At 39.2% G+C, this 230,686-nt stretch carries 183 protein-coding genes and 1 tRNA gene (2 of these 184 only partly in view); 98 read left to right on the plus strand and 86 right to left on the minus strand.

Features of this window, described 5'->3' with window-relative positions:
- On the minus strand, nucleotides 1-2,072 hold the 5' portion of the coding sequence (locus tag ACLCDV_RS04945; protein WP_411973033.1) for a TonB-dependent receptor. 259 nt of this gene lie to the left of the window's left edge; the window shows 2,072 of its 2,331 coding nt (coding positions 1-2,072); its start codon is at nucleotides 2,070-2,072; its stop codon lies off the left edge, out of view.
- A gap of 318 nt (nucleotides 2,073-2,390) precedes the next feature.
- On the opposite strand from ACLCDV_RS04945, the gene ACLCDV_RS04950 reads away from it, so the two are divergent.
- Nucleotides 2,391-3,266, plus strand: a complete 876-nt coding sequence (locus ACLCDV_RS04950) for a glycerophosphodiester phosphodiesterase family protein (protein ID WP_411973034.1) — start codon at nucleotides 2,391-2,393, stop codon at nucleotides 3,264-3,266.
- A gap of 10 nt (nucleotides 3,267-3,276) precedes the next feature.
- Here the strand turns inward: ACLCDV_RS04950 and ACLCDV_RS04955 are convergent, their stop codons facing one another.
- The 3 genes from ACLCDV_RS04955 to ACLCDV_RS04965 form a co-directional block, all read right to left on the minus strand.
- Nucleotides 3,277-3,702 carry a tetratricopeptide repeat protein gene (locus tag ACLCDV_RS04955; RefSeq protein WP_317668253.1) on the minus strand — a complete coding sequence of 142 codons (426 nt, stop codon included), beginning with the start codon at nucleotides 3,700-3,702 and terminating at the stop codon, nucleotides 3,277-3,279.
- Nucleotides 3,703-3,803: 101 nt separating this feature from the next.
- On the minus strand, nucleotides 3,804-5,351 hold the full coding sequence (locus ACLCDV_RS04960; protein ID WP_317668252.1) for a SusD/RagB family nutrient-binding outer membrane lipoprotein: 1,548 nt from the start codon (nucleotides 5,349-5,351) through the stop codon (nucleotides 3,804-3,806).
- A gap of 135 nt (nucleotides 5,352-5,486) precedes the next feature.
- On the minus strand, nucleotides 5,487-8,669 hold the full coding sequence (locus tag ACLCDV_RS04965) for a SusC/RagA family TonB-linked outer membrane protein (protein WP_411973035.1): 3,183 nt from the start codon (nucleotides 8,667-8,669) through the stop codon (nucleotides 5,487-5,489).
- Between the two features lie 618 nt (nucleotides 8,670-9,287).
- Here ACLCDV_RS04965 and ACLCDV_RS04970 point away from each other — a divergent pair.
- Nucleotides 9,288-9,710, plus strand: coding sequence for a hypothetical protein (locus ACLCDV_RS04970; protein ID WP_411973036.1), 423 nt, complete (start codon nucleotides 9,288-9,290; stop codon nucleotides 9,708-9,710).
- 48 nt (nucleotides 9,711-9,758) lie between these two features.
- Here ACLCDV_RS04970 and ACLCDV_RS04975 read toward each other — a convergent pair whose 3' ends face one another.
- The 7 genes from ACLCDV_RS04975 to ACLCDV_RS05005 form a co-directional block, all read right to left on the minus strand.
- Nucleotides 9,759-12,446 carry a carboxypeptidase-like regulatory domain-containing protein gene (locus ACLCDV_RS04975; RefSeq protein ID WP_411973037.1) on the minus strand — a complete coding sequence of 896 codons (2,688 nt, stop codon included), beginning with the start codon at nucleotides 12,444-12,446 and terminating at the stop codon, nucleotides 9,759-9,761.
- 293 nt (nucleotides 12,447-12,739) lie between these two features.
- On the minus strand, nucleotides 12,740-14,269 hold the full coding sequence (locus ACLCDV_RS04980) for a sulfatase (protein WP_333576734.1): 1,530 nt from the start codon (nucleotides 14,267-14,269) through the stop codon (nucleotides 12,740-12,742).
- A gap of 211 nt (nucleotides 14,270-14,480) precedes the next feature.
- On the minus strand, nucleotides 14,481-15,668 hold the full coding sequence (locus ACLCDV_RS04985) for a thioredoxin-like domain-containing protein (protein ID WP_317668247.1): 1,188 nt from the start codon (nucleotides 15,666-15,668) through the stop codon (nucleotides 14,481-14,483).
- Nucleotides 15,669-15,760: 92 nt separating this feature from the next.
- Complete coding sequence (locus ACLCDV_RS04990) at nucleotides 15,761-17,179, minus strand: RagB/SusD family nutrient uptake outer membrane protein (RefSeq protein ID WP_333576730.1); 1,419 nt, start codon at nucleotides 17,177-17,179, stop codon at nucleotides 15,761-15,763.
- 12 nt (nucleotides 17,180-17,191) lie between these two features.
- Nucleotides 17,192-20,668: a SusC/RagA family TonB-linked outer membrane protein gene (locus tag ACLCDV_RS04995; RefSeq protein WP_411973038.1), complete on the minus strand. Its 3,477-nt coding sequence runs from the start codon at nucleotides 20,666-20,668 to the stop codon at nucleotides 17,192-17,194.
- Nucleotides 20,669-20,683: 15 nt separating this feature from the next.
- On the minus strand, nucleotides 20,684-21,784 hold the full coding sequence (locus ACLCDV_RS05000) for a FecR family protein (protein WP_411973039.1): 1,101 nt from the start codon (nucleotides 21,782-21,784) through the stop codon (nucleotides 20,684-20,686).
- Nucleotides 21,785-21,845: 61 nt separating this feature from the next.
- Nucleotides 21,846-22,412: an RNA polymerase sigma factor gene (locus tag ACLCDV_RS05005; RefSeq protein WP_317668243.1), complete on the minus strand. Its 567-nt coding sequence runs from the start codon at nucleotides 22,410-22,412 to the stop codon at nucleotides 21,846-21,848.
- 360 nt (nucleotides 22,413-22,772) lie between these two features.
- Between ACLCDV_RS05005 and ACLCDV_RS05010 the strand changes: the two genes are divergently transcribed.
- A complete protein-coding gene (locus ACLCDV_RS05010) occupies nucleotides 22,773-23,858 on the plus strand; it encodes a glycoside hydrolase family 27 protein (protein ID WP_411973040.1) in 1,086 nt (361 codons plus the stop codon).
- 206 nt (nucleotides 23,859-24,064) lie between these two features.
- On the opposite strand, the gene ACLCDV_RS05015 is transcribed toward ACLCDV_RS05010, so the two are convergent.
- Complete coding sequence (locus ACLCDV_RS05015; protein ID WP_317668240.1) at nucleotides 24,065-24,793, minus strand: FadR/GntR family transcriptional regulator; 729 nt, start codon at nucleotides 24,791-24,793, stop codon at nucleotides 24,065-24,067.
- 147 nt (nucleotides 24,794-24,940) lie between these two features.
- Between ACLCDV_RS05015 and ACLCDV_RS05020 the strand changes: the two genes are divergently transcribed.
- The 10 genes from ACLCDV_RS05020 to ACLCDV_RS05065 all read left to right on the plus strand — a co-directional run bounded on the left by ACLCDV_RS05020 (nucleotide 24,941) and on the right by ACLCDV_RS05065 (nucleotide 41,351).
- Complete coding sequence (locus ACLCDV_RS05020) at nucleotides 24,941-28,240, plus strand: SusC/RagA family TonB-linked outer membrane protein (RefSeq protein ID WP_411973041.1); 3,300 nt, start codon at nucleotides 24,941-24,943, stop codon at nucleotides 28,238-28,240.
- 18 nt (nucleotides 28,241-28,258) lie between these two features.
- Nucleotides 28,259-29,794 (plus strand): SusD family outer membrane lipoprotein NanU, encoded by a 1,536-nt coding sequence (gene nanU, locus ACLCDV_RS05025; protein WP_411973042.1) that lies wholly within the window; start codon nucleotides 28,259-28,261, stop codon nucleotides 29,792-29,794.
- Nucleotides 29,795-29,834: 40 nt separating this feature from the next.
- Nucleotides 29,835-30,755: a dihydrodipicolinate synthase family protein gene (locus ACLCDV_RS05030; RefSeq protein WP_411973043.1), complete on the plus strand. Its 921-nt coding sequence runs from the start codon at nucleotides 29,835-29,837 to the stop codon at nucleotides 30,753-30,755.
- Between the two features lie 89 nt (nucleotides 30,756-30,844).
- Nucleotides 30,845-31,990 (plus strand): hypothetical protein, encoded by a 1,146-nt coding sequence (locus tag ACLCDV_RS05035; RefSeq protein ID WP_411973044.1) that lies wholly within the window; start codon nucleotides 30,845-30,847, stop codon nucleotides 31,988-31,990.
- A gap of 46 nt (nucleotides 31,991-32,036) precedes the next feature.
- Entirely contained in the window at nucleotides 32,037-33,272 is a 1,236-nt protein-coding gene (locus ACLCDV_RS05040) for an MFS transporter (RefSeq protein WP_411973045.1), read from the plus strand.
- 70 nt (nucleotides 33,273-33,342) lie between these two features.
- On the plus strand, nucleotides 33,343-35,448 hold the full coding sequence (locus ACLCDV_RS05045; RefSeq protein WP_411973046.1) for a GDSL-type esterase/lipase family protein: 2,106 nt from the start codon (nucleotides 33,343-33,345) through the stop codon (nucleotides 35,446-35,448).
- Between the two features lie 32 nt (nucleotides 35,449-35,480).
- Entirely contained in the window at nucleotides 35,481-36,701 is a 1,221-nt protein-coding gene (locus ACLCDV_RS05050; protein WP_317668233.1) for an AGE family epimerase/isomerase, read from the plus strand.
- Between the two features lies 1 nt (nucleotide 36,702).
- Nucleotides 36,703-38,685 carry a family 20 glycosylhydrolase gene (locus tag ACLCDV_RS05055; protein ID WP_411973047.1) on the plus strand — a complete coding sequence of 661 codons (1,983 nt, stop codon included), beginning with the start codon at nucleotides 36,703-36,705 and terminating at the stop codon, nucleotides 38,683-38,685.
- Between the two features lie 72 nt (nucleotides 38,686-38,757).
- Complete coding sequence (locus tag ACLCDV_RS05060; RefSeq protein WP_317668231.1) at nucleotides 38,758-39,915, plus strand: sialidase family protein; 1,158 nt, start codon at nucleotides 38,758-38,760, stop codon at nucleotides 39,913-39,915.
- 167 nt (nucleotides 39,916-40,082) lie between these two features.
- Nucleotides 40,083-41,351: a family 16 glycosylhydrolase gene (locus tag ACLCDV_RS05065; protein WP_411973048.1), complete on the plus strand. Its 1,269-nt coding sequence runs from the start codon at nucleotides 40,083-40,085 to the stop codon at nucleotides 41,349-41,351.
- A gap of 175 nt (nucleotides 41,352-41,526) precedes the next feature.
- On the opposite strand, the gene ACLCDV_RS05070 is transcribed toward ACLCDV_RS05065, so the two are convergent.
- The 7 genes from ACLCDV_RS05070 to ACLCDV_RS05100 form a co-directional block, all read right to left on the minus strand.
- On the minus strand, nucleotides 41,527-42,846 hold the full coding sequence (locus ACLCDV_RS05070) for a serine hydrolase domain-containing protein (protein ID WP_411973049.1): 1,320 nt from the start codon (nucleotides 42,844-42,846) through the stop codon (nucleotides 41,527-41,529).
- Nucleotides 42,843-43,460 carry a hypothetical protein gene (locus tag ACLCDV_RS05075; protein WP_411973050.1) on the minus strand — a complete coding sequence of 206 codons (618 nt, stop codon included), beginning with the start codon at nucleotides 43,458-43,460 and terminating at the stop codon, nucleotides 42,843-42,845. The genes ACLCDV_RS05070 and ACLCDV_RS05075 overlap by 4 nt, the downstream gene beginning before the upstream one ends.
- Nucleotides 43,450-43,794, minus strand: a complete 345-nt coding sequence (locus ACLCDV_RS05080) for a PadR family transcriptional regulator (protein ID WP_333576703.1) — start codon at nucleotides 43,792-43,794, stop codon at nucleotides 43,450-43,452. Before ACLCDV_RS05080 ends, ACLCDV_RS05075 begins: the two co-directional genes overlap by 11 nt.
- A 480-nt stretch (nucleotides 43,795-44,274) precedes the next feature.
- The gene (locus tag ACLCDV_RS05085; protein ID WP_317668226.1) at nucleotides 44,275-44,556 is read right to left on the minus strand and encodes a hypothetical protein; all 282 of its coding nucleotides are present in this window, start codon (nucleotides 44,554-44,556) and stop codon (nucleotides 44,275-44,277) included.
- Between the two features lie 3 nt (nucleotides 44,557-44,559).
- Entirely contained in the window at nucleotides 44,560-45,273 is a 714-nt protein-coding gene (locus ACLCDV_RS05090) for a hypothetical protein (RefSeq protein ID WP_411973051.1), read from the minus strand.
- Between the two features lie 180 nt (nucleotides 45,274-45,453).
- On the minus strand, nucleotides 45,454-47,691 hold the full coding sequence (locus ACLCDV_RS05095; RefSeq protein ID WP_317668224.1) for a Tex family protein: 2,238 nt from the start codon (nucleotides 47,689-47,691) through the stop codon (nucleotides 45,454-45,456).
- A gap of 85 nt (nucleotides 47,692-47,776) precedes the next feature.
- Nucleotides 47,777-48,298, minus strand: a complete 522-nt coding sequence (locus ACLCDV_RS05100) for a twin-arginine translocase TatA/TatE family subunit (RefSeq protein ID WP_317668223.1) — start codon at nucleotides 48,296-48,298, stop codon at nucleotides 47,777-47,779.
- A 240-nt stretch (nucleotides 48,299-48,538) separates the two neighbouring features.
- On the opposite strand from ACLCDV_RS05100, the gene ACLCDV_RS05105 reads away from it, so the two are divergent.
- On the plus strand, nucleotides 48,539-49,915 hold the full coding sequence (locus ACLCDV_RS05105; RefSeq protein WP_317668222.1) for an MATE family efflux transporter: 1,377 nt from the start codon (nucleotides 48,539-48,541) through the stop codon (nucleotides 49,913-49,915).
- A 100-nt stretch (nucleotides 49,916-50,015) separates the two neighbouring features.
- On the opposite strand, the gene ACLCDV_RS05110 is transcribed toward ACLCDV_RS05105, so the two are convergent.
- The 3 genes from ACLCDV_RS05110 to ACLCDV_RS05120 form a co-directional block, all read right to left on the minus strand.
- Nucleotides 50,016-51,365, minus strand: a complete 1,350-nt coding sequence (locus tag ACLCDV_RS05110; RefSeq protein WP_411973052.1) for a dihydrolipoamide acetyltransferase family protein — start codon at nucleotides 51,363-51,365, stop codon at nucleotides 50,016-50,018.
- Between the two features lie 112 nt (nucleotides 51,366-51,477).
- Nucleotides 51,478-52,737, minus strand: coding sequence for a competence/damage-inducible protein A (locus ACLCDV_RS05115; RefSeq protein WP_411973053.1), 1,260 nt, complete (start codon nucleotides 52,735-52,737; stop codon nucleotides 51,478-51,480).
- Nucleotides 52,738-53,005: 268 nt separating this feature from the next.
- Nucleotides 53,006-55,636, minus strand: coding sequence for a putative LPS assembly protein LptD (locus tag ACLCDV_RS05120; protein ID WP_411973054.1), 2,631 nt, complete (start codon nucleotides 55,634-55,636; stop codon nucleotides 53,006-53,008).
- Nucleotides 55,637-55,837: 201 nt separating this feature from the next.
- Here ACLCDV_RS05120 and ACLCDV_RS05125 point away from each other — a divergent pair, with 201 nt between their 5' ends.
- The 3 genes from ACLCDV_RS05125 to ACLCDV_RS05135 all read left to right on the plus strand — a co-directional run bounded on the left by ACLCDV_RS05125 (nucleotide 55,838) and on the right by ACLCDV_RS05135 (nucleotide 58,341).
- Nucleotides 55,838-56,638: an N-acetylmuramoyl-L-alanine amidase gene (locus tag ACLCDV_RS05125; protein WP_317668218.1), complete on the plus strand. Its 801-nt coding sequence runs from the start codon at nucleotides 55,838-55,840 to the stop codon at nucleotides 56,636-56,638.
- Between the two features lie 61 nt (nucleotides 56,639-56,699).
- A complete protein-coding gene (locus tag ACLCDV_RS05130) occupies nucleotides 56,700-57,647 on the plus strand; it encodes an MlaD family protein (RefSeq protein ID WP_088160402.1) in 948 nt (315 codons plus the stop codon).
- Between the two features lie 349 nt (nucleotides 57,648-57,996).
- The gene (locus tag ACLCDV_RS05135; protein ID WP_411973055.1) at nucleotides 57,997-58,341 is read left to right on the plus strand and encodes a hypothetical protein; all 345 of its coding nucleotides are present in this window, start codon (nucleotides 57,997-57,999) and stop codon (nucleotides 58,339-58,341) included.
- Here ACLCDV_RS05135 and ACLCDV_RS05140 read toward each other — a convergent pair.
- From ACLCDV_RS05140 to ACLCDV_RS05160, 5 genes are all read right to left on the minus strand, one after another.
- Nucleotides 58,336-60,417 carry a S9 family peptidase gene (locus tag ACLCDV_RS05140; protein ID WP_411973056.1) on the minus strand — a complete coding sequence of 694 codons (2,082 nt, stop codon included), beginning with the start codon at nucleotides 60,415-60,417 and terminating at the stop codon, nucleotides 58,336-58,338. The genes ACLCDV_RS05135 and ACLCDV_RS05140 overlap by 6 nt on opposite strands.
- A gap of 180 nt (nucleotides 60,418-60,597) precedes the next feature.
- Nucleotides 60,598-62,064, minus strand: a complete 1,467-nt coding sequence (creD, locus tag ACLCDV_RS05145) for a cell envelope integrity protein CreD (RefSeq protein WP_411973057.1) — start codon at nucleotides 62,062-62,064, stop codon at nucleotides 60,598-60,600.
- 4 nt (nucleotides 62,065-62,068) lie between these two features.
- Nucleotides 62,069-62,560 carry a hypothetical protein gene (locus ACLCDV_RS05150; protein WP_075991268.1) on the minus strand — a complete coding sequence of 164 codons (492 nt, stop codon included), beginning with the start codon at nucleotides 62,558-62,560 and terminating at the stop codon, nucleotides 62,069-62,071.
- A gap of 51 nt (nucleotides 62,561-62,611) precedes the next feature.
- A complete protein-coding gene (locus tag ACLCDV_RS05155; protein WP_075991269.1) occupies nucleotides 62,612-62,914 on the minus strand; it encodes a winged helix-turn-helix domain-containing protein in 303 nt (100 codons plus the stop codon).
- On the minus strand, nucleotides 62,911-63,522 hold the full coding sequence (locus ACLCDV_RS05160; protein ID WP_411973058.1) for a hypothetical protein: 612 nt from the start codon (nucleotides 63,520-63,522) through the stop codon (nucleotides 62,911-62,913). The genes ACLCDV_RS05155 and ACLCDV_RS05160 overlap by 4 nt, the downstream gene beginning before the upstream one ends.
- Nucleotides 63,523-63,671: 149 nt before the next feature.
- Here ACLCDV_RS05160 and ACLCDV_RS05165 point away from each other — a divergent pair.
- A tRNA-Leu gene (locus ACLCDV_RS05165) sits at nucleotides 63,672-63,753 on the plus strand.
- Between the two features lie 68 nt (nucleotides 63,754-63,821).
- Nucleotides 63,822-65,147: a trigger factor gene (locus ACLCDV_RS05170; RefSeq protein ID WP_075991271.1), complete on the plus strand. Its 1,326-nt coding sequence runs from the start codon at nucleotides 63,822-63,824 to the stop codon at nucleotides 65,145-65,147.
- A 388-nt stretch (nucleotides 65,148-65,535) separates the two neighbouring features.
- Here ACLCDV_RS05170 and ACLCDV_RS05175 read toward each other — a convergent pair whose 3' ends face one another.
- Complete coding sequence (locus ACLCDV_RS05175) at nucleotides 65,536-69,915, minus strand: translocation/assembly module TamB domain-containing protein (protein WP_411973059.1); 4,380 nt, start codon at nucleotides 69,913-69,915, stop codon at nucleotides 65,536-65,538.
- Between the two features lie 52 nt (nucleotides 69,916-69,967).
- On the opposite strand from ACLCDV_RS05175, the gene tsaD reads away from it, so the two are divergent.
- Entirely contained in the window at nucleotides 69,968-70,969 is a 1,002-nt protein-coding gene (gene tsaD, locus ACLCDV_RS05180; RefSeq protein ID WP_411973060.1) for a tRNA (adenosine(37)-N6)-threonylcarbamoyltransferase complex transferase subunit TsaD, read from the plus strand.
- Between the two features lie 69 nt (nucleotides 70,970-71,038).
- Here tsaD and ACLCDV_RS05185 read toward each other — a convergent pair whose 3' ends face one another.
- Complete coding sequence (locus ACLCDV_RS05185) at nucleotides 71,039-71,860, minus strand: hypothetical protein (protein ID WP_411973061.1); 822 nt, start codon at nucleotides 71,858-71,860, stop codon at nucleotides 71,039-71,041.
- 72 nt (nucleotides 71,861-71,932) lie between these two features.
- On the opposite strand from ACLCDV_RS05185, the gene ACLCDV_RS05190 reads away from it, so the two are divergent.
- Nucleotides 71,933-72,841 (plus strand): energy transducer TonB, encoded by a 909-nt coding sequence (locus ACLCDV_RS05190; RefSeq protein WP_411973062.1) that lies wholly within the window; start codon nucleotides 71,933-71,935, stop codon nucleotides 72,839-72,841.
- A gap of 130 nt (nucleotides 72,842-72,971) precedes the next feature.
- On the plus strand, nucleotides 72,972-73,478 hold the full coding sequence (locus tag ACLCDV_RS05195) for a hypothetical protein (RefSeq protein ID WP_411973063.1): 507 nt from the start codon (nucleotides 72,972-72,974) through the stop codon (nucleotides 73,476-73,478).
- 188 nt (nucleotides 73,479-73,666) lie between these two features.
- Here the strand turns inward: ACLCDV_RS05195 and ACLCDV_RS05200 are convergent, their stop codons facing one another.
- The 3 genes from ACLCDV_RS05200 to aspS form a co-directional block, all read right to left on the minus strand.
- Nucleotides 73,667-74,803 (minus strand): acyltransferase, encoded by a 1,137-nt coding sequence (locus tag ACLCDV_RS05200; protein ID WP_411973064.1) that lies wholly within the window; start codon nucleotides 74,801-74,803, stop codon nucleotides 73,667-73,669.
- 72 nt (nucleotides 74,804-74,875) lie between these two features.
- Nucleotides 74,876-76,264, minus strand: a complete 1,389-nt coding sequence (locus tag ACLCDV_RS05205; protein WP_333626633.1) for a LutB/LldF family L-lactate oxidation iron-sulfur protein — start codon at nucleotides 76,262-76,264, stop codon at nucleotides 74,876-74,878.
- A gap of 96 nt (nucleotides 76,265-76,360) precedes the next feature.
- Complete coding sequence (aspS, locus tag ACLCDV_RS05210; RefSeq protein WP_317668205.1) at nucleotides 76,361-78,112, minus strand: aspartate--tRNA ligase; 1,752 nt, start codon at nucleotides 78,110-78,112, stop codon at nucleotides 76,361-76,363.
- A 435-nt stretch (nucleotides 78,113-78,547) separates the two neighbouring features.
- On the opposite strand from aspS, the gene mraZ reads away from it, so the two are divergent.
- From mraZ to ACLCDV_RS05280, 14 genes are all read left to right on the plus strand, one after another.
- A complete protein-coding gene (mraZ, locus tag ACLCDV_RS05215) occupies nucleotides 78,548-79,009 on the plus strand; it encodes a division/cell wall cluster transcriptional repressor MraZ (protein ID WP_070564930.1) in 462 nt (153 codons plus the stop codon).
- A gap of 4 nt (nucleotides 79,010-79,013) precedes the next feature.
- On the plus strand, nucleotides 79,014-79,928 hold the full coding sequence (gene rsmH / locus ACLCDV_RS05220) for a 16S rRNA (cytosine(1402)-N(4))-methyltransferase RsmH (RefSeq protein ID WP_411973065.1): 915 nt from the start codon (nucleotides 79,014-79,016) through the stop codon (nucleotides 79,926-79,928).
- Between the two features lie 15 nt (nucleotides 79,929-79,943).
- Complete coding sequence (locus ACLCDV_RS05225; RefSeq protein ID WP_075991280.1) at nucleotides 79,944-80,357, plus strand: FtsL-like putative cell division protein; 414 nt, start codon at nucleotides 79,944-79,946, stop codon at nucleotides 80,355-80,357.
- An 8-nt stretch (nucleotides 80,358-80,365) separates the two neighbouring features.
- Complete coding sequence (locus ACLCDV_RS05230; protein ID WP_317668203.1) at nucleotides 80,366-82,483, plus strand: penicillin-binding protein; 2,118 nt, start codon at nucleotides 80,366-80,368, stop codon at nucleotides 82,481-82,483.
- A complete protein-coding gene (locus tag ACLCDV_RS05235) occupies nucleotides 82,483-83,943 on the plus strand; it encodes a UDP-N-acetylmuramoyl-L-alanyl-D-glutamate--2,6-diaminopimelate ligase (protein WP_411973066.1) in 1,461 nt (486 codons plus the stop codon). The genes ACLCDV_RS05230 and ACLCDV_RS05235 overlap by 1 nt, the downstream gene beginning before the upstream one ends.
- 4 nt (nucleotides 83,944-83,947) lie before the next feature.
- Nucleotides 83,948-85,192, plus strand: a complete 1,245-nt coding sequence (gene mraY, locus ACLCDV_RS05240) for a phospho-N-acetylmuramoyl-pentapeptide-transferase (protein ID WP_333576671.1) — start codon at nucleotides 83,948-83,950, stop codon at nucleotides 85,190-85,192.
- 2 nt (nucleotides 85,193-85,194) lie between these two features.
- Entirely contained in the window at nucleotides 85,195-86,568 is a 1,374-nt protein-coding gene (murD, locus tag ACLCDV_RS05245; protein ID WP_411973930.1) for a UDP-N-acetylmuramoyl-L-alanine--D-glutamate ligase, read from the plus strand.
- A gap of 30 nt (nucleotides 86,569-86,598) precedes the next feature.
- Entirely contained in the window at nucleotides 86,599-87,798 is a 1,200-nt protein-coding gene (locus ACLCDV_RS05250) for an FtsW/RodA/SpoVE family cell cycle protein (RefSeq protein WP_075991285.1), read from the plus strand.
- A gap of 13 nt (nucleotides 87,799-87,811) precedes the next feature.
- Nucleotides 87,812-88,915: an undecaprenyldiphospho-muramoylpentapeptide beta-N-acetylglucosaminyltransferase gene (gene murG / locus ACLCDV_RS05255; RefSeq protein ID WP_411973067.1), complete on the plus strand. Its 1,104-nt coding sequence runs from the start codon at nucleotides 87,812-87,814 to the stop codon at nucleotides 88,913-88,915.
- 7 nt (nucleotides 88,916-88,922) lie between these two features.
- Nucleotides 88,923-90,278 carry a UDP-N-acetylmuramate--L-alanine ligase gene (gene murC / locus ACLCDV_RS05260; RefSeq protein WP_333576668.1) on the plus strand — a complete coding sequence of 452 codons (1,356 nt, stop codon included), beginning with the start codon at nucleotides 88,923-88,925 and terminating at the stop codon, nucleotides 90,276-90,278.
- The gene (locus tag ACLCDV_RS05265) at nucleotides 90,271-91,107 is read left to right on the plus strand and encodes a cell division protein FtsQ/DivIB (protein WP_120335351.1); all 837 of its coding nucleotides are present in this window, start codon (nucleotides 90,271-90,273) and stop codon (nucleotides 91,105-91,107) included. The genes murC and ACLCDV_RS05265 overlap by 8 nt, the downstream gene beginning before the upstream one ends.
- 25 nt (nucleotides 91,108-91,132) lie before the next feature.
- A complete protein-coding gene (gene ftsA / locus ACLCDV_RS05270) occupies nucleotides 91,133-92,509 on the plus strand; it encodes a cell division protein FtsA (RefSeq protein ID WP_046673975.1) in 1,377 nt (458 codons plus the stop codon).
- Between the two features lie 140 nt (nucleotides 92,510-92,649).
- Nucleotides 92,650-94,350, plus strand: coding sequence for a cell division protein FtsZ (gene ftsZ / locus ACLCDV_RS05275; RefSeq protein ID WP_317668198.1), 1,701 nt, complete (start codon nucleotides 92,650-92,652; stop codon nucleotides 94,348-94,350).
- An 88-nt stretch (nucleotides 94,351-94,438) separates the two neighbouring features.
- Entirely contained in the window at nucleotides 94,439-95,581 is a 1,143-nt protein-coding gene (locus ACLCDV_RS05280) for a sugar phosphate isomerase/epimerase (RefSeq protein ID WP_317668197.1), read from the plus strand.
- A gap of 27 nt (nucleotides 95,582-95,608) precedes the next feature.
- On the opposite strand, the gene ACLCDV_RS05285 is transcribed toward ACLCDV_RS05280, so the two are convergent.
- A complete protein-coding gene (locus ACLCDV_RS05285; RefSeq protein WP_309366537.1) occupies nucleotides 95,609-96,250 on the minus strand; it encodes a response regulator transcription factor in 642 nt (213 codons plus the stop codon).
- A 277-nt stretch (nucleotides 96,251-96,527) separates the two neighbouring features.
- Between ACLCDV_RS05285 and mscL the strand changes: the two genes are divergently transcribed.
- The 5 genes from mscL to tsaB all read left to right on the plus strand — a co-directional run bounded on the left by mscL (nucleotide 96,528) and on the right by tsaB (nucleotide 98,749).
- Nucleotides 96,528-96,935, plus strand: coding sequence for a large-conductance mechanosensitive channel protein MscL (gene mscL / locus ACLCDV_RS05290; protein WP_046673978.1), 408 nt, complete (start codon nucleotides 96,528-96,530; stop codon nucleotides 96,933-96,935).
- Nucleotides 96,936-97,174: 239 nt separating this feature from the next.
- Nucleotides 97,175-97,333: a 50S ribosomal protein L34 gene (gene rpmH / locus ACLCDV_RS05295; RefSeq protein ID WP_075991291.1), complete on the plus strand. Its 159-nt coding sequence runs from the start codon at nucleotides 97,175-97,177 to the stop codon at nucleotides 97,331-97,333.
- A gap of 60 nt (nucleotides 97,334-97,393) precedes the next feature.
- Nucleotides 97,394-97,810, plus strand: a complete 417-nt coding sequence (locus ACLCDV_RS05300) for a ribonuclease P protein component (protein ID WP_333576656.1) — start codon at nucleotides 97,394-97,396, stop codon at nucleotides 97,808-97,810.
- Nucleotides 97,773-98,027, plus strand: a complete 255-nt coding sequence (gene yidD, locus ACLCDV_RS05305; protein WP_333576654.1) for a membrane protein insertion efficiency factor YidD — start codon at nucleotides 97,773-97,775, stop codon at nucleotides 98,025-98,027. The genes ACLCDV_RS05300 and yidD overlap by 38 nt, the downstream gene beginning before the upstream one ends.
- A gap of 11 nt (nucleotides 98,028-98,038) precedes the next feature.
- Nucleotides 98,039-98,749, plus strand: coding sequence for a tRNA (adenosine(37)-N6)-threonylcarbamoyltransferase complex dimerization subunit type 1 TsaB (gene tsaB / locus ACLCDV_RS05310; protein ID WP_411973068.1), 711 nt, complete (start codon nucleotides 98,039-98,041; stop codon nucleotides 98,747-98,749).
- On the opposite strand, the gene ACLCDV_RS05315 is transcribed toward tsaB, so the two are convergent.
- A complete protein-coding gene (locus ACLCDV_RS05315; protein ID WP_333576651.1) occupies nucleotides 98,744-99,649 on the minus strand; it encodes a CorA family divalent cation transporter in 906 nt (301 codons plus the stop codon). The two genes, tsaB and ACLCDV_RS05315, sit on opposite strands and share 6 nt — an antisense overlap.
- Before the next feature lie 88 nt (nucleotides 99,650-99,737).
- Nucleotides 99,738-100,355 (minus strand): OmpH family outer membrane protein, encoded by a 618-nt coding sequence (locus ACLCDV_RS05320; RefSeq protein WP_046673981.1) that lies wholly within the window; start codon nucleotides 100,353-100,355, stop codon nucleotides 99,738-99,740.
- Nucleotides 100,356-100,546: 191 nt separating this feature from the next.
- Between ACLCDV_RS05320 and gyrB the strand changes: the two genes are divergently transcribed.
- The 4 genes from gyrB to ACLCDV_RS05340 all read left to right on the plus strand — a co-directional run bounded on the left by gyrB (nucleotide 100,547) and on the right by ACLCDV_RS05340 (nucleotide 108,678).
- Nucleotides 100,547-102,505, plus strand: coding sequence for a DNA topoisomerase (ATP-hydrolyzing) subunit B (gene gyrB, locus ACLCDV_RS05325; protein ID WP_046673982.1), 1,959 nt, complete (start codon nucleotides 100,547-100,549; stop codon nucleotides 102,503-102,505).
- 157 nt (nucleotides 102,506-102,662) lie between these two features.
- Nucleotides 102,663-104,699 carry a hypothetical protein gene (locus tag ACLCDV_RS05330; protein ID WP_411973069.1) on the plus strand — a complete coding sequence of 679 codons (2,037 nt, stop codon included), beginning with the start codon at nucleotides 102,663-102,665 and terminating at the stop codon, nucleotides 104,697-104,699.
- Complete coding sequence (locus ACLCDV_RS05335) at nucleotides 104,696-106,780, plus strand: ComEC/Rec2 family competence protein (RefSeq protein WP_411973931.1); 2,085 nt, start codon at nucleotides 104,696-104,698, stop codon at nucleotides 106,778-106,780. The genes ACLCDV_RS05330 and ACLCDV_RS05335 overlap by 4 nt, the downstream gene beginning before the upstream one ends.
- Entirely contained in the window at nucleotides 106,777-108,678 is a 1,902-nt protein-coding gene (locus tag ACLCDV_RS05340; protein WP_411973070.1) for an ATP-dependent DNA helicase RecQ, read from the plus strand. The genes ACLCDV_RS05335 and ACLCDV_RS05340 overlap by 4 nt, the downstream gene beginning before the upstream one ends.
- 1 nt (nucleotide 108,679) lies before the next feature.
- On the opposite strand, the gene ACLCDV_RS05345 is transcribed toward ACLCDV_RS05340, so the two are convergent.
- The 6 genes from ACLCDV_RS05345 to ACLCDV_RS05370 all read right to left on the minus strand — a co-directional run bounded on the left by ACLCDV_RS05345 (nucleotide 108,680) and on the right by ACLCDV_RS05370 (nucleotide 115,371).
- Nucleotides 108,680-109,519 carry a sulfurtransferase gene (locus ACLCDV_RS05345; RefSeq protein ID WP_333576642.1) on the minus strand — a complete coding sequence of 280 codons (840 nt, stop codon included), beginning with the start codon at nucleotides 109,517-109,519 and terminating at the stop codon, nucleotides 108,680-108,682.
- A gap of 100 nt (nucleotides 109,520-109,619) precedes the next feature.
- Nucleotides 109,620-111,551 carry a 30S ribosomal protein S1 gene (gene rpsA / locus ACLCDV_RS05350; RefSeq protein ID WP_075991301.1) on the minus strand — a complete coding sequence of 644 codons (1,932 nt, stop codon included), beginning with the start codon at nucleotides 111,549-111,551 and terminating at the stop codon, nucleotides 109,620-109,622.
- A gap of 228 nt (nucleotides 111,552-111,779) precedes the next feature.
- Nucleotides 111,780-112,745, minus strand: a complete 966-nt coding sequence (locus ACLCDV_RS05355; protein WP_088160434.1) for a YihY/virulence factor BrkB family protein — start codon at nucleotides 112,743-112,745, stop codon at nucleotides 111,780-111,782.
- 1 nt (nucleotide 112,746) lies between these two features.
- Nucleotides 112,747-113,154, minus strand: a complete 408-nt coding sequence (locus tag ACLCDV_RS05360; RefSeq protein WP_317668187.1) for a thioesterase family protein — start codon at nucleotides 113,152-113,154, stop codon at nucleotides 112,747-112,749.
- Complete coding sequence (gene mltG, locus ACLCDV_RS05365) at nucleotides 113,154-114,194, minus strand: endolytic transglycosylase MltG (RefSeq protein ID WP_411973071.1); 1,041 nt, start codon at nucleotides 114,192-114,194, stop codon at nucleotides 113,154-113,156. Before mltG ends, ACLCDV_RS05360 begins: the two co-directional genes overlap by 1 nt.
- 190 nt (nucleotides 114,195-114,384) lie before the next feature.
- The gene (locus ACLCDV_RS05370) at nucleotides 114,385-115,371 is read right to left on the minus strand and encodes a PASTA domain-containing protein (protein WP_411973072.1); all 987 of its coding nucleotides are present in this window, start codon (nucleotides 115,369-115,371) and stop codon (nucleotides 114,385-114,387) included.
- A 146-nt stretch (nucleotides 115,372-115,517) separates the two neighbouring features.
- Here ACLCDV_RS05370 and ACLCDV_RS05375 point away from each other — a divergent pair, with 146 nt between their 5' ends.
- Nucleotides 115,518-116,525 carry a D-alanine--D-alanine ligase gene (locus ACLCDV_RS05375; protein WP_411973073.1) on the plus strand — a complete coding sequence of 336 codons (1,008 nt, stop codon included), beginning with the start codon at nucleotides 115,518-115,520 and terminating at the stop codon, nucleotides 116,523-116,525.
- 113 nt (nucleotides 116,526-116,638) lie between these two features.
- Here ACLCDV_RS05375 and ACLCDV_RS05380 read toward each other — a convergent pair whose 3' ends face one another.
- From ACLCDV_RS05380 to ACLCDV_RS05395, 4 genes are all read right to left on the minus strand, one after another.
- Nucleotides 116,639-117,847, minus strand: coding sequence for a serine hydrolase (locus ACLCDV_RS05380; RefSeq protein ID WP_333576637.1), 1,209 nt, complete (start codon nucleotides 117,845-117,847; stop codon nucleotides 116,639-116,641).
- A gap of 64 nt (nucleotides 117,848-117,911) precedes the next feature.
- The gene (locus ACLCDV_RS05385; RefSeq protein WP_333576636.1) at nucleotides 117,912-118,562 is read right to left on the minus strand and encodes a hypothetical protein; all 651 of its coding nucleotides are present in this window, start codon (nucleotides 118,560-118,562) and stop codon (nucleotides 117,912-117,914) included.
- 4 nt (nucleotides 118,563-118,566) lie between these two features.
- Nucleotides 118,567-119,061: a dihydrofolate reductase gene (locus tag ACLCDV_RS05390; protein WP_205399454.1), complete on the minus strand. Its 495-nt coding sequence runs from the start codon at nucleotides 119,059-119,061 to the stop codon at nucleotides 118,567-118,569.
- Nucleotides 119,062-119,126: 65 nt separating this feature from the next.
- A complete protein-coding gene (locus tag ACLCDV_RS05395; RefSeq protein ID WP_317668181.1) occupies nucleotides 119,127-119,948 on the minus strand; it encodes a thymidylate synthase in 822 nt (273 codons plus the stop codon).
- A gap of 267 nt (nucleotides 119,949-120,215) precedes the next feature.
- Between ACLCDV_RS05395 and mtaB the strand changes: the two genes are divergently transcribed.
- Entirely contained in the window at nucleotides 120,216-121,538 is a 1,323-nt protein-coding gene (mtaB, locus tag ACLCDV_RS05400) for a tRNA (N(6)-L-threonylcarbamoyladenosine(37)-C(2))-methylthiotransferase MtaB (RefSeq protein WP_333576635.1), read from the plus strand.
- Nucleotides 121,539-121,650: 112 nt separating this feature from the next.
- On the opposite strand, the gene ACLCDV_RS05405 is transcribed toward mtaB, so the two are convergent.
- Nucleotides 121,651-122,547 carry an EamA family transporter gene (locus ACLCDV_RS05405; RefSeq protein ID WP_411973074.1) on the minus strand — a complete coding sequence of 299 codons (897 nt, stop codon included), beginning with the start codon at nucleotides 122,545-122,547 and terminating at the stop codon, nucleotides 121,651-121,653.
- 306 nt (nucleotides 122,548-122,853) lie between these two features.
- Here ACLCDV_RS05405 and ACLCDV_RS05410 point away from each other — a divergent pair, with 306 nt between their 5' ends.
- The 3 genes from ACLCDV_RS05410 (at nucleotide 122,854) to ACLCDV_RS05420 (ending at nucleotide 125,923) form a co-directional block, all read left to right on the plus strand.
- Nucleotides 122,854-123,426: a C40 family peptidase gene (locus tag ACLCDV_RS05410; protein ID WP_075991311.1), complete on the plus strand. Its 573-nt coding sequence runs from the start codon at nucleotides 122,854-122,856 to the stop codon at nucleotides 123,424-123,426.
- A gap of 175 nt (nucleotides 123,427-123,601) precedes the next feature.
- The gene (locus ACLCDV_RS05415; protein ID WP_317668178.1) at nucleotides 123,602-124,021 is read left to right on the plus strand and encodes a hypothetical protein; all 420 of its coding nucleotides are present in this window, start codon (nucleotides 123,602-123,604) and stop codon (nucleotides 124,019-124,021) included.
- Nucleotides 124,022-124,363: 342 nt separating this feature from the next.
- Nucleotides 124,364-125,923 (plus strand): calcineurin-like phosphoesterase C-terminal domain-containing protein, encoded by a 1,560-nt coding sequence (locus ACLCDV_RS05420; RefSeq protein WP_411973075.1) that lies wholly within the window; start codon nucleotides 124,364-124,366, stop codon nucleotides 125,921-125,923.
- 382 nt (nucleotides 125,924-126,305) lie between these two features.
- On the opposite strand, the gene ACLCDV_RS05425 is transcribed toward ACLCDV_RS05420, so the two are convergent.
- The 5 genes from ACLCDV_RS05425 to ACLCDV_RS05445 form a co-directional block, all read right to left on the minus strand.
- Nucleotides 126,306-127,631 carry a mechanosensitive ion channel family protein gene (locus tag ACLCDV_RS05425; protein ID WP_411973076.1) on the minus strand — a complete coding sequence of 442 codons (1,326 nt, stop codon included), beginning with the start codon at nucleotides 127,629-127,631 and terminating at the stop codon, nucleotides 126,306-126,308.
- Between the two features lie 39 nt (nucleotides 127,632-127,670).
- Entirely contained in the window at nucleotides 127,671-129,041 is a 1,371-nt protein-coding gene (locus ACLCDV_RS05430; protein ID WP_317668175.1) for a nucleoside permease, read from the minus strand.
- Nucleotides 129,042-129,086: 45 nt separating this feature from the next.
- On the minus strand, nucleotides 129,087-129,713 hold the full coding sequence (locus ACLCDV_RS05435; RefSeq protein WP_046674002.1) for a bifunctional nuclease domain-containing protein: 627 nt from the start codon (nucleotides 129,711-129,713) through the stop codon (nucleotides 129,087-129,089).
- Between the two features lie 115 nt (nucleotides 129,714-129,828).
- Complete coding sequence (locus ACLCDV_RS05440; protein WP_411973077.1) at nucleotides 129,829-130,803, minus strand: electron transfer flavoprotein subunit alpha/FixB family protein; 975 nt, start codon at nucleotides 130,801-130,803, stop codon at nucleotides 129,829-129,831.
- A 20-nt stretch (nucleotides 130,804-130,823) separates the two neighbouring features.
- Nucleotides 130,824-131,561, minus strand: a complete 738-nt coding sequence (locus tag ACLCDV_RS05445) for an electron transfer flavoprotein subunit beta/FixA family protein (protein WP_153846577.1) — start codon at nucleotides 131,559-131,561, stop codon at nucleotides 130,824-130,826.
- A 400-nt stretch (nucleotides 131,562-131,961) separates the two neighbouring features.
- Here ACLCDV_RS05445 and ACLCDV_RS05450 point away from each other — a divergent pair, with 400 nt between their 5' ends.
- Nucleotides 131,962-132,294, plus strand: a complete 333-nt coding sequence (locus tag ACLCDV_RS05450; protein ID WP_333576622.1) for a tetratricopeptide repeat protein — start codon at nucleotides 131,962-131,964, stop codon at nucleotides 132,292-132,294.
- Between the two features lie 84 nt (nucleotides 132,295-132,378).
- Nucleotides 132,379-132,798: a copper resistance protein NlpE gene (locus ACLCDV_RS05455; protein WP_075991319.1), complete on the plus strand. Its 420-nt coding sequence runs from the start codon at nucleotides 132,379-132,381 to the stop codon at nucleotides 132,796-132,798.
- Nucleotides 132,799-133,395: 597 nt separating this feature from the next.
- Here the strand turns inward: ACLCDV_RS05455 and ACLCDV_RS05460 are convergent.
- The 4 genes from ACLCDV_RS05460 to rsmI form a co-directional block, all read right to left on the minus strand.
- Complete coding sequence (locus tag ACLCDV_RS05460; RefSeq protein WP_411973078.1) at nucleotides 133,396-134,532, minus strand: cysteine desulfurase family protein; 1,137 nt, start codon at nucleotides 134,530-134,532, stop codon at nucleotides 133,396-133,398.
- A 217-nt stretch (nucleotides 134,533-134,749) separates the two neighbouring features.
- Nucleotides 134,750-136,372 carry an apolipoprotein N-acyltransferase gene (gene lnt, locus ACLCDV_RS05465; protein WP_411973079.1) on the minus strand — a complete coding sequence of 541 codons (1,623 nt, stop codon included), beginning with the start codon at nucleotides 136,370-136,372 and terminating at the stop codon, nucleotides 134,750-134,752.
- A gap of 23 nt (nucleotides 136,373-136,395) precedes the next feature.
- Nucleotides 136,396-137,103 (minus strand): PH domain-containing protein, encoded by a 708-nt coding sequence (locus ACLCDV_RS05470; protein WP_286768370.1) that lies wholly within the window; start codon nucleotides 137,101-137,103, stop codon nucleotides 136,396-136,398.
- A gap of 36 nt (nucleotides 137,104-137,139) precedes the next feature.
- Nucleotides 137,140-137,805, minus strand: coding sequence for a 16S rRNA (cytidine(1402)-2'-O)-methyltransferase (gene rsmI / locus ACLCDV_RS05475; protein WP_083663502.1), 666 nt, complete (start codon nucleotides 137,803-137,805; stop codon nucleotides 137,140-137,142).
- A gap of 90 nt (nucleotides 137,806-137,895) precedes the next feature.
- Between rsmI and ACLCDV_RS05480 the strand changes: the two genes are divergently transcribed.
- From ACLCDV_RS05480 to ACLCDV_RS05540, 13 genes are all read left to right on the plus strand, one after another.
- The gene (locus tag ACLCDV_RS05480) at nucleotides 137,896-138,969 is read left to right on the plus strand and encodes a class I fructose-bisphosphate aldolase (protein ID WP_145330286.1); all 1,074 of its coding nucleotides are present in this window, start codon (nucleotides 137,896-137,898) and stop codon (nucleotides 138,967-138,969) included.
- A gap of 312 nt (nucleotides 138,970-139,281) precedes the next feature.
- Nucleotides 139,282-140,553, plus strand: coding sequence for a serine--tRNA ligase (gene serS, locus ACLCDV_RS05485; RefSeq protein ID WP_317668168.1), 1,272 nt, complete (start codon nucleotides 139,282-139,284; stop codon nucleotides 140,551-140,553).
- A 648-nt stretch (nucleotides 140,554-141,201) separates the two neighbouring features.
- A complete protein-coding gene (locus ACLCDV_RS05490) occupies nucleotides 141,202-144,435 on the plus strand; it encodes a SusC/RagA family TonB-linked outer membrane protein (RefSeq protein ID WP_411973080.1) in 3,234 nt (1,077 codons plus the stop codon).
- A gap of 18 nt (nucleotides 144,436-144,453) precedes the next feature.
- A complete protein-coding gene (locus ACLCDV_RS05495) occupies nucleotides 144,454-145,911 on the plus strand; it encodes a SusD/RagB family nutrient-binding outer membrane lipoprotein (RefSeq protein WP_411973081.1) in 1,458 nt (485 codons plus the stop codon).
- A 117-nt stretch (nucleotides 145,912-146,028) separates the two neighbouring features.
- A complete protein-coding gene (locus ACLCDV_RS05500; RefSeq protein WP_411973082.1) occupies nucleotides 146,029-147,036 on the plus strand; it encodes a hypothetical protein in 1,008 nt (335 codons plus the stop codon).
- A 1,065-nt stretch (nucleotides 147,037-148,101) separates the two neighbouring features.
- Nucleotides 148,102-151,332: a SusC/RagA family TonB-linked outer membrane protein gene (locus ACLCDV_RS05505; protein ID WP_411973083.1), complete on the plus strand. Its 3,231-nt coding sequence runs from the start codon at nucleotides 148,102-148,104 to the stop codon at nucleotides 151,330-151,332.
- A gap of 14 nt (nucleotides 151,333-151,346) precedes the next feature.
- Nucleotides 151,347-152,852: a SusD/RagB family nutrient-binding outer membrane lipoprotein gene (locus ACLCDV_RS05510; RefSeq protein WP_411973084.1), complete on the plus strand. Its 1,506-nt coding sequence runs from the start codon at nucleotides 151,347-151,349 to the stop codon at nucleotides 152,850-152,852.
- Nucleotides 152,853-152,871: 19 nt separating this feature from the next.
- Nucleotides 152,872-153,564, plus strand: a complete 693-nt coding sequence (locus ACLCDV_RS05515; protein ID WP_411973085.1) for a BT_2262 family domain-containing protein — start codon at nucleotides 152,872-152,874, stop codon at nucleotides 153,562-153,564.
- A 5-nt stretch (nucleotides 153,565-153,569) separates the two neighbouring features.
- Complete coding sequence (locus ACLCDV_RS05520; protein ID WP_411973086.1) at nucleotides 153,570-154,076, plus strand: lipid-binding protein; 507 nt, start codon at nucleotides 153,570-153,572, stop codon at nucleotides 154,074-154,076.
- Between the two features lie 661 nt (nucleotides 154,077-154,737).
- A complete protein-coding gene (locus tag ACLCDV_RS05525) occupies nucleotides 154,738-157,905 on the plus strand; it encodes a SusC/RagA family TonB-linked outer membrane protein (protein ID WP_411973087.1) in 3,168 nt (1,055 codons plus the stop codon).
- A 14-nt stretch (nucleotides 157,906-157,919) separates the two neighbouring features.
- Nucleotides 157,920-159,392, plus strand: coding sequence for a SusD/RagB family nutrient-binding outer membrane lipoprotein (locus tag ACLCDV_RS05530; protein WP_411973088.1), 1,473 nt, complete (start codon nucleotides 157,920-157,922; stop codon nucleotides 159,390-159,392).
- Nucleotides 159,393-159,416: 24 nt separating this feature from the next.
- Nucleotides 159,417-159,914, plus strand: a complete 498-nt coding sequence (locus ACLCDV_RS05535; protein ID WP_411973089.1) for a lipid-binding protein — start codon at nucleotides 159,417-159,419, stop codon at nucleotides 159,912-159,914.
- A gap of 512 nt (nucleotides 159,915-160,426) precedes the next feature.
- Nucleotides 160,427-161,662 (plus strand): porin, encoded by a 1,236-nt coding sequence (locus ACLCDV_RS05540; RefSeq protein WP_411973090.1) that lies wholly within the window; start codon nucleotides 160,427-160,429, stop codon nucleotides 161,660-161,662.
- Between the two features lie 115 nt (nucleotides 161,663-161,777).
- Here the strand turns inward: ACLCDV_RS05540 and ACLCDV_RS05545 are convergent, their stop codons facing one another.
- From ACLCDV_RS05545 to ACLCDV_RS05570, 6 genes are all read right to left on the minus strand, one after another.
- Nucleotides 161,778-162,344 carry a Crp/Fnr family transcriptional regulator gene (locus ACLCDV_RS05545; protein WP_313183784.1) on the minus strand — a complete coding sequence of 189 codons (567 nt, stop codon included), beginning with the start codon at nucleotides 162,342-162,344 and terminating at the stop codon, nucleotides 161,778-161,780.
- Nucleotides 162,345-162,356: 12 nt separating this feature from the next.
- Nucleotides 162,357-163,631, minus strand: coding sequence for an adenylosuccinate synthase (locus tag ACLCDV_RS05550; RefSeq protein ID WP_411973091.1), 1,275 nt, complete (start codon nucleotides 163,629-163,631; stop codon nucleotides 162,357-162,359).
- A 122-nt stretch (nucleotides 163,632-163,753) separates the two neighbouring features.
- Nucleotides 163,754-164,335, minus strand: coding sequence for an NAD(P)H-dependent oxidoreductase (locus ACLCDV_RS05555; protein ID WP_182982788.1), 582 nt, complete (start codon nucleotides 164,333-164,335; stop codon nucleotides 163,754-163,756).
- Nucleotides 164,336-164,393: 58 nt separating this feature from the next.
- A complete protein-coding gene (locus ACLCDV_RS05560; RefSeq protein WP_411973092.1) occupies nucleotides 164,394-164,960 on the minus strand; it encodes a Crp/Fnr family transcriptional regulator in 567 nt (188 codons plus the stop codon).
- A 115-nt stretch (nucleotides 164,961-165,075) separates the two neighbouring features.
- A complete protein-coding gene (locus tag ACLCDV_RS05565; protein ID WP_343568122.1) occupies nucleotides 165,076-165,543 on the minus strand; it encodes a cupin domain-containing protein in 468 nt (155 codons plus the stop codon).
- A complete protein-coding gene (locus ACLCDV_RS05570; RefSeq protein WP_411973093.1) occupies nucleotides 165,540-166,532 on the minus strand; it encodes a quinone oxidoreductase family protein in 993 nt (330 codons plus the stop codon). The genes ACLCDV_RS05565 and ACLCDV_RS05570 overlap by 4 nt, the downstream gene beginning before the upstream one ends.
- A 158-nt stretch (nucleotides 166,533-166,690) precedes the next feature.
- Here ACLCDV_RS05570 and ACLCDV_RS05575 point away from each other — a divergent pair, with 158 nt between their 5' ends.
- Nucleotides 166,691-167,077 carry a helix-turn-helix domain-containing protein gene (locus ACLCDV_RS05575; RefSeq protein WP_343568126.1) on the plus strand — a complete coding sequence of 129 codons (387 nt, stop codon included), beginning with the start codon at nucleotides 166,691-166,693 and terminating at the stop codon, nucleotides 167,075-167,077.
- 4 nt (nucleotides 167,078-167,081) lie between these two features.
- Here the strand turns inward: ACLCDV_RS05575 and ACLCDV_RS05580 are convergent, their stop codons facing one another.
- Nucleotides 167,082-167,555, minus strand: coding sequence for a DinB family protein (locus ACLCDV_RS05580; protein ID WP_411973094.1), 474 nt, complete (start codon nucleotides 167,553-167,555; stop codon nucleotides 167,082-167,084).
- A gap of 194 nt (nucleotides 167,556-167,749) precedes the next feature.
- On the opposite strand from ACLCDV_RS05580, the gene ACLCDV_RS05585 reads away from it, so the two are divergent.
- From ACLCDV_RS05585 to ACLCDV_RS05630, 10 genes are all read left to right on the plus strand, one after another.
- On the plus strand, nucleotides 167,750-168,370 hold the full coding sequence (locus tag ACLCDV_RS05585) for a sigma-70 family RNA polymerase sigma factor (protein WP_333576603.1): 621 nt from the start codon (nucleotides 167,750-167,752) through the stop codon (nucleotides 168,368-168,370).
- Nucleotides 168,371-168,430: 60 nt separating this feature from the next.
- Nucleotides 168,431-169,624 carry a FecR domain-containing protein gene (locus ACLCDV_RS05590; RefSeq protein WP_411973095.1) on the plus strand — a complete coding sequence of 398 codons (1,194 nt, stop codon included), beginning with the start codon at nucleotides 168,431-168,433 and terminating at the stop codon, nucleotides 169,622-169,624.
- Nucleotides 169,625-169,755: 131 nt separating this feature from the next.
- The gene (locus tag ACLCDV_RS05595; protein ID WP_411973096.1) at nucleotides 169,756-173,220 is read left to right on the plus strand and encodes a carboxypeptidase-like regulatory domain-containing protein; all 3,465 of its coding nucleotides are present in this window, start codon (nucleotides 169,756-169,758) and stop codon (nucleotides 173,218-173,220) included.
- A gap of 103 nt (nucleotides 173,221-173,323) precedes the next feature.
- Nucleotides 173,324-174,958 carry a DUF4397 domain-containing protein gene (locus ACLCDV_RS05600; RefSeq protein ID WP_333576597.1) on the plus strand — a complete coding sequence of 545 codons (1,635 nt, stop codon included), beginning with the start codon at nucleotides 173,324-173,326 and terminating at the stop codon, nucleotides 174,956-174,958.
- Nucleotides 174,958-176,163: a hypothetical protein gene (locus tag ACLCDV_RS05605; RefSeq protein ID WP_411973097.1), complete on the plus strand. Its 1,206-nt coding sequence runs from the start codon at nucleotides 174,958-174,960 to the stop codon at nucleotides 176,161-176,163. The genes ACLCDV_RS05600 and ACLCDV_RS05605 overlap by 1 nt, the downstream gene beginning before the upstream one ends.
- 11 nt (nucleotides 176,164-176,174) lie before the next feature.
- Nucleotides 176,175-177,296, plus strand: a complete 1,122-nt coding sequence (locus ACLCDV_RS05610) for a fasciclin domain-containing protein (RefSeq protein WP_411973098.1) — start codon at nucleotides 176,175-176,177, stop codon at nucleotides 177,294-177,296.
- The gene (locus ACLCDV_RS05615; RefSeq protein WP_411973099.1) at nucleotides 177,286-178,629 is read left to right on the plus strand and encodes a hypothetical protein; all 1,344 of its coding nucleotides are present in this window, start codon (nucleotides 177,286-177,288) and stop codon (nucleotides 178,627-178,629) included. Before ACLCDV_RS05610 ends, ACLCDV_RS05615 begins: the two co-directional genes overlap by 11 nt.
- A 3-nt stretch (nucleotides 178,630-178,632) precedes the next feature.
- Complete coding sequence (locus ACLCDV_RS05620; RefSeq protein ID WP_411973100.1) at nucleotides 178,633-179,631, plus strand: fasciclin domain-containing protein; 999 nt, start codon at nucleotides 178,633-178,635, stop codon at nucleotides 179,629-179,631.
- Between the two features lie 139 nt (nucleotides 179,632-179,770).
- Nucleotides 179,771-182,983: a carboxypeptidase regulatory-like domain-containing protein gene (locus tag ACLCDV_RS05625; RefSeq protein WP_411973101.1), complete on the plus strand. Its 3,213-nt coding sequence runs from the start codon at nucleotides 179,771-179,773 to the stop codon at nucleotides 182,981-182,983.
- Between the two features lie 61 nt (nucleotides 182,984-183,044).
- The gene (locus ACLCDV_RS05630) at nucleotides 183,045-185,201 is read left to right on the plus strand and encodes an IPT/TIG domain-containing protein (protein ID WP_411973102.1); all 2,157 of its coding nucleotides are present in this window, start codon (nucleotides 183,045-183,047) and stop codon (nucleotides 185,199-185,201) included.
- Between the two features lie 139 nt (nucleotides 185,202-185,340).
- Here the strand turns inward: ACLCDV_RS05630 and ACLCDV_RS05635 are convergent, their stop codons facing one another.
- From ACLCDV_RS05635 to ACLCDV_RS05645, 3 genes are all read right to left on the minus strand, one after another.
- Nucleotides 185,341-186,078, minus strand: a complete 738-nt coding sequence (locus ACLCDV_RS05635) for a metallophosphoesterase family protein (protein ID WP_317668145.1) — start codon at nucleotides 186,076-186,078, stop codon at nucleotides 185,341-185,343.
- A gap of 191 nt (nucleotides 186,079-186,269) precedes the next feature.
- A complete protein-coding gene (locus tag ACLCDV_RS05640) occupies nucleotides 186,270-187,031 on the minus strand; it encodes an SDR family NAD(P)-dependent oxidoreductase (protein ID WP_120335413.1) in 762 nt (253 codons plus the stop codon).
- Nucleotides 187,032-187,124: 93 nt separating this feature from the next.
- Nucleotides 187,125-188,039, minus strand: coding sequence for a helix-turn-helix transcriptional regulator (locus tag ACLCDV_RS05645; RefSeq protein WP_333576580.1), 915 nt, complete (start codon nucleotides 188,037-188,039; stop codon nucleotides 187,125-187,127).
- A 167-nt stretch (nucleotides 188,040-188,206) separates the two neighbouring features.
- Between ACLCDV_RS05645 and ACLCDV_RS05650 the strand changes: the two genes are divergently transcribed.
- The 5 genes from ACLCDV_RS05650 to ACLCDV_RS05670 all read left to right on the plus strand — a co-directional run bounded on the left by ACLCDV_RS05650 (nucleotide 188,207) and on the right by ACLCDV_RS05670 (nucleotide 190,814).
- Complete coding sequence (locus ACLCDV_RS05650) at nucleotides 188,207-188,632, plus strand: organic hydroperoxide resistance protein (protein WP_333576578.1); 426 nt, start codon at nucleotides 188,207-188,209, stop codon at nucleotides 188,630-188,632.
- 3 nt (nucleotides 188,633-188,635) lie between these two features.
- Nucleotides 188,636-189,004: a DUF1304 domain-containing protein gene (locus ACLCDV_RS05655; RefSeq protein ID WP_153848459.1), complete on the plus strand. Its 369-nt coding sequence runs from the start codon at nucleotides 188,636-188,638 to the stop codon at nucleotides 189,002-189,004.
- A gap of 12 nt (nucleotides 189,005-189,016) precedes the next feature.
- Complete coding sequence (locus ACLCDV_RS05660; protein WP_153848460.1) at nucleotides 189,017-189,652, plus strand: nitroreductase family protein; 636 nt, start codon at nucleotides 189,017-189,019, stop codon at nucleotides 189,650-189,652.
- Between the two features lie 46 nt (nucleotides 189,653-189,698).
- Nucleotides 189,699-190,130 carry a MarR family transcriptional regulator gene (locus tag ACLCDV_RS05665; RefSeq protein ID WP_333576575.1) on the plus strand — a complete coding sequence of 144 codons (432 nt, stop codon included), beginning with the start codon at nucleotides 189,699-189,701 and terminating at the stop codon, nucleotides 190,128-190,130.
- A 255-nt stretch (nucleotides 190,131-190,385) separates the two neighbouring features.
- A complete protein-coding gene (locus ACLCDV_RS05670) occupies nucleotides 190,386-190,814 on the plus strand; it encodes a hypothetical protein (protein ID WP_333576573.1) in 429 nt (142 codons plus the stop codon).
- A 23-nt stretch (nucleotides 190,815-190,837) separates the two neighbouring features.
- Here the strand turns inward: ACLCDV_RS05670 and nudK are convergent, their stop codons facing one another.
- The 3 genes from nudK to ACLCDV_RS05685 all read right to left on the minus strand — a co-directional run bounded on the left by nudK (nucleotide 190,838) and on the right by ACLCDV_RS05685 (nucleotide 193,990).
- Entirely contained in the window at nucleotides 190,838-191,419 is a 582-nt protein-coding gene (gene nudK / locus ACLCDV_RS05675; protein WP_333576571.1) for a GDP-mannose pyrophosphatase NudK, read from the minus strand.
- A 470-nt stretch (nucleotides 191,420-191,889) separates the two neighbouring features.
- Entirely contained in the window at nucleotides 191,890-192,729 is an 840-nt protein-coding gene (locus tag ACLCDV_RS05680; RefSeq protein WP_333576569.1) for an AraC family transcriptional regulator, read from the minus strand.
- Nucleotides 192,730-192,760: 31 nt separating this feature from the next.
- Complete coding sequence (locus tag ACLCDV_RS05685) at nucleotides 192,761-193,990, minus strand: hypothetical protein (protein ID WP_411973103.1); 1,230 nt, start codon at nucleotides 193,988-193,990, stop codon at nucleotides 192,761-192,763.
- Nucleotides 193,991-194,270: 280 nt separating this feature from the next.
- On the opposite strand from ACLCDV_RS05685, the gene ACLCDV_RS05690 reads away from it, so the two are divergent.
- The 3 genes from ACLCDV_RS05690 to ACLCDV_RS05700 are packed head-to-tail and all read left to right on the plus strand — an operon-like array spanning nucleotide 194,271 to nucleotide 196,207.
- Nucleotides 194,271-195,029, plus strand: coding sequence for an AraC family transcriptional regulator (locus ACLCDV_RS05690; protein WP_317668136.1), 759 nt, complete (start codon nucleotides 194,271-194,273; stop codon nucleotides 195,027-195,029).
- Nucleotides 195,030-195,059: 30 nt separating this feature from the next.
- The gene (locus ACLCDV_RS05695) at nucleotides 195,060-195,518 is read left to right on the plus strand and encodes an FAD-dependent oxidoreductase (RefSeq protein WP_411973104.1); all 459 of its coding nucleotides are present in this window, start codon (nucleotides 195,060-195,062) and stop codon (nucleotides 195,516-195,518) included.
- A 56-nt stretch (nucleotides 195,519-195,574) separates the two neighbouring features.
- Entirely contained in the window at nucleotides 195,575-196,207 is a 633-nt protein-coding gene (locus ACLCDV_RS05700; protein ID WP_411973105.1) for an FAD-dependent oxidoreductase, read from the plus strand.
- 131 nt (nucleotides 196,208-196,338) lie between these two features.
- Here the strand turns inward: ACLCDV_RS05700 and ACLCDV_RS05705 are convergent, their stop codons facing one another.
- The 3 genes from ACLCDV_RS05705 to ACLCDV_RS05715 form a co-directional block, all read right to left on the minus strand.
- Nucleotides 196,339-197,208, minus strand: coding sequence for an SIR2 family protein (locus ACLCDV_RS05705; RefSeq protein WP_317668134.1), 870 nt, complete (start codon nucleotides 197,206-197,208; stop codon nucleotides 196,339-196,341).
- A gap of 132 nt (nucleotides 197,209-197,340) precedes the next feature.
- Complete coding sequence (locus tag ACLCDV_RS05710; protein ID WP_411973106.1) at nucleotides 197,341-199,581, minus strand: ATP-binding protein; 2,241 nt, start codon at nucleotides 199,579-199,581, stop codon at nucleotides 197,341-197,343.
- Nucleotides 199,582-199,959: 378 nt separating this feature from the next.
- Nucleotides 199,960-200,517: a hypothetical protein gene (locus ACLCDV_RS05715; protein ID WP_317668132.1), complete on the minus strand. Its 558-nt coding sequence runs from the start codon at nucleotides 200,515-200,517 to the stop codon at nucleotides 199,960-199,962.
- 530 nt (nucleotides 200,518-201,047) lie between these two features.
- On the opposite strand from ACLCDV_RS05715, the gene ACLCDV_RS05720 reads away from it, so the two are divergent.
- From ACLCDV_RS05720 to ACLCDV_RS05730, 3 genes are read left to right on the plus strand one after another with little or no spacing between them, the layout of a single operon-like run.
- A complete protein-coding gene (locus ACLCDV_RS05720) occupies nucleotides 201,048-201,542 on the plus strand; it encodes an N-acetylmuramoyl-L-alanine amidase (protein ID WP_333576561.1) in 495 nt (164 codons plus the stop codon).
- Complete coding sequence (locus ACLCDV_RS05725; RefSeq protein WP_317668130.1) at nucleotides 201,526-201,906, plus strand: hypothetical protein; 381 nt, start codon at nucleotides 201,526-201,528, stop codon at nucleotides 201,904-201,906. The genes ACLCDV_RS05720 and ACLCDV_RS05725 overlap by 17 nt, the downstream gene beginning before the upstream one ends.
- Nucleotides 201,863-202,378 carry a hypothetical protein gene (locus tag ACLCDV_RS05730; protein WP_317668129.1) on the plus strand — a complete coding sequence of 172 codons (516 nt, stop codon included), beginning with the start codon at nucleotides 201,863-201,865 and terminating at the stop codon, nucleotides 202,376-202,378. The genes ACLCDV_RS05725 and ACLCDV_RS05730 overlap by 44 nt, the downstream gene beginning before the upstream one ends.
- Nucleotides 202,379-202,504: 126 nt before the next feature.
- On the opposite strand, the gene ACLCDV_RS05735 is transcribed toward ACLCDV_RS05730, so the two are convergent.
- Entirely contained in the window at nucleotides 202,505-203,080 is a 576-nt protein-coding gene (locus ACLCDV_RS05735; RefSeq protein ID WP_317668128.1) for a hypothetical protein, read from the minus strand.
- 339 nt (nucleotides 203,081-203,419) lie between these two features.
- On the opposite strand from ACLCDV_RS05735, the gene ACLCDV_RS05740 reads away from it, so the two are divergent.
- Nucleotides 203,420-204,226 carry a hypothetical protein gene (locus ACLCDV_RS05740; RefSeq protein ID WP_317668127.1) on the plus strand — a complete coding sequence of 269 codons (807 nt, stop codon included), beginning with the start codon at nucleotides 203,420-203,422 and terminating at the stop codon, nucleotides 204,224-204,226.
- A gap of 339 nt (nucleotides 204,227-204,565) precedes the next feature.
- On the opposite strand, the gene ACLCDV_RS05745 is transcribed toward ACLCDV_RS05740, so the two are convergent.
- The 6 genes from ACLCDV_RS05745 to ACLCDV_RS05770 all read right to left on the minus strand — a co-directional run bounded on the left by ACLCDV_RS05745 (nucleotide 204,566) and on the right by ACLCDV_RS05770 (nucleotide 210,202).
- Nucleotides 204,566-205,069, minus strand: coding sequence for a hypothetical protein (locus tag ACLCDV_RS05745; protein ID WP_317668126.1), 504 nt, complete (start codon nucleotides 205,067-205,069; stop codon nucleotides 204,566-204,568).
- A gap of 292 nt (nucleotides 205,070-205,361) precedes the next feature.
- On the minus strand, nucleotides 205,362-205,859 hold the full coding sequence (locus ACLCDV_RS05750) for a DUF1772 domain-containing protein (protein WP_411973107.1): 498 nt from the start codon (nucleotides 205,857-205,859) through the stop codon (nucleotides 205,362-205,364).
- A 197-nt stretch (nucleotides 205,860-206,056) separates the two neighbouring features.
- Nucleotides 206,057-206,830: a helix-turn-helix domain-containing protein gene (locus ACLCDV_RS05755; protein WP_411973108.1), complete on the minus strand. Its 774-nt coding sequence runs from the start codon at nucleotides 206,828-206,830 to the stop codon at nucleotides 206,057-206,059.
- Nucleotides 206,831-206,968: 138 nt separating this feature from the next.
- Entirely contained in the window at nucleotides 206,969-207,880 is a 912-nt protein-coding gene (locus tag ACLCDV_RS05760) for a hypothetical protein (RefSeq protein WP_411973109.1), read from the minus strand.
- Between the two features lie 164 nt (nucleotides 207,881-208,044).
- A complete protein-coding gene (locus ACLCDV_RS05765; protein WP_411973110.1) occupies nucleotides 208,045-209,166 on the minus strand; it encodes an NAD(P)-binding domain-containing protein in 1,122 nt (373 codons plus the stop codon).
- Between the two features lie 13 nt (nucleotides 209,167-209,179).
- Nucleotides 209,180-210,202: an LLM class flavin-dependent oxidoreductase gene (locus ACLCDV_RS05770; protein ID WP_411973111.1), complete on the minus strand. Its 1,023-nt coding sequence runs from the start codon at nucleotides 210,200-210,202 to the stop codon at nucleotides 209,180-209,182.
- A 178-nt stretch (nucleotides 210,203-210,380) separates the two neighbouring features.
- On the opposite strand from ACLCDV_RS05770, the gene ACLCDV_RS05775 reads away from it, so the two are divergent.
- Nucleotides 210,381-210,977 carry an HD domain-containing protein gene (locus ACLCDV_RS05775; protein WP_333576554.1) on the plus strand — a complete coding sequence of 199 codons (597 nt, stop codon included), beginning with the start codon at nucleotides 210,381-210,383 and terminating at the stop codon, nucleotides 210,975-210,977.
- Nucleotides 210,978-211,123: 146 nt separating this feature from the next.
- On the opposite strand, the gene ACLCDV_RS05780 is transcribed toward ACLCDV_RS05775, so the two are convergent.
- Nucleotides 211,124-213,583: a bifunctional YncE family protein/alkaline phosphatase family protein gene (locus ACLCDV_RS05780; protein WP_411973112.1), complete on the minus strand. Its 2,460-nt coding sequence runs from the start codon at nucleotides 213,581-213,583 to the stop codon at nucleotides 211,124-211,126.
- Nucleotides 213,584-213,806: 223 nt separating this feature from the next.
- On the opposite strand from ACLCDV_RS05780, the gene ACLCDV_RS05785 reads away from it, so the two are divergent.
- The 3 genes from ACLCDV_RS05785 (at nucleotide 213,807) to ACLCDV_RS05795 (ending at nucleotide 215,758) form a co-directional block, all read left to right on the plus strand.
- Nucleotides 213,807-214,022, plus strand: coding sequence for a hypothetical protein (locus ACLCDV_RS05785; RefSeq protein ID WP_317668118.1), 216 nt, complete (start codon nucleotides 213,807-213,809; stop codon nucleotides 214,020-214,022).
- A gap of 491 nt (nucleotides 214,023-214,513) precedes the next feature.
- On the plus strand, nucleotides 214,514-214,735 hold the full coding sequence (locus tag ACLCDV_RS05790) for a methyltransferase type 11 (protein ID WP_317668117.1): 222 nt from the start codon (nucleotides 214,514-214,516) through the stop codon (nucleotides 214,733-214,735).
- Between the two features lie 165 nt (nucleotides 214,736-214,900).
- The gene (locus ACLCDV_RS05795) at nucleotides 214,901-215,758 is read left to right on the plus strand and encodes an alpha/beta hydrolase (protein WP_317668116.1); all 858 of its coding nucleotides are present in this window, start codon (nucleotides 214,901-214,903) and stop codon (nucleotides 215,756-215,758) included.
- A gap of 24 nt (nucleotides 215,759-215,782) precedes the next feature.
- On the opposite strand, the gene ACLCDV_RS05800 is transcribed toward ACLCDV_RS05795, so the two are convergent.
- The 3 genes from ACLCDV_RS05800 to ACLCDV_RS05810 all read right to left on the minus strand — a co-directional run bounded on the left by ACLCDV_RS05800 (nucleotide 215,783) and on the right by ACLCDV_RS05810 (nucleotide 220,501).
- Nucleotides 215,783-216,322: a GNAT family N-acetyltransferase gene (locus ACLCDV_RS05800; RefSeq protein WP_411973113.1), complete on the minus strand. Its 540-nt coding sequence runs from the start codon at nucleotides 216,320-216,322 to the stop codon at nucleotides 215,783-215,785.
- Nucleotides 216,323-216,363: 41 nt separating this feature from the next.
- A complete protein-coding gene (locus tag ACLCDV_RS05805; RefSeq protein ID WP_411973114.1) occupies nucleotides 216,364-217,530 on the minus strand; it encodes a metallophosphoesterase in 1,167 nt (388 codons plus the stop codon).
- 331 nt (nucleotides 217,531-217,861) lie between these two features.
- A complete protein-coding gene (locus tag ACLCDV_RS05810) occupies nucleotides 217,862-220,501 on the minus strand; it encodes a family 78 glycoside hydrolase catalytic domain (RefSeq protein ID WP_411973115.1) in 2,640 nt (879 codons plus the stop codon).
- Nucleotides 220,502-220,725: 224 nt separating this feature from the next.
- Between ACLCDV_RS05810 and ACLCDV_RS05815 the strand changes: the two genes are divergently transcribed.
- The 4 genes from ACLCDV_RS05815 to ACLCDV_RS05830 all read left to right on the plus strand — a co-directional run bounded on the left by ACLCDV_RS05815 (nucleotide 220,726) and on the right by ACLCDV_RS05830 (nucleotide 224,734).
- Nucleotides 220,726-221,169 (plus strand): SRPBCC domain-containing protein, encoded by a 444-nt coding sequence (locus tag ACLCDV_RS05815; RefSeq protein ID WP_317668112.1) that lies wholly within the window; start codon nucleotides 220,726-220,728, stop codon nucleotides 221,167-221,169.
- An 871-nt stretch (nucleotides 221,170-222,040) separates the two neighbouring features.
- Nucleotides 222,041-222,889: a TraB/GumN family protein gene (locus ACLCDV_RS05820; RefSeq protein WP_411973116.1), complete on the plus strand. Its 849-nt coding sequence runs from the start codon at nucleotides 222,041-222,043 to the stop codon at nucleotides 222,887-222,889.
- A gap of 36 nt (nucleotides 222,890-222,925) precedes the next feature.
- Nucleotides 222,926-223,687 (plus strand): SDR family oxidoreductase, encoded by a 762-nt coding sequence (locus ACLCDV_RS05825; protein ID WP_317668109.1) that lies wholly within the window; start codon nucleotides 222,926-222,928, stop codon nucleotides 223,685-223,687.
- A 138-nt stretch (nucleotides 223,688-223,825) separates the two neighbouring features.
- A complete protein-coding gene (locus ACLCDV_RS05830; protein ID WP_411973117.1) occupies nucleotides 223,826-224,734 on the plus strand; it encodes a DUF6268 family outer membrane beta-barrel protein in 909 nt (302 codons plus the stop codon).
- On the opposite strand, the gene ACLCDV_RS05835 is transcribed toward ACLCDV_RS05830, so the two are convergent.
- From ACLCDV_RS05835 to ACLCDV_RS05845, 3 genes are all read right to left on the minus strand, one after another.
- Complete coding sequence (locus ACLCDV_RS05835; RefSeq protein ID WP_075991393.1) at nucleotides 224,735-225,463, minus strand: LytR/AlgR family response regulator transcription factor; 729 nt, start codon at nucleotides 225,461-225,463, stop codon at nucleotides 224,735-224,737.
- Between the two features lie 9 nt (nucleotides 225,464-225,472).
- Nucleotides 225,473-226,378, minus strand: a complete 906-nt coding sequence (locus ACLCDV_RS05840; protein WP_172840653.1) for a sensor histidine kinase — start codon at nucleotides 226,376-226,378, stop codon at nucleotides 225,473-225,475.
- A gap of 204 nt (nucleotides 226,379-226,582) precedes the next feature.
- On the minus strand, nucleotides 226,583-227,179 hold the full coding sequence (locus ACLCDV_RS05845; RefSeq protein WP_075991395.1) for a porin family protein: 597 nt from the start codon (nucleotides 227,177-227,179) through the stop codon (nucleotides 226,583-226,585).
- Nucleotides 227,180-227,429: 250 nt separating this feature from the next.
- On the opposite strand from ACLCDV_RS05845, the gene ACLCDV_RS05850 reads away from it, so the two are divergent.
- On the plus strand, nucleotides 227,430-228,365 hold the full coding sequence (locus tag ACLCDV_RS05850) for a hypothetical protein (protein ID WP_411973118.1): 936 nt from the start codon (nucleotides 227,430-227,432) through the stop codon (nucleotides 228,363-228,365).
- A gap of 124 nt (nucleotides 228,366-228,489) precedes the next feature.
- Here the strand turns inward: ACLCDV_RS05850 and ACLCDV_RS05855 are convergent, their stop codons facing one another.
- Complete coding sequence (locus tag ACLCDV_RS05855; protein ID WP_411973119.1) at nucleotides 228,490-230,256, minus strand: hypothetical protein; 1,767 nt, start codon at nucleotides 230,254-230,256, stop codon at nucleotides 228,490-228,492.
- A 301-nt stretch (nucleotides 230,257-230,557) separates the two neighbouring features.
- Between ACLCDV_RS05855 and ACLCDV_RS05860 the strand changes: the two genes are divergently transcribed.
- Nucleotides 230,558-230,686: the start of a hypothetical protein gene (locus tag ACLCDV_RS05860; RefSeq protein ID WP_411973120.1), read on the plus strand. The gene runs 426 nt beyond the window's last position; the window shows 129 of its 555 coding nt (coding positions 1-129); its start codon is at nucleotides 230,558-230,560; the stop codon falls past the right edge of the window.

Genomic DNA, 230,686 nt, shown 5'->3' on the forward strand with positions numbered 1-230,686 from the left:
ACCCAAAAAAGCTGAAAGGTTAAGGGTTTGATCGGAGTATAGTAGATGTATCCCGTTGCTTTGTCTGGCGAGATACGTGAGCCATTGAGGTAGGATTTTGATCCATCGTCTTTTTTTGATTTTCCTTCCACATAGGCATAGGTTCCACCGATGGTCAATTGAGGTGAAATATTAGCGCTTAATGCAATTTCGTACCCATACACATCTTCCGGAAGGCGTTGTGGCATCAGGTAACCGCCAATGTCCACCAGTTCAACGCCCATTTTTGAAGTGCTGTAGTAATAAGATGCCGATAACTGGAAAATGCTGTAATTACTTGAGAATCCGATTTCGTAATTATTGGTGATAATAGGGTCGGTTTTTAGGCTATCTAAATCATTATCTGTTGCCCGACGTACAATACGGCCGAGCTCATTGATTGCGAAACCTTGTGAGAAACTCACGAAGGGATTAAAGATCGCGAATTTGTTGTAACGCAAACCTGCATTGAAGGTCGCTCCTTTGTAGGGGATATTGCCTCCTTTCACGGCAATACTTCCTTCGTTGTTGGGACCTGTAGCGATGGTATTGAAATCCTTTATTTTGACTGTTGCATTTTCATAACGTACACCGCCTTTAAAGATTAAATTTTCTAGGAAATCAATTTTTACCTGGGCGTATGGAGCAACGTTTAACATGTTCATATAGGGAATATAGACCCTGCCGTCGGTCAGATTTTGATCTGTTACATCATTTAGTAAATCTACACCGTAGGTGATATCTGCATTTGAACCCAATACCTGAAAAGGTGTGTTTAGGTTGACGCGTAAGCCTTTTTTCTCCGAATTGATCTGTGTTTGTCCCGGACCATACCATGCAGAAGCTTTCTCAACATAACGGTTCATGGATCGAAATGTATTGTAGTATGCAGAAGCGGTTAAAGATGTCGAGGCGAATAGATTACTTTTAGTATAGGTCAACATGGCATTATGGTTATACGGAGTTCCAGCAGGCTTACCTGGATCTTCGCCTTTCACGCCTATCGTTGGCGTTTGACCATATACACCTGTTTGGCTGATGTATCTGTTGTGTTGGTTACTTCTGTAGAAGTTGTATACTGCCGTAATATTGGAACTGCTATCGATACGGTACCCGGCTTTTAGAAACGCATTGTATTGATAGGTGTTCGAAAGGCCGTCTGTCTGACCAAGGGGAACCCCGTCACCATCGCGTTGCAGGCCAACGTAATCGGCGGATCCACTGACGGTATAATTCCATCTATTTTTTTGTCCGTATAAGGTTTGTCCTATGCGATAGCCCATTGTGCCGGCGCTATGAACTGGATTGAATGTAGTTCTAACACTTGTGATCCCTTGTATCGGAGCTGCGTCTTTCGATGGATTGCGTGTAATGTAGTTGATAATACCGCCTGCGGAGCCATTTCCATAGATGGATGTAGCACCTTTGATAACCTCAACCCGTTCGATGACACTCGGGTCAATGGTCCGAAGATCACGTTGTCCATTCATCAAAGGCGTAGATTGCGGAATACCGTCGATCAAAACAAGCACAGATCTCCCACGAAGTGTTTGTCCGGAGTTTGTCGCTTTATTGGTCGATGTTCCAAGACCGGGAACAGTATTCCCTAAAATTGTTGAAAGATTGGTGCTGATTTGGCTTTGGGCCTCAATTTCTTTTGTGGTCAAGATCGTTACTGAAGAAGGGACAGTGGAGATGCTTTCCGCCTTACGTCCTGCTGTTACGATAATCTCATCTAATACTTGGGTAGAATTAAGCTGAATTGACAATGGGCGTTGAACGGTATCTAAATTGACCATTTTTTCAACCGTTGAAAAGCCTGTGTATGATACCCGCAATTGAATAGGATTAGTCGCAGGTCTTTTGGCAAAAATGAATTGTCCGAGTTGATTAGAATAGCCGACGCTTTTTCCGTCAACTTTGATATTCGCTTGGCTTAATGGTTTATTGTCTCTGTCTTTTACGATAAGGGATAATTCTTGTGCATGTAGCTGAGCACTTAATAGCAAAAGAATTCCACTGCTGAACATCATATATCGTGTTCTGTTTTTCATGGTAATTTATTTAGATCAAATATAAATTAATGCGCAAATATAGTTTATTTTATAGTTGTGCCAACAGCTATAGGTTATTTTTTCATTTTTTTTAGTTGTTATCGTATGATTTTCAAGCTGATTTGGTATATTATTTAACTGCTGGCTAATATGAAACTAGATTAGGTGTTTTTTATCGATAGGGGGGCCATTATCCGATGGATTGGCTGTTTACATTAATTGAACAGCTTGTTAAAGATTTATTGATTTTGGATAGTTAATTTAGTCCTATATTTTTTGATAGTTTCGGTTGATCAATTCAGCTATAATGATAAATTAATGAGAAGAACATTTTTATTTTTATTTCTTTGTTTGTCCTTCTACTCAGTAGTTTTTGGGCAAAAAATCCATTCCCTACAGTTTGAATCTCCTCAAGCGATGCGTGATTATTTTACTTATGCTAAAGGGAAAAGAATTGTAAGCGGTCATCGGGGAACGATTGAGGCTGGACTTCCTGAAAATTCGATTGCGGCATTTGAAGCTGTATTGCGAAAAACACCGGCTATTTTTGAAATCGATCCGTGTTACACCAAGGATAGTGTTGCTATTTTGATGCACGATTCGACATTGGATAGAACCACAAATGGAAAAGGAAAAGTATCTGACTATACTTGGGATGAATTGCGTAAGCTGAAATTGAAAGATCAAGCCGGAAACATTACCCGCTACGGCATTAATACACTTGAGGAAGTCATTCAATGGGCAAAGGGTAAAACCATCCTCAACTTAGATAAAAAAGACTTACCATTGACGGCTACAGCAGCAATACTAAAAAAATACAATGCCTACAGTTGGGTATGGGTTACGGTACATAATACTGAACAGGCAGCGTTTTATTTGGCGCAGAATCCAGAACAGTATATGTCCATGCATATTAAAGATCAGGCTGCATTGGAAAAATTTAAATCTTCTGGATTACCCTACGACCGTATGATTGTCTATATTGGGCCAGAACTAAAGGATTCCAATCAGGCGATGTATCAATTCTTCAATAACAAAGGTGTGATGTGCATGATTTCAGCGGCGTCTACCTACGATAAGTTGAAGACAAAAGCAGAACGCGCCGAAAAATATAGGGCCATATTTGCGGAAGGAGCTTCCATTCTTGAGTCGGATCTCCCTATGGAAGTTGGTGAAGTAATCGGTTCGTTTTGACGGATAATTATCAATCCAAATCGATATTGTCATCTAAAAACTTAAGATACTTAGGTGATTCATCTTCGAAAATATCTCTTCCTTCCATCATATAGGCGCGAAGAAGATATTCTTGGGCAGACTCGCTATTATTGTCTTCCAGATAGCACTGTCCTAAGCGCAGCATGATAAAAGGGTTTTCGTAAGCATTTTCGATAATGTTCTGTTTTGCCTTTTCAAAATGGGAGAGGGCATTGCCAAAATCGTCCAGTAAGAAAAAGGCATCTCCTATGGAAGCTTCGAGCCAGAGACTTTCCGCATGCACATGTTGTGGACTAGGGACTAGATCAAGTGCTTCAGTCCACACCCGGATCGCCGCCTGATAGTTGCCTTCATCACATTGGATGTTTCCTTCCTCGCTAAGTTCGTCTATTCTGTCTAATGTTTGATCGTCCATAACATTTTATTCTTTAGAGTGCTATACGAAGATAAGAAATATATTAATAAAAAACACCTGAGGCTTAAGCCTCAGGTGTGAGCTGATTGAAATACCTAAGTTTATTTATTCCACCATAATTTGGTGCTTATCACATCATCTCCTTGTCGTGAAAGTGCACTTTGATAATTCGTCTTATTGGTACTTTGTTCTTTTAATGGGTACACCAAACGGCTTGGGATTGTGTTGCCTACCTCAGGCGTGAAAGTATATGTAACAGGTTTGCCTTCTACTGTTCCGGTCCATGTAATATCACCTTTCTTGATTAGGAATAACGGATACCCTGTTCTTCTGATTTCGGACCAAGATTCGATACTTTGGTTGAAAAGTGCTAAGTACTTTTGAGAAAGTACATTTTCCTTATTCGCAGCGGGAAGTTTACTCAGATAGGTTGCTACCTCATCAGAAGGCACAGACCATTTTTCAAGAGAAGCCCGAACACCCTTTTCGTAATTAGATTGATCCCAGTTGTTGTTTTCAGCTAAAATGAAGGCAACTTCCGAATATTCTATAAGTACCTCCCCGTAATCTGCAGCGTTGATAATGTCACTCGGCAATGATATTTTGTCTACAGGAAATAGATTGCCCGCTGCTAGGGGGAGACCATAGGGTTGGCCGTAGTAAACATTTCCTGAGCTTGTCGGTTTAGCAAATTTTGATAGACGTGGATCTGCAATTTTAAAAGGGCCACGATTGCCTTGTAAAGTTTCAATAATCACATTAGAAATTGCAAAGTCTTTTCGATTGGCAGTTACCGTTGCTCTAAACAATGGTGCTTCATTTGGTGATGTTTTGGAGTATTTAAATACCGCATTATCATTGTTAGATGTGAATACACCTTTTTTGATAGCATCGGCGATATGTGTCGTTGCCAAAGCGGCGTCTTTGCCTTTGATCCGATTCGCAACACGGAGACGTAACGAATTGGCGAATTTTGCCCAGCTACTATTTGATCCTTTATAAATAATATCAGCTGTTCCGAAAGTCGTGGCTGTTGGATACTTTGCTAGCGTATCAGCTGCCTGCTGTAATTCATTGAGAATGTCTTTGTAGATTTTCTCTTGACTTGCATATTTTGGCGTCAGGTTATCCGGATCCTGCTGTAGCGCTTCAAAATCTGCATCTTTATTGCCATAGGATTCATAGGGGATATCACCAAAAACATCTGTTAGCGATTGGAAAGCGTAGGCTTTAAGTATTCTTGCTATCGCAATCTGATTGGTATTTGTACCAGCTGTTCCCGCTGCGGCAATCGCTTTCGTGGTTTCATTGGTATTAAGCTTAATAATTTCATTTAAATTATTAAGCGATTTATAGGTCGCAGTCCAATAGTTGTCTGAATAGCTTGTTGGTATTTGATAACGAGATTGGTCCGTATAAATGTTCTGACTGAAATACTGTGCAAATAATTGAGCACCTCGTAGGCTTACCTCTTCACTTCGTAATGCATTGACTAGCTGTTTTTCGGCGGTCACTAGAATTGTTGGCGTTGTAACAGAAGCAGGTCGATTCGGATCTGTATTGATATCGCTAAATGTGGATTTCGAGCACGAAGTAGCAATAAGCGATAGGCCGATGAATGAAGTATGTAGTATGTTTGATATTTTCATCTGTGTATATTTATTTATAAGTGCTTGTTCTGATTATCGATGAATCTGTTGCACTTGGTTTATCTTTTAAAGCTGATGAACGATCAGATTTATCCGGTCTAACATTATGGAGTAAATCATGATGAGTTTCATCTTCTAGAATTTAAGATTAACATTAAAACCATAAGTAACCGGAAGAGGTATATTTCCACCTTCAATACCCTGAACATTTCCACCGCTAGATGTGAACTCTGGATCAATATACTTACTCTTGGTATAAATGTTCCAAAGATTACGTCCGTATACATTCACGCCAATGTTTTTGATAATTTTGGGATTAGTCAATCTGAAATTGTAACCCAGAGTAACTTCCCTTAATTTAACATACGTTGCATCAAAGATTGAAAATGTTGTTGGACCATTATATTCATTGCGCGCCCATTGTTGTGCAGTAATATTAGTGGTATTCTGTTGGATGTTACTCACATCATACGAACCATCACTATGGAATGCAACATCTCCCTTAACTCCATTCAGGACGACACCCGTTTCACGAATATTATTTGCAGCTGTCTTATCCAAAATACCAGAATACATACCAACTTTATAGGTTTGTGAGAAGAATTTTCCACCCACACGACCCGAGACTAAGAAGCCTAGACTAAAGTTTTTGTAACGGAAGGTATTTTGGATACCGAAGGTAAAATCGGGCAGTACTGACCCTAAAGGAACCAACTGCGATGTTTTCATGTAGGTGCCATCTGCCTGGACAACGCGTTGTCCGTCCGGAGCATAGACAAAGTCGTAACCCAAAAATTGACCATAGGATTCTCCTTCACGCGCAACGAGCTCGACCAAGGAATTGCTTAAGCTCAATGTGTTGACCTGATCATCCAATTTAATGACTTTGTTTTTATTCTTAGCCCAGTTGATTGTCGCGTCCCAAGTGAAATTTTCGTGTTTGATAGGGGTGCCATTTAAGACGACTTCAATTCCTTGGTTATTGATTTTTCCAGCATTGAATACTTTTCCCGCATACCCGAATGATGAAGAAACAGGGACTGGCAGGATTTGATTCTTCGAATTGTTGTTGTAATAGGTTACATCAAATCCTAGTCGATTTTTGAATAATTGTATATTTAGGCCTGTTTCCCAAGAGCTGGTAATTTCAGGTTTTAGATTAGCATTTGGTTTAGTGCTTGGAAGCCCATAGGACGCTTGTCCGTCAAAGGATTGCTCGGGTTCGTAGACTTTATACAATTGATAAGGATCTGTATCATTTCCGACTTGAGCCCATCCCAAGCGGATTTTACCAAAACTAAGCCAATCCAATTTTTTAAATGCTTCCAGTTGGCTAAAAACAAAACTACCTGTCAGGGACGGATATATAAATGAATTGTTGTTGGTCGGCAATGTAGATGACCAGTCATTACGTACCGTTCCATCTAAATACAGAAAATCGTTGTATCCCAAAGAGAAGCTACCATAGATTGATGCAATGCGTCTATGGTATCGGAAGTTGTCAATTTTAACTGCATTGGCATTTTTCAGATTATAGTAATTAGGAATAATCAAACCGCCCTGTGTAATCGCATAGTCTTGCTTCCGCTGTTGGTCACGAAGATTGGCGCCTATGTTTCCGATAAGGGAGAATTTATCCCAGTTTTTCTTGGCGGTAGCTAAAAACTCGTAGTTGTATTCATTTAGTTTATTGTTGGCTTCCTCGTATTGAGAAGTGCTTCGCGAGTATACCGCAATTCGATCTTGGGATTGGAATGAATAAATATCTCCATGGACTTTAGCCCCTAAAGTCAGCCAATTGTTTAAGTCATATTGTAAACCGATATTACCGTAGAAACGATCTCTATTGTCCTCCATGTACGACTCATAGGCGGACCAATAAGGATTATCAATAAAACGGGTCGCCTCGGCGGCAGGCGTATTTTGCCATCCCGTTCTGTTCCAGGCTAACGGAGTTCCGTCTTCACGTTTGTAGTTTTCCAATATTTTGTAATCGACTTGTACAGCTCCCCATTGGAACGCTTCAAGAATAATATTTCTATTGGAAGCACCAGTCCATGGACGGCCTACTGATGCATTACGGATATAGTTAAAATTCGAATTAATCTTCAATTTACCTAATTGTGTACCTCCTGAGAAGTTAAATGTATTACGTCCCAAACTGGAGTTAGGTGTTGTTCCCGTTACATTTTTATTAGTGTAGGAAAAGCGATAATTTGTATTTCCGCTATTGCCAGCTATGGCAAAATTGTTGGTGTTGGATACACCTGTCCGAAAGAAATAACTAACATCATTTTTGGGATAAATCCACGGCGACGGATTTAAATAGTTGGCCTCATCTTCAGGGTTCAGATTATACCATTGAAGCACTGGCGTGCCGTCGAGTTTTGGTCCCCAGCTTTCATCTGCGGCATAATCGACTATTTTGTAGTCTGTTCCATTGATATTTTGGGTTTGGAAGCTTGTAGAATACCCTTGACCATAGAGATGTTGTCTTTTGGGTAATCGAACAATATTTTCAAAATCAACCCCGGTATTTAAGGAAATATCTACTTTTTCACCCTTTGATGCACGTTTGGTCGTAATCAGTATAACCCCGTTGGCTGCTCTAGAACCATAAAGAGCAGCAGCAGATGGCCCTTTTAATACCGAAATGTTGTCAATATCATCGGGGTTGATATCTTGTATCATATTACCAACATCTTTTCCGGCACTTCCGTTGATAGTAGAAGAAGAGTTCAAATCGGTATTATCAATAGGGGTACCATCAATGACATATAAAGGTTGATTATTTCCCGCGATTGAGTTAATACCTCTCAGCAAAACATGGGAAGACCCACCCATGTTTCCGCCTGAGGTCGTTACTTGAAGTCCTGCAACTTTTCCGGACAAGGCACTGAGGGCATTGGTAGGCCGCGTTTGAAGTTCTACAGATTTAACTTCCTGTACGGCATAACCCAGTGACTTTTTCTCACGTGAAATACCTAATGCCGTTACAACAACTTCGTCCAGTTGAGAAGTCGCAGGCAGGAGTTGAACGGTAGTGAAACCTGTAGTATTGGTTTGAACAGTCTTAGTTTCAAAGCCAATATATTGAATGCTGATGTTAAGTGAGCTTCCGGTCGAAGGGAATTCAAATAGTCCATTTGCATCTGTTTGAACCTGTTTTTTACTGTTTGTTTCGGTAACTGTAGCCCCCTGAATAGGATTGTTATTGTTGTCGACTACCTTTCCTTTTATAGTGGTTTGTGCGTATAGTGCGCCAGTACTAAGACAAAGCGCGGCCATTACGACAAAATTTATGTTGTTTTTTGCCATACTAATTATAATAGTGAGTTTATTGTTTGAGTTGGGTTATAGGAGATATTTGAAATTTACCTGTAAAAACATCCCCTTAGGACATTCGTTTTTTTAGGATATTATCTGTATGCTGTTTCATGTGTTAAAAAATGTTAATGCAAATATATAAAATCTACCTGATAACTATACTTTGTTTTTTTGTTTTTTGTAATTTTTGAGTCAGAATGATAAGAGGAGGTCTTTATAAGTGAGGAGTGCTGGGGCATCAAGTTTTTTTTTTTTTCGGAACAACTTCTTGTGTTCTTTTGCAATATGTTGCCTGTCAGAATATTGATTAGTAGCTGCGAATCGTAAGCGGCAACGCACGTATTGTAAATCCTCCTATTTTCGAATAAGAAAGGGCAATGTTCTTGTGTCTCCATGATCGTGAATTAAAACGTTAACACGATGATTATTTTTGGCACAAGAACAAAAGTTTTAGCTAATAAATCGCAATCGGCAATCGGAAACTGCGATTATTGTGGCACAGTTCAATCCCTTTTTGCATACAGGCAAATTAAATATTTTCATGTTTTTTGGATACCCATATTTCCCTATAGTTCGGCGGTCATTACTATTTGCAATCATTGCAAAAAGTTGAGTTATCAACGTGAAATCAACCCACAAACACTTCAGGCCATATCTTCGGGAGCTATCCGTAAAACACCTTTTCGATATTTTTCGGGCTTAGTTCTGATTGGGCTTTTTGTATCTGCTATTGTTATAGCCGGAATTTACGGTGCCAAAAAGAAGGAAAAGTATCTGAAAGATCCAAAGGTTGGTGATGTGTATGAGGTTTCCTATACAAAAGATGGAAAAACAATGCGTACGCTTTATCGTATCGCCAATTTAACGCCAGACTCTGTTACCTTTGACCTAAACGATTATGAAGCGGATAGCCGAAAGGGCCTGCGCAAATTGCGCGAGCAACATGCAGATAGCTATTCTGAAAAGCAAGGCTTATCGCGTGCCGAACTTGAAGAAATGAAAAGTAAGATATCGAATATTGAAAGATTATAATGATTATTTTTATTGTTGCTATAAGCAAGGTTCAGCACTTTACCTGATCTACATCTTTGTTTTTATAATATTAAATTTATGGATATAGCCCAACATAAAATATTGTTTCAATGTAAGTGAATTTCCAAAATATGTTACGTTGCCTTGACTGCCCCAATAATTTTGGGTATTCTGATTCAATATATCAAAGCCGGTCAATTTTAGCTGCGAATTATTTTTAAAGGTATAATAGACTGACGCATTTAAGATATGGTAGTTTTTTCTGCCACTCAATCCGCTGGCCCGGTTATCTAAGGAGTATGTTGATTCCAGCGAAAATCCGTGGATTGGATTAATATTCAATCCTGCACCAATTTTACGGATTGAATAAGTTGATTCAATAAAGTCGGGGTTATCTTTTACCGAATTTATGTTCTTGTTCCAAGAATAGGTATACTGTGGTGATATCGTCACTAGGTTTTTCCACGTCGCGGAAAATTGTTGGCTGGCATTGATCCCTATATTGGTCCCTTTATTATCAACATCATTGACGGAACTATAATTTTCATAGGTATAGATACTGTTGTTTTGCGATAGATAGAATGACCAATTTTTGCTGGCTTTTAGGTTGTATCTCAGGTAAGTATAGGTACTATAGTTATATTTTGAGCCAGCGAGAAACATCTGGGTGGTCATTTGTCCTGTATTGTTGTTTCGCCAGCTACGGGACCCGATGCTGTTATTGACATAATTGATATTTCCATTTACATTAAACTGCAATTTCGAGGTATACTTATAGTATGATATACTGACATTCTGTTTTTCGATATTGTTGAATATAAAGGATGTCTTTCGTGTATACAATGGATTTAGATCCATGACGAGTTGCTGAATTCCGTAGAGTTCGGGAGACTCGAGATCTTTATACCAGCCGAGGTTTAGATCTTTATAACGGATATTAATATTGGGCAGCCAGTAGCCTAAAGATGATTTCTCAACAGAGTTGATTTTAAGTAAATCAAAATGATTTACCTTTACTTGATAGGCTGTTCCAAACTTTACGTTAAAATCTTTGGTGGGTCTCCAGTAAAATATAATACCGGTAATATAATCCTGGTATTTATAACGATAGCTATTTTCATAAGGAGCTGCATGCATTTCTCCAGTGCTGTCGCGTTTGATATATACACTTTCCTGTGGTCCCTGTCGGTTTGTCACATAGGTGAAGTAGTAGTCAAAGTTTAGTTTTTTAATTATTTTATTATAATAGGCTGCACTGAAGTATAGGTTGTTGGAATTATTTTGTGTTCGGTTTTTATACCATAAACTAGTCCGCGGCTTAGCTGTATCATATATATTGGTATTCTGAAAAGACGTATCGGTCTTTTCATTTGTATTGATGGAAATTGTATTTCTAAACGATACGATATGATTTTTATTAAGTTGTTTTTCGATATAGAATCCATGTGAATAGTTCAGGGTATTTTCCTTATTCCCGCCCGTACCTGTTGCGTCATTAAGTTTTTTGAGATCCGTATAGGAACGGTTCATTCCGAAGGTTGAATTGTTTTTTGAATTGATACCCAAATTAGGCGTAAATTCAAAGTAGGCTGTTGTATCCATACGATGTCGAAGCAGGGTTTTGAGATTATGCCCTACAGATTTCTCCTGTCGCTGGTAATCGGATGCTGAATATTGTTTTTCCTGATCGTATAAAGAGATTTGATTGCCGGTATTTTGATTTTCGGCTTTATTATATTTCAGCATGTACATAATGTTCAGCTTGGTCTTCTTTCCCCAGTCATTGTTGAGATTAAAGCCCAAGCCAATATCGTTGGCTTTACCCGAATAGTTCCTACCTCCAAAATTTTCAAATCCATAGTTTTCGGCACGTCCAAGTCCAGCTTCTTGGTTCAATTCATTGTAATCAAAACTCTGGCGGTTAATGTTATTTCCGAAACCTAAGAAACTCAGCTGTAGTGTGTCTTTAAATGAATTGAATAAACCACCGGCCTCATACCTGCTGCGTGTACCTGCACTACCATAAAGTTTACCAAAACTGGCCTTGAGGAAATCTTTCTTAAATTTTAGGTTAATCGTAATCGGCAGTTTATCTTCGTCTTCATTATCTTTTTTTGTTTCGCCCTTATCACGGTACACCTGTACTGTTTTTATAAGAGAAGCATCCAAATTTCGTGTAGCAATACGTACATCACTCGAAAAGAAATCCTTGTCGTTTACTCTTACTTTTGAAACCTCTTTTCCTTGATAATAAATAGATCCATCCATATTAACCTGAAGACCGGGCAGTTCTTTGAGCAATTCTTCTACATTGGCGTTGGGGCGGGTTTTGAAAAAGTTGGTGTTATATTCTAACGTATCTTTATTCATCCGTACGGGGGGAACAATATTGACGACTACTTCATCGAGACTTTTGGAATCGAGCTTTAATTGAGCGAAATCATAATTTTCTCCGTTAGGAATACTAAATTCCTTACGGAATGGATTTGCATTGACATGTGAAATAAAAAGTGTTAATGCGGTCCCTGTGGGAATTTTGACAAATTCAAACTTACCTTTTGTATCTGTTAGTAGGTAGGAAACCACGGAAGAGTCTTTTGAATTGAAAATCGTTACAGTCGCTTTTTCTAATGGTTCAGCATTTTGAGCAAAAACAGTTCCGAGTACTTTGCCCTTCGATTGACCTATAACTATATTTGTAGTGAGTAATAAAATTAAAAACAAGTAAATTCTCATAAAATTAAGTACGTGTATCTTGGCTATATTGGTGGTTAAGATGATTTTATGTAAATCATTTTAATAATACATTAAATAAATGAAAATTATACTATAAAAGAAAATTTATTTTTAATACAATCGATTGCGGATTCGATCTGTTTCAATTTTTTAGATTATCAGTTCTAAGGAGAATACTCATTTTGCTATGAGCGCATTGGTTTAAGTATATAGACCATACATTGACATGCTTTGAAGAAACGTATAGCAATAAAAAAAGGGTATCCAATAGATCGGATACCCTGATGGCGTAATTAGTCGATGTTGATTTTGTATATAGCTTCTGCTTCTTTGTCATCAAATTGGCGCATTTGTGTGATCAGTTTCTTTTTCATCAGTTTGACGACGCTTTGATAGGCAGGATCCTTGTAGACATTATGGAGTTCATTGGGATCCTTTTGAAGATCAAAGAGTTCCCAATTTTCGATTCGTTTATAATAGCGGATCAATTTATAACGGTCATCACGAACGCCAAAATGGGGGCTCACGGCATGTTCTCCATTTTCAAAATAATGATAGAACAGATCTTTGCGATGTTCCTCTTTGTTATTTTTCAGGACATGCACAAAAGATTCACCTTGCATGTCTTTCGGTTTTTTGATAGCAGCTAGCTCCAATAACGTGGGAGCGATATCAGCGTTGACAATTTTAGCATTTATAATTGAATTTGCGTGTAATAGCGCTGGGTACCGCATGACCATTGGTGTACGAAAAGATTCCTCATACATCCAACGTTTGTCGAACCAACCATGCTCACCCATATAAAAACCTTGGTCTGAAAGATAGATCACAATTGTATTTTCACGGAGTGATTTTTGATCCAAATAATCTAGTACTTTCCCAATATTGCGGTCCATAGATTGAGCCGTATTGAGATAATCAATCATATAACGTCTGAACTTCCATTCTGCAAGTTGCTTGCCTGTCAAATTACCTTGCTTTAGTTGTTCATAAATGGGCCGGTAATAGGCGATATAGCTATCCTTTTGAACTTGGTTCATCCGCTTGAAGTTACCGTCGGCCATCATGTCTTCCAACGAATTAAACATTTTGAGATCGTAGCCCATTTTCATGTCCTTGTCAATGGACATTTCCTGCAATGCGGCCGCAGGTCTACTTTGGTAATTATCGTAAAAAGTGGTTGGTAAGTTAAAGGTTGCAGTATCATAGCTGCCAAAGTCCTTTGGATCTGGCATCCAGGTACGGTGTGTGGCTTTGTGACCAATGACCAGACAAAATGGCTTATCAGCATCTACGGTATCGAGCCAGTCGATCGCTTTTTCGGTCACGATATCAGATACATAGCCTTCTGCACGTTTAAGGCCTTGTTTACTGATAAAATCTGGATTAAAATAGGTGCCCTGACCAACTAGAATATCATAATAATTGAAGCCTTGCAATTTGTCACCCAAATGAATCTTGCCCACCCAGGCGGTGTTGTACCCCACATTTTGCAACTGCTTGACAAAAAGATCCTGACTAAAGTCGAATTCAGAGGTTTCATTATCCTTGAATCCATTTTTATGGCTGTATTTCCCGGTTAACAATGTTGCGCGAGATGGGCCGCAAATGGAGTTATTAACAAATGCATTTTTAAATAGAGCTCCTTGATCAGCGATGCGGTCTATCTGGGGGGTCTTTCCATATTTTGATCCATAGGCACCAATGGTTTGGTAAGCGTGATCATCCGAAATAATAATGACGATATTTGGTCTTTTCTGTGCAGATGAGGTTTTGTAAAAGATGGATGTCAGTAGGGCAAATAAAAAGATCCTGATTTTCATTGTTCTGTCGGTTTAAATTGAATAGTATACCTCGTTTATAACTATGCCGGATAGCGCGTAGCTATAAACAGGTTTCTCATGCTCCACTAAGATAGTAATTATTATGTATTACATAAAATAGGATTGCAGATTTATTGAACGAAAAAATGTATTTTTTATATGACGGTTTTATGGTGCGGACCGAAGCGAAAAGTCCGCACAATAAGGCCTGTTATTTTGAGAGTTCCTCCAGCGCCTGGTCTAGGCTTGCTCCCCGCATACCATGTTTAATGATGGTGCCATCTGAGTCGATCAGGAGGGCGTAGGGAATACCCTGGATGTCGTAACTTTGCGCAATCTTACTGTTGAAACCTTCACGGGCATTGTATTGGTTCCAAACCATAAGTTCTTCGCTCATGGCTTTTTTCCAGTCAGCTTCTTTTTCATCAAGTGAAATGCTTACGATGTCAAAACCTTTGTCTTTCCATGTGGCATAAGTATGTCTTAGATGGGGAATTTCACCTCTACAAGGGCCACACCATGAAGCCCAAAATTCAAGTAAAATATATTTTTTGTCTTTTGGGAATATTGATGTTAACTGTACCCTGTTCCCTTCTTTATCCAAGATAGGGCCATCTAATATTTTTGAACCAATAGCTGTTGCTTTGGCCTTTGTTATTGCAGCCTGTAATTCAATATAGGCTGTTTTACCTGTCCATGATGATTCAAAAATTTTGAGCAGTTCATCCATTTGTGCTTTGGAGAGGCTTTCTTCGCCATAGCCCATGACCATGTAAGAGGCTTCATCCAAAGCAACCCGAGCTGTTGGGTTGCTTTTAATAAACGCCCATTTTTTTTCGAAAACCGTTTTCTTATACGGCGCCATTTCTTTAAGAATGGAAATTCCCCGATCTGTATTGAATTTTCCATCGATTGCCGGCAGGTGATACTCCTGCATATAGTCCTTGTCTAGTTTGCTTAACGCAGTTTTTTGCTGAACGATGCTTCGATTTAATTGATCCGCCAAGCTTTGCGCTTGAGAGCCTTCAATGATAGGTTTTTGGTTTGGCAAATTCGGATTATAATAATAAGATGGAAGGCTATCGATGTGGCCGGTCAGCTGGACACTTCCCTTGTCTAAGTAGAATACGCTTGCTTTCCAAAGTTTCTGCTCTGAACCTTCTGTGGGAGCAATAATGATTCTAACCAGTTCGGGAGCAGAAATAGATCCTTTGATTTGAAACTTATTATTTTTGATGACGGCACTTCCAATTTTATTTTGCCCATTGTTGGCCCAAAGACCAACGATCTGTCCGTTTGCTTTTTTTCCATCGATTTTGCCGGCAAGCGTGTACGTAATTTGTGCATGTGTGAGTAGCGTAAACGCACCGAAAGTAAGCGTTAAAAGTAGTTTTTTCATTCGTTATCAATTTTGCTGAATGCTCAGCGGTTCTTATATAGTTTGTCTGCTTAAATGTCTGTGCCGATTTGTATGGGCAGAGGCGCAATGTTTTAAAGTGGATTTTGTTGCAATTGCTTGTTTCCTGCTAATGCAGCTTGGGGTAATGGTAAAACCAGTTGAGCGTTCGATTTGATCGTCGACTTGATTGCATTTAAATCCACATTTCCTGCGTGATAGTAACGGACAAAATCAAACCAATCTTCGCCATTTTCGGTAAGTAATTCCAGCATTTTATGTTGAAAGATAGTGTTGAGTAGTATTTTGTTACTGATGCTCATGGCATAATCTGTGGGGTAGCCAACACGAGACGCCATCGTTTGAAAACTTTGACGGGCTGTATCATAATGACCGTTTCTAGCAGACGCTTCGGCATGGATGAAATAGATTTCACCTAGACGTAGTATCATTTGTGTGTTGTGTTTACCGGTGCCATTCAGCGAATAAGGATGCTTACCATTACCCTGAGCGCCTGCTAGTGTCGGATTAAACATGAGGTAAAACCGTTGGTCATAACCCTCACCTGTATTGAGATTGCCATCATTGCCTCCGCCAATCAGCATATCAGCCACACGTTTCGTATTTTCGCTATAGGTTGTGCGGGCAATTTGATCGGATGCGGATTCCATCGGACCTTCGGTATAGGTCGCAAAAAGTGCTTCAGGCGAATCGTATCCATTGATGAAGATGCTTCTAAAGGACTTCTCTAGTTGGTAGCCATTACCCTTAGCGAAGTCAATAGCTTCTTTAGCAATATTTTCAGCTTCATTGTATTTACCCATATGTAAAAGCACTTTTGCTTTCAGGGCTTTTGCAGTCGCTTTTGTGGCGTAATAATGGAATTCATTGCTTTGCGGGGCGTGGGCAATCGCTTCGTTCAGATCTGCCAGTATAAAATCATAGCTTTCCTGTACGGTTGCTCGTGCTGCGGTTTCCGTCCCTGTAAAAGGTGAATTTCTCAACACAATACCATAAGGAGACAATAGATCAAAGAAATAACCAAAATGACGGAGTACCTGAAAATGGGCGAGGGCCCGTTGGAGCTTACATTCGGCAATAATTTCTTGGACACGTTGTTCGGGCGCACCTTTTGCGTCCCCTCTTTCCATCAGCTTAATCAAATTATTTGCTGTGTTGATTGTTAGGTAGGAACCTTGATAGATATTGACGAGAGCAACATTGCTGGCTTGTACGCTGTTGGTGACAAATTCCTGACCTCCGGTCAGGCCGCCACCTTTACTTACTGCGTTTCCTGAAAGAATGGACATATAAAGCCTAAATGAGGATACGTTAAATGTCCGCCAGCTTTTGTATACCCCACGTAAAACCGATTCTGCCGATGCTAGATTATAGACGACATTGTCTTCTTCCATTTTATAATAAGGTTTGATATCATCGATATCACCTACCATGGAGCAGGAATTCATGGTCAATGTTCCTGCCAGTACTATTCCCAAATATTTTATCTTCATATTGATCGTAAATTAAAATGCTGCTTTAATACCTAGAGAAAATGTTTTTGACATCGGATAAGCGTCGTTGCTGGATGTACTTGTTGTAATGTATGTCCCGGTAAACTCAGGATCTAAACCCGGCCATTTGGTGATGGTCCATAAATTGGACGCTGAAGCAAATACCGATATTTGTTTGATAGACCATTTTTCTGTCAACGCTGTCGGGAGTGCATAACTTACATTGATGTTTTTAAGGCGTAGAAAGGATGTCTCATATACCAAACGGTCAGAAGTTCTTGAATTTGATGCCGGGTCATAATAGGTTATTTTGGCGAAATGGGCATCAGGTTTCGTAGGTGACCACATATCATCATAGATTTCCTGTTGAAGGCTCTGACCTAACATGCCAAAGAGGCTTGTCTGAAAGTCATCCATTACTGCTGCTGCTCCTTTGGAATATTGAAATATGAAAGAAAAATTAAAATTTTTATAATGCATACGGTTATAAAAACCGCCGAAATATTTTGGTTGCGCAGTAGCGATAACCTGACGGTCGTTTGTATTGATGACACCGTCGCCATTGAGATCCCTATATTTGTAGTCGCCAATCCCTGTGGCCATATTTTGATAATACCCTGTCGGTGAACTACTGTTCAGTTCATCAATTTCTGCCTGTGAGTCAAAGATTTTTTCGACCAAATAGCCTTTTCTGGTACCAGCAGGATAACCCTCTATGTAACTATCTAAGGAATAGGTGTTAATATTTGCTCCGTTTAAGTGTTCGATTTTATTTCGGTTGCGGGCGATATTGAAAGATAGGTTCCAGGTGAAATCCCGTTTTTTGATCAGGTCATAGGCTAATTCGATCTCAAACCCTTTATTGCTCATATCGATGATATTTGCGGAATAGGTACTGGATCCTGCTTCCAAGGAAATTGGAGCCGGTGCCAATGCACCAGTCGTATAGCGATCGTAAAGATCAACACTACCTGTGAACCGATTATTGAAGAATGCGAAATCCAAACCCGTGTTATACTCACGCGTTTTTTCCCATTTCACATCACGGTTAGGAACATTCAGATCTAATACAATTGCCGGTTTACCTGCCCAGAGGTCATTGGAACTGCGTACAAAAAACTGACGGTATAAAAAGTTACTGATATTGGTTGACCCCGTATTGCCCCAGCTCAGACGTAGTTTTAGGTCGCTGATCCAATCCACAGTTTGCAGAAACTGTTCGTTATTGATGCGCCAACCCATGGACAAGGATGGAAAATATGCACGTTTATTGCCTGGACCAAATTTGGAGGATTCATCTGAGCGGAAGTTGGCTTCAGCTAGATATCGATCTTTGTATTTGTAGCTTAAGCGACTGTAAATCGAATTTAACCCTTGGTCAGTTCGGAAGTAAGTGAAAAATGTATTTCGCGCCGCTGATCCGGGGTCTGTTAGAATTTCATCGTCAGGGAATTCCTCGTAGCTGTTTGAATCACCCGAATTTTTGGAACGATCAAATCCAAAACCAGCCATGGCATATAATTGATGCCCGTTCTTTTTCCAATCGTAGTCAGCCCTGAAATTGAGACTTGTATTGCTGTTGTTGGAGGTGTTGGTATTCAACGTCGCATATAAATTGGTACCGAAGGCAGTATAGTCATCCTGTGTATAGGTCGGTGCAAAAATATGAGCTGTGCCATTGTAAGATGCAATGCTAATGTCGCCGCGCAATTTAAAATGCTGAAATACTTCGTATTCAGCATAAGCAGCTCCCAAAAATTGCTGCATATTGTTTATGCCACGATTGCTGAGCTGAGCCAACGGACTGGATAACATCACCGGAGCGCCATACATCAACGTGCCGTCAATACGATTGAATTTTCCATCGGCATCGTATGCCTCTAAATCAGGTCTTACGAGCCAAGGCTTCGTATTACCTTCAGCGAACAATTGCTGTCCATATTTTAATGTATTGTAAGCGTAAGACAAAGATGCTCCAGCAGTAAGATGATCTGTAACGTTACTATCGAACGATAGACGACTACTGTAACGTTTAAGACCGTTGTTGATATATAATCCTTCTTGATCAAATGCATTAAAGTTGAACGCTAGGTTACTGTTATCCGAGCCGCCATTTAGAGAGAGGTTAAATTGCGAAGTACGGGCATTTTTTTTGCGAATTATTTGTGTCCAATCGGTATTTGCTTTGCCAAAGGCCTCGTTGTTCAATCCATCATAACGGTATTTCAAGGGAGTGCCATATCCGTCATCTGCTAATGGGCTTACGAAGGCAATTTGTTGTATAGCGGGGATTTGGTTATAGTAGGCCTCGTAAGGATCAATTTTACCGTCATTGATTCCATCTATCGTGTTTTGGATAATGCTATGCTGTGCGTCCTTAAATTGTTCTGCAGATAAAGGCTTATACATGTGTGTCGGGTTATTGACGGAATGTGTATAGTCTGCTGAAATTGTAAAGGGTTTATTTTTTTTTCCGCGATTTGTCTTGACAATGACGACACCATTTGCCCCACGCGATCCGTAAATAGCTGTTGCAGCGGCATCTTTAAGGATGTCAATACTTTCGATTTCTGAAATGGGTATATTTGAAAGCGGATTTATCGTTGGAATATCAGAATAACCCTCGATAAAAAATGGTACTCCGTCGATCACATATAAAGGTTCATTGGTGCTGCCCGATAAGGGAGATGTAATCCCCCGAATATTGAGCTTTGCAGTTGATCCGGGCGCACCGGAATTCTGTGTTACCAGAACACCTTTTGCTGCGCCACCTAGAATAGATTCAAAAGTAGCGGCATTATTACTGAAGTCTGCTAATTTTTCCTGATTAATGGAAGAAATGGAACTTGTCAGATCCTTTTGTTGTTTGGCTCCATAACCGATAACAACAACCTGATCCAATCTGGCGTCAGCGAGTCGCATCGTCATATTTTGATTAAGTTTTGCTGTATTTAAATGAATCATGGATGCGGTTGTCAGATAACCGATATAACTGTAGGAGAGCTGATAGGTACCGTAAGGGACATCGGCAAAGGTGTAATTTCCTTTTGGGTCAGAGACAGTAAGAAGGTCGAGTCCTTCTCCGACGATTTTGATCGTTACGCCTGGTAGGGCTGTATTGTCATCAATGCGCTTGATTGTACCGGATATGGTGCCTAGTTGTTGCTGCTTGTTTTTTATAATAATAGTTTTATTTTCAATCTGAAAGGTCAGGGGCTGTCCTTGGAAAATATCTATCAGTACATCCTTGAGATTTTTATCCTTGACAGACAAGGTTACCGGATAGGTGTTTTCTAACATATCATCGGCATACAGGAAACGGTAAGAGCTCTGGTTCTCAAGCCTTTTTATAATTGTTTTTAAATTGCTTTCATGTGTCTGTAGGGTGATTTTCTGCGCATAGGCGGCTACAGAAAAGTCCGTAAAAAAAGCAGTAAGAAGTAACAATGTAAGATAAAATCTTACATGATTAAAATACTTAATATTCATAAACTTTAGTGTTTGTTAGTTTGCTTTTACATAAATTGTCTGGTTGTCAACAATAAATTTTACTTTTCCGGTTATTGAAAGTAGACGGAGGGCCTGGTCGACATGTTGATATTTTGATATACTTCCAGTAAAGCGTATTTGAGCGATGTCTTTCGTCTCGAACCTAACTTGGACATTGTACCATCTGGACAATTGCTGCATGATATCGCCCAAAGGTTCACTGTCAAATAGAAAGATATCTTCCTTCCATGTTGTGACAGATGTTGTTTTCGTCTTTGAAACCAGTACCCGCTGACCGTTATATAGTGCCTGATCCCCCGGGAGAAGGATTGCCTGTCCTTTAGGCGTTGAGATCTGAACTTTCCCCTCCAACAGTGTGGTGGTTATGTTTTTTTCATCGCGATAGGCATGTATATTAAACTTGGTGCCTAATACGGTGAGCTGCTGATCTTTGGACCCTACAATAAATGGTTTGTGCTTATTTTTGGCAACTTCAAAATAACCCTCGCCAATCATTTTTATTCGACGTTCATTGCCTTCAAATTGAGATGGGAATTCGAGTTCAGATTCTGAATTGACGACCACTAGTGAACTATCTGCTAGCCTAATTTTGAACTGACCTCCGCGAGGTACAATCAATTTATTTAATTCTCCTCCGGTTTTGTTGTCAGCTTGTACTTCATAGGAAATCGTTGCGTTATCAAGTTTTTTAAGTTTGATGCCATTGGCATTTATCGTTTCCCCTATTCGTAGGGTATTGAGGTTTACTGAGTCTTTTGACCCCATAAATAACATTGCTCGATATCCCACAGGCTGAATTTTGGTGGACGTGTTTTCGATATCCTTTTTAGTTTTTTGAACTAAAAAATACGTCGCAGTAGACAAGAGTAAAATACCCCATATGGCGGCCGCATAGCGAAGAAGTGTTTTCTTTGTTTTTTGTTGTGGAGCGATGGTCTTCCAAGTCTGTAATTTTATTGATTCAAATTCTTCAACCTGTACAGGATGCTTAAAGTCTAGGTTACTATACCAGGATTCGACAAAGATGATTTCATCTTCTGTGCATTGTTGATTCGTGTATCGCTTTAAAAGGGCTATAATTTCTTTTTCCGTCATCACCGTTTAAATGGGCTTTTATAAACAGGACAAGACTGTTGATCGATGGGAGTAGAGAAATTTAAAAAAAAGTAAAAAGTACGTAATTAACCTTCTTCTTAAGTATTTTGAGAGCATTGGCCACCTGTTTTTTTACAGTTAACTCCGAAATAGCCATGAGGTCTGCAATTTCCTTATGTGAGAGTTCCTGATTCCTACTGAGCAGGTAAATCTGTTTCATCTTAAGCGGTAGCGCATCTATTTCATTTTGAATAATTTTCTCGAGTTCGTTTTTATGAATCGTGCGTTCAGTTGTTGCTTCAAAATGGGTTTTGAAATAATGATACAGCTCCTCACGTTCATTTTGTTTTTTTGTCTTGATATAGTAATTAATAATACTATTGCGAAGCGAAGCGAAAAGAAAGTTGATTACTTGTCCATTGATATTGATTTGTTCGCGTTTGTTCCAGATATTCATAAAAAGATCTTGAGTAAGGTCCTGAGCATCCTCTTTTGATCTCAATTTATGCAAAGCATGAGAAAATAGTATATAGAACAAGCGGTCGTATAAAACTTTATACGCCTCAGCATTATTCAGCTTTATCAGCTCGAAAAGTTGTTCGTCACTACATTCCTTATATTTTTCCAAGTCGGAAACGATATTAAAAATTGAATAGTCATCATGACAATCTTCGTTAAACTCCTCAAGCTGTATACCTGCTAAATTTCGGGTTTTAGTTAGCTGTTGTGAGTATCAAATTTCTGTATGAATACTTTCAATTCAGTCCATAATAGATGTTTGAAGGTTATCAATTGGGGCTAAGGTAATAAATATTATGTATTACATAAAATTATTTGTTTTATTGAATTTACTTTTTCATATTGTTGGCATTATGGTATTTTTATTAGCAAAGCACTACGAGCTCGAAGGAGCAGAGAAATACAACTCGTTTTTTATGGGGGGATCCTACGATATTTGTATGATGATTTTCACATCCAAAATAACTTTATGAATTCTAACATATTATTTAAAAGCTTCATTTTAGCAAGTTTACTAGTTAAGAATAGCTTTAGTGCAATTGGTCAGGAAGTCAAGGCGCCCATTATGGGGTGGAGCAGTTGGAATAGTTTTCGGATTCATATTGATGAAAAGTTGATCCGAGAACAGGCCGATGCCATGGTTGCGACTGGTTTACATGATGCAGGATACAGATATATTAATGTCGATGACGGGTATTTCGGGGGGAGGGACGAACTGGGAAATCTTTACGAAGATCGGTCAAAATTTCCCGGTGGAATGCGGGCTCTATCCGATTATATTCATTCCATGGGATTAAAAGCGGGATTGTATTCGGAGGGAGGAAAAAATACCTGTGGTTCTATCTGGGACAAAGATCCAAAAGGTATTGGGGTAGGAATGTATGGTCATGAAGACCAAGATGCGCAGTTATTTTTTAAAGAATGGAATTTTGATTTCATCAAAGTGGATTGGTGTGGTGGATTGGAAATGAAGCTCGATGATCGCGAGCAATATACAAAGATAATAACCGCAGTGCAGGCTGTTCGCCCAGATGTAGGTTTTAATCTTTGCCGTTGGCAATTTCCAGGGGAATGGGCCATTAAACACGTAGATTCCTGGCGCATCTCGCAAGATATACAACCAAATTTTGCTTCTGTGCTACATATTATTGATCTCAATCGTAATCTTTATCCATATAGCTCTCCAGGTCACTATAACGATATGGATATGCTTCAAGTGGGAAATGGAATGACTCATGAAGAAGATAAAACGCATTTTTCAATGTGGTGTATGTTAAATTCACCTTTGATGGCCGGAAATGATCTACGTAAAATTTCAAAAGAGACACTCGCTATATTGACGAACAAAGAAATGATCGCGCTTAATCAGGATAAGGCTTTTAAGCAAGCACAAGCTGTGTTTAAAGCGGGTGAGGTAGAAGTATGGAAAAAAGACCTGGCAGATCCAAAGCGTAAAGCACTTGCAATACTTAATAGATCAGACAACGAGACGATGTTTAAATTAGATACTAAAGTGCTGAATTTATCTCCAAAAAATCGCGTCAGAGATTTATAGCTTCATCGCGATGAAGGCAACCTTGGTCAGAATAGAAAGTTCATTCTTCCTCCGCATGGAATAATTGTACTGTTGCTGTCTGAATAACAAAGTGCCAACTTATGTAATAGCCAGACGGAAGAATCAAGTAGAAATAGTTTAAAGAAAAAGCCCAATCATATGATTGGGCTTTTTTGTCGTGTTGTGAATCGATCTCGTAAAAGAGATTATCCAACAGATTTTTTATATAAAAAAAGTCTTTGATAATGATTGTCAAGATGCTTGCGCATGGCATTTCGAAAAACTTCAGCATTGCCGACCTTCAATATATCAACTAAGCCTCGGTGTGAGATGAAGCTTTTCGATGGACTAGGACTGGTCAGTAAACCGCTGCTATGGACATATTGAAAAACAGGTAATAGCATGTTCTGGAAGTCTTTTAGAATCGTATTTCCAGTGATTTCATAAAGCTTACCGTGAAAGGCTATTTCTGTTTCAATGTCGAAAATTGTATTATCTGCATTTATAGGTTCCTTGGCAACGATCGCTTCCAGCTCCTCAATGTCTTTTTCCTGTATATGCTCAAAAAGAATATCCGCCATACCCACCTCCAGCACCATGCGCATTTCAAAAAGATCCTGTAAGGTCTTATTTTCCATGATGGTTGGATAAAGTGATTTGCGCAGCGGTTTTATAAGATCTGGACTTGTTAGAACGGCACCACGATGTTTTTTCGATTCGATCAATCCGACCATACGTAACCGCAACATAGCTTCGCGAACTACTGTACGACTTACACCAAGGGTTTCGGCCAATTCAATTTCTTTAGGTAAAGCATCTCCAACCTTTAAGCCTTGATTGACAAAAAGATTGATGATTTCTTTTTCAGCACGGTCTACTAGTGAAGAGGTATCAATTGTATTCAGATGTTCGATCAACGAAGAATTCGGTTCCATATATATTACATATAGCGCATTAGGCGCATTAAGACAAAGATAATTAATAAAAGTGATTAATATGTTATACATAATTTAATTAAAATTTGTTTTTTATATTTTGTTATTTATATATTTGCATATATGTAATACTTAATACAAACCAATATGTATTCAAACCTAAAATTACGAACCCTTCTCACGCTGTCTGTTTTGATGGGCAATTTGCTTTTAGCGCAGGCACAAGACCATGCGGTGCGGGGAAAAATTACCGATGCAAAGACAGGAGAGCTGCTAAGCAATGTGACTGTAAAAGTCAAGGGATCCAACCAATCTTTGCAGACAAATGCTGATGGGACTTTCTCAATCAGTACCAATCCCAATACTATTTTAGTCATCACGTCTACGGGGTATAGACCATTTGAAGTAAAAGTTGGGCAATTAAATCAATTGGATATCAAACTTGAATCCAAGGTTGAGCAAATGGATGAAGTGGTGGTGGTGGGATATGGAACACAAAACAGGAGAAGTGTAACTGGTTCCATCGCCAAAGTAGATAAAACTGTTTTGCAAAATACGCCCCGTTCTAATGTTGCTACAGCATTGCAGGGAACTGTACCTGGATTACAGGTGGTAAACAAATCGGGTACACCCGGGGCGGCGCCTATGTTAAAATTGCGCGGTGGAGCATCAATTAAAAGTTCTAGTCCCCCTTTAGTTGTAATAGATGGTGTCATTCGTGAAATGAATGATGTGAGTTCGGATAATATCGAATCCATCGAACTTTTAAAAGATGCTTCTGCAACGGCAATATATGGTGCTCGTGCAAATAATGGCGTAGTTTTGATCACAACGAAAACTGGTAAATCGGGACAGTCAACTATATCTTATAAATTCACAGGAGGCTTTAACCAACGTCGTGAGGGGTATCGTTACATGAATGCTGGGGATTACATTTATTATACGCGCTTGGGGTATTTAAATGCCGGTAAGACGATTGAGACAGCTAATGGCTCCAGGGGTTTGGGATTATTGACTGATAATGCAAATTTATCTTCGTTTGATATTCGTCGTTACACAGCTGACTTGGATCCATTGCTAGCGAAAGGGTGGCAACTTGTAGATGATCCGTATGGTGGTCAGATAATTTATAAAGATCATTCGGGTGAAGTTGAGGATATCTTATTTCGAAATACCTATACAAAGGATCATTATGTAAATGTATCGGGCGGTAACGATCGAGGAAAATATTTCGCTGCATTTGATGCATATGATGAGAATGGAATCATTGTAGGCTCCAACTATAAAAGATATACTGCAGATCTAAATGGTTCATATAAGCTGAAACCGAATCTGGAGGTAGCAACCTCGGTCAATTTGTCAACTGCTTCTCAATATGGCGTTGGCGGATCGGAAGTAAGTGCATTATATCGGAATTTGGCTATTTGGCCAACATTTAATCCTTGGGTTGATGAGGCGAAGACGAGACCCAATCCAGGCAACGGCATCAATGATGGGAATCCATTGTATTGGTTGAGCCGTATGGAGAGAAATAATGAAACGAATCGCATTGTCGTAAATGGTTCTCTAAAATGGGATATTATTCCTGGTCTATACCTCAAGGTCTCCGGAAATGCCTATATGAAAGAGTTATTGAATGAGTTCTTTCAAAAATCGACCCAGACCTATGCTAATGTGTTTTCTAACCCCGAAACAATAGGCAGTACGTCAAGAGATGCTTATCGCAATATAAATCGAGATTTCCAAACACAGTTTAACGGTATTTTAAATTATACCAAAACATTTGGTGAGAAGCATAATCTGAACGCTATGCTTGGTGCAGAATATTTTAATACGAAAACTGATTTTATGCAGGTGTATGGGAAGAATGCGCCTACTGATGATATACCGACCGTCAATGCTTCGACTGTTTTTGTGGCTGGAAATAACACATCCTCAAAATCTGAATATCGAATTATTTCGTCCATGGGACGTTTGGCTTATGATTATGATGGGAAATATTTGTTGAATGCCGTATATCGTTTGGATGGGGTTTCGAGTTTAGCAGATGGCCATCGTTGGGGCTTTTTCCCAGGTCTTTCTGCAGGCTGGAATGTTCATCAAGAAACATTTTTTAAGAATACCAAATTAACAGATTATATTTCAACTTTGAAGCCTAGACTGAGTTACGGAGAAAATGGAAATATAAACGGATTAGGCAGATATGAAGTTCAGGGAACCTATTCCTTGCAAACCAATTATAATGGAACCGCTGGATACCTCAATACACAGCCGGTAAATGGAAATTTAGTTTGGGAAACGAGTAAAACGACAGGTGTAGGTTTAGATTTAGGTTTATGGAAAGACCGCGTAACTTTACTATTCGATTATTACAATAGAAAAACTAAAAACCTTTTAACAGATCTGACTCTGCCTAGTTATATCGGCTTCTCGTCTATAAATACCAACTTAGGGACTTTACAAAATAAAGGCCTGGAGTTTGGGTTACAGGCTCGCGTGCTTAGAAATCCCGATGGTATTAATTTGAATATTGGCGCCAATGCCGCATTTGTTAAAAATAAAATACTGGAGCTGCCGAATAATGGAAACGAAAATAATCGTCAAGGTGGTTTACAGATCTATGATCCAACATCGGGTCAAGTTAAATGGGTAGGTGGATATCAGGAGGGGCAATCGCTGGGCGATATCTACGCATATAAACAAGTATCAATATTTAAAGATGATGCTGAGGTAAGTTCAATTGCCGGAAACCGCACGGATAATATTGCAGGAATTACTGGGCCTAATCTCCCTGTTGGAAAAAATGGAAGAATTACTCCTGGAGATGTCAATTGGCTGGATGTCGATGGAAATGATATTATCGATTCACGTGATCAAGTGTATATCGGCAATATTAATCCAAAATGGACGGGTGGATTTACAACGAATTTAAGTTATAAGAATCTGAGCCTTTTTTCAAACTGGGAGTTTGCGCTGGGACATAAGATTTACAATGATCTTGTCGCAAGAACATTGGGGAATTATCAGGGCACATTCAATTATATTGAGCTGCAAAAGCAAGCTTGGTCACCAACCAACACTATAACAGACATTCCAAAGGTTTATTTTGCGGATCAGGTTGGTGGTTCCAAACAGAATTATACACGTGGAAACAATGCGAATGCGGTGTTGAATAGCAACAATTCGAGGTTTTATGAAAAAGGAGATTATTTGGCACTTCGTGAGCTCACTCTTTCCTACGACATGCCCAAATCATTGCTCGAAAAATCGCGGGTATTTTCGCATGCACGAATTTATTTTACCGGATCTAATCTTTTTTACATCACAAAATTCTCGGGTCCATCACCTGAGCCTCCAGTAGATGCGAATAATTTGGTTACAGGTATATACCTAGGTACTTATCCTACACCAAGATCGTATGTCCTCGGTGTTCAACTATCCTTTTAATCTTAAAAATTGAAAACGATGAAAATCAATATAAAAACCTTAAGCTTGGCAACGGTATTGGGACTAGGCCTATTAAGTTCTTGCAATAAAAATCTAGAATTAAATCCTGTAAGTACAATTAGCGATGGGAATTACTGGAAGACAGCCGATCAATTTGATTCGTTTGTGAGTGGTCTACACGCAAGATTTCGGAATCATGAGCGCGCATTTGTACTTCTGGGTGAATACCAGGGGGAGGTCTTTGGCAATGATCCCGGAACGACATCGTCTTTTACAGGGGAAGCTCCGCAAGGGCTGGAAAGAATGTGGAATCATAATTTAGATCTTGATAATCCAGGGGTGAGCAATTTCGGGGCTTTTTACGAAAATATCAATCAGATAAATTTGTTGATCAGTAAACTTAACACGACTGATATTGTGACCGCGCAGAATAAAGGTTACTATTTAGGAATTGCTTATGGAATGCGTGCATTTTACTATTTTCAGTTGTATCGTTCCTGGGGAGATGTTGTCCTGCAAACAGAGCCTGTCGGCAATATCGATATCACCAACCTTGCTAAAGCTGCTTCTCCAGCTTCGGATGTTTTAGGGCTTGTTACTTCGGATTTAGAAAGCTCTTTGACTTCTTTTGGAACAGACTATTCCGTGAAGAATACAAAATCGTATTGGTCAAAAGCTGCAACATTAATGCTTAAAGCAGAAGTGAATCTTTGGAATGCACATCGAGGCGGCGGCAAAGATGCTGCCTTAACAGCCAAAAATGCTTTATCGGAAATAAAATCAAATCTAACTTTGTCTCTGCAATCAGATTTTTCGGGCCTATTTTCTTCAGGCAATCGCGGTAATGGTGAAATGATTTTTGTGGTGCGTCATCAATTAAATGAAGCGACTTTAGGCTTTATATCCGATTTCGTTCCACAATCGGGTCTTATCGCAAATTATTATGATTCGCTTTCCAACAGAAAATTCACCGTAACAGCTGAAAACTATGGTGGAATACTACGTGCACCAACCCGTATCCGTTCGTACCGGGACTATAACGATTTGGATCAACGTAAAAACACATCCATCCAAGCGGCCTATTCAAAAGATGCGACAGGAAAGTTCAATTTGGCCGGTTGCTTCCTAAAAAAATATCAAGGTGAACAAAATGCTGGATCTCGCGCATTTACGAATGATTTTCCAATCTATCGTTATGCAGATTTACTCTTGCTGTTAGCTGAAGCCAAAGTGCTACTGGGTGAAAGCCCCAAAGAGGAAATCAATTTGGTTCGAGCAAGAGCTTTTGGAAGTAATTATAACGAAGGTACTTTTGGTTTTCCAAATCAGAAGATAGACAGTGATCCCATGGAAGCAATTTTGAAAGAACGCAAATTGGAATTTATTGGCGAGGGGAAATATTGGTATGATTTGAGAAGAATGGGCGATAGCTTTGTTTATAAGTATACATCATTGCCCGTAGCAGAATCATTTCGCCTTTTATGGCCAATTAATAGGGATGCGCTGACAAATAACCGGCTCTTGGTTCAAACGAAAGGTTATACATCGTTTTAGTTACATTTTAAAAAATAATACAATATTAAATACACATATCATGCTAAATCAAAAAATCTCAGGATTAATTGCAGCGCCATTTACTCCTTTCGATGAAAACGGAGAATTGAATCTTGAGCTGATTCCGCAATACTATGCGATGTTAAAGCGCAATCGGGTAACGGGTGCCTTTATTTGTGGCTCTACCGGAGAAGGGGTGTCGTTGACTTTTGAGGAAAAAGTTGCGGTCATGACAGCTTGGGCCAGATTAACGAAAGAGGATAATGCATTTACACTCATGATGCTTCTGGGCGGAACGAATATCAAAGAATGCCAACAATTGGCTAGGCTGGCCGAGCATGCAGGGGTAGATGTTGTTTCATTTACTTCACCATCTTATTTCAAACCTGCTAATGTGGATCAATTGGCAAAATGTTGTGTCGAAATTGCAAGTGCTGCGCCGAATACGGCTTTCTATTATTACCATATCCCGGTATTGACCGGTGGAAACTTCCCGATGATCGACCTGTTGAAGCAGATTGATGGCGTAATACCCAATTTTAAGGGAATCAAATATACGCACGAAGACTTTATGGATTTTTTAAGTTGCATGAATTATGCAGATCGCAAGTATGATATGTTATGGGGAAGAGATGAGAATATGCTGTCCGCTTTAGTATTGGGTAATAAAGGAGCCGTTGGAAGTACCTATAACTACGCAGCACCTTTGTATCTTGCGCTCATAGATGCTTATGACAGCGGAGATATAGAAAAAGCGAATGCTTTACAGCAAAAGTCTATCGATATGATCACATTACTAGGAAAGTATGGCGGTATTTCGGTCGGGAAAGCTTATATGAAATTAATTGACCTTGACTGCGGAGCATTTAGACTACCTGTGAACAATATGTCGACAGCGCAATTTGAGCTCTTTAAGAATGATGTGAACAAACTTAATTTTCAGACGTTTTGTGCACAGTAAAAAAGATCTCCCTCTCGCGATGAGCATCATGTGTGCTTACATCGAGAGGGAGATTACAAGGTAGACTGTAGGTTCGAGAATAAATAGATATGACAAAACAACATTGGATGGGAGTTATCGTGGGAATACTGGTTACAGGTGCTGTTCAAGCACAGGTTGGTCAATTGGAATGGCATAAAGGCATTACGTTGCCAGCTATGCAAGATGGAAAGGTGCATATTGGTATGGCAGGACCAATAGCCGGTGTCACAGGCGATTGTTTTCTGGTTGCCGGCGGAGCGAATTTTCCACATTTACCACCTTGGGAAGGTGGGGCGAAAGAGATCCAAAAAGATGTTTTTATTTACGGAAAAGAAAGGGAAGGACTGCGCTTAATAGCCCATGATAGTCTTCCTGCGGCAGTTTCTTACGCAGCTAGCTTGAGTCTACCCGATGGATTGTTGGTTATCGGTGGAGAGACTCCGGAAGGAAAAACAGCCATTTGTAGACTGATTAAATACGATGGCTCTACCAAGAAAATTACGGTGTCTGACTTCCCGAACCTACCGTTTCCATTAGCTAATATGGGAGCGGTAATTCATGGAAATAAACTTTTCATTGCCGGTGGAGAAATGTCTGATGCTGTATCAGATCAAGTGTTGCAATTGGATCTAGCACATCTTGAAAAAGGATGGGTTTGTGTGGGAAGATTGCCCTATGCTGTCTCCCATTTGCAATTGTTGTCTGATAGTCAACATGGGCTGTATCTACTTGGTGGAAGAAAGGCTCATCCAGAGAGCCCTTCAACGTTATATCATGAACTATGGTGCTCAACCGATGGTGGTAGTACTTGGTCCAAACGGACGGACATTCCTTTCCCTGCCGCGGCGGGAACTGCTTGTGTATTGCCCGACCAAGGAATATGGTTGTTGAGTGCAGATCGGGGCAATACCTTCCATCAGGTGGAAGCGCTAATCTTTGACGCTAAAAAGGAAGCGAACCTCTCGAAGAGACAGAAACTTATTGATGCCAAGAATAAATTGCAAATCAATCATCCCGGTTTCGGCAAGGAGGTATGGCGTTATGATCTGAAATCGGCGAAATGGAAGCGGATGGGGGATCTGCCGTCGGATGGACCTGTAACCACGACAGCTGTTGTTTGGGGCAACATGATTATCTTGCCTAGTGGAGAAATTAAGGCCGGCGTTCGTACGCCTGAGATTTTAGTGGCCACATTTTCTAAGAAATGGGATTGAAAAAATAAGATATAAAAAACTCAATATAAACCTGATAAAAATTGAAATGATCTCTTCTTTACGACATAAATCTTTTTACCCATGGCTCGTTGTAGCCCTCCTTTGGGGAGTAGCCCTGCTGAATTATATGGATCGACAGATGCTATCTACTATGCGTGAAGCCATGCAGGTTGATATTCCGCAATTGCAGCGAGCCGAGACTTTTGGTGTATTGATGGCCGTTTTTCTTTACATCTATGGTGTCATGAGTCCGATAGCCGGTATCGTTGCCGATCGCAGCAATAGAAAATGGCTGATCGTAGGCAGTCTTTTTGTGTGGTCGGCCGTAACCTATGGCATGGGGATGGCGCACGATTATGCAACGCTATTGGTTTTACGGGCAATTATGGGATTTAGTGAAGCATTGTATATCCCGACAGCTCTTTCGCTGATCGCCGATTACCATACCGGAAAAAATCGATCGTTAGCCATTGGGTTACATATGACAGGACTTTATACAGGTCAGGCCTTGGGCGGTTTTGGTGCCACATTGGCCGCTTCAAAAGGATGGCATACCGCTTTTCATTGGTTTGGAATTATCGGAATATGTTATGCGGTCCTATTAGCGATCTTGCTTGTGGAGAAAAAACATGAGCCATCCCTTGAGGAGCCTGCTTCGGAAGGGCGATTGTCTCTTCCCAAAAGTTTACTGTTGCTATTTTCCAATGTGGCATTCTGGATCCTATTATTTTATTTTGCGGCTCCAAGCTTACCCGGCTGGGCCATAAAAAATTGGTTGCCAACCTTGTTTGCCGATAGCCTGAATATTCCAATGGCCAAAGCTGGTCCATTGTCGACTATCACAATCGCGATCTCATCCTTTATTGGAGTTATCGTCGGCGGCATACTCAGTGATCGATGGGTACAAAAAAATATCCGTGGCCGCATTTATACCAGTGCAATTGGGCTTGGACTGACCATACCAGCTTTATTGTTTTTGGGATTAGGCCAGACCTTACCTGCGGTGGTCGGAGCGGCGGTCTGTTTTGGAATTGGTTTTGGCATATTCGATGCCAACAATATGCCTATCCTATGTCAGGTTGTTCCTAAAAATTTGCGCGCAACCGCTTACGGTTTTATGAATATGGTTGGGGTGTTCGCTGGAGCCGTTATTACGCAATGGTTAGGGAAATTTAAGGACGAAGGGCATTTTGGGCTAGGCTTTGCATTATTGGGAGGCGCGGTACTGTTGGCGTTACTCTTGCAACTCCTGTTTCTCAAACCCAAAGCTACGGCGAAGTAAGCATATTAGTAAATTAATGAAAAACCGCCGCCTATATCGCTTTTATATCCTGAATGAATAGATGATGAAAATGAAATACTTGATCAGCACGCTGCATACCTATATGTCAAAAAAAGGAGGTCTACTTTTAGGTTTGATTGTCTCCATCTCCATTTCCGTGGGACAACCCCGAACAAAAGTAGCTTGCATCGGTAACTCCGTAACTTTTGGCTATGGCCTTGCCAGCCCAAGTCAGAATTCCTATCCGAGCCAGCTTCAAGCGTTGCTGGGTCAGCGGTTTGAAGTAAGGAATTTTGGCCATTCAGGGGCCACGCTTTTACGTAAGGGGCATAGACCTTATGATAAAACAGAAGAATACAGAAATGCATTGGCCTTTAAGCCGAATATTGCCATTATACACCTGGGACTCAATGATACTGATCCACGAAATTGGCCGAATTATAAGAATTCTTTCGCAGCAGATTACGCAACCTTGATTGACTCCATACGATCCGTTAATCCCAAAGTAAAAATTTACATCTGTCGATTGACTCCTATTTTTAGTGGTCATGCCCGCTTCCTGTCCGGTACCCGTGACTGGTACGATCAGATCCAGCAACTGATTCCGCGTATTGCTGAAAGTAATCAGGTTGGTTTGATTGATCTCAATAGTCCACTTCATGCTCGAATTGATCTTTTCGACGATTACTTGCATCCGAATAAACAAGGAGCAAAATTCATCGCGAGACAGGTGGCTAATGCACTGGTACCCCTTAGCCAAAAACTACAAGTGGGCGAAACAATCGGTTCAGATATGGTGCTCCAGCGTAATTGGGAAAATAGCATCTATGGTAAAGGGACAGCCGCCGATGAGATCACTGTTGTCTTTAACAAGAAAAATTATAGGACCCAAGTCAATTCCGATGGTTTCTGGGAAATTAAATTGCCTAAAATGGAAGCCGGAGGACCCTATGAAATAGCCGTGCGTTCGGGCAGGGAGAAAATAGTATTGAAAAATATTCTTTTTGGCGATGTATACCTTGCTTCGGGGCAATCAAATATGGCGTTTCAACTTCGTGGAGCTGCAAAGGGCGAAGAGCTGATTAACAATGCACTGCACATAAAGAACATGCGGCTTTTTAAATGCCGCAACCTAGTGGAAACCAATGCTGTTGCATGGGATACCGCTACCTTAAGGAAAGTAAACGATTTGGCCTTTTTCAGCGGCGCCTGGCGGCAAGCTACCGGAGAAGAGGCCGCTCAGTTCTCAGCTGTTGCTTATTCATTTGCCCAGCAGATCGCCAACGAGCAACATATTCCCATTGGTATTATTGATCTTTCGGTAGGTGGCTCTAATACTGAATCTTGGATTGATCGAAAATCACTGGAAAACGACGATCTGCTGGCCTCTTATATCCACAATTGGCAAAAGTCAGATTTTCTGCAGGATTTCTGCCGTGAACGTGCCGGTCAGAATCTGGCTGTTTCGAAGGTGAAAAATCAACGCCATCCGTATCAACCTGCTTACAATTTTGAAGCAGGGGTCAGTAAATGGTTGGGGACAGGATTGAAAGGTATATTATGGTATCAAGGCGAAAGCAATGCCCATAATATAGAACTTCACGAACGTCTTTTTAAAACATTGGTTTCTTCCTGGCGGAAGAGTTTTCACCAAGAGCTTCCTTTTTTCTTTGTTCAGCTTACCAGTATAGATAGACCTTCATGGGGCGATTTTAGAAACTCACAACGCTTACTGGAGAAAGCCATTGCTGGTACACACATGGCCGTAACGATCGATGTGGGTGATTCTTTGGATGTACATCCCCGTGAGAAGATAGTGGTAGGTCGGCGTTTGGCAGATTTAGTGCGTCAACATGTGTATGGCGTTGAATTGAATGCAGATCATCCTGAACCGGTCAGCTATGCGCTTCGCGATGATAAGCTGTTATTGACATTTGACCATTGTATAAAATTAGTAACCCAAGGGAATTTGGCTGTGAAAGGTTTTCAGGTAATGGACAATAAGGGGGAAATTTATGATGTAAACGCAAATATCCTATCGGGCAATGTCGTTGAAATCGTTAAGCCAAGTTTCGGAATCAGCAGAATCCTGTATGGATATGAACCTTTTAGCAGGGCAAATCTTCAAAATGAAATTGGAACGCCAGTGTCCACTTTTGATTTAACGATCAACTAAACAGAAATGAATTGATTCAAAAACTAGAAAAGATGAAACAGATAAGTATAAAAGATACCGCAAATATAATTGACACTGATTACTTGAAGGAGTTGGAAGCTTTTTATCGTGATCAGCTTTTAAAAGACACGGTACCATTTTGGTTTCCACGATCGATTGACCATGAATGTGGCGGCTACTTATTTATGCGTGATCATGATGGGACGTTGATTGATACAGATAAGGCCGTATGGATACAGGGAAGGGCATGCTGGTTGCTGGCCACACTTTACAATACAGTTGAGCAAAAAGAGGAATGGCTGGAAGGGGCCCGGATAGGCTATGAGTTTTTGAAGAAACATTGTTTTGACGCAAACGGCAAAATGTATTTTCATGTAGATCGCACAGGTAACCCTATTCGTATGCGTCGTTATTTCTTTTCGGAGACTTTCGCGGCAATCGCTTTTGCTGCCTATGCAAAAGCGACGGGAGATGACGGTATTGCTGCGGAAGCACGTGAGCTGTTTGGAATTTGTCTGGCTTATGCACAGGGAGAAAGATTGGTGGAACCAAAATACGAACAGACCAGACCAATGAAAGGGATCGGTGTGCCGATGATTATGATCAATACAGCACAGCAAATTCGCGAAACCATTGGAGATCCAAGGTGTGATTCCGTTATCAGTGATTTTATCGCGCAGATTGAACGTGATTTTGTAAAAGATGACATACGTTGTGTGATGGAACAAGTTGGTCCCGAAGGTGAAATTGTTGATCATATTGACGGGCGCACACTCAATCCCGGACATGCCATAGAAGGAGCTTGGTTTATCTTGCATGAAGCGAAATATCGGGCGAACGATCCGCATCTGATTGATCTTGGTTGTCGTATGCTCGATTATATGTGGGAGCGCGGCTGGGATACAGAATATGGTGGTATACTATATTTTCGAGATGTCTATGGAAAGCCGGTACAAGAATACTGGCAGGATATGAAGTTTTGGTGGCCACAGAATGAAACGATTATAGCAACATTACTCGCTTACCTAATGACGGGAAATGAGAAATATAAAAGTTGGCATCAGCAGATCAATCAGTATGCCTATGATCATTTTCATGATAAAATCAATGGTGAGTGGTATGGTTATCTGCATCGTGATGGAAAGATTGCGCAAACGGCAAAAGGTAATTTATTTAAAGGACCTTTCCACCTCCCTCGTCAAGAGTGGTACTGCATGCAAATACTAAAGGAATTTAACACGATTAAAGGGTAACATGATGCGACAAACTGTAGCAACAACTAAGTTCCTCCAAAGGCTGATGATGATTATCATGATGATCTCTCCGCTATATAGTATGTGTGAAACTATCAGACCTTTGCTTCCCATGCCGCAGTCTGTTACCTGGAAAACCGGGTATTACCAGGTCAAACATATTGTGTGTGTACGCACCAAAGGAGACGTGTCAACTACAGATAGACAGACGTTGACAGCATTGCTAAGTGATTGGAATGGAAGGCGGACAGACTTCGATAGCAAAGAAAATATAGCTATAACGATTAGTTGCAATAAAAAAATAAAACTTCCCTCGCCTTCTTTAGAAGGCTATCGCATCGTCATAGACAAAAGGGGCGTAAACATTGAAGCCCGGGCGGGGAAAGGGGTTTTCTATGCGCTGCAAACGCTGCGTCAACTGGGGGGGAGCGATGGTAAGTTGCCGTATTGCAACATTACAGATTATCCATCTTTTCGCTGGCGTGGCTACTTGGTAGACGTGGGAAGAAATTTTCAGTCGATAAAGGTGCTGAAGGAGCAGATCGATATGATGGCGCGGTATAAACTCAATATTTTTCACTTTCATTTCACCGAAGATATTGCGTGGCGACTGATCAGTAAAAAATATCCCGGTTTGACCGACTCGGCAAATATGGAGCGTTGGAAGGGAAAGTATTATACAGTCGACGATATGCAGCAGCTGATCCGGTATTGTCGTGATCGCCATATTGAGCTCGTACCCGAAATTGATATGCCGGGGCATTCTGCCGCATTTCGCCGTTATTTTAAAACGGATATGCAGAGCGATAGCGGTGTAGCGATCATCAAGGAACTGGTGAAGGAATTTGCGATCACCTATCCCGGACTACCTTACCTGCATATTGGGGGGGATGAGGTGAAAATTTACAATCAAGCATTTTTGCCGATGATGACAAAATGGACGGAGGACTTGGGGCTAAAAACCATCGGTTGGGAGCCTGGAGGGAATTTGCTGCCACACACAATCCGTCAGCTTTGGATGGGTGGGGCACAGGCTATTACCAATGACTCTCCTTTTGAAGTGATTGACTCAAAGCATTTGTATATCAATCATATGGATCCTTTGGAGACCGTGACTACCTTGTTTTATAGACAGTTGGGAGGACAGTCCTCAGAAAATGAAAAGTTAATGGGTGCGACCTTGTGTTCCTGGCCCGATCGTGCAGTCCATCATGAGCGCGATGTATTCCATCAGAACGCAGTTTACCCGGCTTTGCTAACTTTTGCGGAACGAAGCTGGCGAGGAGGAGGAGATTTTGAATGGCGGAGTAATATCAAAACGGATATAAAGGGATTAACGCAATTTGCTGAATTTGAAAAGCGTTTGCTCCAACATAAAAGATTGTATTTTAAGGATCTTATTTTTCCATATTATGCGCAAAGTGGGCAAAAATGGATATTGTATGGCCCTGTGGAAAATAAAGGTGATCTGAGCATGGTCTTAAAAAATGAAGCGACAGGAAAATTTACCGCTTTAAAGAAGATCGGTGAGTTTTATGGTGGAACTATCGTATTACGCCATTGGTGGGCTGATGTGGTAAAAGGAGCTCTTGATCGGCCGCTTGAAAATAGCACCGTATATGCTGTGAGCAAAGTATGGAGTGAAAAAGGGGGAGACCAAAGTTTTTGGATTGGTTTTAACGACCTCTCCCGTTCATATGCTAGTGATTCACCAAATTTGGGGACCTGGGACGATAGAATGAGCAAAATTTGGGTGAACGGGCGTGAAGTGCTTCCACCGAAATGGCAACATGCTGGCCAAAAAGGAAATTTGGAGCTCCCATTGGTTGATGAAGGTTACAGCTACCGAAGTCCAAGCATTGTTCTGTTGGAGAAAGGCTGGAATACAGTTGTGGTGAAACTTCCTGTGGGAAAATTAAATGGGAAAGATTGGCAAAATCCACTAAAATGGATGTTTACCTGCCTACCGATTGAAAGGGAGTAATAAATAACAGATCTCATTGCGTTAACACAGATGAATTTTTTAAATAGAAGTAACAATAAAACTTATATAGATATGAAGAAATTAGGGACAATGTTGGTATTTGCACTGTTGGCAGGAATTTGTCACGCTCAGGAAGTGAATGTATTTGTTTCAGGAGAAGATGGCTATAAAAGCTACCGCATACCTGCTATTGTAAAGGATAAAAGCGGACAGTTAATTGCTTTTGCAGAAGGTAGGGTGGATCATGCTGGCGATTTTGGTAATGTGGATATTGTTTATAAAACCAGTCAGGATAATGGAAAAACATGGGGGCCATTGCAAGTTGCTGTTGACAATGATAATCTGCAGGTCGGAAATCCAGCTCCGGTAGTGGATCTATTGGATCCGGCATATCCGAAAGGACGCCTGTTTCTTTTTTATAATACGGGTAATAATCATGAGGGAGAAGTCCGCAAAGGAAATGGTTTGCGAGAATGTTGGTCAATTAGTTCGACCGACGGTGGTAAGACCTGGTCTAATCCAGAAAACATCACGCTACAGACGCATCGTCCCAATCAACCATCCGTAAATGCACAATATATTTTTAAGGAAGACTGGCGGACTTACGCAAATACGCCCGGACATGCTTTACAATTTGATTCTGGTAAGTTTAAAGGACGTATTTATATTCCTGCTAACCATTCTGAAGGAAATCCGAAAGAAAATGGCAAAGATTATTTTGCACATTCATACTACTCGGACGATCATGGAAAGACATTCAAGATAGGGGAAAGTGTGAAATTTGAAGGATCAAATGAAACAATGGCCGCGCAGATATCGCATACAGGGCTGTATATGAATTCCCGTAATCAGCAAGGTAATGTCAAATCGAGAATTGTGTCTTATTCAAATGATGGTGGAGTTACTTGGGATACAACCTATTATGATAAAAACTTATCCGATCCGGTCAACCAGGGTTCAGTGCTTTCCTGGCAAAAGAAAGGAAAATATGTATTGGCTGTGTGTAATGCTGCATCAACCAATAGAAGAGACAATCTAACCGTTAGATTGAGCAAAGATCAGGGCAAAACATGGTATTTTAATCAGGTAGTTGCTAAAGCACCCGAAGGTATAAAGGGTGATTATGCTGCTTACTCCGACCTGGTCCTTTTAAGCAAAAACAAATTGGGCGTTCTATTTGAAAAAGAGAATTACAGCAAAATTGTCTTTTTGCCCATAGATACTCAATAATCGGGCACAGCGTATTATCGATATAATACCTAATTTCTTTCATTTCTTCCTTTTAGTTAAACAGGAAGGAATGAAAGATAAAAATGAATCTTCGATTATATGGCAGCTTGCTCCACAGGCTGTTAAATAACGATATAAACTTAATAAAACCAATAATCAAAAACTAAATGAGAAAAACCAAATTTTGGCTGGTGCTGAGCCTAATCGCAACCAGCCTGTCTATTTTTGCCTGCAAAAAAGACTCGACAGCAACAAAAACTCCGATTCCGGAAGTAAGTAAGGCGAAGGCCTCGACTAAGCTATTAAATGCGACTAACGTAGCGACAACTGATTACGAATTGGTCTGGTCGGATGAGTTTAATAGCAACGGGAGCTTTGATTCCACAAAATGGTCTTATGCTGACAGGGGCACTGTCGCATGGAATAAGTATATGACCTCTTTGCCGGCTTATGCATCCCAAGATGGGAGCAATCTCGTATTGCGTATGGATAATGCTGTTGTAGCCGGAGATCCTGTTGCCTATCATGCGGGAGGAGTTAAGTCGATGGGGAAATTTAGTATGACTTATGGAAAAGTTGAAGTGAGGGCTAAATTTACGCAAGGAAGAGGTTCATGGCCCGCTATTTGGATGATGCCCGAACCGGCTACAGCGTATGGTGGCTGGCCAGCCTGTGGTGAAATTGATATTATGGAGCATGTTAACAACGAAAGCGTAATGTACCATACGATCCATAATAGCTCAGTTACCAATGCAAATGGTGGGAGCACAGCATCGAAATCTGCTACCTATAATACCACAGATTACAATATATATACGATGATCTGGAGTCCAAACGACATTCGATTTTACGTCAACAATGTATTGCAGTATACCTACGCAAGAGTTTCCGGTGGGGGGACGCAGCAATGGCCATTTGATGTTCCTTTTTATCTGATTCTAAATCAGGCCGGTGGAGCGGGATGGCCGGGGGCGATCACAAATGCTGACTTACCCTTTAGTATGCAGGTGGATTATGTACGTGTGTATAAACTTCCTTTATTTAGCAATGGCGATTTCGAAAGCAGTGTCATCTATCCTTGGACAACATGGGGCGGTGGATCATCGGTCGTTTCTACCGATGCCCGGACAGGAAGCAGATGCATCCGCGAAACAGGCGGAGAGACTTCCATTGAACAATACCTAACCGGTTTAACGCCAAATACGACCTATCGTTTTGGTGGCTACGCCAAAGTGTCTGCAGCAGGCCAGTCGGTCAGTATCGGTGTCAAAAATTACGGTGGAACTGCAGTCAATGCGACTATAGGTACGACCAGCTATTCCAGTAATTCGGTTACTTTTACAACTGGAGCCAATAATACCACAGCTACCGTCTATTTCTATAAACCCTTGAGCGGTACCGTGTACGGTGATGATTTCTATTTGGAAAAACTGTAAAATGCCATAGTTGAAAGAGCAGCGGTTTAGTTCAACCGCTGCTCTTTTCGAGGTGCGCGTGATGACGAAGGCATCGGTCCGCATTGAGGATGTCGATATCACTACCGCAGGACAAATGCAAAATGGTGCCGAATAAAGGCCGTGAATCCTTACATTAGTTAACCGCAGTATTCCCTTATTTCTTTAAAACAAGCGTATGTCCATTTTGATAGAGTGTCATTTTGTTGTCGCTACGTTCGAAAACTATTTTTACACCAAATTGGGGTTGAACCAGCGTGTTTCTATCCTTGGGTTTCAGCTGAAATGAAGGTTGACCAACGACCTGTCCAAACACCTTGTTGCCCTCTCTCGTAATATTTATCTGAATAGGAGGTTGCTCGCTTTTATATTCGCCAACAAGGCTTGAAATTTCTTCCTCTGTCAATTGAATTTCCGCAAGATCAGGAAGTGGAAAAGGTTTTTTATAAAGCTCGCCAAGGCTGAACTTTAGAATTTCATTATTATTATAATTGTTGGCATTACTAATAAGTGCGACGGTGTAATTATCATCATCAAAATGGCTGGCTACCGAGGAGTACCCGTCTATACCACCTGTGTGGCCGAACCCTATATGTTCATAGAATGGCAATTGGAATAAACCCAGTCCGTAGCCCTGATCTATTTTTTTCATCTCTTCCAGGCTCGCAGCACTGATTATTTTATGATGAAATAAACCATTGAAAAATTTGACCAGATCTGTGGGAGTTGACCAAACAGCTCCGGCGCCAAGAGGAACAGAATTGTCTGTGTGTGGTTCAAGAGACCATTCTTTCGTGTACCGATAGGATTCACTCAGATCACTGCTATTGCTTTGCGGCCGGCCGAATGTGGTATGTTCCAACTTTAATGGTCGGCAGATATACGCATTCAACAAAGAGGCATAGTCTTTTTTCCATACTTTTTCAAGGATGTAAGTAAGTAGAATGTAGTTTGAATTACTGTATTCATGTTTGCTTCCGGGGGCAAATTCAGCTCCGCCTTTGATAATGCGTTCAACAAGTTCCTGCTCTGTTTGAGGTTTAGTGTTCCATGTCAAATAATCTTTGTCGTCCGTGACGCTATGAACCCCGCTGCTATGATTTAACAATTGACTGACGGTTATCTTTTCGGCGTTGGGAATGCTTTTAAAGTAGGTTGCTAATGTCTGATTTAACTGGAGTTTTCCGAGCTCAACTGTTTTTAGTACAAGTGTTGCGGTGAAAGTTTTGGAGATTGAACCTATTCCATAACGCGTATGTATGTCGGCTTTCTTTTTCTGCGCCAGGTCTGCATATCCAATTGCCTTTTGATAGAGTAATTGATCGCCTTTGCTGATCGCAATACTGCCCATCCAGACATTATTTTTATCCATAACGGCCATCAGGCTGTCCATGCGAACAGGTGTGAATTCCTGGGCTTTGAGAATGGGGCTTGATAGGGTTCCTAAGAGGAACAATAACACTGTGGTTCTTTTCATAATTTATGGGGAATAGATTTTTTGAGTTTCAAAATTAACGTGGAGGAATAGTAAAGTCCACTGATGATAAATAGAAAGGCCGGAATGAAATAATTGCCCAATTGTTCGTAACGCAGGGCTTCTTCGTGCTGTAAAATAAGTTTGCCGAATATGAAAAACTTGTTGGGCGCATAGAAGAATCCGACTCCCTGAGGATCAATAAACTTGGCCACGACGAGAAATACGGCGATGAGCATCAGGGTATAGATGATATAATAAATCATGTTTACGATCCCTTGTGTGAGCATGATAGGTACCCGTAATAAGGATAGGGATTTACGAGGAGATTCTATTGACGGGGCAATGGACGTTGACAAAATCATTTCCTTGATAAAAGTCTCTGGTAACCCGAGTTTATCTAAGATTTCTTTGAGCTGACTAGGCATGGCGTCATGGATTAACTGTGGGGGAAGCTGCTGTTGCAATGCCTCAAATATGTGGCTATTGATTTCACATAAGATATCCTGTCTTTGCGCCAGCGCTAATTTTTTGACAAGGGCCGTTGCTGTTGACATATAGTCTTGATAAAGCTGAGCTGAAGATTTATTTGTAAAGTCTATCTGGTTATAATGCATGGGTCAAAGTGGTTATATGTTGGTTTAAGCTTGTCCAGTACGTTCTCATCGCTGCGAAGGTACTTTGACCTTCCTTTGTTATTTTGTAATATTTTCTTGGAATTCCTGTCGCTTGTGGAACCCAGTTCGATTCTACCAATCCTTCGTTTTTTAAACGGATCAATAAAGGATATAAAGTTCCTTCGGCAATATCAATCGCTGTTTTCTTCTTGACCTCCTGGATAAGATCGTAGCCATAGTATTCTTGATCGTAGGCAAGAATGCCTAATACAACGAAAGAAAGACTTCCTTTTTTTAGCTGTGAAACCCACTTGTCAATAAATTCTTTGTTCATGTAAGTAAATATAGAACAAAATACATAGTAATACAAGGTGTCTGTTCTGAATTTTTTATGCTACTCTTTACGGAGCATTATATCCTATTAAAAATAGAGCAGGATAAGCAGATTTAAGACAACAGGGATTAAAAAAAAACACTTGAAGCGGGGAACTTCAAGTGTTTAACCTAACCAATTATTAACCTAAATTTATGAAAAGTATACTTTCTCAAGTATAGTATACTACGTTCAATATCTATGCCATTTTTAATTGTTAGTCTTATAATATTTTTGTTTGTGTTATTTTTGTTACGTAATATGCCCTAATATAGTTAGTATTATATCTTATTTGGTAATATTTTTATGTTTTTAAAGATATTGACCAGGTTAAAAAGAACCTGAGTTAATTTTCTATACTATTTGTGACTACTTTATTACTCAAATTGTCCTTTTGTGTATAAAAAAGAAAACAGTTGCCGTCCGAAAATGGAAATATTTTTAGTACTGAACGTAACGTTTGAATAGGTCTTTCCACTCATCTTCCAAGTTTCCTTTATATACATCCTGTTTGGCACGCTGATACCAGTATTCAGCATTCCATTGATCGCCCTCTTTGCGGTGTAAATAAGCATGAACATGTGCTGCATCGGCTCCACCCAATTGATCGATGAGGTCATGGGCAGTTTTCCAATTTCCTTTTCGATCATACCAAAGTGACTTTTGTACCGCTGTCCAGTGCTGAACTGGGCTTTCAAAAGATTGAAATTCTTCTATTGTCATATTTTATTCTGTTATTTCTTTACTCCAGATTTCATATATATCGTCTCCTTTCGAACTCTTTCCTTTATGATGCCATGCGCCATTTATGATTTCACCATCAAAGGCGAGCTCTTGCCCGACTCTGTTATTATCTCTCGAAAAGAACTGTATTTTTTCGGAGTACCGATTATTATTGTACTGATAGTCGCCTCCGCCTGTACCATAGAAACCCTTTTGAGCGGGATTAATCGCTACCCATTGAAAATAGCCATCAACCAATATTTTGATTGTTTTACGATCTGCTTTGGGAATAGCATGCATTTTACCCTCTTGTTGTCTGCTGGTGATTCGCCAAAGCGCATCAAGGTCTTGCGGAATTTTTTTCTGTTTGATATAGAGATGGTAGCTATTGGCTGTTTTTAGGCGAAGGGAGTCTGCTTCAATCCGGTAAGACAATTGGGTTTCTTTGCCAATGGCTGCCGAATCCTGTGAGTTATACTCGATAGCGATAGTGATCAGATTATGCTGCTTATCAAGTGCGCCGCCCCAGGTATGCTGAAAACGTTTTCTGACGTCATCGTAACTTATAAATGAAATATAATGGTCTTTAACGAGCATTAAATGTTTATTGATGCCATCCTGGTACAGGTAGGCCCCGTTGTGAAGTTGCTGCTGTGCCTGGGTTTTAGAAAAATAGATTCCAAAAAACAGGAAAAATAGTAGGGTACAATTTTTCATAACGGGTTTAAACTTGTTTCCGTTAAAGATACAAAATAAAAATGTCGCCACGAATGATGAGCGTAGGATTTCATTGCATCAAAAAAAGCTGACCGGCTAGCGCGCTGCCTCAAGAAGTGACAAACTTATTGGAGGTGGTCTGGCGCACGGTCAGCTTTTTTGGTTTGAAGAAAAATGTATCTATTTGAACTTACTAGCCAGTGCAGCTAGCTTACTGGCCATATCCGTTTGTGGTTCGACCTGTTTTTTGTTGTCATTTTTCCTGTTTTTTGGTAACGCAGGCTTTTCATCTGTCTTCATGGATAATGCAATGCGATTACGTTTTTCATCCACTTCTGTCACTGTCACCATAACATGCTGCTGTACTTTCACGACCTCTTGTGGATCTGAGACATAGCGATTGGATAATTGACTTAGATGTACTAAACCGTCTTGGTGAACACCGATATCAACAAAAGCACCAAAATTCGTGATGTTGGTGACGATACCTGGTAACTTCATACCGACACGTAAATCCCCAATGCTGTTGACCCCATCCGTGAATGAAAATGCTTCGAATTTTTCCCTCGGATCTAATCCGGGTTTCGCTAATTCATTTAGAATATCGTTTAGTGTCGGTAGTCCTACTTCATCCGAAATGTAGTTTTTTAAAGGAATGGATTTTCTCAGGTCAGCATCTGTCAATAGGTCCTCCACTTTTTTTCCCAAGTCTTTGGCCATTTGTTCTACTAATGCATAACGCTCGGGGTGTACCGCCGAGGAATCCAAAGGATTTACCGCATGGCGAATACGAAGAAATCCAGCTGCTTGTTCAAAAGCTTTATCGCCAAGGCGGGGGACTTTCTTCAGCTCACGTCTTGAAGCAAAAGGGCCATTCTCATTTCTGTATTTGATGATCTGTTGGGCCAACGATGGACCCAGACCTGAAACATAGGATAAAATTTGTTTGGATGCTGTATTCAGTTCAACACCCACTGCATTTACACAGCTGATAACCGTATCGTCCAGTGATGTTTGAAGTTTATTCTGATCTACATCATGTTGATATTGTCCGACACCGATCGATTTTGGATCGATCTTAACAAGTTCAGCAAGTGGATCCATCAACCGTCTGCCAATAGATACGGCACCGCGTACCGTAACATCTTGATCTGGAAATTCTTCACGTGCCGTTTCTGAAGCCGAATAAATGGAGGCGCCGCTTTCATTGACCATAACGATGATAACGTTATTTAATCCGAGTTTCCGTACAAATTCTTCTGTTTCGCGGCCGGCGGTTCCATTACCGATTGCGATGGCTTGGATATCGTATTTCGAGACTAAATATTGAATTGTTTTTTTTGCTTCTGCCAGTCCATTGGCACCTGTATGCGGAAAGATGGCTGTATTTTCTTTGAGTTGTCCTTGTTCATCCAGCACCACTGTTTTACAGCCTGTCCGGAATCCCGGGTCGATGGCAAGCAGTCTTTTCTGCCCTAGTGGAGCGGCTAGAAGTAATTGACGAACATTGTCGGCAAAAACTTTGATGGCCTCTTCATCGGCCTTTTGCCTTGTCAATACACGGATTTCCGTCTCCATCGAAGGCTTTAGCAAGCGTTTATAACTGTCTATCAAGGCAAGTTTCACCTGAGCAGCAGCAGCATTGGCTCCTTTCACATAGATTGCTTCGATACGGGGTACAATTTCTTCTTCATTGATATCGATATCTAAATAGAGCAACTCTTCTTTTTCACCGCGGCGCATTGCCAAGACGCGGTGTGAGGGTGCATCTTTCAATGATTCAGACCACTCGTAATAGTCTTTATATTTTAGGGCAGCTTCTTCCTTTCCAGGAACTACCCTCGATACAAATAAGCCTTTTTCCAGAAATATCGCTCTCGACTTGGCCCTTACTGTGGCATCTTCCGCAATGATTTCTGCAATAATATCGCGGGCACCTGCCAATGCTTCCTCCGTATTTTTTACGCCTTTTTCTTCATCGACCAAACTATCCGCAAGGGCGAGGAAATCGTCCGTTTCTTGCGCCAAAATAAGATCCGCTAAAGGTTGCAGGCCTTTTTCACGTGCCACACTGGCGCGAGTTTTACGCTTAGGTTTGAAAGGCAGGTAGATATCTTCAAGACTGGCCATGGTTTCGGCAGCCAATACCTGTTGCTCAAGTTCTGGCGTTAGTTTTCCTTGATCGGTTATGGATTTCAGAACAGCTTCTTTACGTTTATCTAAGTCGCGGAGCTGCTGGAAACGATCTCTGATAGCGGTGATTTGAACTTCGTCCAAACTACCGGTCATTTCCTTACGGTAGCGCGAGATAAAGGGAACCGTAGCACCTTCGTCTAATAGTGCTATAGTCGTGCGAACCTGTTTTTCGCTAATAGAAAGCTCGTTAGCAATAGTAATTTCGTGTGTTGATAAGCTCATTGTCGGTTTAATCTTAAAAAGTAGAGCTGTTGAATCACCATTCAACAGCTCTAAGTATATCTAATTATAAACTAAAGTAGTAAAATTAAGCAGGTTTATTGGTATTGTCCTGCTCAGGAACTTTTTTATCTTCTACCTCGTTGTTTTTAGTTTCAGCAAAATGATCGTTATACCCGTACGTGATGTGGGATGGCTCTTCACCATAATCCGGTTGTTTATGTGGATTATGTTCGACAACACCGGCTGGTGTTGTAAACTCATATTTTTTCTTTGGTTGTTCTGTTTCTGATCCTTCTGTGGTTTCCTGTGGTTTCACCTCTTCTTCGTGTGCTGCTTGAGCTTTCTCTTCAGCTACACGTACATCATTAGGGACAGTTTCTTCTTTGACTTCTGTTTTAACGTCTATGTCTTTCTCGAAATTATTGATTTGATCTGAAATTTCACGCTTGATACCTTCTGATGCATCTTTAAATTCACGTATTCCTCTTCCTAAACCTCTCGCCAATTCAGGAAGTTTTTTGCCTCCAAAAAGTAACAAGATTGCAAACACAATTAAGATCATCTCTTGTGTTCCGATGTTTAGAAATGCTATTACTGGATTGTACATACTTTTTTCCTCTTCTTTTGATTACTAACTAGATGCTAAGGTACATTTATATTTCTATAGTTCTTAGACCCAAAAGTAAATTTAAGATAATTTTAAGGTATTTGAAACATAAAAATTACTTAACAAAGTGCGGTTATTTGATGGGTGTAAATTGTTATATTTTTGCTAAATATTTTTTAATATGACGATAGGGTAGCAATATCTTCGTATTTTTGTGCCTATTTTTTAGGGAAATCGATTATGTTGGGAAATTTTAAAACATTTAAACCGTATTACAAAAGTACGATGGTATTGGCGGGGCCGGTGGTGATCTCACAATTGGGACATACACTGGTGCATACCGCAGATAGTGTAATTGTTGGACATTTTGCTGGAACCATTCCGTTGGCAGCAGTTTCGTTGGTACATGCAGTTTTTATGGTTGTCATGGTCATCGGGTTGGGAGTTGCTTATGGCATCACGCCGTTGATTGCGCAGGAGAATGGACGTGATAATAAGAAAGAATGTGCCATATTGCTGTCCAATAGCTTCTGGTTAAATATTATCGCAGGGCTCTTGTTGTTTGCTTTAGTTTACTTTGGTTCGATGTTGGCTATCGATCACCTGAACCAAGATCCGGCTGTGGTGAAAGAAGCGAAGCCTTATTTGTTTATTCTAAGCTTATCCATGCTTCCGTTGATGGTATTTAGTACTTTCAAACAATTTGCAGAAGGCTTGGGCTTTACCAAGCAAGCCATGAACGTGACTATTTGGGGAAACGTGCTGAACATTATATTAGCTATAATCTTTGTTAAAGGAATGTTTGGCATCAGTCCCATGGGGGTTAAAGGGGTTGGGTATAGTACACTGATCGACCGCGTGCTAATGATGTCCGTGATGATGACTTATGTATTGCGATCAAAGAAATTTAGGGGGTATATTCAATACTTTAAGGTGACATTGGTAGATCGGCAACGATTGCTTAAAATAGTACGTATCGGGGCGCCTGTTGCTATGCAATATGTCTTTGAAATTGGCGCCTTTGCCGGAGCATCGCTATTGGCGGGGACAATAAGTGCTACAGCGCAAGCCTCCCATCAAGTGGCCATTCAGTTGGCTGCCATGACCTATATGATGGCGAGTGGTATTGCTGCCGCTGCAACAATCAAGGTGGGGAATAGTTATGGTAATAGAAACCTTTTTCGTCTCGAAAGATTTGCACTTACTTCGTATCAATTGGTGTTGATCTTTATGGTGATTACAGCATCTTTGTTCGCCTTACTGAACAATTATTTGCCCTATATTTTTACTTCAGATCATGCCGTGGTTATTATTGCCTCCCAACTGCTGATTATAGCAGGACTTTTCCAATTGTTTGATGGTACGCAAGTTGTCGGTCTGGGGGTGTTACGTGGTATGGGGGATGTCAATATTCCAACCATTATCACATTTATTGCTTATTGGATTATAGGGCTACCAAGCGGCTACCTCATGGGGGTGGTATTTAACTGGGGTATCAAGGGAATCTGGTACGGACTTACTTTAGGCTTGTTGACTTCTTCGCTATTACTTTATCTGCGGTTTCAATTGGTGATCAAGAAGAAGAAAATACAGTTCGAGCAAAGTATGTTTAAGTAACAAAAAATATATTTTAGATAATAAAAATGCCCCAAATAAGTGTCTAACTTTTTGGGGCATGTCTATTAAGAGCCTTTTTTATGTTGATTGATTAGAATCGTTAGATCACTCTATTGCTATCCCAGTTTTCCAGGTAGTCCGCAACGCGTTTTAAGAAGGTACCTCCGAGAGCACCATCGATTGCACGGTGGTCATAAGAAAGTGAAAGATACATCATATGTCTAATACCGATCATATCACCATATTCCGTTTCTATTACCGCCGGTTTTTTCGTGATGGTACCAACAGCTAAGATTGCAGCTTGCGGTTGATTAATGATGGGAGTTCCCATAATATTACCAAAAGCGCCAATATTGGTGAATGTGAATGTGCCGTCTTGCGTGTCGTCTGGTTTTAATTTATTCGCTCGTGATCGTTGTGCAAGGTCATTGACACTTTTACTTAATCCGACCAAGCTCAACTGATCTGCATTTTTGATAACCGGCACGATGAGATTACCATTCGGCAATGCTGCCGCCATACCGATATTGATATTTTTCTTCTTGATGATATTGTAACCGTCGATCGAGATATTGACCAATGGAAAATCTTTGAGTGCTTTGCTAATAGCCTCGATAAACAAAGGAGTAAAAGTGATATTTTCTCCTTCACGTTTTTTATAGGCATCTTTGACTTTATTGCGCCACAAAACCAAGTTGGTAACATCTGCCTCAACAAAGGAACATACATGTGGAGAGATCTGTACACTTTTGACCATATGATCCGCGATCAATTTTCGCATGCGATCCATCTCGATGATTTCATCAATGCCATTGGTAACGGTGTGAACATGAGACGCTGCTGTGGAGACTACTTTGGGAGACTCCAAGTTTGTGCTTGCCGGATCCACCTGAATTGGTTTTTCTGGTTTTGACGAGAAATCCCTATGCGCGACATAAGTTAAAATATCTTCCTTGGTCACTCGCCCTTCTGCCCCTGTACCCTGAATACGGTCAAGTTCATCTTGAGACAAGCCTTCGTGACGTGCGATATTTTTTACGAGAGGCGAATAGAAACGTAGCGTATTCTCATATGGAGCAGATGAAGTTTCAGCCGCTACATTGGGTAGCTGGTCTACACCCGGGATATTCATTGTTTTGATGTCTTCGGGAATTACCGCTGAAGGGACTGTATTTTCTTGCGTTTGAATCGCAGATTCTTCACTTTCGCCTTCAATTTCTATAATTGCAACGACCTCACCAACTTGGACAGTCTGGTCTACGGTATAGCACTGCTCTTTTAAAACACCTTTTACAGGGGAAGGTACCTCTGAATCAACTTTGTCCGTTGCGATTTCCAGTAAAGTGTCATCTTCCTCAATCAGGTCACCCGGTTGTTTTAACCATTTGGTGATTGTCGCCTCGGATACACTTTCTCCCATTTTTGGGAGCAAGAGTTTATATAAAGCCATATTTTTTAGCAATCTCGTTATAGAAAAACGAAGTTAAATAAATTGTGGTTTACTTTCAACAATTTAAAATATTATTCCTGAAATAACATGTTTTTTGAAATATTATTTTATCTTATTCGGTGTCTTGTTCTTTTTCTTTTACAAGCAACTTCCATAGAAGTAATAAAGCATTCATACGCGTACGTTCGATGTTGACAAGTCTGTCGTTATTAAATTGGAACTGCTTGGTTAAAATTTCTTTTTTTCCGGCAACAGCCACCCAAATCGTTCCGACGGGCTTTTCAGCTGTTCCACCACCCGGCCCGGCTATTCCAGTTGTTGCAATAGCATACTCCGAAGAAAAAGCCTTTTTTGAACCGGAAGCCATCTCGATCGCCGTCTGCTCACTTACTGCGCCATATTGGATCAGTGTTTCTTCTTTGACGTTCAACAATTGTTGTTTTAATGCGTTGGAGTAGGGGATAGTACCACCAAGGAATATCGTGCTGCTTCCCGCTACTGCGGTTATGGAAGCGGCAAGGCTACCACCGGTACAGCTTTCTGCTGTTGTCAATGTTGCACCTCGGCGGGCAAGCTCTTTTATCAGATGCGGCTCTATGCTGGTATCATAGTCTGCTATCACGTAGTGCTGTAAGCGGTGAAGAAGTTTTGTTTTAAAAAGGGCAACTTGGAGCATAATGTCTGACTTGTTCCTACTTTTGCCAGAGAGCCTTAAACGGATAAAAGCCAATGTGGGCAGATAGGCCAATTTTATGCTCGGCGGGAGCTCTGCTTCGATATCTTTTATTTCTTCTGCTAAATAAGATTCACCAATGCCACCGACCAAGATTGTTTCATGGCAGATAAATAGATCCGGATCCTGTTTCGCTAATAGGGGGAGTACATGTTTCTCCATCAGAAATTTCATCTCAAAGGGTACTCCGGGCATAAAAATAAACTGCTTTTGGTCCTGACGGACCAGCATGCCGGGGGCGGTGCCATAGTCGTTAAATAAAACCTCACAATTAGCGAGGACATCGGCCTGTTGAAGGTTGATATCGAGCATTTTTAGATTGCGCGATTCAAATATGTTGGTCACATGTTGAAGTACATTCGCATCGCGGATTAAGGTAGTCCCAAAATATTTTGCAGCTGTTTTTTTTGTGACATCATCTTTTGTTGGCCCCAGACCTCCGGTGATCAGAATAAGATCTGCCCGGGATGCGGCGTCTTTCAGCGTTGTTGAAATTGCTTCTTCGGTATCGGGGATCGATGTCATCTGAACGATATCGACTTCGAACCGGAGGAGTTGCTTGGCGATCCAACCCGAATTGGTATCAATAATCTGGCCGATGAGGATTTCATCGCCTATGGTAATAATCTCTGCTTTCATCTTTAAAATAATTAAGCGATCACATGTCTATTCTGAAAATGGACATAGGGGTAAATCGTTCTATTTTCTTAATCTTCCAGAATTAAACTATTCATGTACTACATCCTAAAAATGAAAATTTAACAGTGGACGATTCAGGATATAAACTTACATAAAATTGCGGCTCAACGAAATGATTAATATGTATTTGATGGAAGGTATTTTCTGAAAATGAACTGCAGGTTCTTTCTGACCGATCAGGGTATAGCTTTTAAAAAAAGCGGTTATTTTAAAAATAACCGCTTCCTGAACTAGCTCTTTTTGTGAGCTTAAGGTCTTGTAAGATTGAGGCCTTGGCCCGGATAGTCACATTATAACTCCGGTACTGCCCAAAGGGCAACCAGCCAAATGACATATCCCAACAATGCAGATCCCGATAAATATTGAAAGAAGTCATGACTACTTGCTTCTGTTTGAAGTCATATCCCGATTGAAAGGTTACCTTCCATTTTGGCGTAACACTGAAATCGCCATGCAAGTTTAAGGTGCTCGTGATTTGACTCTCCATCTTTCGCGTGCTGGAGTTGAACGATTTGGACATATTGAAACTGAAAGATGCAGCAAGGTTCCATGGAATGTTAAAGTCCACAAAGGCGTTAGGATCCGAGCTGATGCGCGCTAAGGCCTGTGCCTGTTCGGGCGTCATACCTGCACCTGCCATTTCTTTTCTTAAAGAATCGATATTGTTATTACGCGATTTTGCAGCCTTAGGATTCAGACTATAGTCAAAGGAAAGACCAAAGTTTGTCAGTCGAGCGAGACTACCGTCTTTAATGGCATAGCGATTGACGCGGACGCCGTTTTCATTGACCGAATAGGGATCAAATGCACCGTTGAAGTTTACATTCATCTTTTGGTCGAAAAAAGCCGTACGGCCGGAGAACGTAATTGGGGACAACTTTAGGGAATCGGCAACAAAGTTGTAATCTCCACTAAATGTCAGACCTTGGAGAATAGGGATTTTCTTAAAACCACCATCTGTGGTATCGGATTTACTTTTAATCTTTGCCTCAATATTATTGTCGATGGAGTATCCTATCCTTGCCGATCTACCCGATGAAGGTGATCCATAGAGGCCTTGATTAAAGATCGAGTATACATTTCTGTTTCCATATTGATCGTTATAATGTTGATAGAAGCCATATTTGGGGTCCGAAAAATCAGGTCTATAACTCAGATTGATTGAGGGGGTAACAACGTGTCTTATCGCCTGAATTTTACCGATTTTAGGATACATACCATAAATTTTGGTCGAAAGTCCTGTTGAAATCGAATAATCGTATGCCCGCCTGAAGCCCTGAACGGTGTCAAGACGTTGTACATAACCTGCTGCTGTATTGTCTAGGCGTTGTCTGGTACTTTGTAGATACCAGCGCTCGGTGTAATTGACACTGGTATTGAACTGAAAATATTTAAAGGCATTTAGTGATAAACTGACTGGAATATTGTGTTGAAAACCATTTTGGAATTTTTTGAAGCCTCCTGGTTTAAATAACATAGTATCCGTGGTACTTACCGAGTTTTGTGCCTGGAAGCTGTAACCCACATTGATGCGTTGATACCATTTTTGTTCACCGACACGGTCTTTGCTATCGAATGGATTGAAAGAAGATACGTTTAAGCTGATATTTGGCAAAGTCAGCTGTATAGTTCTTTCAGCTATATTCTGATTGTGTGTTAAACTGGCCGTTAGGTTTACCTTACCATCGGCAAATACTTTCCCATAGCTAATGGAGGAACCCATTCTGTTTTGCGCCAAGTTCTGATAAGTTGTTTGGTTACTACTTGTACCGGTACGGTTATAGAATGTTGCCGTACCGAAGTTTACACTTGCGGAGAAAGAAGTTCCTGGATTGGCTTCCTGACGCTGGGTATGGTTCCAAGTAACGTTAAAATCCTTATTGGAGCCATAATTTCTGGTTCCTTCAATACCTGTTTTGTTATTGGCATAGCGGATATTAAAACCGCCATTAAATTTATAGTTGACGGTATAGCGCGTGTTTATGGATGCTTCCCACGAACCTTTTGAATACAAGGAAGCTCTCACCTCACTGTCCCAATAATCGTTGAAGGCCAGATACCAACCGATATCGCGCATCGAAAATCCTCTGGTGTAATCTTCCCCAAAAGAAGGGAAGAGAAAGCCCGAAGCCCTTTTATCCGGTTTTGGAAAGAAAGCGAAGGGAAATGCGACCGGCATAGGTACTCCCATTACCACAAGGTAAGCCGGACCCGAAATAATCTGGTTTTTAGTGACAATACCTTTGGAAATATGGATACCAAAATGGGTATGTGGATAGGGGAGATTACAGGTACTGTATAATCCTTTATATATCGACATTTCGTCGTAGATATTCTTTCTTACAATATTGGCCTGGATATACCCTCCATCGACTTCCGTCATAATGCCGTAGGTATTCCCTTCCTGTTTTTCATAATCGTAATAGAGCGAATCTACTGTTTTTGGAGATTCACCATTTCCCATAATGACGATAGGGCGGCCGACATACTTACCCGTTTTATCGTAGATCCCCGAGGCAAAAATCTTTTTCTTGTTTCGGTCAAGACGGATATAGTCGGCAGAAAGCTCAAAATCTTGGTATTTTACCTTTGCCCCGCGATAGAGGTGGCTGATATTTTTTGCGACTTCAGATTTCTGAGAGTCAACAGCAATGATACTCACTTCCGCCTGCAAGCCACTTCCTTTTTTCTTGGTTGTATCAGTAACAGATTTGGTTGTATCCGCAGTTTTATTTTTACTGGTATCCTGCAGTTTATTGGTCGCCGAAATAGGATCTTTACCTTGAAGTCCGTTCTGTTTTAATGGAATATTACTTTGAGCAACGCTAGAATTGCTCATTGCAAGAATGATAAATAGTGTTAAAATGTTGATTAACGACTTCAAAATTAAAGACAAATGTTATTTTTGTGAAATAATGTTAAACTTCGAGAGACAAAATTAGTCAAAAAAGCAATAGAAAATATGTTAAATATCGTTATCTATTAAAGAAATAATATAGACTCATTTTGATTCGTTTATAGTAGAGCAAATAATTATTCAATGAAATCAGAATTAAGAATTAGAAAATGGTGTAGCGTTGTGTTGGCTACTTTGGGATTTTTTTTATTGAATTCTTTCAAATTAAACAATGGACAGTCCGGGCTTCCTGATTATCAAATAAGGACAATTGTGATTGATGCGGGCCATGGTGGAAAAGATACAGGAGCGGCTGGACGGCGATCTTTGGAGAAAAATGTAGCCCTTGAAGTTGCGTTAAAATTAGGAAAACAGATTCAGAAAGATATTCCAGGTATCAAGATCATCTACACAAGAACGACGGATGAATTTGTTGAACTTTATAAACGTATCCGTTTGGCCAATGCCAATAAAGCAGATTTATTTATTTCGATCCACTGTAATTCCAGTGGTGCGAGTGCACATGGTACCGAAACGCTGGTTTCAGGCTCGCATCGGTTGGGACAGCAGGATGCTGCTGTTCGAGAGAATGCTTCCCTGTTATTGGAGTCAAACTATAAAGAAAATTACCAGGGATTTGACCCGAAAGACCCTGAAAGTGCGATCATCTTCTCGTTAATGAAAAACCGATTCCGCGAAAAAAGTATACGTCTGGCGCAGATGATCGAAGGGGAGTATGTGAAAGCAGGTCGCTACAGTAGAGGGTTCTGGGAGAAAGGATTAGCTGTACTGGCGGAAGCTGGTATGCCTGCTGTGCTGACAGAAATTGGCTTTATTAGTAATAGAGAAGAAGAGAGCTATCTCTTGTCTGATGAAGGGCAGCAGGAGATTGTTGATAATTTGGTTTCGGCTCTGAAAATTTATAAAAATTCTGTAGAACGCTAAACAGATTTGCTTTTATGCTGTTTTAAACTTAAATTAATGATCATTACTAAATAGATTATTTGTGAAAATATCAAACGAGACAAAAGTCGGCATATTAGCAACAGTTGCAATAGTTTTATTATTTATTGGATATAGCTTTCTAAAAGGAAATGACGTTTTTAGTAGCGATAATACTTTTTACACGACCTATACGACTGTAGATGGTTTAACTCCCTCCAAACCTGTCCTGGTTAACGGCTATCAGATTGGGCGTGTTTCAAAAATGATTTTACAAGCAGATGGGAAGATCAAAACCGAGTTCAAGATCCATTCTCATTACGATATACCAAAAAATACAGTAGCGAGAATTTCAAGCACAGATTTGTTGGGAAGTAAAGCAATTGTCTTCGAAATGGGCAACAGTAAGGAATTGGCAAAGGATGGCGATTTTTTAACTTCAGGTGTTCAACCGAATATTATGGATAAGGTTGAACCCATTCAAAAAAGGATCGAAACAATTACCATTAAGCTGGATTCAACGTTATCGGTTGTCAATACTGTCTTAGACAAGCAGTTTCAGGACGACTTTAAAAGAAGCATTCACAGTATTTCCACTTCTTTAAAAAATGTGGAGGGAATTACTAAAGATGTCGAAGGTCTGGTAGGGGATGAAAAGGGAAGACTGAATAGAATCATGGCCAATCTGGAATCAATCACTTCCAATTTTTCACAAAATGGTGAGAAAATCAATGCGATTATGTCTAATCTGAATAATATTACCGATAAGGCCGCCCGATTGGATTTTGAACACACCATGAACAAAGTAAATGCTGCAGTGAATGATTTTCAGGAGATCACTGGAAAAATTAACAGTGGGAAGGGATCTATCGGTTTATTGCTCAATGATGAAGCTTTATACAATAATCTCAATAATGCTTCAAAGGAAATGGATAATTTGATGAAGGACGTTAAAGAGAAGCCTGGGAAATATATCAAACTTTCCATCTTTGGAAAAAAAGGTGAAAAGTAGATTTAAGCGATCAAATAGATAATATACAAGAAAAGCCTGCCTACAGCAGGCTTTTTTGTTTTCAGGGGCTGCCCTTTTGACGTTTAAATCTGTACTCGCTCCAATCCCATAAATTGGCCTCCCCGATTTATGCTTTACCGATCGGCACTTTCCTATTGCTAAGCTTATCTCTTGTTTTATATTAACAGAGTTTTTATTACCTTGTTACAGCGGGTTAACACCGGGTTAATAGGGGTAGACCCCTGTTAACCCCCTGTTATACCCCTGTTAACCCCCTGTAAAACCCCAGTTAAATCGAAAGTTGGTATTAATCAATGGTTAACAAGAGTATGGTATAGTATAGTATGGTATGGTATGGTATGGTATGGTATGGTATGGTATGGTATGGTATGGTATGGTATGGTATGGTATGGTATGGTATGGTATGGTATGGTATGGTATGGTATGGTATGGTATGGTATGGTATGGTATGGTATGGTATGGTATGGTATGGTATGGTATGGTATGGTATGGTATGGTATGGTATGGTATGGTATGGTATGGTATGGTATGGTATGGTCGGTATCGAATTGAAATAGAAACGCCACTCATTGAGTGGCGTTTCTATTCCGCTAAAACTGAAAACCAGACTCGCGATTTTATTGATCGTGAAAGTAGCTGGTCTTACAATCCGATAGTATGGAACTGTCTATAAGGTTTCTTTAAGCCAGGTAAAGAATTCTCTTTGCCAAACTTGTGCGTTTTGTCCGGACAGGACCCAGTGATTTTCATCCGGTAGGTAGACCAGACGGCTCTTAATCTTTTTGAGTTGAGCCAATTGGAATGCTGCCAGTCCTTGTCCGATTGGAACACGATAATCTTTTCCACCCTGAAAGATTAAGATCGGTGTATGCCAATTATTTGCTTTTTCAATCGGGTTGAACGCGGTATAGGATTGCTCATTTTTGCTATCCCAGTACGCTCCGCCCAGTTCGTGGTTGGCGAAAAAGAGTTCTTCTGTGGTACCATACCAGCTTCTCATGTCGAATAAACCGTTGTGTGCAATGAACGTTTTGAAACGGTTTTGATGCACGCCAGCTAGTTGATAAACAGAGTAGCCACCATAACTCGCTCCAATCGCCGCGCGACGTGTTGTATCGACATAAGATTCTTTGGAGATATCGTCTATAGCTGTTAAATAATCACGGATTGGCTGACCGCCCCAGTCCTGAGAAATGGCTTCATTCCATTTAACACCCCAGCCAGGCATACCCCTACGGTTTGGAGCGATAACAATATAACCTTGTGACGCAATCAATTGTAAATTCCAACGGAACGAATAAAATTGCGTCAGTGCGGATTGAGGGCCGCCTTCACAGTAAAGTATGGTTGGATATTTTTTTGCAGGGTCAAAGTTTGGCGGATAGATTACCCATGAAAAAAGATCCGCACCATCGGAGGCCTTTGTAATACGCTTCTCAATTTTGTTTTCGCTGATGCTTGCATATTTTGCATCGTTGACTTTGGTGACCGGAGTTAATGCTTTGGTTTTTAGGTCAAAGCTGAAGATTTCTGTTGCACGGGTAAACTTTGTGGAGCTAACGATTAATTTGTCAGCTACTTGGCCTACAATCCCGGTGATGTCAAAGTCTCCTTCTGAAATTTGCTGTATTTTTGGTAAGCTTTTAGCTTTGATATTGGTCGGTACTTCAAGTTCAAATAGTTGAACGGTACCTTTCGTAGCAGCTGTAAAATAGATTTTTCGATTGTCACTGCTCCAGATAAAACTATTGACCGTACCATCCCAATGTGCTGTTAGATTTAAACGAATTGAGCTGTTTTTGTCAAATAGCATGATATCATTTTTGTCCGATTCATAACCATCGGTCTTCATGCTGAGCCAGGTTAGGCTTTTTCCATCGGGAGAATAGGTTGGAGCAGTATCATACCCATTCATTCCTTCCGTTAGGTTGGAAGTCGTTCCGGTAGCGATATCATAGCGATAAATATCGGTATTGGTACTGACGGCATAGTCTGTTCCGAATTTCTTTTTACAGACATACAGCACGGCTTTGCTATCTGGAGACCAGGCAAAATCTTCGGCGCCACCAAATGGTGCCTGAGGGCTATAGAAGGCTTGGTCCTTCAATAGGTCTACTGGCTCACCAACTTTACCATCAATAAAACTCGCCACAAAAGGATGACTGAACTTACCATCATTGAAGGTATCCCAATGTCTATAATCTAAGTTGTCATAGATATAAGCGTCTGACTTTGGTAGTTCGGGATATTTATCCGTGCTGTGGTATTTTTTTACAAGAACGCTCTGGCTGAAGAGTATTTGCTTACCATCAGGAGAAAATTTGACATTTTCTAAGGCGATATCGCCATTTGTCAATTGAAGTGCTTCACCCTTAGATAGGTTCTTCTTCCATAACTGCCCCTTTAACAAATAAATTACGTCGCCATTTGGTTCGATCTTTACGACTGTTTCACCGCCTTTCTGATCGGTGAACTGCTGGTTGGTACCATTGATCAGAGAAATCGTATATAGATTTTTTTCACTTGAATTGCTTTCCAAATTATAATTGGAAACACCATATACCAATGTTTTGCCATCTGCAGAAAGTCCTTCGGCCGAAACACGACCAAGATCCCAAAGTGTACTTGGGTTGATCGGTTGTGGCGATTCCGACACTAATTTAAAATTGCTTTTTCCACCTTTGCTTTCTTGCGCATTGCTTAGGTTGCACGCTATAATCGCTAATGTAAGTATTGTAAGTTTTTTCATCTGTTTAAACATATCTATGCCGCTGAAAAATTTCTTCGCAAGTTACAGAATTTGGTCATAAATGCTAAGGCAAGTAAAAAAATAGCCATCTCTTTCATGTAGAAATGGCTTATGAGAATTATAAATCCCTATTTTTTAAGTAATATCTGAATCAAGACCCAGTAAAGTTTCAGATGTTGTCTATTGATCCACATGGCTATTGTCAAATTGATACCAGTTTATTTTTGTTGAAACGCGCATCAAAATCGCCAAAATGATAAAGATGCCAATTGTTCCAGCGATAAGGGAATAATCCCGAAGTTGCATCAGGATATAGATAAAGAGATAAAATAAAGCCAGAATTGAACTCAGCAACAGCGCCGATTTCTGGTCTTTGGTAATTGATTTAATGAAACTGCCAATCAGCATAACTGTCGCCACGGAAGCGGTTAAATAAGCTAGATTAAATCCAATATGCTCGGAAAGTGCGAGTAGTAAGGTGTAAAAAAGAACCATTGCTGCTCCAATTAGAATATATTGGATGATATGGATCCGTTTTTTCTTGATCACCTCGGTGAATAGGAGGGAAGTAAAAGTCAGAATGATGACTAAAATACCATATTTGGCAACCCGCGTTGTTTTTTGATAGTTGTTGATATCTGGTAAGAAGTTAATTGTAATCATGTCCGTGTTATCCAATAGGTTATTTGCAGAGGCAAGTGTAGTGGTGGCAGTTTGTGCTGCTTTTTGTTCGTTGTCCTCATTTCCATTTTCGAGCTTGTTATCGAACTGATAGATTGGACGGGCATCGCCAGTCCATTGTTGGGGTAGCTTCCGACTGAAAGATGGGATTTCCCATGAAGCCGAAAAATTGGATGTTTCGGTATTACGTTTGCTCGGTAAAAATGCACCAGTGAAACTTGGATTAGCCCAGTTACCCTTAGCCTGGATATTTGTCTGATCACTAAGAGGGAGGAAATTCAATGATTTGGATCCTTTTAAGTTTAGCTTAATCTTGAAACGATTGTCCGTTTTCTGCGGATCCAAAGATACCGGACAGACTAAATTTTGAGTGAATAATTTGAGATTATTAAAGTCTGGATCGAAAGTTAACTCGTTACCATCCCAATTCAAGGATGGGCGCTTGCCTAAGCCTTTAAAATCCTGGATACCGAAAATAAGCTTGCTGCCTTTCCAGTCAATTTGCTCATGAGGGACCTCGAGTTTTTCTAGGGATATTTTGTCAAAGGAACCTTCTAATGTGATGTTGCTGTTGTAAACTACGGTATTATAAATACCTCTAGCTAGATGTTGTGGCGTTATATCTGTTGCGATATTGGAAGTTTTGGGTAAGACAAATATCCATTTCAGCTCTTCTCTAAGGTTAGATTTCTCGGCTTTTTCGGCAGAAAGTGGGATAGTCTCGCGATAGGGGATGGCGAGTACAGGGCTTGAGACAACCTGGTCCTTTCCCCAATTTAATGTAATTCCGTCCGATACTTCCTGTTCGCGGTTTTTCCGCTCTTCAATCAAGTCGCTGATTAAGGCTAGCGGAATAAGTAGTATGAGGGAAAGAAAGAAAATGACAAATAGCTTTAGTACAGTAGAATTACTGATTTTCTCAAAAATTGAGGTTTGCTCTGTCGGAGATGAATTGTTGTAGTCCATGATTTTAGCGGTTTAAGTTAAGTTGAATGTTTTTGCTGTATAAGGCAATTTGAAGCTCCGTTAATTGCCAATGAAGGATTTCTTTAAATTCTAAATGATGAAAGCTCTGGAGCGATCGCCCCTTTTGAAAATGTTTTTTGTAATAACCGAAGTATTCAGGAAATAAGGTACCGCCAATAAAAATCATTGCCATGAGATACAGACTCATCTTTCCATTACCAAGCAAAAGGAATTGCATGGCAATTTCATCTTGTATCTCTGTTCCGGTTTCAGTCAGGATATGAAAGACATCGTGATTTTCCAGTTTGGGCATGACATCGAAACCTTTACTTTCATAAAAGAGGCCCAAATTATAGCCGATGCTTCCAATGGGGTAGGTCATGAAATCTGCTTTAGAGATTCCCCAGGCTTTTTTGTTCCATTTAAAGATGTTTGCATATACTTTGGAGGACCAATTGTAGAGATGCAGCATCAGTTTCAGTCTAATTCCTTTCATTTAATTACGTTTTAAAAGTACTTTGGTTTTCAAAGTAAATGAATAAAAAAATTATTTGTATTGCTGTTTTATTAAATTTTCAAGTGCAATAAGATGATTTTCAAAGGCTTTAAGTCCTTTTGTTGTTCTTTTGTATCTGGTGTTCGGCTTCCGGTCGACAAAGCTCTTTTCGACAATAATGTATTCTTCTTTTTCCAAAGTTTTTAGGTTCGAGGCAAGGTTACCATCGGTTACGTCCAACAATTCTTTCAATGAATTAAAATCATATTCTTCATTGGCAGCGAGAACACTCATAATTTGGAGGCGAACTCTGTTTTCAAATATTTTGTCATATAAGGAAAGATCTAATTTCACGATTCGTACTTTTTGTAAACGATAAAACCATAGATGATGTGTAGTACACCAAATCCTAATCCCCATAATAATAACCCATTGTCCGGGAAACATATACCAATCAAACCCAGACAGATTTCCAGTATACCCAGGCCTTTTGCTTCGGCAAAGGTATAGATACTTCCAGCGGTCAGTGCCAGTCCATAAAAGATCAGCAGCATGGCCGCAATCAGCTGGTAGTAGCCTTGGACAAAAAACAACAAGGATATCACGCCACCCGTTAGTAAGGGGATTGAAACTGCAAATAAAAGAGATTTGCTTGTAATGTTCCAAATCGACTGCTTATTTTTTCTCGCCTTTTTACGTGCCATTAGCCAGCCGGTCACCAGGGATGATAAGAGGACGATGAGCGCAATCATTAAAAACAGTAGGGGCCTATTCAGATTTTGGCCCAAGAGTAGAGCGGTACTTTCGGGTTGGTGTATAATATAGTATCCCAATAGCGTTCCCACCAACGCATAACAGCCCATGAGTACACCTGATAATCCGCTTATTGAAACAAATTTGGACGATTTTTCCATTAATGATCTGATCTGCCCAAGTTCTCTAAATAAATCTTTCTGTTCCATAAAAGTACTTTGATATTCAAAGTGAATGAATAATAATGAATTATGCAAGGGGTTGGGAGAATATTGAAAAAAAATAAAAAAAAGAGTAGAAAATACTTGCAGGATATAGGTTTGGTTTCTATCTTTGTGGCATCAAAAGAAATCCTAATGCGGAAGTGGCGTAATTGGTAGCCGCACCAGACTTAGGATCTGGCGCCGCAAGGCGTGGGGGTTCGAGTCCCTTCTTCCGCACTTGATGTCCTCCCGAACTTAAAACCTCGGGAGGATTTTTTTATGAATGCGATATAGCTAAAAAGAGTATGAATATTTCACACGAGAATGTAGATGCAATCAATGCGGTAGTCAACGTCGCATTAGCACCTGAAGATTATAATCCTCAAGTCGACAAAGAGATTAAAGCGCAAGCTAAAAAAGCAAAATTACCAGGGTTCCGTCCAGGTCAAGTTCCAGTGGGACATATCAGACGTACTTATGGTAAATCTATTTTATTTGATGAGATCAATAAATTAGTGAATGAGAAAATCACTAATTATATTGCTGAAAATAAATTAGAAGTTTTAGGTCAACCACTTCCTTTGGAAGATGATGCACAGTACAGCTGGGATTATAAAGACAATTTCAACTTCAAATATGAAATTGGTCTTGCTCCTGCTTTTGAATTACCTTTTACTGCTGAGACTGAATTTACTTCGTACGAAATCAAAGCTGATGAAGAGACATTGGCAGATCGTATCAAGAACTTGCGTCGTAGCTATGGAAAAATGACTAATCCAGAAGTATCTGAAGAAGGTGATGTATTGTATGCAACATTGAAACAAGATAAAGAAGAAGGTCTAGAAAAAACAACTTCTATCCGTACAGATATCGTAGAAGATGCTAAGATCAAAAAATCATTAGTTGGTCTTAAAAAAGACGATGTTGTTAAGATTGATGTTAAAAAAGCATTCAAAACTGAAGATTTAGCACGTATCTTAGGTATAACTGAGGAAGAAGCAACTGCTTTAGACGTCACTAAATTTGAATTGACTGTTAAGAATATCAACCGCTTAGAAGAAGCTGATCTTAACCAAGAATTTTTCGATAAATTATTCGCGGAAGGTGAAGTAACAGAAGAAGCTCAATTCACAGAAAAAGTGAAAGAAGAAGTTGAGAATTTATTCAAACAAAATTCAGATCAAAGATTACGTAATGATATGTATACTTTTGGTATGGAGAAGGTTGATGTATCTTTCCCTGAAGAGTTCCTGAAAAGATGGTTGAAAGCAACTAACCCTAGCATTTCTGAAGAAGAATTGAACGAAGGTTTTGCTGACTTCTTGAATAACTTGAAATGGACAATCATCGAAAATCGTGTTGTTACTGAAAATGGTCTTGAAGTTAAATATGATGAAGTTATCAATTTAGCAAAAGAACGTATCTACGCGCAAATTAAGATGTACAACATCAACGAAGAGCCTTCTGATGAGCAGTTGAACCAATTTGCAATTCAATTGTTGCAAGATAGAGAACAAGGTAATCGTTTGTTCGAAGAAGCTAAAGCTTTAAAAGTATTTGATCACTTGAAAGGTTTAGTGAAATTGAATGCTAGTGAAATTGAATACAAAGAATTCGAGAAATTGGCATAAGCGATTTTTAAAATAAAAAGAAAGTCCCTCCGATCTATTTGGAGGGACTTTTTTATTTTCAATACAGCGCGTCGCGTGTTGGCAGCTTAGACACTATTCGTTTATTGTTGTTCAGATCATCTAAAGATTGTTTGTTTAGGCTGTTATATGGCGCTGAAATACAAAAGTTCTGCTGATGGAATAGAGACGGACTATCAAAATAGGGATAAAGCGTTTGGGATAAGAGTTGGGCTGCTGGAGTTGAAAGAGGTCTGCTGGAGTTGAGCAAGCTCAGCCTGACTTGAAAGAGGTCTGCTTGAGTTGAACGAGCTCAGCTTGAGTGAGCTGAAAGAGGTCTGCTGGAATTGGAAGAGACCTGTTGAAATAGCCAAGGGACTATTCGGAAAGGTTAATTAACCTTGCTTTTCTTTGTTTCAGTAGGAGCTGTCGTAATCGTCTTCTTGCCAAAAGGGAATAGCCTTTTCAAGAACTCTGAGAAGCTGTTAAATTCCTGCCGATAGAGTAATCCGAAAGCACTTATATACTCGCCGTCGTTGGGGCTAAGAAGAAAGTTGCGTGTATTTAGGCGATTGGAGGCACGTAGGACCAAACGGCCGTCTTTTCTTAAATAAAACATAGCCTCGGCATCGGTTGAGACCCGATCTGAAAATACATTCAGATCCGTTAGAGCCTGACTTCTACGGTCGGAAATACCGCCTGTCAAAACAAGCCTGTCGTTGAATAGACGCAGTGAGGCAGATGCATCATTTAAAGATTTGATATTAATATCAAAGAAATTGATGTTAAGCGATTGGGCTATGATGTTGTTGATCTGGTTGAACGCTATTTCAGTTCCCGCAGATAACAAGGTATTGTTTACTTCTTTACCGAAGTCTGTTTGTGTACCAGGTGTAAAACTACGTCTCACGATTAGGCTAAGCGCTTGTTGATTGACATTGTTGGCATCTGAAAAGTATCCTTGTAGTTCATCTTTAACCCCGGGGTTTTGTGGAAAGTTGATATCAAACGTGATTTCCGGCTGACTTAACTGCCCTTTTAGGATCATGTCGGCCTGTGCCAATACACGCTCGGGGTTTTCTTCCCGGCCTGCGGCATTGTACAAAGGCGCTAAACTTGTTCTTTGTTGGTAGATGGCATTGATATTAATATTCGCTTCGGTTGGGTTTCCTGCCCATCGTACGGTACCGCCCTCTTTGAGATCAAAAATCTTGTTGATGTAATCTTGGGCAGTGAAATTGAATTTTCCACTGTTGATGATAAAATCCCCAAACATTTCAAAATCTCCCAATGAAGATATCCGCATATTGAGATTGCTGTTTCCCCTTCCTGATAATTCGCCCATACTGGAGAATAGATTTATTTCGGCATTCGGGTTTATCAAGAGGTCCATATTCATCGTCAGACCGTTGAAATCTCGTTTTTTTGTGTTTTTCTTCATTTTGGTCGAATCCTTCTCAATAAAGTAGATAAAGTCGGTATCTGAGATCGTACTGGCGCTATTGAAAGGGATATTGATAACAGTATTTTCTTCGGATTTAGCACGTATATTGATGTTCATGGCCGACGTTAGTCCTTTAAACTGGAAGGTTCCCGAAGCGTAAGCGGTTCCGTAGTAGACGTTATTGTCCTTTACCGTGGTATTTAATACCATGAAATTCTTCGTTTCTGCAGTTACATCGATATCGGGATCACTCAATTTGTTGAGATCTACAACGCCATCAATGGTTGCTACATTGTTTTTGGGATCGTATACTTTTAGCCCTGTCAGAAAAATTCGGTTATTGGTAACCGCAATTTCGTCAGAAAGTCGGTAGGGTGTTTTGAGGTAATTGATGACCATCGAAGCATTATCCAATTTTCCGGAACCTGTAATTTTGGGGTTCAGGATATCGCCTTCGATATCGAGGTCCGCATTGACCTTGCCCTGAATATTGGATACCAGGCTTCGTAAAAAGGGCTGGAAAACAAATACATCTGTGTTTACGAGTTTAGCTTTGAGATTAAGCTTATTGTTTTCACTTAAATGGTTATAGGAACCTTGTAACTGAATTAATTTATTTCCTTCCTCTATCTTGCTGTCTAGTTTTACCAGTTGATTCTCGGGGTCGTAGTTGGCACTCAGTGCTAATGAGCCGATCGGAATATTGTTATACAGGATAGGTGATGTTTTTATATTAGCGACAATAAAGGGTGCTTTGAATACAGAATTAACTTCAATATTTCCGTTTAAATTGCCGGAGAGATTGATGCCATGGGGCTTGGTAATACCATTTAAAGATGTTAGATTAAAGTCCTGAAATTTGAGATTGATCTGATCACTGACTTCGTTTGACAGGATGCCATCGATGTGGACTTTTTGTTCGTCATGGCTCAGTGTCAGTTTTTCAAAGTACCATTTTCCTTTCGATATTTTCAATTGTGCATCATTATTGACAAGCCATCGCTCTCTGTTGATTAAGATATTCGATGGATAGAAATTGATATAGGCAGGTTTGGCATGGGCAAAGCGTATGACGCCATTAAGATCCAGACTATTGCTTGCTTCAAGTTCCGACATTTTGATGTTAAATTGTAAACTGTCGTTTGCCAAGGTGTTTGAAATATTGACGTTTTTAATATAGGTACTGTCGGTAAAATTTATGCGATCGATGGAGGTCTGCAATTCCATATTCTTCAAATTGGCATTTTGGTCGACAATCAGGTGCGTTAGTCGAATGCCATTGTATTTGAATTCGGGTGCGTAAAAATTAAAACTAGCCGTTTGTTTTTCACTTTCAAATTTTGCATTGAGGGTTGCTCCACTGTCTAATGCAATGTCCTTTCGAAAGAATGTTGCGATCGGCTTAAAAGAAGTTATATTAATATTCAGGTCAAAGTCCTGGCGATTAAAAATGTTGTTTTCAAACCCGATTGCGGGAGCGTAGCGCATGGCTAAAGCTTTGAAATAAGGAACAATTGTATTGAGGTCTATTCTTCCTTTGAGATCGATGTGTCCGATAGCCGACTGCAAGGTTAGGGAGCGTGCATTTTCATCGCCTTCGGCAAGGAAATTGATGTTGCGGATGACGAATTGACCCTTAGAGGAAGTGAAATTGACACTATCTGATTTAAATTCACCGGTAATATTATTGATGTTGTCCCCAATTAAACTGGTGTGGAATTTCGTGTTAATAATGTTGATGGAATCGCCCTGAAAGAAGTTGAGTTTTTTTAGATTCGCTTGTTGGATATCAGCGTCCAGATGATAGTTGGGCTTGACAGACCAATCGATATCTGTGGTAAACTGTAGTTTTAAATTAGGATCATATATTTGCCCTGAAGCAAGAATCAACTGTTTCTCTGTATTTCCTTCAATTTGTATCTGTTGATAGCTGTAATTCTTGAAATTGAAATTACTAAGATCTCCCTTTATCTTTAAGCTCATTTTCTTAGGATCGGTACCTGTTCCGTCAACCTGTAGATTGAAGCCTGTTGCTCCCAGATCTTTTAATTTTGTTATCGTACCTACATCGAACTTTTTAGATTGAAAATTTCCCGCGTATTTTATTTCCTTCTGTATATCCAATAAGGCATCAGCTTCAATATTACCGATTGCAGTCGTGAAAATTCCCTTTGTCTTAAATTTATTGTATAATCCATTTACGCTGCCTTTGAACGAAAATTTGTCGAAGATCTGAACAATTTCAGGGAGTTTAAAATTTTTTAGATTGCCGAGATCGGTAATAACTGCATTTAAGTCTTTGTGCTCAGAATAAATTGCTATACTGGGAACAATAAATTTAGTTTTGTCGATATCTGGTAGACCGACGATCTGAAGGTTGCCTGCTAAACTCGTTTTTTTTCCGATTGTTAAATCGACCTGTGATGCGTTGATGGAAGATACAGTTCCTTCTAGATTTGCCCGCTTGATATTGACGTCAAATTTGACTTGGTGCATAGGCGAAGAAAAGAAAGCGATATCCTCGGAGTGAATACGGGAGTCCCGCGCACGAAGTTTTACATGGACTTTATTGATGAAGTCCGAAAAATCGTCAAAGCTGTTGTAGCTAAGTTTGATGTAATTTTTGAATGTAGATCGGTTGGTCGCCAACATAAGGTCACTGAGTTCAATAGCTGTGTTGCTTATTGTCGTCCGTGCAAGAAGGCCTTTAATAACCAATCCTTTCTTTTCGCGAAGATTGAACGTCTTGATGTTCGCTGAAATCTGATTGGAATCAATTTTTATGTGATCAAAATGGGCGTTAAGTTTGGAAATCCCTAAATCTCCAAAATCGACCACTTTGTTGTAATGTTTACGTTTATGGTTAACATAGTTAAACGCATTGTTCGTAATAACAAGTTCCTTTATATCGAAGATGATTTTTTTTGAACTTTTCTTTTTTTCTTTCTTAGGTGGGTTAAAATAACGAATTAAAAATGAGATGTTTGAGCTGTCCTGAAATTGCTCAAAAGTCGCTTGGGTATCCTCAATGGTTAGTTTGTTGATCACAATCTTGTTCAGTTCAATGAACTGAGAAAGGTTAACGTTGGCTTCTAACCTTCCTGATTTTAATATTTCTTTTCCCTCTGGACTATAGAGTTGAAAATCTTCTACTACAATCGATTTAAAAGGTTTGAAATAGATACTTTTGAGGCTTATTTTGGTGTTTAGTTCGTTGGATAAATAGTCGACAGCTTTTTGGGCAACATAATTTTGTACCGGTTTCAACTGTAGGGATAACGTCAATGCAAGCAGTATAATGAATATACTACCTAGGACTATTGACACTATTTTAATTATTTTTTTGATACTTTTGTATTAAAATTTACTACCTCAAGCTATGGCTATTATTTTAGGGATTGAATCCTCTTGTGATGAAACCTCCGCTTCTATCTGTATTAACGGTGAAATTCATTCAAATGTTATTGCAACTCAGGCAATCCACGCAAAATATGGTGGCGTGATTCCCGAGCTTGCTTCACGTGCTCATCAACAAAATATTATTCCAACGGTGGAAGAAGCCATTCGCCAAGCAAAAGTAAGCAAAAATCAAATAGATGCAGTGAGTTTTACGCGTGGACCTGGATTATTAGGTGCACTTTTGGTGGGAACCTCTTTTGCTAAATCATTTGCACTTGCACAGAATATCCCTTTAATTGATATAAACCATATGCAGGCGCATATCCTGGCTCATTTTATTGAGGATCCGAAGCCTAGTTTTCCGTTTTTATGTCTTACTGTTTCGGGTGGTCATACGCAAATTGTGTTGGTGAAAGATTATTTTGAAATGGAACTTTTGGGAGAAACATTGGATGACGCGGCAGGAGAGGCTTTTGATAAAACAGCTAAAATCCTGAATCTTCCTTATCCCGGTGGACCACTCATCGATAAATTTGCAAAAGATGGCAACCCGTCTGCCTATCGGCTTCCTGAGCCGCAGATCCCTGGCTTAAATTTCAGTTTTTCAGGATTGAAAACCGCGATATTATATTTGGTCCAAGATCAATTGAAGCAGAACCCGGATTTTCTGACCCACAATATGGCCGACTTATGTGCTAGCGTGCAATCGCGTATTGTATCGATCCTGCTGAATAAATTAAAGAAAGCGGCAAAGGAGACAGGGGTAAAGGATATTGCCATTGCAGGCGGCGTTTCGGCTAATTCTGGCCTTAGAAAGAGCTTAATTGAAATGGGGGAGAAATACAAATGGCGGGTCTTCATCCCAAAATTTGAATACTGTACGGATAATGCAGCGATGATTGCCATTGCGGGCTATCATAAATTTCTAAAGAAAGATTTTGTCGGTCAGGACGTTGCTCCTATGGCTAGAATGCACCTGTAGCAACTATTGGAATTTTGAGTTTCCCCGGGCACTGTCCTTTTGTACTGGGGAAACTTAAAATTCTTTATTTTATAAAGGGGAACTATACCCATAGGCCTGTGCCGTAGAGGTAAATAAGTTTTTCTTCGGCTGGTAGAAGTTCAGTTCATAACCCTCAGCACCCCAAAAGATACTGATAAAACTAATTCCTTGCGCAGAACGCAATACGGTCAGTATCTGAAAAGCCTCGTTGTCAAACTGACCGCCATCATCAACACGCCAAGTGCTGATATCATCGTATAAAGCCGGAAAATCCAAATTGATCAGCTGTTCATCTTTTGCATAGGAAAATACAGCTAAAGCAGAGTCTTGTTGATTTTCGAAGACTGTAAGATTAAACTCGGACTCATCATCGAGGATGGCAACAGTCGTACTTTTGTTAATCTTTCTGTTGTATTTTTTTTCAAGTTGCTCTTTAATTTCTGCTGATGTTTCTTTTTGAACTTTTGTAAACTTCTCAATTTTGTATTGATTTATAAAAGCTTTATTGACAAGCATACCAAATTCGCCAGATTTAATTGGATCGCTAATCTTAAATAATGAGCCCTCACTATTTGCAAAGTTCTGCGCGGTCTGTCTTCCATTACTCTCTTTATTGTCCGTTTTATTTTGCACAAATTCAAGCGGGCTGACCTGATTTTCCACAATGACATAGTTGTATTTTTCGGGACCTTCCATCGCTTGGTCCATAGGTAAAGCGATTAGGGAGTCCTTTTGTTGGTTTAAAAAACCAAAATATGGCGAAATAGTCTTTTCCTTGCTTTCGTGCTTGATTGCTGTTTTGGATTGATTTTGATTGTTACCACAAGCATACAATGTAAGTAGAAAAATAGCTGAAAAAAGTGACTTCATAAGTATTTTGAATTTTTTTGTGAAATATAAGGCTTTCGCTCATCATAATGAAAAGATTTAAACTTTAATGTTATGATGAACTCTAAATTGAATATCTACCGCAAAGAATGGCTGGACGTTATTTTTGCTGGACGTAACAAAATGTATGGTGCTTACGAGTTGCGAAATCTCTCTGATAAAGCAACAAATGTAGGTTTAGGAATTGTTGTTTCTTTTGCCGTTTTGTTGATCTCAGGATCTTATGCATATAATAAATATTTTAAGCAAACTGTTCCGGCCGTGATTTATACCGTACAAGATATTGGGCCCGACATGCTGGAAGAAATTCAAAAGAAGGTAGAGGAGAAAGAAGAGGTTCCTGAAGAACCGGTCATGATGCAGGAGAAAGCTCCGCAGCAGGTTGCCCAAGATGTATCCAAATTTGATCTGGTTAGAATGCCTGATATTAAAGTGGCCAAAGCAAATCAAGTTACGGAAGAACTTGTGAGTCAGGAGGAGTTGAAAAATCCGAATACAATGACTTCAAGGATCACATTGAAAGCAAGTCCATCAGGAACGTATATTGCGCGCGGTGAATTTGGTTCTTCGAAAAGAGATGGTGATATTACCGGCGCCAGGGTTGGTTCGATATCTGGAGGTGGAACTGATGAGACTTCAAACGATACATTTACATCGGTAGAAATTATGCCAACGCCGGTAGGGGGACTACCAGCCTTTATGAAATGGATTGCAGAGAATTATAACTTTCCACAGCAGGCTTTGGAGCAAGGGGTGTCTGGTGTTATAGAGGTTTCTTTTGTCGTTGAAAAAGATGGATCACTAACAGATATTGCTGTTAAACGTGATATGAAATTTGGTACAGGAGATGCTGCTATAAACTTATTGAAGAAAGCGAAAAAATGGAAACCAGGGGTACAAAATGGACTTAAAGTGCGTGTAGCGTATACTTTACCGATCCGTTTAAGTGCTGAGTCTCAATAAGTGCTTCTTAACTTTATTTAACAGATCATCAATTAAACTTTCGATAGCCAAGAAGACTCTTACTGATAAATAAGTTGAAAAAGAGTACTTATTAAAAAGAATGATTGTTGGTTTTATAAAAAATAAAGACATGAAAAAGTTGATGTTAAGTTTGGCCTTATCTGGATTGATGTTAGCCGGTTTCGCTCAAGAAAAAAAAGATGTTAAACCAGAAATGAAAGAAATGCAAACTTCCGTGCATAAACATAAAATGGGAAGAATGCACGATGGTTTTAAAAATAAAACGCCAGAGGAAGTCGCTAAGATGAAAACTGATCGCATGGATCAAAAATTAAAATTTACAGATAAACAGCGTAAAGATATCTATGCCTTTAATTTGAAGCGAGCAAAAGACCATCAAAAAATGGCTGCTGAACGTCAGGAACATCGTGCAAAAATGAAAAAGCAACGCGTGGCAGAACATGAAAAAATGATGGGAATGTTAACGCCAGAGCAACAAAAAACGTTAAAGGATTCCTACGCTGAAAATCGCAAAATGCACAAAGAACATTGGAAGAAAGACAGACAGCTAAAAAGAAAAGACTTTAAAAAAGGTGAAGTAACTAAAACAAATGATGCAGACGTAAAAGCATCATAAACATTAAACAAGGATAGTTTTCATATTAAATATTGGTGAGTGTTAGTAGAGGAGGGAACCATTGGTTCCCTCTTTCTTATTATGTAAGCTCATGCTTAATACCTAAGCTCATGATTTGTTCGACGTGTTTTGTCTGGCTCAAAAGTTACACGACTGCAAAATGCTTCGATATTTCCATCAGAATGCGCTTATTTGATAAACCTTCTTGTTATTGAATTACTATCCATCAGTTTGGTGATCAGAAAACTTAAGCTAAAACCTAAAATCGCTATGGAGAAAATTTTCAATGTGGCTGGAAGATGAGGAATAGGCAAGAAGATGTCTGTCAGTGCTTGAACAATGATAAAATGCGCTAAGTAAATACCAAACGTGGCTGACGAAAGGTGTTTTATCCATTTAGATTCGGGTATCTTCAGCTTTTGAACGACAAGAAAAATAGCGATGGTCATGAACGCTACGTTGATATTACAGAAATACCAGATAACCTCGAGATTGGCGTAATTTCCTGGATAGTACTTTTGGGTCGCCAAGAAGCCGAAAAATGTGGCTAAAAATCCAACGATAAATAAAGGTATGGCAATCGCTATGGTCTTGGTAATAGACCATTGAAAAGGATAGTTGACCAGATAATAAGCCAACACAATGTAGCCCAGAAAACCTGAAAAATAATAGAAGGTGCCAAATTCATTCCAGTTACAGACTCCCCAGATCCCCATCTGCTCATAGTTGCCCGCATAGCCCAATGTTGGAGCAATCATTTTTATGTATGGAATGAGGAGTGTGACCATCCAGAATGCAAGAAAATAGTGAATGTCTTTTTTTGTTGCCTGATTCAACCAGCTGCCGATGATAGGTATAATAAGGTATAGACCAATCAACATGTACATGTACCAAAGGGGGGTAGTGTCGTAGTTAAAATTAAAGATTGCTGTATAAATTTTTGTAATCGTTGCTTGCATCGTAAAATTATTCATATCGATCAAAGCACTGGCGCTACTTTTAATAAAGTTCAGGTATACAAAAAAAGCTATTGGCAATACAATTGACCAAAAGATAAGTGGGACAATTATTCTTCCGATTCTCTTTTTATAAAAGGTAGCCAGATCGGTTTTAACTGGAAATAGGAGTATACCTGACATCATCGCAAATAAGGGGACACAGGCGCGAACAATACTTCCCCAGAACACACCTTGGTGGAAGGTGCTGCTGTTGTCAAATGTTCCGACAAAGGCGTCGCAGCTATGGGATATGAGCACCATAAAGCAGGCAAGAATGCGTAAGAAATCAATCCAGGGAAGATAAGCTTTTGTATTATCAGAAGTCATTTGTAATGAGGTTTGGGAGCGAAGCTAACAAAAAAAGTGGCATTCGTTTGATCGTCTAATGCCACTTTTTTGTTATTCTTTATTTTTTTGATGTTCTTTCCATTGTTTAGAGAAAGATTTGTCTGCCAATTTGGGTAGTTCCCGTTGATCTCCCCAGGTTTTCTGAAAGAGTTTTTTGAGGAAGAAATTTTTGAATTTCCCACCAAAAAAATCGATTAGTTTTCTTCGCATTATCCCATAGGTGAACCACTGCCATACTTTCTGTTCCGTTTTTGTTGCCAGACCCTGATCGACTGAATCTTTTCTGTTGACGAGAAGCATACGCTGTATGTCAATACCAACGGGGCAGACCTCAGTACATTTTCCACAGAGTGTGGAAGCGTAGCTTAGGTGTTTAAATTCCTTCATGCCATTTAAATGTGGCGATATGAGTGATCCAATTGGGCCCTGATAAGTCGTTTCATAGGTATGCCCACCGATGTTCTGATAGATTGGACATACATTCAGACAGGCGCCACAACGGATGCAGTACAAACCCTGACGTTGTTCTTTTTGCGCTAAGAGCTTGCTGCGGCCATTGTCAAGCAGTACGACATACATTTCTTCTGGACCATCTGATTCATAAGGCTGTTTCGGCCCAGTGAGTAGTGTATTGTATACCGTTAGATTTTGGCCCGTGCCATGTGTGGATAGGAGTGGCCAAAAGACTTCTAAATCTTGTACATTGGGAATGATTTTTTCTATTCCAACGACGGCAATATGTGTTTTGGGGAAGGTCGATGTCAATCGGGCGTTTCCTTCATTTTCAGTAATTGCTATACTTCCGGTTTCGGCAATTAAGAAATTGGCTCCGGTAATCCCAATTTCTGCCGATAGGTAGCGATCTCGAAGTAATTCACGGGCCTTCATTGTCAGTTGCTCCGCAGATGCATCTAGCGGTGTGTCAAATTTCTCGTGAAAAAGCTTGGCAATATCTTCCAGGCTCAAATGCATGGCCGGCGTAACAAAATGATAAGGTTTTTGATCCAGCAGCTGAATGATATACTCGCCAAGATCAGTTTCTATGGCTTCAATATTTTTGGAGGCCAGAAAATGATTAAGCTCGATCTCTTCTGTCGCCATTGATTTTGACTTTACGACAGATTTTGCTTTTTTACGCGCAATGATCGAATAGATTTCGTCCAAGGCTTCCGTAGCATCATTCGCCCAGATTACTTTTCCGCCTCGAGCCGTGAAGTTTGCTTCAAATTGCAACAAATAGCGATCGAGATTTTCCATGACTTTCCATTTGATCAGGTTCGCTTTTATTTTGCTATTTTCAAGGTCCGCAAATTTGCTCTTGCCTTTTTCGAAAGCCGTGCTGTATTTGTCGATATTGTAATTGATGATATCGCGGTGTTTGGTGTCAAATGCTTTTTGCGCACTTTCCTTAATAAACGTATTAGCGGTACTCTCTGCCATCTAATCTGCTAATTTTTCACAAAAAAAGTTGGTAAAAATTACCAACTTTTAAATATACTGTTAATAAATTGTTTCTCGAAAATCGAGTTAAATAATTTATGCTTTTATCGCAATATTTAAGCTTAGCTCGTCCAGTTGCTCCTGGTGAATGGTTGACGGTGCATCAATCATTACATCTCTTCCCGAGTTATTTTTTGGGAAGGCAATGACGTCGCGGATAGAATCTAAACCTGCCAATAAGGATACGAGTCGGTCAAAACCAAAAGCCAATCCGCCATGTGGGGGAGCTCCGAAGGTAAAGGCCTCCATCAGGAATCCAAATTGTTTTTTTGCTTCTTCAGGACTGAATCCTAAATGTTTGAACATGAGTGATTGAAGCTCTCTGTCATGAATACGGATTGATCCACCACCTACTTCTACACCGTTTAAAACAAAGTCATAGGCATTTGCCCTTACTTCTCCGGGATTGGTATCTAAAAGTGGAATATCTTCCGGTTTTGGTGAAGTGAATGGATGGTGCATTGCATGGAAACGGCCACTTTCTTCGTCCCATTCCAATAGTGGGAAATCAACGACCCATAGTGGAGCAAAGGTTTCTTTGTTGCGGAAACCAAGTTGTGACGCAACTTCAAGGCGTAATTCATTGAGTTGTTTGCGAACTTTGTCTGTTCCACCAGCCATAATTAACAATAAGTCGCCAGGTTTCGCGTGGAACGCTTCTGCTATGGCCAACAGTTGTTCTGGCGTGAAAAATTTATCAACGGACGACTTCACTGAACCGTCTTCATTCACGCGCGCATATACCAAGCCCGTTGCACCAATCTGTGGACGTTTGATAAAATCGGTCAATGCATCCAGTTGTTTTCTGGTATAATGTGCACAATTTTCCGCATTGATACCAACCACTAACTCTGCTGCATCAAATACAGGGAAACCTTTTCCTTTGGCAACCTCGTTTAGTTCAACAAACTGCATTCCGAAACGGATATCTGGTTTGTCTGATCCGTAAAGGCGCATTGCATCTGCGTAAGTCATACGCGGAACAGTACCTAAGTCGATACCTTTGATTGTTTTGAAGATATGTTTTGCAAGTCCTTCAAAGATATTTAACACATCTTCCTGTTCTACAAAAGACATTTCACAGTCTATTTGCGTGAACTCTGGTTGACGGTCTGCACGCAGATCTTCATCACGAAAACATTTTACAATTTGAAAATAGCGATCAAATCCTGAAACCATCAATAATTGTTTGAAGGTTTGTGGGGATTGTGGTAACGCATAAAATTCTCCAGGATTCATACGGGAAGGTACGACAAAGTCGCGTGCTCCTTCTGGAGTTGATTTAATCAGATAGGGGGTTTCTACTTCCAGGAAGTTTTGAGAGTCAAGATAACGGCGTACCTCTTGTGAGGTCTTATGGCGTAAAATAAGGTTTTCACGTACGGGGTTACGACGCAAATCCAGGTATCTGAACTTCATTCTGATGTCATCACCACCATCTGTTTCATCTTCTATTGTAAAAGGTGGTAATTTAGCGGCATTTAATATTTCAAGATTTGAAACCTTGATTTCAATGTCTCCAGTGGAGATTTTAGCATTTTTATTAGAGCGTTCGATAACTTCTCCGGTTACCTTGATGACATATTCTCTTCCGAGTTCACGGGCACTTGCGCGCAAGGAAGCATCATCATCTGCATTGAACGTTAATTGTGTGATACCATATCGGTCTCTAACATCGATGAAAGTCATACCGCCCAAATCGCGCGATTTTTGAACCCATCCACTTAGGGTAACCGTTTTCCCTAAGTCAGCTAGTGTTAATTCTCCACAAGTGTGTGTTCTGTGCATATCGTTATGAAAATTATATTTGACGCAAAATTATTGGTTTTACTCGACAATAACGAATTCTGTTCAGGTTATTTGAGTAGCGTTCTCCCACTTTCTTCCACATGTTTTGTTTCGGTTTTTTAGTTCTCCCACTTTGTCCCCTTTTTGGATAAAAATGGGGTAAAATTAAATTTCTAAACAGGAAATTTTTACAATTCATTTCTGATTTTGATAAAAAAAAGAGCGAAAAATCGTGTCTTGTATAATAACTCGTTTTGTTGGGAAATTGGGGTTTAACTGCTTGTAAATAAGGTTTTATGTATGTTTCATTTAAAGACGACTTCCGTTTGTTGTAGCTATTTTTCGATGTGGAAAACTTTTTTATGTGATAAAGTGGGGGAAAGTGGGAGAAAGTGTATACTTTTACATTTAAATTAGAATAGGATAATTGACGACATGACTCAGTTGATCGGAGAATTCGAATGCAAGCTAGACGCCAAAGGAAGGATGGTGTTGCCAGCTGCGCTCAAGAGGCAAATGCCTCATGTAGAGCGGGATGGCCTTGTGGTGAATCGCGGTTTTGAGAAACATCTGGTATTTTATCCAAGAGAAGAGTGGGATTTGATGACGGCTAAGCTGGCTAAATTGAATCAATTCGATCCTAAAGTGCGGGCGTTTGTTCGTGCTTTTACGCGCGGCGCTACGGAATTGACCTTGGATGCTGCGGGGCGTGTTTTGTTACCCAAAAGTTTGTTGGAATTTGCGGGTATAAGCACGGAATTGGTTTTGGCTTGTCAGTTTAATAAGATTGAGGTATGGTCAAAAGAAGGGTATGAGGAGTTGATGGGCGACGGCGGAGTAGAGGATATATCATCTTTGGCGGCAGAGGTAATGGGAGATATTAATTTTGGACTATAAGTGTATGGAGAATGTATATCATGTTCCGGTAATGTTGCAAGAATGCATGGATGCTTTGGCTATTAAGCCAGATGGTGTCTATGTGGATGTAACTTTTGGTGGTGGTGGTCATTCTCGGGAGATTTTGAAGAGATTGGGGCCAAAAGGGAGGCTGTTTGCTTTTGATCAGGATCCGGATGCATTGGAGAATGCAATTGACGATCCTCGTTTTACATTGATACATCAAAACTTTAGGTTTTTAAAGAATACCCTTCGGTTGGAAGGAGTACGTTCTGTAGATGGTATTTTGGCAGATTTAGGGGTTTCCTCGCATCAATTTGATGCGGCTGATCGTGGGTTTTCTATTCGCTTTGACGCGGATCTGGATATGCGTATGGATCAAGTTGGTGATTTAGATGCGAAGTCGCTTTTGGCGACTTATTCGGAGGAGGATCTTCACCGCATTTTTGGGATGTATGGTGAAATCATGAATGCCAAGTCGCTTGCGAAAACAATTGTTACTGCGCGTTTGGCACAGCCAATCCAGACTGTTGCCGAATTGAAAGAGGTGATTCAACGGATGGTTCCGAAAGGTAAAGAACATAAGTATCATGCGCAGGTGTTTCAGGCGCTTCGTATAGAAGTGAATCGCGAGCTGGAAGCCTTACAGGAGTTTTTATTGCAAACAGTTGATGTGCTACATGTTGAAGGTCGATTGGCGGTGATGTCCTATCACTCTCTGGAGGATCGTTTGGTCAAAAATTTTATGGCCAAAGGAAAGTTTAAAGGAGAGGTTGAAAAGGATTTTTTTGGAAATGAAATTAAACCATTTCATGTGTTGAGCCGTAAAGCAATTACGGCATCTGCGCAAGAGTTGGCGGTAAATAATAGATCGCGCAGTGCGAAACTGCGTATTGCTGAAAAGTTGGATTTGTCTTAAAAATGGAGCGAGAGGATGAGCAGAAATACGATAAGACAGAAAGAATTGAGTGAAGAAGTTCAGGAGGAACTACAAGAAACTGTCGAAGAAAAGGCGGAACAAACAGAAGCGTTTATTAAAACGCTTTTTACCGTTGGAGACCTTTCGTTAAACAAAATTTTGCAGTATCTGCCGTTTGGAGCCTTTATCGCTTTTCTGATGTTATTGTATATTTCCAATCGTCATTTTGCAGAGCGAACTATTCGGAGTATCGATAAAGTGAGTAAAGAGGTGAAAGAACTGGGCTGGGATCATAAATCGCTCTCTGCAGAACTAATGAAAATGTCTACACAGACAGAAATTGCCAAACGTGTAGATTCTCTGGGATTGAAAGAGCGTGTGGAACCGCCGATCAAAGTTGAAGTTATAGAGAATAAGGAAGATAAATAGGAAGAGTTATGAGTATCAGAAATACGATTCTTGTTCGTGTCTACTTTGCTTTTGGGCTTATCGTACTACTTGCGTTTTTGGTCTTTGGAAAAATGACAAAGTTGCAATATGTCGATGGGGAGCATTGGAAAGCTTTAGCGGATAGCCTTTCTATTCAGGAACGAGAGGTGGAAGCTGCTCGTGGTAATATCTATTCAAATGACGGAAGCTTGTTGGCTACTTCAGTGCCTGAATATGAGCTCCGTTTTGATGCAATGGCTATTCCGGAAGAGGGTGAAGAGTATTTTAATTTGAAAGTTGACTCCTTGGCTATTAAACTTGCTGATTTTTTTAAAGATAAATCATCGCGGCAGTATTTGACATTATTAAAACAGGCACGCAATAAAAAACAGCGCTACTTGTTGCTCAAGCGAAATGTGTCACATCAGGATTTAAAACGGGTAAAACAATTTCCCTTACTTAAATCTGCACGTGTCAATAAGGAGCGTTACCCAAGTTGTTTGATTACGGATAGACAGAACAAACGTATTTTGCCTTTTGTCAATCTCGCGGCGAGAACTATCGGTTATAAAAATGTGAAAGAAAATATTCATGTTGGACTGGAAGGTGCGTATGGAGAATATATCGACGGAAAGAGTGGGAAAAGGTTGATGCAGCGTATTGCCGGGGGGGTATGGATTCCTGTGAACAAAGATATTGAGGTTGCTCCGGTTGATGGCTCTGATATTATTTCGACCATTGATGTGAATATGCAGGATATGGCACAAAGGGCGCTCGAAAAGCAGATGATTACGAGTAATGCGGATGAGGGCTGTGTGGTGATGATGGAAGTGAAAACAGGTGAGGTACGTGCGGTGGCCAACTTTATGCGAGATAAAGATGGGGTCTATCGTGAAAAGTTCAACCTTGCCATCGCGCAAAGTGCAGATCCGGGTTCAACATTTAAGTTGGCTTCTTATTTGGCTTTGATTGATGATAAGAAAATAGACTCGAGTACAACAGTGAACATTGGTAATGGTAATTGGCCAATTTACAAGCATACCATTCGTGATTCACATGCACCTAAGAAGTCTATAATCTCTGCGAAAAGGGCCTTTGAGGAATCATCGAATGTGGGTGTAACTAAATTTGTTTATCAGGCTTATAAAGATAACCCAGATCAGTTTACATCAAAACTGCATTCTTTTGGTTTTGGAAAAACGCTAGATCTGCAGATTCCGGGCGAAGGGGTCCCCTTGGTGAAAACATCAAAAAGTAAAAGCTGGAGTGGGTTGTCGCTGGTGCAGATGGCTTACGGCTATGAAATGAAAATTACGCCATTGCAAACGTTGACATTTTATAATGCTGTCGCAAATAACGGTAAGTTGATAGCGCCGCTATTTGTTAAAGAAATTCGGCATCTAGGAAATACAATTCAAACGTTTCAAGCGAAAGTCATTAACGAGAAGATTGCCTCGGATCATGCTTTAGCAGAGGTGCGGGGAATGATGGAAGGTGTTATGACTGAAGGTACAGGTAGAAGTGTTGCTAGTCCATTGTATAGCTCTGGCGGTAAAACAGGAACAGCACAGATGGCTGATGGCTCGAGAGGGTACGGTGCTAGACGATATCAATCTTCATTCGCTGGGTATTTTCCAGCTGAAGATCCAAAATATTCCATTATTGTGGTGATTCGTAACCCAAGAAATGGCTATTACGGTGCATCGATTGCGGGGCCCGTATTTAAAGAGCTTGCAGATATGGTATATGCAAACGATATGGAGATGGAGGGGAAAAAGACATTTAAAGCAGTCAACGTGGGCGGAAGAATGCCATTGACTTTGCAGGGGTCGAAGGAAGCTAGTAAAAAAGTGTACGATAGGTTGGGGATTCATACCGTGAATTGGGATACGATTGCGCGGGGAGAAGTGGATACCTCGACACGAGGTGTACCATTCATGGATTTAAAATATAAAGAAGGAATCGTTCCGAATGTGATCGGAATGGGATTGATGGACGCTTTATATGTTGTGGAGAATGCCGGATTTAAAGCGCACGTGACAGGGAAAGGAAGAGTGGGAATGCAGTCTTTAGCTGCAGGGCAAAAACTGCCTTTTGGAACGGCGATAAATTTAGAACTTAAGTAATGATGGATTTAAAAAAAGTATTGCATGCTATTCCTGTACAGCAGGTTGTAGGGAACCTTGAAGAGGTCGATGTGCACTCTTTGTGCTTTGATTCCAGAAAAGTGGAGTTGGGAAGTTTGTTTATCGCTGTGCGAGGTGTTCAAACAGATGGTCATTTGTTTGTAGACAAGGCAATTACTTCTGGTGCAAGAGCGGTTATTGTAGAGGAGTTGCCAAAAGAGACATTAGACTCTGTTGCCTACATTTTAGTAGCCGATTCGGCTTATGCTTTGGGAGTGGCTGCCGCTAATTTTTACGGAAATCCTTCGGAACAGTTGAAATTGGTCGGTGTGACCGGCACAAATGGTAAAACGACCGTAGCTACGTTGTTGTTTCAGCTGTTTACCGAGTTGGGCTACCATGTGGGCTTATTATCTACAGTGCAAAACCAGATTGGAACGAAGATTATACCGGCAACACATACAACACCAGACCCTATTCAATTGAATAAATTGTTAAGGGATATGGTTGATGATGGCTGTGACTATGCATTTATGGAGGTTAGTTCACATGCTGTCGTTCAGGAACGTATAGCAGGCTTGGTGTTTGCGGGCGCAATATTCACGAATATTACGCACGATCACCTGGATTTCCATAAAACCTTTGATAACTATATTAAAGCGAAAAAGAAGTTTTTTGACGATTTGGATGCAAATGCTTTTGCGTTGACGAATGCTGATGATAGAAATGGTCAGGTCATGCTTCAAAATACAGTGGCACACCGGAAAAGTTATGGCTTGCGTTCTGGTGCAGATTTTAAAGCAAAGGTGATCGAAAGCCATTTCGACGGGATGTTGATGAGTGTTGACGGACAGGAAGTATGGGTGAAATTGATCGGCGATTTCAATGCATATAACCTTTTGGCAGTTTATGCTGCCGCTATCTTACTGGAGCAGGAAACGGTGAAAGTGTTGACCGCACTCAGTACCTTGAAAGGTGCAGAAGGACGGTTTGAAACGATGAAATCGGCTTCAGGTGTTTTTGGAATCGTAGACTACGCACATACACCTGATGCGGTTGAAAATGTGTTGAAGACTATAAGTTCATTGCGACGTCCAGAGCAAAAAATCATTACGGTGTTAGGATGCGGCGGCGATCGGGATAAAACCAAAAGACCTGAAATGGCAGAGGCGGCGCTGCGTTATAGTGACCGTTTTTTAATTACATCTGATAATCCGCGGACGGAAGATCCTTATCAGATTATTAAAGATATTGAAGCTGGTGTGGCAGCAGACCAAAAAGCGAAGACGCTTTCCATAGCGGATCGTAAGGAGGCTATACGCACGGCATATCAGCTGGCTAATCCGGGGGATATTATCCTAGTGGCAGGAAAAGGGCATGAGAAATATCAGGATATAAACGGTGTGAAGCATCATTTTGATGATAAAGAAGTTTTAGAGAATACATTTAACGAACAATAGAAATATGTTGTACCATCTTTTTACGTGGCTTAGCGAATATATTCATATACCTGGAGGGGGGTTGTTTCAATACATCTCCTTTCGGACATCTATGGCTGTAATCGCTTCATTGATTATTACCACGGTTTTTGGGGGAAAATTGATTCAATTCTTGCATAATAAGCAAGTTGGCGAGACAATTCGTGATTTGGGACTAGAAGGAGAAAAAAAGAAAGCTGGTACGCCTACGATGGGTGGGATCATCATCATTGCAGGTATCCTTATCCCGACCTTGTTATTTGCAAAATTGACGAATATCTATGTGATTATCATGATTGTGACAACACTTTGGATGGGCGCAATTGGATTTTTGGATGATTATATAAAGGTTTTTAAACATAATAAAGAGGGCTTAGCTGGTAAATTTAAAGTTGTTGGACAAGTTGGTTTGGGTGCCATAATTGCTTGTACAATGTACTTTCATCCAGATATCGTTGTTCGAAAAGGGGTGGATAAGCCTACCTCTACCAAGCCCGTTGAAGTGGTTATCAATGAAGGTACAGGGGAGAAAACCTATGCTGAAAACGTAAAATCATCTAAGACAAATATTCCGTTTTATAAAAATAACGAGTTTGATTATGCTAAGGTGTTTAAAATATTCGGATTACAGAGCGACTATCTGACTTTCGTCGTCTTTTTAGTTGTCGTTATTTTTATCGTTACGGCAGTTTCAAACGGCGCAAATATTACGGACGGTATCGATGGTTTGGCCACGAGTACTTCTGCTATCATCGGTGTCACTTTAGCAATTTTAGCGTATGTGTCGGGTAACGTAATTTTTTCGGATTACCTCAATATCATGTATATCCCTAATTCGGGAGAGCTTGTGATTTTCGCCGGAGCATTTGTGGGAGCCTGCGTAGGTTTCTTATGGTATAACACGTATCCTGCCCAAGTTTTTATGGGTGATACGGGAAGTTTGGCAATAGGCGGTATAATTGCTGCTTTTGCTATCCTGATCCGGAAAGAATTGTTGATTCCGATTTTATGTGGTGTATTTCTGTTGGAAAACCTTTCTGTTATTCTTCAAGTGTCGTATTTCAAATACACGAAGAAGAAATATGGTGAGGGTAGACGGATCTTTTTGATGTCGCCATTACATCACCATTTTCAGAAGAAGGGGTATCACGAAGCGAAAATTGTAACACGTTTTGTTATTGTAGGAATCATATTGGCCATTCTTACTATTGTAACATTGAAAATTAGATAATGATGTCAAACATTGCAACAACATATTATCCTCAATCTGGAAGTTTGGTCATTTTAGGCGCCGGCGAAAGCGGTGTCGGAACGGCTATTCTTGGAAAAGAAAAGGGATTTGATGTATTTGTATCAGATAAGGGACTGATTGCGGACCACTATAAGGAAAAATTGAAAGTCGAGGGAATAGCTTTTGAAGAAGGTAATCACAATGAAGAACGGATTTTGAATGCTGCTTTGGTTGTGAAGAGCCCCGGTATTCCAGAGACAGCGCCTTTGGTGGTCGCTCTGAAAGCAAAGAATATACCCGTGATTGCAGAAATTGAATTTGCGGCACAGTATACTGATGCAAAGTTGATCTGTATTACAGGATCAAATGGGAAATCTACAACAACCATGTTGACCTATGAGATGCTTAAGCATGGCGGTCTCAATGTCGGGTTGGCCGGTAATATTGGAAAGAGCTTTGCGCTTCAGGTAGCTAGAGAACAGTTTGATTGCTATGTCTTGGAAATATCAAGCTTTATGCTGGACGATATGTACCATTTTAGAGCGGATGTTGCTGTTATATTGAATATCACGCCTGATCATTTGGATCGCTACGACCATAAAATGGAAAATTATGTGGATTCAAAATTTAGGATGATTCAGAATCAAACGGAGAACGATTATTTTATATACTGCCTGGACGATCCAGAAACAATTAAAGGATTGGAAAGACATCATAGTAAAGGGACTTATTTGCCTTTTACACAGGAACAACTTGTTGAATTGGGCGCTTATTTGAATGCCAATAAGACAATAATTATTAATACACCAAATAACGATACATTCACTATGAGAGCTGAGGAATTGTCATTGCAGGGGAAGCATAATATTTATAATAGCATGGCTTCTGGGTTAATTGCGAAAGTGCAGGAATTGAGAAATCAAGTGATGAAAGAGAGCATGGGGTCGTATGTGAATATTCCACATCGCCTGGAACATGTAGCCTGTATTGGCGGTGTAAACTACATTAACGATTCAAAGGCGACGAATGTAAATTCGGTATGGTATGCTTTGGAGAGTTTTTCTACACCAATCGTATTGTTATTAGGTGGTGTAGATAAGGGAAATGATTACAGTATGCTTGCTGATTTGGTCAAAGACAAAGTGCGTGCTATTGTTTGTTTGGGAAAAGACACCGCTGCGATTCATACGGCATTTGAACAAGATGTGGAGATTATCGTCAATAGCACTTCGATGCAAGATGCCGTGGTATTGGCTTCGCACCTGGCGCAAAAAGGTGATACCGTATTGTTGTCCCCTGCATGTGCCAGTTTTGATTGGTTTAAGAACTATGAAGACCGTGGCGATAAATTTAAAGCAGCTGTAATGGAATTATAAATGGTATAACCCAGTAAGAGGAGGAAGGATATGCTACAGAACATAATGTCTAAATTGAAGGGTGATCGATGGATATGGATCATTGTGATTATCTTATCGGGATGGTCACTTTTAGCTGTATACAGTTCGGTGGGTACATTGGCGTACAAAGAAGGGAAGGGAACAGAAATGTATTTGTTAAAACACTTTTCTATTATTGCCGTTGGGTTTATCCTCATGTATCTTTCTCATAAGTTGGATTATCGGTATTACGCTGGTATATCCAAAATTATGATGGGCATTACAATCCCCTTATTGCTATTTACCTTATTGTTTGGTAGTAAAGTTAATGAGGCAAGTCGTTGGTTGACCATACCCGGTATCGGTTTAACGTTTCAAACATCGGATTTGGCAAAGTTGTCACTCATTGTCTTTCTTGCGCGGATGTTATCCCGGAAACAGGAAGAGATCAAGGATGTTAAAAAATCGTTCTTACCTATTATGGGATCGGTGTGCGGTGTATTTATTTTGATTGCCTTGGCCAACTTATCTACAGCATTAATGCTATTTGGAGTGAGTGTTTTATTGCTGTTGATCGGTCGGATTAGTTTTAAACAAATTGCTATTGTCTGCTGTGGTGGTGGTATTCTTCTGATGATGGTTATCTTTTTTGGTCCACGTAGGGCAACCTATATCAGTCGGGTAAAATCTTTTTTTCATACTGAAAAAGTTGATAAAACGGTATCCTTCCAGGATGATAAAAACTATCAGGCGAACAATGCGAAAATTGCGATAGCAACTGGTGGGCTTTTTGGAAAAGGACCCGGAAATAGCGTGCAGCGTAATGTGTTGCCGCATCCTTACTCAGATTTTATATATGCTATTATTATTGAGGAGTACGGGACAGTCGGTGGGGTAATCCTACTATTTCTATATCTGGCCTTTATGTATCGTTGTATACGTATTGTCACGATGAGTCCCAAAGCTTTCGGTACTTTTCTGGCAGCGGGTTTGGGGTTCAGTTTGACGATCCAGGCCCTAGCAAATATGGCTGTTGCAGTAGGCTTGGGACCAGTTACGGGGGTTCCGCTTCCACTGGTGAGTATGGGAGGAACATCGATTTTATTTACGAGTGTCGCCTTGGGAATTATCCTGAGTGTGAGCAGAAATATTGAAGAATTAAAAGGTAAAGAGGAGCTGGATGAAAAGCCTAAACCGAAAAAAGTGGTGATAGGATCAATTCCAGCATAATAAAAAATTGAGCATGGCAATTCGTGTAATTATTAGTGGTGGTGGAACCGGAGGACATATCTTTCCGGCGATTTCAATTGCAAATGCACTGAAGGCAATGGATCCTGCAAATGAAATTCTATTTGTGGGTGCCAATGGCCGGATGGAAATGGATAAAGTGCCAGCTGCCGGTTATCAAATTATTGGACTTGATATACAGGGGATAAATAGAAAACAGCTGTGGAAAAATATCTTCTTGCCATTTAAGCTTATGAAAAGCTTGAATATGGCGAAAAGTGTAATTAAGGATTTTAGACCGGATGTGGCTGTAGGTGTAGGTGGTTTTGCCTCCGGACCTTTGTTAATGATGGCTAATAAATTGGGTGTGCCAACTGTTGTGCAGGAACAAAATTCTTATGCAGGTGTGACCAATAAAAAAGTTGGGGCAAAGGCAGCAAAGATATGTGTCGCCTATGAGGGGATGGAGCAATTTTTTCCTGCGGAGAAAGTATTACTCACTGGGAACCCAATAAGACGCGAGTCCATTGCGATAGCAGGGAAAAGAGAAGAAGCTTTAACGTTCTTTGGTTTAGATCCACACAAAAAGACAATTTTGCTGCTCGGTGGAAGTTTGGGAGCTAAAACATTAAACGAGAGTGTGCTTGCTTATCTGAATGATCTAAAGGGAGAGGACGTACAGTTGATTTGGCAATGCGGTAGTTTCTACGTTGACAAGTTGCAGGAAGAGTTAGCGGGGAAATTGCCGCAGAATATTAAGATGTTGGCTTTTCTACAGCGTATGGATTATGCTTATGCTGTGGCAGATTTAATTATTAGCCGTGCTGGAGCTGGTACAATTTCCGAGCTCTGTGTAGTCGGTAAACCTGTAATCCTTGTGCCTTCGCCCAATGTGGCCGAAGACCATCAGACCAAAAATGCAATGGCATTGGTTAATAAAGATGCTGCGTTATTGGTTAAGGATAGTGATGCAAAAAAAGACTTGATACCTGCTGCTTTAAATTTATTAAAAGATGCAGCTCATATCGCACAATTAAGTGAAAATATTAAAAAACTCGGTAAGTTGGATGCTGACGTGCAGATTGCCGAGGAGGTGTATAAATTGGTTAATAAAAAATAGACGAAGTATGAATCTAGATGCAATAAAACAAGTTTACTTGATCGGAATAGGAGGTATAGGCATGAGTGGTCTTGCGCGCTATTTTAAGCATTTGGGCTGTGAGGTGAATGGATATGACCGTACAGAAACTGAGCTGACTAAAACCTTAGTCAAGGAAGGAATCGCGATCTCATATCAGGATGATATCAATACGATTGATGCTATTTTTCACGTACCTACAGCGGGGACATTAGTCATTTTTACACCAGCCATTCCTAAAGATTCGAAGATTAAAGCTTTTTTGGAATCTCAAGGACATATACTATATAAGAGATCGCAGGTTTTGGGGATCATTAGTGAGAGTAGATTTACGGTCGCTGTTGCCGGTACACATGGTAAAACGACAACTTCTACAATGGTGGCACATGTATTGAAAGATTCGGGTTACGACTGTTCTGCCTTTTTGGGTGGAATCAGTTCTAATTACGGTACCAATGTGCTTTATGGAAATAATAATACAGTTGTGGTGGAGGCTGATGAGTTTGATCGGTCATTTCTGACGCTTCACCCTAATATCGCAATAGTAACTTCTTCGGATGCGGATCATTTGGACATTTATGGAGATCGCAGCCATCTGCTAGAATCATTCCAATTGTTCTTGGATAAAGTAGTTGAAGGAGGTACACGTATTATAAAAAAAGGCCTCGAGTTTGCTGGGCAGATAAATTATTCAGGCCATGAAATCGCTGATGCATATGCTTCCAATGTGCATGTACGCGACGGAGAGTTCTTTTTTGACTACCAAGATACCAACGGGCGGATAGATGATATCCATTTAGGTATTCCTGGTACCCACAATGTTGAAAATGCGGTAGCCGCGATTGCAGTAGCCCGTTTACTTGGGATTGAAAATGAAGCGATCAAGAAGGCATTGACAACATTCAAAGGAGTAAAAAGAAGGTTTGAATATATTGTCCGTAAACCTGGAACGGTGTATATCGATGACTATGCGCACCATCCAGAGGAACTGCGTGCATTTTTAACTTCGATGCGTAAATTGTATCCCACAAAAAAATTAAATGTGGTCTTTCAGCCGCATTTATTTACCCGTACTCGGGATTTTGTGGATGGTTTCGCAGAGGTGTTGTCCATGGCAGACAATCTGTTGTTAATGGAAATTTATCCAGCAAGGGAGCTTCCTATCGAAGGGATCAATTCGAGTTGGTTATTGGATAAAATTACGGCAGAGAAAAAACAGCTTGTAACTGCAGAAGAAGTCTTGGAATTCGCACGCGATGAAAAGCCGGAACTGATTGTTACAGTTGGGGCAGGTGATATTGATAAATTGGTTAAACCGTTACAGGAAATTTTAGGGCATGCTTAAAAAATTACGTAACATACAATGGAATCGTGTACTCTACTTTACGCTGTTTTTTATCGGCGTAATAGTTGTCGTCGTGATTATGACTATTGTGGGGAAACGTGATGAGCAGCAGGTTTGTAAAGATATTAAAATTGTCATTGAAGGCACAGAAGCTTTTATTGATCAGGCTGATATCTCCAAACTGATCGAACAAAACTATGGTAGTTTTGCGGGAAAGAAAGTCAATGGAATTCCCTTTCAAAAGGTTGAAAAAACCTTGCGCAAATTACCTTATGTTTCCGATGCCAGTATACATGCTGATATGGATGGTACGATCAGAATTAATATTAGTCAGCGCGAGGCTGTCATGCGGGTCATCAACAAAAATGGAAAGGAATTTTATGTGGACCCTAATGGGTTGAAGATACCGACAACGTTGAAGTATATACCGCATATCATGGTTGCAACGGGTAACATCGCCGAAGGATATAATGAAGCACTGGATACCATATCAACGCCCTTGGTGAAAGATTTGGTAAAGGTTATAGAGTTTATCAAAAACGATGAATTATGGAGTAATCAGGTTGTGCAGATCTACGTCAACGGGGATAAGGATATTGAACTTGTGCCTCGTATTGGGACACAGCAGTTGATTGTTGGATCGGCAGATTCATTGGAACAAAAATTTGAATTATTAAAGACCTTTTATACGCAGATCATGCCAAAAGTGGGTATAAATGCTTATGGTGTTGTCAACGTAAAATATGGAGGTCAGATTATCTGTGAAAAGCGGGGAAACTGGAGTTTTTCAGATGATCAAACAAAAAAAGTAGCAAATAATACATTATAGTAATACAGCAACAATACAGGAAATTATGAACTCAAAGGCAGCAGAAATTGAAAGAGAAAACCCAATTATCGTGGGACTCGATATTGGTACTACCAAAATTTGTGTTACGGTTGGGAGACGTAGCTCAGGAAACAAAATTGAATTATTAGGTGTGGGCAAAGCTGACTCTGCAGGTGTAAGCAGGGGTGTGGTTGCTAATATCCAGAAAACTGTGGGAAGTATTTTAGAGGCTGTCGAGATAGCCGAAGCACAGTCTAATGTGGATATTAAAGTGGTGAATGTGGGAATTGCTGGCCAACACATCAAAAGTATTCAACACCGTGGAATATTTACCAAAACTGATGGTGATGATGAAATCATTCGACGCGATATCGAACGACTGATTTCGGATATGTATAAACTGGTACTGCCTCCAGGAGAAGAAATTATACATGTGTTACCACAGGAGTTTACGGTAGATAACGAACCGGGTATTCGCGAACCAATCGGTATGGCTGGTCGTCGTATTGAAGCAAATTTCCATATTATATCGGGACGTGTAACGGATATTAAAAATATCAAGAAATGTATTGATAATTCCAATCTGGAAGTTGCTGAGTTGATTCTCGAGCCTTTAGCGTCTTCTGAAGCTGTATTGGATGAAGACGAAAAAAATGCTGGTGTTGTATTAGTAGATATCGGTGGTGGAACCACAGATGTTGCCATCTTCCATGAAGGAATTATTCGTCACACTGCTGTGATTCCTTTAGGCGGTAATATTGTAACGGAAGATATCCGTCAGGGATGTTCTGTTTTGCGTTCTCAGGCTGAATTGTTGAAAACTCGTTTTGGATCAGCATTAGCTGATGAAAATAAAGAAAACGAAGTGATTTGTGTGCCAGGCTTGAAAGGCCGTGAACCGAAAGAAATTTCCGTTAAAAATTTGGCTTATATTATTCAAGCTAGAATGGAGGAAATCATTGAGCACGTGTACTATGAAATCAAATCTTCTGGATATGAAAATAAGCTGATCGGCGGTATTGTTATTACCGGTGGTGGTGCTCAATTAAAACATTTGGTACAACTTGTTGAGTATATTACTGGAATAGATTGTCGTATCGGATTTCCGAATGAATATCTTTCTAAGAATGAGGTTTTACCAAAACCGTTGTTTGAAGAATTGAAAAGTCCTTTGTATGCAACAAGTATTGGCTTGTTGATTAAAGGGATTCAATCGCATGAGGAAGAAGAAGATAGCCGTAGAGAAATGCACACCCCATCGAAAAAAGTGCAGGCAGCTACGGTGACAACGAAAGAGGTTTCTGAACAACAACAAAAAGAGCAAGGATTATTGTCATGGTTCAAACGTTTTATCAAAGACGGTAACGAAATCGATGACGCTAGTTTTTTAGATAAGAAGTAAGTTTTCCACAATAGTTGAAGTTTTCCACAATTTAACAAATGTGGAAAACTTTTGTTGAAATTATATTATTATTACATTACATATAGTGGGTTTGATTCGTTTTGATATCATCTTCATTGTAAGTTAAATAGGGATAAGTTATGTCAATACAGTTTGAAATGTTAAAAGAACAATCTTCAATAATCAAGGTTATTGGGGTTGGTGGTGGTGGCGGCAATGCCGTAAACCACATGTATAAACAAGGAATTAGTGGGGTAGATTTTATCGTGTGTAATACTGATGCGCAAGCATTGGAGTTAAGCCCGATCCCGAATAAAGTTCAATTGGGAATAAGTCTAACCGAAGGTATGGGAGCAGGAGCAGATCCTGATGTGGGTGAAAATTCAGCGATCGAGAGTATTGAAGATATCAAGCGTATGTTGGGTACCAATACCAAGATGTTGTTTATTACCGCTGGTATGGGTGGTGGTACCGGTACTGGTGCTAGTCCTGTATTGGCGAAAGCTGCCAAAGAATTGGGTATTTTAACTGTTGCTATTGTCACTACACCATTTACGTTTGAGGGCAAACGCCGTCGCTCTCAAGCGGAGGAGGGGTTGTCTGAGTTACGCAAATATGTAGATTCTTATTTGGTCATCTCAAATGATCGTCTTCGGGAGATTTTCGGAAATCTAACGATGACCGCGGCGTTCGCAAAAGCGGATGATATCTTGACGACAGCAGCAAAAGGTATTGCGGAAATTATAACGATCCCTGGTTATGTTAACGTCGATTTTAAAGATGTGCGTACAGTAATGAACGACAGTGGTGTTGCCATCATGGGGAATGCTGTTGCCGAAGGTGAAGATCGTGCATTACGTGCTGTAGAGGGAGCCTTGGCTTCGCCTTTATTAAAAGACAATGAGATTGAAGGCGCTCGCTATATTTTATTGAACATTACTTCTGGAACAAAAGAAGTAACCATGGATGAGGTGGCAATCATTACGGATTACATTCAGGAAAAAGCCGGTTTGTCAGCTGATTTGATCTGGGGTAACTGTATTGACGAGAACTTTGAAGATGAGTTGTCAGTAACAATTATTGCTACTGGTTTTCAAACATCTGAAGAACGCGATAAAGAACGCGAAAATACAAAAGTGTCTATGCCCTTAACTGCTGAACCGGCTAATTCTTTTATCAAACCTGTTTCACAGGTAGCACCAAGAGAAGTTCCAGCTACGAATAGTTTCGTAACTCCGGTTCAACGTGTGGATACACCGGCCCCTTCTTCCAATACCTCAACGCCAAATAATCTGCAATCTGATTTGTTCACCTCACCGAGAAATGTTGTACAACAACAGGTGGCTGTTGAGGAACCTCAGGTTATACGTCATGATTTAGGTTTTGATGGTGGTTATGAAGAAGAAACTTCATTTTCAGGAGATAGTGATTTTCAATTGAAAACTTCACCGTCTGTGTTTCAGTTTCAGATGCCAACAGTTTTTGATTCGTATACTGCCCCTTCCGCGTCGGCGTATGAAGAAAAACCAACCTTTTCATCCAGTACAACAAATGAACAAGTGGAGGTTCCACAGGTTGAGGAAGAGCAAGTTTCATTTGAAGATCAATTGGTTCGTACGAAAGAACGTATTCTACGGTTGAAGGAATTAAGCATGAAACTAAAATCTTCAAATGGTTTACACGAGCTTGAGAATGAGCCTGCTTACAAAAGAAAACAAATGTCATTGGAAGATACACCACATTCTTCACAATCTCAGGTGTCTCGTTTTACACTTTCGTTTGAAGATGGAAATACTGAAATCAGACCGAACAACTCTTTTCTACATGACAATGTAGACTAGTTGATTCACCATAAAATAATAAAAAGCCATCCAATCGGATGGCTTTTTTAGTATCTTTAAATACCGAAATAAGACAATTATACAAGCTATGACGACAAAATTAAATAACCCTGTATGGGTAATGAGTTCTGCATTTGATAAATTATCCTTACCGGAGTTGATCCAGACGACCAAAAGGATCGGCGCTGGGGGGATAGACCTTTGTGTGTTTAGAAAAGACGGTACCCGTGAAGATCATACTGCAACGCATTTAGACTATGACGATTTTACGCCTGCAAAAGCAAGGGAAATTATTGAGTTATTCAATCAGGTTGATTTAAAACTTTCGCTTGGTGCTTTTGAAAATATGATTGGAGGCGACCCTGAACAACGCGTGAAGAACCAAAATCATTTACTAAAATTGATCCGTATTGCACATTTGCTTGGTGGCGATGAAAATAACGTCAAGGTAGGGACATTTGTAGGCTATAACCACGAATTGGGCAATCAAATTGATGGATTTCAAAAAAATCTCGAAGAATACAAACGCGTATTTGCCCCAATTGTTAATTATGCAGAAAGTTTAGGCGTAACCATACTTTATGAAAACTGCCCAATGGAAGGATGGCGCTCCTCACGTTATAGCTCTACCTATAACAATCTTCCCGCCGTGCTGGCCGCTCGTAAATTAATGTATGCGATGATTCCGAGTAAAGCGCATGGCGAGATCTATGACCCTTCACATGATGTTTGGCAAAATACAAATCCAATTGAGGTCATTCGTAATACAGATATCAGCCGTTTACAGCGTATACATGTGAAGACTACACGTAATTTACAGACTGCTGCACGTATTGATTGGGGGGGAATGTATCCAATGCAACATGTTGACGCTGAATTGGCTAAAAAGGCCAATGTGAGTATTCCGGGGCATGACTGGGATAGACATCACTACGAAGCAATGCTGCCTGGCTTTGGCGGATCCGACAGTATGGATTGGCGCGGTTTCGTTGACTTATTACAAGAACGCGGCTTTAGTGGGCCTTTTGAGATCGAAAATGAAGCGAAGAATTCGAAAGATACAGGTGATTTTTCTGCAACGGTTCAAGGATTTACGACCTGCCTCAACTTTTTAGCACCGATGTTATGGGATTTAGAAGCAGAGGTGGGGTATTCTTATAAGAAATCTCAACCTTTAAAAGACCTGAACGTAAAAGATGTTCCAGTTGTTACGATGGATGAGTTAAGCTAGAATACGAAATACACTCCAACAAAATGACTAATTGTTGGAGTGTATTCTGAAAAGTTCAATAAGTTCAGGAATATTAGAAACATTGAGTTTTTCAAAGATTCTGCTTTTATACGTGCTCACTGTTGAAGGGCTTAACTCCAACAAGCTAGATACTTCAATAATCCCCAGTCCCTTTATCAATTGTTTAGCAACGTCCACCTCTCTATTTGACAAACGTGCCAACGGATTTAGTTTCGTCAATTCAGACTTGCTCTGTGTCAATTTCTGGATGTATAGATCCTGGACAGTGCTCGACATATACTTCCCTCTATCCTGAATAGCCAGAATAGCATTGGAAAGTTCAGCCATTGCTGTTGTTTTGTTGAGGTAGCCTACCGCTCCAGCTTCGATATAGCGCAGAGCATATAGTGATTCGTCATAAGAGGAGAAAATCAAAATTTTGATGCTTGGTCGGATTTGAAGGATCTCCTCAACGACACGTATATTATTTCCTCCCGGCATATTAATGTCCAACAATAACAGGTCGAAATCCTCTACCTTTATTTTTTCAAGAACCTCGTCAAAGGTTTCAGCTTGGAATATTTCTGCCTTTTGAAGAGTTTCTTTAATAATAACGGAGGCTCCTAACCGTACAATACCGTGGTCGTCTGCTATAAGAATCTTTTTCATAGATATGCTATCTGATGCTGGGCTTTAATTACCGTATGAAATAAAGTACTAACAATATACAATATATCTTGATATTTTACTAGTTAACGCGCAAATATAAGAAATTAAGTTAATAAAAATTGGGGCGGGGCGAGTTGCGTATCTTTTTATATAAATAGGACATAGGCTAGAAAATATAGCACAATATGAGTTTAACGATAAAAAATTGGCATATTTTAATTAGATTTATGTGACAATTACTAGTTTTGTCATAATTTATGGACTAAAAAATTTAAATATGGGATTTTTAAAAGAGTTTAAAGAGTTTGCAATGCGCGGCAGCGTGGTCGATCTGGCTGTCGGTGTTGTTATCGGTGGAGCCTTTGGTAAAATTGTCACTTCATTGGTTGACGATATTATCATGCCGCCCATTGGTTATTTAACAGGCGGTGTTGATTTTTCATCCAAAAAATTGATTTTAAAAGCCGCAGATGAAGCTACTAAGCAAGCTGAAGTATCTATTAATTATGGAAACTTTATTAATGTAGTTATTCAGTTTTTAATTGTAGCGTTCTGTATTTTCTGTGTTATCAAAGCTTTGAATTCATTAAAACGTAAAGAAGAGGCAGCGCCTGCTGCACCTGCAGCACCGACAAAAGAAGAAACCCTGTTGACTGAGATCAGAGATATTCTAAAAAATAAATAGTATAAAATATATACCTCATCTGTAAAAAACAGCAGCGGCAAACGGTGCTGTTTTTTATTTTGTGGCAAGAGAAAAATTGATTTTTAAAGCTGTGGCTGAATAAATTAGCTTGTCTGCTTCATATTAACTTTAAATGTTCGTAATATTGTTTGTTTTTGTCTAAAATAAACTTTACTTTTGCATTCCTCTTGGGGAGTTTTGTATTAATTGAAGTAAGAACAAATTAGCATAATAGCGTCATGAAAAGAACATTTCAGCCATCGCAAAGAAAAAGAAGAAACAAACACGGTTTTAGAGAGCGTATGAGCTCTGCAAACGGTAGAAGAGTATTAGCTTCACGTAGAGCTAAAGGTAGAAAACGTCTTACAGTGTCTGACGAATACCGTCACAAAGGTTAATCTTTGACAAGGATCGGTGGCCGCTTATAAGAGCATTTTCTAATAAGATCAAGTCATCGTATGAAAAATACATTTACAAAAGAAGAACGGTTATGTGCGAAAAGGCGTATTGATGCGCTTTTTAAAAGCGGTTCTTCTTTTGTTTTGTATCCATTTAGGGTTGTTTTTATCTTCGAGAAAAACAACTTGACTGACGATATTCCCTCCAGTCAGTCTATCATTTCCGTATCCAAACGTAGGTTCAAAAGAGCAGTTGATCGCAATTCGATTAAGCGAATGATGCGTGAGAGTTACCGTTTACAAAAATCGAATGATTTGATTCCATTTTTGTTGAAACATAATGTAACTTTGTATTTAGCTATTCAATATGTAGGCAAGCAGATCTTAGCGTATGATGTGTTTAGCACTGCAATGAATAAAATGCTGAAAAAATTGCAGGATGAATGTGCTGAAGCTTATTTGGAAAAAGGGGATTAAACCCTTATTTAGTTTTATTTTCTTGGCTATTATTCGTTTCTACCAAGTTTTTATCTCACCATTTTTAGGCGCCAATTGTAGATATACACCTACCTGCTCTCAGTACGGTAAGGAAGCTATTCTCAAATATGGTCCTTTTAAAGGTGGCTGGATGGCTTTGAAACGAATTGCGCGTTGCAACCCCTGGGGTGGCCATGGGCATGATCCTCTACCTTGATTTCTATAACGATGATGAATAATTTAATTTTACAAATTGATACATCAACCGCTGTATGTTCGGTTGCCTTGAGTGAAAATGGTCAAACGCTACAAGTTATCGATCTCGATGAACCAAATGCGCATGCGGCTAAATTGACGATTTTGATTGAGGAAATTCTTAAACAGACAAGCCGAAAGATGCAGGATTTAAATGCTGTCGCGGTGAGTATGGGACCAGGTTCGTATACAGGCTTGCGGATCGGTGTGTCTACGGCCAAAGGTCTCTGTTATGCGTTAGATATACCTTTGATTGCTATTAACACGTTAGAAGCGTTGTTTTTAGGGTATAAGGGGCAATTTGGTTTAAAAAAAGATGAAGCTTACCTTCCTATGCTCGATGCCCGTCGTATGGAAGTGTATTCAGCAGTTTATAATCATGATGCTACGTTGGAGAGAGCGACATCTGCGGAAATCATCGATGTTGATTATTTCAATGAATTATTGCTGAACTACCATCGTGTCCATTTATTTGGTTCGGGAGCCGATAAATTCCAGGATTTGTTCAGTGCAACAGATCGCGTGGATGTGCTGAGCGGATTTAAAGTTTCGGCGGCTTTTCTATCGCCGTTGGCCTTTGATAAATTTCAGCGGAAAGAGTTTGAGGATGTTGCTTATTTCGAGCCATTCTATCTTAAAGATTTTGTGATTACCCCTGCAAAGAAAAAGGTTGGCCTATTATAGCCAACCTTTTCTTTTGAACCACAAATAAATCGCAAGGGATATGGCGACCATGATCCCGATGGCCACTGGATATCCATAGTACCATTCTAATTCGGGCATATTTTTGAAATTCATTCCATAAATTCCTGCCACAAAAGTGATTGGCATAAAAAATACGGAAAAAATCGTTAGGATGCGCATAATCTCATTGGTGTGATTAGACGAGATATTGAAATACACATTCAGTAGTTGTGCTACATTTTCCGATAAGTTTTCGTACAAGGTTGATGTCCGGACCTGGAGATCTTTTAAATCGCGGGTGTACACATCTTTTTTGGACGAGGAATGAAAATGCTCAACGACCTCTCTGTAGAGAAAGATGACCTTTCGTGCAACATCAATCTGCCTTTTGATAAAATAGAGGTTTTTCAGTATGGGCTGTTGTTTCATGCGTTTGAGGAATATCAATTCTTCGTATGCATCGATGCGTGTTGAAAGTTGCTCTAAAGTTTGACTAAAGGTGAATACAGCCGCAGTCGTGATAAATACAGCCAGTTTACGGCTGTTTTTTGTCTTGATGGACGTAAATTCAATGTTCTTGAGTTTTTCTAAAAATTCGATGCGACGTTTGTGGACAGTAATCACAAAATCGCTTCCGTAGAAGATGGTCAGGCGGTCGGTGACTTCTCCGATACTGTCTGAATTTTCTTTGAAATTGTCCGACATGACACGGAGAATAACAAAGGTATAATTCTCAAATTCTTCAATTTTCGGTAGATGTTCTGGTTCTTTGGAATCCTTGATCGAGGCTTCATTCAAATTGAAGCGCTCTTTGATGAAGGTGAAGTCTTCTGAGGTTGGCTCAGCTATATCTATCCATTCGTAGTTTGCGATTTCCTTTTCAACAATCGTTCTGACCATAAATCTAATTTTAGTAAGGACAAGATAAGAAAGAAAATAAAAAAAGCCATCAACTCAGTTGATGGCTTTCCTAAATTATTATGATCTTCTATTTGTTTGAAGATTTATATTCTTCGTTTAACTGTTTGATTACTTCATTCGTGATTTCCAACGATGGATCAGCATACAATACTGTCGGATTGGTTTTCGAATAGGTCAATACCAGTTTGTAGCCATTTTCTGCAGCATGTTTTTTCAGGAATTCGGTAATTTTATTATAAACATTGTTGAACTCTTCAGATTCGTCTTTTGCAATAGAGGAAGAAGCTGTTTGGTCTAAACGTGCAAGCTCATCTTGTTTACGTGCTAGTTTTTGTTCAGTAGCTTGTCTATCAGGTGCAGACATTGTCGCTGCATTTTTTTGATATTCGGCAACTTCTCGTTGGAATGCAGTGCTTTTAGATTGCAGATCCGTTTGTGCTTTCTTTACTTTGTTTTCAAGCTTTGATTTAATGTCCTTAAAATATTGATATTTTTCAGAAAGTGAATCCGAGTTTAAATAGACGATTTTATCTTTGTTACTTCCCTGGCTCTCCTTGCTTACCGTATTGGAATCATTTTTTGCAGGTTCGTTTGCTGTTTTTGCACCTTGGTTACATGATGCAATAGTTCCAACCAATAAAAGGCCAAAGGAAACTTTCGATACAATTGAAAATATAGTGTTCATTTTTTTGTTATTTGCAAATTATTACTGAAAACAAACCTAACATAAAAAAATCGAAATTCTAGTTTTTAGTAATAAAAAAGTAAAATTATCCTGTGTATTATAATTCGGAATATAGGTTCAATACTTGTTCACGGACTTGATAAATCGGCCAAAATTTCGTATTTTTGAATATTACATTTAAGAGGTTTTCAATGAGCGAAGAAAATAAGAATGCATCCACCTATTCGGCCGATAATATTCAGGTATTAGAGGGTTTAGAAGCGGTTCGTAAGCGTCCATCCATGTATATTGGTGACACCGGTGTGAAAGGATTGCACCATTTGGTATACGAGGTTGTTGATAATTCAATCGATGAAGCTGTAGCAGGATATTGTACAGATATCTTTGTTACTATCCATAAAGATAACTCGATTTCTGTCCGGGATAACGGGCGGGGTATTCCTACAGGGATCAACAAAAAAGAGAATAAATCAGCCCTAGAGCTTGTAATGACAGTATTGCACGCCGGAGGTAAATTTGATAAAGATACATACAAGGTTTCTGGTGGTCTGCATGGTGTAGGGGTTTCCTGTGTGAATGCGCTCTCTACCCTTTTGAAGGCAGAGGTTCATCGCGATGGAAAGATTTTCCAGCAGGAGTACCAAATTGGTAAACCCTTGTATGATGTGAAAGAAGTTGGTGTTTCGGATAAGACGGGTACGATTGTAACGTTCCACCCGGATGCGACAATTTTCACGCAGACTACTGTTTATAATTACGATACATTGGCCAACCGTCTTCGTGAGCTTGCATTTTTAAATAAAGGTGTGAGCTTGACGTTGAATGATGAGCGTGAGACTAATGAAGACGGTTCTGAAAAGAAAGAAACATTCTATTCAGAGGGCGGTCTGAAAGAGTTTGTGAAATTTTTGGATGGTAACCGTCAGTCGTTGATTCCTGAGCCAATTTATGTTGAAGGTGTGAAACAAGGTATCCCTGTTGAACTGGCTTTACAATATAACGATACGTATTCAGAGAATGTCCATTCTTATGTGAATAACATCAATACGATTGAAGGCGGTTCTCACGTTGCAGGTTTCCGTCGTGGTTTGACACGTACCTTGAAAGCATATGCGGACAAGTCAGGTTTGCTTAAAAATTTAAAGGTGGAAATTACCGGTGATGACTTCCGCGAGGGATTGACAGCTGTAATTTCAGTAAAGGTTGCAGAACCTCAATTTGAAGGGCAAACCAAAACAAAATTAGGTAACTCCGAGGTGATGGGGGCTGTAGATGTTGCTGTTGGTGAGATCTTAGGTGTTTATCTGGAAGAGAATCCACGTGAGGCAAAATCTATTGTTCAAAAGGTTGTTATTGCAGCTCAAGCACGTGCTGCTGCACGTAAAGCCCGTGATTTGGTTCAACGTAAAACCGTTATGGGGGGCTCTGGACTTCCGGGTAAATTAGCCGACTGTCAAGACAACGATCCTACGAAATGTGAGATCTATTTTGTCGAGGGGGATTCTGCGGGTGGTACTGCCAAGTCTGGTCGTGATAGAAAGCATCAGGCGATCATGCCTTTACGTGGTAAGATCCTGAACGTAGAAAAAGCAATGGAACATAAGATCTACGAAAATGAGGAGATCAAAAATATGTTTACAGCTTTGGGGGTGAGTGTAGGTACTGCCGAAGATGCTAAGGCACTGAATCTTGAAAAATTACGTTATCACCGCATCATCATCATGACCGATGCCGATGTGGATGGGTCCCACATTACAACATTGATCCTCACGTTCTATTTCAGATACATGAAGGAATTGATCGAAAGAGGATATGTATATATCGCTACACCGCCGCTATACTTGGTGAAAAAAGGGAAAGAGCATGAGTACGCTTGGAATGAAGATCAACGTATCAATGCGATTCAACGTTTGAAAGGAAGTGGTAAAGAGGATAGTGTACACGTACAACGGTATAAAGGTCTTGGAGAGATGAATGCTGAACAGTTATGGGATACAACCATGAATCCTGAAACGCGTACTTTAAGACAGGTGACAATTGAAAATGCGGCGGAATGTGACCGTATCTTCTCGATGTTGATGGGGGACGAAGTTGCTCCACGTCGTGAATTTATTGAGAAAAATGCACGCTATGCTAAAATTGATATATAATTGATTTGATCGTAAAAGAATAAAAAAGCCTGATGAAATTTTTCATCAGGCTTTTTTTATTCTTTTATATTTCCTAATTTCATACTAGTGAACCGTTTTTCTGCCGGGATAAAAGGTTCATCGCCTAGCATTTAGCCAATATTAATTAAAACCTATTATGAAATATTGTAGCAAGATTTTGCTCTTTATAGGTTGTTTTATTGGACTAACCTGTACGGCGCAAACAAATGAAAAAATCGATCTCCAAGACTTATTTGAAAGCTTATCGGAAGAGCTTCCTGAGGATGCTGATCTGAGTGAATTCACTGAAAAGTGGTATCATTATCTCAAACACCCGATCGATCTAAACAAAACTGATGGCAGAGAACTCACTGAATTACAGTTTTTGGATCCTTTATTAATCGAACACCTACTGGACCATAGGGCCATTTCAGGAGATTTTATAGACCTACTCGAATTACAGGCCATTGAAGGGTTTAATGAACGAATAATCAGTTTGCTGTTACCTTTCGTAAGGGTAGGTCCGGAATCTCCCGTTGAAACCTTGAAATCGAGAAATTTTAAACAGGAATTTTTAATACGGTACGCCCGGATACTCGAAAAAGCAAAGGGCTACCGTATAGTCGATTCGACGAAATCCCATTATCTTGGCGATGCCAATCGCTATGCTTTTCGGTATAGAGCCCAGTTAAACGATGGGTTTCATCTCGCGGTTAATATGGAGAAAGATGCGGGGGAGCCATTTTTTAGAGACAGACAAAAAATGGGATTTGATTTCTATAGCCTAAGTATATCGATAAAGTCTTTAGGCCGTTTCAGAAATATCGTGATCGGTGACTATGTTTTGCAATTTGGCCAGGGACTCAGTATGTGGAATGGTTTGAATTTTGGAAAAGGGGGATTGGTACAGCATACTGCCAGACAAGGGATGGGCGTAAAGTCATATACGTCATTAAATGAGGCTAATTTTATGCGTGGCATTGCCGGGACATTACAAATTAGGCACATTGAAATTACACCTTATTTCTCCTACCATTCCATTGATGGAAAAGTTAATCGTGCAACTTCTCCGCCTACGATTTCAACGATCGCAAGCTCAGGCCTGCATCGGACTGCAACCGAACAGCAATACCGTCACGCAGCATCGCAGCTAGCCTATGGATTGAATCTATTGTGGCGCTATAAACGGTTCAAAATGGGTGTTCAATTCAATCAGACACAGTTGAATGTCTTTAAAACAAAAGGCAACGGTATACGACAAAAAGCGGACTTTGAGGGTGATTTTTTGCGCAATATAAGTCTATATGCAAACTATACGATTCGGAATGCTTATTTATTTGGTGAGTACGCAAACAGCATAGATGGCGGTTCAGCACTGTTAGTAGGATCTATCATAAGTTTACATCCACGTTTATCATCAGTTATATTGCTTCGGGACTATAAGCAAAATTTTCATACTTTTTATGGACAGGGATTTGGTGAATCGGATAACAGCTCCAACGAGCAGGGGGCTTATTTGGGATTAACGTATCAATTGGGTAGAAAATTGCTCTGGTCCAATTATGCGGATATATTTCGTTTTCCGGGAGCCAAGTATCAGGCTGATACGCTATCTACAGGCGCTGATTTTTTTAGCCAGCTGAGTTATATGTGGTACAAAAGAGGCCAACTTTCATTGCGCTATCGCAACCGATTGAAACAAGTTAATTACCAGGGAGCGGGACAAACCGAGCATGGGCTTGTGAATACCAGCAAACAGCAGTTCAGGGTAGAATTTCATTACCGTCTAAGTTCAATATGGACGATTCGCTCCCGTGTTGAAGCCAATCTATTCCAAAAAGAGTATCAGGAGAATAGTTTTGGTTATATGCTTTATCAAGATGTGTTCTGGAAGTCTAGCGCTGGAAAATTCCAGTCGAATATGCGCGTTGCCTTTTTCGATGCGGCAAGTTATGATAATCGGATTTATGCCTATGAGCAGGATGTGTTATACGCCTCGGGTTTTGGAATGTACAATACAAAGGGATGGAGAATGTATTTCAACCTGCAGTATCGGTTAAATCGCCATCTTCAGGTATGGGCCAAATATGCGGTCTATTATTATCCGGGGCGGGAGAATATCGGGACTGGATTGGACCAAATTGAGGGGAATAGAAAGTCAGAGATTAAGGTACAGTTGCGGTGGCAGTTATGAAAGAGTTGAGTTTTCAGCAAAGGTTGGAGCGACTTCCTACGCTTAAGCTTGCTGTCCCATATCTTGTGACGCTTCTTCTGGCACCTCGATTGCCTATGTCGCTCCATATTTTCCAATGGGTTCAACAGCTATTAGTTGTGCTGGTTTTGATAACGTGTTGTTGTTATTTATTAAAGGGAAGAATTCGTCAATATGGTTACACCTGCGGGTATTATGTGTCTGTTGTATTATTTGGGATTTTTCAATTTTGGCGTGAGGACCCTTTGGTCACAACCAGTCATTTCTCCCATATCATGACGGATAGCTACGTTGTCAAAATTATTGAAGAGCCCAAGGTGAAGGGGGATTTTATTCGTTGTTCGGCAGAAGTAATAGGGGCTTACCAAAAAGGTGAATTTGTTGAAACTACAGGTAGACTAATGTTATCTTTAAAATCCAGTCAGAAGAACCCATTGCAGTTTGGTGATCTATTGTGGTTAAAAGGTCAAGTAAAGGAAATAGCTCCGCCATTCAATCCAATGGAATTTGATTATAAGGAATATTTGAAAAGGCGGCATATCTATCATGAAGCTTTCGCAGTCTTTGGTCGGTATAAGCTGATCAGTAGGAGAGAAACAATGGCTTTTTCCTTGACTGGGCTTGCCTTACAAATAAGGCGGTTTTTTTTGGTCAAGCTTCGTCCTCATATCAAAAGGGAGGAACACTTTGCTATAGCGTCAGCCTTATTATATGGCTCCCGGAGCGATATCAGTGCCGAAAGCATCCAGGCTTTTACCAATACGGGAACAATACATGTGTTAAGTGTATCGGGAATGCATGTTGCTGTTTTATTCGGTTTTTTATCCCTTATTTTCAAGCGCATTGCCTGGCCTTCCTATCTTAGATGGCTGCCACTAATTTTGTTATGGAGTATGATCTGGATATATGCTTTTATTGCCGGTCTTGATCCACCCATTACACGGGCGGCTATTATGATTAGCTTTGTGCTATGTGCACAGCATTTTAAACGAAGCTTTTCAACACTGAATTCGCTTATTATTGCCGCATTATTGATTCTGCTTGTGGTTCCACGAGCTGTCGTCGATGTGGGGTTTCAGCTGTCCTTTCTAGCCGTTTTGGGTATGACGATATGTTCGCCGCTTGTCGAAGAATTCCTTCCGGTCAAAAGACCGATATCACGGCTTTTGAGAGATGTTTTGGCTGTTTCTATTGCTGCGCAGCTATTGACTACACCACTGAGCCTTTATTATTTTGGGCAATTTCCGACGTATTTTCTGATAGCCAATGTATTAGTCGATTTGCCTTCAACCTTAGTGATGTATCTTGGTTTTATCATGACAATCAACCCAATACAGGTGCTTAACGATTTATTGGGTTTCCTATTGGAACACCTCATTGCTTTCATCTTATCCTGTTTGAAATTTATCGAACATTTGGCTTTCTCAACAATAAAAGTTGCACCTATGGGACTGGAGCTGCTATTCTTGACCTATTTTGCACTATTTTCTTTTTTATATGCTTTTCAATGGAAAGATAAAAAATACGTTTGGCTAGGGGGATGCTGTGCAATTGGAATACTATTGATCACTGCGCAAGAATATTTAGAAAATAAAGATGTAGAACGGTTTCGGGTCTATAATACGAAACATGAGTTGACGATCGGGTATTTCAACGATGGGCGCGGTATCGTTTACAGCACATTTGATTCTGTGCAATCTCCAGGCTTGCAATATGCATGTGGAAGAGAAATCCAATTATTGACGCGGGAAAAAGTTCAGTTTGTAGCTTTGAATGGTCGGGAGCGGAAAAACTACCTTGTTACGCTACCTTTAGGTAGAATTGCCATTTTATCGCATGCAGGGGGAACAATGACGCATGCCGACCTTGTCATTGTCAGAAAAAATTTACTAAATGGTTTACCGCGTTTATTGAAGCAAATTAGACCAAAACTTGTTATACTGGATGGATCCAATTCAATGGAGAAATCCAAGCATACAAAACGTATGTTGGATAGTTTGGGGATACAGAATTATCTCATGAAAGATAATTTTGCGTATGTTTGGGATAAGGAGAACTTATGACGCAAGATAGTATATCAATCTTAAGGCAATACTGGGGATTCGATTCATTTAGACCCCTGCAGGAAGAAATTATTCAATCGGTCATTTCAGGTAAAGATACACTGGCTTTATTGCCGACTGGTGGCGGAAAGTCGATTTGTTTTCAAGTACCTGCCTTGATGCGGGAAGGGATTTGTATTGTCGTTACACCGCTCATAGCATTGATGAAAGATCAGGTTGAGCATTTGAGAAAAAATGGAATTCAAGCGGTCGCGATTTATGCTGGAATGCGGAAGAGGGAGGTGGATATAACATTGGACAATTGCGTCTATGGTCAAATAAAATTTCTCTATCTTTCTCCTGAAAGATTGTACAATGATATCGTGAGGGAGCGCATACGATTTATGAATGTAAATCTTTTTGCGATAGACGAAGCACATTGTATTTCTCAGTGGGGGTATGATTTCAGACCACCCTATTTAGAACTCGCTAAGTTACGGGAACTGCACCCCAAGGTTCCTTTTCTGGCCCTTACAGCGACTGCAACTGAGCGTGTCATTAGCGATATACAACAAAAACTGAATTTTCCGAAAGAAAACGTATTTGTCAAAAGCTTTCTCCGCGACAATTTGGCTTATATGGCCATTGAGGAAGAGGATAAGATGGGACGTATAGTCCGCATCATACACAAGTTGGGTGGATCCGGTATTGTCTATGTCAGAAACCGGCGGGAAACGCAGGAGATAGCCCGTATTTTGGTCAATAATGGCATTTCGGCAGATTATTACCATGCCGGGCTCACGGGGCAGGAACGCGATCAGAAACAGCAAGGGTGGATGACAAATGTTGTTCGCGTTATTGTAGCCACAAATGCATTTGGGATGGGAATTGATAAACCCGATGTACGGTTTGTCATTCATCTCGATTTGCCTGATTCGCTGGAGGCCTATTATCAAGAAGCCGGTAGGGCAGGAAGAGATGGCAAGAAGGCCTATCCCGTTATTCTTTATCAAAAGGCAGATGAGCGGAAACTTGTCGATAATTTGCAAGCGAGCTTTCCTGATATTCCATTTATTCAACAGACCTATCATTACCTTTGTAATCATTTTCAGATTCCCTATGGTTCTGGAGAAGGAGTGACTGTAGATTTTGATGTTGTTGCATTTGCAAAAAAATATCAGCTGCCGTTGGTTCCTGTTATGAATGCGCTGAAGTTTCTGGAGCGGGACACTTGGTTGGTTTTGTCAGAAGCTGTCACAATACCTTCACGCTTTAAGTTTGAAATTGATAGCGCCGAATTGTATAAAGTTCAGGTGCAGTATGTCAAATATGATAAGCTTATTAAGGCTATTTTGCGCAGCTATGGTGGTGTATTTGAAAACTATATCCTCATCAATGAATATGAATTTGCACGTAAGTTAGGTCTGCCTTATGCTCGTGTTGTCGAGCTGTTGAAGTCGTTGGAGACACTGGAAATAGCGAGCTATCTGCCTTCTACAGATGCGCCACAATTGACCTTTTTGCAGAACCGAGTCGATTACAAACACCTGCATATCGATCATATTTTTATTCGCGATCGCCATCAGGTGAAGGAAGAGGAAGTCAATGGCATGATCGCTTATATTGAACAGAGCAATTGCCGCAGTCAGTCGCTGTTGTTATATTTTGGAGAGAAAAATGCGGGATTCTGTGAAGTATGCGATTTATGTTTGATCCGCAATCATCAGGAAAAGCAGCGGGCAAAAATAAAAGCAGAAATCAAAAGCAGTTTACTTGCTGGAGCTAAAAATATTCACGATTTGGTGGCGAGTCTGACGATAGGTACAGAAAAGAAAAGAATAGAGATCATCCGTGATCTCCTGGACGCGGAAAAAATCCGCTTGGAGGATAATCTCTATTCTTGGAATACCTTGTTTTAAGCTATTTTTCGACGGGAAGATTGAGCTCTTCACGTCCCCATTCTGACCAGGAGCCATCGTATACACGGATTTGCTCGTGCCCGGCAAGGTGAGCGGCAAATGCTAAGATTGAGGCCGTGATTCCCGATCCACAGGAGAAAATGTATTCATTTCCGGTCGCGTTAAAATGATCAAATTGCTGTTTCAATTCATCAACGGGTTTATAAACGATTCCATCAAATAATTCTTCGAAGGGTAGGTTTTTGGAATGGGGGATATGCCCACCATGAAGGCCTTTCCGGGGTTCAGCTACTAAGCCGCTGAATCGACCTTTACTTCTGGCGTCAAAAATATTCACTTGAGCATCCCGATAGTGGGTTAAGACGTACTCTTTATCGGCATACAGATTTGCTTGAAATTGCGCTTTAAAGTTGCCGGCTTTTGCAGCGGTTGTATACTGGTCTACGACTGGCAGATTGCTGTTTTTCCAAGCGGGAACACCACCATTTAAAATATAGACCTGTTCAAATCCCATCACTTTAAACATCCACCAGGCCCTTGGGCTTGAATAAACGCCCCATCTGTCATATAATACGACCGTACTATCCTGATTTATTCCCAAACTTTGCATTTCCCTTTCGAATACCGCTGCAGAAACGAGGGTATGCGGTAATTTGGAAGTAGCATCCGAAAGTTTCCCTTCGATGTCAAAAAATTGAGAATGGGGAAGTACTTCGAACTTGGTATCCTTGATGGATTGACCAACTTTGTCGATGGTGCAATCGAGGAGGACAATGTCTGTATGCTGTCCCAGTGATTCCTGAAGTTCTGTGGGGTTAATTAAGGCTGATTTGAATGACATAACAATAACGTTTATTGTTACAAAATTACAAAAGCATCCCTATAAAAACAAAGCGGCTGTCCTTTTGGAACAGCCGCTTTTTATGGATTGAAATTGCTAATTACTTAGCGTTTTTATCATTTTCCATTTGCTCTTTCAATTGAGCTAATACGTCTAAGTCGCCTAAAGTAGATTTTTCAACAGAATCTTTTACTTTTTTCACAGCTGAAGACTCAGCTTTAGCGTCTTTTTTACGGTTGTTAGACTCTTCTTTGCGAGCTTCTTCTTTCTCTTCTTCCCAGATACGAGAGTGAGAAATTACCAAACGTTTGTTCTCTTTGTTGAACTCGATGATTTTGAATGAAGTAACTTCATCAACTTTCAATGAAGAACCGTCTTCTTTAACAGAGTGTTTAGAAGGACAGAAACCTTCAACACCGTATTGTAAAGCTACGATATCACCTTTGTCACCAACTTTGATCACAGTACCTTCGTGGATAGAACCTTCAGTAAAGATCGTTTCGAAAGTATCCCAAGGGTTTTCTTCCAATTGTTTGTGACCTAAAGATAATTTACGATTTTCTTCATCTAATTCTAAAACAACTACGTCTAATGTTTCACCAACTTTAGTGAATTCGTTAGGGTGGTTGATTTTTTTAGACCAAGATAAATCAGAGATGTGGATCAAACCGTCGATACCTTCTTCTAACTCAACAAATACACCGAAGTTAGTCATGTTTTTAACAACAGCTGTTTGTTTAGAACCTACAGGGTAACGCTCAGTGATGTTTTTCCAAGGATCTGGAGTCAATTGTTTGATACCTAAGCTCATTTTACGCTCATCGCGATCTAAGGTTAAGATTTGCGCTTCGATCTCATCACCAACTTTCAAGAACTCTTGTGGAGAACGTAAGTTTTGTGACCAAGACATTTCAGAAACGTGGATCAAACCTTCAACACCAGGGATGATTTCTAAGAAAGCACCGTAATCAGCAACTGTTACGATTTTACCTTTAACTTTAGAACCAACTTCTAATGCAGTATCTAAAGATTCCCAAGGATGCTCAGATAATTGTTTCAAGCCTAAAGCGATACGTTTTTTCTCATCATCAAAGTCTAATACAACAACGTTGATTGTTTGATCTAGCGATAAAACTTCTTTTGGATGCTCGATACGACCCCAAGAGATATCTGTGATATGCAATAAACCGTCAACACCACCTAAGTCGATGAACACACCGAAGTCAGTGATATTTTTAACTGTTCCTTCTAATACTTGACCTTTTTCTAATTTAGCAACGATTTCAGATTTTTGGTTTTCTAAGTCGTTTTCAATTAATACTTTGTGTGATACGACAACGTTTTTGAATTCGTGGTTGATTTTCACAACTTTGAATTCCATTGTTTTACCTACGTATACATCGTAGTCACGGATAGGTTTGATATCGATTTGAGATCCAGGTAAGAATGCTTCAACACCTTTGATATCAACGATAAGACCACCTTTAGTACGGCTCTTAACGAAACCAGTAATGATTGCATCATTTTCCAATGCCTCATTGATAGCTTCCCAAGATTTTTGAGTTTTAGCACGTTTGCGAGAAAGTACTAATTGACCGTTAGCATCTTCTTGAGATTCAACGAATACGTCAACTTTGTCACCAACTTTTAATTCTGGTAAGTCACGGAATTCTGATAAAGAAACTAAACCGTCAGATTTGAAACCAACATTTAAGACTACGTCTTTGTTGTTGATAGAAACTACAGTACCTTCAATAATTTCACCTTGGTTAACTTGGTTGAAAGTATCTGCGTATTGTGCTTCAAGTTTAGCGCGTTCAGCATCGCTATAATTTCCGAAACCTTTATCATTTGCATCCCAGTCAAATTCACCTTCTGGTGTGATCCAAGTGTTTGATTTGATTTCGTCGATTAAGTTTGAATCAGCTTCTGATTCAATTTTTTCAGTGTCTTTCACTACTTTAGTGTCAGCACCTTGTAGCTCTGCGTTTTTCGCTGCTAATTCTTTTTCTGCTTCTTGTTTTTTTGCCATTAATTAATTTTCTCCTTTTTCCTACTTTGTAGGAGTTGCAAAGGTACAAAAAAACTTTAAATGCAAAATTTTATTTTTCTTATTTTATTGAAAGACTTTCAGTTATAGGGGACTTTTTACATGCCAGCCCCGTAGGGGATGGTATTTGAATTGTACTATTGCTAATTCTCGACTTTATTTGCGGAAATCCTTTTCCGATAAAATAGATTTTAAGTGGCTGAAGACGACTTAGTCTTCTCGCTTAAAAGAGTTGAAAATGCGTGGCTTGGCAATAACAATGGTTTGTTTGGACAGCGCTATTGCCGCATTAAGCTCATATCCCAATAATAAAATAAGCGTATTCAGGTAAATCCATAGCATAATGACGATCAATGTCCCAATGGATCCATACAGTTTGTTATATGCACCAAAATGATTAATATAAAAGGTAAATATCGAAAACGTCAATATCGCTAAAATGGTAGCCATAGAAGCTCCTGGACTGAAGAGTTTCCATTTATTGGAGTTGGAGGGACCAAATTTGTAAATACAACTTACGGTGAAAAAGTAAATAGCAAATATGATCAACCATCGGGCTACTTTAAGTAGAATAGCCCAGAAGCTGGATTTAATACCTGTCGTTTCCTTGAGGTAGTCTATCGTAATGCCAGCTATGGTAAATATCGTCATCCCCGCTGTTAAAGCAAAAATAATCAGAAAAGCCAAGGCTAAGGCAAGCAGTCGTTTTCTGATCCAAGGTCTTCTCTCCGTCATCAGGGAAGCCTTATTGAAGGCATTCATGAGGGAGGCCATGCCATTGGTCGCAAAATAGGCCGCGAACACAAAACCAAAAGACAGCAATCCACCATTTTGGTTTTTGATAATATCCTCCAATGTCGTTTCAACAACGAGAAATGCATTTTTAGGAATTACTACCGCAAGGAAATCCAACAACTGTTCCTGAAAATTATTAATCGGAATATAAGGGATTAATGTAAATAGAAAAATGATTCCTGGAAAAATGGCCAATAGAAAGCTATAGGAAAGGGAAGAAGCCTTGCTGACGATGGAATCTCTGGAAAGCTCCTGAAAGAAAAATACCGCCACAGTATAAAGTGGTAGTGAGCCAAAGCCAGGTAGTACGACACGTTTACTCCATTCGATTAATCTAAAATAAGGTTCAAAATTTAATAGCCATTGGTGGATTTTCCCCATATCAATTAAAATATTTACTCATCTTATCCAGGAAAACCTGTGGCGGCATACAAGGTCTATTTTTCTCCATATTGACAAAGACCAAGGTTGTCTCTCCCTGGTTGAGTAGTTCCCCACTTTCATTGAAAAGCTCATATTCGAAAATGATACGTACGGCAGGTTTCTTGCGGATTGTTACCCGTATCGTGATCAAGTCATCGTATTTGCCTGGTTTCAGATATTTGGTCTTCATCTCCGTAACGGGGAGCATGACACCCATTTCTTCCAGCTCCTTATACGATATCCCCGTGCTCCGCAGCATTTCAGTTCTCGCTATTTCATAAAACGCAGCATAGTTTCCATAATAGACATAGCCCATTTGGTCTGTTTCTGCGTAGCGGACGCGAATCTGATGGTCAAATACAAACATTATTTTTTAATATTTCTAGCGTCCAGAGCCTGTTGGAATTTACGTGCATTGATCAAATGCTCAGCCTCTGTTTTTGCAAAATTATGGTAACCCGAAAAATCATCTTTGGCACACATGTAAATATAATCATGTTGCTTAAAGTTTAAGACCGCATCAATTGCAGCGATACTTGGAATTGATATAGGGCCTGGAGGCAATCCTCTATAGATGTAAGTATTGTAAGGATTGTCTGTTCTGAGGTGCTTATTCAATACCCTTCTAATGGTAAAGTCATTATTAGCAAAGATCACCGTAGGATCTGCTTGCAATAACATACCTTTTTTGAGACGATTTAAATATAAGCCGGCTATCATGGGCATTTCATCCTGGTGCAAGGCTTCACCTTTCACAATCGATGCCAATGTGCTCACCTGTTGTGGTGTCAGATTAAGCGCTTTTGCTTTTGCCGTACGATCCGCATTCCAAAACTTTTTCCATTCATCATCAAAACGAGCAATTACTTTTTCCGGATTGGTGTTCCAATAAATTTCGTATGTATTAGGGATGAACATAGAAATCAGATTTTCTTTCGTAAATCCATACTTCTGTGCGGTAGCCTCATCATTCAATACAGCAATAAATTGAGCAGAATCTGCCTCAAAACTTTTTCCAAGGAGTGCGGCCATATTTTCTTTCAGTCTTACATTGGAAAACCTGAATTTTACTGGTTCTTGGTAACCGCCAATTAAATTGCCAACTAAGCGTCTATTGTTCATCCCTGGGGTTAACAGATAACGTCCGGGTTTTATACTTTGCTCATATTTTTTATATTGTGCAGCACGCTCAAAGGAAGCGATATCATCCACTAGATTTGAATCCTTGATTGATTTCAATACATCCTCATATTTTTCACCCTCGTGTATATACAGGTACTTTTTCTCTCCCGATACATTCGAAGCATAAAATGCTCTATAAAATGTCCAGGCAAAATAACCTCCAACAACGATAACGATTAACGCAATGATTTTTAACCAACTTGGTATTCTTTTTTTATTTTCCATTCTAAAATTTTTTATTCATCTGTTGTTCGCTATTTATAGCCGTTATATAGCCTTTAGCGGTCAATGGTTGATGAAATCTCGCGTATTATAGCGTTTCCCATCTTTATATTTTATATCCTGTGTCTGCCAAGAACTTTAATCCATTATGATGGCGATCATTCGACGCAGCTTCATTTTTGAGTCAATAAACTTAAAAGCCTAAACTATTCCCTTTATTTTCCTTTTCCTTTTTTTGCCCTGCTGCAGGATTTGTCGTTGTCGGTTTAGCTGCAGGGCTATTTGTTGTGTTACTTTTTGCTTGAGCAGCAGGCTTTGACTGAACCGGAGGTTTTGCCGCTGGCGGAGTCACCTGTGTTTGGTTTGCCTGTGGTTTAGGTGTTGTCGTACCTCCAGCTGGAGCACCTGTCGTTGCTGTTGGTGCCGTGAGTGAGAGTGTTACGTCAATTTTAGCCCCTAAACTGGTCAGGCCCTTTTCTATTCCTGGTGATTGTACACTGATTACTGCAGTGGCTGTATCCGTTACGCTTGGATCGTAGGTTACAGTACCTAGACCTAAGCCAGCTCCGGACAAGGCGAACTTTGCTTCGTTTAATGGAAGCCCAACTAAATTAGGTATCTCCACTTCATTTGCTCCCAGTCCATTTCCCAAAACTAGATCTATACGTGAACCTTTAGGAATCATGCGTCCGTTGCGGATAGATTGTTCAGCAAATTGAGCATCCAATACGATATCCCTGGCGATGTCTGCGACATAAGAAGTGTCACCGATTCGAAGGTTATGGTTTTTCAAGATGGCTGTTGCTTCAATCAATGTTTTATCTTTTATATTCGGAAAAGCAACTTCAGGTGCAACCTGTGTGATAATGGTCAAATAAATAGTCCGACCCGACTTTACATGAAATCCTTGTTCGGGATCCTGCTCTATGACCATGCCAGGCTTGGCATCCATCTGATAAACGGAGTCAATTTGATATTCCAGCCCGGCGTCCTCCAAAGCTTGGATGGCAGCACTGATATGAAGGCCTTTCACTTTAGGAACGGCGATAGATTCATCATGTTTGGTATATATTTTCAGTCCAATATAAACGAAAAGGAATAGACATACTATCGCGATAACAGCGGCAATAAGATTTTTCCTAAAAGTGGGGGTCTGAAGATATTGTACGACTTTGGACATTTCTCTGTTTGATAAAAATTAATTCTGCATAGAACCGCAATATTAAAGCCAAGTTTGCAGAATGATTAAATAAAATTATTCCTCACAAAATTATTCGTTTTTCCGTGTATAGCAAATTATATTTGCTATTCGAATCGCTAAAATTTATGAAAGCAAAAATAGCATTAATAACTGGAGGTTATACAGGAGAAGCTGAAGTTTCTTTTAAAAGTTCTGCCTTCGTCAATTCTCAACTTGATCACGACAAATACGATATATATTTGATTACAGTGACCAAAGAAGCATGGTACTATGAAGATTTAGACGGTAAGCGTCATCCGATTTCAAAAGCTGATTTTACCCTTTCATTGCATGGGGATATCTTGACTTTTGACTTAGCTTTTATTATGGTGCATGGTGTGCCTGGAGAAGATGGAAGACTTCAGAGCTATTTTGATTTATTGGATATTCCTTATACGTCATGTGATGCTTTGACATCTGCATTAACCATGAATAAAGGGTATACAAAAGCGATCTTATCGGATATTCCCGAGTTGCATTTGGCAAAATCGGTCCTACTGTTTGAATCGCAACGCTCGGAGGCACTCAAAATCGTCGAAAGTAATCTTTCACTCCCTTATTTTGTGAAACCTAATGCCGGAGGAAGTAGTATCGGAATGACCAAAGTAAAGGAATCGGCACAACTGCAGGAAGCGATTGACAAAGCTTTTGATGCGGAAAATACAGGAAAACAGGTTATTGTTGAAGAATTTGTGACTGGACGCGAATTTTCCGAGGGAATTTTTCGGAATTCAAAAGGCGAGCTTGTTGTTTTGCCTGCCACAGAAGTTCGAACTACACGCGAATTTTTTGATTATGAAGCCAAGTATGTACCTGGATTAACTGAGGAGATTACGCCGGCGGACCTGACGATCGAACAGCAGGAGCGTGCTGCGCGTATTTTAAGAGAAATCTATGTGAGATTGAACTGTAAAGGTATGGTTCGGGTAGACTTCTTTTTGGAAAACGATACCGATAAATTTTATTTTATCGAAATCAATACCATTCCCGGGCAAACTCCACAAAGCTTTATTCCGCAGCAGGTACGGGCTTTTGGAATGAAGGAGGGGGATTTTTACGGTGAGTTGATCGAAACAGCCTTACAATCGAAATAGTTCTATTTCAGAAATGCCGTGAAGCAAGCAGCCTTCTGGCCAAAGCGGATAAAAATATGCCGCAATAGCGATAAAAAAACGGCTTTCAATCTATGAAAGCCGTTTTTTGTGTTTTATTTTCTGAAATCAAATTTGGATAGATCGGGTTTAAACTTTTTAACCCTTTTCAATTCCTCCTGATAAATTACCTGCCCGATATTCTTTAAAAAGGGGTAGGTTACTGTGTCGTATTCATAGCGTCCATCGTTGTAGATGCCATTTTCATTGGACTGCACAACAACGGCGAGCATAAATTCTACCCCATGCTCAAAGTCGACGATATAAGCATTATCAATATTATAGCCATAAGAATCTCCATACTTGTTGAAGATCCGGATGTTGGGATTTAAGGTCGCATTTTTTTCACGGCCATAAAAAAGGAGCTTGCTATACGTTGGCCAGAATTCAGTCGGATCATATTTCGGGAAATCTGATTCAAAGGGATAGCGCGACATGTAGTCATAGAGTAGGGCATAATCCTCCTTTTTTAGATTAAATCGTTCTTTAGGCTGAAATGCTTCCGGAAATAGTAATTTCTTCAATATGAACTGTTGATCTTCGAGTGCGTAGACATTAAGCCCCTCAAAACTCCATGGCTCATGAATAAGTTCATCTTTATCGTTCATGTAACCTTTTCCCTGAAGTGTATTGGCCAGCTCTAGGGGATAGTCTTTTGGGTCGAATTGGGCCGCTTGTTGGTAGATGACATCTTTTCCATTGTAAAAGGTAATGGGATTGGTATGTTTGGCCCATATTCCTTTGTCGCCAATGGCAAGACGGTTGACGATACGGCTGTATTTGGTGCCGTATTTTTTTAGTTTTGCATTCAGTTCAGCACGGCCAATAAATTCAAACAGTCTATTTTGTGCATCATTGTCGCTGGTCAACAGTATTTTTTTTACGTATTGTGCAACAGAGGGAAGACCATTGGCTGCCGACTCGTCCACAAGAACCTTAGTCTGCTTTTCAAATGCAGAATCAATACGGAGGGGAGTATCTTTGGTTAAACCGGCTAGATGGAGGTCGTTGATTTTTTCTAAGGCCAGAATTGCTGTCGGCAACTTCACGGTACTTGCGGGATAAAAATACCAGTTCGGATTCAGTCGATAGCTATAGGACCTGAAATGTGGCCTATTGGATTTGTCACGATCAATTTGCGTATAAAGAATCTGCACTTCATTTTTCGTCGGATGACTTAATATGTTTTGAAATAGATCAGGATGACTTTGAAGTAATTTTTCCAGGTAAACAGTATCTGTCTGCTGAGCGTATGCGTCTGACATGAATAGAGTGAAAATTAAGATGAGGTATTTATGCATGTGCTTTAGATCAAAGTGTTGCGCTTGTTTAGTTCTGTAGATTAAGCTCTTCTATAGCTTTTAACAATTTGTTTTTTGACAGGAGTTTTTTTGCTTTTTCATTTCCCTCTACATAAGGCTCCAAGGTTTCTTTTTTCAGTGGTAAAATTTCCTTCGCCTTTTCCATCTTGAAATGCGATATGGCAGGCTGATTGATATCAGCGGTCATGCTATAGCGGCGGATTCGCTTTTCATAACTGACAGTGTCGACCAAAAATAACCAGCAGCTGTCCTGTGGAATGCCTTTTATTTTCTTGTTCCAATAATCTATCCGATAGATTTCTTTCGTCTGATCGGGTGTTACTGTATATTTCTTGCCTTTTTCCCGCCAGGATATTTCACTTGGTGCTGTTGCGGTTCTCAATTTTATTTTTGTTTTTGCAACAACAGTGCTGTCATTTTTCAAAACAATATAAAATTTATACCTACTGCTTATCGGTTCGCTATTGAAAGAATAGAGTGGAGGGGTATACAACCCTGGAAAAGTAACGTTCCCGCCAGGAGTTCGTATTGTGGTAGGCGGGCGAAATTGTGCGAGAGCTTGGGTCGAGGTACCCAGTAGAAAAAAACTGAAATTTAATGTCAATAAGATCATGGAGCTTTTTGCCCCATGATATTGCGTTTTGATATTCGTAAACATGGGATTATTTTCTCGAATAAACTTCAAAGGTATAAGCAAATGCATGTTTCTCATCTGCCTGATGCGAATCTGAGGAAATTAATTCCCATTCTTCGGAAGGTAATTCAGGGAAGAAAGCATCTCCTTTTAGGGTTGTATGTACCCGTGTCAAAAGCACTTTGTTTGCCAAGGGTAGCGCTTGCTGATAAATGTTTGCGCCACCAATGATAAACACTTCGCGTTCATCTCGGCAATATAAAAGTGCCTCTTGAATACTATTGGCTACATCAATATCTTCTCCTTGGAAATTCGCATTACGCGTGATGACAATATTCCTTCTGTCCGGTAAAGCTTTGCCTATGGCCTCAAAAGTCTTTCTGCCCATTAGGACAGAATGCGCAATGGTATTTTTCTTAAAATATTTAAAGTCGTTGGGTAAATGCCAAGGCATCTGGTTGTCGATTCCGATGGCATTGTTTTCCGACGCAGCTACGATTAATGTGATCGTTGGGTTGCTCATTTTTGATATAATGTGATTATTCGTCCGCTAAAATAATGTTGTTACAAAATTAGGTGCCTTCATTGTTAAACGGCAACCGGAGCTTTGATATGTGGATGTGATTCGTAGTTTAACAATTCAAAATCTTCAAACTTGAACTCAAAGATATCGTTTACTTCAGGGTTTATTTTCATCTGCGGTAGCGCTTTTGGCTCGCGGCTCAATTGGAGCTCCGTTTGCTCGAAGTGGTTACTGTAGATATGTGCATCGCCCAGGGTATGGATAAACTCTGCGGCTTCCATGTCGCAAACCTGTGCGACCATCATCGTTAACAAAGCATAAGAGGCAATGTTGAAAGGTACGCCAAGGAATATATCCGCACTACGTTGATACAGTTGACAGGACAATTGTGGTTTCATGATGCCTTTTTCGGGCTGTGCTGGCGCCACATAAAATTGGAAAAAAGCATGGCAAGGAGGGAGTGCCATATGCTCTATTTCGGCAACATTCCATGCCGATACTATAATGCGGCGTGAATCCGGTGAATTTTTCAGCTGGTTGATCACCTGTGTGATCTGGTCGATATGGCGGCCATCAGGTGTTGGCCAGGAGCGCCATTGTGATCCGTATACAGGCCCTAAATTTCCTTGTTCGTCAGCCCACTCGTCCCAAATGCTTACGCCATTTTCTTTGAGATACTGAATATTGGTTTCACCTTTAAGGAACCAGATCAGCTCATGAATAATGGATCGCAGGTGTAATTTCTTTGTCGTTACCAAAGGGAAACCTTCCTGAAGGTTGAAACGCATCTGATATCCAAAGACACTTTTGGTACCTGTGCCAGTACGATCTGTCTTTACAACACCATTCGTATATACATGTCTGAGTAAATCTAAATATTGTTTCATCTGTAAAAAAGTAATTATTAAATACTAAATATCAATGCTATAATCGAACTGGATAGGGACGAATAGCGCTATTTTATGTGTCTGATTCTCAATCGGGGAATATTTGAATACATCATGTCCGGACTAATTTCGTTTGCCTGTAATAAGCCGCCGGTGCATTCAGCCTTTCAAGATAGTCAAAACTAAGGAAAATCCTTATAACGAGAAAGTCAAAACTTAAAATGATAAGAGCGGTTACTGAAAAAAAATGTAATTTTGCAAAATATTATGGAGAATAAAAAAGTAGCTTTTTATACACTTGGATGTAAACTGAATTATTCGGAGACATCATCCATTGGTCGTTTATTTAAAGATGCGGGCTATGATACCACAGCGTTCAATAGCCGTGCAGACGTTTATGTAATCAATACATGTTCGGTAACGGATAATGCTGACAAGAAGTGTAGAAAAGTAGTGAAGGAAGCATTAAAGCACTCTCCCAACGCCTATATTACGATTGTTGGCTGTTATGCGCAGCTAAAACCAAAAGAGATAGCAGAGATTCCCGGAGTGGATATGGTCTTAGGTGCAGCTGAAAAGTTTAATATTATTGAGCATATCAATGATTTGACGAAACAGGAGAAAACGATCGTTTATAATGGTCCAATCGATGAGACCAATCAATTTGTCTCGGCTTATTCGATTGGCGATCGTACGCGTACCTTCCTAAAAGTACAGGACGGGTGCGATTATTCATGTACATTTTGTACGATTCCTCTGGCACGTGGCGGAAGCCGCTCGGGTAAGATCGAAGATATTGTGCGTCAAGCGGAAGAAATTGCAGCTTCAGGCGTAAAAGAAATTGTGTTAACGGGAGTTAATATTGGTGATTTTGGTATTCGGGATGGTAAGCGTGAAGATCGATTCTTGGATTTGGTAAAGGCTTTGGATGAAGTCGAAGGTATCGACAGGATTCGGATTTCTTCGATAGAACCTAATCTTCTTTCCAACGATATTATTGAGTTTGTGGCACAATCAAAACGTTTTGTTCCACATTTCCATATGCCACTGCAGTCTGGAAGCAATAAAATTCTGGGTTTAATGCGCAGAAGGTACAAAAGAGAACTTTACACAGAGCGCGTCGCATTTATCAAGTCATTGATGCCTAATTGCTGTATTGGTGTTGACGTTATTGTCGGATTTCCGGGAGAAACACGTGAAGACTTTATCGACACGTACAATTTCTTGAATGATTTGGATATTTCTTATCTGCATGTCTTTACCTATTCAGAAAGAGAGAATACGATTGCAGCTCAAATGGACGGTGCTGTGCCGGGAGCTCAACGTAGTGACCGTAGCAAAATGTTGCATATCCTTTCGGAGAAGAAGCGCCGTGCTTTTTATGAGTCACAGCTTGGCGAGACTGGTGATGTCTTGTTTGAGGCCGATGAAAAAGATGGATATATGCATGGTTTTTCTAAAAACTATGTTAAAGTACGGACCTTATACGATCCATTATTGGTGAATGAGGTTGTGCCGGTTAAATTTATGGACGTAACGGATTCCTGTGAAGTGGAGGTAGAAGAAATTCCGGAGACACTGACACATTAATTTTTTTAAGGATATCATATTAAGATTTATAACATACAAAAAAGGCAATCTTCTCTAGTAAGATTGCCTTTTTTCGTTAAAGGGATTTCCTAATTTTCCTATTGATTGCCCCCTAATGAGCACTGCTCTTTGCTGCGTTCAACCAGATGACGGTACCCAAGATCATAAGTACCCCGAGCCATTGTATCGTGGATACACTTTCATGAAGTATAAAAAATGACATACAGGTGGCTACTGGTAACTCCGCCGAACTCAATATTCCCCCTAAGGAAAAGCCCGTTTTAGGTAAGCCGTAGGCAAATAGTAAAGGCGGGATGACTGTGCCAAATAGAGAAAGGATCAAACCGAAATAGAGAAAGTTACCATCAAATTGACCATTCAATAAATAAGCAGGCGGAAATAAGGTAAAGACCATGATACAGGCCCCCGTTACCATAATAGCACTTTTTTGAATGGGGTGATAATCATTGCCGACACGGCCATTCACGATCATGAAGACCGAATAGGCGGTCGCCGCTAAAAGACCAAATAAGACACCTGTTAAGTTGAGGTGTTGTAAGCCTTTTTCAATAAGTCCAGTCGCTAATAATGTTGCAATGAGTACAATGCCGATGCCAATCAAGTTGTTTTTTGAAGGTTTTGCCTTGAAAAAGATAAATTCAATCAGGACACCGATCCAGATATACTGCATCAACAGCACAATGGCCAACGAAGCCGGAACAAGCTGCACACATTTGTAATAGAGGATACTCACCAAACCGGTAGAGGTACCACTGATTAATATCTTGATCCATGAAGATTTCTTGCTTGAAGAGTGAAATGACTTTGCAGAAAAGAGTTTGATGACAATATAGATAAGCCACAGGATAAGCATGCCAAACAATACCTGAATTCCCGTTACCTCTCCTAAAGTCAACCCTTTACCATAGGCTTTTTTAACAAACGTTGATAGTATCCCAAAACTACTCGCACCTAAAAAGACAGCTAATGCACCTTTTAATTTTTCCATTCTCAAATAAATTAGGCGTCAAAGTTACGATTTCTGAACAATTCTTTTTCTTATCTGACGTTCTTATCAAGAAAAGCAATCTTCGGCGACAAGCTTTACAGTAAGGAGTAAATGCATCCAACAGGTGGAATTCATTGACTGGAAACATTGCTGTTCGTCGTAACATGTTGCGGGGACGGCTTTATAGCAGTGGTCCTAGGAGTAAATTGTTTTTTAGCAGTGGGCAAATTTATTGGATATAAACAGCAATTTAATTAAGTTTGTTAGGCAAGTGAGTTTGTTAAGCAAGAACGTAAATCGAACAGCATGAGTGTCAGATCTTATTTTATCTTCTTTTTAGGTGCAGTTCTATTTTTGAGCAGTTGTTCAACGAAGAAAAAGGTACTTAGCTCCAACACACATTCTTCCAATGGCGCGGTTTTGACAGATGCGAGCTCAGCGCGCGGAAAAACCTTTTCCGGATCCCGACTTGACAATTATGCAGACTTACTCAATGTGAGTACAAAAAAACTAAATCCACACCTTTATTCATTTATTGACGATTGGATGGGCATACCGCATCGTATGGGTGGACAGACCAAATCTGGGGTAGATTGCTCGGGATTTGTTAATTTGCTCTATATTGAAGTATACAAAGGGAATTTGCCGCGTACCTCACGTGACATGGAAGGAATAGTAAAAAGAAAAAAGGTCGATAAACTTGAAGAAGGAGATCTGGTGTTTTTTTCTTTCGGACGAAATGGTATAGATCATGTAGGTGTATACCTGCATAATAATAAGTTTGTTCATGTTTCGACACGGAAAGGTGTTATCATCTCTGATCTTTCCGACAGCTGGTATGCTAAGACCTTTGTTGACGCGGGCTCTCCGAATATCTAAATGCGTGAATTTCATGTAGGTTTTATGTCATATCTTGATATAAACTTTTATACCCTATATAAATCCTTATTTTTGTCAAAATTTTATAGAAATGACAATAAAGAGTAAGAAGATTTTTTTGGGCCTTTGTATTATTGTGCCGTTTTTGATGTATTGTGTTTATTACTATAGTAACATGATCAAAAATGCCCCTTTTCGTTTTGCTGATTTTGAATCCATTGAATTCAAATACGGCGAACCGAATCACATGGTCAACGAATACAATTCAAAAACACGCATCTATAAGTATTTAGACAAAAAAGATTCTTTAATTACCGATACTGTAAAATTTACAAAAGACGATTTGTTGTACCTGCACCGCAAAGCAATGGAGCTCGGCTTTTGGAACTTGGATACCGATATGACTGGTCCTGAATGGCAGCAGGATTCAACACATTCTAAAGTTCCCCGTTTTTATTTAGAGTTCAACTATAAAGATAAGTCCAAGCATATTACTTTAGATGCAGATTTTGCAGGCAACCCGCGTATGCACGACGCAGCAAAATCAATGATCGATGAAGTCAACCGTATGTTGGCTACCGCGCAAGCCCGATAGTTAAGAAATAAACCCTAAGGGTAAAGAGAGAAATCAAGCAATTGGTTTCTCTTTTTTTGTGCCCAATATTCGTCTGGGAGCAAGGGTAAGAAGATGGATTTATCAGCGAACAACATATACATACTAATAGGAGGGAATAGGGAGTTAATAGGGACCTGAAGGGGGCTCATTTGGATGAAACCATAGGAAGGATGTGCGATATCCCTGTCGGTATACTTTAAATATGGGTTAATTACTACATTGATGGTAAATCGTTCTTTCTGTTTTTTGATAAATTCTTGATGTTCTCTTTATATTCCCTTAACGTGAATCGAATACTTTAGCGCCAAAACAAAATTTCATATGAAAGCATTTTTGGCATTAGCAATTTCCTGGGCATTCGTAAACGCGGTGCAGGCCCAAGATTTTGCGAAAGGAAAAGTTTATCTTGACGTAAACAAAAACGGAAAATTGGATAAAAACGAAAGAGGCGTTGCCTCCGTTGCTGTTAGTAACGGGCGTGAGGTGACGACAACCGATAAAGATGGTAATTATCAGTTGCCTGTTGGAAATGACAACATCATTTTCGTGGTTAAACCTTCAGGCTACGCTTTGCCTTTGGATGAATATAACCATCCAAAATTTTATTATATCCATAAGTTAAACGGTAGTCCAGCTTCAAAATACCCGGCTGTTGCTGCTACAGGAAAAATACCGGCTGCTGTAAATTTTGCATTGTACCAACAAGATGAAGATCCTAACTTTTCAGCTTTTGTCTTTGGTGATCCACAAGCCTATACGGAGGAAGAACTAGCCTATTTCAAAAATGGTGTGATCAATGAGATTTCGGATAAGACAATTGCGAAATTCGGTATCAGCTTAGGTGACTTAGTGGGAGACGATCTTTTACTACAGCCAAAGTATAAATCGGTAATTTCAACGATGGGGCTGCCGTGGTATAATGTGATGGGAAACCACGATATGAACTATGATGCCAAAGAGGATAGCCTCTCCGATGAATCGTTCGAGCAGACTTTTGGTCCCAATAACTTTGCGTTCAACTATGGGAATACACATTTTATCATTCTTGATAATATCATTTATCCGAATCCACGGACAGGAAAAGGTTATTTGGGTGGATTCCGTAAAGATCAGCTTGATTTTGTGGAAAATGACTTAAAAAACGTAGCTAAAGATAAATTGATTGTATTGGCATTTCATATTCCTTTATATCATCAAAACTCGGATGTCTTTCGTAATGAAGATAGACAACGTCTGTTCGATATTTTGGCTCCATTTAAGCATACCTTGTCTTTGTCCGCGCATACACACTTTCAGCGCCAATATTTTTATGGACAAAAGGACGGGTGGAAGCAAGAAAAGCCACATCACGAATATAATGTAGGTACAACATCGGGCGACTGGTATTCGGGCGAGTTGAATGAAAAAGGAATTCCTGTTTCTACGATGCGGGACGGTACACCAAAAGGCTATGCCATTTTAAAAATCGAGGGCAACCAATACAGTTTTGATTATAAGGTTGTCGGTAAGCCGGCAACGTATCAGATCGATTTATATGGAGCTTCGGTCGTTCCAGAAAAATACACAAAGAGATATCCGATATACGCTAATTTTTTTATTGGAAGGGAAGGTGACAAGGTAAGGTATAGAATCAATCAGGGCGAATGGAAGGAAATGGATTTTGTCAATGAAAACGATCCAGCGTTTCTAAATTCTTTGGCTAACTACGATACAGCAACTGAATTAAAGAATACGCGTAGACCTTCAAACCCTGAAAAATCCAGTCATCTGTGGACGGCTAATTTGCCCAAATTAAAAGCTGGTAAATATCAGATTGAGGTTCAGGCTGTTGATCTTTTCAATAGAGTACACCTGGCAACGAAGACTATTGAGGTGAGATAAATAACCGGTTGTAGAGTTGTTTTAAGTTTAAAGATAGCTTAAGATGCACTTAACATAACCATCCTATATTTGTGTAGAGTAATTTTTGATTCATAAAGAGTTAGGGTTAATGTGTAGATCTGTTGTGAAACACGTCTGAAAATTTAGTTTGTTTTTAAAGTGAAGGTAATCTCCCCAGATTACCTTTCACTGTTTTTAGACCTTTCACTTTAAATGATGTTGCCAAAATTTAAATCCTACTACTATGATCTGTTTGTACTCTTTATACGGTTTACAGCCACAAGCTTTGTTGGGTAGTTAACCTGATATATGAATGTTAGTTTCGTAGCGTTTTTTTTAGAGTGTCTGATGATATTGGTCAGACAGAACTTTCAGTTCGCTTTTATTGCTGTTGGTCTGCGAAGTCATGATGTTTTTTTTGTCGGATAACCTGCCGGAAATCATCTGATGCCGGATTTTCAAAGATCTCCAGGTCGAAGTATTTTGTTGCAGCAAATAAGTGGTCGAATATATCTGAAACAATTCCTTCGTAATATTCCCAGCGGATATCATTTACAAAGAAATAAAGTTCGACCGGAACACCGTGTTCGGTTGATGCAAGCTGACGTACCATCAAGGGCATGGTCTTGTGAATATTGGGATTTTGACGTAGATAGGTGAGTGTATAAGCTCTGAACATCCCTAAATTGGTCATTTTGCGACCGTTTATGGGACTTGATTGATCTATCTGCTGTTCCGTGTTGAATTGGTCAATTGTCTTGGCACGCTCCTCGATATAAGGCCGCAGAATCTGTATATTTTTGAGCCTTTCAATTTCTTCATTTTCCAAAAAACGGATCGTGGAAATTTTGATATTTATGGCCCGCTTTAAGCGCCGCCCGCCCGATTGCTGCATGCCCCTGTAATTTTTGAAAGAATCCGATAAGAGCGTATGCGTTGGTATCGTCGTAATGGTCTTATCAAAGTTCTGTACTTTCACATTATTGAGGTTAATCTCTTTGACAGTTCCATCGGCGCCATATTTAGGCATTTCTATCCAATCGCCTACACGGATGGAGTCATTGGCCGAAACTTGTATACTGGCAACAAATCCCAATATCGTGTCTTTGAATACCAACATCAAGATTGCTGACGCGGCACCTAAGGATAATAAGAAGGACCAAGGGGATTTTCCTGTCAATATCGAAAAGCAGATCGTCCAACCGATAAATAATAGGATAATCTGGCAGACCTGTAAATAACTTTCCAGGGGCTTGTCGGCAAAAGATTTTTTCATGCGCAGCATGTCCCGTAAACTTTTCAGAAGCGAATGAATAATCAGTAAACTGACTACGGTCGTTGCTATGTCAAGTACTTTATTGCTATTTTCTTTCCAGGTTGGAAAACCCATGAAGATAATGGGCATGATATATTGTGCCACTAATATCGGAACAAAATGAGCAATAAGTTTCAGGGTTTTATTGCGGATCAATAGATCATCAAAGCGATTTGTGCTTCGCCTGATGGCTTTGATTGTTAACAGGAGTAACGTTCTTTTGGTGAAATAGTCAATGACGATCAAAAACAGGATAACCAGTAAGAGTAAAAGGATCGAGTTAACAAAGTGGCTTCCCTGATTATCAAGACCAAGTTGTTTAATCCATTGAAATGTCCAGTTATAGATGTAGGATTGGGAATCTTTGAATAATTCCGTTGCTGTGCTTTGCATGTTACAAATATACAAAAAGCCGCAATTAGCGGCTTTCGGTTATTTTGAGTTTAGCGGTTCACGTTCGTGTTTATGTCTAAAGAATACAGCAAAGAAGATTGCTATAACCAAGGTATAGATGGCAAATGCAAGCCAGATATCATGCCAGTCTTTTAGCATGAGATTACCACTTAACATGCCGTCAGGTAATATGGAAATACTCTTTTCCTGCAGGAAATGTAGAAAATGGGTATTATCGATTGTTGTATCCAGATAGTGTGCGAGATCCTTGCTGTTTTGAAAACTTTTGGTAAAGTAATGGTCAATGATCCAACCCGATGCAAAACTGCCTACAACGGCACCGAAACCATTTGTCATCATCATAAATAAGCCTTGTGCCGAGCTGCGTATGCTTGATGTTGTTGAGGTTTCAACAAATAAAGAACCTGAGATATTAAAGAAGTCAAATGCCATACCATAGACGATGCAGGATAATACAATCATCCAAAGGCCGCCTGCTGGGTCACCAAATGAGAATAATCCAAAACGTAATACCCAGGCAAACATCGAAATCAGCATGACCTTTTTTATACCGAATCTTTTGAGGAAAAATGGAATAGCAAGAATAAAAAGTGTTTCGGATATCTGCGAAATCGACATAATGATGGTCGAATATTTCACAACGAAAGATTCTGAAAATTTAGGGTAGAATTTAAATTCATCCAAAAACACATCACCGTAGGCATTGGTCAATTGGAGTGCGGCTCCTAGGAACATGGAAAAAATAAAGAATAAAGCCATTTTATAATTTCCAAAAAGTTTAAATGCTTCCAAGCCTAATAGTTGTGTCCAGGAAGCATCTTCCTGTTGTAACTTCTTCGGTGGACATTTAGGTAATGTAAAAGCATAGAGACTTAAAGCCAAAGCTGCGGTTCCGGCGATATAAAATTGATAAGCTGTGGCCTTGTTGCCAGTTAAATTGGTGATCCACATGGCAACGATAAAGCCTATCGTTCCGAAAACCCGGATAGGCGGGAATGCCTTGACCAAATCGTAGTTATTTTCATTTAATGCCGTATATGCAATGGAGTTGGATAGGGCCAAAGTCGGCATATAAAAACACATTGCCGCAAGCATCGCATAAAAAAAGGTGTTTGGATCATTTACCTGAGGTAAATAGAATAAAACACCCGCATAACATAAGTGAAGAATAAAATATAATCTTTCGGCATTTATCCAACGATCGGCGATAATTCCCATCAGGGTAGGCATAAATAAAGAAGCGATCCCCATAGTTGCAAAAATAGCTCCAAATTGTGTACCATCCCATTGTTTTGTGCCAAACCAATAGTTTGCTATTGTAATCAACCATGCTCCCCAGACAAAAAACTGAAAGAAGCTCATAATGGTCAATCTTAATTTAATAGACATAAATCGATGTTATTTAAAATTTTTGTTTCGCTTTAATGAAAGGAGTTATTTTCTTTTGGAAATCTCATCCCTAATCAATGCAGCCTGCTCGTAGTTTTCTTCGGTCAATGCCTGATTAAGTGCTTGCTCCAGTTGCTCATCTGTCAACGAGGAGAAAGGATTTTGTGGGGATTTTGAAGGTGTTTTTTCTTCGACCTCAACAACACTTGGATCCTGAACTTTATTGGATTTGTCTAGGTTTTCCAAAAATGCAAACTCATGTCCCTCAATGATAATTCCAGCAGAGGACATAATAAATTCGTAGGCATAGATCGGAGCTTCAAACCGTACAGCCAGTGCAACGGCATCGGATGTGCGGGCATCAATCTCGACAATCTTGTTGCCGTCGGAACAGATAATTTTAGCATAAAATATCCCTTCAATCAGATTATAGATCAGTACTTCAATGAGTTTAATACCAAAAGAATCTGCAAAAGATTGAAATAGGTCGTGTGTCAGCGGACGACTAGGAATCATTTTCTCTATCCGAATAGCAATAGCTTGAGCCTCGTGGCTGCCGATAATGATGGGCAATCTTCTGTTGCCCTCCACTTCTCCCAATACAAGAGCATAAGCCCCAGATTGCGTTTGACTATAGGATAAACCAACGATATCTAATCTGATTTTCTTCATTTTAATTCCAAAGCGGTCTACAAACTTAGATAAATTTGCTTTTATATGCAATTATAACAAATAAAAACTCCCCATTCATTTTGGATAAATGGGGAGAATATATCGGATGAAAGCTTTAAATACCTTTGTAAGCCTTCAATGCCTGCGTTAATTTCGGAACAACGTCGAAAGCATCGCCTACAATTCCATAATCGGCCACTTTGAAAAAGGGTGCTTCTGGATCTTTATTGATGACAACGATTGTTTTAGAAGAGCTTACTCCCGCCAAATGCTGTATTGCTCCGGATATACCGATAGCAATGTATAGATTGGGGCTAACAACAATACCTGTCTGGCCCACGTGCTCCGAGTGCGGGCGCCAGCCTGCATCGGATACGGGTTTTGAACATGCTGTAGCGGCACCGAGGACGTCTGCAAGTTCTTCCACCATACCCCAGTTTTCAGGTCCTTTTAAACCACGGCCTGCGGAGACCACGATTTCAGCTTCCGGCAGGGAAACTTTGTCTGTTGCTCGAACAATCTCTTTGACCATCGTTGTGAAATCTGTTTGGTCAATATTCGGAGCAAAAGTTTCGACAGTTGCGCTACCACCGGTCTCTTTTGTTTCATATGCATTTGGACTTAGTGCGATGACCTTTATATCCGAGGATAGTTCGAGTGTAGCGAACGCTTTATTGGAGAACGCTGTTTTTTTGACAGTCAGTCTGTCGCCATTGATTTTCGGCAATTCGAGTGCGCCATCGGCCAGACCAGCCTCTAATTTGGCTGCAATACGTGGTGCGAGTCCCTTACCTGAGAATGAGTTGGACAGCACAAGTATTTTTGAACCGGTACTTTTTACGGCCTCAGCAATGATGCTTGCATACGCTTGGTTTACAAAAGAAGCGAGTCGCTCATTGTCGACATTTAATACTTTGGAAGCACCGTACTTGCCCAAGCTGGCAAGTTCGTCTCCGGCGACATTTCCAATTGAAATCGCAACAAGATCAGTCTGTATGTTATCGGCGATGGATTTTGCATAAGAAACAACTTCAAAAGCAGATTTTTTGAATTTTCCATCGGTATTTTCTACATATACGAGTATAGACATGGTGTTTTAGCGTTTAAAGATTAAATAACTTTAGCTTCGTCGTGAAGAAGAGAAACTAATTTTTCTACCTCGGCAGCGTCAACAAGTTTGACCGTACCGCGCGGAGCTGGTGTCTCATAGCTGACAATGTGTTCAAGAACGTCTATAGCGGAAGGTTCCAGCACATCCAATGGTTTGGTCCGCGCACTCATAATACCACGCATATTAGGTATTTTTGGCTCGGCAACACCTTCTGCTGTACCAATGACGATTGGCAGCTTTGCTGTCAATACTTCTTTTCCACCTTCAATCTCGCGCTCAACTGTGACTGCGTCGCCCGCAATGTCGACTTTTTTGGCAATGGAAACAGAAGGGATATGCAGCAGCTCTCCAACGATTGCCCCCACTTGAGCACCGTTATAGTCAATGGATTCGCGGCCAGTTAAAATTAAGTCAAATGCATTATCTTTGGCATACTTTGCTATCTGATTAGCAACAAACCAAGCATCGCGTGGAGCGGCGTTAATCCGTACAGCGTTGTCTGCGCCAATTGCCAATGCTTTTCGAATGGTTGCATCTGTCGATGCATCGCCCACATTGATGACAGTTACGGTTCCTTTTCCACCTTCAGCCAACTCAACTGCTTTGGATAAAGCAATTTCATCATAAGGGTTTATAATGAATTGTACACCAGCTGTATTAAATGCAGTGTTGTCATTTGTAAAAGTGATTTTGGATGTAGTGTCAGGGACATTACTTATACAAACTAATATTTTCATATACGATTGGTTTTACTCAAACTTACCATATTTTCTTTCAATTAAAAAGCGCTAAGGCGTTTTAAATTCTGTTAAAGAGTGGACTTGTGATTTTGATGAATTTTTAATTTTATTAGTTATTTATATGTATTTTTTTGATGTGATATGATATTTAGGTGTTTTGTTGTCTTTTTTGTAATTTTTTATTTTAAATAGCCGGTTTTTGACATTGGATTTATTGCGTCAGTAAATTGTCATTTTATATGCCAGCATAGTAATTTTAGAAAGCATCGCAGCGCATTCGGGGGACCTGTTTATAAAAGGCTTTTGTACGGCATGGAGAGAAGGGGGATTATTTAAGGGGATATACAATTAAATTGCATATAAAATGCAATTTGTCTAAGTTTGAAAGAAAAAAGATATGTCGACACGATTGGATCAACTGAATGAATTTTTGAAGGAGAGCCCCGAAGATCCTTTTTTAAAATATGCAATTGCAGCTGAATATCTCAAGCAGGAAGATGAACAAGAGGCTATGTTGAGATTCGAGAATTTAGTACATACGAATCCGGATTATGTAGGAACGTATTATCATTTGGGTAAATTGTACGAAAAATTAAATAAACAGGAGTCCGCGATTGATACCTATAGATCCGGAATTGAGATCGCTCGCAAGACGCGTAATTTCCATGCTTTGGGCGAGTTACAAGGTGCATTGTCCTTCTTGACAGATGAGGATGAAGATGATTTTTAATCTTTTCTAAATTTTTGGTATTTAATTTGTTATGAATTTATTGGTGTAACTGTTAGATGCTGATTTTTTTGAATTTGGAATGAGATGAAAAGGTTTATTTGGATTGTGGGTTTGTTGTTGACAATTGGAATGGTGGGATGTGATAATCCCAAACAAAGTGTTGCGGTCTATAAAGATAATTTACAGGACCTAAAAGGTAGGGATAAGGCGGAAGTAGTGATTGGTGAATACAAAGGTGTCATGCCTTGTGCGGATTGTGATGGTATAGAAACACTTATTTCATTGCATGCTGACAACACCTACCAATATTCATCTAAATACCTTAATAAAAGTGATGATGTGTTTATGCGTGAAGGAAAATGGAAATTGGATGGTAACATCATTACACTGGACGGCGTTGACTATAAGTTCAAATTAGGAAATCGGATACTCAGTCAGTTGGATCTTTCCGGAAATGACATTACGGGAGATATTTCCAAATATTATGTTTTGACAAAAAATTGAATCTAGCATAAAAATGTATGAAGAATGAAAAAGCCGAATCTATTTTCGGCTTTTTTATTTTTTTGAAATTATTCACTTTTCTCTGTAGTACAATCTTTAAATTGGGATTATACTGAAAGTTTTCTTCCCTTCTTCTTTTTAATTTTTAATCGTAGCAAGTTAGGATCAAATAGGCTATTTTAACAGTGCTTGTTCAGTGCTTGTTCAGTGATCGTTCAGTGCTCGTTCAGTGCTTGCTCAGTATAAACTGAATAAGGAGTGACTAATTACTGTCTAAAAACTGATTGAAAATTGTTCTTAGGTTTAAGTTGGTAGGATGCCGTATAAGTTCAGGAAGTATAGGTTCAGGTAATTATGGTAATTGTCGAAAATGGGTGGCGTACGTATCCAGAACAGTTCAGCGAAGACAAATATGCCGTGTAACTTACTGTTGGATGAGGAAGTCCCCTCACTCTAGCTTGCGGCTCTGATAGCGCGCTGGAGCAAGATTAAACTTATCTAATTCAATGTAGCGCTAATTAAGAATTCTTGCTTGAATTTTTAATTAGCGCTACATTGAGCGATTTTATTCGTTGTCGACTGTCAACTATTAAAATATTAGTTGTTTTTAGAGCAAAGTTCTTTTAACGTTGCTACGACGAAGTCAACTTCTTCTTTGGTGTTATGCTTGCAGAATGAAAAACGAACTGAAGGTCGTTCCGAGCTGGATTTTATTGCGCCCAATACATGCGAGCCTATATCTGTTCCTGAACTGCAAGCGCTGCCACCAGAGCAGGATATACCCGCAATATCCAGGTTGAATAAAAGCATGTCGGCAAGGTCACTGCAAGGGAAAGAAACATTCAGTACGGTATACAGTGATTTTTCCGGTTCAATAACACCATTAAAATCAATCTCGGGGATTGCTTTCTGCAACTCGTCGATCATGTAAGATTTGAGTCCTTGAATATAAGCTTGGTGTTCTTCCATGTGCTCATAGGCAAGTTCTAAAGCTTTGGCAAGACCCGCTATTCCATAGACATTTTCTGTTCCACCACGCATGTTGCGCTCTTGTGCTCCACCATAGATTAACGGTTTAATCTTGTTATTCGCATTGATGTAAAGAAAACCAACTCCTTTTGGACCATGGAATTTATGGGCAGCTCCTGTTATAAAATCTATTTTAAGGTTACCAAGGTTATGTGGATAATGCCCCATGGTCTGTACAGTGTCCGAATGGAATATCGCATTATACTTTTGGCATAACTCGGAGATACGTTGAATATCGTTGAGATTTCCGATCTCATTATTGGCATGCATAATGGAAACAAACGTACGCGGATTGGTACTTAAAAGTTCTTCCAGTTGGTTGAGATTTAAATTACCTTTTTCGTCAACTTCCAACAAATCTAGTTGCACTTTGCCGGCTTTTTCTAGCTCCTCTAAGGTATGTAATACGGCATGGTGCTCAATAGGTGAGGTGATGGCATGGGTTATCCCAAAGTCGGCGATTGACCTAACGATGGCCATATTGTCGGCCTCGGTTCCACCCGATGTAAAGAAGATCTCTGCTGGAGATACATGAAGTAGATTGGCAATCGTTTTACGTGCTTTTTCTACAATTGTTTTTACTTGTCGTCCGTGACTATGGATAGAAGATGGATTTCCAAAGTTATTGTTCATCACATCCACCATTACTTTTATTACTTCAGGATCTAAGGCTGTAGTCGCTGCATTATCAAAATATACTTGCATGCTGCAAAATTACAAATCTCCAAAGTAAATTAAAGGTATTAAATGACTTATTTTTATCATTTTATTTTCCTAATTATAGCTGATAGGCGTTGGCGTGCCGGGGTCTCATCAGAATTAGGTTCTTTTTGCCGAGGAAGGTATAGGATTAGTGCTTTCCCATTCTGATACAGAAAAAATAGCGCCAAATTACTATTTCAGTTTGGCGCTACTTTTCAATTTAGATAAGTTCTTTTTTTCGTCGGACCACGATGAGTATCACAAGTCCGCCCATTGCGAGCGCCAAGCCCAAATAGGCTGCAATATCACCTGCTTGCGTGTAGACAGTAATTTCTTCATTTAAATTAATTTCCTGATTTAGGGCTGCAGGCTGCCACCATTTAGTCTGTTGTACAATATCGCCACGTTGATTGATAAAGCCTGAAATCCCCGTATTTGCCGATCGGGCAACCCAGCGCCTGTTTTCAATCGCACGCAGTTTGGCATACTGTAAATGCTGGTCTTTACCCGAAGTATTGCCCCACCAGCCATCGTTGGTGATGATCGCAATAAACTGAGCGCCTTTTTTGACGTATTTGGAAACATAATTGCCCCAGATGGATTCATAACAGATTACGGGTGCGGCACCAATACCGCTTTGGGCATAGAATACCGAAGGTTCAGCCTGTTTTCCATAGCCACCTGTCGTACCGCCGAATGCCTTGAATAGTGGTTTCAGGAAATTCATCGCTGCACCAAAAGGCATTTGCTCTACGCCAGGCACGAGTTTGGACTTATGGTAAAACTGAAGTTTGGAGGAATAATCGATTAATGTTGCAGCATTGAAATTATCCTGGTATACATTAGGAGCTATTTCACGCGCAGTAGGTGTTTTTGCATAGTTGTACAACTGATAGCTTTCAATACCTGAAAGTACATTCCCATTTTTATATTGATCTAAAAATTTTAAAATGCGCTGGTAAGAAAAGGTTTCCCTAAAGTTTTCCTCGTCAAAATCGCCGTTCTGTGAAAGTGCAGTTTCAGGCCAGATGAAAAACTCCGTATTGGGTTTGGCGACTGAATTTGATAAGGCGAATAAGGTGTTTAATTGTTCCTCGGGACTTAAATTGAATTTAATATAAGGGTCAATATTCGGTTGAACAACAACAATCTGTGCAGGATTCTGATGTTCTTCGTAGTTGAAGTAACGTATCAACGAGTAGGTGCTGGGAACCAACAATATAGTCGCCAAAGAGGCAATCGGGACAATCTTATGTTTGATGGGATAAAGTCCTTTTCCATTGAGGTAAAGTGTAAATACCAAGATATTGACGAGCCAGATCCATATTGTTCCGCCATAGACCCCTGTGATGTCGTACCATTGGATCAATTGGTGGAAACTTGCGAAACCATTGCCTAAAGTCATCCACGGGAAGGCTAAATCCCAGGATTCGTGTAGAAATTCATAGCTTATCCAGAATCCCATTAATCCGAAAAGGGATAATAGGATGTTCGTTTTGCGTCGTAATTGCCCATATAGCCTGAAAGCCAGTGCCATTAAAGCGGCTCCAAGACAAAAAGGGATCAGACTGATGACAACAGCTGCAAAAGGCGGCATAACTGCTGAAATGGAGTTGTATACCCAGTAAATAGAAGCCGTGTTCCAAACAACAGCCGTGAGTCCCGCCGTAAGAAATACTTTACGGCCTTTTCTTTTGAATGTTTCACTGCGGATAATGTTTTCTACAGCAATCAGCAAAGGCACAAACCCAATAAATAACAATGGACTGGAATAGGGGATTGGTGGCCAGCCCAACCACAATAAAAAGGCACTTAAAAGTGCCAGTAAATAGTTGTTTTTCACGCTATATTTTCTCCCATTTATGATTATAAACTGGATAAAACTTCTCTCTTTTTACTCTCGTATTCCTCTTGGGTAATCAATTGTTTGTCGAAGAGTGTTTTTAATTTTTTGAGCTTTAAGGTAATTTCATCATCTTCCTCTTCTTTAACGGGTGGAGCGGGCGGGATGTTTGGTACCGTTGGCGCTGGCGGAGTTACTGGTGCCGATACAACAGGTTGAGGTGCCGCCGGAGCCGTAACTGCTGGCTGAAGCGGTGCATTATTTTCTGGTCGTTCGATAATCACTTCCTTCGCAACTGTTGGAGCAATGACTATTTTCTCTTTTTCGGCCGCCAATTCCGCTTTTTTATAGTTTTCAAGGGCGGCTTTAATATATTGATACAATTTCCTAGCCTGAACTTTAGGGATATAGTCTATGCTTAAATTTTCGCCCGTAAATGGAATAACCGTAACTTTTGAACCGAATATTTCTTCCTTGAAGGCAATATCCTTGATATCTTGCCAACCGAAGATTTCAAAATCAGTAGCCAGACCCAGTTTAGTAAATTCGCACATAAATATGCGCTTATTACTGATGGTGATACTATCTGGTAAAATAGTAACTGCAGGTTTTTTTTGAACTGCAATATAATCTATTTTTTCCCCTGGAGTAAGCATATCTTGGACTTTAGTAACCAATTTTTCAATGATTTTTATGTCCTGCCCGTCCTGTGCAAATTGTTCCATGTTCATGTCAAATACTTTTTAATACCTAAAGATTGTCAAAATTTATTCCAATCCTGCTACACAAAATACAAATTCTCCTTTAATCGGATTGTTTTCAAAGTGTAATTTTAAATCAGTTAATGTTCCGCGAACATTTTCTTCATAGAGTTTGCTTAGTTCGCGCGATATCGAAGCTTGTCTTTCTGCGCCAAAAACTGTGATAAATTCTTCGATGGTTTTGAGAATACGATGTGGCGACTCGTAGAAGATCATCGTTCTTTTTTCCTCTGCCAAAGCTTTTAAGCGCGTTTGCCTTCCTTTTTTTACGGGTAGAAAACCTTCAAAGCAAAAACGGTCATTGGGAAGCCCCGAATTGACAAGGGCAGGTACAAAAGCTGTTGCTCCTGGTAAGCATTGCACTTCGAGCCCTTCTTTGATGGCCTCACGTACCAGCAAAAATCCCGGATCTGAGATCGCCGGTGTCCCTGCATCCGAAATCAAAGCAATGTTTTGCCCTTCTTTCAGGAATTTAATGATTTCAGATACCGCTTTATGTTCATTGTGCTGATGATGCGCAAATACTTTTTTGTCGATTCCAAAATGCTTTAAAAGCGGAGCGCTGGTCCTTGTATCCTCTGCTAAGATGAGGTCCACTTCTTTCAGGACATTGATCGCACGGAACGTCATGTCCTCCAGATTGCCAATAGGTGTTGGAACTAAATATAACATGGTCAAAGTTAAGTTTTTTTTGCTATATTCAATGTTAAAACATTCTGTGCTTTTTGAAGTTCTATTTATAATAAATGCTAAGAATACATTATGCAATACATTGAAAAAATTCAAGCACACTTAGGTGCTGAAGCGAGTTATTTGTTAGAATTCGATCGACCCGCAGTTTCCAAATCAATGCTTCACCTGCCGGCGGCAAGTTTTATCGATCAGGTCTATACTTCGAGTGATCGCAGCCCGCAGGTCTTGCGGAGTTTGGGGCAACTTTTTGGAACGGGACGGTTAGCCAATACTGGCTATCTTTCGATATTGCCTGTGGATCAGGGAATCGAACACAGTGCAGGGGCCTCTTTTGCACCAAATCCTCAGTATTTTGATCCGGAAAATATTGTCAAGCTAGCTTTGGAAGGAAATTGCAATGCCGTGGCATCTACCTTTGGTGTTTTAGGAGCTGTTGCCCGAAAGTATGCACACAAGATTCCGTTTCTGGTTAAAATCAATCATAATGAACTATTGACCTATCCCAATCGAGCCGACCAGATCCTGTACGGAACGATTCGTGAAGCCTGGAATATGGGAGCCGTCGCGGTAGGGGCGACCATATATTTTGGATCTGAGGAATCAGACCGTCAGATTATCGAAGTTGCCAAAGCATTTGAAGAAGCACATTCTCTGGGGATGGCGACCGTATTATGGTGTTATCTGCGCAACTCGGCTTTTAAAGTCGGTGATAAAGATTACCATTTAGCGGCGGATCTTACCGGACAGGCCAATCATTTGGGCGTAACGATCAAAGCGGATATTATCAAGCAAAAACTACCCGAATTGAACGGTGGCTTTAAAGCATTGAATATGGGTAAAAGCAGTTATGGAAAGCTGGATGAACGCATGTATACGCAGCTTTCTTCCGATCATCCTATTGATTTGTGCCGCTACCAGGTACTTAATTGCTTTGCCGGTCGGGCTGGCTTAATCAATTCTGGTGGGGCCTCGGGACAGAATGATATCCAGGAAGCTGTAAAAACTGCGGTTATCAACAAGCGTGCAGGCGGCACCGGGTTGATATCTGGCCGTAAGGCTTTCCAAAAGCCAATGAATGAAGGCGTCGCATTATTACATGCTATTCAGGATGTTTATTTATGCGATGAAGTAAGCATTGCTTAGCAAATGTACATCACAATGAGTTCGTCAGGTTGAATCCAACGACAAGGTTGTCGTATAGATCGAATTGTAGAGCGTATCGATTAGGTGCCTAATGGATACGCTCTTTTTATGGATCATGGGTTGTAAAAATCGATACCATGGAGGACTAGTCTTCCATAGCCTGCTGGATGTTAGCCGATGCGGTGTGATGGAAATAGAGCGCCGTAAAGCAGTCAAAAAGCCTTTTGGATGGTGCTTTAGGAATAAAATTGCTTGTAAATAAAGGCAAATTTATCTAAGTTTGTTCACTATTTTAAATAACACATTTATATTATGTTGCAATTAAATTATATCCGTGAGAACAGGGATACGGTAATCGAAAGATTGGCTGTCAAGCATTTCAAGGAAATTGGATTGGTCGACGAAATCATCAGTTTAGATGAAGATCGTCGTAAGATCCAATCGGAATCTGACGCACTTTCGGCAGAGGCTAATGCGGCGGCAAAACAGATTGGAGATCTGATGCGCCAAGGAAAAAAAGAAGAAGCTGAAACCGTTAAATCCAAATCCTCGGGATATAAGGAGCAAGTGAAGCAACTTTTGGAACAATTGGGTACCATTGAAGCCGAATTGAATGAGAAGATCGTACAATTACCTAATTTACCGCATCAATCCGTTCCAGCAGGTGTAAGTGCTGAGGACAACGAAGTAGTTTTGAACCATGGCGAAATCCCGGCTTTGTCGGAGGATGCATTGCCGCATTGGGAATTGTTGAACAAATATGATATTGTTGATTTAGAGCTTGGTGTAAAAGTTGCCGGTGCGGGTTTTCCTATTTATAAAGGTAAAGGCGCTAAATTGCAACGCGCACTGATCAATTTCTTTTTGGATCAGGCAGCAGAAGAAGGATACGAAGAAGTACAGGTGCCCATTTTGGTCAATGAAGATTCTGCATTTGCTACGGGACAATTACCGGATAAAGAAGGACAGATGTACTATGTGGGTAACGACAATCTGTATTTGATCCCTACAGCCGAAGTTCCCGTCACCAACATTTATAGAGACGAGATTGTAAAAGAAGGGCAGTTTCCAATCAAACATTGTGCTTATACACCATGTTTCCGTCGTGAAGCAGGTTCTTATGGCGCACATGTACGTGGATTAAACCGACTGCACCAATTTGACAAAGTGGAGACGGTACAGATTGTACATCCTGAAAAGTCTTATGAAGTGCTAGAAGAAATGAGTTTATACGTACAGCGTCTTTTGCAGAAATTAGAGCTTCCTTACCGTGTATTGCGCCTTTGCGGTGGAGATATGAGTTTTACTTCTGCATTGACCTATGACATGGAAGTGTATAGTTCTGCTCAGAAACGCTGGTTAGAGGTATCTTCCGTTTCCAATTTTGAAACTTATCAGGCGAATCGTTTGAAAGTCCGTTTTAAAAATGCCGATGGAAAGATGCAGTTGGCTCATACATTGAACGGTTCGGCATTGGCTTTGCCACGTATTGTGGCAGCGATATTGGAGAATAATCAAACAGAAAAAGGAATTAAAATACCTGCAGTTTTGGTGCCTTATACCAAATTTGAATACATCGATTAAATAACAATAAATAAGTCGTCTTTAGACTTATTTAATATGCATATGAAAGACGCTCAGCCTGAGAAGGTAGAGCGTCTTTTTTTTGTTATAACTCGATTTTAATATGTTTAGAATCATTATAAATTACATGTAGTTTTAATACAAAAAAATAATAGTATAACATGTTAACGTTTTCTTATAACATTGTTAATGTTTTGTTAATTATGGTTCATTCCGTATAAAATTCTGTTTGAAAATTGTTTGATGAGTTTTTATTCTAAAATGCTTCTTTTGTAACAATTTGTAAAATTGTGAACTTATTATTGCGGTATTTCTTGTTTTCTGGAGATTATGTTAAAAAACTTGTAAAAGCAACTTTGGCTTTATATATTTGACACCGCTAATAAAAATCGCACTAACTATTATTTACTGTAAATGCTGAAAAGAGCAAATTTACAGCTGGATATTTATCTAAGGACTGACTCTACATCTACCTAGGGCCGACTTTTTCACAAATATTTTCAACTGTTATTAACTGGGCTGCAAGAGCATGTTATGTCTTTTGTTGTTTATTGTCTAGGCAATTTATGTTTAGACGGTTATGGTAATGGATATAATTTATATCAATATATAGGATTAGAAAAAATAATAAAATTAACTAACTAAAACATGAAACAAACATTACTAAGTTTTCTTGTTGGCGGTATGATCTTGACTTCGGTTGCATTCGCTCAAGAAAAGAAGATTAGTGGTCGTGTTACATCTGCTGACGGTAAAGCAATACCAGGGGTGACAGTAGTTGTACAAGGTACTAATCAAGCTACACAGACTGATACTGATGGTAATTATTCATTGAATGTACCGGCAGGTAAGGTTGTCGTATTCCGTTCCGTTGGTTTTGACGATAAAACTATTATTGTAAACAACAATAGTACGGTATTCAATGTTTCTTTGGTAAATCATGACAATGCTTTGGAAGAGGTTGTTGTTACAGCAAATGCGATCAAACGTGAAAAAAGAACGTTAGGTTACTCTGCACCGACATTGAATAATGAAGAATTACGCTCAGGTCAAAATTCGAGTGCTATCAATGCATTGGCTGGTAAGGTTGCTGGTGTGAATATTACATCAACCTCGAATTCGCCAGGTAGTTCATCTCGTGTGGTATTACGTGGTGGTTCGTCGATTTCAGGAAATAACCAAGCATTAATTGTTGTTGACGGTGTTCCTATTGACAATTCAAGTGTGATTGGTGGCGCCTCATCGCTATCCAGTGTTGATTTTGGTAACCGTGGTAATGATATCAATCCTGATGATATCGCATCAATGACTATATTAAAAGGTCCTGCTGCAGCTGCATTGTATGGATCGAGGGCATCTAATGGAGCTTTGATCATTACAACTAAGACCGGTAAAAAAGGTGGGGGTAAAACAGATATTACTTTCAATACTACAAATACTTTTTCTTCTATTTTGAAATTGCCCGAGTTCCAAAATGAATATGGTCAAGGTTACTCTGGCTATACTAAAAATGGAGATCTGGTTTTTGTCAATGATCCAAAAGAAAACTGGTCCTGGGGAGCTCCTTTTACAGGAAAAACACAGGAATGGGGGCAAGCTGTAAACGGTGTAAGACAAACAAAACCGTATTCTGCCGTAAAAGACAATGTTAGAGACTTTTTTAATACTGGGTTTGCAACAGACAATAACCTAGGCTTCTCAGGTGGTAGTGAAAAATCTTCCTTCTATTTGGGGCTGAATTCTTTGAACTCAAATGGTGTTTATCCTGGAAGCAAGGACAACTACAATAAATATGGTGTTCGTTTCAATGGTCAAACTGAATTCTCCAATAAATTTTATGCAGGAATTTCAGCGAACTATAGTCAGATCAACTCGAACAATGTAGGTGGTGGCCAAGGCGGTGGTTCTGTTTATAATAACTTGTTGCAAACTCCCCGCGATATTCCTGTTGCTGACATGAAAGATTTAAGCAACCCATATAATGGGTATGGTTATATCGATGCAAATGGTTTAAACCATAGTAATGAGTATGGTTATTATGGAGCATATTCTATGAATCCATATTGGACATTGGCAAATTACAACAATTACAATAATGTAAACCGCATTATGGGTAATTTTAACGTCGGTTATAAGCCATTTGAATGGTTGGATTTCAAAGAGCGCGTAGGGGTGGATCACTACACCGACCGCAGACGTTCAGAATCTCCAAAATATAATTTTACGCCGATCGATAAAACTTCAGGTAATTATTCGACTGCTAATGATCTTATTGACAATGGAGAGTATCGTATCGATCAATACAATGTAACAGAGATCATTCATGATTTCATGGTTACTGCTACCCATGAGTTTAATCAAGATTTTAAAGGATCATTAATGTTGGGTAATAATATCCGTCAACGTAATGTTTCTAATCTAAGTACTGCGACAAATGAAAGTGGAGGTTTGGTACAGCCGGGTTATTACAATCTAGCAAACTCCAATGGTCCATTGAACTTGATTCAAGATTCATGGTCAAAACGCCGGTTGGTTGGACTTTATGCAGATTTGAACTTGTCGTACAAAAACTTCCTATACTTACAAGCGACAGCACGTAACGATTGGTCGTCTACTCTTCCTAAGAAAAACAATTCATTCTTTTACCCGAGTGTAAGTGGTTCCTTTGTATTCTCCGAGTTGTTGAGCCAAGATGCTAAGAGAATTCTTTCTTACGGTAAATTGCGTGCCAACTACGCCAAAGTTGGTTCGGATACAGATCCATACCAATTGTTGACAACCTTCTCTAGAGGCGAGATCAATGGTGGATTTGGAACGACAACTTTCCCATTTGGTAATGTTTCCGCATTCATGTCGGGATCCACTTTAGGAAATGCAGAGTTGAAACCAGAAATCACTACATCAGCTGAAGTAGGTGCAGAATTAGGGTTTTTTAGAAATCGTTTAACTGTTGATTTTAGTTACTACAATAACAATTCTAAAAATCAAATCTTAGCCATTCCTATTGCAAATTCTACAGGTTACGGATTCAATGTTGTTAATGCGGGTAAAATTAAAAACTCGGGTGTTGAACTTGCATTGCGTGGAACGCCAGTGAAAACTGAAAACTTTAGCTGGGAATTGATGGGTACTTTCACTAAAAACAACAGTAAAGTTGTTGAGTTGATGGATGGTATTGACCAAGTTTCTCTAGGTGGTTTCTCAGGTATGTCTATCGTTGCGGCAAAGGGTCACCCTTACGGAGAATTTTATGCAGTAACCAATGCAACTGATGCGGAAGGCAGAACTATCGTTGACCAAGAAACAGGTTTACCAGTACCTACTTCAGAAGCAAAGTATTTAGGAAGTTATAATCCTAAATTCCAAGCATCATTAGGAACGACTGTAAATTACAAAAGCTGGTCATTAACAGCATTGTTTGACATGAAACATGGAGGTGTATTCTATTCACGGACTAAAGATATCATGGCATTCACAGGTACATCTGCTGAAACAGGAGGCGAGCGTTTTGGTCAAATCTTCCCTAACTCAGTTTACTTAGATGCAAATGGTAATTCTGTTGTAAATACAACAGCGACTTATGACAAAGTGGATTATTATCCATATTTGGAAGCGGGGATGAATGTTATTGATGCTTCTTATGTGAAGTTGCGCAACTTGGCTATTTCTTATAAATTCAAGAAAGATATGCTTAAAAATACGCCATTTGGAGATGTGACTGTGGGTGTGTTTGGAAACAACCTGTTTATTTGGACTCCAAGCGAAAACAAATATGCAGATCCTGAAGTAAACTCTGCTGGTGCTGGAAATGCACAAGGCTTTGACTATACTGCTCAGCCGTCTTTGCGTAACTATGGTATCAATGTGAAGGTATCCTTCTAAACTATAAAGAATAATAGAATGAACAAGAATATTAAAAAGTTTGTTTTTGCTGCATTGGTTGGATCAGTAGCATTTACAAGTTGTAATAAATATTTGGATGTTAACGAAAATCCAAATAACCCGGAAAAAGTAGAGCCAAATCTGTTGTTGCCGACAGTTGAAGCTTCGGTAAGTCAGATCGTAGGTAATCAACTTCAAGTGTATGGTGGTTTATGGGCCCAATATTGGACACAGGCTCCATCGTCCTCACAGTATCAGACCATTGATCAGTATAATATCAAAAATACTGCTACGGATCGTATTTGGTCAACAATTTATAGAAGTGCGCTAAACAATGCTGAAATAATCATCAAATCAGAGCGGGGGGCCAACAACTATACAATTGGTATGGCTTATTTATTGAAAGCATATACATTGCAGCTAGCTACTGATGCTTTTGGAGATATTCCCTTGGATGAAGCTTTGCAAGGAGCAACTAATTTGAGTCCAAAGTATCAAACTCAAAAAGAGATCTACAATAGTATTTTTGAAAATATCGATAAAGGTGTTGAATTATTGAAAGGTAGCCTTGGTACCACACCAGGTGAACAAGATATGTTGTTTGGTGGTGATAAGGCTTCTTGGATTGCGTTCGCAAATACCTTGAAATTGAGAGCGTATTTGCGTATTTCTAACGTAGATGCTGCTACTGCTCAAGCAGGTATCAAAGCATTATATGCTACAAATCCAACATTCTTAAATGAAGATGTATCCATCACATTTACGACGACAGGTGGTAACCAAAACCCTTTCTATACAGAGATGGTTGGTTTAAAATATGTTCAGAATGTAGTTGCAAGTGGAACAGCTGTTAAAGCTTATGCTGCAAACAATGATAAAAGATCATTTGCGTTATACAGCAGATTGTTTAAAGCAGATAATGTAACATTGCAGGATACAGTAGCATACTTAGAACAGGGAGACTTTAGAGGACAAAACACGAAAAAAGTTTCTGCTCCTTCTCCAATAACTGGTGCAAATGCGAAAAATACAGCGTCTGCAACAGCTCCTGTAAAATTATTCTCTGTTGCTGAAAGCAAATTCTTACAAGCTGAAGCTGCTTTGAAAGGATGGGGAACAGGTGCTGTTTCAACATTGTACAATGAAGGTGTTACAGCTTCATTTTCCTACCTAGGGACGGCAGGTGTGACTGACTATTTAGCTGCTGCTGGTAAATTTCCAACTGATGCATCTAAACAATTGGAAGCAATTATTACACAGAAATACTATGCAATGAACGGTTTCCAAAACTTTGAAGCATGGACTGAATATAGAAGAACAGGTTACCCTACATTCTTGGTTCAATCAAAAGCGTCAATTTTAGCGAATGGTGAAATGCCACAACGTTTGTTGTATCCAAATACTGAGTTGACAACTAACTTAAACTATCCAGGTACAAAAGCGATTACAGTACCAGTTTGGTGGGATGTTAAGTAATCTTTTAGATTATATACTTATGAAAGCGGCAATTTCTTTGGAAATTGCCGCTTTTGTTTTTTGAAATATATTGCTGGAAAAGCTGTATTTTCGTCCTTATTAATACAGCTATATTTTATGAAAAGATCGATTTTGTTTTTATTTATACTTATTCTTTTTGGGCCGAAGGTGCAGGTATTTTGTTTTGAGAAAGCTTATACCAAGTGTCGTATCGATACAGTAGTTAATTATTTCGATAGGTCGGGTAATCCAGTAGCAACGAAAGCGGAATCTCAATCTTATCAACTTATTGTCCCCATTGGAAACGATTCGGATAGATTTTTTAATATTGTTAGTTATTATACAGATACCGATTCTATGAAATCTTTCGCTTATAGTCCTGATAGCAAAGCTGGGGTTCTCGGGTGGAAATATGTCGGGGAATCGACTACCTACTACCCGAATGGACAGTTGAAAAGCTTGGAAAAATTCGATCCCCATGGGTTAGCAATTGACTCATCTTATTATTATTACCCTACGGGCAAGCTGAAAATGTTGGTTACCCAAGTGCAATCAGGTCAAAATCCATTTACTGGCACTCCTATAAACAAACCATATTACCTCTTGTATTTGGATTCTCTCGGAAATTATCTTTTGAAGCGGGGAAATGGATTTCTTCGCCTCGATTATGATAATGGTAACTATATTGAAGGGGAACTAAAAGATAATGAAAGAGAAGGAAAATGGGTAGGCTGGAATATGGAGAGTCATTATGAAGAGCAATATTCAGCTGGCGTTCTCCAAAGTGGGAAACGATTCCGTGCCAATGGAGAGGTGGTTTCATACGATGCTGAGACAAGGGAATTGGCTCCTGTTCCATCTCTTAAAATGGACCAATTTATAAAGGAAGTTTATAAAAACATAAACATTCCTCGTGATTCACATACTCAATTAAGCAATATTATAAACGTGCAATTTGTAGTCAACAAGGATGGTAGGCTCAGTAATTTTAAATATGATGGTGATATTCCTTTTGAAATTAAAAGAGAAATAACAACTGCTATTCAACGTGTTGGTCCTTGGAAACCAGGGAGCTTGCAAGGAGAGCCTGTGGCAATAAACTATACCATTCCGATACGATTGTAATTATATGCTGACTTTTGCCTAATTCCCAGAAAGGGGTGGTCAATTCAAACAGGTACCCAAGATGCTTTCTTAGATGCTTGTAAGCGAATGATTTGATGAAAGAGGCATTCCCTGAGAAATTCTAATATGTCAAAAGAGCGTCGCTAAACTATGGTTTTCGTATAGTTGTTGTATTAATCCCATAGTGAGTATAATATGTTTTATCGGTAGCCAGATAGTGGGTGTAAATATTTTAAAACTGCCTTCTGACTTTCAACAATGAAGGGCAATATAGTCGCGGTAATTCGTCATCATCATTGTTTTAACCCCCATTAATAAAAAGAAAAATAGACAGGTATAGATGAAAAATTTCGATCCATTCGCAAGTTTATAACTCGGTCTCAAAAAACATTTATCGGTGTTGCTTGATCTGAGAAAAGGTTTTGGATGTTGTATTACACGAAAAGTTAAATATTTATTGTTTTGGTGAATACTTTTGGAGGAAATGAGCCAGGTAATCAAGAATAGAGTTGCGAGTTCTCTTCTCTATTTTACCAAAGCAAGTTTTTATCAATTTTGTAATGAAAGAGAGCCACACAAAAAATATAAGATTATTTTTTTCAATATAATTGACTTGAAGAATAGGGGGTTGTATGTTACGTGTGCTTGCATTCGTATTGCCAAAATTATACTATTTCGGTGCGGTGTTTGGTATCGATATATTTTTATAAAGCCAACATATTTTCTTGTAAAATATATGTGCTGCGCTGATGAGTTAGCAATGTTTTTTATTATTTTTTGATTCTGAGTAAAACAATGTTACTTTGAAATGAATTCGTTTTGAAAAATAAATTATTGTTAATCAGTGTTTTGTGTTAATTTGTGCGTTAATTGTTGTTTGTAAATTATGCTTACATTGTAGGATTTTAAAAAAATTATAATTTTGTGTTTAACATTTTTTAATAGATTTATAATGTGTTAAAAAAAACAGGTGATAACTGGAACATATTTAGATTATAAAAAAAGTATATTAATACTAACCATAGTATTTTCTTCCAAAAATAACATTTTTATAAACGTAAACATATGAAACACAAATTACTCAGTTTATTCGTGGGTAGTATGATTCTAACTTCTGTTGCATTCGCGCAGGAGAGAAAGGTTAGCGGTCATGTTACAGGAGCAGATGGGAAGCCATTGGCAGGTGTAACTATCGCAATCCAAGGATCAAATGTTGCTACACAAACAGATGCAAATGGTAACTATTCATTATCAGTGCCTAATGGTAAAATTTTAGTATTTCGCTCTATAGGTTTTGCAGATAAAACGTTGATTGTTAAAGAAGGACAATCTGCTTTTAACGTTACATTAGATAATTCAGCTAATGCTCTGGATGAGGTTGTTGTAACTGCAATGGGTATTACCCGTTCGGAAAAATCTTTGGGTTACTCTGCGACAAAAATTGGTGGCGCCGAATTAGCAGCATCACGAAATACGAATGTCGCAAATGCATTGGCGGGTAAAGTTGCTGGAGTTCAGGTTAATTCATCAGGTGCCGCGCCAGGCTCTGTATCATCGGTTGTAATCCGTGGTTTCAGTTCAATTAATGGTTCCAATCAGGCATTGTATGTTGTGGATGGAGTTCCATTACAGACAAGTAATTTTCAAACTGACGGCACGACAATTGCGGCTGGAGGGATCTCCAGCATCTCTTCGGACGATATTGAATCAATGACTGTATTGAAGGGGGCGGCTGCTACTGCGTTGTATGGATCTCGAGCTTCAAATGGAGTTATAGTTATTACCACTAAATCGGGAAGAAAAGGTAATGGGAGAAACTTTTCGTTATCTTATAATGGAGGTATGCAATTTAGGGAGATGTCTGTTTTTCCTATAATGCAAAATGAATTTGGGCAAGGCTGGAATGGAAAGCAAACTTTTATTGAGAATGGCTCTTGGGGACCACGTTTAGACGGATCACTTCAATTGTTTGGACCTATTTGGAATAATAAACAGCTGTACCATGAATATTCAGCCCGAAAAAATAATGTTAAGGATTTTTTGGATGTTGGTAAATCCTTTAATAATAGTATAGCTTTTAATGGTGCTTCAGAAGACAACAAGCTGACTTATTATTTGTCTTATTCGAATACTAAAGATGATGGAATTATGCCAACAGATGCGGATTCTTATAAGAGGAATACGCTCGCTTATAGGAGTACCTATAAAGGTACTGATTGGTTAAAAGTTTCGTCAAATCTGAATTTTACGACAAATAAGACCAACGTGGTCGGGACATTTCAGGGCACATCAGTAATTGACGGTTTGCTGGAATTGCCAAGAGATATATCCATTATAGACAAAAAAGACTTATCGAGTCCCTTCAATACACCAGAAGCTTATTTTACGCCTTATGGTATAACTAATCCGTATTGGGCACTTGCCAACAATTATAACCAATTAAATTCGAAACAGTTTAATGGGAAAATTCAAGCAGATATTAACCCAATGAAGGAATTAACATTGACCTATAGATTTGGTTTTGACCATTTAAACTATGACCAAAAAATTGGAGTACCGGAGATCAAATTGGATGACAAATTAATCACGGATGACAAGGGATATCCGCCGTCAAAAATGAATCAAGCTGGAAATGTTTTTTCGAGATATGGTAGTTCTTATGAATTAAATCATGATTTCTTGGCTACTTATGATAACAGATTTGATAAGTTATCACTTACTGCAATGCTTGGTATGAATATCAATGAAAGATATTCTACTTATATGCAAGGTCAGACGGACGGTCTCTCTGTATATACTGGTTTTTGGGATTTAAGTAATGGGTCCGTGAGATCAGAGTTAAGTGAAGTTCAAAATAAACGAAGGCTGGTAGGGCTATTTGGAGATGTCACTTTAGGGTATGATGAAACTGTGTTTTTGAACTTAACTGCACGGAATGATTGGTCATCGACTCTACCTATCAATAATAATAATTATTTTTATCCTGGCGCAACTTTGAGTTGGTTGTTTACGAATAACCTACCTAAGAATAATATACTTACTTTTGGTAAAGCGCGTTTAGCCTATGGACGTACAGGTAATGATGCGGGAGTTTATCAAACTACCGCTCGCTATATACAAGGATTTGCCAATGGATATTACGGATCAGATATTATTAAATTTCCATTGAATAATGCGAATTCCTTTTTATTGAGTACACAAAAAGGAAGTGATCAATTGCAGCCAGAGATGACGACAGAATTTGAGGCAGGAGTTGATTTGAAATTCTTTAATAACCGTATTGGCTTAGACGCTGCATTTTATAACAGAACAACAACTGATCAAATATTTCCTTTATCAGTAGATCCTGCGAGTGGTTTTGCAACAATGGTAACCAATGTTGGGGAAGTAAGAAATAGAGGTATTGAACTTTTGCTCTCGACAACTCCTATTAAAACTGAAAAATTCAGATGGGATCTCAATTTCAATCTTACGGTAAATAGAAATAAAGTGATCTCTTTGGATGAGCGGATTGGGGATAAATTTGAAATTTACAACTTTTCGGCGGGAGATGATAATGTGAGTATGTACGCGGAGGTTGGGAAACCTCTTGGTACCTTCTACACCTACTTACCTACCTATGTTGAAGATGTAAATAGTCCTTATTATGGAAAGCTAATTGTTGATGAAACTGGCCAACCACGTCAAACCAAAGATATTGCAAGTACGGGTTTAAATATTCAACCTAAATGGACTGGTGGTGTAAATACATCTTTTAGTGCTTATGGGTTTACTTTAGGAGCTACTTTAGATGTTCGCGAAGGTGGTTATATGTTTTCCAGGACAAAAAATTTAATGCAATTTACTGGCAACGGGATAGAGACACTCTATAATGATCGTAATCCGTTCATTATTCCTAATTCAGTAGAGTCGGTGTTCGATAAACAGGGGAATTTTAAAGGATATCAAGATAATAATACAGCAATATTTTTATCAAATAGTGGGTATCAAGACTATTTCAATTTGCATGGATCGAAAGAAGCTGGTAAATACTATTTGATGGATCGTTCATTTAGAAAAATACGTAACATATCGTTAACTTATGCTTTGCCGAAATCTTGGGTAAGTTCAGCTAAATTGAGCGATGTTGCCATCACAGCATTTGTTAATAATCCATTTGTATGGACACCCAAAAGCAATAAATTCATAGATCCGGAAGGATCTTCTATCGGAAGTGATTTGCAAGGCCAGTTTGGGGAGTTGTATATTAATCCGGCAACCCGCATCTATGGATTTAACGTAAGTCTTAAATTTTAATATTTAATGTTATTATGAAAAAGATAATATTGCCTTTATTGGCTATTAGTATAGGGGTTAGTTCATGTAAAAAGTTCTTGGATATCAATGATAGTCCAAATTCCCCAAAAGAAGAAAATATTTCAAATTCCTTAATTGTGCCAGGGATTGAGATGAATCTGGCTGCGAGCTATGGAAATTATTTTAGAATAATCGGAGGATATTACGCGGAACACTATAGTCAAACATTCGGAACAAGTAATTATTTGGATTATTCGCAATTTTTTGCTTCACAGACGAGATCTGCGGGCACTTATACGCAATTAAATACTCGAGTTCTTAAAAATGCGAACACAGTGATAGAAAAAGCTAAAGCTTCGAGTGATTGGAGTACTTATTTGATTGCGAAAACATTGCGTGTTTTTGCAATTCAATCACTGGTTGACGCTTATGGTGAAACGCCATATTCAGAAGCTTTGAAAGACGATATTTTATCGCCAAAATATGACGATGGTAAAGATGTCTATACAGGAATTTTAGCAGAGTTGAATGAGGCACTTTCTAAAGTAGAAGCGGATGGTCCTATAATGGCAACTTTTTTGTATCCAAAGGTAGGAGGCCAGGATCCTACGACAACCGATTGGATACGGTTTGCAAACGCATTAAAATTAAAGCTCTTGATGCGAATGAGTAAAGTCCAAGATGTAAAAAATGAACTAGCTAATTTGGTTAACGCAAATATGTTTCCTTTAAAAGATGTTGCATATGCGAATATGTGGGTGAATGAAACGGGCAAAGCAAATCCTTTTTATCAAGAAGAATTCGCTTCTTATTTTGGTTCAACCCAAGAAAATGTAATTTTAAATTTAGCACTTTCAGCGACTTTGGAAGATGATAGTGATGCGAGACTTTCTGTTTTTTTTGACAAAAATAGCAGTGGGCTATATAAAGGGGGCGTGTCAGGAACAAACTTTAGTATTTCAAATGTATACACGGCGAGTTATTTCAATAGACCAAAAATGAGTTATGACTCTCCGGTGTATTTAATTACAAAAGCAGAAATAGAATTTTTCTTGGCAGAATATTATGCCAAATATGGTTCTTCAGGACAGGCAAAATCCCATTATGAAACTGCTATAACGCAATCTTTTTTATCTGCTGGGCTAACCCAAGCAGATGCTGCAAAAGTCTTTCAAGGAAAATATGCATACGATAATGCAAAATATGAAAAACTAATTGGGATTCAGAAATGGATTGCTTTAAGTGGAACTAATAATTTTGAAGCTTGGTGTGAGTTAAGGCGTTTGAAATATCCGACTTTTGGTACAATTACTGGTGCAAATATTTATAACGAGTCAAATGATACATTTAAACCTGAACTATACGTTCCAGGGACACTGTACACTCCTATTAAATATAACACAGAGTTGGGTCCAAATAAAGTTTTACAACGAATTAGATATGCGCAAAGCTCCACGAATTCAAATTCGAATGCACCAGCAGTTCGACCTGATGGAGAACCAGTATTTTGGGCTAAGTAGTGTTATTTAAAAACTGAAGATGATGAAAAATATTTTAAAAACAATATTGATTCTTTTTATTTCACTGTTTGTTTTTTCAGGTTGTAAGAAAGAAACAACAGGTGGATATACGCATGTGACGACATTTCCATTATTAAGTATAAAGGGAGGTTCAAAGGTTGTCCTACCTTTGGGAGGGACCTATCAAGAACCTGGATTTGAGGCTACTATTGATGGTGTTGATGTGTCAAAAAGCGTGGTTGTGAAATCCACTCTTAATGCAAACAAGCCAGGGCAATATACAATTACTTATATTATAAGTAATGAGGAGGGCTATAAGGCTGAATTGAGTAGAAATGTTTATGTGTATGATACAACACCTAACATTATGCCTTCGAAAATTTATCAAGTGCAAGCAGGTACAAATCGAAATGGCACTGTTGCCTATAGCGGTTATTCAGTTGCAGTCTATCAAAGTTCTCCTGGAGTTTTTGCGATCTCAGACTTTTTGGGAGGGTATTACGATGTAAGAGCGGCTTATGGACCTGCTTACGCTGCTGTTGGTACTTTTGAAATAAATAATAATAATACACTATCCCTTGTAGAAAGTTATGTAGCTGGTTGGAAAGATAGTTTGTCTGCGCTAAATAATGGCAAATTCGACCCGGCAACCAATACTATTACATTTACTTCTGCTTATGCAGGTTTTAATTTTAACGTAATTTTGAAGTAGTAAGTATGAAAAAGATCTTTTATATAATTAGCCTTCTCTTCATCTCTTTCCAGTCATGTAAGAAGGATGAAGTTCAAGGTACGGCCACGCAAAAATTAGCTGGCGAATGGTATGTTACGGCGGATGCGCTGAAAGCCGATGGTTCGCTCTTTGCGAAAGATGTTTATGGATTAGGACATTTCATGATTGCGACCTATAATACAGAAAGTAATGATATCGCGAAAATTTGGATAGATGATAGGGAAAATTTTTGGGATTTTAAAGGTGTCATCAATGGAGATGTGAATGCATTAACTTTCTACGGTGAGAATGTACAAAATGTTAAATCGGATTCTAAATTTACAATTACCGCCGGTAAAATTCTAAAGGCTGGCGCAACTACACCAAGTGGAATGAAAGCAGATAGTGTGGTTTTTGAAGTTAAATTTGATGACGATGATCCGGTTAGTAATGGCTTTGATCGTTATAGAATTACAGGTTATCGTTATACTGGATTTGCTAATGATAACTAATTCTCAATAGGTTTGAATTAATAAAGGGAACAATCTTTTGTTCCCTTTATTTTTATGTTTTAATGAGCTTAATGGGTTTCTCAAGATTGTGTACATTAACCAATGTTAATCATTAATATGTTACTCTCTACTCGATCTCCTCTAATATTTTTCCAAGTCAGCAGGGGAAAACTATCTTAAATCCGTGTAATCTATACGTTATCTATTTTCAGATCATACAAATCCTTGTGCTTTTATTAATATGTAATTGTTATATGGTGTTTGTAATTAGTTTACTGTGTTTTTTGATCTGCATTTTGCGCTTTTAATGTTCAATGAATTTTTTGATTTTCTCAGTTTATATAACTGGTGTTTTCTATTATGAAGCTACTTCTCTTAGATATTAGGTGTATAATGTTACTTGTTTAATTTTTTTATAAAAAAATAAATACCTTATTTTCAGTTTTTTATGTGTATTTATGAATTAAATGTTACCACAAAGTTATGCTTGCATTGCAAAAGTTAAAAAAAGTTATAATTTTGCCTTTAACATTTTTTAACATGTGGCAACAACACAATAAAAAAATGTTACTAACTATAACGCATATATAATTTATTGGAAGGTATATTGCTAACCGAAGTATTTTATCAAGAATAAACATTTTTTAATAAACGTAAACATATGAAACACAAATTACTCAGCTTTTTCGTGGGTGGTATGATTCTGACTTCTGTTGCGTTCGCGCAGGAAAGAAAGGTCAGCGGTCGTGTTACTGGTGCAGATGGCAAACCATTGGCAGGTGTAACGATTGCTGTACAAGGATCAAATGTAGCTACACAAACAGATTCGAATGGTAATTATTCGCTTTCTGTACCAATAGGGAAAATAGTTGTTTTCCGATCAGTTGGATTTGCTGATAAAACCTTGATTGTTAAAGAAGGTCAATCTGCATTTAATGTTACTTTGGAGGATAGGGACAACGCTTTGGAGGAGGTCGTGGTTACGGCCATGGGCGTATCTAAGCAAAGTAAGGCGCTTGGTTATGCAGCTACAACAGTTAAGTCTGATGAAATTACTGCTGCAAATAATATGAATGCAATGACTGGCTTACAAGGAAAAGTGGCTGGGGTGAGCATTTCCAATTCTGGGACAACTGGAGGGTCTACAAAGGTAATTATTCGCGGGGTATCTTCTTTTTCTGCCAACAACCCTCTATATGTTGTTGATGGAGTGCCAATTAATAATGGATATCAAGCTTCAATTGGTTCTACTCGATCTGTCGATTTAGGAAATGCGGCAAACGATATAAATCCAGATGACATTGAATCAATGACAATTTTAAAGGGTGCTTCAGCAACAGCATTGTACGGTTCTCGTGCCGCGCATGGTGTCATTATGATCACGACGAAAAAAGGAAAATTGGGACAAAATTTGGCGATTACTTATAATGGGGCTATAAATGTTAGTAACGTTCTTAAAGTTCCTCAAACCCAAAATGTTTTTGGACAAGGATGGCCTGATTATGACTATGCTGAAAATGGTTCGTGGGGTCCTAAGTTAGACGGAATAACAAGACCTTGGGGCTCAGAAGTAAACGGTGTTCGTCAAACGAAGCCATATTCTTACGTTAAAGATAACATTAAGAACTTTTATGTCTCTGGGCTTGATGCGACGAATGCGTTATCTATTTCCGGTGGTGGCGATAAATCTTCCTATATGTTTTCATATGGTAATTTTTATCAACAAGGGGTATTGCCTGGACATCCAGATAAATTGAAGCGTAATAATTTTTCCTTTAGAGGTAATACCAATTTAGATAAATTTACATTTAATTATGGAGTAAATTATGTTAGGCGTGATCTTAACGCAATATTCCAGGGACAAGGATCTGCTGATGGTGGTAAAACAACTTTTCAAGAGCTAATCCAGACACCCGTAGATATTGATCTCTCTTCAATGAAGGATTATAATAATCCGTATTACAATTATGATAATTATTTTACGCCATATTCTTCAAACCCTTATAAAGCATTATTAGATAATGGGACAAAACTTCAGGAAGATCGTTTTTATGGAAATATCGATCTTTCCTATAAAGTCCTCCCTTGGTTAACTGCGTTAGGTAAGTTAGGTGGAGATTTTGGTAATATCAATACCAAGGATTTTTCTCAACGAATTACTTATACAGCTGGTTCTAATTCAGCTGTTTATAAGAAAGCGATAACGACAGGTAGATATGGTGAAAACTATAGAAAGACGAATCAGATTGATGCAACATTCATGTTTCAGGTCGATAAACCAATCAATGACGATATTAGCTTATCTGGAAATTTAGGATATAACTTTAACCAACGTGGATACAGTTACCTTGATTCCTACATTAGTGGTTTGAATATACCGGGTTGGTATAGTTTGAAGAATACTAGCGGAGCGCCAGTGGTGGAGAATGTATTTGTTCGACAACGCTTAATGGGCTTATTTGCCGATGCTACATTCAATTATAAAAATTATTGGTTCGTCAATGGATCTTTCCGTTCTGATTGGTCGTCTACTCTTCCAGTCAAGAATAACAATTATATGTATGGAGGGATTAATACATCATTAATTTTAACAGATGCATTCCAAGACTTAAAGTCTGATAACTTTAATTATTTAAAATTAAGGGCTGCGTGGGGTAAAACAGGTAACGATGCATCTCCTTATAGAGTTCAAAACACTTATGCTAGTTCTCAATTAGGTTTAGGGTTTGGTAATATTATTTTACCATTAAAAGGAACAGCTGGTCTCCAACATGGTAAGTTGCTAGGTAACGATGATTTAAAACCTGAGATTACGACAGAACTTGAATTTGGTGCTGAAATGAAACTATTTAACAATAGAGTGAGCTTAGATGCATCTTACTACAACAGAAAAACTGTGGATCAAATCTATTCATCAGCCCTGCCTCCAGAATCAGGTTTTACGACAAGAACTCGAAATATTGGAGATATTAGAAATAAAGGTGTCGAGATCGGTTTAAATACGACTCCGTTAAAATTGAAAGATTTCCAATGGGATTTCGGAATTAATTTCACGAAAAATAATAGCAAGGTCGAAAAGCTATGGGATGAAGTGAAAGAATTCAATATTTACAATGCTTATTTAGTTGATTTTGTCGCAGAAATTGGCCAACCCCTTGGTGTTTTTAAAGTTCCTCAAGTGATGACTGTTAAAGATGGTGAGTACGCAGGTAGGGTTGTCGTAGGAGCAAACGGCGTGCCTTTGACGGATCCAAATACAAAACGGAGAATCGGAAAGTACGAACCCGATTTTGTGATGGGATTTAATACTAAGTTTACATATAAAGATTGGAGTTTAGGTGGAGTTTTAGATTGGCGGAAAGGTGGTTTCTTTTATTCCTACACAGCTCAACTGAATTATTTTGTTGGAAACGCGACAAACACAACGTTTAATGAGAGACAGCCTTGGTTGGTCCCAAATTCTGTTAAGCAGTCTGGCAATACATATGTGGAAAATGATACTCAAATTTCAGTTAATAATCAAAATACTTACTGGAATCCTGCTACTAACAATTCAATTTACGAACAAGCGGTATTAAAACGTGACTTTGTTAAATTAAGAGAAGTTGTACTTACCTATTCATTACCAAAAAGTGTATTAGGCTCTAAAATAAAAGGAGTTGATTTTAGTTTAATTGGAAGAAATTTATTCATTTGGACTCCGAAGAATAATAATTTTGTAGACCCTGAATCAAGTAACTACGGTAACGATATTACCTCTAACTTTGGTGAATTTGCAGCTGGCCCAACATTTAAGAGTTTTGGCGGTAGCGTTAAAGTTCGATTCTAATTATTTTTAGCATTATGAAAAAATTAAAAACATTTGGATACATATTAATAGCTAGTACATTAACTTTTGGTTCTTGTAATAAAGCTTTAGATATCAATAAAGACCCATATTTGCCGTCAGAAACAGATGCCACACCGGACTTGCTATTTCCTTCGGGAGTTGCTTACAGTGCCGCTAAAATTGGTGGTGATTTAGAATTGATTGGTGGTTTTTGGGCACAACACTATACCCAGAATAATAGTTCTAATCAATATAAAGATCTTGATGCATACACTATGACTATATCATCCTATAATGGAATTTGGTCGAACCTATTTGGTGGTGGGATGAAGGATCTGTATATTGCGAAAGACAAAGCTCAAATAGCGGGTCTTTGGAATTATTATATAGCGTCATCTGTCATGTTAGCTTTTGACTATCATGTACTAGTAGATTTGTATGGCGATTTGCCAATTACAGAGGGGTTGCAAGGAGATAAGGGGTTATATACTCCGAAATGGGATGAAGGAAAGGCTGCAAATGCGTTGATATTAAAACAACTGGATGAAGCTATAGCTAAGGCAACGGAGGCTAAATCTCTACCATCAATGGCAGGCCAGGATTTCGTTTTTTCAGGTGATACAGATAAATGGCGTAAATTTGCTAAATCTTTAAAACTTAAGATTTTGATGCGCGATTTTTCTGCAAACTCTGCAGCTATTAAGGCTTTGCTTGATGAAGGGGATCTATTAGTATCGGATGCAAAAATGACTGCGTTTGAAGATATCAAGGACAAATCAAACCCATTGTTCGAATCCGATAGAAGGGCTTTAAATACAGGTGCGAATATCCGTGCAAGTAAAACATTGCTATCTTATTTGTTGAAAAATAATGATCCAAGGATTTCGGATTTTTATGAAGTAAATGATATTAACGGTCAATATACCGCTTATCCGCAAGGTAATTTTAATGCTACCAGCGCAGAATATCCGGTTGGAAGTACTTCGAGAGCCAAGTTAGCAGCGACTGACCCTGTTTATTTTATGTCCAATGCTGAGGTGGAATTTTTGCAAGCGGAAGGTTGGGCTAGACTAAATGATGTCACCAAGGCAAAAAGCCACTACGAATCGGCTGTAAAATTGGCCTTTTCTCGGTGGGGGAAAGACGCAAGCTCGTTTATTGCTGTCGGTGGAGCGTATGCATTTAAAACAGGAACAGTGGAAAGTTTGGTAGAGCAAATTATTACACAAAAATGGATAGCTTCAACTCGATGCCAAGCTTGGGATGCGTTCTATGACCAAAACCGTACTGGATATCCAGTAGTGAGTACTGTGGCTGGAAATGATGCTAATTACATTCCGGGACAATATACGGTATCTGTAAATACTTCTTTAAGTGGAAGTGAAATTCCGAGAAGATTGCCATATCCAAAAGTGTCTTCAGACAATAATCCTTATACCCCTAAAGCCGTCGCTATAAATACAAAAATGTGGTGGCATAAGAAATAAGACTGGACTTTTAATATTATAGAAATGAAACATATATTTAAATATTTTTTAGGGTTTCTAGTGCTAGGTTTTGTTGCATGTAAACAGGATCAACCAGCTGTAGAATATTCTCCTATTTTCCCAATATCGGGAGAATGGCACACGCACGTCTTTAACGAAGATGGCTCTTCTGCAAGCGCAAGTTTATTTGCATTAAGCACTTATAATACTTCTGATAATTTATCAAATGTTGCTTGGTTCAAATTAAGCAACGTAGCGCAACCGTTTGGTGTTTTAGCGAAAGTAAATGTCGACGTTCCCAACAAAACATTTGTTGCAGGACAATACATCAATACATTACCTGTACCAGCAAATAGTACTGCGATAACATTAATAGAAGGCAAGATTATGCTCAACGCCTCTACGCAACCTAGCAAAGCTGTGGCAGACAGTATTTATGTTAAATATAAAACAGGAGTAAACGGAAAGACTTATATCGTAAAAGGTCATAGACGTACTCAATGGCCTGAGGATCAAAAATAGAAGTAATTTCTTCCATTTAGTTGAATAGAAGCTTGGTCGGATTCCCGACCAAGCTTTTTTTTTAATTAGGCTTTAATACTTCCTGTCCACTTAATAAATGTTGAAGTGCAGTTTTTACAAATCGGAATTAAATAAGCATATCATCTACAATTCTACGGGATCCTTGGCTAGTACATATGGTATTCTATGGTGAACTTAGTAAAATTATAATATCAATGTGCTTTAATTATTTGAAAATTGTTCCTTATTTCAAGACCTTAATAACTAATTTTCAAATCATAGAAACGAAAAACGGTTAGTATCTCCCTCCCGAAAATTTATCTGTTATTATTCATATTACTAAATCGTTAATTTTATGTATATAAATTAATAGACTAACAATTTATTAATATTAACTTAATATTGAGAATCTATTTTTACGCCGTTGAAAGATGATGGAATAGAAGATGGAAAAATGATTCTACTCGTATCATATCATCACAAGCGAAAAAGATAATTTATTTAAAATTCTCATGAAAAAAGCACTTTTACTCTTAGCCCTGATAGGTCCTGTCGTAGCGCTTGCGCAAAATAATAATGCGCCCTCCAGCTATGATCCACATGATATCAAGATTACGGGGTACCTTCAGACACAGTTTCAGAAAGCGCAATCTCCCGGAATTACTTCATTTTCGGGTGGTGATTTTTCAAAGAATTCGGATAACAGGTTTATGATCCGCAGGGGACGTCTTAAAATTGACCGCGTGGATACGTACTCCAGTATTGTCTTTCAGTTGGATGCAACCCAGGACGGTGTACAACTGATGGATGCTTTTATTCAATTGCGCCACCCAAGCCAAAAAGGTCTAAGTTTAACGGCGGGTCTTTTCAATAGACCTTTTGGATATTCCATTGTGTACTCATCAGGCTATCGTGATTTTCCGGAACGGGCACGTGTATTCCAGACGTTGATGCCACGCGAACGTGATCTTGGAGGGATGGTAAGCTATCACCCTGGCGGTAAAGCTAAATTCTTAAACTTAGATTTAGCCTTGGTGAATGGTAGCGGCCATTCGGCTAAAGATTATGATTCCAAAAAAGATCTGATCGGTAATCTTGCTTTTAAATTTGATAGCCTAGCAGATAAAAAACTCCATTTGGGGTTTGGTGGCTCGTTCTATAAGGGTTCGGTTCGTAACGATACCAAAACCTACTATACACCCAATAGCAATGGGTATACAGCGCATACCAGCGATGATAATGAAGGTAAAGCCATCGGCAGAAATTACTATGGAGCTAACTTACAGGTCGAGTTTGATAGCAGCTTGGGAAAGTCCAGTTTTAAAACAGAATATGTCGCCGGTGATCAGCCAGGGGTGGCAGGTGGTACCGATATCAAAGGCCCTTATGCCAGTAGGAGTTTCACGACCCAACCGACAACAGACCTTTATCAACGAAAATTTAACGGATATTATCTTTGGTTTACGCAAGAGATTGCTAAGACCGGTATAACTGCGCTGTTAGCATATGACGTCTATGATCCAAATACTAAAGCAAGTGGCATGACAATCGGCATACCTGATAATTTTACGGCCGATGGTGATGTTAAGTTTAGTACGCTGGGCTATGGTCTTGCATATCAGATTAACAATAGGATAAAATTGACCGTATATAATGAGCATGTGACGAACGAAACGACAAGTTTACCAAACTTTTCGGCTGATCTGAAAGATAATGTCTTCACTACAAGGCTGCTTTATCGCTGGTAAGTCGGCAACGATCACTGTTCTATGAGATAGACAAGGGAGCCGAAAGGACCAGAGTTGAACTAGTGAAATTTGCCAAAAGGCCTTTTCTAGCTTTGATTCAGCGGCAAAGAAAATGTTAGATATTTTTCCGAATCCGGCTCAGGGATGATGCGGTAATCCCTAAATAGGATGCTAACATGGCTAATGGAACACGATTTGCCAAACCAGGGTAAAGCTTCAAGAATAGTAGATAGCGTTCTTTGGCATCGAGATTCATCATGGTATTTGCCGTTTTTAGCTTACTTTCCACCACAAAACCATAAAGTTTGGCCATTAACAATGGCCAAACTTTAATTTCCTTTTCAAGGAGCGTAAAATTGTCAAAATCAAGGCTCCAGATTTCAGCATCCGTCAATGATTCAATGTAGTCATTGGAGGGTGTTCGATCCAAGAAGCTCTGAAGATCTCCAATAAAGCGGCCTTCATAGATGAAATAACGCGTAAAATCATCGCCTTTACTGTTGTAATAGAGCGAACGGAATACCCCCGATTCCACAAAAGCAATGCTATTGTTTATTTTACCGCAAGCGACAAAATAGCTTGACTTTGGAATACTTTTTTTTTCGAATGCCTGTCGAATTAAGTTCTCTTCTCGCAAATCGAGCTGTCCAAATTTTCGGATGTATTCCAGTAATTGCTCCATGTTACCTTTATATTACTTCGCTAAGTTAATCAATTCTTCACGTTGAGGTCCTGTTGAAAGATACGTTATGGGAACTTGTAACTCGTCTTCTAAAAAGGAGATAAATGCACCCAAGGTTTCTGGAAGCAAGTTTGCCTGCTTGATATTAGAGAAATCGGTATTCCAACCTTTTAAATATTTCCAGATCGGTTTAATTTCTTGTTCAGCGGATTGGGGAAATGCTAAGGAAATTTTTTGTTCATCTATTTCATAATGTGTACAGACGGGGATCTCAGCCATTTCTTTCAAGATGTCAGCTTTCGTAAGAACAAGCTGAGTGACTCCATTTAACATGATGGCATATTTTAATGCTGGAAGATCCAGCCAGCCGACACGACGGGGACGCTTGGTATTGGAACCGAATTCAGCTCCTTTTTCCCGTAAATCATTGGCAGCTTGTCCTGTGATCTCCGTTGGGAAAATGCCATTACCCACACGGGTGCAATAGGCTTTTGTAACGCCATAAATTTTGTCCACCAGTTTAGGCGACACACCCAAGCTTACACAGGCTGCGGAGGCAATCGTATTTGATGAGGTCACATAAGGATAACTTCCATGGTCGATGTCAAGTAGGGTTGCCTGCGCGCCTTCCGCCAATACCTTCTTGCCATCTCGGATTGCCTTGTTCAGAAAGATTTCAGTATCTATAATTGGTACTTGTTTTAAGGAAGCGCATCCCTGAATAAAATCGTGGTAAAGCTCTTCGAATGCAGGCATTTCTTGTTCCAAAAGCTGTAGTTCATTGTATTGACGATTTAAAATTTGATATACGTCCGTATTAAAACTATCCGAGTGAATATCACCAACACGAAGGTTCTGTCTTAGTATTTTATTGGAATAGCTTGGTGCAATTCCATTTTTGGTCGTTCCTATCGTCCGATACAATGGGGACTGTTCCATATAGATATCCCAATAGCGATGGGTCGGTAATACGAGATGCGCTTTTTGGGATATCAGAATTCTATCAATGAGATCTTGATCTGGCATAATGTGCGCTAGTTCTTCGATTTCCGCTTTGAATGCTAATGGGTCAACCACCACATCGGTGCCGATAATGTTTTTGACATGCGACGAAAAGATGCCTGATGGAAGTAGTTTTAGTGTAACCTTGTTACCTTGATAATAGATACTATGTCCGGCATTCGCGCCGCCATTAAATCGAGCGATAATGTCATAGTCGCTTCCGATCAGATCAATGAATTTTCCTTTACCCTCGTCTCCCCATTGGAGCCCAATTAGAATGTCCATGTTGCGTTTGTCTTGAATTTATGGTCAAAGCTAGGGCTTGCAAAGCGGAGGACAATTGCCATTTGGCAAAAAGTGCTCCTCATTATCATTTGGCCAGCAGTCTTAATGCGTTTGGATTGCGCTTAAGCTTGTTTGTGTCCCAACCGTTGTACTTTTTGTAGCCATTTATTTCGTTTAATAGGATCGGAAGTTTTGATAATTCCGATATAGGTGACTTTAACCGGCGATATTCCACAAAATTGAAGGGTGGATCTTTTGAGTTGATTAACACTTGGTCTGCCGTAAACTAATGCATAATACCAACTTGGTTGATCGAGTGTTGTAATGATCCGGGCAGATTTTCCTTTTAGCAATTTGTCCCAAAAAAGAGAATTTTCGCGGTATTGAAAGGCCCGTCCAGGTAAAAATAATCTATCGATAAAGCCCTTCATCAAGGCAGGAAGACCGCCCCACCAAACGGGATGTATCCAGACCAAATGATCCGCCCATAATATGTCTTCCCAGGCAAGAAGTAGGTCCTGTTCCAGTTCTGTCCGTTTACGATAACCAAATTCAAGGTTTGGATTGAAGTCCAGGTCAATAATATGGATTGTTCGTACTGTAGCTCCGGACGCTACCGCAGCTTCTTGATAAGCATTTGCAATGCCAAAATTGAAGGATTCCCGATTCGGGTGACCATTGATAATCAGTATTTTTTTCTGCATGATGTCGTATTACATTACAAAAATACCGATAGAGCCACCGTCTTTATAGGACAAATGTCTAAAAAGAAATTTCGCTGCGAATACGACTTAAATGACGTTGTGTGATGCCTAAATAGGAAGAAAGATATTGTAAGGGAAGCTGTTGGATAAACTCAGGATGATCTTTGAGTAAATTGGCATAACGTTGTGATGCGGTTTCTTTTTGCAGTTGAAAGACGCGTTTTTCAAGCTCTAGATATTGTTCCTCGGCAATCATTTTAAGGTACTTTGTCCATTTTAAGCTATTCGTGGCGAGTGTATCAATGGTGTTTTTTTTGATCGTCCATAGTTCGGCAGGGGTGATGGCCTGCATGGTCTCCGTACTCGGCCCGCCTGTAATAAAGGAGGAGTAGGCCGCTATCCAGGTATTGGGAAAGCGAAAACAATAGGTAATATCTTCCTTGTTTGCGCTGCTATAATAAGAACGAAATATCCCTGATTGTATAAATGCAACCTCATGACAAGGTTGATTCTCCTTAACAAAAAAGTCGTTTTTGTTCAGCTTTCTGTATTCAAAAAGCTGAACAATCTGATTGATCTCTTCTTCCTCAAACAGACGCAAAGACCGAAAATATGCTGCTATCATGAAGTCCAAACTTAGAAAAATTGTGGTGTTCCTGCAACATAAATTCGATGTGCTTCAATCGATGCTATGTGTATTTTTCCGAGTTTAGTTTGCCGATTGAGTAATAGGTAGATTTTTAATTCGCATCGATTAGAATTGCCAACTGTAGACACATTTGATCGGAGCGATTGCTCCAAGCATGATTGGTGCCACGTTGGATCACAATATCGCCGGCCTGTAAAAGCGTTTCTTCTGTGTCTGTAATCAAGTAAATCTCTCCTGAAAGAATAACGATGTAATCTAAGCTTGCCGTTTGATGCATGAGGGGATGAGTGGTGCCAATCGCTGTTTCTATACCAAGTTCCCGATCGGGCGGGATCTGTACATAGCGGAAGTAGGTGCCATTTTTGATGACTTGGGGTATAGCATTGTTTTCTATGGGATGCTCTTTCTCAAACTTGGCCGGCATTTGACTGGTTTGCCAGATATCGGAAATAACGAGATTGGGATAGTGCTCCGATACATTATCGACCAATGCATCCGCTTCGATAAAGGATTTGCCGGCACGTATGCCTGTCACGATTCGTCTAGGTATAGTTCTCATTGATTTTGTATAATTAATTTATTGCCTTGAGTCTGGTTGTTTTTCAACATTAGATGCCCTTTTTCTATTGTTTCTGGGCTCAGTTTACCAATAAGATAAATAGGGGCGGGTTGAATAATTTCTTGCTCAATATTGTGTCTGATCCGATCCAGCCCATTTTTGAAATAGGGATAATTTAGTTTTTGCGCGTGGATAAAGTTGGATATATTGATGATCTGTGCGGCTGAACTAAATAGTTGGTCTCTTGCTGCCGCGGTCGTAAAATGTGTGATGTCGATATAAGTTCCATAGGGCTTTAATACTGCGGCGGCAACTTCCGAGAGCTGCTGACCCACCGCATCGATAGCGACATCAATACCCTGCTGATTACTTCTACGCATGATTATTTCCGTTAAATTCTCTTTTCGATAATTGATGATACTGTCTTTTTGCAGTCCTAGTTGGTGTAGTTTTTCAATACTATTCATACTTCCTGCAGTTGCCATGATATTTTTAATACCGTTAGCCAGGAGTAACTTTAATACAAAAAGACCCACGCCCCCGGACGCGCCGGTTAGGAAAATATGGTCTTGCGGATTCATTGTTGCTCTGTCGAAAACCTGTAATGCGGTGATGCCAGCGGTAGGAAGTGCTGCTGCTTGCTCAAAAGAAATATTTTTTGGCTTAGGGGCAACGAGACCGGCTGGTAAATGAATGTATGCTGCATAGGTCCCGTTGCTGCCCATGCTACCACAGGCAAAAAACACTTCATCTCCAATTGCATATTCACTTACTTCTGACCCTTTATCTGTAATAATTCCTGCCCCTTCTCTACCAAGTATGCGGGAATATAAATAACGTCGTTCAAATTCATTTTCACGCATTTGGTAGTCTATGGGATTGATTGCGGAAGCTATTATTTTAATTTTCACCTCGTTGGGCTTCACTTGAGGAAGGTCAACGTTGGCATTTATCAATTGATTGTCTTGATCTAATATAACGGCGTTCATAACTCTATCTATTTTAAGGGATGAAAAATCAAATTGGAAATAATTTACACGGCATCCATAGATTTTACATCTTATATAGTTGTTATGACAAATCTACCTTTCGTTTGCTATATATTTGTTGGTAGTTAACAAGTGGTAACTAGTCGTTAGAAATCAATATGGGACAAGTTTTGGACGGAATTCAAATGCGGGAGGCGAGTTGTACAGAAGAATTGCGCGCTATGCGTGACGCGCTGGATATTTTGGGCGGAAAATGGAAATTGATGATATTACGTTATTTGGCTAATCGGGAGTCGCAGGAAATCCATTTCAAAAAAATGGAACGGGAGATTCAGGGAATTTCTGCAAAAGTGTTGACGAAAGAACTTCGAGACCTTGAACTAAACTTGTTAGTAGCCCGTCAGCCAAGTGAAGACCCCGTAAAAGTGTTTTATAAAATTACAGCCTATGGTAAAAGTGTGTTCCCCGTCACCGAATCTTTGGTCAGTTGGGGTTTGGAATACCGAGAGAAAGTGAAACAGGAACTCGCTGTACTAGCGAAATAACAATTTATTCCGATTGAAGAATTAACTTTTTGATCAGTGAAATCTGACCAAGGTGATAATAGCTATGTTCGATTACACCTTCGATATTTCTGAGGTAAGATCCATACTTCTTATCAATAAATGGCTGATCGAAGAGGTTTTCTTCAAATTGGGCAATGTTGTCGGCAAATGTTGCTGCGTTTTTTAGGAATCGATCTACTAGCGCATTCCAATCAGCTTTGGATCGGATAGGCGGGATATCAAAGCTGTATTTATCGCTGATTTCCAATTTTCCATGCTCAAATGCCATAAGTAATCCCTCGAGATAATAATTGATATGATAGGTTAGGGCAGCGATAGAATTCAGATCATTTATTTTGATTATGGCTTGTTCCCAGGTCGTGTTCAATAATTGTTCCTGATAGTTGGTATTGGCAATCCAACGTCCATTCAAAAAAACTTCGCGAAGTCTGTCTGCAAGAAATATACGTCTTTCCATTTTGTGTTAAAATTTTCCAATGATTAGTTTTTTCCTGCCTTTTTGCCATTATTTACACGTTACAGCTATAGGAAGAATTGATATTGGTTTTCTAAGTCCAATTTACATACAATTTTCCTATTCTTCATCTTTGGTTAATCTCTTGTTAATAAGACTTTCCTTTTTTTGTATAAAGTCATTGTTACCAAGATATCATGTTTGCACTAACCGGAAAAGATCTAAGAAATGTTTGGGACCAATTTGTGAAAGAGGAGTGTGAAAAATCATTTTATACGTTATATAAACATTATTACCACTATCTTTCTTATTTGGGGCTAAAAAAGAAAATGTCGGTACAGCGTGTTCAGGATAGCGTGAATGATGTGTTTCTACATCTATGGGAGAAAAAGTCCAGTAATTGTCAGATACGTAATCATCATAATTACATTATTACGGTTTTCTTTCAAAAACTTTTCCGCAAGGAATCATTGCAGCTGACAGATTTGGATTTTGTGGAAGAAATCCATGATCCGTCAATCCATCACTCTGTTGAAGACCAACATATCCGTGCGGTAACAACAAATACCGTAACACAGTTGGTTGAGGAGCATATGGAGCAATTAGGGACAAAACAACGACTGGTGATTTACCAACGATTTTTTTTGGATCTTTCTTATCAGGAAATCGCTGCTGCCAATCAGGTTTCGATCCATACGATCTATAATACCATCTATAAATCCCTAGAAAAAATAAAAAATAATCTTTCTAGTGAACAAGAAATCTTCCTTAAAGTTGCCGTAGGGCTACTTTCTTCATTTTTGTTGATTTTTTCTTAAAAACGAGTAGTGAAAAAATGACCCAGCTCACTCTATTGTATAAATTACGATTAGAGTAGTATGAACGAACTTAATTTGCAAGCGTTATTATTGGACGAATCTTTTGTGAACTATTGTAAGGGAACAAATAAAGAGGATATCGAAAAATGGGAAAAATGGTTACAAAAATATCCTGAACATAAAGCATCCATAGCGGAGTTGCAGGAAACCATTGTGGCAATGGGACATTATGCGGGTGAACTATCCGTTCAAACAAACTATGAGCGTTTGCAGTCTCAAATAAAAAAGCGCGCTAACCAGCGCAGCTTTACAGAAATTGGTACGGCTGTCTGGTTAAAAATTGCGGCGCTCCTAGTCGTTGTTGGCGCTATCTCACTGTTTTTATTTAAACAACAGCTTGCTGAAGAACAGCCAAAAAATGTACAGCATATTGGTGCTCCGGGAAAGGATGATGCCTTATTAACACTAAAAGATGGCTCCGTTGTTTCCTTAGCTGATATAAAGAATGGAAGTGTTGTTGCACTTCAGGGCGGGGTAGAAATTCAAAAGAACAACGCTGGTGAATTGGTGTATAAGGCTGTTGAAAAGGAGCGGATCGCCAGTACAGCAATGAATAAAATTGCGACGAATAAGGGAAATCAATATCAAATTATATTGCCAGATGGATCGAAAGCTTTTCTCAATGCAAATTCAACCCTGACATATCCTTTGAAATTTAATGAAAACGAACGGCATGTCCATATGACCGGAGAGGTTTACTTTGAAATTGCAAAAATTGAGACTGGAATGGGAAAACGAATTCCTTTTTACGTGGAGACAGCAAATCAAAAAATAGAAGTTCTTGGTACGCATTTCAATGTCAACGCATATGATGACGAACCTTATACAACAACAACGTTATTGGAGGGAAGTGTGCGCGTTAGTTCGAAAAAAAGAAATGAATCGGTGCTCTTAAAACCAGGACAGCGGGCTTTGTTAAGTGAAGCCCTCCGTGTAGAAAATGTCGATATTTCTCAGGAAGTAGCTTGGATAAATGGTGACTTTGTTTTTAAAGGAGAGGAATTGGTAAGTCTGCTGCGTAAAGTTTCAAGATGGTACAACGTGGATGTAGCATGTCCGGAACGACTTGAGAAGTTGAAATTTGATGGTATGGTGTCGCGTTCTCAACCGCTATCTACCATTATTGATATGTTGCAAACAACAGGAAAAGTAAAATTAACGCTAAATGGAAGGAGGCTTATTGTGATAGATTGACCTATCTAATTTTTACGATAAGCCGGATAAAAACAACCAAAGGTGCTGGTAACACCTTTGGTCAATGTGTTAAGCTTATCGATCATGTTGCGATTCAATGATCATCAAATAATATTAACAACAACAAATATATGAGTTTTTATCAATGCATGCGTGTTATGAAAATCACCATGGTATTTTTAACTTGTTTGTTGGTGAAAGTTAGTGCGTTTACTTACGGTCAACGTATTACACTTAACAAACAAAATAGTCATATCCCAGCTATATTAAAAGAGATAAGGCAGCAGAGCGGTTATGATTTTTTTTACGATAATGGGCTCTTTAATCGAGCAAAACCCGTTAATGTCAATCTAAACAATGCAACTGTTGAAGAAGCATTGAATATATGTTTTGCAGGACAACCGTTCGGTTATGTTGTGAAAAATAAACTGGTTGTTGTTACGGCGCTTCGGACTGTGCTGGAAAAGCCCGCCGATGTATTGCAGCAGCGCTTGGTTGGTCGAGTTATTGATCAACAGACAAAAAGGACATTGGCCAGTGTTTCAATCCGTGTTAAAGGGACATCTGGAGGAACGAATTCTGATGCAAATGGAAATTTTTCGTTATCGATTTCTAAAATCCCCACTGTTCTCGTTCTTTCCTATCTGGGCTATCAGACCAAGGAAATTGAAATTAATGATGTGAAGGAAAACCTTGTCATTGGTTTGAGCCCTCTTGCTACAGCATTGGAAGAGGTCACCGTTCAGGCAAGGCGTAAAATGAACACTGAAACGGCTGTGCTGGAAGAACGTAAACGTGCTTCTATTGTACAGGATGCTATTTCGGCCGAATTGATTGAGCGTACGGCCAGTATCACGACTACACAGGCATTACAGCGCGTTACTGGTGTTACGGTGACTGATGATAAATATGTTGCGGTCAGAGGGCTAGGTGATCGATCTGTGATCGGTCAGTTGAACGGCGTACGATTGGCTTCTTCTGATCCTGACCGTAGTGCCATCCCATTGGATCTCGTTCCGGCTTCCTTATTGGATAATATTACCGTTTATAAAACAGTAACACCAGACAAACCTGCCGATGCTGCGTCGGGTATTGTTGAGCTCAAAACGAAATCTGTACCTGAGAAAATGACATTTGAGCTTATCGCTCAAACCGGGCTCAATTCGAACATTGGTTTGGGGGGAAATTATAACAGCTTTTGGAACAGTGAGATGGGATTATTGGGGACACGAATCAATAAAAAAGACCTTTCCTCGGATTTTCTAAATCTTGCAACGCAATATCCCAATGGGTTAAGTTCTATCCAGGATATGATCGCCAATAGCAACTATAGTCCCTCAGGATACCAAGAAGTAAACCGGGTTAATACGATTATGAAAGGGTTCGATCCCGTTATGACGACTCGATACCGTCGCGCGCCCATAAATCAACTTTACTCGGCAACATTCGGTAACAGTTATGATGTTTTTGGAAAACACAAACTGGGACTTGTCGTCGGAGGAAATTATTATAGAAGAACCGCTGATATTTATCAGGGCGAACTGACCCAGTATAGCATCTATCAAGGAGTGGTAACCGGTAACCCTGATATTTATAGTTTTAGGAATATTCCCAATTATATTACACCGAATAGTCTTTTTATGGGGAAGTATCAAACTTATCGTGAAAATACAGGAACCGAAACACTAAACTATGGTACACTTGTAGGGGTCACCTACCGCTTTAATCCACAGCATGAGGTCAGTATGCAATATTTGGGAAGCTGGGGAGGAGAGTCTATCGCAACAAATTTAAATGGACGCTATGAGTATTCGGGTTTGCCTGGCGAAGTCAGAAGTACTATTCATTCGCTTAAACAGACTTTCCGTAATCTGAATACCTTTAACCTACAGGGCGAACATAAGTTTTTGAAAAATGAGCTCTCGCCTCGTTTGAGTTATAATGTTGCAACGTCAAAGTCCACGCAGAATGATCCGGATTTTAGATTTGCAAGTCTTGTAGACTACAAACCTCGGGGTGGGGGATGGTATCGACGTCCCATTATAGGTGAGCAGGCTCATTTTGATGACTATGTATATGCTGAACATCTCTATGCACTTACATCGGGCTATGTAAACGGATTTGGAAATTATGGCATTATTCAAGCTGAACCTAATGGTCGGAGATGGCGAAATTTGAACGAAGATAATTTTAATGCAAAAGCTGATCTGAGTTTTCCTTTCAGGCTATTGGGCGAAAAGCAGTTGTTTAAAACGGGGTTCAATTATTTATTTAGGGATCGTAAATTTACAGAAAACCAGCTGTTTCTGCCAGGTTCAAATTTTACGGGCAATAAGGCCATTCCTTTATATGACGTCCAAGGCAATTTAGACCGTTTGGTAAGCAATGAAATTGTAGGTGTTGTATTACCAAAAGCGGGGCAGGGTGAAGGTATGATGCCAGTAGGTGGATTTCTATACAATAGCCAAAAATCGCCAAATAACTACAAGGGTTATTTTGAAACCAATGCATTATATGGTATGCTGGATCTCAAGATCGCTGAACGATTCCGCATGGCTGGAGGAGTTCGGTTTGAGATGACAAATATTGGTTCGGCAGTGGATACTGCGAATGTATTTTTAGACCCTGCACTGACCGCAACATCTCCAGATGGTACACGTATTCCACTGGATCCGATTAATCCCAATTCTGTCTATAAAACAAAATATAAACCATTCTATTCTGTCAATGCAACCTATACGTTGAATGACAATATGAATTTTCGTGGGGCCTTCAACACGACTCTGGCGAGACCCGAATTGCGTGAGATTACCAATGTATTTGAATTTGATGCCTTTCAAATGGGCTTAGTTGTTGGTAATCCCAATTTGAAAAACCAATATACCCAAAATGCGGATTTTCGTTGGGAATGGTTTCCTGCTAAAGGGGAGGTTATTGCCGTGTCGGCTTTTGGAAAGCGTATAGAAAATCAATTGGTTAAGGTCTTTAATCTAAAAACTCAGGGGCTAGCTGCTACTTATCCGGAATTTCCAACCATCCAATTTCAGAATGACGGTAATATTGGTAAGGTATGGGGATTGGAATTTGAAGTTGTCAAGAATTTGGGAACCTTATATGATCCTTTAAAAAACTTGTTTTTGGGTACCAATCTTTTATTGGCACAAAGTGAAATTAAAAAATCTGAGGAGCGTTATGAAGCAAATCGTTCACTGGATAGATATACCCCAAAAAATAGTCCGTTGTTTGAACAGGCTCCTTATTCGATTAATGCTTGGTTAAACTATGATAACGACAAATCAGGAACCGATCTCACTGTGACCTTTAATATGGTTGGGGAACGCTTAGTCCAAATTAATCTGACAGGGGAACCGGATCTGTATACACAGCCCGTGCCTTACCTTGATTTTGTTTTTTCCCAAAAGCTCAATAAACGGATCTTGTTTAAAGGCTATGCCAAAAATATAATGAATCCTGCTATTAAAACTGTTTATGCTAATCCGCAAACCGGAGGAAAGTGGTATGGAAATGAGTATATCAACAGAAGTTATAAGCGGGGTGCAGAAATTATGATCGGTTTTACCTATAACTTATTTTAATCTAATGAAAATCAGTATGTTTAAACGTGTGAGTTGTCGGTTTTTTTGTGTTACAGCTTTATGTTTTTTATCCTTTGTTTCTTGTAAAAAGGAAAAACTGGATGTGATTAATGACAATCGTCCTGTAACTGAAAACCGGCCAAATTCAAATACTAGAATTGTTAATCTATCTGACTTTAATCAGGTTATTGCTAATGGCGACAGCTTGACAAGTTTTGTTGTGTTGCATCCGTTAAATCCGGGGAATCATAAATATCCTGGAACCTCATATTTCCCAACAGACGGGCGTTTGACAAAGATATGGACAGTGCCACAAGATCTTTTTGACCAGAAAGAAGAGGCCGATCTTACGTTTGCAGCTCGCTTTTATCAGGGTTTTGGTTTGAACCATGATTTAAAAGTCAAGGTGAAAAATAGTTATGAACAACCTAGTGATTATTTTTTGCTTCCTTCCTTATTCATGAATGGTCAACCGGAAGTTGTTGCACTAACGCGTGCTATGACTAGTCCCACTAAGCCAGACCATTTTAAAATCCGCATTGTTAATCTCAGTGGGACAATTAAAAATCCAGCTATTGGAATGAATGGTCCGCAAGAAAATCTCGTTGGTCCAATTTCTTTAGCCTATGCCGATGGTACATTGGTGGATCAAAAAACTAGTGCAATAGCAGCTTCTCAGATTAGTTCTGAATACATCGAGTTGCCTTATGGAACCTATCAATTCAAGATATTGCTAGCAGATGGCAGACCCCTCCCTTCTTTGGGCTCAGGTCGGTTTGAATACGGGCTCATTGATTTACCGACTTCCACCATTCCAAAAGATTATGCGAAGTCTACTAATTTTACTTATGCTCCGATTCAGGATTTTCAACCTGGTGGTGTTTATACGATCGTAGTCAGCCCACAGCGATTTAATTATTTTTCCAATGAGCTGAATGAGACAGTTTCAGTCTATCAAAATTCGTTTCAGATCATGACAGATATTGCTGCGCCAACGAATCAAAGTTATTTGAGGATACAAGGTGTAAATGCATATAAGGATCAATCGATAGGGTTTCGGGTCGATGGAAAGGTTATTGCCAGCGGTATCGGATTTGGAAAGGGAAGCAATTACAGTGTGTTTACCCAGAAGCAATATGATATAGAGGCTATAGATGCAGCTGGAAACGTACTCGCTACAATAAAGCAGGAATTGCGGAGCAATCAAAATTATACGTTATGGCTCTATCCTGACCGAAATGGAAAGGCTCAGTTGCTTCTCATTTCCAATGATTTGAGTGGTACTATGCCTTTACCTGCTGAAGACGATGGGACATACAGCCGGCTAGCTTTTAAATTCTTCTTCTTTAATCGCTTTTTAAATCTGTCGGCAAGCAATCCTTATATCACTTTTACATTGCCTAACGGACAGCCCTTGGGGAACAGTGGCAATGTAAATCTGCAACCTGGGATTCCTTCGGTTAATATGCCTTATACCAATGTAAATATTATGACGAATCCCTATGCAATAATGGCTTATCGTTCTAAACCGGACGTAATACCAGGTGTCTGGGCCGACGATATTGAGGTATTGCAATCGACGGAGTTTATAGCAAATAAATCGCTGTATACAACCATTGGAAGGCCTCTGCCAGCATTTGAGCCAGGAATTTATACTGTAGCGTTGATTGGAAAAAGTGGTTCGGGATTGTCCGATAAAGAAAAAGCGCGAATGATCATTATCAAACATAATAAATAATGAAAAAGCAAAATATATCAAATCGTATTTGGCTAGTGGCCATTTTTATACTATTGCTTGGTTCCTGTACGAAAATTGAATATACACAGATTGCCGAGCCGGCTTATCTACGTGTTTTTAATAATGTCAATTACGTACAGACTATGGGGAGCAAGGATGATAAAGTACCCTATTTCTGCATGCTTATCAATCCAAAAATAGGATCTGATGGAAAATTTACAGGAGCGGAAATTGTAGGTGATTTCTTGGATAAAAGAGATCCTTATGCTCCCCCATATCCTTCGCACATCGGGAACAGTACAGACCCAAGCAATCCCGAATATCCAGGAAAGGAAAATGTTCTAGTCGGTCCTATTTTAAACGGATTTGACTTAAGTAGCTGGGCTCAGGTACCCTCAGGCGAGATAAGGGTCGTATTTGCGTATCGTCCAAAAAATACGGTACCCTTCTTTGAATTGGAAGATCGTTTGAAAAATGACATTCTGATTGACACGGTGATCAATCTTCAAAGCAAAGAAGTTTATACACTCCATCTTTTGCAAAGGGATTTTATAAAGAAGGATCATGGAATCTTATTGAGACATGAAAATTTCTATAAGCTTCCATTATCAGATTCATTGGTGTACGTAAACTTTTACAATATGAGTGCAAAAGGCTTCTGGGAAGCTGATGCAAGCTTAAAAGATGATGATTATCGATTGAAAAGCTTCAAAAATGGCGTCAAAGATGAAATGAATGTGTTTTTGTCACTTTATGAAAGTCAGGAAGAGCTCAGCCATTATGCTGCGAAAGTAAATGGTTACCAAGGACGTTTTTTGACGACCGTTAAACGTAATACAAGTTCAAACGAAGTGAACGCCTATGCAAGTTTTCCGTTATGGGCGAGTAGTAAATCCAACGGTATCCGCACAGCTATTTGGCAACGATTTGACTTTTTTACACCTGGAATGGATCCCGTCACGAATCCATTTTATGATAGTGAGAGAAATACAGGTAGCAACTGGGCTGTACTTAATTGTATCCTGAACGGAAAAGTAGGGTTGACCAGTAATGAAAACGGAACACTGCTTCCAAATTTGTTGGTCAATGTACATTCGGGAAAGGATAACCCACGCACTTTCGCAACGGTCAATACGATCGAAATTGTCAATGGTCGCGTCTACCTAACTACCATACAACGAAAATATGCTCCACCTATTTACTAAAATTAGCAGAAATGATTCAATATAATAGCAAAATAGAACAGAAGGTTTCACTGCTTCATGCCATGGGCTGGTTTTCTGCGTGCTTATTTATGTTGCTGCTACAAGGCTGCAAACATGATAATCTCACGGTGCCCCAACCTAATGAAAATATACGACCGGCGGCCGATTTTATTCGTAATAATTATGAAATGCGCCTCTTTGATGCGGCGCTGGAGAAAACGGGTCTGAATGTCGAACTAAATGGCAAAGGTCCATTTACAGTTCTCGTGCCAAACGATCTCGCTTTTAATGAGATCGGTGTGTTTCGTCCAACCGATTTTGATCGAATGAATAAGGATAGCTTGCGGAGACTGATTTCTTATCATATTCTCCCGAGGCGCCTATATGTGAGCGATATTCCGAGCAACTCGGTGGATTTTAGGTATGCAACACTCGAAGGTTCCGAATTGTACGCCTCAATCGGTTCTATATCACCTGGGGCTACTAATCCCGTGAATATGCTGTTTTTTAGCGGAGCGAAAGCGATCCGCAAAGACGTGGTTTTATCCAATGGGGTTTTGCATGTGCTGGATAAGGTCATGAAACCACAATTTGAAAAAAATATTCAGGATTGGCTCAGTGACAAGAAAGACTATACCGTTTTTGTGGCTGGACTGAAGAAATTTGGTCTATGGGATCAGTTTGCTGGAAAAGGCCCTTTTACAGTATTTGCACCAACAAATGAGGCCCTAGAAAAGAGAGGCGTTACGATGGAATTTTTGGATAGTGCTGTTCCAAAGAATTACGTCGCTGAGGTATTGTTTGGTGCCTACATCATGTACGATAAACATTTTTTTATATCGGATTCACAGGTTTTTACGATCATTAATTCGAACGGTAATTACAAATACCACTTGAAAGATAAAGTACATTATATGGAATATTTTGCCAGTGAAGTTTATCCGACCTGGAAATTGAGTTATAATATGAGACTCCGGGACAATGATACTTTCTATTCGATTATACTCGCTGATGTAACTTATGATGTCGGCGCTAAAATGGACTATTTGTGTAGTAATGGTCTGGTACATGATTTAGATCGAGGGCTGGTGAGCCCAGATCAAGCGATAAAAAAAGGAAAAGATGAAAAATAAATCAATAAATGCCGTTTGGTATATGCTGTTGTTATGTACTACTGCTGTGTCTGTACTGCTATCTTGCCAAAAAACTGAGTTCATGCCGGAGCTTGTGGGGGAGGAAGTTCCCTATAAAAACGAAGCTTCACAGGATGTTACGCAACTATTGACAACGCATAACGAAGCAAAAGTTTTTTTAGCAGCATGGCAGAAAAGTAACATTGTAGCACTGATCAAGGCTGCTGGAGTCAATACAAAGGTGACCGTATTGGTGCCAGCCGATAATGCGTTGAAGCAAGTTGGAATAACACTAGAGACTGTTCAAAAAATGACTACTGAGGAAGCTGCCGATTTCGTCCAATTTTACAGTTTTTTAGGAGATCTTAACCAAATTAAACTTGGTAAATATAGTCTCATGGTTCGCTCGATGTTAAAAAATCAAAATTATCGAGTACCTTTTTATGATAATACCGAGCCAGTTGGCAGACGTTACGACATTTATGCTTATCGTCATTATCTCGCTGTGAAAGATGGCGATTTGCTAGTCAATGGTAAGTCTAAAGGAAAATTAGCTTATGAGCCCGCGACAAATGGCGGTATCTATTTGTTGGAAAAAGTGATCGAAAAGCCTACTATGACCATATTGGAGGCGCTCATAGCCGACGGAAGGTTTACTTTTTTTGTGGAATCCCAACGTTTGTCCGAGGAAATGTTTTATGAAAAAATGTTGGATGATATTGAACCTCTATGGGGATATCGTATGAGTAAAGAGGAATTTTTGAGCTATTATCCAGAGGCCAGAGTTCCCTATCAACGAGGCTGGGATATAGATAGGGATCCATTTTTCAATGAGATACCTAATATTAACCTGACAGCCACCTTTGCACCAACAGATGATGCCTTTCGAAAAGCAGGGTTTAAAAGCGTGGCCGATATTTTGGCTTTTAATGCTAAAAGGGGAGATGTAAGATACGACGACATGTATTTTGAACCACGTGGAGCATATCCGACAGATACTTTATTCAGTTTTCATCGCAATTGGGGCAGAGTGTTTGCAACTGAGGATCCTGCTTATGGCATAGCGCTATCTAATAATACCGTCTTTTATAGTAATGATCTGGATCCTGCCTTGTTAAACGATTACTATGTGAATATCGGGGGGAATAGTCAGGTTCAATACGCTTATAAAATGCCGTTAGCTTTTTCTAAAAATGTAAACCAGATCCAAATGAAAATCAAAGAAGCTGAGCAAGCACCGATCAATATTATTGAGACAGATATCAATACGGTCAATGGGCCGATCCACGTTGTTGATAACCTACTGCTTCCCAAAGGATTTAAACTTAAATAAAAGATGAGACGACATAATTTTAGTTATAGCAAGTGTAGCCTATTTTTGCTGACGATCAATCTATTATTTGCTTGTAAAAAGGAAGAAAACACGACGAATTTTGACAATAATAAGGTCAACTTGGTGGTTGCTGATAATTTTAATTTATCGGTATTTAATGCTGCATTGCGCGTCAGTAACATGGATAAAGAGTTGCAAAAGGGCGAAGGTCCCTATACTTTGCTTGCTCCATCTGACAATGCCTTTGGAAAGGCGGGTTATCCAACTGTGGTGAGCATACTGTCTGAACGCGCAGCAATAGTTTCTAATATCGCTAATTATCATATACTGGATGGGAAATATGAGCTAGATAAGCTTCCTTTCCTGTTCAATCAAGAATTGAAAACACGTCGCGGTAAGATCTATGCCACACATTGGGTAAAAGGAGCTGATACAGTACTGACACTGAATGGAGCACGTATATTGACACAAAATTTGCCTGCATCTAATGGACTGATTCAAGTGCTCGACCGCGTTATGACTCCCTATGTACATGATAAGATTGTCGATGCTATCAACGCAGATGCGAGTATCAGCATATTTGCTCGTGCTATAAAAAGGACCGGCATTTTATCCGATAAGACAAATCAGGGAGCCTATACAGTTTTTGCACCAAATAATGCTGCAATGACTCTGCTGGGATTTCAATCCGTGCAGGATGTGGAGCTGGCCAATTTAGACGATCTGAAAAAAATAGTCCGCTATCATATTCTCCATGACCGTCGTTTTGTGTATGACTATATCTTGAGTACGGGTAATACAAATATGTCTAAGCAAACCATGCTAGATGGTAACAGTGTAGAGATTAAGTTGGTTCCAAATACCAGTTCTCCGGGCTCTTTTAGCGGTATAACACTTCGGGGTTTGGGAAATACAAATGAGGTCTTATTACAGAAACAGGATATCCTTACCGGAGATGGGGTACTACATATTGTTGATCAGGGTCTACGGCTAACACAGTAATAAGAAGATTTATCTAACGAATTAATGAAACATAGCAATGAATAGATATCAAAATGACAGTATATGCATAGGAAGATTAACCATGACTTTCTATCCTATAATGTCAATACTAAAGCTAATTTTACTCTTTTTGTTTCTTTTGCAAGCAATCAATTCTTTTGCGCAGGAAACTTCGGGTACAATTAACGGAAAGGTGCAAAGTAGCAGTGGAACTCTTGTGGAGAAGGCGACCGTTACTGTGATACACACACCAACGGGAACCCGTTATGTGCAATCGACCGATAAAGATGGACGTTTTACTTTAAATAATATTCGTATTGGCGGTCCATATACAGTTGATGTAAGTAGCATTGGATTACAAACAGAACGTAAAGAAAATATATTTGTGCGTTTGGGAGAAACCTTGCAGACTGATTTTATTATGCAACAGCGTAATGAAACACTTAGTGAGGTTGTTGTGACTGGCCGAAGAGCTGATACAAGGGCAGGGACAGTAGGGACCGGAAATCATTTCAGTGGTGAGCAAGTCAGGAATATGCCTACAGTCAACCGTTCGATTACCGATGTAACCCGGCTTACACCTCAAGGAAGTCGCGATAATAGTTTCGGTGGTACAAACTTTAGGTATAATAATGTCACGATAGACGGTGCCATCAATAATGATGCAATAGGTTTTAGCCCCTCTCTTGGCGGACAAACGGGGACCTCAGGAATGGCGGGGAGCAGTACAAGAACAAACCCCATATCAATAGATGCCATTCAGGATATGCAAGTATATTTGGCTCCCTACGATGTCAAGATCGGAAATTTTACAGGCGGCTCGGTCAATGCTGTCACTCGAAGTGGTACAAACCAAGTTGAAGGTTCGGTTTACGCCTATGGACGGAATGCTGCGTTAACGGGTAAGGACCGTGTGGGAACTTTGGGGAAAATGAATAGAGATTTTTATGATTATCAAACAGGTTTCCGAATAGGATTTCCTTTAATAAAAGATAAATTATTCTTTTTCAGTAATGAGGAGTTTACCAGGCGCCAAGATCCTACGCAGTTGCGTGTTGGAACTATTGAAACAGCTCATATTCTGGAGCAGCGAGATGTAGAAGCAATAGCCGAAGCCGCTCGTTCTCGCTATGGTGATATTTTTAATATTGGAACCGCAGGTAATTATACAAATTGGTCCCGGTCAACCAAGTTTTTCAATCGTTTAGACTGGAATATAAATGCCAAACATCAGTTGGCAATCCGTAACAATACAATCTTTAGTAAAGCAACTCATATGGATCGGGATCAACAGGATTTTCGGTTCAGTAGTATGGCCTTTGAACAAGAGAACAACCAAACAAGTACCGTTGCAGAATTGAAAAGTAGATTCAGTAATAATCTTTCTTCCAATATTGTGTTGGGATATACACAGGTAAATGATCGGCGTGACCCTTTGAGTGATCCTTCCTTACCTCAGGTACAGATACAGGGGCGTACACCGGGCACAACAATTTATCTTGGAACTGATCGTGAAGCTAGTATATTTAATATGCGACAAGGTACCTGGGAGATTACGGCCAATCTAAATTGGACAAAAGGTAGGCATAAATTGTTATTTGGAACACATAATGAGCTTTATCGCATTCGGTATGGGTTTGTTAACAGTTGGAATGGTCGGGTTGATTACAATAGTATTGCGGATTTCGTCGCGAATGTTCCGTATCGCGTGAGAGGAAGTTACAACTATAAGGATAATTCACGTTCTTACATTTTGGATCATCCCGCGGCTAACTTCTCTGTTGATATGTATAGTCTCTACATTCAGGATGAAATCCTTATAAATGATCGTTTCCAAATCATACCTGGACTCCGTGCGGATTTGGCAGCATTGCCAACAATGCCGACACGAAGTGATAAAGTCAATGACATGTGTTCTGACCCCACTTTTGGCACAACCTACACCTATACGCCACCAAATCGGTTAAGAAATGAGTTTCTAAATAGAATACAGTTGTCTCCGAGAATTGGCTTTCGATGGGAGGCAATGGACAATAAGCAACTGACTGTCCGGGGTGGCGCCGGTTTGTTTACAGGACGTATACCGTTTGCCTGGTTGGCTTATGCATACTATAATACGGGTAACAGTTATGGTGCTTTCGATCAAAAAGCAGACCAGAAACCATTTGCACCTGGGTCTGACCCTATAAAGCCAAGTCCGAATGGAATAGGTGAGTTTATAGCGCAGAATGGCGCTGTCATAAATGATCCAAGTACCGGAAAAACGCAGGTTGATCTGGTCGATAACAATTTTGTGCTGCCACAGGTGTTGCGGTCCAGCTTGGGTATAGATTACAAGGTTGAAAGCTGGAAATTTACGGTTGAAGGTATTTATACAAAGAATATTAAAGATGTTCTATTTCAGCAGCTGAACAACAAGGATAACCCATTATGGTATGGGTATGACCTCAATAAACAACAACCTGTTTATAGCGGTACTGTGGATAATCGTTTCTCGAATGTATATCTTCTGAGTAATACCAATCAAGGTTACCGCTACAGTATAACAGGGACCATTGGGAAAACGATCAAAGAAAAATTGAATGCCACACTGAGCTATACCTATGGAGAATCAAAGGATTTAAGTAATGGCGTACGTAATTCTATGGAAAGTAACTGGCAACTGAATCAGTCACTTGTCCCTAATAATCCAAAGTTAGCTTACAGCAATTTCGATATCCGTCACCGTATCGTTTCGAGTATAAATTACGAACAAACTTGGCGTAATGCAGGACGTACGAATTTTACTTTGTATGTCAGTGCGCAATCTGGAAGTCCATTTACCTATGGTATCGTCAATAACAGCATACAAGGCTTGCCACAACAAGTAAGTTTGGTTTATATTCCAAGACAGACGGAAACAATTCATTACTTTAAAGATCTTGCAAATGGTCTTTCTGCTCAGCAGCAAGCAGATGCTTTTAATCGGTTCATTGATGGTAATGATTATCTGAGCTCCCGTAGGGGTGATTTTACAGCGCGTAATATGGGACGTACACCATGGAATGTACAGGCAGATCTTCGAATTGCACATGATCTCTTTCTTCGGAAGTCAAAGAAACAATTTATAACATTTTCGGTGGATGTTATGAACTTGACTAATCTAATCTCCAAGAAATGGGGTATTCAATATTTTTCGCCCAATACATTTAATTCGACGAGTAGTGTGGGCCTTACCCCATCATTATTTCCGCCGAGGCAAAATGCTGATAGCTGGCCCGTATTTACCTTTAGTGATCCTGGGCAGCCTTATAGCATCGATTATTTTAACTCAAGAGCACAAATACAAGGTGGGGTTCGATATACATTCTAGTTTGGTCATTTGGGAAAAACCTAAAAGGATAGCGGATATATAGTTATAAGAATTTATTCCAATGAAAAATACAATTAATCTAGTCATCATATCTATATGGATGGCTATTGCGACGATCGGTTGCAGTAAAAAGGAAGAATTGGTCGATAAAATTCCGGCTAAAGTGGATAGTTATTACCCTAATTCTGGTAAAGCTGGCACACTAGTTACGATTGAAGGACAAGGCTTCAGCGGGGCAATTACAGAATTTTCTGCAACAGTTGCAGGGAGTTCGGCAGAGGTGATTAGCGCTACTCCAACATCGGTTGTTTTACGTGTGCCAAAAGGTGACAAAAGTGGCGGAATTGTCTTGAAGTATGGAAGTAATAGTTTTGATGTTGGTACGTATACCTATCAAGATCTTTCAGTCTCAAAAATTTTTCCGACAAATGGTACAGGCGGCACCCAACTACGGATCGATGGGGAGGGGTTTGGTAGTACAGATAAACCTGCAGAAGTCTATGTTAATGGCAAAAAAGCTTTGGTTGTGAGTGTTACAGATAAATTAATCGTTGCAGAAATTCCCGAAGATGCGGGGTATGGTGCTGTAGAAGTTCGTGTGGATGGTAAAAAGTCGCAAGGACAGAATTTTACTTATCAGGTCGTCCGCAGTATTAAACCATTAACAGGTGGGGCGGGAACCAAAGTTACCCTAATGGGTGAAGGCTTCGAAAAAGTCAATTCGGGGAATATCGTTGATTTCAATGGAAAGATCGCGGTCGTATTGGAGTCTAGTCCTGAAAAAATTGTCGTAGTGGCTCCAGCTGGTGTCAGTACCGGACCTCTATCCGTGAATATCAATGAACAGAAGATTTCGGGTCCGAAATTTACGGTTGTAGGCAAGCCTGAAATCGGCGCAGTCTCTCCTTTGAGTGGCCCAAAAGGGGCTGAAATGATAATAAATGGGCTATTATTTAGTAAAGAACTTGATGAAAATCAGGTTTTTATAAATGGAAAGCAAGTTGCTATTTCTTCAAGTAGTGAAAATCAGCTTAAGTTGATCATTCCTGGTGGAACTGGATCTGGAAAGGTAAGGGTTGTAGTCAACGATCAATCCGTGGAAGGACCACAGTTTAAGGATCAGACGCTTGGTATTCGTTCTATAAGTCCAGACAATGGTTTGGCGGGAACAAGTGTAACTTTATTGGGAACTGGATTTAGTACAAATGCTGCCGAAAATAGGGTTTATTTTAATGGTGTTTTGACCCCTGTGACAAGTGCTAGTGAGAATAAGTTGGTTATGGAGGCACCACAGGGTGTTGCAACAGGCGAGGTAAAGGTAATCGTTGGCGGTCAGGATGCTTTAGCACCGCAACCGTTCCGTCGTGCAGGTGTAATGACATTCGTAGGGGGGCCAGGAAGTACGGTTTTCGGCAATAACCTAGCTGGATTGGCGATAGATGCGCAGGGAAATTTATATGTCGCAGATCCGGAGAATAAACAAGTTAAAAAGGTGTCCCCGACTGGAAGTGTATCTATTTTGCAGGTAGATGGTGCCAATGCTGTATTCGACTATCCTACAGGAATAGTTGTTGACCCACAAAATAATATTTATGTCAGCGATCAGCGAGCAAATCAGATTTTTAAAATTACACCTGCGGGCAAACGTACTGTACATGCAAAAGGATTTTCTCCGGGTGCAATGTGTTTAGATCTATCAGGGAATTTATATGTGGCAGTAGCTGGTTTTGCGCAGGGAATAAACAAAGTCAACCTGGCTGGAGGTTATACGAAGGTACCCGGACCTAGTTGGGTAATGGCTAAGCCCTTTGTGGATAGTCAAGGAGTTTTGTATTATTCGGATCAGAACACGAGCAGCAATAACGGGATCGAAATTGTAAGATCGGGTGATGCACGTGGGGAACGTTGGGTTGGAGGTTCGGATGCGGGCTATCAAGATGGGATTGGAACGAACACATATTTCAACGGAATAGGCGGTATCACAGCAGGATTAAATAACAGATTGATTGTTGCCGACAATAATAACTATGCAATTAGAATGGTCAATATGTCGACACGAGAAGTAACTACCCTGATAAAGGGAACGAATGGATATGCGGATGGGACTTTATCGACAGCACGGTTTGGTCTGATAAAAGATGTGGTAGTAGATAAAGATGGTAATATCTATCTTCTGGATGTTAGTAATAAAGCTATTCGGAAACTGTTTTTGAAATAACAATTGTACATAAATCCCCGATGCAATCGTATTGTTTTTTAGGAGCTCCTCTCTTTAAAAATAATGCGGAGTATGTGTCGGGGATTTTTATGTTAATAATGAAACGACAGCTTTAGCTATTGTGGCAAATTGACAATGATTAAAGTGTATTATTCGCAAGTAAGAAGTCTCCGTAGAAATCGGGGATATTGCTGTCGTAAATTGCATTTGCGACAGCTGATATTGGGTAGTCTACTTTAACGATCTCGGCATTAATTTGTTTTTCAGATAAGGTGATTATTGTGTAAGTTGCTTTTCTGTCTTTTTCCTTACTTCGGCCCACCGAACCACAATTGATAAAAAAGACGTCTCCATCCTGTTGAATATAAGAATGGTGTGTATGTCCCATCACCAGAATATCGATTGCTCTTTGCTTTAATAGGGTCGATAGAGCATGCTTTGGAGTTGATTCATGGATGTATTCGTCATTGCTTTGGAGACTGGCATGGACAAGAAGGATTTTCCTAAAACTCGTTCCAAGCTTGAAGGTTAGTTCAATGTTGTAGGGTAATGTTGCTAACCACTTTTTATGAGGTGCCGATATCTCCTTCTTGCTTATGTTGATGGCGATTTCTCGATTTGAAGTCTCTATTCCATCATGGTGTGGTAAAGGGATAATGGCTTCGTCAAAAGCAATTCTTTGGTCATGGTTTCCCAGTAAACATGGAATGTTTTTTTCTTGTATTCTGTCAATGACTTCATTCCCCCAGGGAGCGAAATCAACAAGATCACCTAAGCAGTAGATTTGTGTTAATCCTCTATCTTTGATATCTGTTAATACCGCATCCAATGCAATTAAATTGGCATGAATATCACTTATTATGGCAAGTTGTATCATATTCTTATGCTACAAACATAATCATTCGGGTAATCAGTCAACCTACAATTTACGAGGTAAGGAAGAAAATGATAATAGCATTATAATTTTTGTGCTAAAAGTGAGTAATTGGTTGAAATTGGTGAAGAAATACTTTAAAATAAGCACATAGCTAATAGCCTCAGATATGTGCTTATTTAGGTGGTACGTTACTAAAGATTCATTCCACCGGATACCTCAATACGTTGTCCGTTGATCCATCTTGCGTCTTCGGTACAGAGGAAGGCAACCACACCGCCGATATCGTCAGGTACACCAGCCCGTCCTAAAGCTGTAACAGCTGCAATATGCGCATTTGTTTCTTTGTTATCCCGCACATGCCCGCCACCAAAATCAGTCTCGATCGCGCCAGGAGCAACAACGTTTGCTGCAATACCTCGAGGACCGAGTTCTTTGGCAAGATACCTCGTCAGTACCTCGATTGCTCCTTTCATCGAGCCATAGGCAGATGATCCCGGAAATGCAAAACGTGCGAGACCAGAGGAAATATTGATAATACGTCCACCATCATTCAAATAGGGAAGAGCTTTCTGCGTGAGAAAAAATACCCCTTTATAATGGATGTTATAAGCTGTATCAAATTGTTCTTCTGTGGTTTCTATAAAGGGGGCATATAAGGCGGTTCCTGCATTATTGATTAGGAAATCGAAGTTTGATTGCCCAGTTTCTTGTTTTATATGCTGTGTAACTCGTTCGATGAAGAGATCAAAAGACTGCACATTACCTGCATCCAATTGGAATGCAGCTGCATGCTGACCTAAAGATTGTATCGTAGCAACTACATGATCTGCTTCCTCCTGATTGCTATTGTAGGTTAGAATGACATCGATTCCTTTTTTTGCAAGGCTAACAGCCATGTTTCTACCTAAACCACGGCTTCCGCCTGTTACCAATGCTATTTTATTTGTAGCCATTTTAATTTGTTTTAAAGATCCAACAGCACAAAGATCCTCCGAAAAGTTACACTTTTCCTTGCGAAATACAAATGGATATTTGCGAAATTCAAATTATAACGATTGAGAACGAAAAATGTTTGGGGCAAAGCCGGTTTGCTTCTTGAAAAAATTGGAAAAATGAGCGATCTCCTCAAAGCCAAGTGAATAAGCAATCTCAGAGACATTCCAATCGGTTTGTCGCAGTAAAATTTTTGCCTCCTGTGTGACTCTGGCTGCAATGACATGGCTGGTTGTTTTTCCCGTATTTTCCTTTAAAATTTTATTCAGGTGATTGACATGTATGGCAAGTCGTTCCGCAAAATCATTAGCTGTCCGTAATTGTAAACGTTGCATTGGAGATTCAATGGGAAATTGTCTTTCTAGCAATTCTATAAATAATGAGGTTATTCTATTAGAGGCATTATGTGTGGGATTTGTTATACTTTTGGGTTGCAGCTTTTGCCCATAATGAATGATCTCAAGAACATAATTTCGCAGCAGATCGTATTTAAAGACGTACTCTGAAGAAAGCTCTTTATTTATTTTTACGAAGATTTCCTCTATTTCAATACGTTGTTCTTCTGCTAATTGAAAAATCGGAAGGCCGCCCGGTTGAAAGATAGGGAGATCATCTATGTTAACACCACTTTTATTTCGGGTTAGAAATTCATCGGTGAAAACGCAGAAATAACCCTTCTGATGCTCATCTTTCGGTATCCAATGGTAAGGAACTTTTGGGGTAGCAAATACAAGTGCGGATTCATCAATTTCGATCACTTTGTCGGCATATTCAGCCGTGTTTTTCCCTGTGATTAAGCTTATTTTGTAGTAGGTACGCTTATTGTAGGGCATGATCGGTTTATCTTTTAATGTAGCTGCAAGCTCCTCAAAGCTGAATACATTAAAATGACCAATCTCTCTTGCGATCTCCTGTGGGATGCTCGCATTGATCTCCTGATAAAACTGTTCAATGGAAGTTGTTTTCATTTAAACCCGATTTGCAATAATCAAATGTACTGGTTTTAGATTACATTCGATACACGCAGTCATGTTTTCAAGATATTGCTATTCTCATCTTAATGTAAATTGCAATATTATATTTTGCACAATATAATTTCTTACCATACATTTGTACAAACAAAACAAATTGAAATATGAAAACGTTATATAACATCGGCGCGACAGCCAAAGGAGGACGAAACGGTCAGGTAAGAAGTGAAAATGGTGTACTGGATTTAGCTGTTCGTATGCCAAAAGGACTAGGAGGTGCGAATGATGATTATGCCAATCCAGAGATGCTTTTTGCTGCAGGTTACGCTGCGTGTTTTGATAGTGCCTTGAATTTGGTCATTAGGTCAGAAAAAGTAAAAACTGGAGAGACTTCGGTAACTGCACATGTGAGTATTGGACAATTGGATAATGGTGGTTTTGGATTGGCTGCAGAATTACATGCAAATATACCTGGCGTAAGCTTAGAGTTAGCACAACAATTAATTGAAAAAGCACATCAAGTGTGCCCTTATTCAAATGCAACTAGGGCTAATATGGATGTCAAATTGACGGTATCAACTAACGAATAATATATGAATTATATTGCCAACGTGCTTACAGCACTCGTACTTTTAGAACATGTATACATTGTATGGATGGAAATGTTTGCTTGGGAAACTGCAGGAAAACGTAGTTTTGGAAAGGCTCTCCCGGCAGAATTATTTAAGCCAACGAAGGGGCTTGCTGCAAATCAAGGGCTCTACAATGGCTTTCTCGTTGCAGGTTTAGCCTGGTCTTTTTTAATCAATGACCCCATCTGGAGTCACAATGTACGCCTGTTCTTTTTAGGATGTGTCCTTGTTGCCGGTATTTTTGGTGGAATTACAGCGAGCAAAAAGATATTTTTTGTACAAGGAGTTCCTGCATTGTTGGCGTTGTTATCCGTTATACTCGTAAAATAAAAATATAATTATATGTCATTAATAGAAGATTTACAATGGCGTCATGCTGTGAAAGCATACGATCCGACAAAAAAAGTTAGTCAAGAAAATATAGATAAAATCGTTGAAGCAGCGCGCTTTGCACCGACTTCCTCGGGCTTACAGCCATTTAAAATATTGATTGTTGAAAATCAGGCATTGAAAGAAGAATTGGCAAAAGGAGCACTAAATCCAGACTGTATGCGTGAATGCTCACATGTGCTTGTTTTCGCTGCATGGGATCGTTATACAGAAGAACGTATTGATAAAGTTTATGATTTTACTACAGATGAACGGGATTTGCCAAGGGGACGCTTTGGCTCCTATACAGACAAGTTAAAATCTATTTATCTGAATGAAGCTGCAGAAAGAAATTTTGCGCACACGGCAAGACAGACTTACATTGCTTTAGGTTTGGCTTTGGCTCAAGCAGCGGAACTCCGCGTTGATTCCACGCCTGCCGAGGGCTTCGATAACCGCGTCGTGGATGAGGTTTTACAATTAGAAAAACATGGACTTAAAAGCGTTTCATTGATGTATATTGGTGTGGCGGACTCTTCGAGAGATTGGATTTCGTCAATGAAAAAGGTTCGAGTACCCAAGGAAGAGTTTGTCGTTGAGTATAAATAGTTGATCATTCTCTTTCAATCCCTCGAAAACTCAATAACTTTGCAAGATGGATGATTTATTAAAATTAGATAAACAGCTTTGCTTTTCAGTGTATGTGCTACATAGGGAAATTATGCAGCAGTATCGAACTATTCTTGAAGAGATTGACTTGACCTATCCACAGTATATCACCATGATGGCTTTATGGGAGAATGATGAGCAAACAGTAAATCAATTAGGAGCTAAGTTATTTCTGGATAATGGAACGCTTACGCCACTATTGAAGCGCTTGGAGACTAAAGCTTTGCTTACACGAACACGAAGTAAAACTGACGAGAGGGTAGTCAAAATCAAACTTACAAAGCAAGGATTGCAATTAAAGGAAAAGGCGAGCTGTGTTCCCATGCAGATTTTTGAAGCCCTCAAGCTCGATTATGCGGATATGGTTCAGCTTAAATCTTTAGCAGATAAAATAGTCAATAACGCTAATGGACATTAGTATTTTTGTCATACTGAAATAACAAAGGGACTGTATACGGATTGAAAATAGTTGCAGCTACAAAGTGATCAGCTAAAAGAACACTACGGTGATCTATGATTTTATTTGTGGGAAGACCTAAAAATAGAGCAGACGTTCTATCGCACCATAGGATTCGAAATAGAGCGATAAAAAGTATCTTACTCTATGTGACTTTGCCTTGCTAGATTTTGTATTTATCTTGGGCGGTATTAGGTATTATAGATCAAAAGAAAGATGCGTTTATTTTCTTTAGTTTTTTATTTTGTTATTTTGGGCCTGTCGTTGATAAGTTGTGAAGAGCGAAGGCAGGATGCGGATGTCTTAAGTTATATGGCTTATAGTAAACGGGATAGTGCACGATTAGAACTTAATCTTTTTGAGCGCCGTTTTCATGGTAAATTGTTCTTTTATAGACCTGGAGGTGAGGTCGATTCTGGAGATATTAGCGGTAATATCCAAAAAGACACATTGCTTGGAGACTATTATTATACGGCATTTGGCTGGGGACAGAAAAAAAGAAGACCCTTTGTTTTATTAAAAAAAGGGTCTCTATATATTTTAGGTACAGGTACGGAGCAAGTATATTTGGGAATTCCACATTATATACCCTCAACCGTCAATTTCCAGGACCCGAGGTTTATCTTTGAGAAAGTTAATCACTAGTTCCAATCATCTAAATTAGGCATCTATAGTATATTTTTTAATCGAATATATTGTAGTAGCATAATGGTTTTGCCATCTTTGATTTCACCTGAATCAATCATATGTAGTGCTTCTTCGATATTGATTTCTAGAATTTCAATATGCTCTTCCTCTTCTTCTAAACCACCGCCATCGCCAACTTTCATGTTATTGGTGTATTCTGCTATAAAAAAATGTAGAATTTCAGTTACAGAACCTGGGGACATATAAGCTTCAAATATCTTTTTTGCTTCCTTGATCTGATAGCCTGTTTCTTCTTCTGTTTCCCTCCGTATACAGTCGTGGGGAGAATCTTGATCAAGAAGACCTGCACAAGCTTCGATAAGCATTCCTGACTCATTCCCGTTGATGTAGGTAGGTATCCGAAATTGTCTTGTTAAGATGACTGTTTGAGTACTGGTATTATAGAGTAAAATGACAGCTCCATTGCCACGATCATAAGCTTCTCGGCTTTGTTGTTGTAACGTGCCATCTGGTTTGCTGTATTGATAAGTCACTTTTTTTAAAGTGTACCAGTTGTCTGATAGAATTTCAGTTTTTACAATTTTAATATCTTTTATTGCCATTTTTAGCGCGTTAAAGTCAAAAGATAAAAATAAGAATTGCAATCCAAACTAAGCAGGAAAAACTAAGAGAAGCTTTAATGTGCGTCGCGATTGGCCATGGTGCTATCCAGCGTAGTCGAAGCGGGATAAAAAGTAGGATGAAACCCGTTAATAAACTAACAGGTATAATCCAAAATAAATCAATTGGTGCAATCCGATTGTGGCGAAGTAGCGTAACAACCAAAGCAAGAGCTAGCGTCAAAGAGAGACACAAATTTGAAATTATTTTTTTTTCTGTGGCCGTTCGTTACCGGAACCTTGGCCAAAGATGAAAAGAGTTGTGTCCACTACAAGGTTAATAAATTCAGATATCATTGATAATGGTATTTTGATGTGAAAATAACAAGTTTTGTTCCGCAAATGGACTTGCTGTTTATTTTTAAGGAAGAAATATTGGTCAAAATTTAATGTATGCGAGGTATTGGTGAATCTCAGTCCGCTCTAAATTGCTTTGGATTCATACCAGTATGTTGTTTGAAGAAATTGGAGAAGTAAGCAGAATCGACGAAACCAAGTTTGAACGAAATTTCTTTGATAGATAGGTCGGTTGCCTGTAGCAATCGTTTTGCTTCCAAGATAGTCCGTTGTTGAATGAGCTGGCTTGGAGATACTTCGAGCTTTTGACGACAGATTTTAGTAAGGTGCGGGGTGGATATATTAAGTTCTTTCGCATAGAAAGATACCGACTTCTCATGTCGAAAATGGATATCAATTAACTCCTGTAGCTTTAAGAGACGTGGATTGGATTCATTATTTTGTTCATTTTGTACTACTTTTTGTACCTCTTTGCTTAGTATCGATGCGATTACAGCTGTGCGAGAATAGATAATAGCCGGAACGCAATCGTGGTCCTCAAGTTCTTTTCTTATTGCATTAAATTCATAATAAAGTAGCGCAAATGTTTCGTTGGAGAGTGAGATAACAGGATTACGCTGATAGTAAGCAAATGAAAAATGGAAATTGGGCGAAAATTTCTCGAAGTATTCTCTGTCGACCATCAATTGGAAGCCAGTGGTATTGGCCCCTAATTTCCAGCTATGAACTTGCTTTGGAAACAGGATATGGATTTGATGACGATCAATGTGATAATCTTTAAAATCAATCGTATGAACACCTTCTGCTTGGTCAAAAAGTACCAATAAAAAAAAGTGATGCTGATGTGGACGCGCTATATGATGTTCACCACGTAATTCCGAGTATAAATATCCTTGATTACCTGCAAGCTGGTCTTTTCTAAATTCTTGAATATCTATTGTCGGAAATAACTCCATCGAAATGATTTTGAACCTAAATATAGGTGTTTTATTTTAAACCATCTTCCAGTACCTGTTTGTTGATGGTGAATTCACGGTAGCCAAAGGCTCCGGACTTGTAACCAATTACAGCACCAAATTCAATGCTTTTTGAGGAAGAGGTTTTTGGGAATACAGAAGAGCGGTATACATTGGCCGCGGCTAAAGGTTTTTCGAAGACGCGAAAGTGTAGACCATCCTTTGAATAGGCTAGATAATTCATATCTGAGGTAAATCGATCTACGTTTCCAATTGCCAGACATAGAAAGTAATACCCATCAATATACGAGCCTTGCAGATGCCAAGTCGAATATCCCTTGCTGAATTCTAGCCAAGGTTTATTCATAAATTCAACTTTCTTACTGTCGCGATAGGCGGTAAAATCTAAGCTATTTGTAGAAATACGCGATAGGATATTGGTCATAATTGGAGCTTTGTAGCTTGGCATGAAATCCACTTCGTAACTCATCGTTAGGTTTTTCGAATTTCTCACAAATGTCGGTGAAAGGATGTGGTTGTCTTGGAAAGAAGTAGGTTCATTACTATTATACACGAGTTCGAGGGGTGTCCAGTCAATCCCATTTTTTGATGTTTGTCTTACAATAACACGTTCCGCTTCTTCATTTAATTTTCTAGTGTTGTTTGCGCTTTTGGCGCCCCATTTTTTTAAAATTTTGCTCGAGAAAAAGCAACCTCTATAATATAGTTCGAATTCTTTTCCGTTAAAGTTCCAGTCTACATCAGACCAATATCCCTGGTTAGGGCTACCATCTTTTTGTATGAATGAGTCTTCCAACGCCGGACGTCTCTGAATAGGGTTCGCCAGCCCAGCTGGAGTAATCCATTCTTTCACATCGTTCGACACCACCACTGTGGGATTCTCATACAATGATGCTGTTCGGTCAGCTCCTATTATTCCAAAATAAGGGGTGAATACCATCCAATATTTGTATCCATTGAAACCTGTTGGAAAATATTCCACATCGGGATGGCAATAACTCGCATTATTTCCGGAAATATCTCGTATCAAAAAAGGTTGCTCTTCACCCGGTTGATTTGCATTGGCAATAGCATTAATTTTTATGGTACCAAGATCATTGGTAAAGCCTGCTGGGATAGGTAATTTATCCTTTTCGATGATTTCTGGATCGGGCGGCACAGCTCCGGGGTGAATATCTCTTTTACAACTAATACACAATATTACGCCCAAAAAGAAATAGGCAATTCTTTGATATGACATAGAGAATCAATAAAAATAAAATTCGAAAGGTAATTTGTTATGGTCTTACTTTTCCTGTTAATCTCAGCTAAATGATAGCAAAAATGATTTATTTTTTTTATTTCTCAAAATCGATTTTTAAAAATATTTTATATGTTATAAATATTTGTTTTTCTGGTTTATAAGTGTTTTTTTGACTTGTGTTTTTTGAATTCCCTGAGGACAATCTTAAGATATAATCGTTAATTTTAAGTTATTGAATTAAATATTCTATAAAATAATCTGTTAATTACAATTGAACATGGAAGATGGTCTACTTTATACATTGATTGCACCTAGTGAAGAACTTGCATGCTTTGTGGATAGCTTTTGGTGCTTGCGCAATGAAACCGGGGTAAAGAAAGAAACGATCGGTTTACCAGATGGACGTGTCGATTTGTTTCTTTTTAAATCGGCAATAGATGAATTTCGGATTATTTTATTGGGGTTGGGAACACAGCCCCATGAAGAGGCGACTATTCCTGTAGATGGACAATTATTTTGTATCAGCTTTAAATTGCTTGCCGTAGAATATCTTTTGCGTGAAAATATTGTGGATATTATCAATTCAGGTAAGTTTTTAGTACAGGATTTTTGGGGATTTTCAGAACAGGATTTAGTGAGCTTTGACCAATTTGTAGATAAAGCAGTAAATAAAATTAAATCACTGATTCCAAATGATATTGATGAACGAAAGCGTAAATTATTTGATCTAATTTACAAGAGTAATGGAACAATTCCCATCGCTGAACTCTCCGAAAAGGTTTTTTGGAACAGTAGGCAGATCAACCGTTATTTTAATCAGCGATTTGGACTTTCCCTAAAGGCATATTGTAATATCCTACGTTTTAGGTCCTCATTAGATCATATTGTAAAAGGAAAGCTCAGCCCGGGTGAGCATTTTTTCGATCAGACTCATTTTATCAAAGAGATTAAACGTTTTTCGGGAGTTGTCCCCAAAGAATTGTTGAAAAATAAAAACGACCGATTTATACTATTATCGTCTTTGACATCTCATTAGCTTTGTTTTTATAAATTTTAAACAAATAGGATGTTAACACAAAATAAGAAAATAGCAATAGTTGGCGGTGGAATGGGAGGGCTAACCTTGGCTCGCTTATTACAGTTACATGGGGCTGATGTATCTGTTTATGAACGGGATTTAAACCGGAATATTCGTGTCCAGGGTTCTACATTGGATCTCCATGAAGGAACTGGGCTCGAAGCAATGAAACGCGCAGGACTTCTAGCGGAATTCTATAAATATCATCGTCCAACAGCTAGTAAGCTACGCATTGTCGATAAGGGGCTCGTTGTAAAATTTGATGACCACGATGACCATGTATCGGCAGCTGAAAATCGACCAGAAATTGATCGTGCACCATTGCGAGATATCTTGCTAAATTCCCTGGAAGAAAGGACTGTGATCTGGGATAGCCAATTCGTAGCCATGGAGAAGTCTGGCTATTGTCCTTTAAGAATAAGCAGGATGCCTATGCAGATCTTGTAATAGGTGCGGATGGAGCCAACTCAAAGGTTCGCCCCTATTTAAGCGATGTAAAAGCTATGTATGCTGGAATTACCTTAATTGAGGGTAATATTTATGAGGCAAAAAAAAATGTGCCAAATCTTTTTGAATTAACAAAAGGAGGAAAAGTGATGGCTTTCGGTGAAGGGCAATTTATTGGATACGGTACAAAAGAAGATGGTTCAGTGATGTTTGTGGCGAGTACAAAAATGCCGGAAAACGAACTGGAGAAGATTGCTGTTGATTTTCGGGATAAAAAGCAAGTGTTGCATTGGTTTAAGAATTATTTCTCAGGATGGGACTCGAGTTGGTATGAGTTCTTTACGAATGACAGTGTTCAGTTTATCCCTCGTCCCCAATATTATTTTCCACTTGATCAAAATTGGGAAACGCAGACTAATCTTACAATAATAGGGGATGCAGCCCATCGTATGCCGCCATTTGCTGGCGAAGGAGCAAATGTAGCGATGCAAGATGCATTTGAGTTAACTGAATGTTTAACAAATGGGAAACACGAAACTTTGTTGGACGCAATAGGATATTTTGAAAAAGATATGATAAGACGTGGTGCTGAAGCAACACAAGAAACCTTGGAAAATAGTGATAGAATGCACTCGACAAACGCTTTGTCGACTATGTTGGCCTTTTTCGGGCAATCCATAAAAGATTAGTCTTTATGGATTGCCCGAAAAAGGCTTGCTGATTATGAATTTTGTTTTCTTCAAAAGTGAGCTATTTTAGAGGTTTTACTCTTGAGAATTTGCTAATGGGTCCACTTCCCAGTTATGCTTTGTTGGAAAACTCATATCTTTTTTATTGCATCCAGTACCTTTTTGTAATACCTAGTCTTATCAGACTCGTCAATTACAATGATTTCAACATCGTTTGCCTGAAGTAACTGCATTTTATCTTTGGAAAGCCCATACCACTTTTTTGTTGTGTAATAAAATAATTGATTTTTAATAAAGCTACTTCGTCTATAATATTTATGTCGTGCACGATAAGTTAAAAGCCACCAAAGATCTATTTCGACAAAATCAAGAGAAAGACCCAAGATGTGGATATCTTGAGTAAAAAATAGATCAATCCACGATTGGAGCTTGGTATCCTTATTCTGACTTAATCGTTTAATCAGAGCATGCTTATAAACAGTTTCCGAACTGTAATTTGTTCCATTAACGACATAATCTCTCATTTTTTGCAATTGTCCACAATAATGCTCATAGCCGAGATTAATGGACGACGGGTTTAGACAGTCACCATGTATATGCCAATAGTTTTTGTTCTCGTTTTCGTGTTTACGAAATATACTGTACGTCGTTTCGCGAATTAGTCCCGTATTAGTGGTTGTGATTTTCCCTTCCAAACTAAATTCATAATTCGTAGTAATGATGTTTTCGGTCGGGAAATCCCGGATTAATTGGTGTATTTCGTTTTGGTTGATCTGAGAAACACAATCAGCGATATAGGTTTTAAGCTCTCTCTCATTGATATGTTTTTCTTTTATCGCATGAAGGAATATTTCTTCATACAACATAGGGAAGGGCTTTTGTCCATTTTCTAATGAACTAACCTTATATTTTTCTTTGATATTGTGTAGTAGATCACTCCAGCTGATCCCTGGTGAAATATTATTGATGTCGTTTCCAACTAATAAAGTCAACTTTTTCATTGTCATATAAATCAAGCGTCAATCCTGTCAGGCATTATGACGATGCCAAACAATCGTATATTTGGTTTTGTTTGATTAACCTGTTGCGTGTAGGTTCGCTATGCTAATTTAATAAATAAAATGCTGAAAGGCTTATGTTGCTTCGTTCTGGTATGGATTTGTCGGTAAGGTAGATTTTAAATCTTTATTTTTCTTAGGGAAATGAATATTAAAGGTTGTTCCCTCGTTCAATGTACTTTCCACCGTGATTTTTGCATTAAGCCGCTCCACGATTCTTTTGACAATGGATAACCCTACCCCGGAACCATCAAATTGTATCGCGTTAGGCAGACGATGGAAAATCTCGAAAATCCGTTCAGTTTCTTCTGCGGAGATTCCGATACCATTGTCCCAGACTTTATAGACGATCGTATTTCCATAATCAACACTATCTACACCAATAATTGGAGTTCCCTTATTGCTGCTATATTTTATTGCATTGCCCAAAAGGTTCAAAAACAATTGATAGATCAATGTTTTTTCACCGTCAATAGGCAGCGTCTTACCTTTTTGAAATTGCAGTTTTCCTATATTATATCTGACTTTACAATCATCAATAATATTTTGGATAAAGCGCTCGGGGTAAACAGGTTCATATTCGAAATCATAGCTTTTTGTACGAGCGAAATCAACGGTTTTATCCAGCATGTTATTCATTAACTGAATTGCTTCCATCATGTTTTTACCGGCTTTTCCCAAAAACTCCTGACTTAATCCAGGACGGTCGCGGATCATTTGTGCTGTCATCTGTAGGGCAGCCAGTGGATTTTTTAAATCGTGGCTGAGCGTATAACTAAATGTTTCAAGGATATTGTTGATCTCAACCAATTTTTCATTAAGTGCTTGAATCTCCGTTATTTTTTTTACACAGGCTTCCTGTAGTATAATGCTTAGTTTTTTTAAGAAGTCAATTTCCCATTCAGTCCATTTTGGCGCAGTTCCGCATACTGTCCTTTTCCATGCCTCAAATGATGTGCGTGGAGATGGGAAATTTATCGGTTTGTTAGGGTCATAAATAAATTCTTTTTTCGGTTGTCCGGCCCAAATTTCTTCAATTTTTACTTCTTCTCGAAAAAAATAGATCTTAAAATCCAGTTTATATTCCAAGTCTATTTTAGCTATACCGGAAAAGTGAGATAAATCCTTAATATCGTTGTCGGGCCATTTAAAATCAGATTGCCAAAATAATTCGTTTGCGTTATTAGTAATCAAACTGTTTTCTATCGCTTGAATACTGTTCAAATGTGGTGTACTGCCTGTTATATGCCATTTGTCATGGTATTTGAATGCGATTCCATCTGCTCTTAGAATGTCCATTAAGCGGGGGCTAAGGGATCCGATGACCCCATGGAGATCCTGCTTTGAAAAAAGGCTCTGTCTGATTTCAAATTCTATGCTTTTAATTTTAAGTTTAAAGTTGTTTTCTGCAATCTGCTTATTAGCCAAAAAGCTGTTTACGGCGTATTGAACTATAAAAACGGAGAGATGTCTTTGCGCTAAATCAATAGTTTTGGGTATGGTATTTTGACAGGCGACTAATCCCCACAACTTACCATTAATGATAATAGAAAAACTTCCGCTAGCACGAACCTGTGCATTACGAAGATATTGAAGATGAATCGGAGACATTGCACGTATGCCTGTCATGGAAAGGTCAAGCATCTCCGGGTTAATACCGAGAACAGGAATTGGTTTAGCATCTACATCCGGAGTTACTCGTGCAAAAATTTTTGTGTAGAGCAAACGTGCTTGTTGAGGAATATCAAATTCTGGATAGTGATATCCCAAAAGAGGTTCGAGGCCTTCAGACACATGCTCGGCAATGACTTTGCCATCTCCATTTTTTGAAAATTTGTAGATCATTACACGGTCATATCCCGTGACTGTATAAATATTGTCTGCCAATGCTTTCCAGATGTCTTTACCATTGTTGATATGTTGGGCATAATGGTAGATGTTCTTGAATTGATGTGATTGCGACTGGTGCTTTTCTATTTCAATAAATATCTTGTCGTCAAAAGGATAGATGCTAAGATAATAGGTTCCATTTTGCAAATGAATATCTGATACGTATCTGTGTTTGAAGATTTCTACGTTATCCAGTAATACCCGATCTAAATCAATGGGATGAGATAAATTAAGATTGCTAATGAATGTTGATAGATGCAAGCCATTGTGCAAGCATTCCCTTGGAAAGCCTATTTCCTGGCAATTTTCACTCCAACCAATACAGTTGTGGAATTTGTCAAACACGATAAGACAACCAAAGTTTTGTACGTGACCACAGAGATGAATAGGTTCTTGATCGCAATTTAAAAAATGAGGATTGTCCATAGGGCTAACTTACAAAAAAAAATGTATTCTCCCTATATCCTGTCAGGAACTAGGCGTACTAGGTTTTGATGGAAAAACGAAACGATTTGATTCAGTGAATAAATGTGAAATGAAATTCCTTAAATTTATCTAGCTATAAAATAGGTGCTATGGTATGATATTTTAAATGCTATGCATATTGCGGAATATTCGCCAAAAAAGGCTAGGCGAACCAACTTCCTAGCCTTCACGGTATAACTCATTCGATGCTATAACGAACAATTAACAAAAGAGCTAGGGAAAAGTTTTATAAGAGAGTAAGATCGTCAATTTTAAAAGGCCTCTTTGGTATTACTTACGAAACATATCACATATACTTCTCATTCACCCGTTCTTTAATTAATTCAAGTTGAAATCAAAAAACGGTAGTGGCTTTTGTGTCATTTGAAGATAATTTTCTTCAAGAAGTGTGTACTCGTCTAAAGCAATTTCCAGTGTGCTATCTAAAATAATTGTCGTCAATTTGGTGTCTGGATCAGTTTTGTAAAAATAAATTTTACCACAGGGGCTTGATTCATAGGTGTTAGTTGTATGGAAACCGATCCTGTAATCTTTTTCGGTAAATGTTTTTAATCCCGATAATTTTATGCCATTGTTAATTTGATAACTAAAATTATCTTTCGTTAATATAAAAAATTCTTCACCGTTATGGTGCCATCTGTAAATTTTAAAAAATCCAAATGATACGAGTAGCCCTAATGCCAATACGAGTAGGGAAGATGGTCCCAATGCTGCGAATATATTGAATATGACAATGAGAGACAATGTGCCGAGGATTGACAGGATACACAGAAAGGCAAAGATAGATACATATAACTTTGGGTGTACCATTTTGATAACAAACCGAATGTAATCTTCACTTTTGTCAAAATATACGGCATTTTTAGTCATTGGCATAGTAAAATGTCTTTTGTGCTAAATTAATATATAGTTTTAAAATATTTATTTTTTTTCAATTTATTATGCTTCTTCGAATTTCGGATCATTCATAATTTCATGTTGTTAAATTGTTATAAACCAATAGCCTCCAAAAATAGACGCTATCTTCAGATTTAATGTACTCAGATTTAAAGAGTAGAAAAAGTATACGTCTACCTGGAATATATGTGCAGATCAACTCGCCAAGGACCTGAGTCAACTATTCATTTTCATTAAAAGTATTGTGAAGAAGGGCTTGCTAAATACCCGTAGATTTTTAATCGAATATCTTATTTAGAGCATTTTTCCTGAATATTCGGTAAGTTCAATATACCGCCTACATACACTTGTTATTCCGTTTTCAGCCAGCATACGTCTCTTAACTTTGTATTGAGATAAAGCCAATTAGGTATTGTTTAGGTGCTTCCTTTTGGATACCAGTAGAAGTTCGGGTTTATATTAAAAGCAGCGGTTAACTATCTGATTAATTTATAAAAGAAAAAGGTATTATGGAAATTAAAGAAAACAAGTTATTAGGTGTAAGATATAGAGAAACACCTAATAAAGGTGGAATTATTGAGCCCATTTATATTATCATGCATTATGATGAAGCGTCCAATGCGACAAGTGCAATCGATTGGATGACAGATTCCCGAAGTAAGGTTTCAGCCCACCTTCATATAAGTCGTGATGGTGTTGTAACGCAATTGGCTCCATTTAATATCAGATGTTGGCATGCAGGTGTCAGTTCATGGGCCGGACAGAAAGATCTGAATACGTTTAGCATCGGTATCGAATTACAAAATGAGGGCAGGGAGATTTATACCGAAAAGCAGATCAGCGCGGCGATTGCCGTATGCCAGACTATTATTGGTAAATATTCGATTCGGGATATTCTGGGGCATTCTGACATCGCGCCAGGAAGAAAAGAGGATCCAGGTAAACAGTTTCCCTGGGAAAGATTTAAACCGTTAATAAAAGAAAATTATGATGGAGTTACTTGAAATTTTAGAGAAATTGATTATTCCCGTAGTGACCGCAATCGGCGGATATCTAGTCGGAAAGCCTAAACAGCAAGCCGAAGTGGAAGCGACAAACGTTGAGAATGCAGGGAAAGTAATTGAAAAATGGGAAGGATATTCAAATAGGTTAGCAAAAGATATCGAACAACAGCGCGGCGTCATTGAAGATCTTAATGAAGCACTGCATTTGGCAAACGACGAACGTATAGCCTGCTTAAAGACCTCAACAGACCTGCAAGTAAAATTTGATGACCTAATGAAACTTTATAACAGACTACAAATTGAATTGAAACGAATACAAAATGAAAAATGCACTACAGGTGATCGCAATACTGCTGCTGGTTAGCAGTTGCGGTCTGTTTAAGAAGAGGTTCAAGGTTAAGGAATCGAAAGAATTGCAGGTTATAGAAAAAACACGTGAAAATTTGCGTGTTGAACTTGATTCAGGAAATGTACAAATCGCGCAGTCACATGCCGCAAATTTAACAGGCGATGAGGAAATTCTTCGAATTGAAGGAGAAGGGGTTCAAATCACCAGAGATGGTATTATCCGGCTCCATAAAGGGAAAATCTATCAAAAGCAAGGCCACTATTCAAAGGGGGTACTGATGAAGGAGCAACTTCATACAGACTGGAAAAGTCAAAAAGTGAAGAACGACAAACAGAATAAAAATAAAATAGCAGGTCAGGAGGAACAATCAAAATTGACGACAAAACCAGCTGTGGCAAGCATGCTCTATTTTTTAATAGGGTTAGGAGTGCTGATCACGATAGTTGTATATTGGATAAAAAAACGTAAAGTTGCCATGCCCTGGTAATAGTAGGGAGGATAAATTTGGAGCCTAAAAGATAGTCCTTGAGTAATCATTTTTCAAGGACTATTTATTCGTTTATAGTAACAATAACCGGATTTGTCGGAAAAATTAGTGTTTTCTGGTAAAGGATCACTGGTCGTTATTGAAACGGGTATCAATAAGGTAATAATTTGCAATTTGCTTGATCTCTCGTTTGAAGTCTCGGTATAGGTCAAATTGGTTGCAGGCGCATATGATGGATTTCTGTATTGTGTCATTATTTATTTTTAAATAGGGCCCTAGTTCTTTATATATGCTGCTTTTTACTTTTGTTTTCTGATTATCCAACTTTTCAGGTTGAAAAATGCGCAAAACAACCGCTATCGCTTTATAACGATGCTGAATATCCTTATAATTGATATATTCTCCCATGATCTGTTGTGGGGGGATACCCACAAATTGGCAATAGCAATCGATCACTTTGTTGATTTTAGAAAGGTCAGATTCGTATATCTTATCAATAGATTTTAGTATTTCGGGATGATTTTCCTTTAAGAAACTCATGATAAATGAATGATATAACGTGTTCATACGTTGTGAGCTGTTTTTACCTGTTAATCGTATTGTTTCCTCTATTCTTAAAATATTATTTTGATTGTGTGATTGATTGGGCTCCCCGGGATAAACCGCTGGCTGCCTAGGATTGTGTTTAATGAGCTGTTCCATTTTTATGCAATTAAGTATGAACTGATTTTTCGTCTCGTAAATGGGAAATCCTGTAAATAGCCCGTTCTTCAACCCGTTTGTCTATTCTATGGATTCGCTATTTTTATTCTTTTTTTGTTAAACAAAGTTAAACAAATTTGTTAATTTGTCAAGACTATTTTTACGGTATTTTTAGGTTTTTTATAAAATAATAAACTTATTTGTTTAACTTTAACTGTTTGAAAATCAATGGTTTTTTATTTTTTAAAGGTTGTCTATTTGTTTAGGTTTAATAAGTTGTGTAACTTAGTGTCAGATTGTTATCTATCTGTGTAACATTTGTTAAATGCTCTGTCAACTATGGAAACTTATCCAAATAATAATTTTGAAGTTTTACGCTTGGAAATGCGTGTTACAAATCGTGAATTTGCGGCCTTGCTAGGCGTACGCGAGCAGGTATACTCGCGCATTAAAAAAGGGGAGTATCCTATTGGACTTACAATGAAAACACGTATTCAAAAAGCCTTCCCGCATATTCAGTATGACTGGCTCTTGTATGGAAAAGGGGAAAGAGAATGGACTGTTCCTTCAGTTCAACCCGACACGATAGCGATGCTTAACATGGGAAACGGTAAATCTATAGGATACTTTTCGGAAGATGTCAAGTTTATTGATGAAAACAAGAATAATATATTCTTTGAAGTTTCTCCGGGACGATATTTGATGCAAACTAAACTTGTTACTGAGAAAGCAAAAGCGGGCTATTTATCTGGTTTTTCCGATACCGAATATATGGATGATTTGCCGGCACATTTTATTACAGTGAATGAATTCCACAAAGGGGCTTATCGTTCCTTTGAAGTTAGCGGTGAAAGTATGACGGATGGGACAGATGCAAGCGTATTGGATGGTGATATTGTAACAGGACGTTTGATTAAGCGGGAGTTATGGCAATCAAAATTTCATACCCATAAATATCGTTATTGGGTTATTGTGCATAAATATGAGGGCGTTATTATTAAGGAAATTGCAAAACATGACGTAAACAACGGAATTCTTACCCTCCGTTCGCTTAATGTTGATAAAACAAGATATCCTGATTTTGAAGTAAGTTTGGATGACGTTGACCAAATTTTTAATGTTGTAGATATTAGTCGTTCATTATAGGAGCAATACCTTAATAATGCTCTTTTAAACAGGAAGTATTCTGTTTTTTTTTTTTTTTGCTAAAATAAATAGAAATAAAAACTAATTATGTTAGTTTTTATTTCTATTTTTGATCCTAAATTGAACGTGTACGAACATGTTGTTGCCTGCTATTTCGGTATGCCTAGTATATATAATAAGCTTAAATAGTTATTAACGCAGCAAGAATATAGGTTGCTCATTATTCAAGCGTGTTCGTAGCGTTCAATTGAAATCGTATACTGCTCCCCCAGTTGCCTTCTTATAGCACATTTTAGATGGATAAAATGTTTATTTTTTTGAAGATGGCGATCTCCAATTTTAATCTTTCACAAAACTTACATCGGTTATTTTATACGAAAAGTTATCTTTTTCGCGTTCATTTTCAGGTTTTTCCATTTCACTGTAATGTACTTTTCCCTTCATTTTGAATGTTGTATGCGAATCAAGGTTTATTTTTTCTCCATTGTCATCAAATACATCGAAATTCTTGAGTGTATAATTTTTTTGATCAGCAGGTACGTTAAATAATACATTGTTCTTTCCTGTTCCTACGGGTAAAATCACACTGAAAGCAGTGAATTTTTCTGAGCTGAAAGCGTGAGATTTAACCACAAAATTCATGGCCATGGTTTTCGATTTGCCAGAAGAAAAAGTGAAAGAAGGTGCATCAAATTCACCTATTAATTCGATGGTCTTATCGTGGTTTTCATAGTTTGATTCGATAGCTTTTACCGTATCGACAGAGTCTCCATTGCAAGAGGTAAACAATGTAAGGACAAAAAATGCCAGAAATAATGCTGAGATGGAATGTTTTGTTTTCATGGAAAAGATTCTTTAATTATAATTATATATGTCTTCTTATTTGGTGTTGGTCATATTTAATAACGCTACGCTCCTTTGCGTTGTTTGAAAGCCACTTGTTTTTTTGATCATGGACGTATGTTCATGATGACTTTAGCTTTTGTTCAATAAAGAACGATTATCTTTTTGTAAAAGTAATGTGTTGATCAGTTGGTTTTAGTGCATGATTTAAATTCGTTGAGAATGAATTTAAATTCGTATCCATTGAATTGTTTTTCGCTAAATACCTGATCTTGTACTAATGGTGCCAGGATTAGTTTTTTGATTTAAATACAACTAGATTAATAATTAGAAGAATAAGTGTAAGTAAGGAGCAGTATGTCCGGACATTATTCCAAAATACCCAGGGTTTTTCAAAGGTATCACGCACAAGTCTCAGGGATGTTTCCGAAGATATCGAAAGGTCAATCGAGCTTAATTGATTGTTTAAGGGAACATTTTGCGTGCCTGTAATCATAAATACGCCAATGATATAGCTCAGACAAGCCGTTAGGATTAAATAGAATTTTGGTGAATGTATATCAAAAAATAATACGGAAGCAATGGCCAGTAAAATCGGTGCCCCGAGAAAACAACAGTAGAAAGCAGGGTTTAGTATTTCTCTATTTATATTTTGCATAGCCATCAAATAGGCTTTATCGTTGAGTTTATGTAAGCCTAAATTGACTGAAAAAGTATATGAGAAAAATAGTCCCGATATAATTGCCGAAAATATAGTTGCCAGTGCTAAAATGATGTCTTGTGATTTCATAGCTGTATTTTTTTGTTATACAATTGTTTTATTGAACCTCATGAAGTAGTCGTAGAAACAATCAAAGAGTTTAATTTGCATTATTCCTCTTGAAGATAAGTTTAGACTATTTTAAATACTGGACGTTTACCTAGCCCTTGTACAATACAAAAGTTGTGATAAGCTGTTTCTCAAAATAGAATAAAAACGACAATCAACTATATTTTGTTGAAAAATGTAGGAGTTTTGCCTGTAAAGGCTTTAAATACACGAATAAAATGTGATTGGTCTGCGAATCCATTTTCGTAAACAATATCCGTTAGTTTTTGGAAATCTTTGTTGTTGAGTTGTTTAAGAGCATTCTGAAACTGCACTATTTTAGCGAATTGTTTGGCGGATATCCCTGTTTCTTTAAGAAATCTTCTTTCCAAAGTCCGTATGTTTAACGCTTCTCTTTCGGCGATTTGCCTAATAGTAACTTGGCCCCTATTTTCGATGATACTTAGGATCGCTTGCCTAATAGAAAAATCTAGGTTCTTCTTTTTGCTGTCAAAAAAGCTGGCGAGCACTTGTGTTAGTAAATGGATGCTGTTTTCAGGGCTGCAAGCCGTAGTTAATTTACGAGCTAGCTGTTGGAAAATTGTATTTTCGTTATTGTCTAAATCATAGCAATCGTCATTTATACTTTCTGGAGAAATATTCCAAAATGAGCGTAATACAAACGGATAAAATTGAAAAACAATAATTTGAAGAGGACCCGTTGTATCAATTGAAATTGGTTTAATCGTTTGGCCATAAAGAAAAATAGGAGACATTTTTTTGTTATGTGGCCTGATGATAAAATCGCTGCCGGATCGTTGAAATAACAAGCCAGGGTAACCGTCGGCATAAAAAGGTAAGTTTATGCAATAATTTTCGTGACATTCATATATCAGGATCTCCTTTACAAATAATGCAATGGATTTGTCTGGACTGATAATCTGAGGATGCATCTATGAACTGTTTGGCTTTGCGTTATGACTTTTTATAATCATAAATATACAGATATATCAAATAAGAATAATCGTCGGGATTTAATTAATGGATCTGCTGTGATGTGTAGAATTTGAATTCAGTCTTGCTGATTCAATTTATTTGAAATAGTAGAGCGGTTTTTTTCTTCTCACCTGAAATAATTGTGCATGTTGCAGTAATTTAACATAATTATTTCGCCAGTAATTGGCAATCCAATTCGAATCCAATGAAGGATTGTAATGACTCAGATCACTTCTTAAAACAACTGAATCCACCGCTGGTCCAATATTCCAAATGCTTATTTTGCTGTAACGTCCCCTGTAGGGCGGCGTATAACATTTGATAGTCTGCACGCAGCTGTCACCTGTGGGATAATCATAACTGTCGAAATTATCCAATGTTGCTATGCTAATTTTTTGATAATTTTCATCGATAGCAAAGAGTTCTGAATGTGTTTCGATGATTTCTCCGCAAACTGAGTTCATAGATTTCTCTTCATTCCAAAAGTACTGAATAGGAAAACTATGCTTATAGAGCATGGTTTTCCCATTGATCTTAAGTGGTTTGCTATCGTGGTATTCACCTATCTCAATAAAGTTCTCAACCTTTGGATTAAACAAATAGGCATGTTCTTGCCACTTTTTGTTCCATACAATATCGTCAAAACCGTCTTTATTTTGATCGCTAAAAGATAATCCTGAATTATTGGTCCCATAATCCAAATCTCGCATAATGAGGTGCCAATGATTATCCTGTAACTTTTCTACCTGAAAGAAACAACTTGTGTCGTTCTTAAAAATAGAAAATTTATAGTGCTTGTCGGCTATAAGGGAACAGTCCTGTTCTACAAGGTTATAATCTCCGATTTTTAGGCTATCGATTTTTTGGTAGACTAAAAAAGAATTAGTTGTATGCGTATTATCGTTTTGAGAATTGCAGCTATAAAATGTTATTGCCAATAGTCCCAATAACAATTCCCAGCGCTGATTTATTATTTTTGTGCGGAGTTGTTGTTTGAAATATTCCATATCAATTGAACTGTATCGGTGCCTCGTATTGATCGTCTGCAATAATACCTTTGTTTCAGTGAAAAGTAGGCAATAATGGTTTTAATTTTAAGATTCGCAGTGTTTTTAAATAGCGTACAAAATAAATTGACCTTTTATTACTGTGCTCGAAATTAAAACTATAATTACAGTTGGCTTCCGCTAAATGTATTTGTATTCAGGTAGACTGTTGAAAGGGTTTTTAGAAGTTCTCTGGCGGCAGCACCTCCAGCGCGGTTTGCTCCAATAGTGGATGCCGATGGGCCGTAGCCTACGAGATGAATTCGCGGTTCCTTGGCCACCATGGTAGCCAGTCGACCTGCCATTTGGATACCGCCCTGTTCTTCTTTTGGTAGTACGGCATCCAAATGACTCAATGAACTTTTGAAGCCTGTATTCCAAAGTATAACATCCGCTTTTTGTTCGGTTCCGTCCTCCCATTTGATTCCCTTTTTCGTTATTTCTTTAAACATCGGAAAACGTTTAAGGACACCACGTTTTTCCATCTCCTGGATTTCGGTAGAGTAGGGGAGGCCAGTGACGGATACAACAGACAAAGGCGGAAGTCCGAGTCGTACCCGTTCTTCTACCATCGCAACAGCATTATGACCCGCCATGTCATCGAAGGGCCCATCTCTAAATAAAGGTGGGCGACGTGTAACCCAGGTTGTTGTCGTTACCTGGGAGATTTGGTCCAATAATTGAATTGCAGAGATGCCGCCTCCAACAACAATAACATGCTTGCCTCGGAAATAATCTGCGGTTCTAAAATCTTTTGTATGTAGTTGTTCGCCCTGGAATAGCTCCGCACCGGGATAATCAGGAATGTATGGGTTTTCCCATGTTCCCGTAGCGTTTATAATGCCGAGAGCGGAGAAAAGTGTGTTTGCCGTGTCGATGTGAAAACGATCCTGGTATGGATAGACTTTTTCTACTTTGGCTGGCCGATATACTTGAAGTCCAAATTTCTTCTCATAAAGTTCAAAATAATGGGGAACTGCGGTATTGGCCTGCACCTCCGTATCCGTTGTAGACAAAGTTTCTTCAAACGACATGCCCGGTAAATCGTGTATTTTATTGACAGTGCTTAAAGTGAGCGAATCCCAGCGAAATTGCCAAGCTCCTCCAGGCCTGGAAGCTTCATCCAAGATGATGAAATCTGGCCCGATTTTAAGGCCGAGTTTCTTCAAATGATAAGCAGCGGAAAGTCCCGCTTGTCCAGCGCCTATGACGGCAATTTTTGTTTTATAGCGAATATTATTAATCATCAGTTCAGAAGAGTTAACGCCAACCGAGCTCGGGGGCCACGTGTTCCAAAATAGCGGAAAGAATATGAATGTTATAGTCTACCCCTAAAGTGTTTGGAATGGTCAAGAGTAGGGTGTCAGCTTCTTGGATTGCTTCATCCTGCGCTAACTCTTTTACGAGTTGATCTGGTTCAGCTGCATAACTCCGTCCAAAAATTGTTCTTTTGTCCGATTCGATCACTCCAATTTTATCTGTTTTGTCAGCTTCTTGCCCGAAGTAATAACGATCTAAATCATCGACCAAAGCAAAAATGGATCGGCTGACAGATACGCGAGGCTCGCCAGCATGCCCCGCTTCCTTCCAGGCTTGTTTATATAGACGTATTTGTTCGGCCTGCTGAATGTGAAAAGGTTTACCATTTTCATCATATTTTAAGGTAGAACTTTGGAGGTGCATTCTATTTTGGGCCGCCCATACGGCTGTTGCATTGGACGCTGCTCCCCACCAAATGCGGTCACGTAGACCTTCCGAATGCGGTTCGAGTCTTAATAACCCTGGTGGGTTTGGAAACATCGGGTAGGGATTTGGTTCGGCGAAACCAATACCTTGAAGCCTTTCCAAAAACTCCAAAGCTTTATGCCTTCCCATATCTGCGTCGGTTTCACCTTCCGCTAGATTGTAACCAAAATAGCGCCAGCCATCAATTACTTGTTCGGGAGAACCTCGGCTGATACCAAGCTGTAATCTGCCTTCTGAGATTAAATCTGCAGCTCCGGCATCTTCCACCATATAAAGAGGGTTTTCATAGCGCATGTCGATTACACCGGTACCGATTTCAATTTTAGAGGTTTTTGCTCCAATAGCCGATAACAAAGGAAAGGGAGATGCCAGCTGATTAGCAAAATGGTGCACGCGGAAATATGCGCCATCAATGCCTATTTCCTCCGCGGCTACCGCTAGATCGATTGACTGCAGTAATGTGTCACTTGCCGTCTGCGTACTATATGCAGGATGTTTGGACCAATGGCCAAAAGATAGAAAGCCTATTTTTTTCATAAATCACAGTAGGATTTGTTGTCTATCAAATTTAATAAATGTTGCCGTTATTTAAGTCGTATGGATTGTCCGATGGGTGTAAATAATATGCGATTTGAATGGAATTGTCAAATGACAATTAAGCTACACCCTAAAAAGAGTAAATTTGCGTATTATTCAATACTATAGCGGATTAAGAATGGAACTTTCAGATAGATTATTAAAACAAATCGAGTTTATTAAAGAAATTGATAAGATTAAATACATCCAACGCAAAACAAAGCTCTTCCACAGTGACCGTCCTGAGAATGATGCAGAGCATAGTTGGCACCTTGCATTAATGGCCATCGTTCTTTTAGAGCACGCAAATAAATCAGTGGACTTATTGAAAGTTGTCAAAATGGTGTTGATACACGATATTGTAGAAATTGATGCTGGGGATACCTTTATCTATGATACAGAAAAGAATCACACCAATACCGATGCAGAACGTTTAGCAGCGCAACGGATCTTCGGAATTTTACCTGAGGAGCAGGCGGAAGATCTCATTGCAATATGGGAAGAGTTTGAAGCAGGGCAGACGCAGGAAGCCCAGTTTGCTCGAGCAATGGATCGTTTGGAACCGCTTTTGCAAAATAGCTCCAATAACGGAGGAACTTGGAATGAGCCTGGTGTAAATTATCAAAAGGTCCATGCCAAAAAATCTGTCATCAAAGATGGCTCGGCACTATTATGGGCATATGCTGAAAAGTTGATTGATGCGGGAGTTACTCAAGGGATTCTAAAAAAGGATTAGCCTATTGGATTCTTTAGATGGCTCATAGATTAAAACAGAAATTAGCGCAAGCGCAAGATCCCATTTTTTTTAATGGATTCTGATCATCAACGACCAGCACTTCAACTTCATATCCGTGCTGGCCATTGTTATTTTATACATTGATTTTAATCGTCATCGTCCTCCTTCTTTTCGTTTACTTTTAAGAATGCTGCTCTTTTAGGAGCCGGAGCAGACTCTCCTTTAAGTCCCTGCCATAGAATTTCATTGAATACTAAATCGGGCACAGCGTCTTCCTTCGACCAATCATATTTGTCACTCCATATTGCCAGTTTTCCCTTACTGGGGTTTCGCTCGTTGAGGTTTACATTTGCATCAACATGGTCAAACGGAGTATAATCGGGAATATTGCTGAATGATCGCCACATAGGTGTTGCTGCAGCATCGTATTGTGTCATTGGCTTCATCCCTAAAATCAGCTCTATGGTTCTGATCATTCCTGAGGTCGAATACATCGTGTGATCTACAGCTCTTCTTTTTACATATGGACTGATTAAGTAAGCAGGACTACGGTGCGCGTCCACATGATCAGGACCATTCTGGGCATCATCTTCCAGTATAAATATTGCCGATTCTTTCCATATTGGACTCTTGCTGATATGATCCACAAACATCCCTACTGCGAGGTCATTATCCGCTACATGTGCATAGGGTGATTTCTTGCCTGCGCGCATTCCTTCTGTGTGGTCGTTGCTGATTCGTATCGTGGTGAGTTGTGGCATTTCCCCTTTCTGTATGAGTTGGTCAAAATCGGCTTTCCATTGTCTTATACGTGTGGTATCAGCCACGCTGAGGTCATAGCTTGTATATCCTGTAGCAACATGGCCTTCCAAAGATTTTACGTTAGGCTTTCCTTTGTCTGCAAATTCACCATAGGTACGATAGGATACCTGGTGCCGCTTGGCATTATCCCAAATAAAGCCGCCTTTATTGTTGGCTATTTCCCGTTCCCCTTCTCCTCCATAAGTACCACCGCGACCGCCGTAACTTGACGGCCAGGTTTTCTCGAGGTAGTCTGTGGCATAAGCACCCATACTCCAATTATGGCCATCCGCGCTAACTTCCGCATCGACATAGAAATTGTCTAAAAGCACAAATTCATTGACAATTTTGTGTTGATTGGGCGTGATTTTTTCGCCAAATAAACAAAGTGAGGCATCCCCATTTCCTTGTTTGACATCACCTAGAACTTGATCGTATGTACGATTTTCTTTAATAACATAAAATACGTATTTGATCGGGGAGGGAGCGCCGACTTTCATCGGGATAGGGTTTCCGAATTCTCCTTCTGTTTGTAGTTCTTTTTCTTTCGAATAAGGTGTGTTATGATATACTGCCTGAGAATAGAGGGCCAGTTCTTCTGGTTTAGGGGTAGAGATAAAACTAAGGGTTCCTTTGAAAAGACCAGCGATATATTGTATCTCTTTTGGTTTATTGAGGTCACCGGCATGACGGTCGACTTTTTCCTTTTGGTCTGTCGGATTGGGGCCTTGTGGATTAGCTTTGGATGATAGGCCTTTGCCATTTGAAACCAAAATTGTTTTACCTACCACTTTTACATTAGTTGGATACCAGCCTACTGGAATAAATCCTTTCGAAATAGATCGACCAGGACTACTGACGTCAAAAACTGCCAGGCAATTGTTGTCTGCATTTGCAATATAAAGCGTTTTACTGTCTGGAGACAAGGCAACAGCATTACTGGTCGATCCACTTGGAGCATTAGGATACAATGCTGCGTTCAATGTTTCTACCACTGCGCCTGTTTTGGTGTCGATTATGGATACCGAGTTGTCATTTGCGTTGGCGACGAAAAGCCATTTGCCATTCTTACTCAAAGTAATTTCATTAGGATGGTTTCCTACGGTGATTTCTTTGGTTATCTTTTGCTGTGTTACATCCCACACTAAAATTTTTTCTCCGCCCCAAACACTGATGTAAAGTTGTTTTGTATCAGGGCTTAGCTGACAGGTATATCCTTCGGCTCCAAGATCATAGCTTGCTTTTGTCGCTTTGGTTTTTAAATCTATCACATATAGTTTTTTATCTTCTCGGGTGACGGTGTATAATTGCTGTTTATTTTTATCATCAATAGCCAATCCTGCTATACCTATTTTATTGGGCCATGGTTTGCCAAGAACGATAGAATCTTTTGATGTCATTCTTCCGTCTTTGATTTTATATATCCTAATCAAATTATCATGTCCTCCGGAAGCGTATAATGTGTTGTCATCGCTAGAGAAAGCTAATCCATACCAAGATTTTGGGATTTCAATGCTATCGATTTTTCGTTGTAGAGATAGATCGATCAGATCGATGGTTTGTGTACTTTGTCCATTATTGCTAACCGCTGCAAGCTTTTTATTGTGGCTGATAACTAAGTTCAGTGGTAGATCGCCGAGCTCTATTTGTTTTCCAACAGGGGTTAGTGTCCAACCATTTGGTAGTCCAACTTTATTGCTTTCCAAAATTGAACTAATCCTATTTTGTATATTGTTTTGACTGAATGTGAGTTGTGAGGTTGCAAACATACACGTTGTCAAAATAAATGTTCCTATTCTTTTCATGGGACATATTTACGAAATTGAATAGTCAGACTAAATAGGAAGCTTCAAAATTAAAGAAAACTTAATATAGCACTCTTTTATCCGATCATTAATAGTCATAATAGTTCGGTTAATAGATAAAAGTCTGTTGTTTACCGACTTAAATTGTTCTTTCACCGAAAAGATGTAGTTTTTTTAATATAATTGCTTGAATTTAGATCGATAAACTATTCAATCTTTATTTATGATACACTTCTTTAATTCATTAGCAATTTTAACCGTAGTGGGAATGATTACCCTCGCTGCCGGCGAGAAAACTCAAGAGCACCGGGTGAATATTGTGGATACCACAATTGAATATGAATCTTCAATCAATCGAACAATGAAAATCAATAGCCCTAAAAATATGCAACAAGATAAAGTTCAATCTCATATGGATTACAAAGGTTCTATTTTGTGATAAGAACTTTCCTAATTAAAGCTATTAGTTGTGATTTTGAAAAATATATTTTTAAAATTATTTTATTGTTATATAGATTAATTTTAATATCTTGAGTTATCAGGAGGGTATGCTATGTTATTTGTTCTTTTGTGCAGAAATCTAGTGTAATTTCTATCGTTGTGAAGTCCATATTTTTAAATTGATTACTCTTAAATAGCTTGTTATGAAAAAGAAAAGTTCATCGTGGTTTTTTTATGCTATTATTGCTATTGTTATTTGCGTATTTCTGTTATTGAATCTACCTGAACTTATTCAGGGATTTATGAACGGTTATCATGCTGTTATTAAATAGCAAACAGGCATTTACCGTCTAATTCCCCATACTTACCGAGTTTTTTATTGTATTTATCGAAGCCATGTAGCTGTTGCACGATCCATATTGTAGTTTAGAATAAGTAAACGGAATAGGATTAATATTGTATTTTTTGGATAAAATCTAATCAGATCTAATGAAACGAGTCGAAATATTTAAAACAAATGTCTATCGATTAAAAGATGCACAGCAAATCGTTGCAACGCTTGTCAGCTTATTTTCCTCTTATAAAATTAACTTCGATCTTGACGATGAAGAACGTATTTTAAGAATTGAATCTTCACAATTAGAAATCGAGGTTAACAGTATCGTTGGAAAGATGTTTGAATGGGGCTATCGTTGTGAAAGGATCATTTAATCATACGCTAAAAAACTACGCTTATATTTATTTTTCATTGTAAATTGCACTAGTAATTGGCGGATGCCCTTATTCAAAAGTCTTGGACTTGTGAAGTTGGAAAGCGGACGGTTTCGGTTATTAGATTAATTAAAATCCATTGATAGTAAGTGTAATATGTCGAATATGATAGGTAATAGAATGCTCCTTTTCTTGATACTGTTTATTTTTAATACAGCTTGTTTTGCACAAAAAGGAATACCATTATCGATAGGTAGGTCAGAAATATTGCATTCAAAGGTTTTGAATGAAGATAGGACGATCAATATTTATCTTCCCGATAATTATAATCCAAATGATTCTGTTCGATATCCGATCGTATACGTTCTTGATGGAGGTATGGATGAAGATTTTTTTCATATTACAGGTATTGTACGTTTCAGTACACAACCCTGGATCGACAGATTCCCTCAGAGTATTGTCGTTGGAATTGGTGGAAACACGCGAAGAAGAGATTTTACCTTTCCTGTAGAAAATACTGATTTTATAGAAAGGGAAGGTTTTCAGAAAGCTAGTTTTCCTTCGTATGGTGGTTCTGAAAAATATAGGACATTCATAAAAAATGAATTGATTCCCTATATAAGTGGTAATTATAAATCGAATGGAAAACAGACTTTAATAGGGGAATCACTGGCTGGGCTTCTATCAGTAGAAATACTATTCAAACAACCCGAGTTATTTGATGATTATATTATTATAAGTCCAAGTTTGTGGTGGGGCGAGGAGTCTTTATTGAAGAATGCAGAGGAGTTTCTACAACGCAATTTGAGAAAAAATACAAAGGTTTATCTTGGTGTGCCCAATAAAGAAGAAGATGTGAGAATGTATGATGAGGCCATAGCGTTATCTGATATACTTAATAACAATAAAAAAATTCATTTTGTATTTGATTACATGCCTGATGAATTGCATTCCACTGTAATACATCAAGCGGTCTACAACGCTTTTAAGAAGTTGTATCCAAAAACATTCTATTCAAAATAGTGCGGGAATATGTAGCGATTAATTTTATTTTATACCTAGGTTTCTTCTATCGTGCCATTCATCTTCCAGAATTGACATCAATAGCTTGTCGTGAAATTGATTATCCCTAAAGCAGGCTTTACGCATTCGCCCCTCCAGTTTAAATCCGGCGTTTTCATACGCTCTTACTGCGGCATAATTTGGTTCAGATACGGTAAGCATAATTCTATTGAGCCCTAGATTTCCAAACCCTATATCTAGGATTAATTTGGTAACTAAAGAGCCTATCCCTTTCCCCCATTCTTGGCGATCTCCTATAAAGATAAAATACTCCCCGGATCTGTTTGGTATAGAAATATTACAGATGCCGGCATACCCAATCAGTTTATTCGAATCGTTTAAGAAAATTCCACGATTAAAATTTTTAGAATCGTTGACAACGGATAGAAACCAATTGTCTATATGATCCTTTGATTGGAGTGACTGAAAAAGAGAGCGGGAATATTTAATAGATAAATCGTCATTGAACCATTCATAAAATGGTGAGACATCTTCAAGAGCGAGTGGTTTTAAGTTGACCATCATTTAACATATATTGCATTAAATGACTAACGAGTCTAAATGGTTTATTTTAACGGTTTGATGACCACCTGATCGACCATTTTTCCTTGCTGATCGATAATTTTAAACGTCCCTTTTTCATCGTTTAAATCTACGCGTAGTATATTATTGTTGGAGTTTACAATAATTGGAAATTGTATCGTATTTGTCGCATTTTGGATGATGTGTTTATGTAAATGACCTGATAGCATGATCTGTGTTCCTGCTTTGTTAAGGATAGGAACAAATTTCTCCAGAATCTCTTGTTCCCCATGCCAGCCACCAAACGGGGGCATATGACAGATTACGATCTTATATTTGGCATCTTTAAATGACGGGTCTTCAACAGCTTGAGCTAACCAGGCCGCTTGTTCGTTTCTATAATTATCCATATCCACAATACCACTATATTCAATGTCGGTATCGGGTTTATCTTCACCGCAATCTAATACAATGAAGCCCGTATCTCCATGTCTAAACTGATAATATAATTTACCCGTTGGCGTTGGGAAATATTTGGGATACTCAATGGCAAAGGGACCTCGTGTTTCGTGATTTCCTCTTGAATAAAACATTGGCTTTTCACTGGCGAATCTTTTAATAGCTGTATCCATAAACCCCTCATACATCTGTGCTTCAGTTAGTAGGTTATTTACCATGTCACCATTAAAGACCACAAAATCACTTGTCTTTAGATCGCCAACATCTAACAGCTTGTCGAGAATCTCGTTGCGTTCATGAATATCATTGAGAACTGTGAAATGGGTAGAAGTGGCCTTGCCAAAGGTTTGGAAAAATAGGGGGGCTTTTTGATAGACATCAGTGGCCACTACCTTTCCATAATGTACATTGACACCAACATGTTTGAGGACTTCCTGGCTATATACTCGATACCGGTAACGTGTGCCGGGTTTTAAGTTGGTCAATGTTACTTGATGCAGCATCCCCACTTTTTTAAAACCATAGGCAGCCGCATAATATTTTGGTCTTTCCTTAAAGTAAAAGTGACTGGAGTCATCTGGAGCCAGCTCAACCCAGCCAGTAGCTGGCTTGTCTGTTGTCCAAATTATAGAAACAGATTGCTCTGTCAAACCTTGAATGAAAGGTAAGTGATTTATTTTGATCGCCTCTTGACCAATTGCGATAAAGCAATTGAAGAACAACAATAGGATGATACATTTTAGTTTCGTCATTTTAGTGCCAGGGTCTATAATTGATGTTCCTCCGTAAATGATTTTTTTTCAATTTAAAGATATAAAAATGTGTGAAAAGGCTATCAATCATAATGTAACACTCTTGTTAAACTAAAAGGAGGCAAAATAACCGTCACCTTGGTCGAAACACTACGTATTATTGAAGAGGTCGTGGTACTCGCTTATCAAAGTACTTACTGCACAAAAGTTATTACAGAGATATCAAATATTTAGGGTAAAGAGTTAAAAAATCTTCCAGCTGTTGATACTGAAAATGCAATTGTTTCATATGTTTAGTTTAATGCCACGTCGTGAGACGTGGCGTTTATGTTTATTTGATGCTACTTTCGAAATGATAAGTACCCGAACCTACATCGTGGCTAGAATCAGCGAGCATAATTGTTGCTCGTGTATTGGCGGGGATAGTCACATCTAGTTTCAATAGATTATTCTCCAACACCCAGGCCGATTTTACCGTACCATATGCCGTTTCAAGTTCTGCAGCTGCTTGTGTTAGTTTGCCGCCCGGTTTTGGAGCAATCACGATAGATTTATAACCCGGAGCATCTGTTGCTGAGTTAATTCCAGCTATTGTTCGATACATCCAGTCACCAATGGCGCCATAGGCGTAATGGTTGTAGGAATTCATGTCTGGCGTTTGAAAAGATCCATCCGGTTTAATACCATCCCATCGTTCCCAGATGGTGGTAGCGCCCATTTTCACGGGGTAGAGCCACGAGGGATAACTCTCTTGCATCAATAGGTCGTATGCAACATCATTGTGCCCAAATCGAGTCAAGACATGGCATATATAAGGGGTGCCCAAGAAACCTGTAGTGAGGTGGTTACCATAATCGCGGATGTTGGCAACAAGGCGGTCGGCACAAGCAGATCGTAGCTCTTCAGGCAACATGTCAAATTGCAGTGCCAGTACATATGCAGTCTGTGTACCAGATACGAGGCGACCTGTTGGAGTCATATACTCCTTTACAAAGGCTGCTTTGATGTTAGAAAGTAATGCCGTGTATTTGGCGATGTCTTCCTTTTTGCCTAAGACCTCCGCTGCGTTAATCAGTAGTTGTGTCGAATGAGCATAAAAAGTCTGTGCGATTAGATATTTATCGGTTACAGCGGCTCTTCCATCATTATCATCATTCGGACGGTAAAAAAGCCAGTCACCAAAATGAAAACCTGAATTCCAGAGATTATTTTTCGCAACAGAAGTAATATAGCCCACCCATTTTTGCATACTTTCGTATTGTGTTTCCAATATTCTGCGATCTCCATAAGCGCGGTACATATCCCAAGGAATAATTGTGGCTACATCGGCCCAACCAGCTGACGCACCATCATTGACACCGAGTACATTTGGTACGACATGTGGAATGAGTCCGCTGGGTTGTTGGTCAGTTTTGACATCCTTTAGCCATTTCGTAAAGAATCCTGCTACATCCATGTTGTAAGCCGCGGTGTTCGCGAAAGCTTGTGCATCGCCTGTCCAACCTAAGCGTTCGTCGCGTTGTGGACAGTCGGTAGGTACATCTACGAAATTTCCTTTTTGTCCCCATTGAATATTGTGCTGCAATTGATTGATTAGGGGATTGGAAGTCGTAAATATACCCGTTGTCGCCATATCAGAATAGAGAGCCACGGCCGTTAGATCATCGGGTTTTAATTCTCCGGGATAACCCTCAACTTTTACATACCTAAAACCCTGAAACGTAAAATGCGGTTCAAAGACTTGTTCGGCCCCGCCTTTTAAAATATAGCTGTCCTGAGCCTTAGCGGATCGTAGATTTGTTGTATAAAAATTACCTTCTTTAGTAAGTACTTCAGCATGACTTAGTGTAATCTTTGTTCCAGTGGGGCCCTGTGCCTTCAACATCACCCATCCCACCAAATTTTGTCCAAAATCTACCACAGTTTCCCCTTTTGGGGTTTTAAAAATTCTGAGCGCTTTAAACTGCTCATGTTTCCTAACAGGAGGGCCACTCATCGCGATAAGCTTTTCCGTTCCTTTGTTCATTATATTTACTTTCTTCCAATTGCTATCTTCTTTAAAATCAATATTATCCCATCCGGTGATCTCCATTCTGGCGTCGTAAATCTCTCCATCATAGATATCAGACGCCATAATTGGCCCATAAGTATACTTCCAGTGCTCATCCGTATTTATTGTTTCCTTTGTACCGTCGGTATATTCGACCTCAAGTTGTAAAAGCAGTCCCCGTGTATCGCCATAGAAATTATGCTGGTTTCCAAATCCAATACGGCCTTTATACCAGCCATTGCCAAGACTTGCGCCCAGTACATTCGAACCGACCCTAAGCAATGCTGTAACATCGTAAACTTGGTATTGCAACTGGTTCTTGTAGCTGGTCCATCCCGGAGCAAAATATGTGTCACTTATACGAGCGCCATTAAGCTTGGCTTCGTATAGGCCTTTTGCCGTAATATAGGCCATCGCTGATTTTATCTTTTTTTTCAGGCTGAATTCTTTTCTGAAAAGTGGATTGCGGGCTGAAGTGTCCTTTCCTGAGACAGTGATCCATTGTGCAGACCAATCAGAGGGTGAGATTCCCATTTGAAAGAATCCAATTGTGGACCAGGCAGATGTATTGCCATGATTGTCTTTTACCCGGACTTGCCAAAAATATTTTTTCTTTGACTGAAGGGGAGATCCCGCGTAGTCAATTAACACAGATTGGTCTGTAGAAGCTCGATGTTTCCAAACGAGATCTTTATCCTTATTTAAGGAAATTTGATTTGTCCCCACCCGGACTTCATATTCCGCCTGTTGTGTGTTTTTCTCGGTTGAGGTTATTTTCCAGCTCAATCTCGGAATCTCGGTTTCAATGGCCAATGGATTGCTCAGATGCTCTACCTTTAGGTCGATTACCGCTAATTTTTGAGCGAAAGTGGAGAGATTAAGTACGATCAGAAATCCTAATATTCCTAATTTTTGAAGCATAGTCTTCATCGATGGTTTTATATTTGATTAGTAATCTGTTGTTTGGAGTATAAAAGTATTATAACTATTATCGGCAATAAATTTTATATAAGCGTCATGTACTATCCTGATACTAAAGAAAAACTTGTCTTATGCTAAGATCGATTGGAAAAACTATCTATAAATTCGTTAATAATAACGGAAAATCAAGGCCGCGTTTAATATTCAAAAAATAAAAATTGACAATGGGAAATTATAGTCAAAGTATCCAGTTGGGGGTAACAAAGGACCGGGTCTTTAAAGCACTAACCGATGAAATACCATTTTGGTGGACAACCATGTTTGAGGGCTCTTCCAATAAGAAGGACGATAGATTTACAATTCGCTTTGGCGATCTTATTTACAAAGTGATGCAAGTGAAAGAGTTAAATGAAAATACAAAAGTTGTTTGGCATGTCGAAGATTCATTGATAGCCCTTCCCGAATTGAAAAATCAAAAAGAATGGATTGGCACAACGATCGTTTGGGACATCACTGAAAAAGAAAACGGAATTGTGTTGCAACTTGAACATATTGGCTTATCCCCTGAAATCGAATGTTATGCTATTTGTACAGATGGATGGCGACAATTTGTGAAAAGTTTAGAAGCATATATTGAAACAGGTAAAGGACAGCCTTTTTCGAATTGATCCTTGCTAGCAAATATAGTTTCTGTTAAGGTATTACTCTATTCGTAGTGGGCTGGATGTGACAACCAGGTTTCCGGAATGGATTTTTTACCATAATAAATATATAACTGTGAGCCTGCCCCTGGGGGCTCCAGTATCTGTTTCTCCTTCGAGATTAATGATCCCTAAATCATTACCGCTATAATTTTTCTTTCTCCAAAGATACCATAGGCTTGATTTGAAGCTGTCTATCACATATCCATTGGATCCCTGCTCATCTTTAGTTTTACGCCTGATGTCGTGTCGAATGACACGGTCGAAATAAAACCGCCTCACTGTGGAAAAATTGATTGGATCTGAATTCAATAGAACTAGAATAGCTATAATTTCTGGTAGAAGCTTTGTTAATTGTTTGATTAATTTATGAAAACAACAATTAAATTAATAATCTGATTAATGAAATATTTAAAATTATTTACGATATTTGAGTGAATTATAAAACTGCAAGAAAATAAAAATTAACATGCTTTCTGAACGACTGCTGGCCTATAAGACCTGTATCGATTTGTAAGATAAGTATTTCTAGAATTGAATAAAAACAATGGAATATTTTCGCCAACTTGGACACCATTCTAATGAAATCGTAAAATTCGCTGCCGCTAGCGGGATATTTTCCCTACTTTTAAAGTGTGGTAAAGTAATTCATTTTACACCGCAAGATCCAGAACATTTTAGATCATGGTTAATCGAAAAGAATATCGAAGATATTAAAAGTGGCAGACAGCAACAAGAATTTTCGGGAACTAACATATAACACTTTGAAAAGTAGGTAACATTTCGAAAAAAAGTAAAATCTGTGTTTTTTATAAAATACGTCAATTTGTACGATCAGATGAAAAAGACATTATCTCTATTGGTACTGCTAATTTGCATCGTTCTTAATAGCTTTGCCCAGGACAGTTCCATGTTGTGGAAAATTTCTGGTAATGGGCTGAAACAAGATTCTTATTTGTTCGGTACAATTCATATGTTGTGCCCAGATGATTTTGTAATCAAGCAAAAGAATTTAGATGCGCTTAATGCTAGTAAAAAGGTAGTATTTGAGGTCGATCTTTCTAAACCCGAAAATGCAAAATCTCTACAGGCATTTATGGTTTCGGATCCGAATTTTATAAAGTCATTTTCTGAGGACGATATCAAAAAGATGGACAGCGTGTTGATGGCACAGCAACTTTCAATCAAATTGTTGGATTATGTATCACCTGTTGCGGTTATCTCCTTGTTTTCGATGAAAGGATTTAATTGCCCGGATCCGACAAAGATGAAGTCTTATGAGGTTGAGCTCTCAGCACTTGCGACCAGCCAAGGAAAGGCAATAGGAGAGTTGGAGACACCTGATTTTCAATTTAATTTGCTGAAGGATCTCATTACACCCAAATTGTTCATGGAATCTGTTTTTCAGTTGGACGAATACCCTGCATTGACCGTCAAGATGGTTCAAGCTTATAAATCAGAGAATTTGGAAGAGTTGACAAAATTGCTCCAAGATCCAGTCTGGATGACGAAAGAACAAAAAGAAAAATTGTTAATTGGGAGGAATTTGAATTGGAGTAACCTGATACCTCCTATGATCAATGAAGAATCCTGTTTTATTGCCGTTGGCGCAGGGCATTTGGCCGGTGATCAGGGGCTGATTACCTTACTCCGAGAAAAGGGATTCAAAATGGAGGCTATAAAATAAATCTTATCTTAGTGGTTATTTAAAACTAAGAAAAAAATGGCATCCGAGCACAACAAAACAGTAGAGATATTGAAAACAGGTGGCAAGACATATTTGATTTTTGGAGTAAGTAGGGGATTAGGCAGAGCTATAGCGTTGAATTTGCCAAATGAGAACGATCTAATATTTGGTATTTCCAGGAATGAGCCAGATTATTTAAGAGCCAATTCAGAGATCCGATGGATTGCTACCGACCTATCCCAACCGAAAGAATCTTCGGAAACGATAAAAGCGATAATAGGAAATCAGCGGATTGATTATTTTATCTATAATGTTGGGATATGGGAAAAAGATGCATTTACGGAAGCGTATAATTTTGCAGATAGCAGCGCCTCCGAAATAATAAACTTAATCAATACGAATATTACGTCTTGCATTTTAAATGTACAGTCGGTAATAGATAATTTAAGACAATCGTCCAACGCTAAGATTATATTGATTGGTTCTACTTGGGGTTTAGATAACCACAGTGGAAAAGAAGTTGCATTCTCTGCGACAAAGTTTGCATTACGTGGTGTTGTCCATTCCTTACGAGAAAACCTTAGAAAAGATAAAATAGGTGTTTCCATATTAAATTTGGGCTATTTAGCGACAGAATTTGATCATAGTGAAACAATAGAAAACGTTATTGTACAAACACAAGGTAATCTTATTCCCCTGCAAGATGTAATCCAGGCATTACGATTTATTATCTCTACTTCGGCGGCAAGTTGTGTAAAGGAAATTAATATGCCGGCAATGTGTGATATTAATCTATAACATTGCTTTTGATCCGCACTTCTTGCCGTTATAAATTTTTTGACATCGCGATAAATTTGCATTTGGTCAACGTATACATGCACTATATCAAAAAGATTGGTGCTTGAGCCGTCCAAAAGCTTCCTTTGTTGAAAAAACATGAGGAAACAAGTATTAGGTGCAGTTATACTCAGCGGTTTTACTACGCTGGCTGCACATGCTCAAAATGCAGTATCGGGACAGGTTGCTGTGGATTATGTCCCACTATCAAATTATATTCGCCCTGAAGATAGTGTTAAGACAGGTTCAAAGAGCGATTTTAGGCGGATACAGTTTAACCTGGAAGTTCCACTATCCACCAAAATAGACTCTTCTGGCAATATAAAACGCTGGTCCTGGAAGATAGGGGCAGCTTATGCAAAGATGGAAAATAGAGGGTATGAAGAACCCTTATTCCCGACTGAAATGCTCAATGCAGAAATGGGACTTCAATACCTGACCTCATTAAGGAAAAATTGGTCTCTATTGACTTTCGCCTCCGTTGGGATTTATTCAGACCTCGTTAAAGTAAATGGTAAGGATGTACTGGGGCAGGGGGGAGTGCTTTTTATCAAAAAATTTAGACCGAATTTAGCTTTTGGTTTTGGCCCTGTGTTGAGCAATAGTTTTGGCGTGCCAATGATCTTACCTGGCTTGTATTTTGACTGGAAAACAAATGGAAAAGTGAAGTTCAATGTGAATTTCCCACAGGGTCTTTCCGCATCCTATCACCTCAATGAAATGGTTGATCTTCGTGCTGTCGTTAATCTAGATGGTATGACTGCAGAGCGAGAAAAAAATGGGAAATCTACTTTGGCCGGTTTTATGTTATTGACAGCTGGGCTTCAGCCTCAGTTCAATTTGGGCAAGAGCCTGAAGCTCCAGCTGACCGGCGGAAGCACACTTGCTAGATTGTATGTAGAAAATGATAGGTCGCTGAAAAGTTTATTCAAGAACAAAAGTCAGGCGGACCCCCGGTTTTCTCCAACCTTCTATACTTCCGTAGCACTTAAATGGAATATGCCTTAATCATCTGCTGAGGAGCTTCTTAAAAACAACATTTTGGAGAAGCTCCTCTCTTTTTGTACGCGATATCGGTAATTCTTGTTCCTGTATATATACTCTCCCTCCAGTAATAATATCAATGTGGTTTACATTGACTAGGTAGGATTTGTGAATACGAAAAAAATGGTTGCCGGGTAATGCCTCTTCCAAAGCTAACATGGTTTGATGGATTGTAATTGTACGTTCTTTAAAGTGAAGTTTTGTATAATTTTGCATACTTTCCGCGTACAGAATATCTGTCCAGGAGATTTTAACAAAAGCATCCCCCTGTCTTACAAATAACATATTGTCATTCGGACTACTTTCCTGTAAGGGTTTGTTCCGCTGTACAAAAAGCTGATAAGCTTTGGTGCTGGCCTGATAGAAACGCTGGAAAATTATAGGTTTGAGCAGGTAATCAACAGCTTGAAGTCTGAATCCTTCCAACGCATATTCTGAATAAGCTGTGATGAAGATACATAAAGGCGGGTTTTCAAGGGAGTCTAAAAAGTCTATACCATTGAGATAGGGCATATTAATATCTAAAAAAATAAGATCTATATCGCCCTGCTGTAACCTCGAAGTTGCAGCTAGTGCTGAAGGAAATGTTTCCACTAAATCCAAAAAATCGATCTGCTCGGTCATTTCGGCAATATGTTGGCGCAGCATAGGTTCATCGTCTACGATGATACATTTCATTTTAATTTCTTCCATTGTCAATAGTTAGCTGTTAAGATCGATGGTCAGTTGTATAGTAAAACTGTCGTCAAGTTTATGGATTGTTAACGAATAGTTGTTTTCATATTGCAGTTCCAGTCTTTTTTTTACATTTTCCAGCCCTATGCCCGAGTGTCCTGTCGAAGCTAATTGCGGATAGTCCTGATAACTATTACTGATGTTGAATTGAAGTTTTCCTTTTTCCTCAGCACAGGATAGCGCTATGCTCCCTTTTTGATTTGGAAGGCGGTTTACGTGTTTAAATGCGTTTTCGACAAAACAGATAAGCATCAATGGTGCAATATATAAATCCTTTGAAGATTGATTCCATGAACAGCTTACATCCAGTTCGTTACCCCACCGCATTTTTTCTATGGCTATAAAATCCTGTAAATATTGCAGTTCGCGTGTTAAAAGTACGAGCGGTTGGTTGCACTCATAGAGCTGATACCTCAGAATGTCAGAAAATTTCAGAAGCAAATAATCGGCCATTTCCACATTCTTTTTCATGAGGATGTGAATATGGTTCAAGACATTAAACATAAAATGAGGATTGACCTGATCCTGTAAAAATTTTACCTGACTTTCAAGAAAATTCTGCTGCAATTGACCATGGATACGTTGAATATCTGCATGTTCCTGATAAAATCTAATTCCGCAGGCCGTACCATTGATCAGTAGGGAAGATGGAATTGCTTGATAGAAATGAGTGAGTATTAGCTCTGTCCGTTCATGGTTAGCTATTCCTTCTTTGGTGAGAATGAAATAGAAATCTATACTTCCAATTAAAATAGCTAAAATAACTACAAAAAGCACTGCTTTTAGTACAAAAGGTTTCATTTGTTGAGCCTTGATCGCTCGCGGTAGAACCCGGTCGCTCAGCCACTGCGATACAATAATCGAAGAAGCCATGATTAGCGAGGTGTGCAGTAAAGCCTGGAGCGAATCGAACTCGCCTTTTATTTGAATCCATACAGCAAACCCAAGAACGAACCAAAAAGAAATGAGAAAAAGATGTTTATTTAAATAGTTTTTTTTGAACATATGACGATTTAAAAAAAATACCTTTGGAGCCTGATTCCTAGGTAGCTCCAAAGGTAAAACTTATTCATTGTTTTAGAAGATAAAGTAACCCAATCCAATAGAAAATGCCTGTGGTTTGGATTTAAAAGATTTATTAAGGTCAGAAAAACCGCGTTCATAACGAACATCGAGTGTAAATCGCTGAATATCGACTCCCAGACCGCCGGTAACTTGTAAGTTTGATTTGTCAAAATGTTTGATTCCTTGTTGTATTGCTTTGAGAGGTGGCAAATTGTCGTTTAACGTATAGCTGTAAATTGCACCAGCTAATACTCGGAAATTGATGTCCTGATTTTGGTAGATTTTGTAGCCTGCAACAACGGGGATATCAATCGCATTCCATTTGAGTTTGCTTTCGGTTTGCCCTTGCGGTTTAAGTGCTGCTTTACGTTTATTGAAAAGAGCTTCACCCTGGATATAGGCTCTTCCAAGATTAACTCTTGCCATACCCCCTACGTGTAACCCTATGGCATATTTGTCATCTAAATCTGCTAATTCGGTATTGAGTTTGTTGAGACTACTTCCCCCTTTAATACCCAATTGAATGAAAGGTTGCTCCTGAGCAAACAGTGTTTTGCTAAACATCATGGCAAATAATACGATGCATGATAAAATTGCGTTTTTATTCATTTTATATTGTTTTAATTTGTCCAAAAGAACAAAGGATCAATTCCTTGGCAAAAAGAGTTTGACGAACGGCATTTTTGTAGTGACGAAGGTTAATATAGGGATGATTAATCTGTCAAGATTTCTATTTGTTTGTCAAGATTTCTGGCTTAAGCGTATTTTTTTCAGGATTGATGGGAAAAGGTCTATTGTTTTTTTTAACTTACAAGATAGATTTTGTTTGGTCAATTGTGTTGTACAAATAATCGATTTCATGAAAAATCCATTGAAGCGAACGTTTTCCTTTTCCTATCTGGTATGGCCGTTTTGTCTGCTTATACTAACATCCTGTTCTAAAGAGGGACTTAATTCACAAGGAGGTCTAATAGATCCCGGTTTTAAAGCTGTCAACTTACAAACCGGAATCAAGGAAAATGTAATTCCGATCAAAGCGGATTTATGGTATGTGTCCTATGTAAAAGATGCCCTTACAGGAGAAATATTGAAAGATTCTACTGGGAAAAAGCTCAAGTTGGAGCGTACGGGCTCGATTGGGGTTGACGGCGGGTGGCTACAGTTGGAAAAAACAATTAATAATGAGCTTAAATTGACCTTATTGGAAAATTTTAGTGATCAGCCCAGGAATTTTGCCATTGGCATATTGTCAGCGGATAAAATGGATGAAGTGAATTTCATTCAAACTAGGGCTGATGGATATGAGTTGGTCAAAAAAGAAATCAAAGAAGTGAAAGAAAGCCGGAAAATCTTTGTCAGTACCGAAGGGTGTACTGCGATGACACTGGTAAATAGCTCAAATCGGGAGCGAAATGTCGATATCACTGCCATTTTTAAGGACGTAAAGTATAGTTCCGAATTCATAAGTGACAGCTACGGCGCTTTTGACTGGCTCAATAAAACAGACTCAACGATCTTCATGGATGAATTAATGGTAAATGGTGGAGTTCGCTGGCAAGGTAAAGTTCCTTACAGCAAAGGCAAAACTTTTGAAAATTATATTAAATCTGGAGATAAACAAGAATTGCTGCTCAAACCCAATGCCCGGATAACTGCGAGAGGTGAATTCAAATACCTCGAAAGAACTTGCAATTATATCTTCACGATCAAGAATAAAACATCTGGACACGAATTCCAAGTGAAGGGTATCTGGAAGCAAAAGGTTCCGCTGACCCCACGGACTATTTTGGAATAAGATTGTTTATGAGGTTTTAAGCATAACAACAATATAATGACCTTTTTGTAATTCTCAGTAAATATAAAAGCCACATCAGGCGATGTGGCTTTTTTTGTGTTCTGCTTAATGGCTATACAATGTCTTATTTGACTTGTGTAATTGTTCCGTTAGTTACGCTTCCCCAATTTGTAAGACTTCCATAAACAATTAATTTAGACTTACTGTTGGCGAATTCTACCTTTCCGCTACCATTAATAGTCAAGTTACCGTATACGACAACTTCACCGTCAATAATCATCCTACCATTGATAAATGAAGTGGATTTGGATCCGACAGTTCCCTGAGAAAGTGAGCCTGTTACGCTCAATATGCCACTTCCGTTTACGGTAAAGGTTCCACCAATAACACCTGAGCCCACCAAATTCATTGTTGAATTGACGTTAATGTTTTGCTTCAAAGCGATTGAACCATACATATTGAATACACCGCTGTTGATGTTAACGGAATTTCCATTGATATTAAGTGTGCCACACCAGTTAAAATTCCGGTTGATATTAACGTTTGAAGCAAATGTTTTTGTATCCGAGTAGCTCGCTTCATTATTGACATTCAGGTCTGCTTGTGTATTACCTGTAAAAGCTGGATAAGTACCATTACAGCTTGGAGTTGTTGGTTTCAGATCGATGAGTTTAAGAATTTTTAAGCCACCTTTTCCCGTTGCCACAAAAACATAGTTATCTCTACTGATCACAAAATTACTTGAACTGTTGTCAATGGCATTGAAGCTTGCACTACCGATATAGTTAAAGTTATTTTGTGTATCAAATTGATAGGCTGCGATACCAGCACCACCGTTGGCAACAAATACACGTTTGTCGTTTGTGGATACAGCATTGGTCACAATATCTTCCGGATCCATGTTGCTGTCATCAGGACTTACTGGAATACTAATGCGTTTATCCAGAGCTCCTGTATTTATATTATAAATACCCAAGCCCTGAGCGCCTTCAGAAGCTAAAAGATAATTGCTGTAAAAATCGATAGTACGTTTTGCCGAACTTGGATTTTGACTCACATTGATTGTTTTAACTGATTCAAAATTATTGGATACAACTTTTATCCCCTGTGTTCCTGAAAGTACATACACTTGATTTTGGTATGTTCTTACACATAGAAGATCCGGGATAGTTACCGATTTTTCGATAGCGCCCGAAGATTTATTGATTTTAGAAATAGCGCCCGCATTACCTGAAACAGCATACTGGCTTTCGTTGTTAAAAGTAACATCTGTTGCCACATAACTTGGTAGCCCTGTATAACGATAAGCATCGGTAGGTAGTCCATTCTGAAGCGGTAGAACAATAAGAACTGCAGGGGAGGTCATTTTTGCCAATGCACCTTCATCTGCTGCTCCAGCTAAGAGTAGACTATTGCCATCAACTGCCAAGGAGCTAATGTCGATGTTCGGCAATTTAGCATTTACGATAAGACGTGGGTTATTAATATCTGAAATGTCGATGACATCGACACCACCAAGATAGCGATCGCCTTCGGTATTGTAACTTACATAAGCGTAGTTGCCCGAAACAGCAACATGGGTTGCACGAAGTTTATTGCCTTCATAATCCGGAGGCGCTACTTGTGCGACCAATGCTAATGAAAAGTCTGGGTTTTGAGTGGCAGTGACTGTCGAACCATTGGCTGCTCGCTTACCGGATGCTAAAAGATTAGATAACGGCAATAAACCAGCATTTTGATGATCTAAACGTGCATTCAGTTGGCTCGCATTATTGTCGATAACAACAGACTGATTATTTTTAGGGTCATCAATGGTATCATTATTTTTGTTACAGCTAATAATAGTGGTCAAACTCAATGCTAAAAGTGGTAGGTAAAATTTCTGTTTCATAATATTATATATCTATCGCAAAAGTAAACCAAAAATCTTGTAGTTAAGTTTTGTTGCGGTTAATTTTTATAAAGCTGTAGTTGTTTTACTACTACATTTTATGTTGTATAAACTTCGGCTGAACACAAATTTTCCCATTGCATGTTCAACTAAGTTTAGCATCTGTAACGCTCGCAACAGCTCCCTTTCAGCTGTGTAATGGGGTGCTTAAGAAATGTGGTTTTCTCTTCGACTAGATTATGAAATGAAATTGATAATTTTGAAAATAGTTAAACCATTCAAAAGCCTGTAAATTATTTGTATGCAAAGAATAATATGTTTTACCGTTGGATGCCTACTTTTCAGTGCTATTTATCTGCAAGGTTTCATAAATAGTGGAGGTACCATAGAACAGCGGGGAAAAGAATCCTCGGTCCCGATACCATCTAAT

It is taken from the genome of Sphingobacterium sp. Lzh-3, assembly GCF_046764375.1.
Lineage (GTDB): Bacteria > Bacteroidota > Bacteroidia > Sphingobacteriales > Sphingobacteriaceae > Sphingobacterium.

Bases quoted from the DNA above. Each gene is read 5' to 3' on its own strand.
- ACLCDV_RS04950 (WP_411973034.1), top strand. From the start codon at position 2,391: ATGAGAAGAACATTTTTATTTTTATTTCTTTGTTTGTCCTTCTACTCA.
- ACLCDV_RS04955 (WP_317668253.1), bottom strand. From the start codon at position 3,702: ATGGACGATCAAACATTAGACAGAATAGACGAACTTAGCGAGGAAGGA.
- ACLCDV_RS04960 (WP_317668252.1), bottom strand. From the start codon at position 5,351: ATGAAAATATCAAACATACTACATACTTCATTCATCGGCCTATCGCTT.
- ACLCDV_RS04965 (WP_411973035.1), bottom strand. From the start codon at position 8,669: ATGGCAAAAAACAACATAAATTTTGTCGTAATGGCCGCGCTTTGTCTT.
- ACLCDV_RS04975 (WP_411973037.1), bottom strand. From the start codon at position 12,446: ATGAGAATTTACTTGTTTTTAATTTTATTACTCACTACAAATATAGTT.
- ACLCDV_RS04980 (WP_333576734.1), bottom strand. From the start codon at position 14,269: ATGAAAATCAGGATCTTTTTATTTGCCCTACTGACATCCATCTTTTAC.
- ACLCDV_RS04985 (WP_317668247.1), bottom strand. From the start codon at position 15,668: ATGAAAAAACTACTTTTAACGCTTACTTTCGGTGCGTTTACGCTACTC.
- ACLCDV_RS04990 (WP_333576730.1), bottom strand. From the start codon at position 17,179: ATGAAGATAAAATATTTGGGAATAGTACTGGCAGGAACATTGACCATG.
- ACLCDV_RS04995 (WP_411973038.1), bottom strand. From the start codon at position 20,668: ATGAATATTAAGTATTTTAATCATGTAAGATTTTATCTTACATTGTTA.
- ACLCDV_RS05000 (WP_411973039.1), bottom strand. From the start codon at position 21,784: ATGACGGAAAAAGAAATTATAGCCCTTTTAAAGCGATACACGAATCAA.
- ACLCDV_RS05010 (WP_411973040.1), top strand. From the start codon at position 22,773: ATGAATTCTAACATATTATTTAAAAGCTTCATTTTAGCAAGTTTACTA.
- ACLCDV_RS05015 (WP_317668240.1), bottom strand. From the start codon at position 24,793: ATGGAACCGAATTCTTCGTTGATCGAACATCTGAATACAATTGATACC.
- ACLCDV_RS05020 (WP_411973041.1), top strand. From the start codon at position 24,941: ATGTATTCAAACCTAAAATTACGAACCCTTCTCACGCTGTCTGTTTTG.
- nanU (WP_411973042.1), top strand. From the start codon at position 28,259: ATGAAAATCAATATAAAAACCTTAAGCTTGGCAACGGTATTGGGACTA.
- ACLCDV_RS05030 (WP_411973043.1), top strand. From the start codon at position 29,835: ATGCTAAATCAAAAAATCTCAGGATTAATTGCAGCGCCATTTACTCCT.
- ACLCDV_RS05035 (WP_411973044.1), top strand. From the start codon at position 30,845: ATGACAAAACAACATTGGATGGGAGTTATCGTGGGAATACTGGTTACA.
- ACLCDV_RS05040 (WP_411973045.1), top strand. From the start codon at position 32,037: ATGATCTCTTCTTTACGACATAAATCTTTTTACCCATGGCTCGTTGTA.
- ACLCDV_RS05045 (WP_411973046.1), top strand. From the start codon at position 33,343: ATGAAATACTTGATCAGCACGCTGCATACCTATATGTCAAAAAAAGGA.
- ACLCDV_RS05050 (WP_317668233.1), top strand. From the start codon at position 35,481: ATGAAACAGATAAGTATAAAAGATACCGCAAATATAATTGACACTGAT.
- ACLCDV_RS05055 (WP_411973047.1), top strand. From the start codon at position 36,703: ATGATGCGACAAACTGTAGCAACAACTAAGTTCCTCCAAAGGCTGATG.
- ACLCDV_RS05060 (WP_317668231.1), top strand. From the start codon at position 38,758: ATGAAGAAATTAGGGACAATGTTGGTATTTGCACTGTTGGCAGGAATT.
- ACLCDV_RS05065 (WP_411973048.1), top strand. From the start codon at position 40,083: ATGAGAAAAACCAAATTTTGGCTGGTGCTGAGCCTAATCGCAACCAGC.
- ACLCDV_RS05070 (WP_411973049.1), bottom strand. From the start codon at position 42,846: ATGAAAAGAACCACAGTGTTATTGTTCCTCTTAGGAACCCTATCAAGC.
- ACLCDV_RS05075 (WP_411973050.1), bottom strand. From the start codon at position 43,460: ATGCATTATAACCAGATAGACTTTACAAATAAATCTTCAGCTCAGCTT.
- ACLCDV_RS05080 (WP_333576703.1), bottom strand. From the start codon at position 43,794: ATGAACAAAGAATTTATTGACAAGTGGGTTTCACAGCTAAAAAAAGGA.
- ACLCDV_RS05085 (WP_317668226.1), bottom strand. From the start codon at position 44,556: ATGACAATAGAAGAATTTCAATCTTTTGAAAGCCCAGTTCAGCACTGG.
- ACLCDV_RS05090 (WP_411973051.1), bottom strand. From the start codon at position 45,273: ATGAAAAATTGTACCCTACTATTTTTCCTGTTTTTTGGAATCTATTTT.
- ACLCDV_RS05095 (WP_317668224.1), bottom strand. From the start codon at position 47,691: ATGAGCTTATCAACACACGAAATTACTATTGCTAACGAGCTTTCTATT.
- ACLCDV_RS05100 (WP_317668223.1), bottom strand. From the start codon at position 48,298: ATGTACAATCCAGTAATAGCATTTCTAAACATCGGAACACAAGAGATG.
- ACLCDV_RS05105 (WP_317668222.1), top strand. From the start codon at position 48,539: ATGTTGGGAAATTTTAAAACATTTAAACCGTATTACAAAAGTACGATG.
- ACLCDV_RS05110 (WP_411973052.1), bottom strand. From the start codon at position 51,365: ATGGCTTTATATAAACTCTTGCTCCCAAAAATGGGAGAAAGTGTATCC.
- ACLCDV_RS05115 (WP_411973053.1), bottom strand. From the start codon at position 52,737: ATGAAAGCAGAGATTATTACCATAGGCGATGAAATCCTCATCGGCCAG.
- ACLCDV_RS05120 (WP_411973054.1), bottom strand. From the start codon at position 55,636: ATGAGCAATTCTAGCGTTGCTCAAAGTAATATTCCATTAAAACAGAAC.
- ACLCDV_RS05125 (WP_317668218.1), top strand. From the start codon at position 55,838: ATGAAATCAGAATTAAGAATTAGAAAATGGTGTAGCGTTGTGTTGGCT.
- ACLCDV_RS05135 (WP_411973055.1), top strand. From the start codon at position 57,997: ATGGTATGGTATGGTATGGTATGGTATGGTATGGTATGGTATGGTATG.
- ACLCDV_RS05140 (WP_411973056.1), bottom strand. From the start codon at position 60,417: ATGAAAAAACTTACAATACTTACATTAGCGATTATAGCGTGCAACCTA.
- creD (WP_411973057.1), bottom strand. From the start codon at position 62,064: ATGGACTACAACAATTCATCTCCGACAGAGCAAACCTCAATTTTTGAG.
- ACLCDV_RS05150 (WP_075991268.1), bottom strand. From the start codon at position 62,560: ATGAAAGGAATTAGACTGAAACTGATGCTGCATCTCTACAATTGGTCC.
- ACLCDV_RS05160 (WP_411973058.1), bottom strand. From the start codon at position 63,522: ATGGAACAGAAAGATTTATTTAGAGAACTTGGGCAGATCAGATCATTA.
- ACLCDV_RS05170 (WP_075991271.1), top strand. From the start codon at position 63,822: ATGAATATTTCACACGAGAATGTAGATGCAATCAATGCGGTAGTCAAC.
- tsaD (WP_411973060.1), top strand. From the start codon at position 69,968: ATGGCTATTATTTTAGGGATTGAATCCTCTTGTGATGAAACCTCCGCT.
- ACLCDV_RS05185 (WP_411973061.1), bottom strand. From the start codon at position 71,860: ATGAAGTCACTTTTTTCAGCTATTTTTCTACTTACATTGTATGCTTGT.
- ACLCDV_RS05190 (WP_411973062.1), top strand. From the start codon at position 71,933: ATGATGAACTCTAAATTGAATATCTACCGCAAAGAATGGCTGGACGTT.
- ACLCDV_RS05195 (WP_411973063.1), top strand. From the start codon at position 72,972: ATGAAAAAGTTGATGTTAAGTTTGGCCTTATCTGGATTGATGTTAGCC.
- ACLCDV_RS05200 (WP_411973064.1), bottom strand. From the start codon at position 74,803: ATGACTTCTGATAATACAAAAGCTTATCTTCCCTGGATTGATTTCTTA.
- ACLCDV_RS05205 (WP_333626633.1), bottom strand. From the start codon at position 76,264: ATGGCAGAGAGTACCGCTAATACGTTTATTAAGGAAAGTGCGCAAAAA.
- aspS (WP_317668205.1), bottom strand. From the start codon at position 78,112: ATGCACAGAACACACACTTGTGGAGAATTAACACTAGCTGACTTAGGG.
- mraZ (WP_070564930.1), top strand. From the start codon at position 78,548: ATGACTCAGTTGATCGGAGAATTCGAATGCAAGCTAGACGCCAAAGGA.
- rsmH (WP_411973065.1), top strand. From the start codon at position 79,014: ATGGAGAATGTATATCATGTTCCGGTAATGTTGCAAGAATGCATGGAT.
- ACLCDV_RS05225 (WP_075991280.1), top strand. From the start codon at position 79,944: ATGAGCAGAAATACGATAAGACAGAAAGAATTGAGTGAAGAAGTTCAG.
- ACLCDV_RS05230 (WP_317668203.1), top strand. From the start codon at position 80,366: ATGAGTATCAGAAATACGATTCTTGTTCGTGTCTACTTTGCTTTTGGG.
- ACLCDV_RS05235 (WP_411973066.1), top strand. From the start codon at position 82,483: ATGATGGATTTAAAAAAAGTATTGCATGCTATTCCTGTACAGCAGGTT.
- mraY (WP_333576671.1), top strand. From the start codon at position 83,948: ATGTTGTACCATCTTTTTACGTGGCTTAGCGAATATATTCATATACCT.
- murD (WP_411973930.1), top strand. From the start codon at position 85,195: ATGTCAAACATTGCAACAACATATTATCCTCAATCTGGAAGTTTGGTC.
- ACLCDV_RS05250 (WP_075991285.1), top strand. From the start codon at position 86,599: ATGCTACAGAACATAATGTCTAAATTGAAGGGTGATCGATGGATATGG.
- murG (WP_411973067.1), top strand. From the start codon at position 87,812: ATGGCAATTCGTGTAATTATTAGTGGTGGTGGAACCGGAGGACATATC.
- murC (WP_333576668.1), top strand. From the start codon at position 88,923: ATGAATCTAGATGCAATAAAACAAGTTTACTTGATCGGAATAGGAGGT.
- ACLCDV_RS05265 (WP_120335351.1), top strand. From the start codon at position 90,271: ATGCTTAAAAAATTACGTAACATACAATGGAATCGTGTACTCTACTTT.
- ftsA (WP_046673975.1), top strand. From the start codon at position 91,133: ATGAACTCAAAGGCAGCAGAAATTGAAAGAGAAAACCCAATTATCGTG.
- ftsZ (WP_317668198.1), top strand. From the start codon at position 92,650: ATGTCAATACAGTTTGAAATGTTAAAAGAACAATCTTCAATAATCAAG.
- ACLCDV_RS05280 (WP_317668197.1), top strand. From the start codon at position 94,439: ATGACGACAAAATTAAATAACCCTGTATGGGTAATGAGTTCTGCATTT.
- ACLCDV_RS05285 (WP_309366537.1), bottom strand. From the start codon at position 96,250: ATGAAAAAGATTCTTATAGCAGACGACCACGGTATTGTACGGTTAGGA.
- mscL (WP_046673978.1), top strand. From the start codon at position 96,528: ATGGGATTTTTAAAAGAGTTTAAAGAGTTTGCAATGCGCGGCAGCGTG.
- rpmH (WP_075991291.1), top strand. From the start codon at position 97,175: ATGAAAAGAACATTTCAGCCATCGCAAAGAAAAAGAAGAAACAAACAC.
- ACLCDV_RS05300 (WP_333576656.1), top strand. From the start codon at position 97,394: ATGAAAAATACATTTACAAAAGAAGAACGGTTATGTGCGAAAAGGCGT.
- yidD (WP_333576654.1), top strand. From the start codon at position 97,773: ATGAATGTGCTGAAGCTTATTTGGAAAAAGGGGATTAAACCCTTATTT.
- tsaB (WP_411973068.1), top strand. From the start codon at position 98,039: ATGATGAATAATTTAATTTTACAAATTGATACATCAACCGCTGTATGT.
- ACLCDV_RS05315 (WP_333576651.1), bottom strand. From the start codon at position 99,649: ATGGTCAGAACGATTGTTGAAAAGGAAATCGCAAACTACGAATGGATA.
- ACLCDV_RS05320 (WP_046673981.1), bottom strand. From the start codon at position 100,355: ATGAACACTATATTTTCAATTGTATCGAAAGTTTCCTTTGGCCTTTTA.
- gyrB (WP_046673982.1), top strand. From the start codon at position 100,547: ATGAGCGAAGAAAATAAGAATGCATCCACCTATTCGGCCGATAATATT.
- ACLCDV_RS05330 (WP_411973069.1), top strand. From the start codon at position 102,663: ATGAAATATTGTAGCAAGATTTTGCTCTTTATAGGTTGTTTTATTGGA.
- ACLCDV_RS05335 (WP_411973931.1), top strand. From the start codon at position 104,696: ATGAAAGAGTTGAGTTTTCAGCAAAGGTTGGAGCGACTTCCTACGCTT.
- ACLCDV_RS05340 (WP_411973070.1), top strand. From the start codon at position 106,777: ATGACGCAAGATAGTATATCAATCTTAAGGCAATACTGGGGATTCGAT.
- ACLCDV_RS05345 (WP_333576642.1), bottom strand. From the start codon at position 109,519: ATGTCATTCAAATCAGCCTTAATTAACCCCACAGAACTTCAGGAATCA.
- rpsA (WP_075991301.1), bottom strand. From the start codon at position 111,551: ATGGCAAAAAAACAAGAAGCAGAAAAAGAATTAGCAGCGAAAAACGCA.
- ACLCDV_RS05355 (WP_088160434.1), bottom strand. From the start codon at position 112,745: ATGGGGAAAATCCACCAATGGCTATTAAATTTTGAACCTTATTTTAGA.
- ACLCDV_RS05360 (WP_317668187.1), bottom strand. From the start codon at position 113,154: ATGTTTGTATTTGACCATCAGATTCGCGTCCGCTACGCAGAAACAGAC.
- mltG (WP_411973071.1), bottom strand. From the start codon at position 114,194: ATGGAAAATAAAAAAAGAATACCAAGTTGGTTAAAAATCATTGCGTTA.
- ACLCDV_RS05370 (WP_411973072.1), bottom strand. From the start codon at position 115,371: ATGTCCAAAGTCGTACAATATCTTCAGACCCCCACTTTTAGGAAAAAT.
- ACLCDV_RS05375 (WP_411973073.1), top strand. From the start codon at position 115,518: ATGAAAGCAAAAATAGCATTAATAACTGGAGGTTATACAGGAGAAGCT.
- ACLCDV_RS05380 (WP_333576637.1), bottom strand. From the start codon at position 117,847: ATGTCAGACGCATACGCTCAGCAGACAGATACTGTTTACCTGGAAAAA.
- ACLCDV_RS05385 (WP_333576636.1), bottom strand. From the start codon at position 118,562: ATGTTTACGAATATCAAAACGCAATATCATGGGGCAAAAAGCTCCATG.
- ACLCDV_RS05390 (WP_205399454.1), bottom strand. From the start codon at position 119,061: ATGAGCAACCCAACGATCACATTAATCGTAGCTGCGTCGGAAAACAAT.
- ACLCDV_RS05395 (WP_317668181.1), bottom strand. From the start codon at position 119,948: ATGAAACAATATTTAGATTTACTCAGACATGTATATACGAATGGTGTT.
- mtaB (WP_333576635.1), top strand. From the start codon at position 120,216: ATGGAGAATAAAAAAGTAGCTTTTTATACACTTGGATGTAAACTGAAT.
- ACLCDV_RS05405 (WP_411973074.1), bottom strand. From the start codon at position 122,547: ATGGAAAAATTAAAAGGTGCATTAGCTGTCTTTTTAGGTGCGAGTAGT.
- ACLCDV_RS05410 (WP_075991311.1), top strand. From the start codon at position 122,854: ATGAGTGTCAGATCTTATTTTATCTTCTTTTTAGGTGCAGTTCTATTT.
- ACLCDV_RS05415 (WP_317668178.1), top strand. From the start codon at position 123,602: ATGATCAAAAATGCCCCTTTTCGTTTTGCTGATTTTGAATCCATTGAA.
- ACLCDV_RS05420 (WP_411973075.1), top strand. From the start codon at position 124,364: ATGAAAGCATTTTTGGCATTAGCAATTTCCTGGGCATTCGTAAACGCG.
- ACLCDV_RS05425 (WP_411973076.1), bottom strand. From the start codon at position 127,631: ATGCAAAGCACAGCAACGGAATTATTCAAAGATTCCCAATCCTACATC.
- ACLCDV_RS05430 (WP_317668175.1), bottom strand. From the start codon at position 129,041: ATGTCTATTAAATTAAGATTGACCATTATGAGCTTCTTTCAGTTTTTT.
- ACLCDV_RS05435 (WP_046674002.1), bottom strand. From the start codon at position 129,713: ATGAAGAAAATCAGATTAGATATCGTTGGTTTATCCTATAGTCAAACG.
- ACLCDV_RS05440 (WP_411973077.1), bottom strand. From the start codon at position 130,803: ATGTCTATACTCGTATATGTAGAAAATACCGATGGAAAATTCAAAAAA.
- ACLCDV_RS05445 (WP_153846577.1), bottom strand. From the start codon at position 131,561: ATGAAAATATTAGTTTGTATAAGTAATGTCCCTGACACTACATCCAAA.
- ACLCDV_RS05450 (WP_333576622.1), top strand. From the start codon at position 131,962: ATGTCGACACGATTGGATCAACTGAATGAATTTTTGAAGGAGAGCCCC.
- ACLCDV_RS05455 (WP_075991319.1), top strand. From the start codon at position 132,379: ATGAAAAGGTTTATTTGGATTGTGGGTTTGTTGTTGACAATTGGAATG.
- ACLCDV_RS05460 (WP_411973078.1), bottom strand. From the start codon at position 134,532: ATGCAAGTATATTTTGATAATGCAGCGACTACAGCCTTAGATCCTGAA.
- ACLCDV_RS05470 (WP_286768370.1), bottom strand. From the start codon at position 137,103: ATGAACATGGAACAATTTGCACAGGACGGGCAGGACATAAAAATCATT.
- rsmI (WP_083663502.1), bottom strand. From the start codon at position 137,805: ATGTTATATTTAGTTCCAACACCTATTGGCAATCTGGAGGACATGACG.
- ACLCDV_RS05480 (WP_145330286.1), top strand. From the start codon at position 137,896: ATGCAATACATTGAAAAAATTCAAGCACACTTAGGTGCTGAAGCGAGT.
- serS (WP_317668168.1), top strand. From the start codon at position 139,282: ATGTTGCAATTAAATTATATCCGTGAGAACAGGGATACGGTAATCGAA.
- ACLCDV_RS05490 (WP_411973080.1), top strand. From the start codon at position 141,202: ATGAAACAAACATTACTAAGTTTTCTTGTTGGCGGTATGATCTTGACT.
- ACLCDV_RS05495 (WP_411973081.1), top strand. From the start codon at position 144,454: ATGAACAAGAATATTAAAAAGTTTGTTTTTGCTGCATTGGTTGGATCA.
- ACLCDV_RS05500 (WP_411973082.1), top strand. From the start codon at position 146,029: ATGAAAAGATCGATTTTGTTTTTATTTATACTTATTCTTTTTGGGCCG.
- ACLCDV_RS05505 (WP_411973083.1), top strand. From the start codon at position 148,102: ATGAAACACAAATTACTCAGTTTATTCGTGGGTAGTATGATTCTAACT.
- ACLCDV_RS05510 (WP_411973084.1), top strand. From the start codon at position 151,347: ATGAAAAAGATAATATTGCCTTTATTGGCTATTAGTATAGGGGTTAGT.
- ACLCDV_RS05515 (WP_411973085.1), top strand. From the start codon at position 152,872: ATGATGAAAAATATTTTAAAAACAATATTGATTCTTTTTATTTCACTG.
- ACLCDV_RS05520 (WP_411973086.1), top strand. From the start codon at position 153,570: ATGAAAAAGATCTTTTATATAATTAGCCTTCTCTTCATCTCTTTCCAG.
- ACLCDV_RS05525 (WP_411973087.1), top strand. From the start codon at position 154,738: ATGAAACACAAATTACTCAGCTTTTTCGTGGGTGGTATGATTCTGACT.
- ACLCDV_RS05530 (WP_411973088.1), top strand. From the start codon at position 157,920: ATGAAAAAATTAAAAACATTTGGATACATATTAATAGCTAGTACATTA.
- ACLCDV_RS05535 (WP_411973089.1), top strand. From the start codon at position 159,417: ATGAAACATATATTTAAATATTTTTTAGGGTTTCTAGTGCTAGGTTTT.
- ACLCDV_RS05540 (WP_411973090.1), top strand. From the start codon at position 160,427: ATGAAAAAAGCACTTTTACTCTTAGCCCTGATAGGTCCTGTCGTAGCG.
- ACLCDV_RS05545 (WP_313183784.1), bottom strand. From the start codon at position 162,344: ATGGAGCAATTACTGGAATACATCCGAAAATTTGGACAGCTCGATTTG.
- ACLCDV_RS05550 (WP_411973091.1), bottom strand. From the start codon at position 163,631: ATGGACATTCTAATTGGGCTCCAATGGGGAGACGAGGGTAAAGGAAAA.
- ACLCDV_RS05555 (WP_182982788.1), bottom strand. From the start codon at position 164,335: ATGCAGAAAAAAATACTGATTATCAATGGTCACCCGAATCGGGAATCC.
- ACLCDV_RS05560 (WP_411973092.1), bottom strand. From the start codon at position 164,960: ATGATAGCAGCATATTTTCGGTCTTTGCGTCTGTTTGAGGAAGAAGAG.
- ACLCDV_RS05565 (WP_343568122.1), bottom strand. From the start codon at position 165,543: ATGAGAACTATACCTAGACGAATCGTGACAGGCATACGTGCCGGCAAA.
- ACLCDV_RS05570 (WP_411973093.1), bottom strand. From the start codon at position 166,532: ATGAACGCCGTTATATTAGATCAAGACAATCAATTGATAAATGCCAAC.
- ACLCDV_RS05575 (WP_343568126.1), top strand. From the start codon at position 166,691: ATGGGACAAGTTTTGGACGGAATTCAAATGCGGGAGGCGAGTTGTACA.
- ACLCDV_RS05580 (WP_411973094.1), bottom strand. From the start codon at position 167,555: ATGGAAAGACGTATATTTCTTGCAGACAGACTTCGCGAAGTTTTTTTG.
- ACLCDV_RS05585 (WP_333576603.1), top strand. From the start codon at position 167,750: ATGTTTGCACTAACCGGAAAAGATCTAAGAAATGTTTGGGACCAATTT.
- ACLCDV_RS05590 (WP_411973095.1), top strand. From the start codon at position 168,431: ATGAACGAACTTAATTTGCAAGCGTTATTATTGGACGAATCTTTTGTG.
- ACLCDV_RS05595 (WP_411973096.1), top strand. From the start codon at position 169,756: ATGAGTTTTTATCAATGCATGCGTGTTATGAAAATCACCATGGTATTT.
- ACLCDV_RS05605 (WP_411973097.1), top strand. From the start codon at position 174,958: ATGAAAAAGCAAAATATATCAAATCGTATTTGGCTAGTGGCCATTTTT.
- ACLCDV_RS05610 (WP_411973098.1), top strand. From the start codon at position 176,175: ATGATTCAATATAATAGCAAAATAGAACAGAAGGTTTCACTGCTTCAT.
- ACLCDV_RS05615 (WP_411973099.1), top strand. From the start codon at position 177,286: ATGAAAAATAAATCAATAAATGCCGTTTGGTATATGCTGTTGTTATGT.
- ACLCDV_RS05620 (WP_411973100.1), top strand. From the start codon at position 178,633: ATGAGACGACATAATTTTAGTTATAGCAAGTGTAGCCTATTTTTGCTG.
- ACLCDV_RS05630 (WP_411973102.1), top strand. From the start codon at position 183,045: ATGAAAAATACAATTAATCTAGTCATCATATCTATATGGATGGCTATT.
- ACLCDV_RS05635 (WP_317668145.1), bottom strand. From the start codon at position 186,078: ATGATACAACTTGCCATAATAAGTGATATTCATGCCAATTTAATTGCA.
- ACLCDV_RS05640 (WP_120335413.1), bottom strand. From the start codon at position 187,031: ATGGCTACAAATAAAATAGCATTGGTAACAGGCGGAAGCCGTGGTTTA.
- ACLCDV_RS05645 (WP_333576580.1), bottom strand. From the start codon at position 188,039: ATGAAAACAACTTCCATTGAACAGTTTTATCAGGAGATCAATGCGAGC.
- ACLCDV_RS05650 (WP_333576578.1), top strand. From the start codon at position 188,207: ATGAAAACGTTATATAACATCGGCGCGACAGCCAAAGGAGGACGAAAC.
- ACLCDV_RS05655 (WP_153848459.1), top strand. From the start codon at position 188,636: ATGAATTATATTGCCAACGTGCTTACAGCACTCGTACTTTTAGAACAT.
- ACLCDV_RS05660 (WP_153848460.1), top strand. From the start codon at position 189,017: ATGTCATTAATAGAAGATTTACAATGGCGTCATGCTGTGAAAGCATAC.
- ACLCDV_RS05665 (WP_333576575.1), top strand. From the start codon at position 189,699: ATGGATGATTTATTAAAATTAGATAAACAGCTTTGCTTTTCAGTGTAT.
- ACLCDV_RS05670 (WP_333576573.1), top strand. From the start codon at position 190,386: ATGCGTTTATTTTCTTTAGTTTTTTATTTTGTTATTTTGGGCCTGTCG.
- nudK (WP_333576571.1), bottom strand. From the start codon at position 191,419: ATGGCAATAAAAGATATTAAAATTGTAAAAACTGAAATTCTATCAGAC.
- ACLCDV_RS05680 (WP_333576569.1), bottom strand. From the start codon at position 192,729: ATGGAGTTATTTCCGACAATAGATATTCAAGAATTTAGAAAAGACCAG.
- ACLCDV_RS05685 (WP_411973103.1), bottom strand. From the start codon at position 193,990: ATGTCATATCAAAGAATTGCCTATTTCTTTTTGGGCGTAATATTGTGT.
- ACLCDV_RS05690 (WP_317668136.1), top strand. From the start codon at position 194,271: ATGGAAGATGGTCTACTTTATACATTGATTGCACCTAGTGAAGAACTT.
- ACLCDV_RS05695 (WP_411973104.1), top strand. From the start codon at position 195,060: ATGTTAACACAAAATAAGAAAATAGCAATAGTTGGCGGTGGAATGGGA.
- ACLCDV_RS05700 (WP_411973105.1), top strand. From the start codon at position 195,575: ATGTATGCTGGAATTACCTTAATTGAGGGTAATATTTATGAGGCAAAA.
- ACLCDV_RS05705 (WP_317668134.1), bottom strand. From the start codon at position 197,208: ATGAAAAAGTTGACTTTATTAGTTGGAAACGACATCAATAATATTTCA.
- ACLCDV_RS05710 (WP_411973106.1), bottom strand. From the start codon at position 199,581: ATGGACAATCCTCATTTTTTAAATTGCGATCAAGAACCTATTCATCTC.
- ACLCDV_RS05715 (WP_317668132.1), bottom strand. From the start codon at position 200,517: ATGCCAATGACTAAAAATGCCGTATATTTTGACAAAAGTGAAGATTAC.
- ACLCDV_RS05720 (WP_333576561.1), top strand. From the start codon at position 201,048: ATGGAAATTAAAGAAAACAAGTTATTAGGTGTAAGATATAGAGAAACA.
- ACLCDV_RS05725 (WP_317668130.1), top strand. From the start codon at position 201,526: ATGATGGAGTTACTTGAAATTTTAGAGAAATTGATTATTCCCGTAGTG.
- ACLCDV_RS05730 (WP_317668129.1), top strand. From the start codon at position 201,863: ATGAAAAATGCACTACAGGTGATCGCAATACTGCTGCTGGTTAGCAGT.
- ACLCDV_RS05735 (WP_317668128.1), bottom strand. From the start codon at position 203,080: ATGGAACAGCTCATTAAACACAATCCTAGGCAGCCAGCGGTTTATCCC.
- ACLCDV_RS05740 (WP_317668127.1), top strand. From the start codon at position 203,420: ATGGAAACTTATCCAAATAATAATTTTGAAGTTTTACGCTTGGAAATG.
- ACLCDV_RS05745 (WP_317668126.1), bottom strand. From the start codon at position 205,069: ATGAAAACAAAACATTCCATCTCAGCATTATTTCTGGCATTTTTTGTC.
- ACLCDV_RS05750 (WP_411973107.1), bottom strand. From the start codon at position 205,859: ATGAAATCACAAGACATCATTTTAGCACTGGCAACTATATTTTCGGCA.
- ACLCDV_RS05755 (WP_411973108.1), bottom strand. From the start codon at position 206,830: ATGCATCCTCAGATTATCAGTCCAGACAAATCCATTGCATTATTTGTA.
- ACLCDV_RS05760 (WP_411973109.1), bottom strand. From the start codon at position 207,880: ATGGAATATTTCAAACAACAACTCCGCACAAAAATAATAAATCAGCGC.
- ACLCDV_RS05765 (WP_411973110.1), bottom strand. From the start codon at position 209,166: ATGATTAATAATATTCGCTATAAAACAAAAATTGCCGTCATAGGCGCT.
- ACLCDV_RS05770 (WP_411973111.1), bottom strand. From the start codon at position 210,202: ATGAAAAAAATAGGCTTTCTATCTTTTGGCCATTGGTCCAAACATCCT.
- ACLCDV_RS05775 (WP_333576554.1), top strand. From the start codon at position 210,381: ATGGAACTTTCAGATAGATTATTAAAACAAATCGAGTTTATTAAAGAA.
- ACLCDV_RS05780 (WP_411973112.1), bottom strand. From the start codon at position 213,583: ATGAAAAGAATAGGAACATTTATTTTGACAACGTGTATGTTTGCAACC.
- ACLCDV_RS05785 (WP_317668118.1), top strand. From the start codon at position 213,807: ATGATACACTTCTTTAATTCATTAGCAATTTTAACCGTAGTGGGAATG.
- ACLCDV_RS05790 (WP_317668117.1), top strand. From the start codon at position 214,514: ATGAAACGAGTCGAAATATTTAAAACAAATGTCTATCGATTAAAAGAT.
- ACLCDV_RS05795 (WP_317668116.1), top strand. From the start codon at position 214,901: ATGATAGGTAATAGAATGCTCCTTTTCTTGATACTGTTTATTTTTAAT.
- ACLCDV_RS05800 (WP_411973113.1), bottom strand. From the start codon at position 216,322: ATGATGGTCAACTTAAAACCACTCGCTCTTGAAGATGTCTCACCATTT.
- ACLCDV_RS05805 (WP_411973114.1), bottom strand. From the start codon at position 217,530: ATGACGAAACTAAAATGTATCATCCTATTGTTGTTCTTCAATTGCTTT.
- ACLCDV_RS05810 (WP_411973115.1), bottom strand. From the start codon at position 220,501: ATGCTTCAAAAATTAGGAATATTAGGATTTCTGATCGTACTTAATCTC.
- ACLCDV_RS05815 (WP_317668112.1), top strand. From the start codon at position 220,726: ATGGGAAATTATAGTCAAAGTATCCAGTTGGGGGTAACAAAGGACCGG.
- ACLCDV_RS05820 (WP_411973116.1), top strand. From the start codon at position 222,041: ATGAAAAAGACATTATCTCTATTGGTACTGCTAATTTGCATCGTTCTT.
- ACLCDV_RS05825 (WP_317668109.1), top strand. From the start codon at position 222,926: ATGGCATCCGAGCACAACAAAACAGTAGAGATATTGAAAACAGGTGGC.
- ACLCDV_RS05830 (WP_411973117.1), top strand. From the start codon at position 223,826: ATGAGGAAACAAGTATTAGGTGCAGTTATACTCAGCGGTTTTACTACG.
- ACLCDV_RS05835 (WP_075991393.1), bottom strand. From the start codon at position 225,463: ATGGAAGAAATTAAAATGAAATGTATCATCGTAGACGATGAACCTATG.
- ACLCDV_RS05840 (WP_172840653.1), bottom strand. From the start codon at position 226,378: ATGGCTTCTTCGATTATTGTATCGCAGTGGCTGAGCGACCGGGTTCTA.
- ACLCDV_RS05845 (WP_075991395.1), bottom strand. From the start codon at position 227,179: ATGAATAAAAACGCAATTTTATCATGCATCGTATTATTTGCCATGATG.
- ACLCDV_RS05850 (WP_411973118.1), top strand. From the start codon at position 227,430: ATGAAAAATCCATTGAAGCGAACGTTTTCCTTTTCCTATCTGGTATGG.
- ACLCDV_RS05855 (WP_411973119.1), bottom strand. From the start codon at position 230,256: ATGAAACAGAAATTTTACCTACCACTTTTAGCATTGAGTTTGACCACT.